The organism is Qipengyuania intermedia, assembly GCF_019711615.1.
Classification (GTDB): Bacteria; Pseudomonadota; Alphaproteobacteria; order Sphingomonadales; family Sphingomonadaceae; genus Qipengyuania; species Qipengyuania intermedia.
The window spans coordinates 57,051-286,189 of sequence record NZ_JAIGNS010000003.1 but is presented as its reverse complement, the minus strand read 5'-3'; the positions used below and the strand labels follow the sequence as shown (position 1 = coordinate 286,189).

Genomic DNA, 229,139 nt, shown 5'->3' with positions numbered 1-229,139 from the left:
GGGCGGTTGCCTATTCGCGCGGTCTCTTTGGGCTCCCACCCAATCCGGAGCGGATCGAGGAAATCCTGCGCTCGCTCAGCCTGTGGGAGAAGCGCGACGAGCGGATCATGGCCCTGTCGGGCGGAATGAAGCGCCGCGTGCTTATCGCCAAGGCCTTGGCGCACGAGCCTGACCTCCTGTTCCTTGACGAGCCGACTGCGGGTGTCGACGTCGAACTGCGCAAGGGCATGTGGCGGATCATCGACGAGATGCGGGACCGGGGCGTGACGGTCATCCTCACCACCCATTACATCGAAGAAGCCGAGGAAATGGCCGACCGTGTCGGCATCATCAGCGGCGGCCGCATCCTGATGGTAGACGAAAAAGACGCAATGATGTCGCGCCTCGGCCGGACGGAAGCGCATATAACGCTCGCGCAGCCGCTGGACGCCCTGCCACCGGAATTGTGTAAATTCCCTGTCGAGCTGGAAGATGGCGGTCACAAGCTCTGCTACCGGGGCGGTGATGGGACCGGGAAGGGCAAGGAAGAGGTCGCAGCGCTCACCAAGGCCCTTATCGCCGCAGGTATCGATTACACCGGCATCGACACGCGCGAGAGCAGCCTCGAAGACATTTTCGTCACCCTGCTGGGTGAAGACGGGGAGACCGCATGATCAATTGGCGTTCGACCTGGTCAATCTACACGCGCGAATTGATGCGCTTCCTGCGCACGGCCTTCCAGTCCGTCCTTGCGCCGGTCTTGACCACCTCGCTCTATTTCATCGTTTTCGGCGCGGCCATCGGAGGGCGGATGCCTGACCTTGGCGGAGTCGATTACGGCGCCTTCATAATTCCCGGCCTGCTGATGCTGACCTTGCTGGGCGAGACGACGAGCAATTCAAGCTTCGGCATCTACATGCCGCGCTTCACCGGCACGATCTACGAATTGCTCAGCGCGCCTGTCGGAGTGGGCGAGACGCTGATCGGCTTCGTCGGGGCGGCCATGACCAAGAGCCTCATCCTTGCGGCGATCATCCTCCTGACCGCGCGCCTGTTCGTCGACTATTCGATCGCGCACCCGCTGTTAGCGATAATCTACATCATGCTGGTGGCCGCAGCCTTCAGCCTGTTTGGCTTCATCCTCGGGATATGGGCTGATAATTTCGAGAAGCTGGGCATCATCCCGATGTTGTTCCTGACACCGCTGACCTTTCTTGGCGGCACCTTCTATTCGATCGACATGCTGCCCAAGCCATGGGACACGATCGCCTTGGCGAATCCGATCGTCTATCTCGTCAGCGGGCTGCGCTGGACCTTCTACGGCAGCAGCGATGTGAACATCTGGATCAGTTTCGGGATCACGCTTGCCTTCCTGGCGGCATGTACCGGCGTGATCGCCTATATCTTCAAGACAGGCTGGCGACTGCGCGCCTGACACGCTAGGCGCGGGCGCCATGAAGAACCTGCGTCATATCCTGATAGCCCTTTTGGTCGGGTGCTTGGCTGTGCCCGCCAGCGCCGAGCTTCCCGAAGCCGCCCGGACGATGATCGAAAACGCAATCGCCACCGGCGATGCCGCCAAGGTGGATGCCGTGATATCGGTCGCCCGCTCGAGCTTTCCGGACGATACCAGTGAAATCGACACGCTGGAGAACGGCTGGAAGGCTACTCTTGCGAAACGCAATGCCGAGGCCGAGCAAGCGCGGATCGCCGCGATAGAGAATGCCGGGGCGCTCGACCTGTGGTCGGGCGAGGGCGAGATCGGTGGCTTCCAGTCCTCCGGCAATACCGACAGTGTCGGCATCGCGGCGTCGCTCAAGATGAAGCGCGAAGGGATCGACTGGAGCCACCGCCTGCGGGCGCGCCTCGATTACCAGCGCCAGAACGGCCAGACGAGCCGCGAGCAATATCTGCTCGCCTACGAACCGCGCTGGCAATTCAACGACCGCATGTTCGTCTACGGCCTCGCGCAATACGAGCGCGACAAGATCCAGGGTTTTTCGGGTCGCTATGCGGTCTCGGGCGGTGTGGGCTACAAGCTGGTGGACAGCGACACGCTCAACCTGTCGGTAAAGGCCGGCCCTGCATACCGCGTGACCGAATATACCGACGGCCGGACGGAAAACAGCATCGCGGCCCTCGCAGGCCTCGATTTCGACTGGCAGATTTTCGAACGGCTTTCGTTTACTCAGGACGCCAATGCGCTGGCCGAAACGGGCGGGCAGGCGCAGTTGATCGTCGATGGATCGAACACTAGCCTGACCTTCGTCAGCGGCCTCGATTTCGAAATCAGCAATCGCCTCCGCTCGCGACTGTCGTACCAGATCGATTACGACAGCAATCCGCCTGTCGGAAAGGTTTCGACCGACACGCTGACCCGCGCCACTCTCATTTACGGGTTCTGACATGGCCAGCCGGTTCCAGTTCACCATCGACGCGACGGACGGCGCTGCGCGTACCGGGCGGATTTCCATGCTGCGCGGCGACATCCGCACGCCGGCATTCATGCCCGTGGGCACTGCTGCCACTGTCAAGGCCATGAAGCCCGAGACAGTACGCGCAACAGGCGCGGACATCATCCTCGGTAACACCTACCACCTGATGCTTCGCCCGGGTGCCGAGCGTGTCGCCAGGCTGGGCGGGCTCCACAAATTCATGAATTGGGACCGGCCTATCCTTACCGACAGCGGCGGTTACCAGGTTATGAGCCTGTCGGACCTGCGCAAGCTTACCGAAAAAGGTGTCGAGTTCCGCAGCCACATCGACGGGTCGAAGCATATGCTGACGCCCGAGCGCTCGATGGAAATCCAGCGATTGCTCGGCTCGGACATCGTGATGGCATTCGACGAGTGTCCGCGCGCCGATCGCCCGCGTGACGAAATCGCGGCCAGCATGGAAATGTCGATGCGCTGGGCACAGCGGAGCCGGGACGGGTTCGATGCGGGAGGAGAGCACGCCGAGCGATCTGCCCTGTTCGGTATCCAGCAGGGCGCCCTAGACCAGGAATTGCGCAAGATTAGCGCAGAAAAACTCACCGATATCGGCTTCGATGGTTACGCGATCGGCGGCCTTGCCGTGGGCGAGGGGCAGGAGGCTATGTTCGCCACGCTCGATTTCGCGCCGGGCCAATTGCCACAGGACCGGCCTCGCTACCTCATGGGCGTCGGCAAGCCCGACGACCTCGTCGGCGCGGTCGAGCGCGGGGTCGACATGTTCGATTGCGTCCTGCCGAGCCGTTCGGGACGAAACGGGCAGGCATTTACCTGGCATGGCCCCTTGAACCTTCGCAATGCGCGGTTCGCCGAGGACACGGGACCGCTAGACGAGAAATGCGCCTGTTCGGTTTGCGCAACCTATTCGCGTGCCTATCTCCATCACTTGCAGAAGTCGGGAGAAATCTTGGGAGCAATGCTGATGACCGAACACAATATCGCATTCTACCAGCAGCTGATGCAGGGCATGCGCGATGCGATTGGAGGCGGTACTTTCGCTGCCTTTGCCGCCGATTTTCGCAGGGATTACCTCGGAGACGCCAAGCAGTGACCTGGCGCCGCGCAGCTGTGATCGGCGCCTCCGGCGGCATTGGCGCGGCGATTGCCGACAGGCTGGAAGCGGGGGGCACGAAGGTGCTGCAGCTGTCTCGTTCCGGAGATGGTGCGCAGATCGACCTCGAGGACGAAAAGAGCATCGCCGATGCAGCGAGACTTGCAGGCGAGGACGGCCCGTTAGACTTGGTCTTTGTGGCGACCGGATTCCTTCACGACGAAGGCAGCGGACCGGAGAAAGACTGGCGTCACCTCGAAGCGGATAACCTGGCGCGCAATTTCGCGATCAACGTCACCGGGCCCGCATTGGTCGCCAAACATTTCCTGCCGCTCCTGCCCGATGATAGGCGTGGCGGCTTTGCGGCGCTTTCCGCGAGGGTGGGGAGCATATCCGACAATCGTTTGGGTGGTTGGTATGCCTACCGGGCAAGCAAGGCTGCGCTCAACATGATGATCCGGAGCCTGTCGATCGAACTGGCGCGCAAGAAGCCGGAGGCTTTCTGCGTTGGCCTTCATCCCGGCACGGTCGACACGCGGTTGAGCGAGCCGTTCCAGCGCAATGTTCCGGAAGGCAAACTCTTCACGCCTGACTACTCCGCACGGATGTTACTCGACGTGCTTGCGTCGCTCGACCCTTCGGACAGCGGCAAGTGCTTCGCCTATGATGGCGAGGAAATCCCGGCGTGATGACGGGGAAAGGCGTAGAATGACGACGTGGCGCGCAAGTGGAGGGCTCCGGCCCAATGACCGGAGCGAGATAACCGCGCTTGTGGTCATGGCGGTCGTTACCATCCTCCTGTGGCATTCTCCCTATGGCGGATACCTGCTTTATCCGTTCACCATCCTGTCGACGTGGTTTCACGAGATGGGCCACGGCCTGGCCGCAATCGCCTTCGGCCACGACTTCGAGCGGCTGGTCATTTTCCCCAATGGTTCGGGCTATGCGGCGCATTTGTCCGCGGGTCCGCCGTCGCGATTGTCGAGCGCTTTGATCGCAGCAGCCGGGCTTCTGGGACCGACATTCGCAGGATGCGCCCTCATCCTGTCATCACGCACGAGGCGCGCTACGCGGAATGCTCTGGCGGTTCTGGGAGGGGTCTTGCTTCTATCGACGCTGATATGGGTGCGATCGCTGACGGGATGGCTTGTGCTCCCCGCCGTGGGGCTCGCGTGTCTCTGGCTGGCATTCAAATCGAGGCCGGACCATCGTCACTTTGCAGTGCAATTCCTCGGCGTGCAGGGCTGCATCAGCATCTATCGCGACTTCGGCTACCTGTTCAGCCAGGGCGGCATGCTCGGCGGGCGGCCACAGCTTTCGGATACCGGTCACATCGCGCAGGCGCTGTTCCTGCCGTACTGGTTCTGGGGCGGTCTCATCACCGCGATCATCCTGGCAATGATCTACTGGTCCTTGCGCTTGGCCCATTCGCGCTGACCGGGCTTTTCCTGCATTTCAAGGATCGTCCCGCGATAGGCCGTGAAGCTGCCGCCGGGCCCTGTGAAGCCAGCGCCGATCGCGTTTGCATTGCGCTGCGCGTCAGGGAGCGAGGCATACCATTTGCCGATGCGGTTGCGTGTAACGAAGCGATAGAAGACCATAGCATCGACACAACGCGGCCACGTAATCGGGTTCCCGCAACTTCTTGAAAATACGACCAATCGAAACGAAAAAGGGCGGCCCCGCAGGACCGCCCTTTTCGTGTTTCGTTGCCGAAGCGATCAGCGCGAATAGAATTCGACGACGAGGTTCGGTTCCATGGTGACCGGGTAGGGAACTTCGTCGAGCTTCGGCACGCGGGTGAAGGTCACCTTGTCGTTGCCGTCGGGTGCGACGTAGTCGGGAATTTCACGCTCGGGCAGGCTCTGCGCTTCGATGACGAGAGCCATTTCCTTGGCCTTGCTGCCGAGGCTGACGACGTCGCCGACCTTGACGCGGGCAGAGGCAATGTTGGTCTTCACGCCGTTGAGGTAGATGTGGCCGTGGCTCACGATCTGGCGGGCGGAGAAGATGGTCGGAGCGAACTTGGCGCGATAGACGACCATGTCGAGACGCTGTTCGAGCAGGCCGATCAGGTTCTGACCGGTGTCGCCCTTCATGGCCGACGCTTCCTTGTAGGTGCGCTTGAACTGCTTCTCGGTCACGTCGCCGTAGTAGCCCTTGAGCTTCTGCTTGGCGCGCAGCTGCAGGCCGAAGTCGCTCATCTTGCTCTTGCGGCGCTGACCGTGCTGGCCGGGGCCGTAGGAACGCTTGTTGACCGGGGAATTCGGGCGACCCCAGATGTTTTCACCCATCCGGCGGTCGAGTTTGTACTTGGCGCTCTTGCGCTTCGACATAAGTCTTTCCTTCAATTTGCTGAGCGAACCCAATGTCCGCCATCCAACCCGGCATCGCACCGCTGGAACAGTATTCCAGCGCGGCTACCGCTTCACCGGGGTGCGGAGCCAATTAGCGAAGGCGCGCGCATAGCAGGATTGTGTAGCGCGTCAAGCGTTGCGCGCTGCATCGCAGAAGGCGCGGATCATTTGCGGGTCCTTCTGGCCGGGCGCGGTCTCTACACCGGAGGAAGTGTCGAGCAATGGCGCGCCCGTCCGTTCCAGCGCATCTGCCACATTTGCGGGAGAAAGTCCGCCAGCGAGGCCCCATCCGGGCCTGCCGCGCCAGCCGGACAAGAGCGACCAGTCGAAACTGAGCCCCATGCCGCCCGGGAGGGCCGCGTCCTTCGGCGTCCGAGCGTCGAACAGCAGCAGATCGGCAATCCCTTTATACGCCTCTGCGTTTTCGACGTCTTTCCCGGTTGCGACGGGAATGGCTTTCCAGACGGGTAAGCCGAACCGATCCTTCACCTGCGCGACGCGTTCAGGTGTTTCTTCGCCGTGCAACTGGATGGCGTCGAGGCGGCCGGCCTTGACGCTCTCGGCAATAAGGCCATCGTCTGCGTCCACGAACAGGCCGACGCGCCTGATGGACGAACCTGCACGCGCGGCAAGTGCCGCCGCAGCATGACCATCGACGTTGCGCGGGGATGGCGGGAAAAACACCAGTCCTACGAAATCGGCACGGGCCGATATCGCCGCGTCGAGGGCTTCAGGGGTCGAAATCCCGCAGATCTTGATGGCTACGCTGGTCATGAGCAGAACCTAGGAGCCCGAAAGCCGCTTTGCCAGCACGGCGAATTCCAGCGGTGGATCGCGCGGGACCGGGAAAGGGCGCGTTTCACCCGTCCGCTCATATCCGCGCCGCTCGTACCAGGATATCAGGGAGGAGCGCTGTGTAATCACAGTCATTTCGAGCGTTTCTATGCCGCGTTTCAAAGCTGCCAGTTCCGCCGCTTCGAGCAGCTTTCCACCAAGCCCTCTCGACTGCAACGTGGGCGCGACGCACAGCATGCCGAGATAGCCGCTTGCCGCGTCGAGCTGTGTCACGGCAACGCAGCCAAGCGGTGTTCCCGCGTCGTCGCGGGCAAGCCGGAAGCTGACTTTCTCGTCTTCAATCAGGCGCTCGATCTCTTCGAGCGAGGTGCGTTCGTCGTCGAGGAGGTCGGCTTCGTGGTTCCAGCCCTGCCGCGCGCTGTCGCCGCGATAGGCGCTCTCGATAAGGAGCTTGATCTCGGCGGCATCCGCAAGGGATGCCTCGACAATTGAAGTCAAAGAGTGGCCTCGATCGCGCGGGCCGCTTCTGCGGGGTCGTCTGCGCGGCTGATGGGGCGACCGATGACTAGCACGCTGGCGCCGTCGTCGCGCGCCTGGCGCGGGGTTACAACGCGCTTCTGGTCGCCGACCGCGCTGCCTGCCGGACGCAAGCCGGGGACGACGAAGTAGCCGTCTTTCCATTGGTCGTGCACGGCTTTCACCTCGTGACCTGAACACACGATCCCGTCGAGCCCGCTGTCCTTGGCGAGTTCCGCAAGGCGCATGACCTGGTCGTGCGCCGTGCCCTGGACGCCGGTGCGCTGGAGGTCGCGGTCATCCATGCTGGTGAGCATGGTCACGCCCACCACCTTCGTGTTCTCTCCCGCAGCAGCCTTGGCGTCTTCCATCATGGCACGCCCGCCGCTGGCATGGATGGTAACAATGGAAGGTTCGAGCTGGTGGATCGCGTGCATCGCGCCGGCCACGGTGTTCGGGATATCGTATAGCTTCAAATCGAGGAAGATCGGCAGTCCGAGCTGCCCGATCATGTGCACCCCGTGCGCGCCGTGGGCGCAGAAGAATTCCAGCCCCAGCTTTATCCCGCCGACATGCGCCTTGACCTTTTCTGCCAACGCAACTCCATCGCGCAGGCGAGGAACGTCGAGTGCGAGATAGACAGGGTTGCTCATGACCGCGTTTCGGGTTCTGGATCTACGGGGTTTGCGGGTTCTGCCGTGGTGGAGGTCGCCATGGAGGATTCGGCTGCAGGAGCGGGACGTTCATCGGCGCGCGGAGCGGCCATCTGTGCGGTCGCCTGTTCAAGCGCGGTAATTCGGCGCGTTTGACGCCAGCGCACGCCGCGATGGTAAAGCCACATCGGCACGATCCCAATCAGGAAAGACACGATGACGAGGGCAGGCACGCGGGTGTCCCAGACGATGCCGGGCCAGATGCGCACATCGATCTGCTTGTCCCAATTGCCGAAGGAAAAGGCGAGGATCGCCACTAGCAGTGCAATCCAGAGGATCGTTCGGACGATTTGCATTTCTTAGCTACCCCTCACCGGTTTTTCGGCAATGCTAGGCGCACACCAGACGTGTCGCAAGGCTCAGCCGAAAACGCGGTCGAAGATCGTATCGACCTGCTTGAAATGGTAATCGAGGTCGAAGCGTTCTTCGAGCTGCTCGTTGGTCAGCGCAGCGGTCACTTCCTCGTCCTGCTTGAGCAGGTCGAGCAGCATGAGCCTGCCATCCGATTCCCAAACCTTCATCGCGTTGCGCTGGACGAGGCGATAGGCGTCCTCGCGGCTCACGCCGTTCTGGGTGAGGGCGAGCAGCACGCGCTGCGAATGGATGAGCCCGCCCATGCGATCCATGTTGGCCTGCATGCGCTCGGGATAGACGAGGAGCTTGTCGATCACGCCGGTCAGGCGGGCGAGGGCGAAATCGAGTGTTATGGTTGCATCGGGGCCGATAAAACGCTCAACCGAAGAGTGCGAGATGTCGCGCTCGTGCCATAGCGCCACGTTCTCCAGCGCAGGCAGGGCATAGGCGCGGATCATGCGGGCCTGGCCGGTCAGGTTCTCCGTCAGGATCGGGTTGCGCTTGTGCGGCATTGCCGACGAGCCCTTCTGCCCCTTCGAGAAGAATTCCTCGGCCTCGAGAACTTCGGTGCGCTGCAGGTGGCGGATTTCGACCGCGACGCGCTCGATCGATCCGGCGATCACCGCGAGCGTGGCGAAATACATCGCGTGGCGATCACGCGGGATGACCTGCGTGGAAACCGGCTCCGGCTTAAGGCCGAGCTTTTCCGCGACATATTCTTCGACGCTCGGATCGATATTGGCGAAGGTGCCGACCGCGCCCGAGATTGCGCAGGTAGCGATTTCCTCGCGCGCGGCGACCAAGCGGGTCTTGCAGCGGTCGAATTCGGCATAGGCCTGTGCCAGCTTGAGGCCGAAGGTGACTGGTTCTGCATGAATGCCATGGCTGCGACCGATGGTGGGGGTATACTTGTGTTCCTCCGCGCGGCGCTTGATCGCGGCCAGCAGCTGGTCGAGATCTTCGAGCAGCAAGTCGGTCGATCGCGCCAGCTGGACCGCCAGCGTGGTGTCCAGAACGTCGGAGCTGGTCATGCCCTGGTGCATGAAACGCGCTTCATCGCCGACATTTTCTGCGACCCATGTCAGGAAGGCGATCACGTCGTGCTTGGTCACCGCTTCGATGGCGTCGATGGCCTCGACATCGATCTTGGGATTGGTTGCCCACCAGTCCCAAAGGGCCTTTGCCGCGCTTTTGGGGACTACGCCAAGCTCGCCGAGTTTCTCGGTCGCGTGCGCCTCGATCTCGAACCAGATGCGGTATTTCGCCTCCGGCTCCCAGATGGCGGTCATGGCGGGGCGGGCGTAGCGGGGGACCATGGGTCGACTCCGAGTCTAGGGATTGCGGTGCAGGGCTGCGCGCTAGGCAAGGGTGGGCGCGCTGGCAAGGGGAGGGGCGGCATGCATTCGAAATATTGGTGAACAGGCGGTTTCACGCAGTCACTCACTGTCGTTGCATGTGCTTCGAATTGCGGTAAGTTGTTCTTCATGAACGATCAGACGATACTTCGAACTTCGCGAAAAACCCTCGCCGCATCGGCCGCGATGGCAGTCATTCTGGCGGCGCCCGCCAATGCAGGCGATGCCATTCTTTATGGGCCGGCCCCCGAATGGATCGACGCGGCATCGCTCGACCTGGTGGATGTGGAGGACGGTCCGTCGTCGCTTATCTACGACTGGCAGCAGCGTCTCGAGAATGGTGTCGTCACCGAATACGAAGACAGCGCGATCCGGATCGACAACCCCGAATTGCTGATGGACCACGGGACGATTTCCCTATCCTGGCAACCGGATAAGGGCGACCTGACGGTGCACCGCGTCGAAATCATTCGCGCCGGTGAGCGTATCGATGTCATCGAGGGCGGTACGGAATTCGAGGTGATCCGCCGCGAGCGTGGGCTGGAGCAGCGCCTCCTAGACGGGCAGCTTACCGCAACGCTTGCCGTATCGGGTTTGCAGGTCGACGACATCCTGCGCGTGACGCATTCCGTCACCGTGGACGACCAGGCTCTCGGCGATGAAATGCAGGCGTCGCAATACCTTTTCCAGGAGCCGTGGCAGGTCGGATTCTCCCGCGCGATCGTCAGCTGGCCGCAGAACGATAAGGTATACTGGCGGGCCGAAGATGTAGCCGGAGTAGAGCCTCCTGTAGTTGTAGACGGCTACAATACGCTCACAATCGCGCTGCCGATCGACGAGCTCCCCGAGATGCCGGGCGACGCGCCGTCGCGGTTCAATCGCGATCCGATCTTGCGGGTCGGAACCTTCGCGGACTGGCAGCATCTCTCGCGGGCATTCGCTCCGCATTACGGGAAGGCGGCGCAGGTCGCCGAAGACAGCGAAGTCGCTGCCAAGGCGCGCGAGATCATGGCGGCTGCCAGCGATCCGCTGGAGCGCACGGTGCTTGCGGTGCGGCTGGTGCAGGACGAGGTCAGCTACCTGCTCAACGGTCTCGACGGCGGCAATTACATGCCGCAGTCGGCGGATGAAACCTGGGAGAAACGGTACGGGGACTGCAAGGCGAAGTCGGTCCTGCTGTATTCCCTGCTGACGCAAATGGGTATCGAAGCGATCCCGGTGCTCGTGTCTACACAGGGCGGCGATGCCATTCCCGAGCTTCTGCCGATCCCCGGCAATTTCGATCATATGATTGTGCGCGCAAACATCGGCGGCACGGATTACTGGCTCGACGGGACGAGCACGGCGACGCGCCTGTCCAACATCGCCGACGTACCGGCATTCTTCTATGCCCTGCCATTGCCGGAAGCGGGGGCGGACCTCGTCCCGATGACGCAGCGGCGCAAGGCGTCGCCCGACATGGTGATGGAGGCCACCACCGATTATTCGGCCGGGATCGATTTTCCCGCGCTCTTTTCACTGACGATGCGGATCTCGGGACCGCAGGGCGCAACGCTCAGGGCGGCGGCGGACGAAGCCGACGAGGAGCAGCTCAAGCGGTTCGCTTCGAGTTTCGCGTCGGGGCCGGGCGGGGCGCTGACATCGGTTTCCCTCTCCTATGACGACGACCGGGCCGTAGGCATCCTGACCGCCGAAGGCATCATGGCCAGCGACTTCTCCTGGACTGACGGCCGTATGCGTCTCGCATCCGACCAGACCGACAAGTTCGCCTTCAATCCCGACCGTGCGCGTGCGGAATGGCGCAATATCCCGGTCCAGACCGGCGGGCCGCAATACAACCGCGTCAACGCCTCCGTCATCCTGCCGGAGGGGATGGACGATTTCGAGGTGACGGGCGACGCCGTAATCGACGAAGGCTTTGCGAACACCGCCATCTACGGCACGCGCGCTATCGAAGGGAATGTCATCCGTTTCAGTGTCGACGTTTGGAACGACCTGGGCGAAATCCCCGCGTCCGAGCTTCCGGCGCATAAGCGCAAGGTGCGCCAGCTCAACGCGCTGGAGGCCGAGGTACTTGCGCCAGAGGATTTCGCATGGCGCTGGGAAGTCGATAGCGCCACGCTGGCCAAGCGCGTGAAACCACTCCTCGATGCCTATGACCGTGCGGTGGATTTCTCGGCCGCCGACGACTGGGGACCGCTTACCCAGCGGGCAACCTTCAAGGCGCAGATTTTCGACTGGGAGGGGGTGCTCGCCGACCTCGACACGCTCATCGCCAACCAGCCGAGCGCATATCTGCACAGCTGGCGCGGCGGCGTTCACGAGGCGCTCGGCGATCGGGCAGCCGCAATTGCCGATGCACAGGCCGCCTACGACCTGGATCCGAGCACGTATTTCGCGCTCAATCTCGCAGAGCTGCTGGCTTATGGCGGGAAGCGCGACGAGGCACTCGCCCTGCTCGAAGACCTGCCGGTCAGCGACGACGAGGAAGGCTCCTATGCCAGTACGTTCGCGACTGTGGCCGGGCTTGCCGGGCGGACGGACGATGCGATCGCGGCGCTGGAAGAGCAAGTGGCCGACAAGCCGACCAATGCGTCGGTCCTGAATGCCGATTGCTGGTTCCGCGGGCTCTTCAATGTCCAGCCGGAAGGCGCCCTGTCCTCCTGCACGAAAGCAATCGAACGCGCGACGAACAGCGCACCGATGCTCGATAGCAGGGCAATGGTCAGCTACCGGATGGGCGATTACGACGCGGCGTTAAGCGACCTAGACAGCGCGCTGGAATTGGCGCCGGGCCTCTCCGCCTCGCTATACCTTCGCGGGATCGTGCGCCTTGAAAAAGGTGACAAGGCCGGACGTACCGATGTCGAGCGGGCGCTGCGCATGGCACCGGAGCTGGCCGCCAAATACGCGATGCACGGGGTCGTCCCCAAGGACTGAGGCTGCCGCCTAGATCAAGCCCTTGGCGCGCAGCGATACGTGGCTGCCGCGCCCCATGATCACGTGGTCGTGCACGGTGATGTTCAGCAGCCGTCCCGCCTCGGCGATGCGGTTGGTGATCTGGATGTCGGCACGGCTGGGTTCGGGGTCGCCGCTCGGGTGGTTGTGGACCAGGATCAGAGCGGACGCGCCGATGTCGAAGGCCTTGCGGATAACCTCGCGCGGATGGATCGCAGCCTCGTCGATAGACCCTTCTGCCGCCAGGTGGTCGAGGATAAGCCGGTTACGGGTGTCCAGGTAAAGCACGCGCACGCGCTCGTGCTTCAGATGGCTCATGTCGATGGCGAGATAGTCGATCAGCGCCTGCCAGCTGCCAAGGACCGGTTTCTGTTCAATCGCCCCGCGCGCCATGCGGCGGGCCGACAAGGCGATGGCGTGCAGCGTTGCGGCGCTGGCTTCGCCCATTCCCTTGACCTGTGCCAGTGCACCCGGATCGGCATTCAACACGGCTGAAAAGGATCCGAACCGTTCGATCAGGCGCTTGGCCAACGGCTTCGTATCCCCCTGCCGGAATGCGCCGAACAGCAGGTATTCGAGCAGTTCGTAATCGGCCAGCGCTTCTGCCCCCCCGTTGAGCAGGCGGCTTCTCAGCCGCTCGCGATGACCCGCGCCGGCGTGCGGTTTTTCCTTGTTGCTATCCTGCGACAAATCCGACCCCCGAAGCGCGACCTTTCAAATGCTTGCATTGCCTTCGCGTTGCGATGGGCGCAAGTGTGCTCGCGATGGAAGAGGTCGCACCGCCCAAAAATTCCGATTCCCGGCCGCGGTGGCGCAAGAAACGCTATGCCGCGCCCGGCCTCACGCTGCTGGTGCTGCTGGTTCTTTCGCTGACCGCGTGGTCGAGCCGCGAGTCCATCGCCGACGACTTCATCCGCGACCAGCTCGATGCTTACGGTATCGAGGCGACTTACGAGATCGAGAGGATCGGCCGGCAGACGCAAATCCTTCGCAACGTCGTGGTCGGAGATCCTGACAGGCCGGATTTTACGGCCGAGAAAGTCATCCTCCAACTGCAGCACCGGATCGGATTGCCATCGGTCGGCAGCGTCGAGCTGGTCGCACCGCGCTTGTTCGGCACATATCGCGACGGGCAGCTGAGTTTCGGCTCGCTCGACCCGATCGTCTTCGACGACAGCGGCGAATCAACCGGTCTGCCCGATCTGAACCTGTCTATCCGCGATGGGCGCGGCCTGATGGAAACCGATTTCGGCAATGTGGGGCTGAAACTGGAAGGCTCGGGCCCCTTGCGCGACGGTTTCGAGGGTATGCTTGCGGCCAATGCGCCCAGCTTCGCGGTCGCTGGCTGCGATCTGTCGCGTGCGACGCTGTTTGGCGGGATTAGTACGGTATCGGGCGCACCCGCCTTCGATGGCCCCCTGCGGATCGAACAGCTCGCCTGCGCGGACCAGGGCGTGTCGGTCGCGAATATCGCTTCTCAATTGGAGGTGGAGCTCGAGCCCTCGCTGGCCGATCCGAAGATTGCCGCGCGGTTCGATACCGATGCCGTTACGCTTCCGGGAGTGGTTGCCCAATCCCTGTCCGGCAATCTGCGCGTGCAGATGAGGGATGCCGATCTCGCCGGAAGCTACACGATCGCTGCGCGCGGTGTTGCGAACGAACAGGTCATGGCAGCCCTGCTGACCGTCGATGGAGACATTCGCGGCAGGAATGGCTTCTCGCGGCTCGAAATCGACAGCGCTGTAGAAGGCAATGGCCTGCGGCTCGGTCCTTCGCTGATCGCCTCTGTGGAAAGCCTGGCGAATACCGGCGAGGGCACGCTTGTCGAACCGATCGCACGGAAGATCGCCGCTGCACTGCAGGCACAGACCAGGGGCAGCTCGCTCCGGGGACGCGTTCGTGTGAGCCGTACGGACGATGCGCTGACCCTCCTCGTTCCCGAAGCCGAAGTTCGTGGAGGGCAGGGCGCAAGGCTGCTTTCCGTCTCGCGGTTCGAGGCAAGTACGCAGGGCGATGCCCCGATGCGTTATTCGGGCAATCTGGCGACCGGAGGGCCGGGCATTCCGCGCATTTCCGGACGGATGGAGCGCCGGACCCAGAGCGGCCCTGCATTCCGCCTATCCATGGCGCTTTACGAAGCGGGTGTCGCACGGCTCGCCATTCCGAGCCTGTCGATCGTCCAGTCCGACCGCGGCGCACTCGGCTTTTCGGGTGAAGTGGAGGCTAGCGGACCGCTCCCCGGCGGCGCAATCGACAGCCTCTCCATGCCCGTGTCAGGCAGGTACGAACCCGGTGGAAACCTGGCGCTATGGCGGGATTGCACGCGATTGGCCTTCCGCCGGGTCGCGTTTTCGAACCTCAATATCGAAGGTCCGGGCCTGACCCTATGCCCGCCGCCGGGCAAACCTATCCTCGCTTACGGGGCGGGAGGCCTGCAGCTCGCTGCGGGTGCGCCCCAGCTCAATGTGAAGGGGACCCTCGCGGACACGCCGATCAGCATAGCGAGCGGGCCGGTCGCTTTCGCATGGCCCGGCGTGGTGAAGGCGCGCGATCTCGATATCGTGCTCGGGCCCGACGGCACGGCTAGCCGCTTCGCAATCACCGACCTCGACGCGCGGCTTGGCGACGACATTGAGGGAAGTTTCTCCGATGCGGAGATCACCCTTGCATCCGTGCCACTGGATATTCGCGAAGCGCGCGGCGCATGGTCCTATTCGGGCGGCGTATTCGCCATCGCCGATGCCGCGTTCCGCCTGCTCGACAGGGCGGAGCCAGACCGGTTCGAGCCGCTTGCAGCGCGCGAGGCATCGCTTGCCCTGCGCGACAATCTCATCACCGCCCAAGCCGACCTGCGCGAACCGGAGAGCGACCGTCTCGTTACCGCAGTGGATATCGACCATAATCTCGGCACGGGCGCAGGTTCGGCCCGGCTCGTGGTGGACGACCTGCTGTTCGACGACCGGCTGCAATTCGCGGACCTGACGCCGCTTGCGCTGGGGGTTATTGCCAATGCGGACGGTTCTATCGACGGAGTGGGGCGGATCGCCTGGTCCGCCGACGGCGATGTGACGAGCAGCGGCGAGTTTTCGACCGACAGCCTCGACTTCGCCGCCGCCTTCGGCCCCGTAAAAGGCGCGAGCGGGACCATCCGTTTCACCGACCTTCTCAATCTGACGACGGCGCCGGGCCAGAAGCTTCGCGTGGCCTCGATCAATCCTGGCGTCGAGGTGCTGGACGGCGAAATCGAGTTCGCGCTGCGAAATGGAGAGGTGCTCGCTATCGCCGGAGGCAGCTGGCCCTTCATGGGCGGACGCCTTGTTCTGAGGGACTTCGACTTCAACCTCGGTGTCGAGGAAGAGCGTCGCTACGTCTTCGAGATCATCGGTCTGGAAGCGGCACAGTTCGTGGCGCAAATGGAACTGGAGAATATCTCCGCTACCGGCACCTTCGATGGCACGGTCCCGATCGTCTTCGACAGCGACGGCAATGGCCGCATCGACGAAGGCATCCTCATTTCGCGTCCGCCGGGAGGCAATCTCTCTTATGTCGGCGACCTGACCTATGAAGACCTCTCGGCAATCGCCAATTTCGCCTTCGATGCGCTGCGAAGCATGGATTATTCGCAAATGCGTGTGGTCATGGAAGGGCCGCTGGCCGGCGAAATCGTCACCCGCGTGCGCTTCGACGGCGTGCAGCAGGGCGAGGGCGCGAAACGCAACATCGTCACCCGCCAGATCGCCAAGCTGCCGATCCAGTTCCGCATCAATATCCGGGCCCAGTTCTACCAGCTGCTGACCTCGATGAAGGCGCTCTACGACCCTTCGGCCGTCCGCGACCCGCGCGAGCTTGGCTTGCTCAGCGACGACGGGCAGCGCCTGCTGCGCCGCTCGATCACCGGCGAGGAAGCCGGACCCGAAATCGACCCGGAAGACATCATTCCGGATGAACCCACCATTCAGGACCAGGAAAGCGAGGATGCGCGATGATACGAGCATATTTGACTGACCCTTCGCCCCTTGCGACAAGCAAACTCATGCAGATGACGGGGGCCACGATAGGCAGACGGTTATTGGCGATTGCGGCGGTTCCGCTCGCGCTGGGAGGGTGCATCACAGTCGAGGCACCGACCGAGCCGATCGTGATCGAGCTGAACGTCAATATCCGCCAGGAAGTGATTTACCGGCTTGCCGAAGATGCCGGCGATACGATCGAGAATAATGCGGATATCTTTTGATGGGTGAACATATGACCAGGTCGATTATCAGGACTGCCCTCGGTGCAGCTGCCTTCGCAACCGCGCTTGGCGGCATCGCCGCGCCCGCTTTCGCACAGCGCGATCCCGCCTATGCCGCGGCGCGCGCGGCCGGGCAGGTCGGTGAGAAGATGGACGGCTATCTCGGCATCGTCGGTGCGGAAACCGCCGAACTGCGCCGCATCGTCAACGATATCAACATCAAGCGCCGCGCCGTCTATGCAGAGCGCGCGCAGGCGAACAATGCCACGCTGGAAGAATACGCGCTGACGGCCGGTTGCCAGGCGATTCTCGCCACGTCTCCGGGCGAAAAATACCAGGCCCCCGACGGTACCTGGCAGACCCGCACCAGCGCCGCACCGATGCGCGATTCGCGTTGCCCCTGAGGCCGATTGGCGGCGACATGGGGCGGGGCGCCTGCGGAACGCTAGTCACTAAGTCCTAGAAACGCGCAATTCACACCCCCTTCGTGTTGACTCGCCAATGCCCCCCTTCTAAGGGGGCGGCGCCCTTGGCGGGCAAGTCCCTGCGCGTGCCGCGCAACCCCCTGTAGTAAGGAGCAAGGCATGAGCGAAGACGAACCCGCACGGGAACCCATCGAGGAGGATGCGCGGATCGACGCGCTGGAAAAGCGGCTAGCGGCCGCCCAGCAGCGCGAAGAGCAGCGTAACCGACCCCAAGGCTCCGGCGCCGATGCGAATTATCGCAGTGGAAACCGGGTGTTGGCGGACCTGCTCGGAGGGATCCTTGGCGGTACGGTGATCGGATATGCCATCGGCTATTTTACCGGCACCAACCCGTGGGGTCTGTTGGTCGGGCTGTTCCTCGGGATAGTCGTGGCTTTCAGGAACATCATCCGCGCGGCAAATCAGGGCCCCGGCGAATAATCCGCAAGGATTTCCGGGGCTTTCGTTACAGGATTTGAAGGACTAACTGACGTGGCAGCCGAACAGGCCAAAGTCGATCCGATGTACCAGTTCACCATCAAGCCGCTCGGCGGTTCGGATGAGTGGGCGCTGGGCGAAGGCTTCAATATCGCCTTTACCAACAGCGCAATGTGGATGCTCATCACGACCGTGGTGCTCTTCCTCTTCGTGCTCGGCGGAATGAGGCGTCAGCTGGTTCCGGGCCGCTGGCAGATGATGGTGGAAACCTTCACCGGCTTCATCGACAACATGCTCGAAGCGAACATCGGCAAGGCGGGGCGCAAATACGTGCCTTACGTCTTCAGCCTGTTCATGTTCATCCTCTTCGCGAACCTGCTCGGTCTCCTGCCGCTCGGCATCGTGGGCGTTCACCCGTTCACTTTCACGAGCCACTTCACCGTTACCGGCGTGCTCGCGATCATCAGCTTCTCGATCGTCCTGCTGGTCGGTTTCTGGAAGCACGGCTTCCACTTCTTCAGCCTGTTCGTGCCGCACGGCACGCCGCTGCCGATGATTCCGGTCATCGCACCGATCGAATTCATTTCCTTCATGGTTCGCCCGTTCAGCCTGGCTCTGCGACTGTTCGTTGCAATGATGGCCGGCCACGTCCTGCTGGAAGTCCTTTCCAGCTTCGTGATCGACGGCACCAATGCAGGCGTGGGCTTCGGCCTTCTCGTCGGCCTCCCAAGCTTCATCCTGATGATCGGCATCTGCGCGCTCGAACTGCTCGTCGCCGGCATCCAGGCCTACGTCTTCGCGCTGTTGACTGCACTGTACATCAACGACGCCGAAAACCTTCACTAAGACCTTTCAACAATACACGTTTTTCCCAAAGGAGTTTGTCATGGAAATGGAAGCTGCAAAGCTCATCGGTGCGGGTCTCGCGGCGATCGGTGCCGGTATGGCTGCGATCGGCGTTGGTAACGTCTTCGGTTCGTTCCTCGAAAGCGCGCTGCGCAATCCGGGTGCTGCCGACGGCCAGCAGGGCCGCCTGTTCATCGGCTTCGCCGCTGCCGAGCTTCTCGGCCTGCTGGCGTTCGTCGTTGCCATGATCCTGATCTTCGTCGCTTAATCGACGACAATCGAGATCGCGCCGGTCGGGTCTGACCCGGCCGGTGCATTGAATTTCCCGTACCCGCTTTTCGAGAGCTGAGATGCCACAGATAGCACAGCTTGCCGACACATGGTCCAGCCAGGTCTTCTGGTTGCTCGTGTTCTTCGGCATCACTTTCTTCGTCGTCGGCAACCTCATGGTGCCCAAGGTGATGAACACCGTCGCCGAACGCGATGGCCAGATCGCTGCCGACCTCGCCGCTGCCAAGGCCGCGCGCGATGCTGCCGACGAGCAGGAAGAAGCATGGCGGGTGCGTGAGAACGAAAACCGCGCTGCCGCGCAGGCAATCGTTGCCAAGGCCAAGGACGACGCTGCTGCCAAGTCCGAAACGAAGCTGAAGGCGGCGCAGACGCGTATCGACAAGAAGCTGGCCGATGCGGAAGCGCGGATCGGTGAGGCCCGCACCCAGGCGCTGGCCGAAGTCGAAAGCGTTGCCGTCGAAGCGGCGCAGGACATCGTCAAGACGCTCGCGGGCGTGAAGGTGACCAAGCCTGTCGCGACCAAGGCGGTGAAGGAGGCCATGGCAAATGGCTAACACGACTGTTCCCGAAGTGTTTGCGACCGAGACGCCCGAAGCGACCGTCGAGATCGATGCCGGTGCAGGCAAGCATATAGAGCCGATGCTGTGGGGTCTTGCACCCTATCAGTGGGTCTCGATCTCCATGCTGGTCCTGCTCCTGTTCGCCTTCTTCGGTGCCAAGGTGCACAAGACGATTGCAGGCGGCCTCGACGGCAAGATTGCTGCGATCAAGCAGCAGCTCGACGAAGCCAAGCAGCTTCGCGCCGAAGCGGAAGCGCTTCGCAAGGAGTATGCCGACAAGATTGCCGGTGCCGAAAAGGACGCCGAAGCCATGCTTGAAAACGCCCAGCATGAAGCCGACGCGATCCTCGAAAAGGCGGAAGCCGACAGCAAGGCAATGGTTGAGCGCCGCAAGCGCATGGCCGAAGACAAGATCGCCGCTGCCGAGCGCGAAGCCGTCGAAGACGTGCGCAATCGCGCAGCGCTGGCGGCCACTTCGGCCAGCCGCAAGCTCATCGCAGAAAAGCACGACGCGGAAGCGGACAAGGCCCTGGCCGATAAGGTTATCGCCGGGATCTGACCTCGCTCTCAAGCGACACGGAATTAGCGCGTGAAGCCTCGGGTTTCGCGCGCTTTTTCGTTGTCTGATTGGAAGGGGCCGGGCTGGCGGTTCGGGAAGCGTAGATCAGGGTTCCAGCACGATCTTTCCGAAGACTTCGCCCGACTGCATCGCCTCGAAGGCTTCCCGCCATTGCGACATCGGCAAGATACGGTCGATATGCGGCGTGATCCTGCCGGTGCTGGCCAGATCGTTTAGCTCCCGAGCGATCCGCCCGCTTCTCTCGGGGAAGCGGCGGCTGTATTCGCCCGCTCTCACACCGACGATTGAGAAGCCCTTGATGAGGGGGATGTTTACGGCGATTTCGGGAATGCGTCCCGCCACGAAGCCGACGACCAGCAGCTTGCCGCCAAAGGTGACGCAGCGTGTACTCTCGTCGAAGACATCGCCACCGACAGGATCGAAGACGAGGTCGCAAAGCCGCCCGTTCGTGAGCGCCGCCACCTCCTCGCGAAAGCGGCCCTGATTGCTGATAACGGCGTCGGCACCGGACACTGCAGCCAGGCGGTCCAGCTTGCCTGCGGAGTGGGATGCCGCGATCACTTTCGCTCCGAGGGCCTTCGCGAGATCGCATGCAGCCAGGCCGACACCGCCACTAGCCCCATGCACCAAGACGGTCTGGCCAGCCTCCAAATTGCCCAATTCGACTAGCGCGACATATGCAGTCTGATAGGCGGCGCTCAACGCTGCGGCCTGCGGGAAGTCCAGCCCCTCGGGCATATGCCTGAGGGCCGCGGCGGGCAGGGCGATGGCCTCCGCAAAGGCGCCGGTCTTGGCACCGCCCATTACCCTGTCACCCGGCACGAACCCGCTGTCCGGCTCCACCTCGATGACCTCGCCAGCCATTTCCAGGCCGGAAATGAACGGCAGTTCCGGTTTGAACTGGTACTTTCCTTGCGTCATCAGCAGGTCTGGATAGTTGAGCGATGCAGCGCGGACGCGGACCAGCACGTGGCCTTCTGGCCGCAGCGGTTCCGCGAGATCGACCAATTCGACGCCGGACAGGTCGGCGGTCAATTTTTCGACGACGACTGCTTTCATCGGGTCAGAAATTGTCCTTGGCGGCTCTTAGCGCGGCGAAGGTTTCTGCCGGAGAACTTCCTCCCCAGCGGTCCCGCAATTCCGCACTGTCTGCGCGCAGGAAAGGATTGGTGGCCAGTTCTCGCCACAGGACTGTAGGGACCGTCGCTTCGCCCTTGGCGCGCTTCTCTTCGACACGCGCTGCGTAAAGCTGGAGTTCGGTATTGTCCGGATCCGCATGCAGGGCGAACTTGGCGTTCGCGGCGGTGTATTCGTGCGCGCAGTAAAGCTGGGTATTGTCGGGCAGTTGGCGGATACGGTCGAGGCTGTTCCAGAATTGCTCCGGCTCGCCCTCGAACATCCTGCCGCAGCCCAGCGCGAAAACGCTGTCACCCACGAAGGCGGTGTCGGCTTCGGCGATATGGTATGCGATATGCCCGTTGGTGTGGCCCGACACATCGATCACGCGGGCCTTCCAACCGCCGAGCTCGACGCTGTCGCCATTGCCGACCACCCGGTCGATCGGGCTCAACTTCTCGACTTCCTGCGGAGCAATGACCTTCGCCCCTGTCGCCTCGACGATAGCCTTGTTCCCGCCTGCATGGTCGGGATGCCAGTGGGTGTTCCAGATCTGGGTGATGGTCCAGCCCTTGGCCTCAGCCTGCCGCAGATATTTTGCCCCGTCTGGCGTGTCGATCGCCGCGGTCTCACCGCTGTCGGGATCGTGGAGGAGGAATCCGTAATTGTCGGACAGGCAGGGGAACTGGTGAACTTCTAACATGTGTCTCGGTCTGTCCTAACGCTGCGCTACTTTAGGACAGGGAACGTAAGCTCCCCGGCACCAAAGGGAAAGGCCCGCCTGCTCCTAAGAGCAAGCGGGCCTTCCTGATCAGCCTTGAGAAGGCAGGAAGAGCTTAGTCTTCCTTCTTCTTCAGTGCTTCGCCGAGGATGTCGCCGAGCGATGCACCTGAATCCGACGAACCGAACTGTGCAACCGCTTCCTTCTCTTCCGAGATCTGGCGGGCCTTGATCGAGAAGGTCGGCTTCTTCGAACGATCGAAGCCGGTGACCATGGCGTCGACCTTCGCGCCGGGCTGGAAACGGTCGGGACGCTGTTCGTCACGATCGCGGCCGAGGTCCGAACGCTTGATGAAGCCGGTTGCGCCATCTTCGCCGACCTGGACTTCGAGACCGCCATCGCGGACTTCGAGGACGGTGACGGTGACGACCTGGTTCTTGCGGAGCGAGCTGCCTGCGCCTGCTTCGGTCGGAGCGCCCTTTTCGAGCTGCTTCATGCCGAGGCTGATGCGTTCCTTCTCGATGTCGACGTCGAGAACAACGGCTTCGACTTCCTCGCCCTTGCGGTGCAGGGCAAGCGCGTCTTCACCCGAGATGCCCCATGCGATGTCGGACATGTGAACCATGCCGTCGACGTCGCCCGGAAGGCCGATGAAGAGGCCGAATTCGGTGGCGTTCTTGACTTCGCCCTGGACCTTCGAGCCGACCGGATGTGCTTCGGCGAACTCTTCCCACGGATTGCGCTGGGCCTGCTTGAGACCGAGCGAAATGCGGCGCTTCTCGCTGTCCACTTCCAGGACCATGACTTCGACTTCCTGCGAGGTCGAGACGATCTTGCCGGGGTGGACGTTCTTCTTGGTCCAGCTCATTTCCGAAACGTGGACCAGGCCTTCGATGCCTGGCTCGATTTCGACGAATGCGCCGTATTCGGTGATGTTCGTAACCGTTCCGGTCATCTTCATGCCGACCGGATACTTCGCTGCGACACCGTCCCACGGATCCGATTCCAGCTGCTTCATGCCGAGGCTGATGCGCTGGGTGTCTTCGTTGATGCGGACGATCTGGACGGTCACGGTCTGGCCGATTTCGATCATCTCGCTGGGGTGGTTGACGCGCTTGTAGCTCATGTCGGTGACATGGAGCAGGCCGTCGATGCCGCCGAGATCGACGAATGCACCGTAGTCGGTGATGTTCTTTACGACGCCGTCGATGACCTGGCCTTCAGCCAGCTTGTCGATCAGTTCGCTGCGCTGTTCCGCACGGGTTTCTTCCAGCACGGCGCGACGCGAGACGACGATATTGCCGCGACGACGGTCCATCTTCAGGATCTGGAACGGCTGCGGCATGTCCATCAGAGGGGTGACATCGCGCACGGGGCGGATGTCGACCTGCGAACCGGGCAGGAAGGCCACGGCACCGTCGAGGTCGACGGTGAAGCCGCCCTTGACGCGGCCGAAGATGCGGCCGTCGACGCGCTTGCCTTCGCCGAACTCGCTTTCGAGCTTGTCCCAGGCAGCTTCGCGACGTGCGCGATCGCGCGACAGCATGGCTTCGCCGTCGGCGTTCTCGATGCGGTCAACGAAAACTTCTACTTCCGAACCGACCTTGAGGCCGTGATCGTCTTCGCCGCGCATGAATTCCTTGAGGTCGACGCGGCCTTCGCTCTTCAGGCCGACATCGATGTGCGCCATGCCGTTTTCGATGGCAGTGACGGTGCCCTTGACGACGCGACCTTCGAAGCCGCCGTCATCGGCGCCACCGAGTTGCTCGTCGAGCATTGCCGCGAAATCGTCGCGGGTGGGATTGGCTGAGGTTGCCATAGTTTGTGTAGTCCTAACGTTCGTTTTGCTACCGGCCACCGGTTTTACCGGGGTCTTTCTCCGTCTGCCTGTGCACCATTGCACGGGCCGTACGGGGCAAGAGGGCCGTGATCTCCGCAGAGCCGTATGCCGCTGCGAAGGTCCATCGAATCCAGCAGGTTTCGTGAACGGGCGCGCGACTAGTCCAAAGCGGGCTGGAAAGCAAGGAAATACGGCCTTCTCGCGGCGTCTTTGCGCTGGCCGGTCGAGGTGATACGAAACACGCCATGACCGCTCTCGTCCAATCGCTCGCCAGCTACCGCGAATTCCATCGCGACCATCGCAATGTCTTCACGCACGCGCTTGGCATCCCGATGATCGTGCTGTCGGTGGAAGTCCTGCTCTCCCGGCCCGTCTGGGACGTGTCCGGCATGGTGCTGACGCCGGCGATTGTCGCGAATATTCTCGCGGCGCTGTGGTACCTCCGGCTCGACCTCAAATTCGGCGCACTGATGAGCGTGCTTCTCGCGGTATTCGCCATCGCAGGGCATCACATCGCGCAGGTATCCGACCTTACCTGGCTTGGCGGCGGGGTCGGCCTGTTCGTGATTGGATGGCTGTTCCAGTTCGTCGGCCACCATTACGAAGGCCGCAAACCCGCCTTCGTTGATGACATCCGTAGCCTGCTTGTCGGGCCGCTCTTCATGGTTGCGGAAGGGCTTTTCGCGCTCGGCCTGTGCCAGGAGTTGCGACGCAAGGTAGAGCAAGGCCCGGCGCAGGCGCCGCTCAGGAGCTGATTGCTTCTTCGACCGCCGCGATTGCCGCTGCGATAGCCTCGTCGCGGTCGAGTGAGCTGGTATCGATCACCATGGCGTCTTCAGCCGGGACGAGCGGAGCGACGTCACGGTTGCGATCGCGTTCGTCGCGGCGGCGCAAATCGTCCTGTATCTCCAGCAGCGTGACGCCTGCACCCCGGTCGCGCATTTCCAGGAAGCGGCGCCGGGCACGCGCTTCCACGCTGGCCGTGACGAACAATTTCGCGTCTGCCTCGGGAGCGATCACCGTGCCGATGTCCCGCCCGTCGAGCACCGCGCCGCCATCGCGGGTGGCGAAAGCGCGCTGCCGCTCGAACAGCGCTTCGCGGACGGCAGGATGGATAGAGACGCGGCTTGCGAGACCGCCGGTCGCTTCATCGCGCAGGTGCGGATCGCCCAAGAGGCTGTCGGGAAAGTTGGTTGCTGCCAGAGCGTCCGCGCCGTTTTCGGGATCGCCTCCGTCCAGGAAAACCTGTCGGCCGACTGCGCGATAAAGCAGGCCCGTATCGAGATGGGGCAGGCCGAAATGTTCGGCGAGGGCCTTGGCAATCGTGCCTTTGCCCGAGGCAGTCGGTCCGTCGACGGCGATGATCATGCCTTCGTCCTGCGCGTCTTGAGCGCTTTCGCCAAGCCCCAGATGGCGATCGCTGCCCAGAAACCTTCGAGCACCAGGCTCGGCCAGTTCGTGTGCACCACCAGCGAAACGGTCAGCAGGGCGGCGCCGGTCAGGTTGGTGCCATGCAGGATGAACGGGTTCGGCTCTTCCTTGTAGGTCAGGTAGGCGTAGGCACCGATAATGCAGGCCGTGCCGACGAAGCCGACCATGGATGCCCAGTCGAGATTGATCATGCCGATGCCTCGTCGATCAGCGCGGTGAAGTTGGGGAAGCTGGTCGCGATGGGTTCGGTGCTGTCGATCTCGATGCCGGTTTCGCTGGCGAGGCCCGCGACCGCCATGCTCATCGCGATGCGGTGGTCGAGATGGGTGGTGACCGTGCCGCCACCGAGAAGTGGCTCGCCGCCCGTACCGGTGATCAGCAATCCGTCTTCGCGCTCTTCCGCTTTAGCCCCGGCGAGTTTGAGCGCGGCTGCCATGGCGGACAGCCGGTCGCTTTCCTTGACGCGCAGTTCTTCGAGCCCGCTGGTAATCGTGGCCCCTTTCGCCATGGCGGCCGCTACGAAGAGCGCCGGGAATTCATCGATCATGCTCGGAGCGATATCGGGATCGACCTCGATGCCGGTGAGAGGGGCATGGCGCACCCGCAGATCGGCTACCGGCTCGCCGCCGACCTCGCGCGGGTCGAGATAGTCGATGTCGGCACCCATCTGTTTCAGCACGCGGAAGATACCGTCGCGCGTCGGGTTGAGGCCGACATTCTCGATCACGAGATCGCTTCCCGGCACGATGCTTGCCGCCACGGCGAAGAAGGCTGCCGAAGAAGGGTCGCCCGGCACTTCTATATCGCAGGGGGACATATCGACCGGTCCGGTGACGGAGATGTGTTTTTCGCCGTCGATCTCCTCGACCCTGACTTCGACACCGAAGGCACGCAGCATGCGTTCCGTATGGTCGCGGGTGGGGACGGGCTCGATCACTGTCGTCGTGCCAGGCGTATTGAGGCCTGCCAGCAGCACGGCACTCTTCACCTGCGCACTGGCGACCGGAAGGCGGTATGTCATCGGGACGGCTGGCTGCATGCCCTCCATCATCAGCGGCAGCGTGCCACCGGGGGAAGGGGTGAAGCTCGCGCCCATGTCCGACAGCGGATCGATCACGCGGCCCATCGGGCGCTTGGAAAGGCTTGCATCGCCGGTGAAGGCCGCTGTTATACCGTGGCTGGCGACGAGACCCATGAGGAGGCGCGTCGAGGTGCCCGAATTGCCCATGTCCAGTGCGCCTTCGGGTTGCAGCAGCGTCCCGACGCCGACGCCTTGGACGGTGTAGGTTCCATCGTCGGTCTTGCTAATTTTTGCGCCCATCTGCTCGAGCGCTCGGCCAGTCGCCAGAACGTCCTCGCCTTCCAGCAGGCCGCGGATGGTGGTTGTCCCCACCGCCAGGGCCCCGAACATGAGCGAGCGGTGGCTGATCGATTTGTCTCCCGGCACGCGAATGCGTCCGGTCAGCGGGCCACGGGGAGTAAAGCTATGGGCGGTCAAGCGGGCTTCCGGCTGGAATTGCAAGGATGGAGCGCGGGTCTTTGACAGTGGCAATGGCTTCTGGCAAGGCGCGCGCGCAGTTGATTCCTGCGCAGCGGGATCCCATCAATACAATTACGAATTCACGGCGACCCGGCCCGATGCCGGGGCGGCAAACATCAAGGATTACACATGGTCAAACCTGAATGGGGCACCAAGCGCACTTGCCCGAATTGCGGTACCCGCTTCTACGATCTGAACAAGGAAGATCCGGTCACCTGCATCGAATGCGGTGAAGAATGGACCCCGGAACCCGTTCTCAAGTCCAAGCAGCCGATCCTCGCCGAGGAAGAGAAGAAGGACAAGAAGGGCGAAGCCGACAGCGATCTGGGCGGCGACGACGATGACGATCTCGATATCGACATCGACGAAGACGAAGATTCGCCCGATAATGAGGTGGATCTGGGCGGCGACGACGACCTCGGCGTCGAGACCAAGTCCAAGGGCGACGACGACGACGCCGACGAGAGCTAATTTTGCTGTTGCATTGCGGGAAGGCTGCTTATATTGGGCGCCTCCCGCAAGGGTGACGCACCTCCCAGGATGCGTCGTTCGAAAATGGCTCGGGGCCTTAGCTCAGCTGGGAGAGCGCTACAATGGCATTGTAGAGGTCAGCGGTTCGATCCCGCTAGGCTCCACCATTTTCCCGGATTTGATGGTAGCAGGCCGTGGCGACGGCTGCGGCTTGCTTCCACCACACCCGGGCACACGTTTGGGTTTCATAGGGGTTTGACCCCACGCTGGCCGACGAGTTTTCGTCCGCCGGCGTTTTTCGCGTTTATCCGGTGCCCAGGCGTCGGGAAGGAGTAGAACGGCCATGTTCGACAATTTGTCCGACCGGCTCGGCAATGTCTTCGACAAGCTCAAGGGCCGCGGTGCGCTGTCCGAAAGCGATGTGCGCGAAGCCATGCGCGAAGTTCGCATCGCGCTGCTCGAAGCCGATGTCGCTCTCCCGGTCGTCCGCCGTTTCATCGATGCCGTCACCGAAAAGGCGATCGGCTCGGAAGTCCTGAAATCCGTCACTCCCGGCCAGCAGGTCGTCAAGATTGTCGACGAAGAGCTGGTCGATATGCTCGGCGGCACCGAGGTGGAGGGGCTCAACCTCAACGCCAAGCCCCCGGTCGTCATCATGATGGTCGGCCTGCAGGGTTCGGGTAAGACGACCACGACGGCCAAGCTCGGCAAGCTGCTGCGCGAAAAGCACGGCAAGAAGGCCATGATGGCCTCGCTCGACGTCAACCGTCCGGCGGCGCAGGAACAGCTCAAGGTGCTGGGCGAGCAGGTCGATGTCGCGACCCTGCCGATCGTGCCCGGCCAGCAGCCGGTCGATATTGCCCGCCGCGCCATGGAAAGCGCAAAGCTCCAGGCGGCAGACGTCCTGCTTCTCGATACCGCGGGCCGCCTCCACGTCGACGAAGCGCTGATGGCGGAAATGAAGGCGATCAACGCAGTATCCGCCCCAACGGAAGTGCTGCTGGTGGTCGACAGCCTGACCGGCCAGGACGCGGTCAACGTCGCGCAGAGCTTTACCGGCGAAGTGCCGCTGACCGGCGTGGTGCTGACCCGCATGGACGGCGATGCACGCGGCGGTGCGGCGCTTTCGATGCGCTATGTCACCGGCAAGCCGATCAAGTTTGCAGGGACTGGCGAAAAGCTCGACGCGATCGAGGCCTTCGATCCCAAGCGCGTGGCCGGCCGCATCCTCGGCATGGGCGATGTCGTCAGCCTCGTCGAAAAGGCTGCGACCGCGATCAAGGAAGAAGAGGCCGAAGCGCTCGCCAAGAAGATGGCGAAGGGCGAATTCGACCTCGACGATCTTCGCATGCAGTTGAAGCAGATGCAGAACATGGGCGGCCTTGGCGCGCTTGCAGGCATGATGCCGGGCATGAAGAAGGCCAAGCAGGCGATGCAGGCCAGCGGCATGGACGACAAGGTCCTCGTCCACATGGACGCGATCATTTCGTCCATGACCCCGAAGGAGCGCAAGCATCCCAAGCTGCTCAACGCCAAACGCAAGAAGCGCGTGGCAGCGGGTTCGGGCACGCAGGTCCAGGAAGTGAACAAGGTGCTCAAGATGCACCAGGAAATGGCCAAGGCCATGAAGCAGATCAAGAAGATGGGCGGGTTGAAGGGTCTCGGCGCCCTGTTCGGCAAGGGCGGCCTCGGTGCCGCCATGCCGGGCCTCGGCGGCCCCGGCGGGCCCGGTCCCATGGGCGGACTGCCCGGACTGGGTTCGGGCGGCGACAAGGGGCCGAGTGTCGATCCCGACACGCTCCCCGCCGATCTGCGTGACATGTTGAACAAGAAATAAACGAAATTACCGATATTTACATTCGAAAGGTGAAGTAAAATGGCAGTTGCAATTCGTCTGTCGCGCGGTGGCGCGAAGAAGCGTCCCTACTACCGCATCGTCGTGTCGGACTCGCGCAGCCCGCGTGACGGCAAGTACCTGGAGCAGATCGGCACCTACAACCCGATGCTGCCGAAGGATTCGGGCGAGCGCGTGAAGCTCGACGAAGACCGCGCACGTCACTGGCTGAACGTTGGCGCCAAGCCGAGCGATCGCGTGCTGCGTTTCCTCGACGCAGCCGGCATCCTCGAGCGTGCGCCGCGCAACAACCCCAAGAAGGGTGAGCCGGGCGAAGCCGCCAAGGAACGCGCTGAAGAAAAGGCTGCGAAGGCTGCCGAAGCCGAAGAAGCTGCCAAGGCGGCTGAAGAAGAAGCCCAGAACGCTGAAGCTGCTGAAGCCGAAGCTCCGGCTGAAGAAGCTGCTGCTGAAGAAGCTCCGGCCGAAGAAGCTGCTGGAGAAGAAGCTCCGGCTGAAGGCGCAGCCGAAGAAAAGGCCGAGTAAGCCTTTTCCATGCAGGACAACAAGCCCGCCACCCTTGCCGCCGTCACCGGTGCGCATGGCGTGGCGGGCGAAGTCCGTCTGAAGCTGTTCGGCGAGGGCGTCGATGCCCTGAAGGCCCACAAGAGCTTCAACGACGGTACGCTGACGCTTTCCAAGGTGCGCAGCGACAACAAGGGCGGCGCAATCGCGCGCTTTGCCGAGATCACCAGCCGCAACGATGCCGAGGCCCTGCGCGGCACGGTGCTGACGGTTCCGATCGATGCCCTCCCGCCGCTGGAGGAGGGAGAATTCTATTACTCCGACCTGCTCGACCTGCCGGTGGTTACCGATGCGGGCGAGGCCGTGGGCCGCGTGTGCGCGGTCGAGAACTTCGGCGCGACGGACATCATCGAGATCGAGAAGCCCGACGGCAAGAAGTTCATGGTCCCCCTGACGGAGCAGGCTGTGCCCGGCTGGGACAACGAAAAGCTGACGATCAGCGCGGACTTCGCGGAATAGCCGCTCGCAGATCACTGTATTACTTATGTAGAGCGCCTGTCGACCTGGCGGTTCGGCGCAGACACGGTCCTGACCTCGTTCGAAGGCCTATTCCGGGGTGACCGCCATGCTTGATTCCGTTCCCTTCCTTATAGCCTCCTATGCCGCCATGAGCGCGGGGATGAGCCTCGCCGTGCGCAAGGTTTCCCCGACTATGGGGCCCCGGTTGCGGCACCTTTTTGCGGGTGCGGCGCCGCTTGCGGTCCTCTTTGCGATCAGGCTCGAAGGCGGGCCGAGCACGACGCTGGACGGCATGGATCTGTTCGGCGCAGGCGGCCTGCTCGCCCTCGGGGTGGCCACCTCCAGCCTTGTCGGCAGGTTCCTCCCGACGCGCAAGGCAGGTGAAGGCCAGCTTCCAGCTCGCTGAATATCGCTGGAGCTGAAGGCCGCGCGGGATAGCCAAGCGGTTCCACCCGCGCTAACCGCGTCGGCATGACGACGCTCAAGGTAGCAATTGTCCAGGCCGCGCCGATCCCGCTCGCGATTGACGACGGGATCGAGAAGGCCGTGCGCCTTGCGCGTGCGGCGGTGGAAGGCGGAGCGCAGCTTGTAGCGTTCGGAGAGACCTTCCTCGGCGGCTATCCGCTTTGGCTGGACGAAGCGCCCGGCGCGGCGCTGTGGGATCATCCCGGCACCAAGGCGCTGCATCGCATCATGCTCGAACAGGCGGTGGTGGCGAATGACGAGCGGCTGCTGCCCTTGCAGGAACTGTGCGACGAGAGCGGCGCGGTCATCAGTATCGGCGCGCATGAGCGGGTGCGTTCAAGCCTCTACAACAACCAGATGACCTTGCGGCCCGGCCTGCCGGTGCTCGACCACCGCAAGCTGGTGCCCACGCATGGCGAGCGCCTCATCTGGATGCGTGGCGACGGTTCGACGCTCGGCGTGCACCAGGCGGAGTGGGGCAACATCGGCTCGCTTATCTGCTGGGAGCACTGGATGCCGCTCGCCCGCGCGGCGATGCACAACCTCGGTGAGAGCGTCCACGTCGCCTGCTGGCCCACTGTGCGCGAGGAATACGCGCTCGCCTCGCGGCACTATGCAATGGAAGGCCGCTGCTTCGTGCTGGCGGCGGGACTGGTTCAGGCGAAGGACGACCTTTTCGATGGGCTGGAGCGCGTTGGCGGCGACGCCGCGGCTAGGGAGTTGATCGATGCGATCGAGGCCGACGCGCTCAATCGCGGCGGTTCGATGATTATCGCGCCCGATGCGCGGATTGTGGCGCTGGCGGGCGAGGGCGAGGAGACGCTGTTTGCCGATCTCGATCTTGGTGAGATCGGGCAGGGATTGGCGAGCCTCGATACCGACGGGCACTATTCGCGGCCGGATATTTTCGAACTTAGCGTCGATACCCGGGCAAAGGGCGGTGTGAATTGGAACCGGGACAAAGATCTTTGACCTATTTGCTATCTCTAGTGGCTCTCTCGGTTTTCACATTTTTTTGCGTTTATGGGTCCGCTTCTTTCCTCCACTTCGAGCGAAACGTGAAGCGATTCATCTCCATTTGGATGATTCCGGTTTTGTCGGTGGGGCATGGTTTGCTTAGGCTGCTTTGGCCTGTCGAGCTTCCACCTAGCGACGCCGAGATGATTGCGAATTTGCAATTGACTGATCCTGGACCGGCATCCCTATACGAAAGTGTATTCCTGGGATTTCTTCCTGCCGTAGTTTACCTGATTGTATCCTTTCCGCTTGCCAGCTTGATCATGAGAAAGCGGCCTCAATGACCTTCGCGGCCACCATCCTGACCCTCTATCCCGAGATGTTTCCTGGGCCGTTGGGCGTGTCGCTGGCGGGCAGGGCGCTCGAGCGGGGGGACTGGTCGTGCGAGACCGTCCAGATCCGCGACTTTGCCAAGGACAAGCATCGCACGGTCGACGATACGCCGGCTGGCGGCGGGGCGGGCATGGTGCTCAAACCCGACGTGCTGGGGCCGGCCATCGAGAGCGTGGGCGAGGGCAGGCCGATCCTCGCCATGACCCCGCGGGGGAAGCCGATTAGCCAGGCGCGCATTCGCGAGATCGCGGCCGGACCCGGGGTTGCCATCCTTTGCGGGCGTTTCGAAGGCTTCGACGAGCGGATTTTCGACCATTACCCGCAGATCGAAGAAGTCAGCCTTGCCGATATCGTCCTGTCGGGCGGAGAGACCGCCGCGATCGCCATACTCGACGCTTGCATTCGCCTGCTTCCCGGAGTAATGGGCGCGCCCGATAGCGGAGTCGAAGAGAGCTACGAAAACGGCCTCATCGAATATCCGCAATATACCCGACCTCAGGAATGGGAAGGGCGCACGATCCCTGAAGTGCTGCGATCGGGGGATCATGCGAAAATCGCTGCTTGGCGCAAGGCAAGGAGCGAGGAAGACACACGGTTACGCAGGCCGGACCTTTGGGATCGCTATAGTGGCGATCGGGACCAGTCTGCCTCTGGCGCGCGGCGAAAAGACTAAGGAAACGGTTCGATGAACCTGATTCAGCAGCTCGAAGCAGAAGCTATCGAGAACCTCGGCAAGGACGTTCCGGAATTTCGCGCCGGTGACACTGTACGTGTCGGCGTGAAGGTTACGGAAGGCAACCGCGAGCGTATCCAGAATTTCGAAGGCGTTGTCATCGCCCGCTCCAACCGCGGCATGGGCAGCAACTTCACCGTCCGCAAGCTTTCGTTCGGCGAAGGCGTGGAACGCGTGTTCCCGCTCTACAGCCCGATCGTCGACAGCATCACCGTGGTCCGCCGCGGTATCGTGCGTCGCGCGAAGCTTTATTACCTGCGTGGCCGTACCGGTAAGCGCGCTCGTATCGCCGAGCGTCGCGACAACGCCCCCAAGGCGTAAGGCTCGCAACAGCGAATTCGAAGGGCGGTCCTGCGGGGCCGCCCTTTTTCGTTTGGCCAAAAAAGAAAGGGCGGTGCTCTTGAAAGCATCGCCTCCCATGTCACGAAAAAGAAAGGGCGGTGCTCCTGAAAGCACCGCCCTTGTCACGTGGGGATCATGATGAGCCTTGCGGCCCGTTCTGATGCCTCCGGAAGCCGTTGAGCCGGAAAGTGGCTCCCGATGACAGGGACCGTTCTGCAGGACAGGCGTTAAGGGGATTTAAGGAAGCGCGCTTAAGGCGAAATTAGGCATGAATTGCGCGCTTTTTTCCAAGGCTTGCTTTCCACCCCGCAGCTTGCGAGAGCATGGCACCGCAATCAGGGAGAGAAAATTGCGCGTTTTGACCTTTGCCACAGCCCTGGCGCTCGGCACTTGCCTTGCAGCGCCTGCGCTGGCCGACGATCACACCACTACAATACAGGCGGCCCCCATGGACCTGACCTTCGAACGCGTTTTTGCCTCTCCCTCGCTCGACGGCCCCGCGCCGCGCCAGGCGAAGCTTTCGCCGGACGGGCGCTACCTGACCTTGCTGCGCAACCGGGAAGACGATCGCGAGCGCTACGATCTGTGGGCCTATGACCGCGAGAAGGACGATTGGTCGATGCTGGTCGACAGCGAGAAGCTGTCTTCGGGCCGCGAATTGTCAGAGGACGAGAAAATGCAGCGCGAACGCGCGCGCGTCGGCAGCCTCAAGGGCATAATCGATTACCAGTGGACCAAGGAAGCCGATGCCGTGCTCGTGCCGCTCGACGGCGATCTCTACCTCGCCCGGATCGGCGGCGAAGTCGTGCAGCTTACCGATACGGAAGAAAGCGAACTCAACCCCTCGCTCAGCAGCACGGGCGCCTATGTCAGCTTCGTGCGCGACAGGCAGCTGTGGGTCGGCGACGTGGGCGCCGAGGCCAGCCCCGTCACGCCGAAGGAAGGTGAAGATATCCGCTGGGGCGAAGCGGAATTCGTCGCGCAGGAAGAAATGTCCCGGCTCACCGGCTACTGGTGGAGTCCCGACGATCGCCGGATCGCAGTCCAGCGCTTCGACGAAAGCGGCGTGGGTATCGTCACCCGTGCGGCCATCGGCGCCACCGGCACCAAGGTCTTCGACCAGCGCTATCCCGTTGCCGGCAGCGCCAATGCGATAGTCGACCTGTTCGTTATGGACCCGAATGGCCAGAACCGCGTGAAGGTGGATCTTGGCGATGATCCGGACATCTACCTCGCCCGCGTCGACTGGGCACCGGACGGATCGGAGCTTTATGTCCAGCGCCAGAACCGCGAACAGACGGTTCTCGATGTGCTCAAGGTCGATCCTGCCACCGGTGAGAGCGAGGTGCTCTTCACCGAAACCGCGGCGATGGAGGATTACTGGATCAACCTGTCGGACGACTACAAGTGGCTCGACGACGGCAGCCTGATCTGGTGGTCGGAACGCGATGGATATGGCCATCTTTATCGCTACGCCGAAGGAAACTGGCGACAGCTGACCAGCGGCGACTGGGTGGTGACGAAGCTGCTCGGCGTCGATGAGGCGCAGGGCCGCGTCTATTTCCAGGGCACGAAGGACGATGTGCTGGCGCAGCAGATTTACATGTTCGACCTTGCCGATCCGTCGGAGGTCACGCGCCTCACCGACCTGTCCTACGTCAATTCCGGCACGATGGATAACAAGGCGCAGACGCTGCTTGTGACGCGCTCGAACGATGACCGTCCGCCGCAAAGCTACCTCGCCGATGCGGAGGGAACGCGTCTCGCCTGGATCGAGCAGAACGAGCTCGACGCCGATCATCCCTATACGCCCTATCTGGCCAGCCACAGGCCCACGCAATACGGCGTCCTGCCGGCCGAGGATGGAACGCTGCTCTATTGGGAAATGGTCGCGCCCGACCTCGAGCCGGGCAAGAAATACCCGGTCTATTTCTACCACTATGGCGGTCCCGGCCCGCAGATTGTCACGAAGGGCTGGAATGGCGCGCTACGCCAGGCGATTGTCGACAAGGGCTACATCTGGTTCGCGCTCGACAATCGGGGCAGCGCCAATCGCGGGGTGAAGTTCGAACAACCAATATACCGCGCCATGGGCGGCGTCGAAGTGCGCGACCAGAAGGCGGGGGCGGAATTCCTCACCCAGTTCGATTTCGTCGATCAGGACAAGATCGCGATCGATGGCTGGTCCTATGGCGGCTACATGACCTTGAAGCAGCTCCAGGCCGATCCGGGCCTCTATGCTGCAGGCATCTCGGGCGCGCCGGTAACGCGGTGGGAGCTTTACGACACGCATTACACAGAGCGTTACATGGGCACCCCGCAGGATGACGCGGAGGCGTACGAGGCCGCATCCGCCATTCCGGACGCGACCAAGATTACCGATCCCATGCTGCTGATCCACGGGATGGCGGACGACAACGTCGTGTTCGAGAATGCGACCGAACTGATTTCGGCCCTGCAGGAAGGCAATGTGCCGTTCCAGATGATGCTCTACCCCGGCTACACCCACCGCGTGTCTGGCGAGCAGATTTCGCCGCATCGGTACAACACCGTGTTCCGATTCCTCGAGCATCACGGAGTAACTCCGCCGGAGTGATCGCGAGACGGTCTTTAGCGCCCGCAATCGAATGTGCGCTTGCGGGCGCGCCGGCAATCGCTATCTCGGCGGCAGATTGATTTTGGAGAAGTGATTTGGGCTATCGTGTTGCCGTAGTCGGCGCGACCGGAAATGTCGGACGCGAAATGATGATGGTGCTGGCCGAGCGGGGGTTTCCTTGCGACGAAGTGGCGGCCGTTGCCTCGAGCCGTTCGCATGGCACGGAGGTCGAATTCGGTGACACCGGCAAGATGCTCAAGTGCAAGAATATCGAGCATTTCGATTGGTCCGGCTGGGACATCGCCCTGTTCGCCGCCGGTAGCGGTCCTGCGAAGGAGTATGCGCCAAAAGCCGCGGCTGCGGGTTGCATCGTGATCGACAACAGCTCGCTTTACCGGATGGACCCCGATGTGCCGCTGATTGTGCCCGAGGTAAACCCGGAAGCGATCCACGATTATTCCAAGAAGAACATCATCGCGAACCCCAACTGCTCGACCGCGCAGTTGGTCGTCGCGCTGAAGCCTTTGCACGATGCAGCGACGATCAAGCGCGTCGTCGTTTCCACCTACCAGTCGGTTTCCGGCGCGGGCAAGGCGGGCATGGACGAGTTGTTCGAACAGAGCCGCAATATCTTCGTCGGGGACTCTGTCGAGCCGGTGAAGTTCACCAAGCAGATCGCATTTAACGTGATCCCGCATATCGATGTCTTCCTGGACGACGGATCGACCAAGGAAGAATGGAAGATGGTGGTCGAGACCAAGAAGATCCTCGACCCGAAGATCAAGCTGTCGGCGACCTGCGTGCGCGTGCCCGTCTTCGTCGGGCATTCCGAAGCGGTGAACATCGAATTCGAGAACGAGCTTTCGGCTGAACAGGCGCAGGACATCCTGCGCGAAGCACCGGGTTGTATGCTCGTCGATAAGCGCGAAGACGGCGGCTATACCACACCTGTCGAGGCAGCGGGCGACAGTGCAACATACATCAGCCGCGTTCGCGAAGATGCTACGGTCGAGAACGGCCTTGTTCTGTGGTGCGTATCCGACAACCTTCGCAAGGGTGCGGCACTCAACGCAGTGCAGATCGCTGAACTGCTCGGTCGCGAGGTCCTGAAGAAGGGATGATCAGAGCGAGTTTTCTTGCGGCGCTGCCGATCGTCATTAGCCTTGCGGCTTGCAGTGACGAGCCTGCCCCCGAACCCGCGGCAACGCAGGTGGTCGACCGGTTCGGGGACGCGCGCATTATTGTGAACGCCAACGGATTGGCCGCGGCAAGCAACAAGGGTGCTATGGTCATGCGGTTCGGCTCCCCTCGTGCGGAAGTCGACGCCATGGCTGAAAGCGCCTGGGGCGAGGCTGGCGAACAATCGCGGCAGGAAGAATGCGGTGCAGGCGCTATGGATTTCACCTCGTACGGCCCGCTTCAGATCGCCTACCAGGATGATCGCTTTGCGGGATGGTTCGTGCGTGAGGGCGACGGCGTCGTAACGTCGGATGGCATCCGCACAGGCGCGACACTTGAAGCGCTGAAATCAGAACGCCAGGTGCGCGAGATCGACAGCACCTTACCCGGCGAATTCGAATATACGACCGGTGATTTCGGCACGATCAGGGGCTTCGCAGAGGGCGGGACGATAACGGCCCTCCAGGCCGGATTGAGCTGCTTCTTCCGCTGAGGCGGCGTGTCTGTATAAGACAGGCATGACCCTTACCGCAGAGATCTACTTCAGCTTTCGTTCGCCCTACAGCTATCTTTCGGTCGGTCGCTACCGAGCGATGACCGAAGAGTACGATCTCAAGATCGCGCTAAGGCCGGTATATCCGCTCGCGATCCGGCAGCCCGATTTCTTCGAACGGAACCACCCGAACTGGCTCGGCTACACCATGCGGGACATGATCCGCGTGGCGCAATTCCACGACATTCCCTTTGGCGCGCCGAGGCCAGATCCCATCATCCAGGACATGGCGACGCGGCAGATCGCCGACGACCAGCCTTATATTCGCCGCGTGACGCGCATGGGGCAGGCCGCCGCCCGACGCGGTGCCGGGCTGGTTTTCGCAGCCGAAGCGGGGCGGATGATCTGGGGCGGACAGGAGAACTGGCACGAAGGCGGGCACCTCGACCGCGCGCTGGAAGCGGCCGGACTGGGTGTCGAGGAAATTATCGCCGAGGTGCAGGGCGATGCAGAGACGCTGGACGCCGAGATTGCCGCCAACCAGGAGGCTCTGGAAGCAGCCGGTCACTGGGGCGTGCCGACCCTGGTTTTCGATGAAGAGCCGTTTTTCGGACAAGACAGAATCGAGATGGTCAAATGGCGCATGGAGCAGAAGGGGCTCGAAAATAGGTGAGCGAATTTTTCCAAAGCTTCGACGGCACTCGGCTGGCTGTCCATCGCGTCGGTGAGGGCAGGCCGCTGGTCTTGCTTCATGGCCTGTTTTCCAGCGCGCAGATGAACTGGATCAAGTTCGGCCATGCGGAAGAGATTGCCGGGCGCGGGTATGAGGTGATCATGCTCGACTTCCGGGTCCATGGCGACAGCGAGGCGCCCGAAGAGCCGGAGAAGTATCCGCTCAACGTGCTCGTGCGGGACGTCGCAGCGCTGATCGACTATCTGGGTCTCGAAGAATACGACCTCGGCGGGTTCTCGCTCGGCGCGCGAACATCGCTCCACGGCGTCGCGCATTCGATCCTGTCACCCAAGCGGCTGATTGTTGGCGGCATGGGCACGGCAGGCCTGGGCGAATGGGGAAAGAGGAGCGCCTTCTTCAAGCGGGTCATCGATGAATTCGACACGATCGAGCGCGGCGATCCGGCGTATTTCTCGATGCAGTTCCTGAAGTCGCAAGGCGTCAACCGTACTGCTGCACGCCTCTTGCTCGACGCGATGCCCGATCTCGACCTCGCCTTGCTCGATAACATCACCATGCCGACACTCGTGGTATGCGGTGACGAGGATCGGGACAATGGCTCTGCAGAAGCGCTCGCAGAGCTGCTGCCGGATGCGGAGTATGTCGAAGTGCCGGGCACCCACATGGGCAGCGTTACCAAGCCCGACCTTGGCATGGCCATGGCCGACTGGCTCGAGCGGACGCAGTGAAATTATGTAATTCCTGAGCCTGCTGGTATTTGCATTCAGCCACTCGGGATCGCTACGCTGCTCCTCGTTCGTCGATTGCGACTGCGCCAGTCTTGATAAAGCCTACCGACAGGTGCAATCCGGTAGCACGTGAAACTACACGCCAGAATTACCCCCGAGAGGACATACATGAAACTCGCATCCGTCGCCCTTTCCGCGCTTGCCATTTCGCTCGCCACCCCGGCGCTCGCCGACGATCACTCAACCCACACCGAAATGACTTCCGCCTATCCGATGACGCCGCAGGGCGCTGCCGACTGGGTTGCGATGGTCGAGAAGGACATGTTCGATTTCTCGGTCGAATACGGAAGGGTCCTGTGGCTCAATTCCACTTACATCGTGCACGATAGCGACATGCTGGCGGCCAAATACGGCGCAGAAGCCACCGAAAAATCCGTCACCTATGCCAATGAGGCTGCGAAATATGCGCGGGTCGAAGGCCTCGATCCGGAGGTCGCTCGCAAGCTCGATATCCTGCGCAACGGCATCGTCATGCCGGCGCCTGTCCGCGACGGTGCGGCAACCGAGCTGAACGAGATCGCCACACGGCTCGGCTCTGCTTATGGCAAGGGCAAGGGCACGCTGAACGGTAAAGAGATCAACGGCTCCGATATCGAAGCCGAGATGGGCAACCTGGAACGCTCTCCCGAAGAACTCGCCGAAATGTGGACCAGCTGGCACGACAATGTCGGCGCGCCGATGCGCAGCGATTACCAGCGCATGATCGGTATCGCCAACGAGGGTTCGAAGGAGCTTGGCTTCAACGATCTGGGCGCGATGTGGCGTTCGAACTACGACATGGATCCCGACCAGTTCGCTGCCGAGACCGAGCGCATGTGGCAGGAAGTGAAGCCGCTCTACATGGCGCTGCACACCTACGTCCGCAGCAAGCTTAACGAGAAATATGGCGACGCTGTGCAGCCCGCGACCGGACCCATTCGCGCCGACCTCCTCGGCAACATGTGGGCGCAGGAATGGGGCAATATCTACCCGCTCGTCGCTCCCGAGGGCGCTGGCGATATCGGCTATGACCTGACCGAGCTCATCGAGGAAGACGGCATGGACGAGGTCAAGATGGTCCGCGTGGGCGAACAGTTCTTCTCCTCGCTCGGCTTCGAACCGCTTCCGGAAACCTTCTGGGAGCGCAGCCAGTTCACCAAGCCCCGTGACCGCGAAGTTGTCTGCCACGCCAGCGCCTGGGACGTCGACAATGTCGACGACCTGCGCATCAAGATGTGCATCAAGCGCAATGCGGACGACTTCAAGGTCATCCACCACGAGCTTGGTCACAACTACTACCAGCGCGCCTACAACCAGCAGGATTACCTGCACCTCAATGGCGCGAACGACGGCTTCCATGAAGCGATTGGCGACATGATCGCCTTGTCCATCACGCCCGAATACCTCGTGCAGATCGACATGCTCGACCGTGCAGACGTGCCGAGCGCCGACAAGGATATCGGCCTGCTGCTGCGCGAGGCGATGGACAAGGTGGCCTTCCTGCCGTTCGGCCTGATGGTCGACCGCTATCGCTGGGGCTTGTTCGACGGATCGATCCCCGCGGAAGGCCTTAACGCCGGCTGGAATGACCTGCGCCTCGAATACCAAGGCATCACGCCCCCGGTGGCGCGCGATGAGACGAAGTTCGACGCAGGTGCGAAATACCACATTCCGGGCAACGTGCCTTACACGCGCTATTTCCTCGCACGGATCCTGCAGTTCCAGTTCTACAAGGCCGCGTGCGACCAGGCAGGCTGGGAAGGGCCGCTTCACCGCTGCTCGTTCTACGGTAACGAAGAGGTCGGCAAGAACCTCAACGCCATGCTGGAAATGGGAGCTAGCAAGCCCTGGCCCGATGCTCTGGAAGCCTTCACCGGCGAGCGCCAGATGTCCGGTAAGGCAATGGTCGAGTATTTCGCTCCGCTGATGGCGTGGCTGGAAGAGCAGAACCAGGGCAAGCCGCAAGGATGGTAAGAGTGCGGATCGCGGCTCTCCTCCCCATCCTGCTCGCGTCGTGCGCGCCGATGGCGGAGGACGGGCCGCGCGCCGTATCGGACATTTCTGCAGATGGCGCGCTGTTCGTAGCGGGCAAGTTCGGCAACACGCTGGCCAAGATCGACCTTGCCAGCGGGGCCGAAGTTGGACGGGTGGACAGCTGCGCCAACCCGCACGAACTGGCCACGTCACCCGACGGCAAGTACGTGGCACTCGCGTGCTATGGCGGAACCAGTGTCGACATTTTTCGCACCAGCGACCTCGGCCGCGTGAAGTCGGTGGAGCTTGGTGAAAACGCCCGTCCGCACGGGATCGTGTGGCACCCGAACGGCGATCTTTACGCAACCGCCGAGGGGCGCCAGTCAGTCTTCTGGATCCGCTCTCCAATGGGCGAACACGAGACTTTCGAATATTCGACAGGGAAGGAAGGCAGCCACATGGTTGCCGTCTCGCCCGATGCGCGTCACGCTTGGACGACGGACCTCGGCTCGAAGACAGTCACGCTGGTCGATTTGAAGACTCGGCGCGCTCCGCTGTCCGTCGAAGTGGGTGAGGAGCCCGAAGGCATTGCACTGAGCCCCGATGGCGACACGCTCTGGGTCTCCGCGCGCGGCTCGAACAAGGCTTTCGCGCTCGATCCCATGTCCCTCGCGATCCTAAAGGAGATCGACACCGGGCGCTTCCCGCTGCGTATTGCTGTCCGTCCGCAAGGCGACTTTGCGGTTACCAGCGACCTTGCCGATGGCGCACTGTCGGTAATCGACACTGCCACCGGCAGAGTGGTGCGTACTATCGCCGTTTCCAGTCCCGAAGAAGCGGAGGAGCGTTTCCAGGTCACGATTCTGTGGTCGCCCGACGGGAAACGCATCTATGCCGCAGAGACCCGCTCGGACACGATTGCGGAAGTCGATTTCGCTAGCGGAAAGGTCATGCGCCGCCTACCGGGTGACGGAGGTGGAGACGGACTGGCGATCATCGAATGAGTGAAAACAAGGTATTGCCCGTGGTGGGGTGGCGCGAACTGGTTCACCTGCCCGAACTGGGTCTGCGGGGTATTCCCGCGAAGATCGATACCGGAGCGCGCACTTCGTCCTTGCACGGAGTGGTGCTCGACGAGTTCGAACGTGACGGCGAAAAATACGTCCGTTTCGCGGTCGATTTCGAAAGACCGCATGTGCGCCAGATATGCGAGGCAGTGCATGTCGACATTCGCGGTATCACCAGCTCCAATGGCGAGACGCAGTATCGTTACGTCATCAAGACACCGCTGAAGATCGGCGACATCAAGTTTCGCGCGGAGATCAGCCTGGCCGACAGGTCGGACATGAAATTCCCGATGCTGATCGGTCGTTCCTCCCTGCGTCGTAGATTTGTCGTAGATTCAGGATATTCCTGGCTCCAGACGCCCGAAATGAAGGTCAAGAAAGGCCACAAACCATGAAAATCGCCATGCTTGCGCGTAATCCCAATCTCTATTCGCACAAGCGTCTGAAGCAGGCGGCTGAAGAGCGCGGGCACGAACTCGATATCCTCAACACCACGCGCTGCACGGTCCATATCGCGAGCCATCGGCCTGAAGTGTATTACAACGGCGAGGCATGCACCGGCTACGATGCGGTCATCCCGCGGATCGGGGCCTCGATCACGAATTACGGGCTCGCGATCCTGCGCCAGTTCGAGATGCGAGGCTGCTGGCCGCTCAACGAAAGCGTCGCCATCGGCCGCAGTCGCGACAAGCTGCGCTCCATGCAAATTCTCGCCAAGCACGGCCTCGGCCTGCCGCTGACGGCCTATGCCAATGATCCAAAGCAAGCCGAGGAGATCATCAAGGCGGTGAAAGGCCCGCCCGTGGTCATCAAGCTTCTCGAAGGCACCCAGGGCATTGGTGTCGTACTTGCCGAGACCATGTCCTCGGCGAAGTCGGTTATCGAGGCCTTCCGCGGCGCCAATGTGAACATCCTCGTCCAGGAATTCATCAAGGAAGCAGGCGGGACCGACATTCGTGCGCTGGTGGTCGGCGGCAAGGTCGTCGCCGCGATGAAGCGAACCGGCGCAGCGGACGACTTCCGCAGCAACCTCCACCGTGGCGGCAGCGCAGAGCTGATCAAGATCACGCCGGCAGAACGCTCGACAGCGGTTAGCGCCGCCAAGCGCATGGGGCTGAATGTGTGCGGTGTCGACATGCTGCGCAGCAATCATGGGCCGGTCATCATGGAGGTGAACTCCTCGCCAGGCCTCGAAGGCATCGAGAATGCCACCGGCAAGGACATCGCCGGGATGATCATCGATTACATGGCGGCCAACGCAAAGGTCGGGAAAACGAAAACGAAGGGTAAGGGTTAGCGCTAAACTAGCTGGAGGTTCGATGGACCGGACAACTCATAATCCCACCGAGTGGCTTACGCATTTCGGTTTAAATCACGCAGTCGAGGTGAGAGGTGGGGTGCGAACGCTTTATCTTTCCGGCCAGACTGCTTCCGATCCGGACGGAAACGCCATGCATCCCGGCGATCTCGTCGCTCAATACGAGGCAGCGTGGGGCAACCTGCTCGACGCGCTGAAGTCGGCCGGGATGGACGCGACGAACCTTGTCCGGCTGAACTTCTACACTACCGATGTGCCTCAGTTCATGGAAAAGGCCGAGGACATCGTGAAGTTTCACGTCGGAGCCGGAGCGCAGGTTTGCAGCACCCTGCTCGGGGTGAAGGAACTCTACGATCCGGCTCTCATGATCGAAATCGAAGCGACCGCCGTCGCCTGACAGGCCAAGATTTACCTGAAGGGCGGCTCGTTGAAGGCACGCAGCTTGCGGCTGTGCAGTTTCGGGCCTTCCTGGCGCAGCAGGTCGCAGGCGGTGACCCCGATCTGCAAGTGGGCCGCGATGGCTTCCTCGTAGAACTTGTTGGCCTGGCCGGGCAGCTTGATCTCGCCGTGGAGCGGCTTGTCCGAAACGCATAGGAGCGTGCCGTAGGGGACGCGGAAGCGGTAGCCCTGTGCCGAGATGGTCGCGCTTTCCATGTCGATGCCGACTGCGCGGCTGAGGCTCAGGCGCTTTGCCGACTGGGTGTATCGCAGCTCCCAGTTCCGATCGTCGGTGGTGACGACGGTGCCGGTACGCATGCGTTTCTTGAGGTCGCTGCCATGCTCGCCGGAGACAGCCTCCGCCGCTTCGGCCAGCGCCTGCTGGACTTCGGCGATTGCGGGCAGGGGGATTTCCGGCGGGAGGACCGGGTCAAGCACGTGATCGTCGCGCAGATAAGCATGGGCGAGCACGTAATCGCCGATCTTCTGGCTGGGGCGCAGGCCGCCGCAGTGACCGATCATAAGCCATGCTTCGGGGCGCATCACCGCCAGGTGATCGCAGATCGTCTTCGCGTTGGAAGGACCGACGCCGATATTCACCAGCGTGATGCCGCCGCCGTTCTCGCCCACGAGGTGGTAGGCCGGCATCTGGTGGCGACGCCATGCCGTGTCGGACAACTGCCCTCGTGCATTATCGGTCGCTCCGGTGATCATAAGACCCCCGGCGCCCGCGAGCGCTGTGTAGCCGTTCTTGCCCAGTTGGGACCCCGCCCAATCGACGAATTCGTCGACATAGCGATGATAGTTGGTGAACAGGATAAACCGTTGGAAATGCTGCGGGTCAGTCCCGGTGTAATGCGCAAGCCTTGCAAGGCTGAAGTCGGTGCGGAGGCCGTCGAACAGCGACAACGGGATGGGATCGTCCGGATTTTCCAGCTCGATCCCGTCGGCTAGTTCGTCGCCGATATCGGCGAGGTCGGTGGAGGGGAAGTGGCGAGCGATCTCGTTGGGATCGATACCCGCCAGTACCGCGCCTGCTTCGCCGTCGAGGACATAGGGGAAGGGGATTTCCTGGCGCGATGAGCCGACCTCGACTTCGATCTCGTAATTCGATCCGATCAGTTCGAGCTGTTCGCGCAAGTAATTGCGGAAGAGGCTGGGGCGGGTAACCGTCGTTGCGTAGAGTCCTGGCATGTTCAGCCGGCCGAACGCGCGGTTCGAGCCTTCCGGCATCTGGCCGCCACGGAACAGCAGGCGAAGTTCGGGATAGGCGTAGCTGCCGTCCTTGCGCCGTTCGGCGGCGGGCAGTTCACGGGTCTTTCCGAAAGCGATCACATCTTCCCGCAGGCGGGTAATCGCCGCGTCATAGACGGTTTCGAGCTTGTCGAGGATCTGGTCGATTGATTCCATGGCTGGATTTTCTCCTGGCTTCTTGTTGTTTTGATGACACCTCCTGCCACAGGAAGGGGCCTGTTACAAAAAGGGCGCGGAGACCGAAGTCGCCGCGCCCTGTTTGTTCGAGGTCGATACGCTTACGCGTCGTCGCCTTCCGGCTTGGTAGCTTCGATGAGGGCTTCGCTTTCGCTGGTGCCTTCTTCGGTGCTGACGCCGTCTTCGAGCATGTCGGCGGGGATTTCACCCGGCTCGAGGCCCGTGTCGATGCGGTTGGCTTCGGCCTGCTCTTCGATTTCGCGCTGTTCGTCTTCGAACATCTGCGCGAGCACGTCGACGCCCTGGCTCTGCAGTTCGGCTTCGTCGTCCGAGCGGGCGACGTTCGCCTTCACGGTGACGGAAACCTCGGGGTGGAGGTCGATGCGCACGTCATGCATGCCGATCGTCTTGATCGGGTTGCCCATGATGACCTGCTTCTTGTCGATCTCGTGACCCTTGTCGGAAAGGCCGTTCACGATGTCGCGAACGTTGACCGAACCGTACAGCTGGCCTGCGTTCGAAGCGGCGCGGATCAGCACGACTTCGACGCCGTCGACCTTTTCACCGGCCTTTTCGGCTTCGGCGCGGCGTTCGGCGTTTTCCTTCTCGAGGCGTTCGCGGTTGGCTTCGAAGACCTTCTTGTTCGCAGCATTGGCACGAAGGGCCTTCTTCTGCGGAAGGAGGAAGTTGCGCGCGTAGCCGTCCTTCACGGTGACGACGTCACCGATCGTGCCGAGCTTTTCGATGCGCTGGAGGAGAATGATATCCATGGTCTCTGCTCCTTACTTCACGATGTACGGAAGCAGGCCGATGTGGCGTGCGCGCTTGATCGCCTTGGCGAGTTCACGCTGCTTCTTCGCGCTGACGGCGGTGATGCGGCTGGGGACGATCTTGCCACGCTCGGACATGAAGCCCTGGAGGAGGCGAACGTCCTTGTAGTCGATCGCGGGGGCATTCTTGCCAGCGAACGGGCAAGACTTGCGGCGGCGGAAAAACGGACGGGCCATCAGTTACGCTCCTCGCGTTCGCGGCGCTTCTTGGAATCGCGCTCGTTCTTGCGCATCATTACCGACGGACCTTCCTCGTGTTCGTCGACACGGATGGTCATGTAACGGATGACGTCTTCGTTGATGCGCGTCTGGCGTTCGAGTTCTGCAACAACGGAGCCGGGGCCCTCGATGTTGAGCATTACGAAATGCGCCTTGCGGTTGCGGTCGATCTTGTATGCGAGGCTCTTGAGGCCCCAGGTCTCGGTCTTGGTGACCTTGCCTTCGTTATTTTCGACGATTTCGGTCGCCGTGGCTGCGAGCTGGTCAACCTGAGCCTGGCTCAGGTCCTGTCGCGCCAAGAAAACATGCTCGTAGAGAGCCATGCCCTTGTCCTTTCAACTGTCGGCCGATCGCTGGCTTGTCCGCGGGATTGCGGGGCCCCTCCGGCTTTCTTCTTTCCTTCGCCCGGAAGCGAGGGATGCGCGCACATAGCCGGATTCTGCGCGAATGCAAGGCAAACTGTCCTCTTGCGCAGGTGGAACGTGCACGGCAGGGGGCCGTTGGCAGTGGAAACACAGGAGATTTTGCGTGCCCGGCGGACTTGTAGCGCTTTTGGACGACGTTTCGGTAATTGCGCGGGCGGCCACCGCATCAGTGGACGACATCACCGTCGCTGCGAGCAGGGCCGGGACGAAAACCGCTGGTGTGATTATCGACGATGCCGCTGTGACGCCTTCTTACGTCACTGGCCTCAGTCCGGCCCGCGAACTGCCGATCATCTGGAAAATCACCAAAGGGTCGCTGAAGAACAAGCTTCTGTTCCTTCTTCCAGGCGCCCTGATACTCAGCTGGCTGCTGCCCTCAGCTATTATCTTCATCCTGATGCTGGGAGGGGCTTACCTTTCCTATGAAGGTGCCGAAAAGGTCATGGAGAAGCTCGGCGGCGAGAAGCACGGCAAGACACTCGAGGACGAAATTGTCGATCCCGTCGCGTTCGAGAATCAGCGCGTCGCAGGGGCGATCAGGACGGACCTCATCCTGTCGGCCGAGATCATGGCGATCACCCTCAACGAAGTGGCGTCGGAAGACTTTTTCGTGCGGGCTGGTGTTCTGGCAATCGTTGGCATCGCGGTTACGCTGTTCGTTTACGGCGCTGTAGCGATCATCGTGAAGCTCGACGATATCGGGTTGCACCTTTCGGAGCGGAGTTCTCAGGCGGCAAAGAATTTCGGGTGTTTCCTGGTGCGTTCGGTACCTTACATCCTCACGGCACTCTCATTCATCGGGACCATTGCCATGCTGTGGGTCGGCGGAGGGATCATCCTGCATGGCCTGCACGAGCTCGGCCTTCACGGCCCGTCGGACTGGGCGCATGGAGTCCAGCACGCTGTCGAGACGGTCACCGGAGGGTTGTCAGGTCTGCTTGGATGGGCGACCTACGCCGCGATCTCGGCGCTTGTCGGCCTTGGCCTGGGCTTCGTGATCGTGATCCTGCTGCACAAGGTCTTCAAGATGGGTCACGGCGTGGGCGAGGGCGCTGAAGCCCACTGATCAATCACGACAGGCGCTGGAAAATCCGCTGCGCAAATTCGCTCAGCGTGTCGTCGCGCGCGCCCATGATCACGATCCGGTCACCGGGACGGGCGAGCGACACCAGGCGGTCCTCGACATCCTTGCGCGACGGCACGTGTTCGGCCCTTGCGCCGCCCTCGGCGATGAGTTTCACGATCCGCTCGCTCCCCTCGCTGCGGTCGACAGTCCCGCCGAAATAGACGGGGTCTGAAAAGATTACGCGATCGTCTGCGCCCATGACGTCGATGAAGGTCTCGGCCAATTCAGCGCCCATCTGGCGCAAGGGACCATATCCGTGGGGCTGGAAAAAGGCGAGCACACGGCCGTCGTGGGCCTTCAGGGTCTTCAGCGTCGCTGCACATTTTTCGGGGTTGTGGCCAAAGTCGTCGATGACGGTAATGGCGGCGTGCGTGGTGCCCACAATGTCGAAACGCCGGGCCAGTCCGTCGAAACCGGCCAGCGCCTGGACGGCTTCTGCGACGGGCACACCGGCTGCGGCCGCGCCGGCAATCGCCGCAAGGGCGTTCGAGAGATTGTGGCGACCGGGCATGTTCAATCGCAGCGCGTGCTGGCTGCCGTCATGCCGGTCGACGACCATGGCGGCTTGCCGGACAGGCCCCTCGGCGATGCTTCCCGGCTCAATGCCGATTTGCGCTTTTTCCTGATCGATCCCGAAGGTGATGACCTCTTTCGCGTGAGGGAGCAGGGCGAGAGCTTCCGGATCGTCCGCATTGAGTACGGCAATACGGCTGCGCGAGAGGTAGTCGCCGAATAGCTGGCGCAATTCCTCCATGCTCTTGTGATCGAGCGAGACATTGAGAAGGATACCGACTGCCGGCTTGTAGAGCGCGATGGACCCGTCGCTCTCGTCCACTTCGCTCACATAAAGGCTCTGCGAGCCGACGACAGAACTGGCGAAGGGACGCTCCGGCGAGACGAAATTCTTCATCACCGCGCCATTCATGACCGTGGGCGCGCGTCCGGTCGCCTCAAGAATCCAGCCCAGCATGCCCGTCACGGTCGATTTGCCGCTGGTCCCCGCCACGGCAAGGCCAGCACCGCTGGTGTTGAAGAGGATCGAGTTGAGTTCGGCTCGCGTGAGGCGCAGGCAACCAAGATCGTTTGCCTGTTTGATCTCGGGAACACTGTCTTCGATCGCGGCAGAAGCGACGACAATCTGGTCGCTCGAAACAATCCCGCTGCCGTCCTGCGGGTGTAGTTCGAAACCCTGCTTTTCGAGGGCGGCGAACTTATCGGGGGTACGACCCTGGTCGAAGCTGCGGTCGGATCCGGCTACCTTGCAGCCGCGCCCCTTGAGGATTTGCGCAAGCGGAAGCATCCCTGATCCGCCGATGCCGACGAAGAAGAACGGGCGTGCGAAAAGTTCGTCGGGGCTGGGGAAGTCGCTCATTCCAGCCTCGCTATGCAGTTGCAGCCGCCAAGACAAGCAGGCATGACCGCAGATGTGCACCGTCCGATCCGAAAAGTGGCCATTTGCGCCCCCGCGACCCCGCTGAATCGCGAATATGCGCAGGCCGTAAGCAGGCTCGCGAAAGACGAATTCCCCGACCTAGAGTTACATTTCCACGAGCAGTGCTTCGTCGAGGAAGGCCATTTCGCGGGCTCCGACCACACGCGCCTTGCAGCGCTGCTCGATTGTGCGAACGACGCCAGCACCGACGCGGTGTGGTTTGCCAAGGGCGGATATGGCTCGAACCGGATCGCGGCTGAATTCCTCGAACAGGCTGGTGATCCTGCGAAGAACAAGCCGTTCCTGGGCTATTCCGACTGCGGGACGCTGCTGGGTGCGCTTTATCGCGCCGGCATCGGCAAGCCGGTCCATGCGCCCATGCCGGTGGATATCAAGCGCGTGGGAGGCGAGGCTGCCATTCGCCGTGTGCTGGCCTACCTGTCCGGAAACTCGGAGGGGTTGGAGCCATCTCTCTCGGCCCGTCCGGTAGCCGCCTTCAATCTTTACACGCTGGCCATGCTGGTCGGCACTCCGCTCATGCCGGATCTGACGGGACACGAACTGCTAATCGAGGAAGTCGGTGAGTACGAGTACGCCATCGACCGCCTGCTCTTTCATGTGACCGCCCAGATCGGTGACATTGCGGGAATCAGGCTGGGCGAGGTTACGGCGGTTCCCGAAAACGATCGGTCGTTCGGGGCGAGTGCGCAGGAAATCGTCGAAGACTGGTGTCGCCGTAGCGGCATTCCCTACCTCGGCCGGGCGGAGGTCGGGCATTCCTCTGCCAACAAGATCGTGCCTTTCGGTCTTGAGGGACGGCCCCCGCGCGCCTAAGCGCCGCTCCCAACAGGAGAGAAACATGACTGCATTCATTTTCCCCGGTCAGGGAAGCCAGAAGGTCGGCATGGGCACGGAACTGTCCGATGCCAGCACCCACGCACGCGAAGTCTTCGAAGAAGTCGATGACGCGCTGAACCAAAAACTGTCTTCCGTTATGCGGGACGGCCCTGAAGGCGAGCTAACGCTTACTTCGAATGCACAGCCGGCCATCATGGCAAACTCGATCGCTACCTTGCGCGTCTTGGAAAAGGAGTTCGGCGTTTTGTTGGCGGATAAGGCGAGTTGCGTTGCAGGCCATTCGCTGGGCGAATACTCCGCGCTGTGTGCCGCAGGCGCGTTCGGCCTTGCCGAGACCGCAAAACTGCTCCGCCTGCGCGGTATCGCCATGCAGGATGCCGTGCCCATCGGCGTCGGCGCGATGGCGGCCCTGCTCGGTGCCGATATCGAGAAAGCGACCGCACTGGCAGAAGCCGCGGCGGAAGGGCAGGTGTGCGAAGTCGCCAATGACAATGATCCGACGCAGGTCGTGATTTCCGGTCACGCAGAAGCCATCGATCGCGCGATCGAACTGGCGAAGGAGCACGGGATCAAGCGCGGCATCAAACTGCCGGTATCCGCGCCCTTTCACTGCTCGCTGATGGAACCTGCCGCACAGCGCATGAAGCTGGCGCTGGAAGAGAACTCGCCTTCGGCTTTCTCGGTGCCCCTGTTCGCTAATGTCACGGCGTCGCGTGTCACGGACCCCGCCGAAGAACAGCGCCTGCTGGTCGAACAGGTCACGGGCCGCGTTCGCTGGCGCGAAAGTGTGATCGCCATGCGTGAGGCGGGCGTGGAACGCTTCGTCGAACTCGGCGGCAAGGTGCTAGGACCGATGGTCGGCCGCATCGACAAGGAGGCGACTACGATCAGCCTCGTCACCATGGAAGATCTCGAGAATTTCGCGAAGGAGAACGCATGATGTTCAGCCTCGAGGGCAAGACCGCACTCGTTACCGGCGCCAGCGGCGGCATCGGCTCGTCCATAGCCTATGCCCTGGCGCGCCAGGGTGCGCGTTTGGCGCTGTCCGGCTCCAACGGAGACAAGCTGCGCGCCTTCCGCGAACAGCTGAACTCGGATACCGGCGGTGACCACGTCGAGATTACCTGCAACCTGTCCGACACGACGCAGGTTGAGGAGCTGATTCCGGCGACTGTCGACACGCTCGGCAAGATGGATATCCTCGTCAATAACGCCGGGATCACACGCGACAATCTGACGATGCGTATGAAGGACGAGGAGTGGGACGAGGTGATCCGTATCAACCTCGAGGCCAGTTTCCGTCTCATGCGAGCGAGCGCGCGTCCGATGATGAAGGCCAAGGGCGGCCGCATCATTTCGATCACCAGCGTCGTGGGCCATACCGGCAACCCCGGGCAAATGAACTACGTGGCAGCGAAAGCCGGCCTCACTGGCATGAGCAAGAGCCTCGCGCAGGAACTCGCCAGCCGCAATATCACCGTCAATTGCGTCGCACCGGGCTTCATCCGCACGGCGATGACCGATGCACTCACCGACGACCAGAAGGCCGCTATCAACGGGCGGATCCCGATGGGCCGAATGGGCGAGGGCGACGAGATCGGCGCGGCCGTGGCCTATCTCGCCAGCGACGAGGCTGCCTATGTCACCGGCCAGACGCTGCACGTGAACGGCGGCATGGCGATGATGGGCTAAATACCCCTTTATCCCCAAGGAATCGATCAGGGGGCAGGTTACGGACGTGACGGAGCCTTGCCCCTTTAGGCGGCCTCGCTAAGGTCGTTATCCGTATTCCGGCGCGCGGGGGCGATTCCGGCCCTTGCTTCGCCCAACAGGGACGAAAGAAGGACCCATGAAGGCCACTATCGAACGCGCCACGCTGCTGCGCTGTCTCTCCCACGTTCAGTCCGTCGTCGAACGGCGCAACACTATCCCCATCCTGTCGAACGTCCTCATCGAGGCGGAAGGCGACGGTTTGCGTGTGATGGCGACCGACCTCGACCTTCAAGTGGTCGAACACATGGAAGCCAGTGTCGAGAGTGACGGTTCCGTCACCGTTTCCGCGCACCTCCTCTTCGATATTGCGCGCAAGCTGCCCGACGGCAGCCAGGTCAGCCTGGAGACCGCCGACAACCGCATGGCGATCAAGGCGGGCCGTAGCCGCTTCTCGCTGCCCACCCTGCCGCGCGATGACTTCCCGGTGATCGTCGAAGGCGACCTGCCGACCAGCTTCGAACTTCCGGCCAAGACGCTTGCCGAGATGATCGACCGCACGCGGTTTGCGATCTCGACGGAAGAAACCCGCTATTACCTGAACGGCATCTTCCTGCATGTTTCGGACGAAGACCAGCCCGTGCTCAAGGCTGCCGCGACCGATGGCCATCGCCTTGCACGCTTCACTCTGGCTCGCCCCGATGGCGCGGAAGGCATGCCCGACGTCATCGTGCCGCGCAAAGCCGTTGCCGAACTGCGCAAGCTGCTGGAAGAGAAGATGGACGCCAACGTCCAGATCGACCTGTCGGCCAGCAAGATCCGTTTCACCCTCGGCGGCGAAGGCGGAATGGTCCTCACCAGCAAACTGATCGACGGTACCTTCCCGGATTACTCGCGGGTTATCCCCACGGGTAATGACAAGCTGCTCAAGATCGACCCGCGCACCTTCCACGAAGGCGTCGACCGTGTCGCGACGATCGCGACCGAGAAGACCCGCGCGGTGAAGATGGGGCTCGACAAGGACAAGGTGACACTGACCGTCACCTCGCCCGACAACGGCACCGCTACCGAAGAACTTTCGGCCGAATATGGCGCCGAAGGTTTCGAGATCGGTTTCAATGCGGGTTATCTCAAGGACATCCTTGGCCAGATCGACAGCGACACCGTCGAAATCCACCTGGCCGATGCCGGTGCGCCGACACTGATCCGCAAGGATGATGACAGCCCGGCGCTCTACGTCCTGATGCCGATGCGGGTTTAACGCTCGCAATCGGGTTGTTGCTTGGCTAGCGTCTCTCTCAAAGAGGGAGATGCGCCATGCAGCAGGTTCACGTCGAAAAATCGAAACTGACCAACGCCGATCTGGTGGAGATCGACGCTGGCCCGCTGGCCGACGGCGGTGTGCGCCTCGCCATCGAGAGCTTCTCTGTCACGGCAAACAACATCACCTATGCGGTGGTCGGCGACGGGTTCGGTTACTGGAATTTCTTTCCGGCCCCGGATGGCAAGGGGATCGTTCCGATGTGGGGCCACGCTCGCGTCATCGAAAGCAGACACCCGGAATTCGCGGAAGGTGAGCGGGTATACGGCTATCTCCCCATGGCGAGCCATCTCGATGTAATCCCTGGCAAGGTATCAGCTTCGGGCTTCGTGGATATGGCCGAACATCGCCAGCCGATGAGCCCGATCTACAACCAGTATTCCCGACTTGCCGCCGACCCGGAGCATGATCCCGCGCGCGAGGGAGAGCGCATGATCTTCGGACCGCTCTTCAAGACGGGCTTCCTTATCGAATATTTCATGCGCACGCAGGACTGGTTCGGTGCAGGGCAAGTGATCCTCACCAGCGCGAGCTCGAAGACGGCGATGGGCCTCGCCAGCGTGACCAAACGCCGTTCGCCCGAAATTAGGCGCATTGGTCTTACGTCAGCAGGCAATGTGGAGTTCGTGAAAGCAAGCGGCCTTTACGATCAAGTCCTGCCCTACGATGCTGTGGGGCAGATCGCGGTCGAGCCCAGCGTTACGGTGGACTTTGCCGGCAATGCCGGACTGCTACGCGACCTGCACCAGCACTTCGGGGATGCACTCAAATATTCCTGCCTCGTTGGCGCGACGCATATCGAGGAGCGAGGTGCGGGCATGGGCGGCGCGGCGGATTTGCCCGGGCCGACGCCCACACTCTTCTTCGCCCCGGACCATGCAGTGGCTCTCTTCAAGGAGCATGGCCCGGAAAAGGCAGGCGCGATGGTCGCCGAAAGCTGGCGCGGCTTCCTGGAAGACGCAGGCGATTCCATTGAGATCGAACGCCATTCCGGGCTTGCCGCAGCCCGCGAAGTCTTCGTGGAAATGGTGGGTGGCAAGGTCGACCCCGCAAAGGGAATCGTAATCGAGCCTTAGATCTCGATAGCGATCTTGCCGAAGTGTCCGCCGCTTTCCTGGTGGCGGAAAGCATCTGCCAGTTCGCCAAGGGCAAATGTGTCGCTGATCACCGGCTTGATGCCATTCGCCTCGATCGCAGCAATCATGTCCTGCTGCATCGCACGGCTGCCCACGGTCAGTCCCTGCACCTTCAGGTTTTTCGAAAACAGGAGGGCGGTCTGCACGGGACCCGCAAAACCGGCCAGCACACCAATCAGGGCAACATGGCCCCCGACCCTTGTAGCCAGCATAGATTGGTCCAGCGTGCCGGCGCCGCCGATCTCGACGACGCAATCTACCCCGCGACCGCCCGTCAGTTCCAGGGCTTTCGGACCCCAGGCCTCGACCTCCTTGTAGTTGATGAGATGGTCCGCACCCATCGATTTGACCCGTTCCAGCTTTTCGTCGGAGGAACTGGTGGCGATGACGGTGGCACCCGCAGCCTTGGCGAACTGCAAGGCGAAGATCGAAACGCCTCCGGTGCCCTGGACGAGCACGGTATCGCCCGGCTTCACCGCGTAATCGACGAACAAAGCGCGCCATGCCGTCAGCCCGGCGCACGTCAGCGTGGCTGCTTCCGCGTGGCTGAAGCCGGCAGGGGCGCGGGTGAACCAATGTGCCGGCGCGGTGATGCGTTCTCGCGCATAACCGTCGATCCCGTCACCGGGCACGCGCGTGAAAGCAGATTGTGGCGGCCGCCCGTCGAGCCAGTCGGGAAAGAAGGTGCTGACCACATGATCGCCGACAGCGAATTCGGTGACACCTTCACCTACTGCAGTGACCACTCCGGCCCCGTCCGACATGGGAATGCGTCCCTGCTCGGTCGGTATCATCCCCTTTACGACCGCATAGTCGTGATAGTTCAGCGAGCTCGCCTTGATCTCCACGCTGATCTCGCCCGCCGACGGGGGAGGGGGCGCGTCGATATCGACGAGTTCGAGAGCGTCAAGCGTGGATGGCGTGGCAGTAGTGCGGATAGCTTTCATTCTGCGGCCTCCGCCAGTTCGGCACGCTGCGGCCCGCGGATCAAACCTCCCGGCGTTTCGCCAGTCCATTCTCCTTCGCGGAATGTCACGACGCCATTCTTTATCGTCGCGACATATCCATCGGCCTTTTGCAGCAGTCTCTTGCCGCCAGCGGGTAGATCGAACGCAAGCCACGGCTTACCCAGCTTCAGGCGTTCCATGTCGATAATGTTGATGTCTGCGAGATAGCCCGGTGCGAGTACACCGCGATCCTCGAGACCGTAGAGACGGGCCGTGTCACTGCACTGGCGCTTGATTGCATTCTCCAGGCCGATGGTCCCGCGCGAACGGTCGCGCACCCAGTGCTGGAGCATGAAGGTGGGCGAAGCCGCATCGCAGATCGTGCCGCAATGCGCGCCGCCGTCCGACAGCGAGTTGACCGTGTCGTCGGCGTGCTGGAGGTCGTGGAGAAAATCGAGGTTGCCGTCCGCGTAATTCAGGATGGGAAGGTAGATAAAGCCCTTGCCGTCGTCGCGGCAGAGCAGGTCGTAGGCGTATTCGTCACCCGAGACGCCCGCGGCCTTCGCGCGTTCGAGGATGCTTTCCTCGGCGGTCGGCTCGTAGTTGAAGTCGGGGTCCATTTCGAACTGCATGTTCCAGCCACCGCACACCACCATGATCAGGCCGATGATGTCTTGGTTGACCTCGGAGAAATCGTGTTGCTCGGCAAGCAGCCTGGCCTTGAATTCCGGGTCGAACAGCTTTGCTTTCTGGTCCTCCCACGGAATGTCCTCGATTTCCTTCCAACTCGGCTTGAGGCGGAAGGGATGGACCGTGCCCCGCCACGCCATCACGATGCCATTCCCCCGCAGCGCAATCTGGGCGACGATATTGGCACCATTGTCATTTTCCGCGCGCATTGAGGTGATCTGCTCGTCGAGCGGCATCTCTTTGGCGATCGATTGCAGAGCAGCATAGGTACAGGGCAGGCCGGTCTCGCGGCTCAGCGCGCCCATCCAGCCGAACTCGTCCCAGTCGCGCTTCATGTCGCTGGCCATCTCGAACACGCCGTGGCCTGCGCGGCCCATGGCGCGGCCGATCTCGATGAGTTCTTCCTTGGTTGCCGTGGTCCCCGGCACGACCTCGCCGTCGACATCGCGGTGCAAGACCGTACGCGAGGTCGAGAAGCCCAGGGCACCGGCGCGCACGCCTTCCTCGACGATGGCAGACATCTTCCTGATGTCTTCGTCGGTCGGAACAGCGCCGGGCCGTTCGCGGTCGCCAAGCACATACGCCCGAACCGAGCCATGCGGGACGTGGGTTCCGACATCGACCGTTCGGGGCAGCTTTTCGAGTGCGTCGAGATATTCGGGGAAGGTCTCCCAGTCCCAGCTCATACCCTCGGCGAGTGCGGTGCCGGGAATGTCCTCGACCCCTTCCATCAGGCCGATGAGCCATTCGTGCTTGTCAGGCTTGGCGGGCGCAAAGCCTACGCCGCAATTGCCCATCACCACTGTGGTGACGCCGTGCCAGCTGCTGGGGGCCATTTCTTGGTCCCACGTCGCCTGTCCGTCGTAATGCGTGTGGATATCGACGAAGCCGGGCGTCACAAGCAGGCCGGAGGCGTCGATTTCCTGCGCTGCATCGCCCGAAATTTCGCCTACTGCGGCGATCAGGCCACCCTTGATCGCGACGTCTCCGGTAAAGCGGGCGTCACCGCTTCCGTCGACGATCGTTCCTCCGCGGATGACCAGGTCGAATGCAGGCATGTAAAGTCTCCTCTCTCGGCGAGAGAAGGTTCCACATTGCAACTGATGAGTCCAGCCGGAGAATGTGCCCGGTCAGGCAGCGCGACCCAATTCCGCTTCGCTCTGGGGTGCGTCGAGGAAATCGCGGAGTTTGGCCACGCTCTCGTCGGCATGGGTCAGCAGGAAAAGATGTCCGCCGCCCTCCATGACTTCGAGCCGCGAATTGCGGATCGCCGAGGCAAGAATGCGTCCATTGATCAAGGGCACGATTTGGTCGTCGTCGCCCATCATGATCAGCACTTCCTTGTTGAGGAAAGGCAGCGCAGGCAGGCTCGTCCAGCCGATCATAGCCAGCAATTGGTACATGTACCCGCGCGGGGAGGGCGGTTTCAGGCGGCCGATATGGCTGTCCTTCTGGTGCGCCTCGCCATCGGGGTCGACCCCGCCATACAGAGTCGCAAAGTGCTCGTTCATGAACTCCGCATCGATATAGCGGCGCGGATCGGCCATCTTGGTGAGCGCTGCCGGATTGCCTGGCACCATCAACATACCTGCAGTGGTGGCCGCGAGTACGAGCCTGCGCGTGCGCTTGGGGTGCTGTAGAGCGAAATGCTGGGCCATTGCTCCGCCCCAGCTTACGCCCATCACGTCGACAGTCTCGACGCCCAGCCGATCGAGAATCTGGCTGGCGGTCCAGCACATCGTGAAGGGATTGTACGGCAACACCGGATCGGGACTTTCGCCCGTGCCGGGCATATCGAACATGACGAATGCGCGTTCGGTCAGCATCTCGGCAAGGGGGGCGACCGCTTCGATATTGGCCCCGATACCATTGAAAAACAGCAGCGGGGGATGCTCGCTTTCCTTGTCCAGACGCCAATGCGCGACGCGCAAGGTCCGACCGCCTGCCTCGATCATCTCGATGGTGGCGGTCATGGGTTCGTCTTTCGATGCGGTCACGCGCGTATCCTGTTGCTTGCCGACGAGGGTGTCAGCACTCCTCCATAACGTAGAGACCGGGGGCGGGGTCCAGCGGCTGGTATGCTTTGTTCCCCAATTTCGCAGGCGCCTTCTTCTTTTCGCCCGCACGGTTCTGCACCCATTCCATCCAGTACGGCCACCAAGACCCTGAAACCTCTTCGGTTCCCTTGAGCCATTCGTCGGCAGTCTCGGGCAGCTTTTTTGTCTCGTCCTTCTGTATGTAGTAGCGCGCTTTCGGGTTACCCGGAGGGTTCAGGATGGCCTGCATGTGCCCCGAATGGGAAAGGACGTAGGTTACATCCTTCGAACCGAACAGCCGCGTCGACCGGTAGGTGGCCTTCCACGGGGTAATATGGTCGGTCACACCGCCGAGAATGAACAGGTCGCTGGTGACCTTGGACAGGTCGATCTTGTGGTCGACCATCTCGACTTCGCCCTGCCTGGTGAAAGCAAGCGTTTCGAAAACGGTCAGGAAGTCACCCATCAGAGCAGCTGAAAGATTGGTCGCGTCCGCATTCCAGAACAGCACGTCGAACGCCGGCGGATCCTGGCCGAGCAGGTAGTTGTTGATCACGTAATTCCAGATCAGGTCGTTTGGACGCAGCCACGCGAAGCCGCGGGCAAGATCGTCGCCCTTGATCACACCCTTCTTCGACGCGCGACGCTTGGCGAGGGCCAGGCCGTTTTCCGACACCAGCGATCCGGCTTCGATATCGTTCTGCTTGGGATGCAGGACACAGACCATCAGCGTCAGCGCACCGAGCAGGTCGTCCTTGTCGGACGCCATCTTGCTGGCGAGCATCGACGCTGTCTGGCCGCCGGAACAACCGGCGGACACATTGACCTTTTTGGAGCCGGTAATCTTGCTGACTGCTTCCATCGCTTCCCGGCAGGAACGCACATAGTCCGCCATGTCCCAGTGGCCCTGTTCCTTGGTCGGGTTCTTCCAGCTGATGACGAATGTCTGGATGCCGTTATCGAGCTGGTACTTCACCACCGATTTTTCCGGCGACAGGTCGTTGATGTACATCTTGTTGATCTGCGGCGGGATGGTGAGCTGCGGGATTTCGTAAACTTCGTCGGTGGTCGGTGCGTACTGGACCAATTCCATCATTTCGGTGCGCAGGACCACCGAGCCTTTTGACGTGGCGATATTTTCGCCCAGCTTGAACGGCTTCTTGTCGACCTGGCTGACCATGCCCTTGTTGTGGACCATGTCGTCATAAGCGTTCTTGAGGCCCTTGATCAGGCTGAGGCCGCCGGAATCGATAGCCATCTTCTGCGCCGTCGGATTGCCGACCAGCGTATTCGTGGGGGCAAGCCCGTCGATGATGATGTTCGAGATGAAGCGGGCGCGGTCGCGCTCCAGTTCGTCGAGTTCAAGGTCTTCGAGCCAGCGGGAAGCGCCCTTCTGGACAGCCAGGTAGTACTGCATGCCAGCGCGCATGAACGGATTGTACTGCCATGCAGGATCGCGGAAACGCTTGTCCTTGGGGTCGGGTGCCAATTCGCTCTTGCCGGTCATGATCTTGATCATGTCCTGGCCGACTTCCTGGCTATGTTTCACCAGTCTTTGGGGATCGGATGCGGTCTCGCGCAGCATGACGGCAACCGCACCGAAAATATCCTCTCGCGTCAGGCCGATTAGCGGGCCGAGTGCGCTGGTGGATTGTGCGGCTTCGTCTTCGAGCTGTGCCATGTGTTACAGATCCTCTTTTTCTTTGTTCTTGTTACTATTCCAATGCGGGGCGGCGCGCCAGTGTTCCGCCTAATTGCGGGCAGCAATCATGCTGGCGATATCGACGAACTTCTCTCGCGGTGCCCCTTCGCGCGCTGCGGCGGTTTCCGCTTCCTCGATTTTCTGCCAATCGCGGAAGGTCACGATATCGAGACCACGTTCGCGGGCAAGCTCGTCGAACCCCTCGCGCCCCCGCTTGCGAGCGCCCTGTCCGATGTCCTCGGCCACCTTTTCTATCACGCCATAGCCATCGGGCCGATTTGTCCCGATCGTCCCTGTAGGCCCTCTCTTGGCCCAGCCCACGCAATAGAGGCCGGGGAGGATGCGGCCATCGTCGTTCGCAAACCGGCCCTGGCGTTCGTCGAAGGGAACGCCTGCGATGGCGGAGGAACGGTATCCTATGCATGTGACGGCGACATCGGCGGGAACCGTGTAAGTCTCCCCGGTACCGACGGCGCGGCCCTTCTCGATTACAGTTCGCTCGACCTCGACGCCGGTGAGCCGACCATTTTCAGTGACGAAGCGGACGGGATTGGCAAAGAAATCGAACTCGATGGCGATAGCTTTTTCGCCATGAATGTTTTCGGGGATCGCGGCAAAATCGCGGAGCAGGGTGACCGACTTCCTCAGTCCGGGCTCGAGGATGGCGTCATCGTCTGCGGGCGGCAGGTCGTCGCGATCGACATGGGGACTGGCCCTTTCCAGCTGCATAAGTTCTCCGAGTTCCTTCGGTGTCATCATGATCTGGTGCGGTCCGCGGCGGCCGAGGATTGTGATTGTCTCCAGCTTCGAAGTGCGAAGGATCGAAAGTGCATGCTCGACAATATCGGAGCCAGCCAGCTCGCCCTCCGTTTTCGAGAGGATCCGTGCGACGTCGAGTGCGACATTGCCCATGCCGATCACCACCGCGTGCCGCTTCGAAAGGTCGGGGTCGATGCCTGCGAATTCCGGATGACCGTTGTACCAGCCCACGAATGCGGCGCTGCCGAAGATGTTCGGGGCGTCTTCGCCGTCGAGGCCCAATGACCGGTCTTCAGGCGCCCCGGTAGCGAAAATCACTGCGTCGTAAAGATCCTGCAGTTCTGCAACCGAGATGTCATTGCCGACCGTTACATTCCCGACAAACCGCACATTGTCGCTCAGGGCTGTCTTTTCATACCGCCGCGCAACGCCCTTGATCGACTGGTGGTCCGGAGCAACGCCGGTACGGATCAGCCCATAGGGCACCGGGAGCTTGTCGAAGACATCGATGCGGGCGTCATCCTCCCACTGCTTTCCGGCAGCTTCGGCGGTGTAATATCCGGCCGGGCCCGATCCGATAATCGCGATATGTCGCATTGGCGGCTCTCTCCCCCGCTGTTCCGGCACCGACCATGCCTTCACGCATGGCGCGAAGCAAGCATCCTGCGGAAACGCGCAAGCCACCCGCTTTGCATGGTTATGCATTGGGTAACGATTTGCAGGTAACAGAGCCCGTCAACCGCGCACAAAACGCGGGTAAAAGGATAATCGGGTTACGGTATGAGTGGATTTTTCTCGAAGCGAGGCAAGAAGCCTTCCAAGGCGAAAGTTGCAGCGAACGAAAACCCTGGCGGGAGCGTCGATGCTCCGCAGGCCTTCTCGCGCATCCAGATGCTCGACAGCTTCGAAAATGCCGGCCTCGGGTGGTTCTGGGCAACCGATGCCGAGAACCGCATCATCTACCTCTCGCCTTCCGCCGTAGCCCAGGTCGGCCTGACCAAGCAGGAGGCTATAGGAACGCCGGTGGCCGACTTCTTCAAGCAGGACGAAGAGCACGTCCGCGAAGGACGCCCGCTGAAATTCCTGGTCAGCGCACGAAACTCGATCAGTCATCACCCGGTGAGAGTAGCGGCGAGCGACGACGATAACCCGCAGTATTGGGAGCTGACAGGCGTCCCGCAATATGACGATGAAAAGAACTTCATCGGCTATCGCGGCAGCGCGAAAGACGTAACTGCCAGCCGGGCCTCGCGCATCGATGCAGAGCGGATGGCGCAATATGACTCCCTCACGGGCCTCGCCAACAGGCATCGCATGACGAAGCGCCTGACGTCCACGCTCAAGGCCTTCCATGCCTCCCAGCGCAGCTGCGCGCTGCTGATGCTGGACCTTGATAGGTTCAAGCAGGTCAATGACACGCACGGCCACCCCGCCGGCGACGATCTGCTCAAGCAGGTTGCCAACCGCATCGAGCGTATCGTCGGCAACAAGGGTGAAATCGGCCGTCTGGGCGGCGACGAATTCCAGATCATGTTGCAGGACATGGAAGACCGGGCCGAACTTGGCGAACTGGCCGATCGCCTCATCAAGATGATTTCCCAGCCTTACCAGGTGAACAACGCGCGCGTGTCCATCGGAACCTCGGTCGGCATCGCGGTGTCGCCATTCGACGGCGTGGAGCCGGACGAACTGGTAAAGGCTGCCGACCTCGCGCTTTATGGAGCTAAGAACAAGGGCAAGGGCTGCTATCGCTTTTACAATGTCGATATGCGCGACGGGGCCGAGACGCGAAACCAGATCGAAATCGATCTGCGTCGCGCAATGGAAGACGGCGAGCTGCGCATGTATTACCAGCCGATCGTCAGTGCCAAAGACCACAATCTGAAATGCCTCGAAGCGCTGATGCGCTGGGAGCACCCGGAACGCGGCTTCATCCCTCCATCGCAGTTCATTCCCGTTGCCGAGGAAATCGGAATGATCAACGAGCTGGGCGATTGGGCGTTGCGCCAGGTCTGCTCGGAAGCGGCCAATTGGCCGTTCGAACTGCGCGTCGCCGTGAACGTGTCGGCAATCCAGTTCGCGCAGGACAACTTTCCTGAAAAGGTGAAGGAAGCTCTGCGCGAAGCGCGGATGCCCGCCGGACGTCTCGAACTGGAAATTACGGAAAGTGTCTTCGTTGGAGACACCGGCCGGACCCAGGAAATGTTCGAGGATCTCAAGCGCATAGGCGTCCGTCTGGCGCTCGATGATTTCGGCACCGGCTATTCCTCGCTCAGCTATTTGCAGAAAGCGCCGTTCGACAAGATCAAGATCGACCAGGCCTTCGTTCGCGGCGCCACGGAAAAGGGTAACAATAACCCGGCCATCATGTCCGCAATCGTCAGCTTGGCGGAATCGCTCGGCATGGAAACCGTTGCCGAAGGTGTCGAGACGAAGGACGAACTGACCCTCGTGAAAGAGCGTGGCGCAAGTCACATCCAGGGGTTCATCTTTTCTCCGGCAATCAGTCATGACGAACTGCTGGAGCGCCTGGAAACGAAGCAGCTGAAATACGAAGCCCGAGGGCCGGAGCGCTTCCGTTCGGAACGCAAGAGCGTCTTCCGCCGGGTCGGCCTGATCCATGAAGACCATCGCTACCATGTCACCATGCGCGATCTTTCCAAGACTGGCGCGCGGATTGAAGGCCTATTGAACGTACCCGTCGGCACTCCGGTCGTTCTCGACCTCGGCGGCGGGCAATTGGCCGTGGCGGCCGTCAGGCGCTCGGAAGAATACACCCAGGGGCTCGAATTCGAGACGCCGCTGATCAGCGACGGCGCCGATGGGCTGTGCACGCGGCACCGTGTTTCTCCCTACGAGATCGCGGCGGCGTCAAATGCGCCGCTCGCAAGCCTTCCGGAAGATCCTTACGCATTGCTCATGGCCGAGAATGCGGCGAACGGCACGCGCAAGCAGTTTCTCGAAGTCGACACGAGCAGGAACGCGCGCAATCGCAAGGCAGGCTGATACTATTTGCAGGGCGGCGTTAGGCTAAAAATAACCATTCCGACCTAGACCCAAACCTGCAAGTTCAATGTAGTCGAGGTCTACCCGCCATGGGGGCCATGCCCTTTTCAAACCTTTTTTCGTCGCGCGGCGATACCGGTGCGTCCAATATCCGGCAGGGTATCGACGCCGAGGATAAGCTGCGGATCGTCGAAGAAATCGAGAATAGTGGCGTGCTCGGCTTTTGGGCGACCGACCGAAACGGGAATATCGCCTATCTTTCTCCTTCGATCGCGAAGCGTCTGGGCGCTCTGGCGGAAGAACTGATCGGAACCCCGCTGCAGCAGGTCCTCATTCCCATTGAAGGTGAAACCGACGGCAGGTCGCTGGGCCTCAAACTGAATACTCGCAAGTCGTTTACCAATCTCTCGGCTCAGGCCCAGGCCCGCGACAATGATGCGGTCCTCAGCCTTTCGGGCCGCGCGCTTTACGACGAGCAGACGGAATTTGCGGGATTCCGCGGCAGCGTCACCGACATCACCGAAGAATTCCGTGCCGAGGCCGAGGCCAATCGACTGGCGAAATTCGATTCCCTGACCGGTCTCGCAAATCGGCATCGGATGGAGCAGCGGATCGACTCTACGCTCAAGACTTTCTGTGCAGCCGAGCGGACGGCTGCACTCATGATGCTTGATCTCGACCGCTTCAAACAGGTCAACGACACTCTCGGCCATGCGGCCGGCGACCAACTGCTCCAGCAGGTAGCGGACCGCCTGCGAAGCGCTGTCGGTGGACGCGGCGAAATTGGCCGCCTGGGTGGTGACGAGTTCCAGGTCCTGATTCCGGACATGGACGACCGGGGCGAGCTTGGGGAGATCGCAAAGAAGATCATCCAGATGCTTTCGCAGCCCTATTCGGTGGAAGAGGGGCGTTGCACCATCGGGTGTTCGGTCGGCGTCGCCATTGCTCCTTACGATGGCCTGGAGCGCGAAGAACTGACCCGTGCTGCCGATCTTGCGCTCTACGCGTCCAAGAATGGCGGGCGAGGGCAGTTCCGCTTTTACGGCGCTGATCTCGAACACGAAGCGAACCTGCGCAAACGCATGGAAGACGACTTGTCGGCCGCCATCGAGGCAGGCGATTTCTCTCTCGAATACCAACCGGTGGTCGATCTCTCGAGCAATATGGTGATCGGCCTGGAAGCCAAATATACTTGGGAAGACGAAGACCGGGGTCGCGTCGCGCCGGAAACCTTCCTCCCCATTGCGGAGGGTAGCCGTCTGATCGTGCCGATCGGCGAATGGGCCCTTCGCAAGGCATGCGAGGATGCGGTTCAATGGCCGGGCGCACTAAGGCTTTCGATGAACATCTCGCCGGTGCAGTTCGAATCGAACGGCTTTGCCGAACTGGTCGAGAAAATTCTCGACGAGACCGATCTCGATCCTGCGCGTCTCGAGCTGGAGCTCAACGAGAGCGTCCTTCTCGGCGACGCGTCGAAGGTCGACGCAACGCTCTCGCATCTTTTCAAGCTCGGCGTGCGCTTGACGCTCGACCAATACGGTTCAGGCCGCTCATCGCTCGCTTACCTTCGCCGTGCCCCGTTCAATACGCTCAAGATCGGTGCGAATTTCTTCGAACCGATGCTCGGAAACGAGTTGGGCGACATGGAGCTTGTGCGGGCTGTCGTTGCATTGGGCAACGCGCTCGGCATGGAAACCGCCGCATCCGGGGTACACGCGCTAAAGCTCATGGAGGAACTGAGGCATTTGGGTGTCGGGCAGGTCCAGGGTTTCGTCTATTCCGATGCCGTGAGCCACGAGCAGGTCATCGAGGAAATCGAAAAGGGCGACTGGGTTCTGGAGCCCACCGATCAAGGCAATCAGCGCGCCAATCGTCGAACCGTGTATCGCCGGATCGGCGTTATCCACGAAGATCACTATTATGACGTCACCTTGCGCAACCTCTCGCGCTCCGGGGCGATGATCGAGGGGCTGGAAGACGTCCCGGTCGGCACCATGTTCGTACTCGATTTCGGCGGCGGCCAACTGGCTGTCTGCACCGTCCGCAGGACAATGGGGGACACGCAGGGCCTGGAATTCGAGCAGGAGCTGGTCGATGACGGTGCCGGCGGTCTCTGCACCCGAAACCGGGTCAGCCCGTATGAACTGGCAGCCGCTGGCGCGCCCCTTGAGGCTTTGCCCGCAGGAAAGTATGCCATGGCGGCACATTCGCAGGCACCCACGAGCTATCCCAAATTCAAGCTCTCGCAAAACGCTCCTGCTCCCAACCAAACCTGAGCTCGAGCAAAGAACGCAATTCCGGCTGACACGCATTCAAAGCGCGGCTAAAGGGCGCGGGCAATGACCGACCTTTCCAAGATCCGCAATTTTTCCATTATCGCGCATATCGACCATGGCAAGTCCACGCTGGCCGATCGGTTGATCCAGCATTGCGGTGGGCTGACCGATCGCGAGATGTCCGAGCAAGTCCTTGATAACATGGACATCGAGAAGGAGCGCGGCATCACCATCAAGGCGCAGACCGTGCGCCTCAACTATACCGCCAAGGATGGCGAGACCTATGAGCTCAATCTCATGGACACGCCCGGCCATGTAGACTTCGCCTACGAGGTCTCCCGCTCCCTGGCAGCATGCGAAGGCGCCCTGCTGGTCGTGGATGCTGCGCAAGGCGTCGAAGCCCAGACCCTCGCCAACGTTTACCAGTCGATCGAGCACGATCACGAAATCGTCCCCGTCATCAACAAGATCGACCTCCCCGCCGCCGAGCCCGACAAGGTCCGCGCGGAAATCGAGGAAGTCATCGGCCTCGACGCATCGGACGCCGTCCTCACCAGCGCCAAGTCCGGCATCGGCATCGAGGACACGCTTGAAGCCCTCGTCGCCCGCATCCCCGCGCCCTCGGGCGACCGCGACGCGCCATTGAAGGCCATGCTGGTCGATAGCTGGTACGACCCCTATCTCGGCGTCGTCATCCTCGTGCGCGTCATGGACGGGGTCATCAAGAAGGGCCTCAACGTCAAGTTCATGCAGGGCGGCACGCAGCACCTGATCGACCGCGTCGGCTGCTTCACCCCCAAGCGCACCGACCTGCCCGAGCTCGGCCCGGGCGAGATCGGCTTCATCACCGCGCAGATCAAGGAAGTGGAACAGGCCAAGGTCGGCGACACGATCACCACGCTGAAGGGCGGGGCGGAGAAAGCGCTGCCGGGCTACAAGGAAGTGCAGCCCGTGGTCTTCTGCGGCCTCTTCCCGGTCGACGCCGCCGAGTTCGAGAAATTGCGCGAGAGCATCGGCAAGCTGCGCCTCAACGACGCCAGCTTCAGCTACGAGATGGAAAGCTCCGCCGCGCTCGGCTTCGGCTTCCGCGCCGGTTTCCTCGGCCTCTTGCACCTGGAGATCATTCAGGAACGCCTCAGCCGCGAATACGACCTCGACCTCATCACCACGGCTCCGTCCGTGGTCTACCGCGTTCACCTCGCCCATACGAAGAACGAGGACGCCGCCGTCGTCGACATCCATAACCCTGCCGACTGGCCGGACGTGAACCGGATCGACGCGGTGGAGGAACCGTGGATCAAGGCGGTGATCTACACGCCCGACGAATATCTCGGCGCCATCCTCAAGCTGTGCCAGGACCGCCGCGGCATCCAGACCGACCTCACATACGTCGGCGGCCGCGCACAGGTGAGCTACGAGCTGCCGCTGAACGAAGTGGTGTTCGACTTTTACGACCGCCTGAAATCGATCAGCCGCGGCTATGCCAGCTTCGATTACGAACAGATCGGCCTGCGCGAAGGCGACCTCGTGAAGATGAACATTCTCGTCAATAACGAGCCGGTCGACGCGCTATCGCTGATCGTCCACCGCAGCGTGGCGGAAGAGCGCGGCCGCGGCATGTGCGAGCGCCTGAAAGACCTCATCCCGCGCCACCTGTTCAAGATCCCGATCCAGGCCGCGATCGGCGGCAAGATCATCGCCCGCGAAACCATCGCCGCCCTGCGCAAGGACGTCACCGCCAAATGCTATGGCGGCGACATCAGCCGTAAGAAAAAGCTGCTGGAGAAGCAGAAGAAGGGCAAGGCCCGGATGCGCGAGTACGGCAATGTGAGCATCCCGCAGGAGGCGTTTATTGCTGCGCTGCGGATGGGGGAGGAGTAGGCGATCAGGTCCAATCGACGAAGTTGAGCACGTTTTCTTTTTGGACCAGCGTTACGTTATTACCGCCTAACTGGGTCCGCCAAAATGGTTCGCGAATTGCCGCCGCACCTGCGCCGAGCCACTCAATTACTCGGATGGGCTTGTCTGCGGCGCGCTGAGCGATGAGCCGGTTTAAATGGTTGTCGTTGCCGCTGTACCCCAGAAGAACTACCTCTGCCGCCTCATCAATTGCGAGCCGAAGAAATTCCCAGTACGTTTGTAGTAACAATGATCCCCCGATGACATTGGGCTTTTGAAGAGCGTGGGTTAAAACGACATGGTTGCCGACGTTGACAAGCCGGGATGTGTCTCGTTTCAATGTGCGTTCGCTCAATTTCCCAAAAGTTTCTTTGCCTTTGTCTCTGAAAAGTGGGGAGCCGTGGAGGTGTAAGTACCAACCTCCAAATTCCGATTTGCGAAATAGATTTGTTCGAGAAAAAGTGTTGTCAATAAATCCATCACGAAGAACAGGGTTTTCGTTGCCAACGATTCCAGCTGAACGGAAGGCTGTTGATAGGAGTCCATCATAGTTCAAGGTTGCCACGTGGGATTGGCTAGACCTAACAAAGTCAGATAATGGTCCTGAAAATTCGGGCGGTAATTTGCACAGTTCGCCTTCAGCGCCTTCTTCTACGTGCGTTGCTGTATACATTTCCCTTGCGACTTCAAATGCGAACCTGTGAACTGCATCGGGAAAACTTTGCCCTTGTGGTGTGAGCCAGTGCTGGCGTGAACTGGGTCGTATCGAAAGCAGGGTCTCACACGCGGCAACGGTGTCTTGCAGAGTTGCTAGTTGCTCCTCAGAGGTCGGCTGGGCCACGTCCTCCGGCAGACAAGCAATCATCAACTGGCGCTGCTCCTCTGAAAGCGTGGCGCCACCCCAAACTCGAGTCATCACGGTCCTCAGGTCGTATGCCACCGGTGAAATGGCCATGCCAAGGCCATTTCCAAAGATGAGGACTTTCCTCATTAGTGCGTCTTGGCGAAGTGTACTAACAGTTGTGCTGTGACCTCAACTGCTTGACTGGCAGTATTATCAGTGCCCGAGTATTGCCGTTCTTTGACCGTATCAAATAGCAAATACTTGTAATTTGGAGCCGACTTTGCGAAGCATTTTTCCAGTATATGGCAGGCTATATTAGCCTTTGATTTATCCATTGGGGGGTTCTGCGAACACCAAAAATGGACGACCGAAAGAACGCCCGAAGATTCAAAAGAGATTAGAGGGGCGGCGCGAATTTCTAATGCGCCTTTAGCAAGCTTGACCTTTCCAACTTTGTCGAAGAATTCCAAAGTTTTCTTGCTGCCGTACCGGCGTTTAAAGCTGTTAAAGGCCGCCTTGTTATAGCTTATTTCGTCGGGCCGCGAAGCGCTTTCTAGAATGTAATTAACCTCGTCGGATGACTTCTTTTCGGCAAAAGCTTTCACGGCTGCGGCGAAATTTTTGTAGTAATCATAACCGGAGCCATCGCTCTGCATACGACGACTGATTTCTGCTATTTGCTTTGCTGCATCCATCGAATAGATTTTCAAAAAGGCATTCAAGTTAAATGTCAGCAGTGGCTTTGCCATCTGAAAAGGCCTTTCGAGTTCTCGACGGATTATTCATGGACCTGAGTGTCTAAATAGTCCACTCACATCACTGGTCCCCACAACTGGACGAGACAATGACCTTCGGCGTTTTTATGCACAAGGATGGGTCGATCTATGACGACATACCCGAGGTGCGTTACCAGTTTCCGAAAAGTTACCTCAGCCGCGCGCAGCAGATGGTCGGCGACTGGATTGTCTATCGCGAGCCGGTCAAGATTCCGAACTCCAAGGGCTTCTTCGCTGTGGCGAAGATCGAGGAAATCATACCTGATCCGGAAGAGCCTGATCGCTACCGCGCGATCATCGAAAAAGGCAGTTATCTGCCGTTCGAGCCGACCGTCCCTCATATCGTGAATGGTGAGCAGGTTGAGCGCGGTGTTCTCAATGAGGAAGGGAAGGTGTCTGGCCGCGCCCAAGCCGCCGTCCGCCCGCTCTCGCATTCCGACTTCGCCCGCATCATTTCGCTCGGCCTGCCGGATGAGGACTTCCTGCCTCGCAGCGATGACGAAGTGGTCGAAGGCGACCGTGTCCGCGAGCACCAGACCCCGTTTGAAATTGAGCGTCCTATCGTTCAGTCGCTCGTCTCCAAGCCATTCCGCGCCCGCGCTTTCCGCCGCGCTGTGATGCACGCTTACGATGGCCGCTGCGCGGTGACAGGTTGGAAGCTGGTCAATGGCGGTGGCCGCTTGGAAGCGCAGGCCGCGCATATCCGGCCGGTCGAGCATGGCGGCCCTGACAGCGTGCGCAATGGGCTGGCGCTCTCAGGCACCGCGCATTGGATGTTCGACCGTGGGCTAATCGGCTTCCGGGACGACCTTGAGATTATTGTGCACCGGAAGGTCAACGACCGCGAGGGGGTTGAGGCGATCATCAACCCGACCGGCAAGCTCAAGGCGCCGGAGATTGAGTCCTACCGACCGCATCCCAAGTTTCTGTCTTGGCATCGCGAGTTTCATGGCTTCGACGCGTAGCATTACGGCCCGTTCCTTGAAGTCATTCCAAGGTTCGGGTTCTTTGTTTGCGCCCTCAAACGCCGGGCGGGGCGCGTCCGCGCCCCTTGGCTTCCTCGCATAAGCTCGGGCGGCCGGTCGGCCTTGCGGTCCGCTGGACGCGGACCGGATCAGTTCGCGATCGCGTGCTGTCTAGTCCCACCCATCATCCTTGAGCGTCCACTTGCGCGGGGTCTCCTCTTGCTGCGGCTCCGGGGGGCGCTTTTGCCAATGGGGCGGGGGTAGGGGGATGGGATCCTCGGTCTGGGACGCGGCGGGATCGTCGGGGGAGGGGCGCTTCGCATAGTAGGGGTGGTCCGGGTCGTCCTGGGCGCGGTAGCCGTTCGCTGCGTCCTCTGCCCTGATGCGCTTGTATTCCTGCCATGCGGCCCAGGCGCGGGGGCTGTGGTTGCGCTCCATCAGGGCCAGCGTGTCCTGGACCTTGCGCTCGATGCTGGCGCGCACCTCTGCCGGAGAGACGCGGGCCTGCTCGGCCTCCCATTCCTTGCGCCATTCCTTCTTCTTGCGCTTCAGCTCCATCGTGCCGATCGCGTTCATCGCCTTGGCGCGGCCTTCGGCAAACCGCTCGGGCGCGCGGTTTCTCAGCATGAACATCAGGAGGCGGTCGTTATAGGAAATGCGGGTGCCGACGAGCTGGCCGTATGAGTAGACGGGCACCTCCACCCCGTTGAGCGCGCGGTCCATGGCGACGTCCTCGATCCGCTTCATGCCGAAATCGAGCGCGGCCTCCCATGCGGCGGCGAATTCCTCGGCCCCGGGCTGGCGGCGCAGGCTGTAGGCGCCGTGGGTGGACCGGTTCACCGCGCGGCAGGCGGAGGCGACGCTACCGGTATCGGCCAGCGCCTCGATGAAGGCGCGCTGGATATGCGGTTTCCACCCGTTGCTGCGGTCCTTCAGGCGCGGGACGGGGGTGAAGTCGGGCAGGTGGGTATGGGGTTTGGTGTCGGACACGGCGGCTCTCCCATGCGAAAAGGGCCGGGGAATGCCCCGACCCTTCGCAGTAGGAAAATGGTTTGTGCGGGCCCTGAGGCCTACAGCTTACGGCCGCGTCTGCCCGTCGCCGTGGACGAGGTATTTGAAGCTGCACAGCTGCTCGAGGCCGACGGGGCCGCGGGCGTGCATCTTGCCGGTGGCGATGCCGATCTCCGCGCCCATGCCGAATTCCCCGCCGTCGGAGAACTGGGTGGAGGCGTTGTGCATGACCACCGCGCTATCGACCGAGGTGAGGAACTGGCGGGCAGCGTCCACGTCTTCGGTCAGGATGGCGTCGGTGTGGTGGCTGGAGTGGTCCTCGACCCAGGCGATGCCTTCTTCGAGGCCGTCGACGATCTTCACGCTGGCGATCGGATCGAGGTATTCGGTGCTCCAGTCTTCTTCGCTGGCGGGCTTGAGCCGGTCGTCGATGGCGACCGCTTCAGCATCGCCGCGCAGTTCGCAGTCTGCCGCCATGGCGTCGGCGATCTTGGGCACGACCTGGTCGGCGATGGCGCGGTCGATCACGATGCTTTCGGTCGCCCCGCAGATGCCGGTGCGGCGCAGCTTGGCGTTGCGGATGACCTTCACGGCCTTGTCGACGTCTGCCGCAGCATGGACGTAGGAGTGGCAGTTGCCGTCGAGGTGGAGGAGGGTGGGCACGCTCGCCTGGTCGCGGACCAGTTCGACGAGACCGCGGCCACCGCGCGGGATGACGAGGTCGACGAATTCATCGGCCTTCAGCAGGGCGGCTACCGCAGCGCGGTCGGTCGTCTGGACGGTCTGGACCGCGTCCTTCGGCAGGCCTGCCGCTTCGAGGCCCTTCTGCATAGCTTCCACGATGACGCGGGTCGAGTGACGGCTTTCGCTGCCGCCGCGAAGGATGATGGCATTGCCGCTCTTGAGGCACAGGGCAGAGGCGTCAGCGCCCACGTTCGGGCGGCTTTCGTAGATCATGCCGATCACGCCGATCGGCACGGCAACGCGCTCGATGCTGAGGCCGTTGGGGCGTTCGAAAGTCGCGAGCTTGCGGCCAACGGGGTCGGGCAGTTCGGCGATTTCTTCCAGAGCCTTGGCCATGCCTTCGATGCGGTCTTCGGTCAGGCGCAGACGGTCGATGAAGCTTTCCGGCTTCTTGCCTTCGACGCTGGCGACATCCTTGCCGTTCGCATCGAGCAGGTCCGGCGTCGCATCGCGCAGCGCCTGGGCCGCTTCGCGAAGCGCCGTGTTCTTCGCCTCGGTGCTGGCGGTAACCAGGCCGCGCGCTGCCTTGCGGGCGCGCTGGCCGAGATCGTGGATATGGATTTGCGGGTCGAGTGTCTGGTCGGTCATGATGTCTCTTCTATCAAATTATTGTGGCAGGCGGGAGGCAGCGCGTTCAGCGCAGCTCGACCGCCCGGTCGTAACAAGCCTGCAAGGTCGCACGCAGGCGTTCGGTGAGGCCGCCATCGCCATTGAGCGCATCGAGGCCGGCGGCCGTGGTCCCGCCCTTGCTGGTCACGCTGTTGCGAAGCTCTTCGAGTGACAGCGCGCCCGGTTCTGCGGCCATGTCGATCGCGCCGCCCATGGTGCCGAGCACCATGTCGCGGGCCTGTTCTTCGGTAAAACCGTGCTCCATCGCCACTTCGACATAGGCGCGGGCGATTTCGAACACGTATCCCGGTCCCGAGCCCGCTACAGCAGTAACTCGGTCGAGCTGTTCCTCGGTGTCCACGGTAACCGTCGTCCCTGCGCGGGCCATGAATTCCTGCGCATGAGCGAGATGTGCTTCGCTGGTCCCGGATGAGGCGAAAATGCCGCTCACCCCGCGACCGATGGCGGCGGGCAGGTTGGGCATAACGCGAATGACGGGCGCATCGCCCATCGTCGAGGAAAGCCGCGCGGAAGAATAGCCGGCCGCAATCGAGATCACGTAACCGTCCGGTGCGAGGTGTTCGACATAGTCCGGCATGATGTCGTCGATCATCTGCGGTTTGACGGCAACGATAATGCAATCGAAGCGTTCATTGTCCAATGCAGACCGATCGGAAACCAGCCTGGCGCCGCCCGGCACGCTCTCTTGTCCGGGATCAACGACCGTGATGGTCTCCGGGCCCTTGGACCATTGTTCCAATAAAGCGGATCCCATCTTTCCGCATCCGACTATCAGGACTGTATTTGTAATGTTCGCTTACCGTTTCCGCGCTGATATCGCGCCTCGTCAAGTATTAAATTCTTCAAAGGATTACGAATAGTTTTCCGGTGAAACAAAATACAAAACCCGTGTTCGGATCAGGACTTGTCATCCCGGAAAATTTCAAATTCCTATTGTGCACTGCACCATTACTATCTATATAGGTTTCCGAAAATTTCAAGGCTGAATAACTTTTTGATTATGACCAAACCCAAAACCATCGTTGTAAAGATCGGCTCCGCGCTGCTCGCAAACCAAGAACTTCTGACCCCCCGCTATGGTTTCCTCCAGCGGATGATGGAGGATATTACCCATCTGCGGTCCGAAGGCTGGAACGTGATCGTATGTTCCTCCGGCTCCGTCGCCCTGGGCTTGCGCATCATTGGTGAAACGCCCGAGAGCGCTGGCGTTTCCGATAAACAGGCGGCTGCTGCTTGCGGCATGCCGTTGCTATTGAATGCGTACAAACAGGTCGGTCACGAATTCGGTTTCGAGATCGCGCAGGTCCTCCTGACGCTCGGCGATTTCGAAGATCACCGACGCTTCCTCAACACGCGCAACACGGTCCACCGCCTGCTGGAATCCGGGATCATGCCGATCGTCAACGAGAACGACACGATCACGACCGAGGAAATCCGCGTCGGAGACAACGATCGCCTTGCGGCCAAGGTGGCCCAGATGGTCGGCGCGACCGACTTCATCATCCTGACCGGCGTCGACGGTCTCTACGATCGCAATCCAGACGATCCGGACGCCCAGTTCGTGGCGGAAGTGCACGATGTGAACGAGTACATGGACGCAACCAAGGGCAAGAGCACGCTGGGAACCGGCGGCATGGCCACCAAGCTCCAGGCCGCCAACATGGCGCAGGAAGCCGGTGTCACCACCTGGATCGCCCAGGGCGAGGTCGATCGTCCGCTGTCCCGCGTACTCGACGGCACGGGCCGCGCCACCAAGGTCATTCCCAATCCAGAACCGCTTTCGGGCTGGGACAGCTGGATCGCGAACCGCCTGCAAATGGCCGGCAGCATCGTGGTCAGCGAAGCCGTCGCTTCCGCCATTGCGAAAAGCGACCGGCCGATCCGACGTTCGGACGTCATTTCCGCCGACGGGGATTTCACGCGCGGCGACGTGCTGCACATCTACGACAGCAAGGGCATCGAACGTGCACGCGGCCTTTCCGACTTCACTTCGGAAGAGCTGCGCGTAATGATCAACAACCCCGATACCGATGCCGAACAATTGCTCGGCTATCGCACGAAGGGCGAGATTATCCGCAGCAACAATCTGGTCGCACTCGATACCCGCCACCTGTTGTGGGATGCACCGGCAGCCCTGAGCGACGGCTGAGATTTCATTTATCCCGTGGGTTAGGCGCGAACTTCACTTGGCGTTCAGCGGGGGTCTGGCTATAGGCTCGCCACCATGACGACCCATTCGCGTTTCGCTCGCAAGCTCGCCCTCGGTGCCCTCGTCGGTGCCACCCTTGTTACTGCCGGCTGTGCAAGCCGCGGCGGGGGCGGGGCGGAAGACACCGCCTACATCGCGCGCGACGTGGAAACGCTCTACGCAGAAGCCAAGGAACGGCTCGATCGCAACCAGCCCAAGCTGGCCGCTGCGCTCTTCGACGAAGTGGAACGTCAGCACCCCTATTCGCCCTGGGCCCGCCGGGCACAGCTGATGAGTGCATTCAGCTATTACGTCGCGCAGGACTACAACAAGGCGATCACGACATCGCAGCGTTTCCTGTCGATCCATCCGGGTAACAAGGATGCGCCTTACGCGTATTACCTGATCGGCCTGAGCTATTACGAGCAGATCAGCGATATCCAGCGCGACCAGAAGGTGACCGAGCAGGCCCTGACCGCGCTGCGCGAAGTGGACCGCCGTTTCCCGCAGACCGAATATGCGGCCGATGCGCGCCTCAAGGTCGACCTCGTGCGCGATCACCTTGCCGGCAAGGAAATGGAAATCGGCCGCTATTATCAGCGTTCGGGCAAGTGGATCGCCGCGCAAATCCGTTTCCAGAACGTGGTCGAGAATTACGAGACCACGAGCCATGCGCCCGAAGCGCTGTATCGCCTGACCGAATCCAGCCTCGCGCTGGGCATTCCCAGCGAAGCCGTGAAATACGCCGCCGTCCTGGGCGCGAACTATCCGGGTAACGAGTGGTACGAGAAGGCTTACGAGCTGGTGCAGGATCACGCCGCGGGCGTCACTGCCAGCTAGGGCAGGGCACTACGTCTACAAAAGGGGCGCCGCGATGATGTGGCGCCTTTTTTGTATGTAGAATCGGGCGGTTGGCAGGCCGACGCAAAAATTCGCGAAAATCCTTGAAACCGGATCGATCCGTTCGCATTTATTCAATGCGGACCGGGCCCCTCTGGCGTGCGCGAGAAAGTGCACGTGATGTCGGACCGCATCGGACAACCGATGCGCGCTGGCAGGCCTTTCCCCTCCCCCCTCCCAGCCTCCCAGCGCCATCGGGTGTCCGATCGACATAAGCTTCGATCAAGGAGACCACGATGACGGCCCGCACTTACAAATTAACGCAGATACACCAGCGGATCGACGAACGCCTGCGCCTCGAACTGCGCAAGCGGACACCCGACTGGCTTGAAATTTCGCGTCTCAAGAAAATGAAATTGCGCGCGAAAGACGCGCTCCATCGCATGGCCAAGCGTGCCAGGCCTGCCTGACGGCAGTTAAGGGGGCCGTCGCCGCGCACCTATCCCCATGCGCAGGCGGCGGCTGCCCACCCATGTTGAACTTTCCGGAGTAGCCGATGGTCAAGACGATAGCCCCGATGTTGCGCGATTTTCTGCAGAAGGAATCTGCGGGCGGTATCGTTCTGATCTTTGCCGCGCTCCTGGCGCTGGCCGTGGCCAATTCCCCATTGCTTTCCGCCTATCAGGACGGGCTAGCGACACCGGTCGTCTTCGGCATCGGCAGCTTCGTGATCGACAAGCCCTTGCTGTTGTGGATCAACGATGGGTTGATGGCGGTGTTCTTCTTCCTCGTCGGCCTCGAGGTGAAGCGTGAAATTCTCGAAGGACAGCTGTCCAGCTGGGACAAGGCATCGCTGCCGCTGATCGCCGCGATCGGCGGGATGGCGATCCCGGCTGTCATCTTCCTGGCGCTCAACGCGAATTCGCCCGAAAGCATCAATGGCTGGGCCATTCCCGCCGCGACCGATATCGCCTTTGCGCTCGGCATCCTGTCGCTGCTCGGCTCGCGCGTGCCCGTAGCGCTCAAGGCGTTGCTGCTGGCGATCGCGGTGATCGACGACATCGGCGCGATCGCGATCATCGCGCTGTTCTATTCGGGTGAGCTCGACACCGGCATGCTCGGCCTTGCCGCGATCGTCTTCGTGGTGATGCTGGCGATCGGCCGGGCGAAGGTGCAATCGACCATTCCCTATATCCTGCTGGCGATCCTGATGTGGGCCTTCGTGCTCAAGTCCGGTGTCCATGCCACGCTCGCCGGTGTCGCTGCGGCGATGACCGTCCCGCTCGACGCCAAGAGCGATCACGGCCCGCTCGAGACCATGGAGCATGCGCTGCACCCCTGGGTCGCGTTCCTGGTCATCCCGATCTTCGGCTTTGCCAATGCGGGGGTTACCCTGTTCGGCCTTTCGCCCTCCGCACTGCTGGAGCCGCTGCCGCTCGGCATTGCTCTCGGCCTCCTGGTCGGCAAGCAGATCGGCATCTTCGGTTTTGCGTTTGCAGCAGTGAAGATTGGGCTGGCGAAGCTGCCGGAAGATGTGAACTGGGCGCAGGTCCATGCCATGAGCCTGCTTGCCGCGATCGGTTTCACGATGAGCCTTTTCATCGGCAATCTCGCCTTCGCTTCGCCAGAACAGATCGACGCGGTGAAGATCGGCGTCCTGTCCGGCTCGACCATTGCGGCGCTGGCCGGCTACCTCCTGCTCAAGCGCGCCTCGCCGCTGCAAGCCGAAGCTGTTGCTAACGGAACAAAGGGTGGATGACGCGAGCCTTCCGGTGGGCTAGGAGGTCTTCCGATGCTCACCCGGCTGGCCATCCGCAATATCGTACTGATCGAAGCGCTCGACCTCGATTTCGGGCGCGGTCTGGGCGTGCTTACGGGCGAGACCGGGGCAGGCAAGTCGATCCTCTTGGATTCGCTCGGCCTCGTGCTCGGCAACCGCGCCGACAGCGGGCTGGTACGCGGGGGCGAGGACAAGGCGAGCGTCAGCGCCAGCTTCGAATTCGCCGCTCTGCCCGATCCGCTCGCCGAATTGCTCGACGATGCCGATATCGAGATCGAGGAGGGCGAACCGCTCATCATCCGCCGCCAGCTGAAGGCCGACGGCAAGAGCAAGGCCTTCGTCAACGACCAGCCCGTCAGCGTCGGCCTGCTGCGCGAAATGGCCGGCCACCTCGTCGAGCTGCACGGCCAGCACGACGACCGCGGCCTGGTGAACCCGCGCGGTCACCGTGCGCTGCTGGATCGCTTCGGCGGCGGCGATACCGCCAAGGTGGAGCAGGCCTGGGCGACGTGGCGCGATGCCGAAGACAAGCTCGCTCGGGCCCGGGAAAATCTCGAACAGGCGAAACTCGACCAGGACCTGCTGCTGGCCCATCTGTCCGAGCTGACCGCGCTCGAACCGCAGGCAGGGGAAGAAGCGCGCCTCGCCGAAACACGTGCCGCGATGCAGAAGGGCGAGAAGCTGTCGGGCGACCTCGAGGAACTGCGGCACCTATGGGAAGGCTCGGATTCGCCGCTCGCATCGCTGCGGGTTGCGGCACGCCGTCTCGACCGGATTGCGCCCGAGCACCCGCTGCTCGCCGAAGCGCTCGCCGCCCTCGACCGCGCTGTGATCGAAGCGGGCGAGGCGGAGGACAAATTGCAGGCGGCGGCCGAAGCGCTCGAACACGATCCGCAAGCGCTCGATGCTGCCGAAACCCGCCTGTTCGACCTGCGGGCAATTGCCCGCAAGCATCGCTGCGAAGTGGACGAACTGCCGGAAAAGATGCGCGAGATGCGCAGCCAGCTCGACTCGATCGAGGGCGGTGAGGCGGAACTGGACGCGCTGGAGCAGGCGGCCAAGACCGCTGGCGCGCGCTACACGGCAGAGGCGGAGGCGCTGCATGCAAATCGCGTGGCAGCGGCCATGCGCCTCGACGAGGCGGTCGCACGCGAACTCGCCCCGCTCAAGCTGGATGCTGCGCGCTTCAAGACGGCTGTCGCTGCGCTTCCTGAAGAGCGCTGGGGCCCACACGGGATGGACAGCGTCGAATTCCTAATCGCCACCAATCCCGGCGCCGATTTCGCACCGCTCAACAAGATCGCCAGTGGCGGTGAACTCTCCCGCTTCATCCTTTCGCTCAAGGTCGCGCTGGCCGAGCAGGGCGGGGCGGCGACCGTGATTTTCGACGAGATCGACCGCGGCGTGGGCGGGGCGGTGGCAAGCGCGATCGGCGAACGTCTCGCCCGCTTGGCAAGCGACGGACAACTTCTCGCCGTCACCCATTCCCCGCAAGTCGCGGCGCGGGGCGGCATGCATTACATGATCGCCAAGAGCTCCGAGGGCACGGTCACCAAGACCAGCGTAACCAGGCTCGACGAAGCGGGGCGGCAGGAAGAGATCGCTCGCATGCTCTCGGGCGCGGAAGTCACGCCGGAAGCGCGCGCTCAGGCCGACCGCCTCCTCGAAAAGGCCTGACCGGGGCACTTGCGGGCATTTCGGGCGTTATTCGCCGTAATGCATTGGATCCGAACCCTTTGTGCGACGCTGGCGCTTACCGCCCTTGCGGGCTGTTCGACCTATTTGCCGCGCTACGAACCGCAGGAAGGCGCATTCGCGACCGGCTTTTACGAGAACATCCAGACGCCCCGCCTCGCGCTGCTGGAATACCGGTTGGGCAATTATTTCGCGCAATCGAAACTCCCTTATCCCGTCGTGTGCGCGGCAGCCGGGAGGGTCGATCTATATGATGAGGCGTCACGCGCCCGTCCGCTGGATCCCGATGTAGAAGTCAAACTCATCGCCCGCTTCCCGGGCCTGTCTCCCCTCTCGCGGTGCGAGCGCAATGGACGCGATATCGTGGCCAGCGATACCGGACAGGCTGCCGCTATTTTCGACGTTCACGATCTGGTGTGCGACACGCCGACAGTCTGCCTTGCATGGGCAGGCTATTACGCGAACGGCCAGCACGGCTGGAGCTATTATCGCATGACTTTCGAGGGTGGCGAGTGGCGCATCGAGCGCGAAGAACTCGACATCGTACTCACCTCTGCCGAAACCGGTGGTCAGGAAATGCCGGCACCGCGTGCGGAATTGCCGGACACCCCCCAGATGGCAGTGTTGAAAACGCTATTGGACGAGCAATTCGCCAATCCTGAACGCTATGCCACGACCTGTGCGACGATCGTGTCGGGAAACCAGACCTCGGAAGCGCTGCCGGACGAAGTCGAGGTCGCCCTGGTCCAGCACTATCCCGAGCTTGCCCCGTTCGACCGGTGCGTGTGGAAAGACGATGCGCTTGTCGTGGATGCCATCACAGGCGAACGGGCGGTCATCTATTCGGTGCGCCGGACGGTCTGCCCGACGAAGGACGAATGCACGGCATGGGGCGGTTGGATCACCGCCAATCTCGGCGCGCAGGCATGGGAATACCGCATCAGTCGCGTCGACGGGAGATGGACCGTCGAACGCACCGGAAACGGCGTGATCTCCTGATCGAAATGGAAGTCGGCGTACCTCGGCAAAGACGGCATAATCCTGCACTGTCTCTCGCCTGCGCTGCTCTTTTCGCTGCCGCCCTGACGTCCTGTTCCGGAGAAAGAGACGAACGGACTCCTCAAGTGCCCGATGGGAAATTCCCGGCCAACCAGCCAGGCGAGGCGATGCCAGCGCTGCTGACCTACACCAACATCGGTGCGCTGGAGGCGATCCAGGCCGGTACAGTGGTCCAGCGCGGACCATGTTTCTACCTGTCCGGCGCTCCGGAAGAGGCTGTGATCCTCTGGCCCGAAGGCACGCAAATCGTCCGCGATGCGGAGCGCGGTGTGGCCGTCGAATTGCCCGATGGCTTGCGCTTAGGGGTGGGCGACCGGATCCGCGGCGGCGGTGGCGCGCTGCCACCTGCGAAGCCGATCTCCGACTTTGCCAGTCAGGAGGTGCCCGAAAGCTGCGCGACGGCACCGGCAGTGCAAATTCACAGCGTGGAAATCGTTGAACGTGCTTTTACGGACGATGCCGGTTTTCGTTCTGCGCCGCCTCCTCCACCGCCTCCCGCGCCAGACTTCCTTCAAAGCGTGAAAGAGCGCGGACCAGGCAGCACTGGTGCTCCGATAGAGATACTCGGCTTCGACGATCCGCGCGAGGCGCTATTCGCGCATATGATTTCCGGATTGCGCGAAGGAGAGGACGCGCACGATCGCCCGGTGTGCCTGCGCGAGGTGGACGATGCGCTATTCCAAAGCCTCTCGAGCCGCTTCGAGCGTGTCTATCGCACTGGCGCATGTCGCTGGCAGGATGGCGGCGTGCAGCTGCGGGCGGATGGCAGCCCGGCGGTGCTCGTCGAGGCGCGGCTCGACTGCGACGGGCAAAGCCGCTGCTTGGCCGAGGGCGCGCGCATCTTCGGCAACATGGGCGGCGAAGGGCAGGGCTATGTCATGCAACCCATGCGCGGAGGTTGGTCGATAGCAAGTTCGGGCGTGTCGTGGATGTCCTGACGGCGCGACTAGCCCGGGCAGGTCAATCGTCGCGCATGCTCACATAGATCAGCGTCATCATGGCCATTCCGCCATAGACCCACGAGCCGTCGAACGGACCCTGTCCAAGCGGCATCTGCCAGAGCTGGTATCCTGCAACTGCAACACCCTGGAACAGGCCCCACCAGTTCAGCACCGCCGCGCCCATGGCGATCTTCGCCCATGTCTTGCCGGCGTTGAATTCCGCGCCCGAGGCCTTGCGGAGCGTGAAGAGTTTCCATGCACCGTATAGTCCGCCAAGTCCCGCGATCAGTTCCAGCGAAAAGACCAGCACCATGCCGATCACGATCAGGAATTTCGGCGGCACGGGAAGCAGTGTGACCGGATAGGCCTGCTGGTCCGCATGGCTCGTTGTGTAGACGAAGAAGTCATAAGCCTGCGGAAGGTTGGCGATATTGTGCGCGACATAGAGCAGCGCCATCAGGGCGACGCTGGCGGTACTTCCTGCTTTGAGAAGGCGGTCGATCATTCCATTTCCCCCAAATCGGTGATGCGACCTTGCGGCACTTTTCCCCGTGCCTGTGCTGGGGCATAGCGCAGGATATGGGAATCGAGCAAACCGCACCTGTGGACATGAGCGAGGCTGACGCTGCCAACGAGCTGATGCGCCTCGCAAAACAGATCGCACATCACGACCGGCTGTATCATGCCGAGGATTCGCCAGAGATCACCGATCCGGAATATGATGCGCTGGTGCGCCGCAATGCTGCTTTGGAAGAGGCATTCCCGCACCTGGTCCGCGAGGATTCACCGTCGCGCAAGGTCGGCCATGCCATCGCCGCATCGCCGCTGTCGAAGGTCACGCACGAGGTGCGCATGATGAGCCTCGACAACGGCTTTTCCGACGAGGAGATCGGCGAGTGGGTGGCACGCGTGCGCCGCTTCCTTTCGCTCGACGATGATACACCGCTGGCCTTCACGGCAGAAGACAAGATCGATGGTTTGTCCTGCTCGCTGCGCTTCGAGAATGGTGCCCTTACGGTGGCTGCGACACGCGGTGACGGGCAGGTCGGCGAAGACGTAACTGCCAATGTGCAGCATATCGCGGATATCCCGAAAATGCTGCGCAGCGATGCGCCCGACGTGTTCGAGGTGCGCGGCGAAGTCTACATGGAAAAACAGGCTTTTGCTGCGCTCAATGCTGCGCAGCAAGAGGCGGGTGGAAAGCTGTTTGCGAACCCGCGAAATGCTGCGGCCGGATCGCTGCGGCAGAAGGATGCAAGCGTCACCGCGCAGCGTCCCTTGCGCTTCTGGGCACATGGCTGGGGTGCAGCATCAAAGGTGCCGGGCGATACGCAATCCGAAGTCGTCGAGACCTTGCGCGAATGGGGTTTCCCGGTCTCGCCGTTGTTCACCCGCGTCGAAAGCCTGGAAGGCCTGCTGGCGCACTATGCCGCTATCGGCAAGGCGCGGCCCGACCTGCCCTATGAAATCGACGGCGTCGTCTACAAGGTCGACCGGCTCGACTACCAGCAGCGGCTCGGCTTCGTGGCCAAGGCGCCGCGCTGGGCACTGGCGCACAAGTTCCCGGCAGAGCGCGCGGAAACCACGCTGGAGGCGATCGATATCCAGGTCGGGCGTACCGGCAAGCTGACGCCCGTCGGCAGGCTCGCCCCTGTCCTGGTCGGCGGCGTGACCGTCACCAATGTTACGCTGCACAATCGCGACGAGATCGAGCGGCTTGGCGTGCGTCCCGGCGACCGGATCGTCATCCAGCGCGCAGGCGACGTCATCCCTCAAGTGGTCGAAAACCTCACGCGCGATACTAAACGCGAACCTTTCGTCTTTCCCGACCATTGCCCCGAATGCGGCAGCGAAGCCGTGGCCGAGGAAGGCGAGGTTGATGTGCGCTGCACTGGCGGGCTTATCTGCCCCGCCCAGCGCACGGAGAGGCTAAAGCATTTCGTAAGCCGCGGCGCGCTCGATATCGACGGGCTGGGCGAAAAGACCATCGACCAGTTCTTCGCGCTCGGCTGGCTGGAAAGCCCGGCGGACATCTTCCGGCTGAAGGACCGTCGCGATGACATCCTCGCGCTGGAAGGCTGGAAGGAGAAGTCGGTCGACAACCTCCTCGCCAGCATCGAGGCGCGGCGCGAACCGGATGCGGCGCGGCTGCTGTTCGGGCTGGGTATCCGGCACGTCGGCGCGGTCACGGCGCGGGACCTGTTGAAGAACTTCCACGAACTGCCTGCGCTGCGCGAAGCGGCTGAGAAGGCGAGGGCCGGTAACGAGGAAGCGGCCGCATCGCTGACCTCGATAGACGGGATCGGCAGCGCCGTGGTCGAGGCGCTCGGCGACTTCTTCCATGAAGAGCACAACCGTGCGGTGTGGGACGACATCCTGGGCGAAGTTTCGCCGCCGCGGTACGAGATCGAGACCCGCGACAGTCCGGTTGCGGGAAAGACCGTCGTGTTCACAGGCAAGCTCGAAACGATGAGCCGCGACGAGGCCAAGGCACAGGCGGAGCGGCTCGGCGCAAAGGCCAGCGGATCGGTCAGCGCCAAGACCGACCTGCTCGTGGCGGGGCCGGGCGCTGGCAGCAAGCTCAAGAAGGCCGCCGATCTCGGCATCGAGGTGATCGACGAGGCCGGATGGGCCGCAATCGTCGCTGCCGCCGAATAATCCCGACTTTCCGGAAACTTATGCGCACGCTTTTGTTGGCATTACAGTGACCCGACCGCTTGTAACCCTCACGCTCCTGATCGTCTCCGCGTTCTTCCTGCTCGGCACCTGCGTCCAAGGTCCGGCAGAAAGCGCTGCGGAATTCGAAGAGCGGGTCATGCCCGAAGAAGTGGTCGAGGAGGAACCGGAACTGGACGCCCGGCAAGAGATGCTCGAAGCGAGACTGCAGGAAATCGGCGAGGGCTTTGCGGGCGAAGTCGGCATCGCCGCAGTCGAAGTCGCGAGCGGGGCGACCATGGCCTACAATGGCGACAGGCCGTTTCCCCAGCAAAGCGTCAGCAAGCTGTGGGTCTCGCTGACCGCGCTCGACCTGGTGGATGAAGGCGCGCTGGATTTGTCCGAACCGGTCGCGATCCGGCGCGAAGACCTGACGGTGTTCTACCAGCCGATCCGCGATATTGTGCGCACGCGCGGCGTGTTCCGCACCGATTATCGCGACCTCATGGAGCGTGCTCTGACGCAGAGCGACAATACCGCCAACGACCGGCTCCTGCGCCGCGTCGGCGGCACGCAGGCGGTGGAGGCTTTCATGCGCCGGAAGGGCATTACGGGCGTGCAATTCGGCACCGACGAGCGCAGCAAGCAGAGCGCCATCGCCGGTCTCGACTGGCAACCCAGCTATTCCATCGGGCGCAATTTCTACGAAGCGCGCGACCGGGTGCCGGAAGACAGGAGGCGCGAGGCCTTCGAGGATTATCTCGACGATCCCATCGACGGGGCAAGCGCGTCCGGTATGGCGCAGGCTTTGGCGCGCCTGGCGCGCGGGGAATTGCTATCGCCACGGTCCACCGAGTTCATCCTGTCGACACTGGAAAATACCAAGAGTGGTCCGCAGCGGCTCAAGGGCGGGGTGCCATCCGGCTGGTCGATCGCGCACAAGACCGGCACGGGCCAGGTCTACGATGGCGACCAGTCCGGTTACAACGACGTGGGCGTGCTGACCGCGCCCGATGGCACGCAGTACGCGGTGGCCGTCCTCATTGCGCGGACCCGCACTTCCTACCCGGCGCGCTTCGAAATGATGCAATCGGTGACGCGCTCGGTAGTCGAGTATCACGAAGCCAGGATGGCGAGCGAGACTACCTAGTTCTCGGTGGGCGAGGGGATCCATTTCATCACCCCTCCGGCCAGCGGCGTCCAGTGGCCCATCTTCACCCCGGCTTTTGCCAGCGTATCGCCGACCCACTGGTTGCAGGTATTCGCGAGCGTGTAGCGCCCGAGCGCATCGTAATTGCGCGCGCCGTGTTCGAAACTGTCGTGGCTGAAGCGCTCCTCGCCATGCGGCACATGGGGTAAGGCCGCTTCGACCTCTTCGACCAGCACGCGGTATTCCTCCGGACGGAGCACGAGCGGGCGATGGTATTCGGACGGTTGCGGCCATGCGTAATGGCCCACCCGCATCAGTCCGTCGCCGCCCTGGAAGGCAATACGCAAGGCAGTGCTCGCCTTCAGGTCGCCCCAGGTCGGCGTGTTGAGGAAGACCTCCTTCTCGCCCCACCCGATCGCGACGTGGGTCGGCATGCGGCCGTCCGAGCGTGTCATGCCTGCGGAAGGGAACGTCTGCCGCCAGTCCTTCACATCGGTGACGACCGGCATGACGATACCGGTGTGGATACCGTTGGTTTCGACCATGATGACGATACCGTCATCGCTTTCGGCCCAGTCTGAATTGCGCGGCACGGAGCTGCCGATCCAGGCCGACAAGAGGAAGAGCGCCAGGGCAAGCACGGGCAGGGCAAGCACCACACCCGTAATCGCCAGGGCGCGCCGCCCGGTCACCGGATGCGGCTCTTGCGTAACCACAGGATCGACCAGTCGCCATTGGTGACCCGGCGCGCCAGCCGCAGCCCTTGCGCGCGATAGGCCCGGCGTACCTCTGCTTCCTGCGTTTGCAGAAGTCCCGCCAAGAGCAAGCTTCCCCCCGGCGTAATCGAGGAGGCGAAGTCTGGCGCGAGCTCCACCAAAGGCCCCGCGAGGATATTGGCGATGAGCAGGTCGTATGGCGCGCGCGCCTGCAGCAATTCGTGATCCATTCCCGGCGCAATGACCATGGTCAGCTGGCCGCCCTTATTGCCCATCGCGACATCGTTCAGCGCTGCATTATCTTCGACAACGCCCGCACACACCGCATCGATATCGGACGCGGTTGCCAGCGCATGGGGCCACAGATGCATCGCCGCGAAAGCCAGCAGGCCGGTGCCGGTGCCGATGTCGGCGTGGTTGCGCACCGCAATGCCCTCGCGTTTCATCAGGTCGAGCATGGCAAGGCAGGCAGCGGTCGTTTCGTGCTGGCCGGTCCCGAAGGCCTGGCTGGCAGGAATGGCGAAATCGACCATCGACGGGTCTGGATCGTGTTCCGGCGTGCGCACGTGGAAGCGCCCCGCGCGGATCGGCTCGACGCCCTGCTGGCTGAGCGTGACCCAGTCCTGATCGGGCAGCTTTTCTGCTTCGAGTTCCGGTGCTTCGCCTGCGAACAGGCCAGCGACGGCTTTCCTGTCCGCTGCAGTCGGTTTGCGCTCGAGCCAGACTTCCAGGATCCAGTCGTTCGGTTTGTCTTCCGCGATCTCCCGACCGGACACGACCAGCTCTTCGGGAAAATCCCAGGCCTCGTCATGCGCAAGCAGCGCTGCCTGAACGACCTGTTTCGACGCTTCACCCGAGAGTTTCCATGCGCTCATTCGGCAGCTTCCTTCGCGAGACGTTCGTCGAGGCGCTTGCTCAACCGCTCTGCATAGAAGCCGCAGCCCCTGTGCAAGTAGAGCCCGTATTCGCCGCTCATCAGGTCCAGCATGGACCCGGCCGAGGGATGCGGCGTCACCAGATACTCGCATTGAAGCTGGCGTGCCTTGTCGATGCTGGTCCGGAACGCGCGAACCATTTCCGGGTGGTCGGTGAAGCGGTAGTCGTCAGAGGAAACGGCGGAAAGACTGTCGATATAGGCGAAGCGGTTGCACACGGGCGGTTCACCGGGGAGCGTACACGACCACCACGTCCAGCTGAGCGCCCCGGGCGAGTGGCCGGGCGTTTCATGCGCCGTAACGCGCAGCTTGCCGAGATCGATCATTTCCCCATCAGCGATCACCCGGTCGACCTCTACCGGGGTCATGTCGGGGTGGCCGGAGGCGGCCTGCGGATCGTCGGCGGCGACTTTCCCGGTTTCGAGCACGGGCTTGGCTCTTGCCGAAGCCACCACTTGTGCGCCGGTCGCTTCCTTGATGGCGGCATGCGCGCCGACATGGTCGAAATGCTCGTGGCTCATCAGGAGATAGCGGATATCCTTCGCATCGAAGCCGAGCGAGGCGATGTTCGCGAGGACCAGCGGGGCGGCCTCGGGGACACCGCTGTCGATCAGGATATGTCCTTCATCGCCGGTAATCAGCACCGACGATATGCCGCAGGTCCCGACATACCAGCTGTTGCCCATCAACTGGAACGGTGGAGCGGGCTTGGCCCATTCGTCCCACGGCTCGCACGCATCGAGGAACGCCATCTGCATTTCGTGGGCATTCACCACCTTTGCCGTTGGCGCGGGCGAGGGGGGCGTCTCTGCATCTTCAACTTGCGGTGCAGGAACCGCCGCACACGCAGCGATGAGCAAGGGCAGGGCCGCGACCAGCGCTTTAACGGACATAGCTTGCTCCATTGGCGTCGAGCGTCGCACCGGTAAGCGATGGCGGGGCATCCAGCGAGAGGAATTCGACGATCCGCGCGATCTCCTCCGGCTCCGCCACACGGCCGAGCGGAATGTCGGTCAGGAGGCCCGCGCCGCCCCGGCTGTCGAGGTAATCGCCGGCCATGGCGGTGTCGGTGAAGCCGGGCGTGATGGCGAAGCTCAGGATACCTTCTGCGGCATACTGGCGCGCAATGGTCTTGTGCATCGCCAGCATCCCGCCCTTGCTGGCCGCATAGTGCCAGTGCGCGGGCGAATCGCCGCGATGGCCTGCGCGGCTGGCGACATGGACGATGCGTCCGGTCGCGCCGCGTTCCTGCCAGTGGCGGACTGCAAGCCTGCTCAACTGAGCAGACGCAGTCAGGTTGATGCGCATGGTCTCCTCCCATGCATCCAGCCAGTCACCGTCCGGTTTCTCGATCGGGTTGGGATCGAACAGGCCCGCATTGTTGACGAGAACGTCGATTTCGCCGCCTGCCTGCTTGAGAGCGGCCTCCCACAATGCCTCCGGTGCTTCGGGGTCGCGAAAGTCCGCGGCGAGGGTGCCGAAGCCTTCGCCCGAGGTCGATTGCCCGATCACTTTCGCGCCGCGCGCTTCGAGTGCCGTACGGGAAGCGGCGCCTATCCCACGGGAGGAGCCGGTAAGAAGGATGCATGTCATGCATCACGCTATTCGAAAATTTGCGCCTTTTGTCGAGGCCGCACGCCTTGCCTTGCACCGGCAGTTCGCTAAGGAGGCGGCACGAATTCAGCGATATGGAATAGATGCATGGCCAACCGCCCGCTTTCACCACACCTGCAGATCTGGAAATGGGGACCGCATATGGCGGTATCCATCCTGCACCGCATCACCGGTGACGGGCTGGCCCTGGTCGGACTCGGCGTGCTGCTGTGGTGGCTCGGTTCGATGGCCGCTGGTGAAGCGGCCTATGCGACCTTCGCGGGCATCATGGGGTCGCCCGTCGGCATGATCGTGCTGGTCGGTCTGACCTGGGCATTCTTCACCCACATGATGAGCGGTCTGCGCCACTTCGTGCTCGACATCGGTGCCGGTTACGAACTCGACACCAACAAGACGTGGTCGATCCTGTCGCCCGTCATCGCAATCATCCTCACCGCCCTTTTCTGGGCCGTGATCCTGCTTAAGTGAGGCCGCGCAATGGGTAACGGAACTTCCATCGGACGCGTGCGCGGGCTGGGCCCGTCGCACGAAGGTGCGCATCACTGGCTGGTGCAGCGCTTCACCGCCATCGGCAACCTCGTGCTCATGCTGTTCCTCGTGGTCAGCCTGGCGATGCTGCCTTCCTACGATTACGCGGCCATGACCGGCTGGGCGTCGCAGACGCTGCCCGCCACCGCACTCGCGCTGCTGATCGTCAGCGTGTTCTGGCACGCGCGCCTGGGCCTCCAGGTCCTGATCGAGGATTACGTTCACGACGCCGGCACCAAGTTCGGCGTGCTCACCCTTCTCAACCTTGCAACAATCGGCGGCGCAGCCTTCGGTCTCGTATCGATCGCGCGCCTTGCCCTCGGAGGAGCCGCCTGATGGCCCGCACCGAAACTTTCGAAATCGGCGGTCGCAGCTACCCGATCATCGACCATACCTATGACACCGTCGTCGTAGGCGCCGGTGGCTCGGGCCTGCGCGCCACCATGGGCAGCGCGGAAAGCGGCCTGCGTACTGCCTGCATCACCAAGGTCTTCCCGACCCGTTCGCACACCGTCGCCGCACAGGGTGGCATCGCCGCCTCGCTCGGCAACAACACGCCCGACCACTGGTCGTGGCACATGTACGATACGGTCAAGGGCTCCGACTGGCTCGGCGACCAGGACGCGATCGAATACATGGTCCGCGAAGCGCCGCAGGCGGTCTACGAGCTGGAGCACGCCGGTGTGCCCTTCAGCCGCAATGACGACGGCACGATCTACCAGCGCCCCTTCGGCGGCCACATGCAGAACATGGGCGAAGGCCCGCCCGTGCAGCGCACCTGTGCCGCGGCCGACCGTACCGGCCACGCCATGCTGCACGCGCTCTACCAGCAGAGCCTGAAGTACGACGCGGACTTCTTCATCGAATATTTCGCGCTCGACCTGATCATGGAAGACGGCCCGAACGGCAAGGTTTGCCGCGGCGTCATCGCGATGTGTCTCGACGACGGGACGATTCACCGCTTCCGCAGCCATGCCGTGGTGCTGGCGACGGGCGGTTATGGCCGCTGCTATTACACCGCGACCTCGGCCCATACCTGCACCGGCGACGGTGGTGGCATGGTCCTGCGCGCAGGCCTGCCGCTGCAGGACATGGAATTCGTCCAGTTCCACCCGACAGGGATCTACGGTGCTGGCGTGCTCATCACCGAAGGTGCGCGCGGCGAGGGCGGTTACCTGACCAACTCCGAAGGCGAGCGGTTCATGGAACGCTATGCCCCTAGCGCCAAGGATCTTGCATCGCGCGATGTCGTGTCGCGTTCGATGGCGCTGGAAATGCGTGAAGGGCGCGGTGTCGGGCCGGATGGCGACCACATCTACCTGCACCTCGATCACATCGATCCCAAGGTGCTGGGCGAGCGCCTGCCGGGCATCACCGAAAGCGGCAAGATCTTTGCCGGTGTCGACCTGACCAAGCAGCCTCTGCCGGTCACGCCGACGGTCCATTACAACATGGGCGGCATACCCTGTAACTATCACGGCGAAGTGATGGCAGGCGATCCGAAGGATCCGGAAAAGATCGTCCCCGGCCTTTTCGCCGTAGGCGAAGCAGCGTGCGTGTCGGTCCATGGTGCAAACCGTCTCGGCTCGAACTCGCTGATCGATCTCGTGGTCTTTGGACGCGCGACCGGCCATCGCCTCAAGGAAATCGTCAAGCCCGGCGTCAGCCATGACGAGCTTCCCAAGGACAGCGCCGACCTCGCGCTGACCCGCCTCGATCACTTCCGTCACGCCGACGGCAGCATCCCGACCGCTGTCCTGCGTTCGGACATGCAGAAGAGCATGCAGAAGCACGCCGCCGTGTTCCGCGACAGCAAGCTGCTGTCCGAAGGTGTCGAGCTGCTCCGCGACGTCAACAAGCGGATGGAGGACGTGAAGGTCCACGACCGCTCGATGATCTGGAACAGCGACCTCATCGAAACGCTCGAACTCGACAACCTCATGGCGCAGGCCAATGTGACTATCGCTTCGGCCGAAAACCGCAAGGAAAGCCGCGGGGCCCACGCGCACGAGGACTTCCCCGAGCGTGACGATGCGAACTGGATGAAGCACACCATCGCCTGGTTCGAAGGATGGGGCGGCAATGGCGGCGGCGTAAAGATCGATTATCGCCCGGTTCACGAATACACGCTGACCGACGACGTCGACTACATCGAGCCGAAAAAGCGGGTCTACTAAACCCGCGGCAAGCCGGTCATGCGGTTTCGTGTCGCCATCATCGGAGGCTACGGCAATTTCGGTGGCTATGTCGCACGCCAGCTGGCTGCGGACAGCGCGATCGAACTCGTCATCTGCGGACGTAACCTGGCAAAGGCGCAGGAGTTCGCAGCGGGCTTGCAGGCTGCAAACCCCGCACAAGGGGCCCGTGTCGATATCGCGGACCCATCCGCGGTCATCCTTGGCGACATTGCGCCGGACCTCGTCATCAACATGGTCGGCCCGTATCACGGCCAGGGGTATGGCGTAGCGAAAGCGGCGATCGCGGTCGGGGCCCATTATTGCGACATCGCGGATGCGCGCGCATTCGTGTGCGGCATCGGAGAACTGGATTCAGCCGCGCAGGAGATGGGCGTCACTGTCCTCTCCGGCGCTAGCTCGGTCCCGGCGCTGACGGCTGCCTATTGCGACGCCGCGCTTGAGGACATGGCGGAAATGCGCCGTGTCGAATACGGGATCAGCGGCGCGGAACAGGCCAATCGCGGCGCAGGGACGGTGGCTGCGGTCCTATCCTATGTCGGAGAGCGGTTCACACGCCTTCGCGATGGCTGGATGCAGGACGAGATCGGGTGGCGCGGCGCTATCCCCGTCGACTATCCCGAACTTGGACGCCGCTGGTTCGCCGCCGGCGATGTTCCGGACCTCGAACTTTTCCCCTCGCGATACCCGGGTTTGCAGGACCATCGCTTCCTTGCCGGGCACGAGATCGCACCCTTGCATTTCGGGCTGTGGGTAATGGGCGCGCTGCGGCGGGTGCGTTTGATTCCGAACCTGTCGCGCTTTGCCGACCTGTTGGTCAGCCTGTCGAAGCCTTTCAATGTCCTCAGCCGGGGCCGGAGCGGATTTCACATGGTCATCGAGGGGGTGGACGGCAGCGGGGCCCCGGTCATCCGGCGGCACTGGATCATCGCCCGCAGCGGCCACGGACCGAACATCCCGGTCATCCCGCCGATCCTGATTGCCCGCAAGCTTGCACGCGGTGAGCGACTGGAACCCGGAGCGCGGCCGTGCCTCGACGTGATCACCCTGGGTGAATACCGCTCGGCTTTCGAGGGCCTCGATATCGAATGCATCGACGAATGACGCGTCCGCTTTACAGCTATCGCAACGATCCGCAGGTCCCCGACTTCGACGACAGCCGTCCGCTATTCGTCTTCGACAATGTTTGCGTCCTGTGTTCGGGCGGAGCGCGGTTCATCATGCAGCATGACCGGAAGGAAAGGATCGCGCTCACCAGCGCGCAAGGCGAACTGGGCAGCGCGCTTTACCGGCATTACGGCCTCAGGATGGATGACAGTTACCTGTTCCTGGCGGATGGGCAGGCATATGAGATGAGCGAAGGATACTTCCAGTTGGCGCGCCGCTTGGGCGGGCTGTGGCGACTTGCCGGCGTTTTTCGCATCGTCCCGCGGCCCCTTCGCGACGCAATGTACCGCCTCGTCGCGCGCAATCGCTATCGCTGGTTCGGAAAGACCGAAGCCTGTGCATTGCTTACGCCCGACCAGAGGGCGAGATTGCTATGAAGCGTTTCATCCCGCCCGCCCTGGTTCTGACACTCTCGGCCTGTGCGGTGATCCCTAAATCACCACCAGAGAGCGTAGGTGCCGAGGCCTTCTATCAAAAACATGTCGACGCGCGGGGTATTCCGATCCTCTCGTCCGCGCGGGTGTCGGACGAGGCACTCCTTGCCGCGCGCGACATGGCGCGCGGGATGCTGGCGCACCGACCTGAATTCGCGAGCTGGCTTGCGGCAAACGACTATCGTGTCGCGATTATCTCTGAAGACGAAGCGTTGCTCGACCTGCCCGACAAGGCGCATTGGACAAAGCCCGCGCGCGACGATCCGCGCCTGACGCGCTGCGAACTGAAGCATTACGACGTGCGCATCGGTGCCAAGTCCGATCGCGAATATTGGGACGAGCGGGCGAGGGGGATCGGCGGCGAGCGCACTGTAGGATCGGAAGAGGATGTCCTCGGCTTGCCCACCTCGCGCTATTACGGCGAAACCATTTTCGTCCACGAAATGGCGCACAATGTCCTGTTCGCTATCGAGGCGGTCGATCCCGCGCTGTTTGCGGAAATAGAGGCTGCCTATGCCCATGCACTGGCCAACGATCTCTGGCTGAACGAGTACGCGACTACGACCATCCAGGAGTATTGGGCCGAAGGCACGCAGATCTGGTTCAACTCCAATCGCCTGGTGGTTGTAGACGGCCAGAGGATCCTCGATCACCCCGATCTTGCAGCATACGATCCGAAGCTGTTCGCCGCATTGGGCGAAGCATACGGTACGCGGCACCAGCTTAAATCCGACCCCTTCCACGCCAGTCCGGCGCGCGTACCGCCGGGACCCATCCCGGAAAACACCGCCGAGGTCTGTTAGTCCTCGCTCGGAGAGGCGAGGCGGCGCGCCTCGATGATCTTTACCGGCTCGGCCAGCATCTGTCCTTTCATCCAGCCCTCGCCCTTATCGGGATCGGTCGGCATGGCATGGATTGCGGCGACCACGTCCATCCCTTCCACGACATATCCGAACACCGCGTAGCCGTTCTGCCAGACGGGGTCTTCGGATTTAGGATCGGCGTCCATGCCGGTCGAGTCCTGAAGGAAGATCGAGAAGTCTCCATTGGCCGTTCCCGGTTCGCCCATCGCCATGGAGAGCGCACCCTTGGTATGGCTGAGGCCGGTTACTGTCGTCGGTTCATGCGGGATGCCGGGCAGGATTCGGTCCGGGTCCCACTGCGTGCCGCCCTGGATCAGCCCGTTGGGCTGGTCGCCCCAGTCGAGCGTCATCGCGCGGTAGAAGACCGTGCCGTCGAAGCGGTCTTCATCGACATAGCGCAGGAAATTGCCCGCCGTGATCGGTGCCCGCTCGGTCTCCAGTTCCACGGTAATGTCGCCTGCCGTCGTTTCGAGAACGACGCGGACGGTTTCGGGCTTGCCAGGTTGGGGAGGGGCGGCTTCCACCTCCTGCGCGCCAAGCGGTGCGGTAATCAGGGCGAGGGCGGGGAGGAAAATCTTCAGCATGCAAGGCAGGCTACATCAGCGTGATACGTCGTCAATCCCGAGCTTTGTTGCCGTTCATCGATAGTCGGGCGTCCCGTGCAGAGCCTATGTTGCATCCTGTCCGGCGATACCTTCTGCCGGATGCGGGTGCGGGAATCGTTTTAAGTTTACAGCCGTAGTCAAACTGTCTACAGCCGTAAACGGAATTAGCGAATCCCGAGGGGAAGAGGTACGTTATGGGCCAGCGCAAGCAATCTCCGGGTGACCGGATCAGCGAAGCCGAACACGCGGTAATGGAGGCCTTGTGGACTGAAAGCCCGCTGTCCGCTGCCGAAGTGTGCGAGCGGGTCTGTGCCGAAAACGACTGGTCCATCCCGACGGTGAAGACGCTTCTTGGCCGCCTCGTGGCAAAGCGCGTCATCGGTACCGAACCGCAGGGGCGCAAATTCCTCTATCACCCGCTCATCGAGCGTTCCGACTATGTCGGCGGCGAATCGCGCAGGCTGGTCGACCGCCTTTTCGGTGGCCGCGCCGCGCCGCTGTTCGCCCATCTGGCCGAAAATGAAGCGCTCACGGATTCCGACCTCGAAGAGATCGAGGCGCTCCTCAAGGAGATGCGGAAATGATCGAGCTTCTGCGCGAATATTGGGAGTGGTTCCTGTTCGACACGCTGGTGTGGACAGGCGCCCTGATCGCGATGGTGATGGTGCTTCGCCGTCCCGTTGCAAAACATTTCGGCTCTAGCGCGGCCTATGCGCTGTGGTTCATTCCGCTGGCGCGCCTCTTCGTGCCGCCGTTCACGCTTCCGGCATGGATGAACCTGACCCCGCGCGAGGAGGTGTCGTTCGAAACCGCGCCCCTCGCCCTGGACGAGGCCGCCGTAGAACCTGCCACGTTTTTCGCTGATATGGCCGCTCGTTCGCCTGCGCCGCAAAGCTTTCCAGACCCGACCGACTTCGTGCTGCCGCTGGTAGCAATCTGGCTGGTCGGTGCTGCAGTCATGCTGACGCGCCGCTTCTATCTCTACTTCGAGCTGCGCCGCGACTTGCTCGACGATGCGCGCCCGGTGGGCGATGTCGGCAGCGTGCGCCTGATCGAAACGCCTGCCATCTCGGGGCCGATGGCTTTCGGTGTGGTCGACCGCGTCATCGCCCTGCCTGCAGGCTTCATGGCCAGCCGCGACCGGATTTCGCGCGACCTCGCGATTGCGCACGAGCTCGCCCACCACCGCGGCGGGGATCTGATCGTCAACATGGCCGTCCAGCCGCTGTTCGCGATCCACTGGTTCAATCCGCTTGGCTGGCTGGGCTGGAGCGCGCTTCGCCGTGACCAGGAAGCCGCCTGCGACGCGCGGGTGGTGGCCGCCCGCCCGCGCGAGGAACGCGCAACCTATGCCGGCATCATTGCCGATTTCGCTCGCCATCCGCAGGGGACGCCGCGACCGGCGCTCGCCGCGCCGATGGCGTGTCCAGTTCTGGGGGACAAGTCGATCATCCATCGTTTGAGGAGTTTGAACATGTCCGATATTTCGCCGCGCCGCCGCATTGCCGGCCGTGCCACTTTGGCCAGCGCATTCCTCGCCGTGCCGCTGACCGCGTCGTTCTGTTTTGCCGAGGTGTCGGCCATGCCGACTTCGGACGAAGTTGCCGTGGTCGGGTCGGCGCCGCTGGCAGATCTCGCCTATCCGGTCCCGCCGGCGCCGCCCGAAGCCCCGCTGCCCGCAGGCTATCCGGAGGCTCCCCTGCCGCCGGTAGCGCCCGAAGCGCCGCTTGCACCGCCTGCGCCCGATTTTGAGCGAGCAATGGCAGATGCCGACCGCGCGAAGGCCGATGCGCGCCGTGCCTTGGCCGAGGCGAAGCGGGTGGAGAAGCGCTGGGCTTCACGTGACTATGACGAGGGCCGCAAGGCCTGGGCGGAATCGCGCATTGCCTATGCCGAAAGCCGCCAGGACTGGGCCGAAGGCCGCATCGCCTATGCCGAGGGCCGCAAGGATTGGGCGGAAGGCCGCGTGGCCTATGCCGAAGCCAAGCGGGAACAGGCCGAAGCCAAGGCCGAAGCGCGCCATGCGAAACTCGAGGCGGAAACCGAAGCGGTCGTCGCGCAAGCGGTGGCGCACGCCATGGCGGCGGTGCCTGAAGTGATCGAGAAATGCGTTTATCCGGACCAGCCGGTCACCACCAAGGTGAAGTCGAATGGCAAGACCGTGATGTATGTGTGCGAGACCGCCGGAGACCGTATTGCACTGAGTGCAATCCGCGGCGCGCGCAAGGCGATCGCAAAGGATCGTTCGCTCAATGCGGAAATCCGCGCGGAAATCCTGCGCGACCTGGACGAGGAAATCGCCGAGCTCGAATCCTCGCTTTCCTGAGTTAGAACACACTCCTGAGAGGCCGGCTTCCGCGAGGAGGCCGGCCTTTTGCATGCCCAGGCGGGTTCACAAGGTATTCAGTTCATCGCTCACAAAGAACGTTTCATCGCAACAATTGGAGATGAAACGATGCGCGACAGATCCCCCACAGTCAAACTGGTCATAGCGGGGCTGATCGGCCTCGTGCTGCTGATCCCGATCATCATGGTCTATGATCTGGTCAACGACCGGCAGAACCAGGCCCGCATCGCGGAGTCGACCATCACGGCAGGTGCAGGGGGATCGCAGGTGGTCTCCACACCGGTGCTCGCCATACCCTATCTCGCGCAAAAGCAGGTCCCGGTCCTTGTCGACGGCAAGTCGGTCATGCAGACGCAGCAGGTTCGCTCGGAAATCGTGCTGGCGCCGGTGCAGCATTCGCTCGAAACGCAGCTCGATACGGAGCGCAAGAAGAAGGCGATCTACGAAACGGTCGTGTTCTCTGCCGACATGGCTGGACAGGCGCGGTTCGAGCTGCCTGACGATCTTTCCAGCTATGATGTGACGCGTGACCAGCTCGTCCTGTCCGAGGCGCAGCTGCGCTTCGGCGTGAGCGATGCGCGCGGTTTGCGCGGCGGCGCCAAAGCCAGCCTCGGTGGAGAAGCGGTCGAGCTGTCACCCGGCCAGCGTGCCCGCGGCGAGGGCAGCGGCTTCCACGGCACCTACGACTGGAGCGAGGGCGACGCGCTCGACCTCGAGTACAGCTATACCCTGCGCGGTAGCCGTTCGCTGTCACTGGCACCGGAGGGCGGTGACACGCGCTGGAACGTGACCTCGTCCTGGCAGCACCCCGGCTTCGAGGGTCGCTATCTGCCGGACACCAGCGACATCTCGGACGAAGGCTTCAGCGCCAGCTGGTCGATCGGGACGCTCGCTATTGGCCAAGGTCCGGCAGACGGACCGGCTGACGAAGCCGAAGCGGAACTGGAACGTCGCCAGACGGCCGAATACGGCATGATGGAGGAAGCCACGGACGTTGCCTGGGCCACCATCGCGCTGGTCGAGCCCGGCGACATCTACGCACAGGTCGATCGCAGCGTGAAGTACGGCTTCCTCTTTATCGGCTTCACCTTCCTCGCCTTCCTGCTGTTCGACGTGATCGGCGGCGCCCGCGTGGCGGCGGCGGAATACCTCCTGACGGGGGCAGGGCTGGTGCTGTTCTTCGTCCTGTTGCTCGCCTTCGCCGAAGTTGCGGGGTTTGCCTTGGCGTATCTTATCGCGAGCGCCGCAATTATCGGCCTGCTTATCGCTTACAGCGCCGCGGTTCTTGGCGGGTGGAAGCGGGCAGGCTTTATCGGCGGTCTGCTGACGGTTCTCTACGCCGGGCTCTACGTGCTGATGAGCCTCGAGGAAGCCTCGCTGATCGTTGGCTCGGTCGCGATGTTCTTCGCGCTGGCTGGGGTTATGTACGCCACCCGCAATCTCGACTGGTCGCAGGCGGGAAGGGAGCCGGAGCAAACCGACGAAGCCTGACCTTCCCGGAATGACACAAAGAAAGGGCGCGGACCGAGAGGACCGCGCCCTTTTTACGGTGAGGCTGGACTATCAACCGATATTGGTGATCGCATCGCACTGGCGGTCATCGCCCTGCAGCCCAAGGCGCAATGCCTGGCTGCGCTGGGCGCTGGTGCCGTGGGTGAAGTTCTCGCTCGACACGCGGCCGCCGGTAAGGCGGTCGTCACCGATGGCGGCTGCGGCCTCCATGCCCTCCTCGATATCGCCCGGCTCGATGAGGTTGCGGTTCTTGCCCGCCCATACACCCGCATAACAATCGGCCTGCAGCTCCATGAGCACCTGCAACTGGTTCGCCTGGCGCCGGTTCTGTGCCTGCGCACTGCGGATCTGCTGGGATACGCCGGTCAGCGTCTGGATATGGTGGCCGTATTCATGGGCAAGCACGTAATAGCGCGCGAAATCGCCGCGATTGCCTGCCATCTGCGCCAGCTGGTCGTAGAAACTCGTGTCGATATAGATCGTCTCATCGGCCGGGCAGTAGAACGGACCGGCAGCCGAAGTCGCGCTGCCGCAACCCTGCGTAGTGACGCGGCCGTTGCGGAACAGGTCGAGCGTGGGCTGGCGGAAGCTGTCGCCATAGCCCTGTTCCTGGAAAGTGCGCGCCCAGGTCTGGTTGAGCGATTGGAGGCCGTTGCACGCCTCTCGCGCATATTCGCTGGAGTTGCAGATCGCCTCTTCGTCGGTGTTGGCGGGGCCTGCCTGCTGCGAGCCTTGCTGAACGCTTTCGACCGTGCTGGCGGTCTGCATCGGATCGAGGCCGAAGACGAAATAGCCGATGGCAGCGATGATGATCGTGCCGCAGCCAATGCCGCCTGCCTTGCCGGCGCCTCCGCTGGAGCGAACCTGGATATTATCGGTATTGAATGGATTTAGCCGCATTCCTGCATCCCCCGCGATTGACCGTTCAGCGCTGCTGCGCAATGGCTTGCATGTTAGTCACAACACTTGAGGCCACAAATGTTTCTCGAAGGAAAGCGCGCACTTGTCACCGGATCGACTTCGGGCATCGGCCTGGCGACCGCACGGGCCCTCGCGGCAGAAGGCGCGCAAGTCGTCCTGAACGGCTTCGGGGACGAGGGCGAGATCGCCAAGCTGTGCGAGAAACTGGGCGCGACACATTCGGGCGCCGACCTGACCGATGTCGCCCAGATCGAGGCGATGATGGCCGACACCGGCGGGGTCGACATCCTCGTCAACAATGCCGGGATGCAGCATGTCGCGCCGGTCGAGGAATTCCCCATCGCCAAGTGGGACACGATCATCGCGCTGAACCTTACGGCCGCCTTCCACACGACGCGGCTCGTTGTGCCGCACATGAAGGAGAAGGGCTGGGGCCGCATCATCAACACCGCCAGCGCGCACTCCAAGGTCGCCTCTCCCTTCAAGAGCGCCTACAATTCGGCCAAGCACGGCCTCGACGGTTTCACCAAGACGATCGCTCTTGAGCTGGCCGAGCATGGCATTACCGCCAATTGCATCAGCCCAGGCTACGTCTGGACCCCGCTGGTCGAAAACCAGATCCCCGACACGATGAAAGCGCGCGGGATGACCCGCGACGAAGTCATTAACGACGTGCTGCTGGTGAAGCAGGCCACCAAGAAGTTCGTCCAGCCGGAAGAGATCGGCGCGCTCGCGGTATTCCTGTGCCGGGACGAGGCGCAAAACGTGAACGGCGCGAACTGGAGCGTCGATGGCGGCTGGACGGCGGAGTGATCTTCGCACCTGGTCGACGCGTTGCCGATAGCTTACTCATTTTAGGGATCGCGAGCGTTCTCGCGATTATTGTTGGCGTAGCGTACCTCAAAACATCGGGACCGAGCAGCGAGATTCGTGGGACGATTATCTCCTTGAACAACTCGCCAGGCTCGGAAGGTCAAAGTGCAGTTGTTCGCGTCAAGCTGGAGGACGGAGAAATTCGGCATCTCAAGGCACCTCGACGATTGCTGATAGGTTGCCGCAGCGGTCAGACGATGCAGCTGATCCGGAGAAAGCATTCACTCGAAGTAAGCCCGGCCGGCTGCTTTCCTTCCAACCGGGCCCCGCCGCACTAGCGCCAGCGGCAAAGCGTCGTTACATGGGCCGCCACATTTACTCCGGCAGGCGATTCTTAACGTGGCATCCATCGACATCCCCCTCGGCCTCACTTTCGACGACGTTCTCCTGCGTCCGGCAGAGAGCGATATCCTGCCTTCGATGGCCAAGACTTTCACGCGACTGACGCGCGACATCCAGCTCAACATCCCGGTCATCTCCAGCGCGATGGACACGGTGACGGAAGCCGACATGGCCATCGCGATGGCGCAGCTTGGCGGCATCGGTGTCCTGCACCGCAATTTCGAGGTGAAGGACCAAGCGGCCGCCGTGCGAGCGGTGAAGCGCTATGAAAGCGGTATGGTGGTCAACCCGATCACCATTAATCCCGAAGCGACGCTGGGCGATGCGCAGCAGATCATGACCGCCAACCGCATCAGCGGCATTCCCGTGACCGATCGCGGCGGCAAGCTGGTGGGCATCCTCACCAATCGCGATGTGCGCTTCGCCGAAAATCCCAACCAGCCGGTCAGCGAGCTGATGACCACCGAAAACCTCGCCACCGTGCCGCTCGGCACCGGGCAGGAAGAAGCACGCCGGATGCTCCATCAGCGCCGGATCGAAAAGCTGCTCGTGGTCGATGATGACGGGCGCTGTGTGGGGCTCATCACGGTGAAGGACATCGAGAAAGCCGTGGCCTATCCACATGCGACGAAAGACCTGAGCGGGCGCCTGCGCGTCGCCGCTGCATCCACTGTTGGTGACAAGGGTTTCGAACGCACCGAAGCGCTGATCGATGCCGAAGTAGACGTGGTGGTGATCGACACCGCCCACGGCCACAACAAGGAAGTTTCCAAAGCCGTCGAACGGGTCAAGAAGCTGTCCAACAGCGTGCAGGTGATCGCGGGCAATGTCGCGACTGCCGAAGCCACGCGTGCCCTGTGCGATGCAGGTGCGGATGCAGTGAAGGTCGGCATCGGTCCGGGCTCTATCTGCACCACGCGTGTTGTCGCGGGTGTCGGCGTGCCGCAGCTGACGGCAATCATGGATTGCGCCGAAGCGGCGGAGAAGGCCGGCGTGCCGGTCATCGGCGATGGTGGTCTTCGCACCAGCGGCGACGCGGCCAAGGCGCTGGCCGCAGGCGCATCGAGCATTATGATCGGTTCGATGCTGGCAGGCACCGAAGAAGCCCCCGGCGAAACCTTCATTTACCAGGGCCGCAGTTACAAGAGCTATCGCGGCATGGGCAGCGTGGGCGCGATGGCGCGCGGCAGTGCCGACCGCTATTTCCAGGCCGACGTCAGCCAGCAGAAGCTGGTGCCCGAAGGTATCGAAGGCCAGGTGCCCTACAAGGGTGCCGCCGCCGCAGTGGTTCACCAGCTCGTCGGCGGGATCAAGGCCGCCATGGGCTACACCGGTAGCGCCACGATCGACGATTTGCGCAAGCGCGCGCAGTTCGTGCGCATTACGAACGCCGGGCTCACCGAAAGCCACGTGCACGACGTGGCGATCACGCGCGAAGCGCCCAACTACCCATCGCGCTAGGGCATGACCCCCGCTGCCAGAGTCCAAACATCGATCGAGTTGCTAGATAGCATTATCGCGTCGGCACGGTCGAAAGGTGCGCCTGCCGACCGCATTCTCGCCGAGTGGTTTCGCAACAACCGGTTCGCCGGGTCCAAGGATCGCCGCGCCATCCGCGAGCTGGTCTATGCGGCCATTCGCGCATGCGGTCCGGTCCCGGAAACAGGCCGCGCCGCGATGCTGCGCCTTGCCGAGACGGACGAGCATATCCGCGCCCTTTTCGACGGTTCGAACTATGGTCCGGCAGAGCTGGCTGGCGATGAACCTGTGGGAGCGGGGGGAATTGCGCCCGAGTGGCTGGAGCGGAAGCTCGCCGCGTCGGATATCTCCGGTCCCGAAGCAGCGTCTCTGCTGGATCGCGCACCGCTGGACATTCGCGTCAACACGCTGAAAGCCGAGCGCTCCACCCTGGCGCTGCCAGTGGAAACCACGCCTACCGCTGCGCCGAATGGCCTCCGCCTCGAGGCTGGCACGCAGGTCGAGCAATGGCCGGAATGGCGTGACGGCAAGGTCGAGATCCAGGACACCGGCTCCCAGATCGCCTGCCTTGCTGCCGTTGCGCAGCCGGGTGAAACCATCATCGACCTGTGCGCGGGCGGGGGTGGCAAGACCTTGTCGCTGGCCGCAGCGATGGACAATCTTGGCCGCCTTGTGGCCAGCGACACCGATCGCAATCGCCTGTCGGCCCTGATGCCGCGTGCGGAGCGTGCCGGGGCGACCAATATCGAGACGGTGCTGCTCAATCCCGGTCAGGAACTTGATGTTCTTGCTAAATTCGAGGGTCAGGCGGATGCGGTCCTGATCGACGCCCCGTGTTCGGGCGTCGGCACCTGGCGCCGGAATCCCGAAGCGCGCTGGAGGCTGGACGAGAAGGAACTGGCGCGTCTCACCGAATTGCAAGCCCGCCTGCTCGACATCGGCGCTCGTCTCGTCAAGCCGGGTGGGCGTCTGATCTACGTCACCTGCTCCCTGCTGGACGAGGAGGGCGCGGACCAATTCGACGCCTTCCTTGCGCGCGATCCGGCATTCGCAGCATCCCTGATGGACCTCCCTGCCGGGCGTGCACGAGGGCGGGGCATCCGCCTCACCCCGCACCACGACGGGACGGACGGTTTTTTCATCGCCCGTGCAGAAAAGTCGTGATAGCCTTGTGACATGGCCGATCCGCGCCCATCTGCGATTACGCCCCTGACGGAGACGATAATGCGTTTTGCTCCCGCTGCTGCTGCCCTTTCGCTAGCCCTCGCGCTTACGGCGAGCGTCAGCTGGGGGAACGAGCGCGATCCGGCGCCGCGGGCAGGTGTCTTGATTGCAGAAGGTCAGTCTGCACTGGATGCTGGCGATACGCAGGGCGCCATCGACGCGTTCGAGGCCGCACTGGCAGTCGATCCCGGGTACACCCCCATTTTCATCCACCTCGCCGAAGCGGCGCGGGCGGATAATCTGCAGGGCAAGGCAATCCGCTACTATCGCGAGGCGCTCGACCGCGACCCGCAAAACCTCGTCGCCATGGCTGGCGAAGGGGCCGCGCTGGCAGAGAAAGGCGCCTTGGAAAAGGCGCGCGAAAAGCTGGCGGCGGTCCAGTCGCTATGCGGCGAAACCTGCCCCGAAACGCAGCAAATCGCGGCCGCCATCGCCGCGGGTCCGCGCACCCCTGTGATGACCGCCGAAGCAACCCTGCCCGAAACGCGGGATGTTCAGGCGAACTGACCGCTCAGACCAGCTCGCGAAACGCCTCGACGACGGCGCGGTAGACGCGCTTCTTGAACGGCACGATCAGCTCGGGAAGCTGCTCGGGCTCGGCCCATTTCCAATCGCAGAATTCCGCCGGGTCATGGGCGTTGAGGTCGATATCCTCGTCGCTGCCGGAGAAACGGGCGAGGAACCACACCTGCTCCTGCCCGCGATATTTCCCTCCCCATAGCTTGCCGATCAGTTCTTCGGGCAGATCGTAGCGCACTGGCTCTGCCATGCGGTCGATGATGGCGACGTGTTCGGGCCTCGCGCCGGTTTCTTCCGCAAGTTCGCGCAGGGCGGCCTGGTCGAGGTCTTCGCCTTCGTCGACACCGCCCTGGGGCATCTGCCACCAGTCGCCTTCCTTGTTGTCGATCCGGCGACCGACGAACACGCGACCGTCGCCATTGACCAGCATCACCCCGACACAGGGCCGGTAACCCAGTTCACTCACCTGTAACGCTCCACCATCAGCTTGATCGCATCGAGGAAGGCATCGAGATCCTTCTGCCCGCTCGGTATCGCTTTTCTCAGCGTCGTAAAGCCGTGAATGATCCCGGGGAATTCGAGATAGATGACTTCGGTGCCCTGCTGGATCAGGTGCGAGGCATATTCGCGGCCTGAATCGCGCAAGGGATCGAGGCCTGCCGTGCACACCACCGTGGGCGGAGTGTTGCTGCAATCGCCGACCATCGGAGTGTTGCGCGGATCCTTGGGATCGCCGCCATATTGCTCGGTAAACCAGGCCATCGCCGCGCCGGTGAGGAGGAAGCCCTCGGCGAAGTCCTTGAGGCTGCGATGCTGCGACACGTCGCTCGCCACCGGATAGATTGGTGCCTGGACGATCACCGGCACGTCGGCAGGTTCGTTGACGAGCTGGTTGGTCGTGACGATGGTGAGATTGCCGCCCGCACTGTCACCCGTGATGACGAGCCCGGTGATCTCGCGGCCCAGCGCCTCGGGCGAGGAGGCCACCCAGCGGGCTGCGGCTTCGCAATCGTCTGGCGCAGCGGGGAAGGGGTGTTCGGGCGCAAGGCGGTATTCGATCGACACGACCGGCAAATCGAGCTGATGGGCGATTTCGGTGCAGAGCGAATCGTAAACCTCGATATCGCCGATGACGAAACCGCCGCCATGGATGAAAATCACGCAAGGACCGGCTTCGCGCGTGTCCTTGGCGTCATAGAAACGCAGCGGGATATCGCCTGCGGGGCCGGGGCAGGTGAGGTCCTTCTTGACCGCCAGGTCGCGGGGCGGGGCTTCTGCCAGCTGGCCCATGGTCTTCATCTGCACACGGCCTTCGACCGCGCCCACTTCCTCGACGCCCTTGCCACCGATCTGCTCCAGCATGTCCAGGAAGCCGCGCACATCGTCGCGCACAAAATGTTCGGTATCGGCCATGGCGTCTCTCTCCTCTTTCGTTGCGAAAAGAGACTTAGCGTGTCGGCTACGCTTTTCCACTGCGCTTTTTACCGCTAGCAGAGAAACTTCATTGCGAGAGGAGGGAGCGGGTCCTAGGTGGCGCTCCCATTGACAATGCGCCGTGAAACTCGGTGCGCGACAAGGAATTGACCGGATGGCAACAGCCGCCCCGAGCGACGCCGACCGGCCGCATAGCGGCCTTCCCGCAAGCCCCGAAGCCGTGGTTGTGCGCTTCGCCGGAGATTCCGGCGACGGCATGCAGCTGACCGGCGGACAGTTCACGCTCTCCACTGCGCTGGCGGGTAACGACCTCGCGACCTTCCCCGATTTCCCGGCGGAAATCCGCGCGCCGCAGGGCACGCTGTTCGGTGTTTCCGCTTTCCAGATCAATTTCGGCAGCCGCGAGATCAACACGGCAGGCGATGCGCCCGATGTGCTGGTCGCAATGAACCCGGCCGCGCTGAAGGTGAACCTTGCCGCCCTGAAGCCCGGCGGCCTGATCATTGCCGACACCGGCGCCTTCACCAAGCGCAACCTGGACAAGGCGCATTACGACGCCAATCCGCTCGAGGACGGCAGCCTCGCCAAGTTCGACGTGCTGGCTTTCGACATTTCCGAGAAGACGATCGAGGCGGTGAAGCCCTTCGGCCTCGGCAACAAGGATGCGTTGCGGTCCAAAAACATGTGGACGCTGGGCCTTGCCCTGTGGATGTTCGATCGCCCGCGCGAGCCGATCCATGACTGGCTGAAGGCCAAGTTCAAGTCCAAGCCGGATATTGCCGATGCGAATATCGCCGCGCTCGATGCAGGCCATGCCTATGGCGAGACGGCGGAGCTCGCCGGGCCGCTCAAGCAGGTCCATATCGATCCGACGCCCAGCGCACCTGGCCTCTATCGCACGGTTACCGGAGCGGAAGCCGTCAGCCTTGGCCTTGTCGCGGGTGCGCAGCTGGCCGAACTGCCGATGTTCTTCGGCGGCTATCCGATCACGCCTGCTTCGGCGATCCTCCACCACCTCGCGCGGCTGAAGGAATTCGGCGTCACGACCTTCCAGGCGGAAGACGAGATCGCCGCGATCTGCGCGGCCATCGGCGCGAGCTATGCCGGCCAGCTTGGCGTGACCTCGTCCTCCGGCCCCGGCATTGCGCTGAAGACCGAAGCCATCGGGCTTGGCATCATGACCGAACTGCCGCTGGTGATCGTCAATTCGCAGCGCGGCGGCCCCTCGACCGGCCTGCCGACCAAGACCGAACAGAGCGACCTTTACCAGGCGGTCTATGGCCGCAACGGCGATGCGCCCATGCCGGTGATTGCGGCCCGCAGCCCGTCCGATGCTTTCGAAGTCGCTATCGAGGCCTGCCGTATCGCAACCCAGTACATGACGCCCGTCATGCTGCTGACCGACGGCTATATCGCCAATGCGGCCGAGCCGTGGAAGGTGCCTAACCCGGCCGATTTCGAGCCGTTCCCGGCCCAATTCCTGACCGAACCGCGCGGCGAGGAATTGCTTCCCTACAAGCGCGACGAAAAGGGCGCGCGTCCGTGGATCAAGCCCGGTACGCCCGGCATGATGCATCGCATCGGTGGGATCGAGAAGCACGAGCTTACCGGCAACATCGATTATTCGCCCGACAACCACCAACGCATGACCGACCTGCGCAAGGCCAAGGTCGACAATATCGCCGTGCCCGACCAGGATGTCTGCCTCGGCGAGACGTCCGGCAAGCTGGCCGTGGTGGGCTGGGGCTCGACCTATGGCCCGATCCATCGCGCTGTCGACAATTGCCGCGCCAAGGGCATGGACGTGAGCCACATCCATGTCCGCCACATCTGGCCCATGCCGAGTAACCTCGGCGACCTGCTGCGCGGGTTCGACCACGTCCTCGTGCCGGAAATGAACACCGGCCAGTTCAAGACGGTGCTGCGCGACCAGTTCCTCGTCGATGCCCGGCCGCTCACCAAGACCAGCGGACAGCCGTTCCAGATCGCCGAGCTCGAGCGCGAAATCGGCAAGTTCTTCGACGGCGTCCCCGGCAACGAAGGCGGGCAGGTCCCCGCCAACGACCAGCAGCTTCCGAGCACGGAAGTTTAGCCGTGAGTCTCCTCAAACTCTTTCTTTCCATTTCCGGATTGATTGCCGCTCTGATTGGAGGCGGCTTCGTCGCCGAATACCTCGCGACACCCAGAGAGTCGGTTTGGATTGCGGCGGCGGTTGGCCTTTTTGTCGGACTGATCGCCAGCTTCGCAAGCCATCCGATCATGCGAGAAGCAGTTCGGGGCCGTTATCTCCCCGAAAATGACCGCAAAGAGAAAGGTATTTGGGGCGAACTCACTGGCGCTGCCCTAGCCGTGGCCATCGCCTATTTTTTGATCGTTTGGTCTCAGGAACGGTCAGTTGGAAACGCCGATTACTTCTCTCCATTCATGGGGGGCTTTCTCTTGGCACAAGCAGTAGAAAACCTGTCTGCCTATCTTAGACGGAAAACGAGCCTGATATGAACGCACCCGCTAAAATCGAAACCACGCTCAAGGACTGGGAAACCGACCAGGAAGTTCGCTGGTGTCCGGGGTGCGGTGACTACGCGATCCTGAAAGCCGTGCAGCGCACGCTGCCGCAGCTGGGGGCAGACCCGGCGAACACGGTGTTCATTTCGGGCATCGGCTGTTCGAGCCGCTTTCCCTATTACATCGAGAGTTACGGCTTCCACACCATCCATGGCCGTGCGCCTGCTTTTGCCACGGGTGCAAAGCTTGCCAATCCGGACCTCGACGTGTGGCTGGTGACGGGTGACGGCGATGGCCTGTCCATCGGCGGCAACCACTTGATGCATGTCCTGCGTCGCAACGTGAACATGCAGATCATGCTGTTCAACAACGAGATCTACGGGCTCACCAAGGGTCAGGCCTCGCCTACCAGTCGCGAAGGCACCAAGTCGCCTTCCACGCCGATCGGCAGCTACGACCATCCGGCACGCCCGGCGGCATTCGCCCTCGGCAGCGGCGCGCGCTTCATCGGGCGCGGGTTCGACGTGTCGAAGCACCTGCCCGACGTGCTCAAGGCCGCCCATGCCCACAAGGGCGCGGCTTTCATCGAGATTTTCCAGAACTGCATCGTCTACAACAAGGACGTCTTCAACGACTTCGCTGCGCCCAAAGGTGCGGAAGATCGCCAGCTCTGGCTGGAGAATGGCAAGCCGATGCTGTTCGCTGGCGACACCAAGGGCATCGCGCTCAATCGCGAGACCTTGAGCCTGGAGGTCGTCGATGTGACGGATGGCGATTGGCAATCGGCGGGCGTGATCGTCCACGACGTCACCAACCGCTCGGTCGCGCACATGCTGATCGAAATGCCCTTCGGCCCGTTCCCGATGGCGCTCGGCGTGCTTTACGACGATCCGCGCCCGACGTTCGAGGACGCGGTGATCGAAGAGCGCAAGCGGGCGAGCGAGGGCAAGGAAGCCAATCTCGCCAAGCTGCTCGGCAAGGGTCAGACCTGGACCGTCAGCGGTACGGCGCAGGACCCGATCTAAAGCTAATCCTCGGATTCGGTCGTATCGTCGACCGGCTGTTCGATCTGGTGGCGTTTCTGGAGGGTGATGGCGATCATCCCCATCAGCAGCGCCCAGGCGAGGCCGACCAGCCAGCCAGCCGCGACATCGGTCGGCCAGTGAACGCCAAGATAAGCCCGTGAGAACCCGATGGTCAGCGTTGCCAGTGCAGCGAGCCCGACGATGAAACTGCGCGTGCGCGGGTCTTCGTAACTGCGCGCGATCAGCACTGCGATCGTGAGGTAGATGATGGCGCTGTTCATCGCATGCCCGCTGGGAAAACTGCCGGAACTGACCTCGGCAAGGCGCGGCACGACATCCGGGCGCGCACGAGAGAAAAGCGATTTGAGGATGCCACTGAGGATAGCCCCGCCGCCGACCGCTGCCGCCACCAGCATGGTCTGTCGATAGCGCTTGCGCAAAAGGAGGAATCCGAGCGCCATCAGCGTGACGAGCGTCAGGATCGTCTCGCTTCCCATGGCGGTGATGTCCAGCATGGCGGTCTGGATGAAATGCGGCCCGATCGGAGTTGCGAGGTCATCCGAATGACGGAGAGCGAGAAGAAAATTCCTGTCGAAGGCACCGAAGTCACCCTCCAGCATTTCTCCCGCCAGCGCTCCGAAGGTGACCGCGAGGCCAATCGCGGCAACAAAGCCGAGGAGCAGCCGGTATTCGTCCTGGATTTTCTGCCAAAGGCCTTGCGCGAGGCGCAGCAATTGCGGAGTGGTCATAACGGTCCAACTCACGAAGTAAGCTATCGGGTATCGGCGGGAGGAAATGCTTGGACAATCTGACTCACAGCCTGGTCGGTGCCTTGATCGGACAGGCGGGGCTTAAAAAGAAGACTGGGCTCGCCATGCCCGCGCTGATCTTCGGCGCGAACCTGCCCGATGTGGATGCGGCGTGCTTCTTCTGGCTGGAGGGCGTGGAGCATCTCGGATTCCGGCGCGGGATTACCCATGGTCCGCCTGCGCTAATACTGCTTCCCCTGATCCTCGCGGGGCTGCTCTACGGCTTCGACCGCTGGCAGGCGAGCCGCGGGAAACGGCCAGACGACCGCTTACCAGTCAGCTTCAAATGGCTGTTCTTGTTGAGCTTTATCGGCTGCCTGACCCACCCGGCGCTCGACTGGCTGAACGTCTACGGCATCCGCCTGCTCGAGCCGTTCTCGAGCCGATGGTTCTACGGCGACACACTGTTCATCATCGACATATGGCTGTGGCTCGGGATGGGCTTCGCGACATGGTTTTCCCTGCGGCGCGAGAAGCGGGAAGGGGAATGGAAGCAGCCCGCGCGCATCGCGCTTTCGCTCGCCAGCATTTACATCGCATTGCAAGGCTTCATCACGGGCAATGCGGAGCGCGGGGTCACCGGCAGTCCGACCGGCACCGAGATCGTGATCGCCAGCCCGCCGCCGCTGTGGTCGTGGGAACGCGACATGATTACCGGCGGGAACGGCCTCTATACACTTGGCGAGGATACCACCTTTCCCGGCGTGCCGCTCGACCGCTGCGATCTCGAGCGTGCTCGCGCTGCGGATAGCCAGATAGATGCCTTCCTGTTCTGGGCGCGAACGCCCTATATCGTGCCCGAAGAAGACGGCACGCTTTGGCTGAGGGATGCGCGCTTTTCCGATCCCCGCGCCACAGGCCGGTTCGAGGTCAGGCTGCCGTCCGACATTTGCGACGGCGTCAAAACGGAACCGTCGGAAGGGAACGGCGGTTAGGTCCGCATGAGCTCTCCCCAAATCGTCTGGCTGCGGCGCGACCTGCGCATGGCCGACCAGCCCGCCCTCCATGCAGCCGCCCAGGCCGGTCCAGTCATACCGGTATTCGTCCTCGACCAGGACCGGGCTGGCGACCATGCCTATGGCGGCGCCTCGCTGGTATGGCTGAATTATTCGCTCGAAAGCCTCGGTAGGAGCTTCGGCAGCCGCCGCTCGAAAATCGTCCTGCGCAAAGGTGATGCGCCGCAAATCCTCGCCTCGATTGCCGATGAAGTCGGGGCAAGCTGCATTCACGCCATGCGCCACTACGAGCCGTGGTGGAAAGAGGCAGAGGACGAGCTTCGAGATGCGCTTGGCGAAGATCGCAAGCTGTGCCTCTACGACGGCAATTACCTGTTGCCGCCCGGCTCGGTGACGACAGGCTCGGGGGATCCGTACAAGATCTACACGCCTTTCTCCAAGGCCATGCTCGAAGTGATGCCCCCCCGCGATGTGCTTGGTGAGCCGGAGACTATCTCGTCACCTGATAGCTGGCCGGAGAGCGATGAAATTTCCGATTGGGACCTGCTTCCGACAAAGCCCGACTGGGCGGGTGGCATCCGCGATTTCTGGGAGTTCGGCGAAGCCGCCGCACACGAACGGCTCGACTGGTGGACGGACGAGGTCGCAGACTATGACGAGGGGCGAAACCTGCCGTCGAAGGACATCACGTCGCGCCTTTCGCCGCATCTTCACTGGGGCGAGATCAGTCCCGCACAGGTCTGGCACAAGCTCAAGGACAAGCGCAGCGACGGTTGGAAAACCTACGCGAAGGAGATCATCTGGCGCGACTACGCTCAGAACGTGATCGACCAGTTCCCGGACTATCCGCGCGAGAGCTATCGCGATTACGACGAGCGGACCTTGTGGCGAAATCCGAATGCCGGGCACCTCATCGAAGAGGACCTTAAGTGCTGGCAGCGCGGCATGACCGGCTATCCCATCGTAGATGCGGGGATGCGCCAGCTGTGGCAGACGGGCTGGATGCACAACCGCGTACGGATGATCTGCGCCAGCTTTCTCGTCAAACACCTGCTGATCGACTGGCGCTTCGGCGAGCAGTGGTACTGGGACTGCCTGGTGGATGCCGATTACGGCAATAACGGCGTCAACTGGCAATGGATCAGCGGCACCGGCGTCGACAGCAATATGTTCAGCCGCATCATGGCCCCGCTTACGCAGAGCCAGAAGTTCGATGCCGCGGACTATATCAGGCAATATGTTCCCGAACTCGAAGGCCTGTCCGACGACAATATCCACGATCCGCCCGACGACAAGCGCGGCGATTATCCGGTCAAGATGATCGGCCACAAGGAAGCGCGCGAACGGGCGCTTGAAGCCTACCGGGCAAGCAAGTCGTAGCGGACTTGTCGCCCGCTTCGCTGCACGGCATAGCGGCGCCCATGGATATGCCTACCAGCCAGCGCGGACGCGACCTGCTCGACGGGGCGAAACCCTTCGCCCGCAAGCCGGGATTTCTGGCGCGTCTTGTCGCTCCCGGCTTCGGCAAGATCCTCGATCGTATCGACGGGGCGATCGTCTCCGGTGCGATCCGCGCCACTTTGCCCGATGGCACGAAGCGTGTCCTTGGCGGTCGCAAACCCGGCTTCGAGTGCGACGTCGAACTGCGCAGCTGGAACGCGCTGGTGCGACTTGCGAGCAATGGCTCGGTAGGCTGGTACCAGGCGTGGGAAGCGGGAGAGTGGTGGAGCTCCGATCCGGTGCCGCTATTCGCCCTGTTCATGCAGCACGCCTCGCGCCTCGGTGACACGGCGCGGGCCAAGGGTCCTTTCCGCCACGGTTTGAAGCTGGCGCACCTCGTCAATCGCAATACGCATGAAGGCGCGCAGAAGAACATCAGCGCCCATTACGATCTCGGCAATGATTTTTACGCCGCCTGGCTCGATCCGACGATGAGCTATTCCTCCGGTCTCGGGATTGCGGACGACGACCTCGAAGCGGGCCAGAGGCGCAAGTGGGATGCCTTGGCATCGCGGCTTGGTGACCACCAGCGCCTGCTCGAGATCGGCTGCGGATGGGGCGCCCTGGCGGATTTCTTCGCATCGCGAGGCAGTGACGTCACGGCGATCAGCCTGTCCGACGAACAGCTGCAATGGGCGAGGCAGCGCCACGATCCGGCGGTCGACTTTCGCAAGCAGGACTATCGCGACGCCGCAGGCAGCTACGACGCCATCGTCAGCGTGGAGATGGTCGAAGCGCTCGGCCAGGAATACTGGCCCACCTTCATGGACTGCATCGCGCGCAACCTGAAACCGGGAGGACGCGCCGCAATCCAGTACATCTCGATGCGCGACGAGCTGTTCGACGACTATGCAAAGAGCGCCGATTTCATCCAGGCCTATATCTTCCCCGGCGGCTTGCTGATCAGGACGAGCGAGTTCCGCGAACTGGCGGAGGAGCGCGGCCTCGAGTGGCGCGACCAGGCCGATTTCGGGCTCGACTACGCGGAAACCCTGCGAATATGGCGCGAGGCATTCGACCGCGCGGAACGCGATGGCGCATTGCCGCAAGGTTTCGATGCGCAATTCTGCAACCTGTGGCGCTACTACCTGATGTATTGCGAAGGCGGCTTCCGCGGGGGCGGCATCGATGTGCATCAGGTGACACTGGTGAAAGAGGGAGAGATTTGATGCGTGCGATACTTGCTTCGATGACCGCACTGGCCGTGGCCGGTTGCTCTGCAGCCTATTCGGGTCCGCTCGAGACGGCCGATGCCGCGCCTCCCGCCGTAAGCCAGAGCATGCCGGAGCAGATGGCGAGCATGGATCCGGGCGATTCGATCCTCTTCTGGAGCGACGAGCGCCGCTCCGCTGCTTTCCGCGACATGGAATCCCTCTTTCCGGGCCTGGAAGTCGCGCCCGCCAATACGGTTCGCTCTTTTCCACGCGGTGAAAGCCTCGATGCCGAAACTGTCGCCGCGATACGCAGCTTCATGGCCGACACGCAGGCCGGCGGGGTGATGGTGCTCGAAGACGGGAAGGTCCGGTTCGAGGAATATGGCCTGGGCCTTGGCGCGCAGGATCGCTGGACGAGCTTTTCCGTCGCAAAGAGCTTTACCTCATCCCTGCTCGGTTCGGCGATCGAGGATGGCTACATCGAAAGCCTCGACACACCGGTGACGTCGATCATTCCCGCTCTCGCAGGCACCGCCTACGATGGCGTCACGGTTGGCCAGATCGCCACGATGACGTCGGGCGTGGCGTGGAACGAGGATTACACCGATCCCGACAGCGATGTTGCGAAGATGCTCGCCATCGCGCCGGTTGCAGGGGAATCGCAGGCAGTGACCTATGCCCGCACGTTGACGCGCGAGGCACCGGCGGGTGAGAAATGGGTCTACAAGACGCTGGAGACCAATTTGCTCGGCCTCATCGTCGAGGAAGCTACCGGCAAATCGCTTGCTGCCTATGCGGCGGAAAATATCGTGGAGCCCGCGGGCTTCGAAGGCCGCCTCTTCTGGATGCAGGATCTGACCGGCGGCAATATCGGTGGTTGCTGCCTTTCGCTGCGTCTGTCGGACTATGCCCGTTTCGGCCAGTTCGTGCTCGAAGGCGGGGAGGGCGTCGTGCCGGAGGGCTGGTTTGCCGATTCAGGCGCGGCGCAGGTTTCCTTCGCTCCCAATGCACCGGGCTTCGGATACGGTTACCAGTGGTGGGCCTATCCTGAGGGTGCCTACGGTGCGCAGGGTATCTTCGGCCAGGCAATCACCATCGTTCCGGAAAGCGATCTGGTGGTGGCAGTGGTCAGCAACTGGCCGACGGCCACGAGCAACCCTTACCGCGCCAAGTTCCGCGATCTCGTCTATAGATTGGCCAACGCTTCGGACTGAGCCTGGAAACGAGTGGTGGCGGAGGCCGGTAGGGCGCACCGCCACCGACGACGAGATACCGGACGAAGGTTCAGGCCAGCGCCCAGCGGTCGCCGCCATTGCGTCGGCACTGTCGCCTGTCTCGCGTAATCAGTAGGGGCGGTATGCGCCTTCGCCGCTGTAACGGGCGAGGATGTTGTCATGGACGATCGGCGAAAGCAGTTCGTTGAACGCGCAACCGACCATGCAGTTTTCCCACCACACGACCTGCGCCTGTAGCGATTCAAGGCCGGGCAGGGTGAGCCAGCACATCTGGCCTTCGTGCATCCGGTTGATGGCCGCTGCCGAGAAGCCCGAGATCGAGAGGTCGTGCACCACCGTCTGGAAGGCGCGGCCACCGCTGGCGCGCAGCTGGCCGGGAATGGTCAGCTTGGTACGCGGCGCGCACCGGTCTTCCTGCGATGCTACCGAGTAGCGATCCTGGGTCTGGTAGGTCATATCCGGCACCTTGCTGAGACTGAGTTTTTCCGAAACTGCACGTCCGGGTAAAAACGCGCGTGTTGTTTAGCGGAATCTCTCTCAGGAGGATTACGGAAGAGTCGCGGTATAGGGTTAACCTAGCTTTCGATCCGCTCTCGGTGGCGGGTCTCGAAATCGTTAACAAGCAGCTCCACCAGGCGAGAGCCGACCGCTTGCGGCGGCTTGACCGTCTGCGGATCTTCGCCCGGATAGGCTTTCGCCCGCATCGAGGTGCGCGTTGCACCGGGGTCGATAATCGCCACGCGCACGCCGGAGATCTTCTCGACTTCGTGCGCGTAGGATTCGAGTAAATTGTCGAAGGCGGCCTTCGTGCTGCCATAGGCGGACCAGTAGGCGCGCGGGGTCTCGCCGACGCTGCTGGTGAGGCCGATCACGCGAGCGGCGTCCGCACGCTTCAGCAGCGGGTCGAAATTGGCGAGGAGGGCCTGCGTTGCCAGCACATTGACCGTGACCGCCTGGCTAAACTGCTTGCCGTCGATCTGCGTAACCGGTGTCAATGCCGGGAGGTAAGCTGCGGAAATAACAAGGATATCGAGCTGGTCCCAGCGGCCGGAAATAGCAGTCGCGAGGCGGGCGATGCCATCGCTTTCGGCCAGGTCCACAGGTGCGATGGTCGATGCCCCGCCGACGGCATGGATCTGGTCCTCGACCTGTTCGAGCGCCCGGACATCCCGCCCGGTAAGGACCACGTGTGCGCCCGCCTCGGCAAGCGCGACCGCCGTTGCGGCGCCGATACCCTTGCTCGCACCCGTCACCAGGGCGAGTTTTCCATCGAGTGGTTTCGTCATGTCAGGCGACCTTGTTTACCGGAAATGCGAGCTGTTTCTGTTTGTCGTCGCGCCGGTTGAGATCGGTCAGCGAGGTGGGATAGTCCCCTGTGAAACAGGCATCGCAGAATTGCGGACATTCCTTCACGCGCGGCTTTTCGCCCACGGCGCGATAAAGGCCGTCGATCGAAACGAAGGCAAGGCTGTCCGCCTTGATGAATTCGCGCATGGGTTCGACATCCATGCGAGCGGCCAGCAGCTTGGAGCGTTCGGGCGTATCGACGCCGTAATAACAGCTGTGGGCGGTCGGCGGGCTGGCGACGCGGAAATGCACTTCCTTGGCGCCCGCATCGCGCATCATCTCGACGATCTGCATCGAAGTGGTGCCGCGCACGATGGAATCGTCGATGAGGACGATCCGCTTGCCTTCCACGAGCTTGCGGTTGGCGTTGTGCTTGCGTTTCACGCCGGCATGGCGCGCGCCGTCGGAGGGCTGGATGAATGTCCGGCCGACATAGTGCGAGCGAATGATGCCCAGTTCGAACGGGATGCCTGCTTCCTGCGCATATCCGATGGCGGCAGGGACGCCGCTGTCCGGAACGGGCACGACGAGATCGGCTTCGACCGGCTTTTCCTTGGCGAGTTCCGCGCCGATCGCCTTGCGCGCTTCGTAGACGCTGCGGCCTGCGAAAAAGCTGTCCGGGCGGCTGAAATAGACGTGTTCGAAGATGCAGGGGCGGGGCTTGTGCGTGCCGAAGGGGTGGAGCGAATCCACATTGCCGTCGTAATCGACCCTGATCAGTTCGCCCGGCTCGACTTCGCGCACCATTTCCGCGCCGACGACGTCGAAGGCTACGCTTTCACTGGCAAAGGCGATGGCATCGCCGATCCGGCCCATGACGAGCGGACGGATACCGAGCGGGTCGCGGCAGGCGATCATGCCTTCCGGCGTCATCACGATAAGCGCATAGGCCCCTTCGAGCAGGCGGAGCGCATCGACCAGCCGGTCGACGATCGTGGGATAGCGGCTCGTCGCGACGAGGTGGATGATGACTTCGGTGTCGGACGTCGACTGGAAGATAGCCCCGCGCTGCACCAGTTCTTCGCGCAGCTTGCCCGCGTTGGAGATATTGCCGTTATGTGCGACGGCGAAGCCGCCGCTGGCGAGATCGGCATAAAGAGGCTGTACGTTGCGCAGGCCCGCGCCGCCTGTCGTCGAATAGCGTACGTGGCCGGCAGCCATATGGCCTGGCAGTTCGGCGATTGCCTCTGCGGAAGAGAAATTCTCGGCAACATGGCCAAGTCCGCGGCGGGCACGGAATTCGGCGCCGTCCCAAGCCACGATACCGGCGGCTTCCTGGCCGCGATGCTGCAGGGCGTGGAGTCCGAGGGCCGTCGCCGCCGAGGCGTCCGCCGCGTTGATAACGCCGAACACGCCGCACTCTTCGCGCAGCTTGTCGCCATCCTCGTCGAGGAAAGGGTGGGTGAGGTTCCCAAGGGGCGTTTTCACAGGGTGCTGTCCGCGCTGCCAACCGATGGCGGTCCAATGGCGATGTTACGGGCCGATTACAAGGGTATTGGTCAGGAGAATGGTGGACCAAACGGCGCAATTCATTGCGCGGCCAGATTTGTCTGCCTAAACGCTCTGGCCACGGACAACGACAGACAAGAGCCGCCTTGATCCTTTCTCCTTTCGAACGTGCCATCGCCAAGCGTTACCTGCTCCCTGGCAGGAGCGAGGCATTCATTGCGCTTGTCGCAGGTATTTCCATCACGGTGGTCATGCTCTCGGTGGCCATGCTGGTCATCGTGATGAGCGTGATGAACGGCTTCCGCGCCGAACTGCTGGACAAGATCGTGGGCCTCAACGGTCACGCCATCGTACAGGCCTATGGCGGCAAGCTGGATGACTGGGAAAACGTGCTGCAGGAAGTGCGCGAGACACCGGGCGTGGTCGAGGCTTCTCCGCTGATCGAACAGCCACTGCTGGTGACGTTCAATGGCCGCGCCAAGGCGATCCTGCTGCGAGGCAATACGCTGGAAGACCTGCGCGAACTGGGCCAGAAGACGATCAGCGGTAATATGGACACGCTCCAGCCCGGCTCAGGCAAGGTCGCCATCGGCGTGCGGCTTGCAGAGGATATCGGTGCGCGTGTCGGCGATACGATTACGGTCATCAATCCGCAGGGCCGCTCGACCCCTTTCGGCACCGTCCCGCGCCAGGTCGGCTACGAAGTCTCGGCGATCTTCGAGATCGGTGTCTACGATTACGACGGCGCTTTTGTGGTCATGCCGATGCAGGACGCGCAGACGTTGCTGCTGATCGGTGACACGGTCGGCATGATCGAGGTCAAGGTCACCGATCCCGACGAGGTCGAGAACATTCTCGAGCCGGTGCAGATGCAGTTGGCAGGCAGGGCGGTCGTCCAGGATTGGAAGACGATAAATTCGACCCTTTTCGAAGCGCTTCAGGTCGAACGCGCCGCGATGGCTTTCGCGTTGAGTTTCATGGTCCTGGTGGCTGCTTTCAATATACTTTCAAGCCTGGTGATGCTGGTCCGTGCCAAGACGCGGGACATTGCAATCATGCGCACTATGGGTGCCACACGCCGCAGCCTGACCAAGATTTTCGTGACGACCGGCTTCACCGTCGGGGCACTCGGGACGATCGCAGGGCTGTTGCTCGGCGCACTGGTGCTGGCCTTCCGAGAGCAGATCGTGAAAGGCATCAGCTGGCTCACGGGCGCCGACCTGTGGGACCCGCAAGTGCGGTTCCTCAGCACCATCCCGGCGAAGGTCGATCCTGTCGAAATCGCCATGATCGTTGGCCTCGCCCTGGTGATGAGCTTCCTCGCCACACTCTACCCCGCGCTCAAGGCGGCTAGCACCGATCCGGTACAGGTCCTTCGTTATGAGTAATCCCGTCGTCGAACTCAAAGGCCTGACCCGCAGCTTCGAGCAGGGCGGCGAAAGGATCGATGTCCTGCGCGGCGTCGATTTGCAGATCATGCCCGGCGAGATCGTCGCGCTGCTTGGCCCGTCCGGCTCGGGCAAGTCGACGCTCCTGCAGGCGGTCGGTTTGCTGGAGGGCGGTTTCGGAGGCGAGATCGTTATCGCCGGCAATTCGGCAGAGAAGTCCGATGCCAATGCGCGCACGACGCTGCGCCGCGATCATCTGGGCTTCGTATACCAGTTTCATCACCTCCTGCCGGACTTCGATGCCCGCGAAAACGTGGTTCTCCCGCAGCTCGTAGCAGGGCGCTCGCGTGCCGAAGCGGAAGAGCGTGCGGAGCAATTGCTGACCGCGCTGGGCCTCGGTCACCGTCTCACTCACCGGCCGAGCCAGCTTTCCGGCGGCGAACAGCAGCGCGTTGCGGTCGCGCGCGGTCTCGCCAACCGGCCGGCGCTGGTCCTCGCAGACGAGCCCACCGGCAACCTCGACGAGGCGACTTCCGACAAGGTGCTGGAGCAGTTCCTCCAGCTGGTACGCGGGGAAGGCAGCGCGGCGCTGGTCGCGACGCATAACGAACGCCTCGCCCAGCGCATGGACCGTGTCGTCCGCTTGCACGAGGGCGTGCTGGGATAGCGGACCCGAAGGTCTTCTCGCTCGTTAATCGGGAAAGGAGACAATCGATGACCGACCACCCAAGCACATTCAAGGCAGACGACACCCACACACCCGGCATCCAGTGGGACGACCGGGCATCGCTTCATCGCAAGGGGGATGGCGACGGCGTCCTCGACGCAGCAAAAGGCCTGCGTTCCGGCACGTTTGCCGATCTCGTGAAGCACATGATGCTCCTCCCGAAAGAAGAGCGGACGGGATATTACATCGAGAAGGCGGGCGATCGCGAATACCATGCGGAGGAGATCGCGGAGCTCTCCCGTCGACCGGATTTTCCGCGCACGTAGCGAATTCGCGGAGGCCGTGCGAGCAATCCGCATGGGCGAGCTCGGAAACTCGCAACTTGTGCGGATGACCTGCGGCGTGCAAGGCGATAGTCCTGTCTGCCTGCGCGGGCAGGGCTGCGTCGATCATGGCCGACGTGCCGGGAAAGTTACGATCGCATCAATTGCCGCAAGGACACATCCGCATGACAACCATCGCCGATTTTACCGTAGCCAATAACAAGGGCGAGAAAGTCGACTTGTCGGGCAAGCTCGGCAAGGTCCTGCTGGTGGTCAACACGGCCAGCAAATGCGGATTTACGCCGCAGTATGACGGGCTGGAAAAGCTGTTCCAGGAATACTCCGGCAAGGGGTTCGAGGTGCTGGCGTTTCCCTGCAACCAGTTCGGCAACCAGGAGCCGGGCGATGCGGAAGAAATCGCTGAGTTCTGCAAGGTCAATTTCGGCCTGACCTTCCCGCTGATGGCCAAGGTCGATGTCAATGGCGAGAATGCCAGCCCGCTGTTCGACTGGATGAAGAATGAAAAGCCGGGCCTGATGGGTTCGAAATCGATCAAATGGAACTTCACCAAGTTCCTGATCGATCGCGATGGCAAGGTGGTGAAACGTTATGGCCCGAACGATGCGCCCAAGGCCATCGCCAAGGATATCGAAAAGCTGCTGTAACCGCGTGGGCATAGCGAGCGAAGTATAGGCCATGCTTGCCGATATCAATCAGTGGTTTCTGTCGCTTGGTGCCGAATACGGCGTCAATCCATACATTTTCGGCGCCATTTATGTTGGCGCGATCCCTTTTTTCCTCGCCTCGATGGCGTGGCTCGTGAAACGGGCGAGGGCGAAGAAATCCACGGTCCTCCCGACGCTGTGCGCAGGGTTCTGCTTTGTGTCGGCCTATCTCTATCTCGCCATCGCGGGCCGCAATATCCCGGTCTGGGTGTGGGTCTTCCTCGGCGTGCTGGTCGCCTATGGCGCGTGGTCGACCATCCGCGACGCACGGCGCAAGATCGCGGCGGTGAGGGACGACTGATTTTCTCCACCATCTGTGGAGAATAAGGCGGGCGGCGCTCTTCCGAATTGGTGGGAAATCACTAATTTGGAGCAATGCCCTACAAGCCCTTCGTTCCCCTGCGTGTCCTGTCCGCCTATTCGATGCTCGAAGGGGCGATCGATCCCAAGGCAATGGCCAAGCTGGCGAAGGAACGCGGCTTTCCCGCGATCGCGATTGCCGACCGCAACGGGCTTTATGGCGCGGTCATGTTCGCCAATGCCTGCAAGGCGGAGGGCATCCAGCCGATCACCGGCACGCTCCTCGGCGTCGCGCGTGACGAAGAAGGGCGAGTGGTCGATTACGTGCCGCTCTATGCGCAGGACGAGAAGGGCTATGACAACCTCTGTCACCTGGTCAGCCGCGCGCATCTCGACCGGCCGCTGGAATTCGAACCGCATATCAGGATCGAGGATCTCAAAGGGCACACCGACGGCTTGATCGCGCTAACCGGTGCGAGCGAAGGCGGGGTCACGCGCTTGCTTGCTGAAGGTCAGGTAAGTCACGCGACCGCCATGCTCGACAAGCTCGAGGCGCTTTTCCCGGGCCGGCTCTATATCGAACTTGCACGGCGCGGAAACGCAGTGGAGGAGGCTGCCGAGGCGGCGCTGATCGACCTTGCGTATGAACGCGACCTTCCGCTGGTTGCTACCAATCCGGCCAACTTTGCCGAGCCGCACATGTACAAGGCGCATGACGCCATGCTGTGCATTGCCAATTCCACGCATGTCGACGCGGAGGAGCGGCCCAAGTCCAATCCGGAAGGCTATGTGAAGACAGCGCATATGATGGAAGAGGCCTTCGCCGACCTTCCCGAGGCGACGGCCAATTCGCTCGTGATCGCGCAGCGGTGTGCTTACGCGCCGCCCTATCGCGATCCTATCCTGCCGAGCCTCGCGGGCGACCTCGAGGGCGAAGCGCGTATGCTCGAAGCCGATGCCCGCAAGGGACTGGAGGCGCGCCTCGAGCCCTATGGCGAAATGTCGGAGGAAGAGCGCAAGGTCTATCTCGACCGGCTCGATTACGAGGTCGGGATCATCAACCAGATGGGCTTTCCCGGCTACTTCCTGATCGTTGCCGACTTCATCAAATGGGCCAAGGATCACGACATCCCCGTCGGGCCGGGCCGTGGTTCGGGTGCGGGCAGCCTGGTCGCCTGGGCGTTAACGATTACCGATCTCGACCCGATCCAGCTGGGCCTACTGTTCGAACGCTTCCTCAACCCGGAACGCGTTTCGATGCCCGACTTCGATATCGACTTCTGCGAAACCCGCCGAGGCGAGGTGATCCGTTATGTCCAGCAGAAATACGGCCACGACCACGTCGCGCAGATCATCACCTTCGGTAAGCTGAAGGCCCGCGCCGTGCTGCGCGATACGGGCCGCATCCTGCAGATGAGCTACGGTCATGTCGACCGCATCTGCAAGATGGTGCCGAACCATCCGACCGACCCATGGACACTGCCACGCGCGCTCAACGGGGCGGCAGATTTCAAGTCCGAGTACGATAACGACAACGAGGTCAAACGCCTCATCGACCTCGCAATGCAGCTGGAAGGGTTTCCGCGCAACAGCTCGACCCACGCGGCCGGCGTGGTGATCGGGGACCGTCCGCTGGCGCAACTGGTGCCGCTTTACCGCGATCCGCGCTCGGATATGCCGGTGACCCAGTACGACATGAAAAATGTCGAAAGCAGCGGTCTCGTCAAATTCGACTTTCTCGGGCTGAAGACGCTGTCGGTGCTCAAGAAGGCGACCGACCTCCTGAAAAAGCGCGACATCACGATCGATTTGTCGCAGCTCGAACTGGACGATCCGGCCGTCTACGAACTGATGAAGGCGGGTAATACGGTCGGCGTGTTCCAGCTGGAATCGGAAGGGATGCGCCGGACGCTTACCGCGGTGAAGCCGACCAATTTCGGCGACATTATCGCACTCGTCTCGCTTTATCGTCCGGGTCCGATGGACAACATCCCGCTGTTCGGCAAGCGCAAGGCGGGCGAGGTGCCGATCGAATACCCGCACGAGAAACTGGAAGGCATCCTCGCCGAGACCTACGGCATTTTCGTCTACCAGGAACAGGTCATGCAGGCCGCGCAGATCCTCGCCGGATACTCGCTCGGCGATGCAGACTTGCTGCGCCGCGCGATGGGTAAGAAGGTCCAGGCGGAAATGGACGCGCAGCGCGAACGTTTCGTGGCCGGGTGCAAGGAAGTCTCGGGCATCGAGAAGGCCAAGGCAAACGAACTGTTCGATTTGATCGACAAGTTCGCCGGCTACGGCTTCAACAAGTCCCACGCTGCCGCCTATGCGCTGCTTGCATACCAGACCGCGTGGCTGAAGGCGCATTACCCCGAAGAGTTCTTCGCCGCATCGATGTGCTTCGACATGCACCAGTCGGAAAAGCTGACGATCTTCGTCGATGATGCGCGGCGACAGGGGATCGCGGTTGAGCCACCGTGCCTCAACAAGTCCGAGGCCGAGTTCACCGTCGAGCAGACCGACGACGGTTATGCCGTGCGCTATGCGCTCGCCGGGATCCGCAATGTCGGCGAAAAGGCGATGGATGCCATCGTCCATGAACGCGAGGTTTCGGGCCAGTTCGAAAGCCTGCAGGACCTCTTCCAGCGCATCCCCAAGGGCTCGCTAAATTCGCGGCAGCTGGAAGCGCTGGCGAGTGCAGGCGCACTCGACGCGCTGGAGCCCAACCGTGCCAAGGTTTTCGAAAATGCCGACCTCCTCTTGGCCGTGGCCGATGCCGCGGAACGCGAACGTTCGAGCGGGCAGGCGGGCCTGTTCGGCGGCGAAGAGGAGCAGGGCGACACGCTGCGGCTGAAAGAAGTCGAGGACTGGCCGCGGGTCGAGCGCATGGCGCGCGAACGCGAGAATTTCGGGTTCTACTTCTCCGCCCATCCGGTGGCAGCGTGGAAGGACGTAGCCTCAGCCAATGGCGCGCGGACCTACGCCTCGCTCATGGCGGGCGGCGCGCCTGCTGGTGGCCGCTCCAACGCGGTGATGGCGGCGATGGTGGAGAAGGTGAACAAGGGCACCACGCGGCGCGGCAAGCCATTTATTCGCGCGGATTTCTCGGACGCCTCAGGCCAGTTCAGCGCGGCCTGCTTTGAAGAAAGCATGGTCGATAAGTTCCTGACCTGGGCGGAAGAACAAACCTGCGTCCTGCTGCAGGTGGAGCTCGATTCTCCGAGCCCCGACGAGCCGCCGCGGATCACCGTCCGCGGAGGGACGCCGCTCTCCGAAATGCGCGGGTCCATGCCCATGATCATGACGCTGGACGTGCACGATGCGGCAGCGCTTGAGGCCCTGAAAGCAGAACTGCTCGAAGCGATGGGCGGCAAGGACGAAGTGCTCGTGACGTTACGGACTGGCGGGGCTGCCGATCCCGTCATGCGTCTTGGCCGCAATTTCGCGCTCGATGGCGAGCTGGCCGAACGCTTGGCAAGCGTGCCGAGCCTTGCCAAGGTGCAGCTCGACAAGCGACGCGGCGGAGCACATCTCCGACTCGTCAGCTAATTCGGGCCCGCACGGACGGGCCGGGGACGAGAGAGGAGAGACGAATGCTCGGAGCGATGCAGGACTGGACCATGCGCGTGACCCACGTGATCGATCACGCGGCGCGCGAAGCACCGGATCGCGAAATCGTCACACGCTGGGCGGATGGAAGTGAGACGCGCACCAACTGGGCCGGTATTCGCACCGATGCGCTGAAGATGGCGCAGGCCCTGCAGGCACTCGGCCTGAAGAAGGGTGACAAGGTCGCCAGCCTCGCCATGAACCACTCCCGCCACCTCGTCAGCTGGTATGGTGTCGCGGGAATGGGCGGCGTCCTCCACACGGTGAACCCGCGCCTTTTCGAGGACCAGCTCGAATACATCGTCAATCATGCCGAAGACCGCGTGATGATCTACGACGCCGCTTTCCAGCCGATCGTCGACAAGATGCGCGACCGATGGAAGACCGTGGACCACTACATCTGCTTCGATAGCGGCGAGCATACGACCTCGTTCGAAGACTGGATCGGCGAGCAATCGGGCGACTTCGAATGGGTCGATGGCGACGAACGCGATCCTTGCATGATCTGCTATACCAGCGGCACCACGGGCAATCCCAAGGGTGTCCAGTACGAACACCGCAGCACGGTGCTGCATGCGCTTGCGGGCCTTCAGCCCTCGACCTTCAACTTCAGCGCATCCTCGGTGATGTTGCCGGTGGTCCCGATGTTCCACGCGGCCAGCTGGGGGCTTCCCTATGCAGGCGCGATGGCGGGCATCAAATTCGTGTTCAGCGCGGTCAACGACCCTGCGGTACTGCACGAGATGATGCTCAAGGAAGGCGTCACCGACAGCGCGGGCGTGCCAACCGTCTGGCTCGCCCATTTCCAGTATTGCGATGCGGAGGGCATCGACCTGCCACCGCTCAAGGCCGCCACCATCGGCGGTTCCGCCGCGCCGAGGTTCATGATCGAACGGCTGATGAAGAATGGCACGCGCGTCCAGCACGCCTGGGGTATGACCGAAACCTCGCCCATCGGCACGGTCGGCGGCCCGACGCATGACTGGGACCAGCTCAGCTTCGAGGAAAAGGTCCTCAAGACCATGAAGCAGGGCCGCCCGATCTTCGGCGTGGAACTGCGTACCGTCGATCTCGACGATCCGACCAAGGTCCTGCCCCGCGATGGCGAGACTTCGGGCGCCTTGCAGATCCGCGGCCCCTGGGTGGTGAAGCGCTACTTCAAGGCGGAAGAGGATGCGGTGACCGAGGATGGCTGGTTCGACACCGGCGATGTTGGCATGCTGCATCCCGACGGCACGTTGCAACTGACCGACCGCACCAAGGACGTGATCAAGTCAGGTGGCGAATGGATCAGCTCTGTAGAGCTCGAAAACGCGGCCGTGGGCCACCCCGGCGTCGCCGAGGCTGCCTGCATCGGCATGTACCATCCGAAGTGGGACGAACGCCCGGTCCTGTTCGTGGTCAAAAAAGAGGGACAGGACGTCACTGCAGAACAGGTCGTCAACTTCCTGTCGGACAAGATCGCCAAGTGGTGGCTGCCCGATGCGGTCGAATTCGTGGACGATATCCCGCACACCGCCACCGGCAAGATCAGCAAGAAGGACCTGCGCGACCGGTTCGCCGACTACAAGCTTGAGACGTGAGCAGGCTTATCCTGCTGAACAAGCCGTTCGGTGTGCTGTCGCAGTTCACCGGGGGCAAGGAGGGGGTGGACGATACGCTGGCGCATCTCGTCGATGTGTCGGGCGTCTATCCCGCAGGTCGGCTGGACAAGGATAGCGAAGGATTGCTCCTGCTGACCGATGACGGCCGGCTGCAATCGCGCATTGCCGAACCACGCTACAAGATGGCGAAGACTTATCTCGTGCAGGTAGAGGGCGAGGCTGACGATGAGGCGCTGGAGAAACTGGCGCGCGGCGTCGAACTCAAGGACGGCATGACGCGGCCCGCCCGTGCGAAACGTATCGATCCGCCGCCCGTGTGGGGCCGAGAGCCGCCAGTGCGCTATCGCAAGAGCGTACCGGACAGCTGGATCGCGCTGGAGATCACCGAAGGCCGCAACCGGCAGGTCCGCCGCATGACGGCTGCGGTTGGGTTGCCGACCCTGCGCCTCATCCGCTGGCGCATCGGGGACTGGAGCGTCGACGGCATCGCACCCGGCACCTATCGTGAAATCGAAGTCTGAGGAGAGAGACGTGAGCGCAACCTACATCGATCCGAGCCCCGCCAACTTCCAGGCGTTCAAGGACCTCCCGCGCGACGAGCCGATCCATATGCTCAACCTCCTCCAGTATCGCGATAAGGCAGAGTACCCCGAGGGGCACAAGCATCACGGCAACGGCTGGACCGGCCGCCGCGCCTACGAGGAATACGGCAAGACCAGCGGTCCGATCTTTCGGAGGGTCGGAGGCAGCATCGTGTGGCGCGGCGCGTTCCAGACGGTGGTGACCGGGCCGGAAGCGATGCAATGGCACGACGGTTTCGTCGCGCAATATCCCAATGCAGGGGCCTTCTTCGAGATGATCAAGGATCACGATTACCAGAAGGCGGTGGTCAATCGGACAGCGGCTCTGGCAGACAGCAGATTGGTGCGGTTCGCTCCGGGAGATGCGGGAGAAGGGTTTTGAGAAACAGTGATTGTCTGCTCTTAGCGAGCGTCGTGGCCTTGGCCGGATGCGCAACGACAGAAAAGCCGGTACACTTCACCGTATCGGGTGACGAGATCATATCGGCGACGATCCGCGCCGACACCTCGAATTGCGATCCGGTGCATGGCAGTTGCCCATGGCCTGATGACTATGGACCGGCTGAATGCAGCTACGTGAACTCCTATTTGCTCGAGGCAACTTGCGAGCAGAAGGCCGTCGACATCTACGGCAAGCCATTCGTCATCGTCACGAGACTTGAACGGGAAACGCAGTATTCGGAGTGGTTTACCAAGGGGCCTGCAACGACCTACCGCCCCTAGGTGGCTCCCTAAAGTAGCCGTAGCTGACCGCCCACCGCAGGCGGCCTGAATTGCGTACAATCCAGCTCGAACTTCGCCTTGCCCAGTCCAGCTCGCTTGCAGGCCACTCGGAACCTGGCGCGGAAGAGGTCGGCCCAGACGCCAGTGGGCCTCAGCCGCGAGAAGAAGTTCGGATCGTTGTCCTTTCCGTTGCGGATCGACTGGACGATGCTCATCACCTTGTCGCCGCGTTCGGGGTAGTGGACGGATAGCCATTCGCGGAACAGCGGGGCGACTTCGTGCGGCAGGCGGAGCGGGATCCAGCCCACACTGTCCACCCCGATGGCGGCAGCGCGCTGGACGATCTCCTCCATGTATTCGTCGGTAATGGCCGGGATGACTGGCGCTACGGAGCAGTGGGTGGGAACTCCCGCCTCGGCCAGTTTTTGCAATGCCGAGAGTCGCTTGGCAGGCGATGCTGCGCGCGGTTCGAGCTTGCCCGAAAGCTTTGGGTCGAGGCTGGTTACCGAAATCGCGACCGCGACGAGCCGGCGCTTCGCCATTTCCGCCAGCAGGTCCAGATCGTCACATACCCTGTCCGACTTGGTGGTGATCGTAACGGGATGGTGCGCGTCGAGGCAGACTTCCAGCACTTGCCGCGTGATGCGATAGCGCCGCTCGATCGGCTGGTAGGGGTCGGTATTGGTCCCCATCGCAATGGGCCTCGGGCGGTATTTGGGCTTCGACAGTGTCGCGCGGAGAAGCTCCGCCGCATTCGGCTTCGCAAACAGCCGGGTCTCGAAATCCAGCCCGGGCGATAGGTCGTGATATGCATGGGTCGGGCGGGCGAAGCAATAGACGCAGCCGTGCTCGCACCCTCGATAGGCATTGATCGACCGGTCGAAAAAGATGTCGGGCGACTGGTTGAAGCTGAGGATGGTGCGGGGATTTTCCTCCGTCACATGCGTGCGCAGCTTTACAGCCGGACCATCCAAAGCTTCCATGTGATCGCGCCAGTCGCCATCCGCCTCGCGCGTGGCAAGGCCGAAGCGGGTAGGGACCGCGCGCGACTGCGCACCACGTCCCGCGAAGGGCGACTCATTGCTTCGTTCCATAAGTGGAACATAAACGGAACATACGTTGCAGTCGAGAGGTCAGCCGAGGTAGATTTGTAGGCCCGCGCCGCCGCCCCACAGGATAATCAGAAGCACGCTTTCCCAGCCGATCCCCGCCGGCCCCTGCCGCTCGCGCCTGAGAAGACCCATGAGCAGCACGGCCGTCATCACCAGGGTAAGGGCCATCCAGAAGACGGTGCGCTCGGATATGGCGTTGTAGATAGAGCCTTCGCGATAGGCGATATCGCTCGACGCGATGAACAATGCGTCGAACATATTGCCGCCGATGATGCCGCCGATCGCCAGCTGGAGCGCGCCGCGCCTGACTGCCGCAATGGTCGTCACGAGCTCTGGCAGTGAGGTGACGACCGCCGTGCCAAGGGCACCGACGACGCCGTGCGATATACCGAAGCGCCGCGACAATTCGATGCCGGTCTCGCCCACGATCCAGCCAGTGAAACCCACCACCACGACGAGGGCGGCGAACAGGCTCCCGATAATCCAGAGAGGGCGCTGGTCGTCACATTCGTCGTCGTCTTCCTGGCGCGTATGCTCGGTCTTTCGCGGAAGCCACATCGGCCGTTCGTGGATCCGGTGTGCGTTGTGCAGGCCGATGAAATAAACGGCGATCAACACTGGGGTCAGCGGGTTCACCGCGAATATGGCGAAGGGTGGGGCGGCCCACGCCATGATCGGCAGCGCAACAAGAATGATGAGCACTGTCGCCTGGCCCAGGTTAACCGGGCTAGCGGCAGCATGTTCGAGATTGACCTTGCGATAGGCCACATCGGCCAGTGCCAGGAACATCGTCTGCGCAGCGATCCCACCAAGGGCGTTCGAAACGGCAAGATCAGGGGCGCCCGATGCTGCGGTACTGGTGGAGGTGACGATACCGGCGATACTGGTGCCGGCACCAAGCAGTACCGACCCGATCAGGGCCTCGCCGAAACGCGTGCGATCGGCGATAGTGTCGGCATAGCCTGCCATTTTCGTACCCAGAAGCGCAATCAGGATCGCACTGCCACCGAAAATGAGAAGAACGGTGGTCGTTGTGAATAAAGCGATTTCTGGCAGGGGCTTGCTCCGGGTCGGGTCTTGCCCTCTCCGACGAGCGAACCGATTGCAAGTTCCCGACCAGGCCGTTCCTGAAGGAGAAGGGCGGCTACCCCGCCAAGCCGTCAGCGCTCCCGCAGGCGCGGCATGATGTCGACGAAATTACAGGGGCGGTGGCGGCTGTCGAGCTGGAAGGCGAGGATCTTGTCCCACCCGTCTTTCACCGCGCCATTCGATCCGGGCAGTGCGAAAATATAGGTCCCGCGCGCCAGCACGGCGCAGGCGCGGCTCTGGATCGTGCTGGTCCCGATGCTCTCGATGCTGATGTAGCGGAAATATTCGCCGAAGCCCGGGATGTCCTTGTCCTTTACCCGGTCCAGCGCCTCGGGCGTCACGTCCCTGCCGGTAAGGCCCGTGCCACCGGTGGTGATGACCGCATCGACGTTCTCGTCGTCGATCCAGCGGTGGAGATGCGCGGCGATCTCGTTCTTGTCGTCCTTGCTGATCTCTCGCGCAGCGAGGCGATGGCCGCTCGCTTCGATCCGGCCGGCAAGGATATCGCCCGAGGTATCTTCGGCGACGCTCCGGCTGTCGGATATCGTCAGCAGCGCGATATTCACCGGCTTGAACTCGAGGCTTTCGTCTATGGCCATCAGCGCGTGCCTTTCATCGGGTCCGGGGGAATTGCGGCCAGTCGTTCTGGGCCAGCGCAGTGCGGCTTTCCGCCATGGCTTCGGCCTGGCGCAGGTACATCCAGTAATTGCGCATCACGATGGCGACATACCCGCGCGTTTCCCAGTAGGGGATGGACTCCATCCAGAGCAGCGGATCGCCCTGGTCGTTGATTTCGCTGTTCCAGCGCGCAACGGGCGTGGGGCCTGCGTTGTAGGCTGCCATGACCTTGGGCAGGTGGCCACGTGTGTATCCCGCATCGGCCAACGCCTGCAGCGCGCGTTGACCAAAAGCGAGATTGGTGCGCGCATCCTTGAGATCGGCGCTGGAGCTCATGTTGATCGAGGCGGCATACTCACGTGCGGCGATCGGGCGGATCTGCATCAGGCCGATGGCATTGGCCGGGCTGACCACGGTCTCGCGGAAATTCGATTCCTGTAGCGCATGGGCGAAGGCGAGGGCCGGATCGACGCGCCAGCCGCCGGTCGGCTCGTGATAGGCGATCGGATAGCGCAGGTTCGGTGGCGACGATGCCCCCCGCGGCGCGTTGTACGCCATGAAGGTCTGCGTGCCTGCGAGACCAAGCGCGCGGGCGAGGCGGGTGAGCGCTGGGTAATCGGAAGCTTCGATATGACGAGCCTGCCAGCGCAGCGCTTCGTCGGCGAGATCGCGGCGGCCGACTTCGGCGAGCATGACAGCTTCGCGGACAGCAGCTTCATCCTGCAACCTGCGCCAGTCGTCGGCGGTGAGATCGGGCGAGGCGTGGTCCCCGGGCAGCTGCTGGGCCAATTGTTCGTGGGCCAGCATGCCGTACAGCGTTTCGTCGAAGCGCGCGGCTCCGCGCAGCTGCTCGTCGGCCTTCTCCGGTTGGCGGCAGCGGACCAGCGCGCGGGCAGCCCAGTAGTGTGCAGCTGCTGTCAAAGAAGGGTTCGTCGACCCGGCTGCGCTGCGACGGAAGAAGTCAGCGGAATTGCCGCAATCGCCGAGGCGCCAGGCGGCGAGCCCGGCCACCCAGTCACCTTCCGCGACCCATGCGCCCGAGCCTTGCGCGACAAGCTGTGCCATGCCGAAAGCTTCACGGTCGCGGTTCTCGATGTAGTAGGACCACGCGACACGCTGACGCCATTCCGCGCGCGCTTCCCGGGAAAGCGAGGCATCGACGCCGTCGAGGAGCAGGCGCGCACCATCCGGATCGTCGTTGGAAATGCGCTCGAGGATGGCGCTTTTGATATCGTCGCGCATGGTGCCGTCATCGACGGTGCGAGGCAGGATCCGCTTCGTCGAATAGGGCTGGCGTGACAATTGCTGTGCGCGCGGGAGCGAGGGCGGGCTTTCGAGGCCCCTCGTCTGTCCCAAACGTATGATTGCCGCCGCCTCAGGTAAGCGGGAAAAGCGGTCGAGCCAGGCCTCGATACGCGGCAGTTCGATCCGCGGACTTTCGGGATGGAGATAATAGGCCGCAAGGGCGGAGCCGTGGAGTGGCCCGTTGTCGCGCTGCTGGAGCATGACTTCGACACGGTCCCAGTTGCGCGCTTCGATCGCCTCGAACAGCGAGCGGTAATAAAGCTGGTCGTCCTGCGACAGCAGACGGGGCAGTGCTGCCGAATGCGAGCGTGTGAAATAGCGCAGGCTGTCGGAAGACTGAGCCATCAGTGGAGTTGCGAGCGTGCCTGCCGTCGATGCGAGGCAGGCGAGGATAAGCAAGCGTTTGGTCATGCGGTCCATTCGAGCCAGCGGTTCCAGAAATTACGGCGGCGTTGGGCCGACCGCGAAAGTTCGGCGAGATCGGGTGCGAGCAACAGCGGCACCTCTCGCCCCGAAATATCGAGCGAACTGGCCTCACGCGCCTGTGCCGCGTCGATACCGAAGAGCGGGGCAAGTCCGCGCCCGAAGGCAAGCACGCGCTCCGGCTCGGCAAGCTTGATGTGATGCGCCAGCACTTCGGACAGGCCGCTCGCTGCGAGGGCATTCCAGTCGGGATAAGCCGTGGGCGCTGGTAGGGCGCTCGCCAGATAGGCCTCGTGCGGTGCGATATCCATTGCCCGCAGGATTGCGCCTGCAAAGTGTCCTGCGCCGCCCGAAAGCAATTCTGCCGCATCATCGCCATAGGGTTCGGCCACGATAATCATCAGGCGCGACTTCGCGACTCCGCGCGGGGGAAGCCGGTCTTCGACCCGCGCATGGCCAAGCGAAGGCTCGCTCAGCCACCATTCGCGAAATTTTGCCAGGTCTTGCGGCCAGGTCGAGCGGTCGCCACCGATCGAGGTAGTTTGCGCTGTTCCCTCGAACGCCCTTTCGACCGGAGTCTGCTTGGGCTCTTCGATGCGTTTGACGGGCTTTGGCGCCGCTACGGCTTCTTCGACTTCGGGTTCTGCCAGCCAGTTGGCGGTGTCATCCGAATAATCCATGTCGACACCCGCCTCCAGCCACCAGTCGAAGGCCGCTTCGAGAGCTTCTGCAGTGGCGAAATCGCCGGTTTGCTTGGGATTTTCGTGCATCATCCGTCCAGCGCAGGTCTTGACCTCGAACGCTCCAACAATCAAGGCATCGCGCAAGCGAATAGCGACGAAAAGAGAGAGACATGAGCGAACGTGAATCCATGCCCTGCGACGTCGTCATCATCGGCGGCGGTGTGGCGGGCCTTGCAGCGGCAATCCGGCTTAAGCAGATCAACGAAGAACTCGAAGTCGTGGTGCTCGAAAAGGGCAGCGAAATCGGGGCGCATATCCTCTCAGGTGCGGTGGTCGATCCCAAGGCGCTCGACGAATTGCTGCCCGAATGGCGCGACATGGACTGCCCGATGGCGCAGACGCCGGTGACGGAAAACCATCACTGGGTCCTGTCGGCCACCGGCAAGTCGGACCTGCCCGAATTCATGATGCCGCCCTTCATGTCGAATGAAGGCAAGTACACCGGTTCGCTCGGCAATCTCGCTCGCTGGCTGGGCGAACAGGCCGAAGGGCTTGGCGTCATGGTTTTCCCGGGTTTCCCGGCAGCAGAAGTGCTGTTCGACGACAAGGGCGCGGTTACGGGCGTCGTGACGCAGGACATGGGCATTGCCGAAGACGGCAGCCAGAAGGGCGACTACCAGCCCGGCATGGAAATCCACGCGAAATATACGCTCTTCGCAGAGGGCGCGCGGGGCAACCTCACCAAGAAGATGAAAGCAAAGTACGATCTGGAGGCGGATTGCCAGCCGCAGGTCTACGGTCTCGGCATCAAGGAATTGTGGGATGTCGATCCTGCAAAGCACGAACCGGGCAAGGTGATTCACACGCAGGGCTGGCCCCTGTCGGAAAGCGATACCTGGGGCGGGGGGTTCATCTACCACCAGGCTGCGGGGCAGGTTGCGATCGGCTTCGTTACCTCGCTCGACTACAAGAACCCCTATGTTTCGCCCTATCAGGAATTCCAGCGCTACAAGCACCACCCGGCCATCGCCGAGCTGCTCGAAGGCGGAAAGCGCGTGGCCTATGGCGCGCGCGTCATCAACGAAGGCGGCTGGCAGAGCGTGCCCAAGCTCGCTTTCCCGGGCGGCGCACTGATCGGCTGTGCGGCCGGTTTCGTGAACGTGCCGCGCATTAAGGGCAGCCACACCGCGATGAAGAGCGGTATGCTGGCAGCCGAAAGCATTGCTGCCGCCGTCGCTGCGGGTAGCGAACACACCGAGCTGATGGATTACGACGAGGCCGTGCGCTCCAGCTGGATCGCGGACGAGCTCAAGCTGGTCAAAAATGCCCAGCCTGCCGTTGCGAAATACGGCGGCGACATTGGTACGGTGCTCGCTGGTATCGACATGTGGATGCGCACGCTCAAGATCGGCCTGCCGATCACGATGAAGCACCACCGCGACTACGAAACGCTCGAGCGGGCCGACCTGCACAAGAAGATCGCCTATCCCAAGCCCGACGGCGTGCTCAGCTTCGATCGCCTCACGAATGTGGCCTACAGCTACACCAACCATGCGGAAGACCAGCCGGTTCACCTCAAGGTTTGCGACCGCGAATTGCAGCGCGAAAGCGAGCTGGAAGTCTTTGCCGGCCCTTCGACCCGCTATTGTCCGGCGGGCGTCTACGAATGGATCGAGGAGGAGGGGAAGGAACCCAAGTTCCAGATCAATTCGCAGAACTGTGTCCACTGCAAGACCTGCGACATCAAGGATCCGAACCAGAACATCGAATGGACCACGCCCGAAGGTGGCGGCGGGCCGAACTATCCGAACATGTGATCCGCGCCCCGCGTGACGATCGCAGAAACCGCATTCGCCAAGATCAACCTCGCGCTGCATGTCCGCAAGCGGCGCGAGGACGGCTATCACGAGCTCGAGACGCTGTTCGCCTTCGTCGATGCTGGTGACAGGCTAACCGCAAGCCCGGCAGAGCGGGACACGGTCTCCGCTATCGGGGAGTTTGCATCCGGGCTGGACGATCCGTTCGACAATCTGGTGGCGAAAGCCCTCGGAAAGCTGCCACGCAATGGCGGGCTAGCGCTCATTCTGGAGAAGAACCTTCCCGTCGCGGCTGGCCTTGGCGGCGGCTCTGCCGATGCAGGTGCCGTGTTCCGCATCGTTCGCGAATTGCACGGCCTCCCGGACGATTGGCACACGCGGGCAACCGCTCTGGGGGCGGATGTGCCCGCCTGTGTCGAAAGCCGCACGTGCATCGGACGGGGGACCGGAACCGACCTGGAACCAGCGGACGACAGCCTCGCCGGCACGCCCGTATTGCTGGTCAATCCGCGCCAGTCGCTCGCGACCGGGCCGGTCTTCAAGCTGTGGGACGGGAGCGATCGCGGTCCGTTACCGCAAGGCGATGCACGCGAAATCGCGCTAACCGGTCGCAACGACCTTGAAAAGCCGGCGATTGAATTGCGTCCGGTCATTGCCCAGATACTAGATCAAATGCGCGGAACCGACCCGTTTCTGGCCCGTATGTCAGGCTCGGGTGCAACCTGTTTCGCACTCTACGACGATATTCCCGCGCGGGATGCGGCAGCCGAAAACATCGCTGCCTCGCATCCCGACTGGTGGCAGATGAAGGGCCTTCTCAGATGATGATCGACAATTTGCCGTATCGCCAGGTCGGCACGGACGACCTGCGACCCGGCGGCCTGCTTTGCGTTGCCGACCACGCGTCGAATTTCGTGCCCGAGGATATCGAACTCGGCATCGATCCCGCGCTGCTGGACCAGCATATAGCCGTCGACATCGGGGTGGAGGGCATCGCCGACCGTCTCGCACGTCGTCACAATATCCCCGCGCACATCGCCTGCGTCAGCCGCCTAGTCTGCGATTTCCATCGCACAGAGGACGACCCCGCCGTAGTCCCGACCGAAAGCGATGGCCGTCTTATCGCGGGCAACATCGGCGCAAATATCGAGGCGCGCCTCGATCGGTTCCATCGGCCCTATCACGATGCGCTGAGCAAGCTCATTTCCCGTATCCAGCCGCGTATGATCGTGGCGCTGCATAGCTTTACGCCTGAGATGAAAACCAGCGACGAAGACCGCCCATGGGAGGTCTCGCTGCTCTACAACCAGGACGACCGTGCAGCACGTCACGCAATCCGCCTCTTCGGCGAACAGGGCCTGACCGTCGGGGATAACGAACCGTATTCGGGCAAGGAACTCAACGCCACGATGGATCGCCACGCCGAAGCTGCGGGCATTCCTTATTGCACGGTCGAGATCCGTCAGGACCAGATCGCCAACGAAGCGGGCCAGGCCCGCTGGGCTGTGATGCTGGCCGATGTCATGGGCCGCGTCGCTCTCGAAGTCTGATCCTACCCGTCCGATAAAGGCCAACTTGGGGGATCTGCGGTAAATCTGCCGCCGAATACCCGTTATCCCGCATCGATCTGTCTGCTAGGACTAAGGCTCCAGACGGAGAAGATCGCCATGCCCGCCTATCGTTCACGCACCACCACTCATGGCCGCAACATGGCCGGAGCGCGCGGCCTGTGGCGTGCAACAGGCATGAAGGACGAGGATTTCGGCAAACCGATCATCGCCATCGTGAACAGCTTCACCCAGTTCGTGCCAGGCCACGTGCACCTCAAGGACCTGGGCCAGCTGGTCGCCCGCCAGGTGGAGGAGGCCGGGGGCGTCGCCAAGGAATTCAACACCATCGCCGTGGATGACGGGATCGCGATGGGTCACGACGGGATGCTGTATTCGCTCCCCAGTCGCGATCTCATTGCCGACAGCGTGGAGTACATGGTCAACGCCCACTGCGCCGACGCAATGGTGTGCATCTCCAACTGCGACAAGATCACTCCGGGCATGCTGATGGCAGCGATGCGGCTCAACATTCCTGCCGTATTCGTCTCCGGCGGGCCGATGGAGGCCGGCAAGGTCGTGCTCGACGGCAAGGAAAAGGCGCTGGACCTTGTGGACGCGATGGTGGCGGCAGCAGACGATTCCTACACCGACGAGCAGGTCGCCGAGATCGAAAGGTCTGCCTGTCCGACCTGCGGCTCGTGCTCGGGAATGTTCACCGCAAACTCGATGAACTGCCTGACCGAAGCGCTTGGACTTTCTCTGCCTGGCAACGGTTCGACATTGGCAACCCATGCCGATCGGCAGGGCCTGTTCGAGCGGGCAGGGCGGCTGATCGTCACGCTGGCTCGTCGCTATTACGAGGAAGACGACGCCAGCGTTCTTCCCCGCAGCATCGCCAGTTTCGAAGCCTTCGAAAACGCGATGAGCCTCGACATCGCCATGGGCGGGTCGACCAATACCGTTCTTCACCTGCTTGCCGCCGCGCATGAAGCAGGGGTGGATTTCACGATGAAGGATATCGACCGCCTCAGCCGCAAGGTGCCGTGCCTGTCCAAGGTCGCCCCCGCGAAGGACGATGTCCACATGGAGGACGTTCACCGCGCTGGCGGCATCATGTCGATCCTCGGCGAACTGGAGAAAGCCGGCCTGCTGCACACGGCATTGCCCACGGTGCACAGCCCCACCATGGGCGACGCGCTGGACGATTGGGACATCGGCCGCACGCAGAACAACAAGGTTCGCGAGTTCTTCTCTGCGGCCCCCGGCGGCGTGCCCACGCAGACCGCTTTCAGCCAGTCGCGGCGGTGGGAATCGCTCGATCTCGACCGCGAGAAGGGTGTCATCCGCAGCGCAGAGCATGCGTTCAGCCAGGATGGTGGCCTTGCCGTCCTGTACGGCAATATCGCTCGCGATGGCTGTATCGTGAAGACCGCCGGTGTCGACGAGAGCATCCTGACTTTTTCCGGGACGGCGAAAGTCTACGAAAGCCAGGATGACGCCGTGACCGCGATTCTCACCGAACAGGTGGTCGCAGGCGATGTCGTCGTCATCCGCTATGAAGGACCACGCGGCGGGCCGGGGATGCAGGAAATGCTCTACCCGACCAGCTATCTCAAATCGAAAGGGCTGGGCGCGGCTTGCGCCTTGCTAACCGACGGACGTTTTTCGGGCGGGACGTCGGGCCTTTCCATCGGTCACGTCTCGCCCGAAGCGGCAGAAGGCGGCGAGATCGCACTCGTCGAAAATGGCGACCGGATCGAAATCGACATCCCGAACCGCTTGATCAACCTGGTGATCGACGATGCCGAGATGGAGCGGCGGCGTGCAGCGATGAACGAGCAGGGCGACAGGGCCTGGCAACCTGCGAACGAGCGTCCGCGAGCCATCTCTCCGGCCCTCAAAGCCTATGCTGCGATGACGACCTCGGCAGCAAGGGGCGCAATTCGCGATGTCGATCAGCTGAGGCGTCGCTAAGCCGAGCACGCTTGCACCTTGGCGCACGAAGTGGCAGCGCCTCTTGCGATGAGAACTGTGCTCCCGACCCTCGCCATCGGTCTTCTCGCGGCCTGCTCACCCGAGCCGGAGCCTGCGCCCGACATTGCCGAACAGGGCGGTATCGCGATCGAATGCGCGCTCGATGGCTCGGACGAGTTCGTCCGCCAATGCCGCCTATCCGAACAGTTGCCAGGGGCTAATGCCGAATTTGTCGTACGTCATCCCGATGGCGGTTTCCGGCGCCTCGAACTGTCCGAAAGCCCGACTGGCTTCGACGCAGGTGACGGAGCGGAGGAGGCGACTAGCGAAAGGCAGGGCGACTGGGTCATCCTCACCATTGATGACGATCGCTATCGTTGGAAAGAGCCGATCGGTGAGTGAAGCGGTCCTGACAGTCGCCGAAATGGTAGCCGCTGAGAAGGCTGCAATGGATGCGGGCATCAGCGAATGGGAGCTGATGCTGAAGGCCGGGCAGGGCGCCGCCCGATGGGTACACCGTGCGGCAGGCGGAAGGCCGGTCACCATTCTGTGCGGTCCGGGTAACAACGGCGGCGATGGCTATGTAATCGCCGAGGACTTGCGGGCCCGCGGCTATGATATCGATGTCATCGCGCCGGTCGAGCCTGCGAGCGATACCGCCCGAACGGCGCGCAGCCATTTCCAAGGCGAAACGCGGCAGCACGGTCCCTTCGAGCACGCAATCGTGGTCGACTGCCTGTTCGGATATGGCCTTTCGCGCGAAGTCGAGGGCGATTTTCGCGTGCTGCTTGAAAATCTTGCTGCAAGTGACTGTTTCAAAATAGCAATCGACGTTCCCAGCTCCGTGAAAAGCGATTGCGGATCGACGCTCGGACCCTTGCCGCGATACGACCTGACGCTCGCGCTCGGCGCATGGAAACAGGCGCATTTCCTGATGCCCTCCATGGCAATTATGGGCGCGAAGAGGTTAGTCGATCTCGGCTTGCCGCTTGGTGATCCTGCAGGGGTAGTTTCGAACCGACCTTCGCTCTCGGCCCCCGCAGCGGATGCGCACAAATACACGCGCGGCCTGGTCTCGGTCGTGGCCGGAGACATGCCTGGTGCGCCTTTGCTGTCTTGCGAAGCGGCGATGCGCGCGGGTGCGGGTTATGTGAAGCTTTTCAGCGACCGATCGCACCCGGACGCACCGGCCGATCTGGTCATCGTCGAAAGCGATCTCGACGAAGCGCTGGGTGACGGGCGCATCGACGCATTGCTCGTCGGACCGGGACTGGGACGAAGTGCCGCTTCGCGAGAGCGACTGGCAGCAGCTCTGACGTCAGGCAGGCACTGCGTTCTCGACGCCGATGCGCTTCACCTGCTCGACGACGACATTCTGGAAGGCGTCGATCCGTCCCGGCTCCTTCTGACGCCGCATGAGGGGGAACTGGCGGCATTGTGCAAATCCTTCGAAGTCGAAGCTAACGGCAAACTCGACAAGGCGCGGAAACTCTCGGGCACAACGGGCCTGACGATTCTGGCCAAAGGGCCCGACACCATCCTCGCGGGAGAGGGAGCGGCTGTATTTTTCCCCAAAGGGAGCAGCTGGCTGTCGGTGGCAGGCTCTGGCGATGTCCTCGCGGGAATTTGCGCGGCACGGCTCGCGTGGTCTCGTGATCCGATGCAGGCAGCGCAGGACGCGGTCTGGTTGCATCACGAGGCGGCACGTCTTGCGGGTCCGGCATTTACCGCCTCGCAGCTTGCACATTGCGTCAAACCGGCCGTGGCGTCGTTTTTATGAGCGACACAGAAGACATTATCCGGATTGCCGCCAAGGGAGACGGCGTCACCCAGTCGGGCCGGCATGTGACGGGTGCCGTCACCGGCGACACGGTGACGCCAGACGGATCGATCGAAGCCGGGCCTCACCACGTGACGCCACCGTGCCGCCACTTCGGCAATTGTGGCGGTTGCCAGCTCCAGCACGCCGACGAAGCGGCTTTGACCCGGTTCGTCACCGACCGTGTGGTCAATGCCGCCCTCGGACAGGAAATCGAGCTTCGCGAACTCCTGCCGACCCACCTGTCGCCGCCGCAATCGAGACGCCGGACGACGCTCCATGCGCATAAGGCGGGCAAGGGCGCGGCGATCGGTTTTCACGAAGCTCGGAGCAACCGCATCGTCGATATGCAGGAATGCCATATCATCGATCCGCGCCTGTTTTCCCTCGTTGCACCCTTGCGCAAGCTGGTTGCAGACCATGCCGGGCGAGGACCGGTCGATGTTTCGCTGACCCTTGCCGATCAAGGTATCGATTGTGCGCTCAAGGGCATCGAGGCCGACGGACTGGCAGCAACCGAAGCCATGCTTGACTTCGCGCGCGACCATTCGCTGGCACGCCTGTCGCTGGACCAAGGGTTCGGCCCGGAACCAGTCTGGGAGCCTCAACCCGTGACGATAACGCTCGGGGAGGTGCCTGTCGGCCTCCCGCAAGGCGCATTCCTGCAGCCTACGGCGGACGGCGAGGAGGTGTTGCTCGGCGATGCGAAGCGGTGGCTGGAAGGGGCCGTCACGGTCGCCGACCTGTTCTCGGGCCTCGGGACCTTTGCCTTTGCACTTGCAGGTCCGGCAAAGGTCCTAGCCGCAGAAGCGGCGCGGGATGCGCATCTCGCCTGCAAATCGGCCGCCAACTGCCGAGGCATTCCCGTTCATGCGATGCATAGAGATCTTTTCAGAAACCCGCTTCAAGCGGCCGAGATATCGAAGTTTTCTTCCGTGCTTCTCGATCCGCCGCGTGCTGGTGCCCGGGAACAGGTCGCCCAGATCGCCGCAAGTGAAATCGAGCGGGTCGTCTATGTCAGTTGCAACCCGTCGAGCTGGGCCCGCGATGCACGGACCCTGGTCGATGCCGGGTTCAAGCTGCAAGCGCTGCGCCCTGTCGGCCAGTTCCGCTGGTCGACGCATGTGGAGCTTACCAGCTACTTTACGCGCTAGGAGCGAAGCGCCGCCAGTATCTGCGCACGAAGCCATTCGCGGGCGTGCGGTTCGGCATATGCGTGGCCAGCCGATCCGCAGCAGGCGATACGCTCGTCGGGTCCCCAATCGGCCGCGAAGATCTGCGCTGTCCGGTCGTTCCCGGCGATGAGGAAGAGAACCCTGCCTTCGAATTTCGAAAGACCTTCCCGCAAGGGCGCGATGAGGGGATTGGTCGTTTGGCCGGTTCCGGACGCGTGGCGAATACCGGTTGCCAACTTATCGAGATCGACCTTGCCGCTCAGCAGGCGCCAGATTTCCTTCGGCTTGGCAAGTTTTGCCATATAGCGCGATCGGACGGTGGCGGCAGGCGGTAGCAAATCGGAAGTGTCCGCAATCGCCCAGGGGTTACTCAGGATGAGGGCATCGAACCCCGAACCCCCCGCCAGCATGAGTGCAGCGGCACCGTCGCAGTTTCCGAACCCGACCACGCGGTTCACCTGGGGTGAGAGAGCGCGAAACGCCTGCAGCGCGGACGCGATGTCCTTGCGGGACCTTTCGTAACCGCGATCTTCGCCTTCGCTGTCTCCGATCCCCCGCCTGTCGAAGCGGAAGACCGGGAAGCCGGCCTTTGCCACCTCTGCCGCAAGACGAGCCTGCCATCCAAACGCCCCCGCACGGGGCTCTTGCCCACCCGTCACGATGAGCAAACCGGTCGTTCCCGGCGCATTATCCAGTGTTCCGCCGAGGCTGAGGCCACCGCAATGGAATGCGAGATGGAGGCGGCTCATCGGGTGCCTATCCGTTCCGCAAGAACTTTGGCCAACGCTTGCGCCTGTCTCTCGTCGACGCCGCCCTCGTTGCTGAGCCAGAGGGGACGCCCACCGATCTCCTCGTGAGTGATCGGCGTGGCGGCTTCATTGGTGACCTCCGCGCTTTCGCAAAGCTCCTGCGCCATGGTGCGCCCGATGTCCCATCCGGCGACCAGATCGCCTTGGACGCTTGCTGCGTCGAGGATCTGGGATGCGGTGCGGTCCTTGCCTGCCTCCTTTTCGGCGAGGCTTTGGGCACGGACCATTGCTCTGAAGAGCTTCGAAGGTTCCGACGGCGCGTAATGGGAAGCCGGAGCCGTTCCTGTATCGAGCACACAAGCCTGCCTGACGTAAAGTGCGTGCCTGACGCCGAAATGTTTCGCCGCGGAGGCGGCTGCGGCACGCCATGCCGAGAGGGTTTGCGATGCCTGTGGTCGAAGGCTTTCGTTCATACCCGGCAGGTCGGGCATCACACTGGATATGCCAAGGTCCTGCAGCATGCGCATCATCAGGACCAGTTGCGCACGCATGCGGTTGGCTTCCTCGAACAGCGGCGGGATTATAAGGAGTTCCGGCTCATCCTTGCGGGCCGTGGAAACCGCCATTTCCATGCTCGTCCCGCCATCGGGCAGCGGGGCGGGCCAATCTATGAACACGGCAGCGCGCGCTCAGCCTTCGATGACCTTGGCCTCGGCAAAGGCCAGCAGCGCGCCGTAGGTTTCCAGCATCTCCCCGTCGACATCGTCATCTTCGATGATGATATCGAGGCGATCTTCCATTTCGGTGAGTAGCGTCGCCACAGCCATGGAATCAAGTTCGGGCAGGTGGCCGAACAAGCCGGTGTCGCCGTCGAATTCGGCAACCTGTTCGGGGTCGAGCGCCAGCACGTCGGACATGATCGACCGCAGGGCGGTGTCGATGGCGGTACGGCTCGGACCGGTCGGCTGGGATGTGGCGGTTTCGCCCATAGGTCTGAAAGGTTCCCCTCTTGAAGCGGAGGCCGCCTTAGCCTTGCGCCTTGCGCGGTGCAAGGCGGCCCAGCATCCTCTTGGCCAGCGCCGGCCAGGCAGCCGGCTGCCTGATATCGAGACAGGTCAGGTGAAAGCGGGGACGTCTCTCGTCCATCCAGTCGCGTTTGTAAGCATCGGAACCGGTCCCGAAGTCGATCAGGCCGACGCGATCGACGTCGATTACGTACTTGAATAGGGCCGCAGAAAGTACCGTGCCTGCCGAGTAAGGTTGAGCACTCTCGAGATGGGCGAGTTTGTGAATGAAGGCCATATCGCTCTCGACGCTCCAGAATTGGGCCGCGACGGGTTCGCCATCGATCCGTGCAATGCCAAGGCGGTATGCTCCGCGGCTGTCTTCCAGGCGAGCGAACGCCTCGAGGATATCGGCGCGCTCTTCGATGGGTTTCCAGCTACGGTCGTAGATCCAGCGGTAGGTTTCCCACTCATCTAATTGAAAGACATTGGATATTTGAATGTCTACCTTGGAGGCCTTGCGCTTGACGGTAGATCTCATCCGGCCAGGGCGGCCATCCCAATACTCAGCGAAACTGCGGCCATTGACATGAAGCACGTGGTTTTTGTCGTATTGCTCTCCATGAACCGACCAGCCGGCATGCTCGAATGCCTGGCAAAGCTGCTGGTAACATCCGTCCTCCGCCGTCAGCGGGAACAGGTCCAGTCGATGCGTATGTTTTTTCAGGTCGTGAGCGATCTCGACGAGGATGCGCGTGGTGTCCTCACCTTTCGCAACGGGCCTCCAGGAAAATGCAAACCAATTCGTGAGTGGCTCGAGGCCCTTCGATCCGCGCATCAGAGGAACGGCGAGGGTTCTTTCACCGTCGGTGCCGACCGCGACCAGCGGCTTCGCGCCATGCGTTTCGAGCAGGCGGTACCATTCATATCGGTCGAAAGGTCCCGCCTCGGGGCTGCCGAGCCCTTGCAGTTTTGTAACCGTGTCGTGATAGCTGACCGTGATGACCACCGGTAACTCCCCGCCTGGATCGCTCCAGCCTGATCCCACGCCGCAACCGCTGGATCAACTCGCCGAATTGGGCGATGCACAGTCATGCGCGCTCGTGCTGCGAGACAAGGTGCTGACCTATGCGCAGCTTCGTGAAAGCGTATCACTGCTCGCTGGCTGGCTGGCGAGCAAATGCGAAGAAGGATCGCGCGTCGCCAGCTGGGCCGCGAAGGGAGAGTTCACCTGCCTCCTGCCCCTCGCTGCGGCACGGGCAGGAATGATCCACGTTCCCATCAATCCGCTGCTCAAGCATAGCCAGGTTGCGCATATCCTGCATGACAGCGGGGCGTGCCTTTTGGTAGCCACTGCTGCACGCCTCAAATCGCTGGAACCCGGTGACATCCCGCCGCATTGCGAGGTGGTTGCGGAAGACGAGGTGTCGTCTTTGGCGAGTGCGGTCGGTCAGTCGCTAGGTCCTTCGGATCGGGACCCCGAAGAATTGGCTGCAATTCTCTACACCAGCGGATCGACCGGCGCGCCCAAGGGCGTGATGCTCAGCCATGCAAACCTGTGGCTGGGTGCGGTTTCGGTCGCCCATTACCTTGGCATGGAGGCGGACGACGTTACGCTTGCCGTGCTGCCGTTGAGTTTCGACTACGGGCAGAACCAGCTGCTCAGCACCTGGTATGCAGGCGGCTGCGTAGTCCCGCTCGATTACCTGTTCCCCAAGGACGTCGTGAAGGCCTGCGCCCGGCACGCGGTGACGACGCTCGCGGCAGTCCCGCCTCTCTGGGTGCAGCTCACCGAGTTAGAATGGCCACCTGAAGCTGTCGCATCGATGCGCAGGATGACCAACAGCGGCGGGGCTTTGACGGAGGATCTGGTCGCAGACCTGCGCGCGATGTTCCCCGATGCGCGTCTATTTCCGATGTATGGCCTGACGGAGGCGTTCCGGTCTACCTACCTCGATCCCGCGCTGGTGGACACGCATCCGACTTCGATGGGTCAAGCTATCCCCTTCGCGGAGATACTCGTGATCGACGACGAAGGTGCACTCGCCGCTGCTGGCGAGGAGGGCGAGCTTGTGCATTGCGGTCCCCTCGTTGCCCAAGGCTACTGGCAGGATGAAGCTCGCACGGCGGAACGGTTCAAGCCTGCCCCCGCTTCCTCCCGATATGGCGGCGTTGCCGTATGGTCCGGCGACAGGGTCAGGCGCGACCATGATGGGCTGCTCTATTTCGTCGGACGCCGCGACGCGATGATCAAGAGCGCAGGAAACCGTATCAGCCCGCAGGAGATCGAAAACGCCGCGCTCTCGACCGGACTTGTTGCGGAAGCGGTCGCGTTCGGCATCGCCGATCCCAAGCTTGGCCACGCCATCCACCTCGTTACCCGGCCCCAGGAGGCAGGACCTACCGATGAACTGGAAAAGCAATTGAAACGCCAGCTTGCGCGCGAATTGCCGAATTTCATGCAACCGCATGCCTATCACTGGCGGGGCACCATGCCGCTCAATCCGAACGGCAAGATCGACCGGACCGCGATCAAGCAGGAAATCGAGACATGAAGCCCACCGGACCGATCCCCCACGGCTTCGAGGCCGTCGATGGCGAGCTTGCGGCAGGCGGCGTTGGACTTGCTGAGATGGAGGCGAAGGCCGGACGGACACCCTTCTTCGCCTATTCCAGGACCCTGATCGAGCGCAGGATCGCGCATTTGCGCGCTTCACTTCCCGATCGGATAAAGATCAATTACGCAATCAAGGCAAACAGTTACGCTCCTCTTCTCGAATTCGTATCGGGTTTGGTCGATGGCCTGGACATCGCTTCCGGAGGCGAGCTGGAGATGCTTCAGCAGCTTGGTATCGACGGTACGCGCATCAGTTTCGCGGGTCCCGGCAAACGTGACGCGGAACTGGAAGCGGCGATCGCGGCAGGGGTTACCCTCAACCTCGAAAGCGAGAACGAAGCATCGCGTGCCCTCGATATTGCGGAGCGTGTCGGGAAGACTCCCCGGCTAGCGGTGCGGGTCAATCCGGATTTCGAGCTCAAGGGCTCAGGAATGAAGATGGGCGGCGGCGCCAAACCCTTCGGCGTCGATGCCGAGCGCGTTCCCGCGTTGATCCGGACTATCGTAGATGCAGGTTGCGAATGGCGGGGCCTGCATATCTTCACCGGCAGCCAGGCCCTGAGCGCGGATGCGATTGTCGATTCACAGGGGAATATCCTTGAGCTGGCGGACAGATTGGCGCGGGAAGCCCAGGTCGAGTTGCCCAAGCTCAACATGGGCGGGGGTTTCGGCATTCCCTATTTTCATGGCGACGAGCCTCTCGATCTTGATTCGGTGGGAGAAGCCTTGGACAAGAGATTGAAAAAGCTTCCGGAAAGCTTGACGGAAGCCGATCTCTTCGTGGAACTGGGTCGTTACATCGTGGGTGAAGCCGGTGTTTACATCACCCGTATCATCGACCGGAAGGAAAGCCACGGTCAGACCTATCTCGTGACCGACGGAGGGCTTCACCACCAACTCGCGGCATCGGGCAATTTCGGGACCGTGGTCCGTCGCAATTATCCGGTAGCCATCGCCAATCGCTTCGGAGACGAGCCGTCCGAAGAGGTCAACGTCGTGGGCTGCCTTTGTACCCCGCTCGACAGGCTGGCCGACCAAGCTTTCCTGCCGCGCGCGGAAGTCGGCGATCTGGTCGCCGTTTTCTGCGCGGGAGCCTATGGCGCGAGCGCTTCTCCCAGCGCATTCCTAGGGCAGGGACCCGCGGCGGAAGTCCTGATTTGAGACACCTCGCCAATTCGTGCTAATTCCTAGTGATTCCGCGCGTTCGCGGGTCCATGGCTAACGGTATGTTCACCTTTTTCGCGCAAGAACCACGGCGAATTTGGGAAGATGTGCGTGCGGCGCAATCCGCGGGTCCATCCAGTATCAGGGATTTACGTAAATGCATTCGTCGCGATCTGCCGCTTTCGCTGCCTTCCTGTGCGCCGGTCTGGCCCTCGGAGGGTGCGCTACTACCGGCGGAGAAGAACTGCCGCCTGCGACGTTCGTCTCCGCGCAGGAAGAGCCGGGCGCCGAATACATCATCGGGCCCCTCGACGAGCTGACGATCCACGTCTGGCGCAACCCGGAGCTCGGTGCGGAGAACATCCAGGTCCGTCCGGACGGAAGGATCACCATTCCCTTGGTCAAGGACCTGGCGGCTGTCGGGAAAACACCCTCCCAGCTCGAGGAAGACATCCGCGCCCAGCTGAGCCAGTATATCGAAGAGCCTCTCGTTTCGGTAATCGTGAACGAGTTTGCGGGCACCTTCAGCCAACAGATTCGCATCGTCGGCGCGACCGAAAAGCCCGCATCGTTGCCGTATCGCGCCAACATGACCGTTCTCGACGCAATGATTTCCGTCGGCGGCCTGAGCGAATTTGCAGCAGGCAACCGCGCCAAGCTTATCCGGTTCGACAAGAATACCGGATCGCAGCGCGAATATGCTCTGCGCCTGACCGATCTCCTGAGGCGCGGTGACAGCGATGCCAACGTGCTCCTCCAGCCCGGAGATGTGATCATCATCCCGGAAAGCGCCTTCTAAGGCGGAGCAGGGGGCATGCAGGACATCATCGACCAGTTTCGCAGCGCGCTGCACACGATCTGGAACCGCCGCTGGATAGCTCTGGCGGTGGCCTGGGGCGTTTGCGTGCTGGGCTGGATGGCGGTGGCCTTCATTCCGAACAGCTACGAGAGCAGGGCGCGAATCTTCGTCGAACTGGAAGACGTGCTGGGCGAGGAACTGCAGATCGCGAATGGTGGCGAAGAGGCGATCACGCGCGTTCGCCAGACCCTAACGAGCACGACGAACCTCGAAAAGATAATCCGCTCGACCCGGCTCGGGGACAAGGTGCAGACCGATCTGGAGATGCAGAACGCGGTCGCCGACCTGTCCGACAATATCCGCGTGAGCCTGCAGCAGCAGAACCTGTTCGAGATTACCGCGACCATCGGGCGCAGCGGCTTTTCCGATGCGGAAAACGCCAAGCTGGCCCAGGAAGTGGTCCAGCGCATGATCGACCTGTTTCGCGAACAGAACATCGCCGACAACAGGGGTGATGTGGCCCAGACCATGATCTTCCTCGAGCAGGCGCTGGAAGAGCGCAAGGCCGAACTCGAAGCGATCGAAGAACGCCGCCTTGCCTTCGAGGCAGCCAATCCGGAAGCGGTTGCGGGAGCAGGCGCCAGCGCGCTGCGCCTGCAAACGATGCGCAGCGAAATGCGCAATGTCGATGCCGATATTGCCGCTGCCCAAAGCTCGCTCGCAGCCATCAACGGGCAGATTGCCGGGACGCCGCGCACGATCGTGACACCGGGAGCAGGCGGTGGCCCCCAAGGCGCGCTGGTACAGGCAGAATCGCAGCTTGCCTCGATGCGGGCACGCGGTCTCACCGACAGCCACCCCGATGTCGTTGCCCAGCTGCGCCAGATCGACGCGCTGCGCCAGCAGGCGAATGCAGCGCCGTCCAGTTCGGGCGCCTCGATAAATCCCGCCTATAGCTCGCTCGTGTCGATCCGTGCCGAACGCCAGGCCAATGTGCAGGCCCTTCAGGCCCGCAAGGTTGCCCTGCAATCCGACATCACCGCGCTTATCGCCTCGCAGGCGTCCGAACCGGCAGTAGCTGCGGAAGCCCGCCGCATCAGCCGCGATTACGAGGTCCAGAAGGAGAAGTACGACGAACTCCTTCAGAGCCGGGAGCGGATGCGGGTGCGCGGAGACTATGAAACGAACCGCAACTCCTTCCAGTTCGACGTGATCGATCCGCCGATCCTGCCGCAGACCCCTGCCGCGCCGAACCGGCCGCTCCTGCTGGTCGGGGTGCTCATGGCAGGTCTCGCCATCGGCGCGGGTGTCGCATTTGTCCTTGGTCTGCTGAAGTCCAGCTTCACCACGGCAGAGCGGTTGGAGAGCGCCCTGGATCTGCCGGTGATCGGGACTGTTTCACGCTCGATGACGGAGGCGAACAAACTCCACGAAAAGCTGCGACTGAAACAATTCTTCGCCGGCACCGGTGCCTTGGCTGCGCTGTGCCTGCTGCTGCTCGTCGTCGAGCTCGTGCAGGTTGGTTCGGTGGCGTGAGGACATGAGTGTGAACAAGCCCACCAACATAACTACGGCCGACAAGGCCGATGCGAAGGACAAGAAGGATTCGCTGCTCGAAAGGGCGAGCGGTGCCTTCGGCCTCGACAAGCTTACGCCCGCAGCCGTCCCCGTCATGCTGGACGCGGACGCCAAGAAGAAGTTCGCGCCCAAGCGCGCTCCGCAGCCAGGTCCCGCGCCGGAGGAAAAAGCACAGGCGAGACCTGTTGCAGAGCCGGAACAACAACCGGTCCCCGAAATCCAGGGCCGCCGTCGCAGCGATGCGCAGCCTGCGGTGCAATTTTCGGGCGAACGCCACCCGGTATCCCGCGATCTCCTACGCGAACAGGGCCTGATCGACCCCGACGGCGGTGCCTCGCGCCTGCTGGAGGAATTCAGGATCGTTAAGCGGCAGGTGCTCTCCTTGGCCAGCGCCGAGGGTACTGCGGCATCGCGGCGGGTGCTCGTGTGCTCACCCCATCCCAACGAAGGCAAGACCTTCTGCGCTCTCAATCTTGCGCTGGCCATGGCAGCGGAACGCGACAGCGAAGTCCTGCTGATCGACGCCGATTTCGGCAAGCCGTGCATCCTGTCGAAGCTTGGCCTGTCGCATGAAACCGGTTTTATGGACGTCCTTGCCGACCCGTCCAGCCATGTCGAGGACCATGTCATCGGGACCGATATTCCCGGCCTCTGGGTTCTCGGGGCCGGAGCGCGCACGGGGCGTGACAGCGAGTATCTTGCCAGCGAGCGGACGTGGGAAGTGCTCAACCGTCTCACCCGCGGTGCGCCGAACCGGATGATCGTGTTCGACAGCCCGCCAGCGCTTGCAGCGACGCCTGCCAGCGAACTGGCAAAGCACGTCGGCCAGGCCCTCCTGGTCGCGCGTGCGGATGTAACCGGCCAAGTCGCGCTCGAAGACGCGATCGACCTGCTTTCGGCATGTCCCGATATTCGCCTGCTGCTTAACGATGCCACCTTCAGCCCGAGCGGGCGCAAGTTCGGCAGCTATTACGGGTACGGGGAATAATTCCGTGAGCCGCCTTTTCGCTCTCCTCGCAACGGCGCTTGCGCTCTGTGCCGCACCCGCGGCAGCGCAAGGCTATGGCGATGGCGCGCGGGAGGACGAGCGTCCCGGCACGGTCGATCGGACGCGGATCGATCCCTACATCGAAGCCTCGCAGGTATTCACCTGGCAGATGGCGCCGGGCGACGATGTCGTCACCTACACCCAGCTAGCAGCAGGCGTGGATGCGCAATTGCGCGGGCGGAACAGCGGAGCAGCGGTTTCAGTGCGTTACGAGCGCAATTTCGCATGGGACAACAACGCCCGCGATACAGACCGCATTACCGGGATCGCCCGTGGCTACGCCGCAATCGTTCCGCGTACCTTGCAGGTCGAGGCGGGCGCACTTGCCAGCCGCACGCGAATTGCCGGAGCCGGTGGATCGGTCATCGCCCCGATCGTGGGCGACGACGACACGACGACCAGGACCTATTCGCTCTACGCCGGTCCCACACTGACCACGCGTGTCGATGACGTTCAGATGGATGCGAATTACCGCGTCGGCTATACGAGGATAGATGGTCCGGAATTCGTCACCTCGCAGGGCGACGAAATCGACCTCTTCGACGAGAGCGTCTCGCATTCAGCAATGGTGCGTGCGGCAACGGCGCCGGGAATGCCATTCCCCGTTGGCGTCGGCGTCGGAGCGGGCTTTTACCAGGAAGATATCGACAATCTCGACCAGCGCGTGCGGGATGCTTACGTACGCGGCGATGTGACCATCCCGGTTTCGCGCACGCTTGCAATCGTGGCTGGCGCAGGGGTCGAGGATGTCGAAGTATCCTCGCGTGATGCGGTTCGCGATGGCGACGGTAATCCGGTTATCGGTGGCAACGGACGTTATCTCGTCGACGAGACCAGCCCCCGTCGCATTGCCTACGAGGCCGACGGCCTGATCTGGGATGTCGGTGTCGTCTGGCGCCCCAGCAGCCGCACCCAACTGCAGGCCACTTTCGGCCGCCGCTACGATAGCGACACCTTCTACGGCAGCTTCAACTGGCAGCCGAGCAGCAGGTCGAACGTTTCCGTGGGCGTTTACGATTCGCTGCAGGGCTTCGGCGGCAGGGTGAACAATGCGCTGGCAGCGCTTCCGACTGATTTCGAAGTGCTGCGCGATCCCGTTTCGGGAGACATCACCGGGTGCACAAGTCCGACCGTGGGCAGCAATTGCCTTGCGGGTCTCCTTGGCTCGGTCCGCTCTTCCGTGTTTCGCGGTCGCGGCGTCGTGGCAAGCTATTCGCACCGCGTCGGCCTGATGACCGCCGGCATTGCCGCAGGTTACGACAATCGCAAGTTTATCGGGGCGCAAGGCACGGTCCTTGCCGCGGCAAACGACGTTGTGGACGAAAGCTATTACGTGACAGCCGGTGTCAGCGGGCCTGTCTGGGAAGGCAGTTTCAGCGTGAACACGTTCGGCAGCTGGTACGACAGCGGTGTCGGCGAATTCGGCGATACTTTCTCCTACGGCAGTTCCGCCTCCTACTACCAGTCGATCTGGCAGAACCTATCCGCCCGCGCTGCAGTTTCGATCTATGCCATTGATTCCGAACTGAGCGAGGCGGATATTCGCGCGGCAACCGCGCTTCTCGGCCTGCGCTACGATTTCTGATAAGGACGCCCTGATGTACGAGGAATTCTACGGCTTTACCGAGCGCCCTTTCCAGCTCACCCCCGATCCGGCTTTCTATTTCGAAAGCATCACCCACAAGAAGGCGCTGAGCTATCTCGGCTATGGCCTCAATCAGGGGGAAGGCTTCGTCGTCATCACGGGCGAAGTCGGTGCGGGTAAGTCCACGCTGGTCGCGCATCTCAAGCAGAAGCTCGACGAACGCCGCATGACCGTGGGCGAAGTCGTGACCAGCGCGCTCGACGGCGAGGAGATGATCCACGTCGCGGCGCGCAGCTTCGGCCTCGATGTCGAAGGCGGCGACAAGGCGAGTGCGCTCGCCGCTATTGAACTGTTCCTCCATGAAGAAGCGCGCGGCGGCCGCCGTGTCCTGCTGATCGTCGACGAAGCGCAGAACCTGTCCATCGGCGCGCTCGAAGAATTGCGAATGCTGTCGAACTTCCAGCTCGGCTCTCACCCGCTCTTGCAGACGCTGTTGCTGGGCCAGCCGGAATTCAAGCACTTGCTCGCCCAGTCGGACGAGCTCGAACAGCTACGCCAGCGCGTGATTGCGGCGCACCATCTAGAGCCCATGCAACCGGGCGAGATGGAGCCCTACGTTACCCACCGGCTCGAGCATGTTGGCTGGACGGGCAATCCCGAATTCGCCAGTGCGATCTGGCCGCGCCTCCACAAGGCAACCCTGGGCATCCCGCGCAAGGTCAACCAGGTGATGAACCGCCTGCTGCTGATGGGCTCGCTGGAAGAACAGTCGATGCTCGAAGTCGATATGCTCGATGCGGTGATCGAAGAGATGAGCGGCGATGCCTCTGCAGAAACACAAGAGGCTCCGCAGCGTGCGCGCCCGGATCGCAACCTGCCCGCGTCGGATGCGATCGCCAAGGCACGGACGGAAGCTGCCCCGGCGATGACCCAGGCCGATACGGCGGCGCGCAAGAAGGGGCTGCTCGATCACCAGATCGAAGCGATCGAAGGCGCTTTCGCCCAGCGGGACAAGCACATGGCGGCGCTGCGCCGCGAGGTTGAAAAGCTTGCCGCCACCAAGGATAGTGGCGGTGCTCTTCCGGAAGACATCGACCAGCGCCTCTCCGCCATCGAGCAGCGCCTCGACGATCAGGAGCGTTCGCTGCGTCACGTGCTGACCATGATGATCGACTATTTCGAGTCGACCGGAACCCGCGAAGCGGCGTGACGGCGTCGGAGGGGGCGTCCATGAAACCGGGTGATATCGTCAACGGCCTGTCGGTCGACGTCGAGGACTGGTTCCAGGTGGGCGCTTTCGAAAAGACCCTCAAGCGCGAAGATTGGGACGGGCTGGAACTGCGCGTCGCCGACAATGTGGCGCGCATCCTCGATCTGTTCGACGACGCTGGCGTCAAGGCGACCTTCTTCACGCTTGGCTGGATCGCCGAGCGCAACAAGGCCGCCATGCGGGATATCGTCGAGCGTGGTCACGAACTCGCCAGCCATGGCTATGACCACACGCGGGTGTTCACCTTCACGCGGCAGCAGTTTTCCGACGATCTCGCGAAATCGCGCGCCATCCTCGAGGACGCGGGCGGGTGCGCAATCACCGGCTATCGCGCGCCGAGCTTCTCCATCGATGCGCGCAACGCCTGGGCCCACGAGGTCCTGGCCGAGCACGGCTACGCCTATTCCTCCAGCGTCGCGCCGGTGGTGCATGACCATTACGGTTGGCCCGATGCCCCGCGCTTTGCCTTCAATCCGGTCGCGGGCAGCGACCTCGTCGAAATCCCCGTGACCACCGCCGTGCTTGCCAACCGCAGGCTGGCGGCGGGAGGCGGGGGGTTCTTCCGCGTGCTTCCCTATGGCTTCAGCCGCTGGGCTATCCGACAGGTCAACCGGGACGAAGGCCGCCCTGCGATTTTTTACTTCCACCCCTGGGAAATCGACCCCGAGCAACCGCGCGTTGCCGAGGCGCCGCTGCGCTCGCGCCTGCGGCATTACACCAATCTTTCGCGCATGGCCGGCAAGCTTGGCGACCTGCTGGAGGATTTTGCCTGGGGTCGCATGGACGAGATTGCCGGGATCGAACGCGATCGCGCCATGGACTGGGCTGCGTGAATGCACCTGTCGCCATGAATGTATCTGTCGCGCTTTCAGATCTCGGCAGCGCGAAGGATCGCGCTCGCATCGAGGATTTCGTGCGCGACCGGAACGGCAACGTGTTTCAGCGTCCCACATGGCTGGCCGCGATAGAAGCGGGCACCGGTCAGAAGGCCTTGGGATTGGTCGCGGAACTCAGCGGTGCGATTTGCGGGTGGTTGCCGCTGAGCGACGTCCATTCGCCGCTGTTTGGCAGGGCGTTGGTATCGAGCGGTTTCGCGGTCGGGGGTGGCCCCCTGTTTGCCGATGGACGGGTGCTAGAGGCGCTCCTCGCCTCCGCTGCCGAACTCGCCATGCGGAACAGCGTCTCGACCGTAGAGCTGCGCGCGCCCGATGCGGGCAAAGGCTGGCACCGGATCGAAGGTCTGCATGCAGGCTTCATCCGCCCGCTTGAGAGCGACGACGAAGCGCAACTCCTCTCCATCCCCCGCAAGGCGCGCGCAGAGGTCCGCAAGGGCCTGGCAAACGATCTGCAGATCACTGTCGGTCGCAGCGAGCAGGATCTGGAGGCGCACTACCAGTGCTATTCCGAAAGTGTCCGCAACCTCGGCACACCGGTCTTCCCGCGCAGTCTGTTTGCTGCCGTGATCGATGCGTTCGGGGACGACGCGGACATCCTCACGGTGTCGCACGAGGGGCGCCCGATCTCGAGCGTTCTGTCGCTTTATCACGATGGGGCGGTGATGCCTTATTGGGGCGGCGGCCGCTGGGAAGCGCGGGGCCTGCGTGCGAACGAGCGAATGTATTACGAACTGATGTGCCACGCCCACCGCAAGGGGATGGACCGGTTCGATTTCGGTCGCTCCAAGACCGGTAGCGGCCCCTTTGCATTCAAGAAGAACTGGGGCTTCGAGCCTGAGCCGCTCACCTATCGTCGCTGGACTGCACCGGGGGTTGAGGCGCGCAATATCGACCCGACCGACGAAGGCTATTCGGCCAAGATCGAGCTTTGGAAGAAATTGCCCCTGCCGGTCGCGAACCTGATCGGGCCGTGGATTGCACGCGGATTGGGTTAGGCATGGGCGACATTCTCTTCCTTGCGCACCGGATGCCGTTTCCGCCCAACCGCGGTGACAAGATCCGCTCGCATCACCTTCTCAAGGCCTTGGCGCGCCTTGGCCCCGTGCACGTCGGCACCTTTGCCGAAACTCAGGAAGACCGCGATCATTGCGCCGAGCTGTCCGTTATCGCGGCGTCGAGCCATGTGGCAGACAGGACCAAGCCCCTGGTACTTGCGGGCATTCAAGCAGTCTTATCGGGCAAGCCGGTCAGCCTCGCGGCTTTCTATGATCGCGGCTTGCAGTCTTGGGTAAAGCAGACGCTTGCCGCAAACGCGATCGACACCATCGTTATCTTTTCGGGCCAGATGGGCCAATACTTGCCGGAGGGTTTCGACGGACGCGTGGTCGTCGATCTGTGCGATGTCGATAGCGTTAAGTTCGAGGCCTATGCCGAGGCGGGAGACATGGCCTGGATCAACGCGCGGGAGGGGCGCTTGTTGGCCGCTGAGGAAGAGCGGCTTGCCCGACGCGCCGATGTGACGACCCTGATCAGCGAGAGCGAAGCGGCTCTCCTGCGTTCACGCATCTCCCCCCAGGCAGAGGCGGATATCCGTGTCTTCGGGAACGGCGTCGACACGCAATTCTTCGATCCGGCGATCGATCTTTCGCCAGCGCCATTCGCCCAGCCCGGGCCAAATTTTCTCTTCACGGGCCAGATGGATTACGCCCCCAATGTCGTGGCGGTGGAGCGGTTTGCGCACGGCGTCTTACCTACGCTCGTCGCTTCACATGCGGCACAGTTTCACATCGTCGGTCGCGCGCCGACCGATGATGTTCGCAAGCTTGGAGAGCTCGACAATGTGACGGTCTGGGGCGGGGTGCCGGACATGCGACCCTTTTTGGCCGCAGCCGATGCAGTCGTCGCGCCTCTATCCATTGCGCGCGGCGTGCAGAACAAGGTGCTTGAAGCGATGGCGATGGCGCGGCCGGTGGTCCTTTCGGAGGAGGCTGCCACCGGCATACCGGCGACGGATGGCGAGCATTTTCTGATCGCGCGAGATGACGCTGCCATGGTTTCGAAATTACGGGACCTGCTCGAAGGTCGGCTCGATGGCAGGGCGATCGGGGCAGAGGCGCGGCAATTCGTCGCGAGCGAAATGAGTTGGGAGGCGATCTACAAGCAGGTGGCCACTCTCGTGCAGACCGATGGTAAGAATAGCCGTGCAGCTTGACGTCGCTTCTGCCGAGAGCCCGACACAGGAAGGGCGGGGCTGGTCGGGCGCGGTCCTGCGCGTCCTTGTCGCATGGGCGGCCCTCTTCGCTCTCACATTTCGCGAATGGACGCGCATGGCGCACCAGTGGTGGAATATCGACACCTACAGCCACATCCTCCTCATACCGGCGATTATCGCCTGGCTGGTGTGGTTGCGAAGTGAGGAATTGCGCAAAATTCGCCCCTCGGGAGGCTGGATCGGGTTCGTATGGCTGGCCCTCGGCCTTGCCGTCTGGCTGGCGGGCCGTGCACTCGACATCAATCTGATCGCGCAGGCAGGGACGCTGGCCGCATTCCAAGGCGCAGCGATGGCCATGATCGGCACGCGGGCGAGCCTCGTTCTTGCCTTTCCGCTGTTCTATTCCTCGTTCCTGGTGCCCTTCGGCGACGAGATCATTCCGCAGCTGCAGGCTATTACCGCGCACATCACCACCTGGCTGACGGTCGCGAGCGGGATCGAAACGGTTTCGGATGGGATCTACATAGACACGCCTGCCGGACTGTTCATCGTTGCCGAGGCCTGTTCCGGGGTAAAGTTCCTGATCGCGATGGTGACGCTCGGCATCCTTGTGGCACACGCCTGTTTCACCAGCTGGAAGCGGCGGTTCTGGTTGCTTCTAGCCTGTGTGGTCGTGCCTATCATGGCCAATGGAATCAGGGCCTGGGCCACTATCTTCATCGCGCAATATGTGGGCGCGGAGGCGGCGGGTAGCTTCGACCACATTGTCTATGGCTGGTTCTTCTTCGGTATCGTGATCGCGCTGGTGCTGGGCGTGGCATGGCGCTGGTTCCAGCGCGACCCTGAAGATGCAGGATTCACCGCCGAGCAGGCTGGCGGATTCCCCACCCTCGAGAGGTTCGACGGCGCGCCCTCTACCGTGCGTGTCGGCCTAGCTATCGCAGCAGTGCTAATCGCTTTTGCCGTTCTGGTGCGTCTGGTCTAGGGCACTCCGCCATGTGCGGGATCGCGGGTATCTTCCATTACGAGACGGTGAAGCCGGTCGATCCCAAACGGGTCGAAGCGATGACGCTGGCCCTTGCACATCGGGGGCCGGACGGGGCGGGCGTATGGACTGCGCCCGGCGTAGGGCTCGGTCATCGCAGGCTGTCGATCATCGATCTCGAAGGCTCGCCGCAGCCGATGCATTCGGCAGATGGCCGCGCGACGATCGTCTTCAATGGCGAGATCTATAACTACCGCACGCTTCGCCGCCAGCTTGCGCAGGACGGGGCCAAATTTCTCACCGAAGGCGACACCGAAACGATCCTTGCCGCCTGGCAGAAATGGGGTCCGGATTGCCTTTCGCGCCTCGATGGCATGTTCGTCTTCGCACTGTACGACCATGACAGGCGGCAGCTGTTCATCGCGCGCGACCGCCTGGGCGTCAAACCGCTGTATCTGGCGCATCTTCCCGGAGGCGCATTGGGCTTTGCGAGCGAATTGAAGGGCTTGCTGGCCCATCCGATGATGCGGCGTGAGATCGATCCGCTGGCGATCGAGGATTACATGACCTGGGGCTTTGTACCCGATCACCGCGCGATCCTGAAGAATGTCACCAAGCTTCCGGCCGGGCATTTCATGCTCCTCGACCACGGACGGCCCCTGCCTGAGCCCAGAAGATGGTGGGATGTGAGCTTCGAGGCGAGGGCGAAGGGTAAGACCGCCGACCGCTCCGCCGAACTGCTGCACCTGATGCGCGAAGGTGTGACCAGCCGCATGGTGGCAGACGTGCCGTTGGGCGCCTTCCTATCGGGCGGGGTGGACAGCTCTTCGGTCGTCGCCCTGATGAGCGAGGCGAGCAATCGCGCGGTGACGAGCTGCTCGATCGGCTTCGATGTCGAACGCGTCGATGAAACGGCACACGCGCGCAAGGTGGCGGAATTGTTCGCGACGGACCATCACGAGCGCATAGTCTCTGCCGACCAGTTCGGCGAGATCGACCGCATCGCCTCGATTTTCGATGAGCCTTTTGCCGATGCAAGTGCCCTCCCGACCTTGCGGGTCTGCGAATTGGCGAGGGAGCACGTGACGGTCGCCCTTTGCGGCGACGGGGCGGACGAGGCGTTTGCAGGCTACCGTCGCCACCTCTTCCAGCTGAGGGAAGAACAGGCCCGCTCGGTCTTGCCGGCAAGGCTTAGAGGCGCTGTATTCGGCGCGCTCGGCAAGGCGTGGCCCAAGGCTGACTGGGCACCGCGTCCCTTGCGTGCGAAAACGACCTTGCTGTCCTTGGCCGAAAGCGGGGAAAGCGGATATGCGCGCGCCCTTGCGATCCTTTCGCCGGAACTGCGCGATGGCCTTTACGGAGACGCGCTGCTCAAGGCGCGCGGCGAGTACCGCGCCGAACAGCCCTTCGAACAGTTGATGCGCGATGCACCGGCGCGTTCCGGCCTCGACCGGGCGCAATATGCGGACCTGAAATTCTGGCTGCCCGGAGATATCCTCACCAAGACCGATCGCACCAGCATGGCAGTCGGCCTCGAAGCACGCGAGCCGTTGCTGGATCATCGCCTCGTCGAGTTCGGTGCTAGCCTACCGCAGCGTGAGCGCATCCGTGGCAATGACGGCAAATGGCTGATGAAGCACACGATGGAGCGCTATCTTCCGCACGACATACTCTATCGGAAAAAGCAGGGGTTCGTGACGCCGCTGGCGCAGTGGTTCCGCGGTCCGCTGGCCGATGAGGCGCGGCGGATCGCGTCGAGCAGCCTGCTGGTCGACAGCGGTTGGTTCCAGCGCAGTGCGCTTGTCCGCCTCGCGGAAAACCATATCGAAGGGCGGTCCGATAACTGTCGCACCCTGTGGCAGTTGCTGATGCTGGAGCGTTCGCTGCGCCACCTGCGGCCGAGCGCCTAACCCGCCAACCCGTGGCCCCGCGCCATGTAATCGGCGCTCTGCATTTCCTTCAGCCGGCTGACGGTCCGCTCGAACTCGAACGATCCATCGCCCGATGTGTAGAGGTCTTCCGGCTCCGCGGCGGCGGTTGCGAACAGCTTCACGCTGTTTTCGTATAGCGCGTCGATCAGCTTGGTGAAGCGGATCGCCTCGTTGCGGTTCTCCGGCGACAGGCGCGGGATGCCGACGACGATCACCGAGTGATAGGCATGCGCGATGGCGAGATAATCGGCAGCGCCGCGATTCTCGCCGCAAAGGCGCTTGAAGCTGAACACGCCTACGCCCTTGAAGCTTTTGGGCACATGCAGGGTTCTCCCTCCGCCAAGGTCCAGTTCGCCGCTAGGCACGTGCTCTGCATCTTCGGGCGCGTAATCGGTAAGCCGGAAGAAGGCCTCCCGGACCTGCGCGGTGGCGTCTTCCCCCAGCGGCGTGTGCCACGTCGCCAGATCGCCGAGGCGGTCGAGGCGATAGTCGGTCGGCCCGTTGAGAGGGACGACATCGAGTTCGGCCTGCACGAGGTCGATGAAGGGCAGGAACAGGGAGCGGTTCAGGCCGTCCTTGTAGAGATCGCTCGGCGGACGGTTAGAGGTCGTGACGATGGTCACGCCCTCGTCGCAAATCAACGCGGTGAAGAGGCGCGCCATGATCGCTGCGTCTGCGGTGTTGTTGACCACCATCTCGTCGAACGCGAGGCAACGGACGTCCTTTGCGATCCGGGCAGCCACAGGTGCGATGGGATTTCCCGCTTCCTTGGCCCGCTCGTCGCGGATCATGCGGTCAACCTCCAGCATGAACTCATGGAAATGGACGCGCCGCTTTTCCGCGATCGAAAGGCTCTCCACGAACAGGTCCATCAGCATCGACTTGCCGCGCCCGACGCCGCCCCACATGTAGACGCCTTGCGGCCGGGTCTTCTTTGCCTGGAACAGTCGCGAGAGGAGACCGCCTGGCTCTTCGGCCTCGAGGTCCTTCTGGAGCCTGTCGAGCCGTTCTGCAGCGCGCCTCTGGTCCGGATCGGGCTGCAACTCGCCTGCCGCCACCAGGCGTTCGTAGCGGGCAAGCATTCCGGTCATTGGGGGAGGGGGCGCGGGCGCATCTTCTTCACGATGCCGGAAAAGGCGCAAATGACATCTTCTTCCTGCACGACCGAACCCCGCACGAACACGAGACTGCCGGTCTCGCGCACGATCTCGCACACCGCGTCCAGCGGTCGTTTCGGATCGCCACCGCCAACGAACTGGGTGGATAGCTCCAGCGTTACCGAAGGGCCTGCATTACCCGTCCCGATCGTGTGCATGGTCGTGAAAAGAGAGATGTCGATCAGGGACAGCGAAACCGCCCCGTGAATGATACCCTGCAGGTTCTCGTGCCGGCGCTCCGGGAACATCCGCAGGCGCGACCGCCCGTCCTCGTCGACGCGCGTGATGAGCTTGCCCATCACGGCGCCGTTGAAAAGGGTCTGGTCTTTCAGGTTCCAGTGCCGCCAGCCCGGGTTCTCCGGATCGGGGCCATGTTCGAAAACGGTGTCGGGCAGAACCACGTCAGATAGCGCGTTCGGCCATCATCTTCTTGGTTTCCGCGATTGCCTTTGCCGGGCTGAGGCCCTTGGGGCAGACGTTCGCGCAGTTCATGATCGTGTGGCAGCGATAGAGGCGGAAGGGATCTTCCAGCTGGTCCAGGCGTTCGCCGGTCATTTCATCGCGGCTGTCGGCGAGCCAGCGATAGGCCTGAAGCAGGATTGCCGGACCGAGGAACTTGTCGGAGTTCCACCAATAGCTGGGGCATGCGGTCGAGCAGCAGGCGCACAGGATGCACTCGTAAAGGCCATCGAGCTGTTCGCGCTGTTCCGGGGTCTGGAGGCGTTCCTTGCCGCTCGGCGTCGGGCTGACGGTCTGCAGCCAGGGACGGATCGAGGCATATTGTGCGTAGAAGTGCGTGAAATCGGGCACCAGGTCCTTCACCACTTCCATGTGCGGAAGCGGGGTGATGCGGATTTCGCCCTTGAGGTCGTCGATCGCCGTGGTGCAGGCGAGGCCGTTCTTGCCGTTGAGGTTCATCGAACAGGAACCGCAAATGCCTTCGCGGCAGGAGCGACGGAAAGTCAGCGTGGGATCGATCTCGTTCTTGATCTTGAACAGCGCGTCGAGGACCATCGGGCCACACTCGTCGAGATCGATCTCGAAAGTGTCGTAGCGCGGGTTTTCGCCGCTGTCGGGATCATAGCGATAGATCTTGAATTTCTTTACCCGCGTTCCGCCGTCTGCCGAGTGTGCACGGCCCTTGCCGCTGATCTTGGAGTTCTTGGGGAGGGTAAACGTAGCCATTTTCAAGCGATCCTGTTGCTTTACGCAACCCATCTAGCGGTTCGTACGAGTGGCGCAAGGCCCGGAACGGCCAATTTTCAGCGGACTTGCGTGCAAAACACGCACATGGCAGCGCATCGAAGTGCACATCGCGATTTACGACCTCGACCGGACTTTGACCCGCCGTCCGACCTTTACCCCGTTTCTCGCCTTTGCGGCGCGGCGGATTGCGCCTTGGCGACTTGGCTTCATGCCCGTGTGGATTGCTGCCATGATTGGCTATCGCATGGGTTTCTATTCACGGACCGCGCTCAAGCGTTTCGGGATGAAGCTGATGCTCGGCAATACCGGGCTCGACCGGTTGGAGGAGATCGGCGAAGACTATGCCGGGGCGCGCATCAGGCATCCGGGCCTGATGCCCGCGGTCATGAAACTGGTCGAAGAAGACCGCAATTCCGGCGCGCAAATGATGGTGGCGACGGCTGCTTTCGGTTTCTACGCCCAAGCTTTCGCCACCCGTCTAGGGTTCGAACATTTGATCGCAACGCGCTGGGACGGCTCGCAAATTCCTGGCGGGAACTGTTATGGCGAAGTGAAGAAAGGCCGCGTCCTTGCATGGTTTGCCGAACAGGCCATCGACCGGAATGCGGCGCACGTACGGTTTCTCAGCGACAGCTTCGCCGATGCACCCTTGCTCGACTGGGCGGACGAGCCCCTATTCGTCACCGGTTCGCCTGCCGAAGCCGCGAAGGCGAGGGCGCGTGGCTGGAAAGTTATCGACCCGCTTGTCCCTTGACGGCTGCGGCAATCGCGTCAGCCGCGCGCTCGCTTGCCGGCCGATCGCCGAGGTCGATGGTGTAGGAGAACAGCTCGACCTGCTTGTCGCGATATTCGGAGGCGATGCGCTCGTAATCGGGCAGGAGGGCCGTAAGTTCGGCGGTCGTCTGGACGACGGGACCGGCGTCCCAGAACAGGTGCCATTCGTCGTCTTCCTCCAGCTTCTCGCGGCGGCTGTCGAAGAAGAACGCGGCCCGCGGACGGGCGAGGAATTCGTAGATCTGGCTCGAGACGTCCCCGATGTATCCGTCGGCTGCGAGCGTGTAGCTCATGTCGAACAGGCGCGGTGAATCGAGGTCTATAAGGACGTTTTCGGCTTCGAGTGCCTCGGCCGGCACGTCCGGACGCTTGCGCGCGATCTTGTACTCGGGCGAGACGTGAAGCTCTTTCTTGAAGAGCATCACGTGCGGCGCGAAGATGAGGTTGAAGTCCTTCCCCGCGTCGCTTGCGAACCATTTCAACAGCTCCGGTCCCTCGTCGTACCAGCTGGACAGGTTCGGATCGAAGTGGGGGTTGTAGACGAAGGTCGGCTTGTCGTTGTCGAAAAAGTGCGGCTTGGCATCGAGGTCGATGCCTTCGAACTTGGGATAGCCGACGATGACGAGGCGTTCGCGCGAGACTCCGTGGGCGACAAGCTGGTCGACGACCTTCGGCCCGGCGACAAAGCTGCGATCGAAGCGCGTGTAATCGGGATGATAGGCCACGCTGCGATCCCCGGCGCCGTGCGGCACCTTCGCGAAGTAGGGCATACTCTCTTGCGGGAGATACTTTTTCAGCCGCAGGCAGGTCCGCTCCGTTGAGATGATCATGTTCGCGCTCGCGAAAAGCGAAATGTTGGCGCGCAGTCGCATCAACCGGCTTGCAGGGAGCACGCGGTCGAAGATCGAGGCCAAGGCCCTGCGCCAGCCGGACAGTTTCAATTCTTCCCAGCGGATCAGCCGGGCCGAAGCAGGCTCGACAAGTTCTTCGAGGCGCCCACGTATCTCGGGCGTGGCATAGGCAACCACCGTCTCGATTTCGGGATGCAGTCTGGCAGTCGCCGCCGCGATACCGGCAAGGTGAGCAACCTGGTGGCCCGCGTCGTGATTGAAGAGGAATATCGCCCGCATGTGGGGCGCCATAGTGCGGGCGGTGGGTAGTCGCAAACCATGCAATTGCACCGCAAGGACAATTCGTTCAAAGGTCCGCGCCATGCAGCCGGCTTCAGAACCCGCAAAAAGACGTGACGGGCTGTCGAATATCCTGCGCAATCTTGCCTGGATCCTCGGTGGCAAGGGGTTCGGCGCGGTTTGCAGTTTCTTCTACCTCGCGATCCTCGCGCGCTCGCTCGGCCTCAAGGATTTCGGGCACTTTTCGCTCATTTTCGGCACCGCACAGGCGCTGGTGGCGATCGCGGGCTTCCAGACCTGGCAGACGCTGGTGCGGTTCGGTGCGCAACCGGTCCTCGAGGACGACCATCCAAGATTCGGTCGCCTGATCTGGTTCTGCACCTCTGCCGATGTGCTCGGCGCGATCACGGGCTGCCTGATCGCGGCCTTGCTGTATTTCGGGTTCGCGGAAATCCTCGAGCTGAACCCGGAATATGTGACGATGGGTTTCCTGTTCGCCTGCGCCCTGATGTGGTCGCGCCTGACCACGCCGAGCGGCATCGTCCGGGTTCTCGGACGTTTCGACGTGGGCATGTATATCGAAGCGGTCGTTCCCACCGGACGCCTCATCGCCAGCGGGATAATCCTCTGGACGGGCGCGAGCGTGGGTAAATTCCTCTTCGCCTGGGCATTTTTCGACCTGCTGTCCGCCGCGCTGTACTGGATCGCGGCACGCCGCCTTGCCCCGCAAGCCTTCCACCGCAGGCACTTCGGGCACTGGAACCAGATGCTGCGCGAAAACGAGGGAGTCAGGAGCTTCTTCGGTGTGACCTATATGGCGACGACGCTCGATGCGACCGTGCGCCAGGGGCCTCTCCTAGCGGTCGGTTATTTTCTCGGGACGTCGGCAGCTGGCCTCTACCGGCTTGCAGACCAGCTGGCGCAGGGGGTGAAGCAGTTCGCCGTCCTGATCGCGCGCGCGGTCCTGCCCGAATTCGCCATTTCCTCCATGGCGGACGAGGCACATCGTTTCGAGGGCCTGGTGCGAAAGGTAACCCGGATTGCGGCCCTCGCCGGCGTGACCGTGCTGGTCCTTGCCATATTCCTCGGAGAACCTCTTCTCGTGCTGATCGGCGGCTCCGACTATGCGCGGGGGGCGGTAGTGCTGATCCCGCTTGCGGTGGGCGCCGCGTTCGAGCTGGCCAGCGTATCCTATGAGCCGATGCTCTATTCCACCGGCCATGCAAAATACGCCCTGCGCGTGCGCTTGCTAGCCCTTGCGGTGCTGGTCGGCGTAATCCTCGCGTTCGTGTCGTCGGGCCCGGTCGGCGTCGGTTGGGCGGTGGCGCTCGCCATGAGCATTTTCTACCTCGCCATGAGCGCGACCGTGTGGGTTATCCTTCGCCAGCTCCGCAGGAAGGCAGCCGCGGCGTGAAGTTCTCGGCGCTCATATTGGCCGGGACGCGGCCGGGCGGGGACCCGCTCGCCGGGACTGAAGGCAAGCCGCACAAGGCCCTGATCGAACTCGAGGGTACAGCGCTGCTCGAGCGCGTATCGGACGCGTTGCGGGAAGCAGGTGCGGACCGTATCGCGGTATCCTGCGATCACCCGGACGTCGTAGCCCTGGCTCGCTCGCTCGAATTAAAGGTTCTCCCTACCGGGCAGGGGCCGAGCGAAAGCACGGCGATCGCATTTGCTGAGCTGGGTGCTCCGCTCTTGGTGACTACCGCGGACCATGGCCTGCTGAAGCCGCAATGGGTCAGGCATATGGTCGCAAACACTCCCCCATCGGCAGACCTGTCGATCATGCTGGCAGAGCGTCGCGATATCGAAGCGGCCATGCCCGGCTCGAAGCGGACCTATCTTCGTCTTGCCGACGGGGCATGGTCCGGGTGCAATTTGTTCTACCTCCAGCACGAAGGGGCAGGGCGCGCCATCGAAAGCTGGAAAGCGGTGGAGGCCGACCGCAAGCGACCCTGGCGCATCGTGCGCCGCCTGGGGCTGTCCACGCTCGCCAGATACGCGTTCGGCAGGCTCTCGATGGCGCAGGCCATCGAAATGCTAGGTCTCCGGATGGGAGTGAGGGCTAGCCTTGTGAAGGCGCCCGACGGCCTCGCGGCGGTCGATGTCGATAACCCGGAAGACCTCAACGAAATCCGCGCATTGCTTCGCGAGCGGCGCGCATAGCCGCCAAAAGCGGTTTCCACCGCGGATTTTTCGGGCATAGTGCCTCAAAAGGTGGGAGAGAGCGTTTGGGCTTGCGCAGTCTTTACGACCGGCACGTCATGCCGAGGATGATCACCCTCGCCTGCGGGCAGAAGGGCATCGAGGACAGGCGCAGGCAGGTCGTCCCGCTTGCCGAAGGACACGTCTTCGAACTCGGCTGCGGCGGCGGGCTCAACCAGCCTTTGTACGACCCCGAGCGGGTCACGAGCTTCGCCGGTATCGATCCCAACGAGAAGCTGCTGGACAATGCCCGGGACAAGGCGCGCGAGCGTGGCTGGACCGCCGATATTCGCGAAGGCGTGGGCGAAGACATCCCTTTCGCCGACAGCACGTTCGATACGGCCGTGTGCACCTATACGCTGTGCAGTGTTGACGATCCTGCCAGGGTGTTGGGCGAATTGCGCAGGATCCTGAAGCCTGGTGGGCGCTTGCTGTTTCTCGAACATGGGCGCGCGCCCGATGCGTCCGTGGCCAAGTGGCAGGACCGGATCGAACCGGTCTGGAAGCCGCTGGCGGGCGGATGCCATCTGACACGACCGATCGGTTCCGCTCTGCGCGGCGCAGGCTTCGAAGTGGAGCCGCTGGGCCAGGCCTATCTCGACCGTGCGCCCAAGGTGATGGGCTGGATGGAATGGGGTGTGGCCCGCCGGGCGGGAGTCTGAAAGGAAACCGCCCACCTGACCGGTGTCAGGCGGGCGGTTAGCTTCACATTATTCGCCGAAAGTGCGCTGCCACCAGCCGCGCTTGGGCTTGCCGCCTTCGTCGGATGACTGGCCTTCCTGCTTGGCTGCCGCTTCGGCAGTTTCGGGCGTGCCTTCGGGACCGGCGACGACGGGCATGTCTTCCTTGACCTGCTCGGCTACGTCTTCGGTCGCCTTCTTTTTGCGCGTGCGCTTGGGCTTGGGCTTCTCTTCAGCCTCGGGGGTGGCTTCCGCAGGTTCTGCCGGAGCCTCGTCCGCCTTCTTCTTCCGAGTGCGCTTGGGCTTCGGCTTTTCCTCGGCAGCATTGTCGCTGGAGGTTTCCTCCGCAGCCTTGTCGTCGGCCTTTTTCCTGCGCGTACGCTTGGGCTTCTCGGCAGGAGCTTCCTCGGCAACGGCCTCGGTGTCTTCTGCTGCCTTCTTCTTACGCGGTGCCCGCTTCTTCTTGGGTTTTTCCTCTTCGGCGGCCTGCTCGGCGGTTTCCGGAGCGTCTTGCGGTCCGGCTACGACAGCCATGTCCTCGGCAACCTGCTCGGATACCTGCTCGAGCTTTTCGGCGTCCTCAGCCGTTACCTCGTCGGACTTGCCGCCACGACCGCGACCACCGCGCCGGCGTCCGCCGCGACGGCGGCGCTTCTTCGGCTTGCCGTCATCATCGCTGTCCTCGGCGTCGGCGCCGTTGTCACTGTCCTCGTCGGAATCGTCTTCGTTGTTGTCGTCCGAATCCTGTTCGCGGTTCCGGTTGCGTCCACGTCCACCGCGGCGACGGCGGCGCTTCTTGCGCGGACGGTCATCGTCTTCGTCCTCTTCGGAGTTGTCGACGAAATCATCGTCCTCATCATCTTCGTCATCGACGATGGTGTCGAACTTCGGCGCGTCCTTCGGCTTGGGGCCGTGGCTCGACACCGTCATCTTCGCGCCTTCGTCTTCGCCTTCCGGCACGACCTCGGCGATGACGCCGTAACGCTGTTCGATCTCGATCAGGTCGTTGCGTTTTTCGTTCAGCAGGTAGACGGCGGCCTCGGTGCTGGCGGCAAGGCGGATGCGCGATCCCTTACCCTTGGCTGCTTCTTCCTCGATGAGGCGCAGGGCCGAAAGACCGGCAGAGCTGGCGGTGCGGACAAGGCCCGTTCCATCGCAATGCGGGCATTCGCGCGTGGTCGCTTCGAGGACGCCGGTGCGCAGGCGCTGACGGCTCATTTCCATGAGGCCGAAGCTGGAGATGCGGCCCACCTGGATACGCGCGCGGTCGCTCTTCAGAGCGTCCTTCATCGCACGCTCGACCTTGCGGGTATTCGAATGATGCTCCTGGTCGATGAAGTCGATGACCACGAGACCGGCCATGTCGCGCAGGCGCAGCTGGCGAGCGATTTCCTTCGCCGCTTCCAGATTGGTGTGGAGCGCCGTCTGCTCGATATTGTGCTCCTTGGTGGAGCGGCCGGAGTTGATATCGATCGAAACCAGGGCTTCGGTCGGGTTAATGACGAGATAGCCGCCGCTCTTCAGTTGCACGACCGGATCGTACATCGCCTTCAGCTGGTCTTCCGCGCCGTAGCGCTGGAACAGCGGGACCGGATCGACATATTGCTTAACCCGCCGGGCGTGGCTGGGCATGAGCATTTTCATGAAAGCCTTGGCGGATTTGTATCCTTCTTCGCCTTCGACGACGACTTCTTCGATCTCGCGGTTGTAGATGTCGCGAATGGCACGCTTGATGAGGTCGCTGTCCGAATGGATCAGCGCGGGCGCGGCAGAGGACAGTGTCTTTTCGCGGATTTCGTCCCACAGGCGCGCAAGGTAATCGAAGTCGCGCTTGATCTCGGTCTTGGTGCGCGAAAGGCCGGCAGTGCGTACGATCAGGCCCATCGTCTTGGGCAGGCTGAGATCACCGACGATCTGCTTCAGCCGCTTGCGGTCGCTGGCGGAGTTGATCTTGCGCGAAATGCCGCCGCCGTGGCTGCTGTTCGGCATGAGAACCGTGTAGCGACCGGCGAGGCTGAGATAGGTGGTGAGGGCAGCGCCCTTGTTGCCGCGCTCTTCCTTGACGACCTGGACGAGCAGCACCTGGCGGCGCTGGATGACGTCCTGGATCTTGTACTTGCGACGCAGCGCCATGCGCTTGGCGCGGGCTTCGTCCACTTCCTTGGCACGGCTGCGACCCTTGCCCTGGCGGCGACCACGACCGCGGCGCGAGCGGGACTTCGATTTCGAATCGTCGCCGTCTTCGTCGTCTTCATCGTCGGCATCGTCGTCGTCTTCGCCGTCGAGATGGCCTTCCTCGATGGTGGCGACCTTGTCCTTGTCGGACGTGTCGACTTCTTCGAGACCGTCTTCGGCGAGATCTTCCGCGAGCGCTTCGGAGCTTTCGTCCTCGGCGTCGTACTCTTCGCCCGGAAGTTCGCCGCGCTCTTCTTCTTCGGCGCGAAGGCGCTGCTCTTCTTCGGCAGCTTCAGCTTCGGCGGCCAGCAGGGCCGCGCGGTCTTCCTTGGGGATCTGGTAGTAGTCGGGATGGATTTCGCTGAAGGCGAGGAAGCCGTGACGATTTCCGCCGAAATCGACGAATGCCGCCTGCAACGAGGGTTCGACCCGCGTGACCTTGGCTAGATAGATATTTCCCTTGATCTGCTTCTTGTCGGCAGATTCGAAATCGAATTCCTCAATCCGGTTTCCCTTGAGGACTGCCACCCGGGTTTCTTCCGGGTGGCGCGCGTCGATGAGCATGCGCGTTGCCATTAATTATTCTCCATGCGCGGCGGGGCGGGGCGAGCCCGTCCTTCCTGCTGCGCGATTGTGTGTGAAATCCGCGTCCCGTTCGGGGGATCGCGGCATTAGCGGTCCGGATCAGAACACTGCGATCGTCTGTCCGGATATTCGTGTCTGCATCCGACGCACTGCGCAAAATCTGCGCCTCTGCATCCGTCGCGGCAGCCGTCTTGCCGAAGATCGGCGCAGGGACTGCGGAAAGGGATGAGTGCGTTCTGTGCATCAACCTGTACAAATAAGGGCCGCGCCAGGATGGCGGGGCGAAAGCGAGATCGGCGTCCCTCTTCGTCGCGACTTACGCGCCGATCGGAGGCACCGAACCGATATGAGGAGCGCTAGCACCGTGGGTTTCGATCGGCAACTATATTGCGCATAAGGTGCACGAAGCCTTAAGGTTTTGGTGACCATGAAATCCATCATGCACCTCGCCGCGCCCCTTCTCGTGACGGTTACCGCGCTCGCCGCAGCGATCGGCGTGGCTGTCGGTGGCGGACTGCATGCGGCAGAGCCGGGGCTGGTTCTGAGGGCCGCCCTGCCGGGCAAGGCCGAGCAGCCTGCATTGCCCGAAGTCCGCGGACGCGAGAGCCTGCCGCTCGTCGTTATCGACCCGGGCCATGGCGGCTTCGATCCCGGCGCGACCGCTTCCGGATATCGCGAGAAGACCCTGGTCCTCGGGCTGGCAAGGGCGCTCCGCGACGAGATCGACGCGCGCGGTATCGCAAGGGTCGCGCTGACCCGCGACGACGATCGCTACCTCCTCCATGCGGAAAGGTACGAACTCGCGCGCCGCCTGAATGCCGACCTGTTCATTTCCATCCACGCCGATAGTGCGGGCGATGCCGGAGAGGTTGAGGGCGCAAGCATCTATACCCTGTCAGACCGCGCATCGAGCGCAGCCGCCGCCAGGTTCGCCGCAAGGGAGAACGCGGCAGACACATTGAACGGCGTTTCGCTCGGCGGGGCGAGCGCGGAAGTGAACGAGATCCTCGTGGAATTGTCGCGGCGGCGGACCCGCGCGGAAGCGGAGGAATTCGCGGGCCTGATCCAGCGGGTCGGCGAGGACAAGATCAAGTTCCACCCCAAACCGCGCCATTCCGCCGACCTTCTCGTCCTGCGTGCACCCGATATCCCGTCCGTTTTGTTCGAAAGCGGATTTATCACCAACGAAACCGAGGCGCGGCGCCTTGCTTCTTCGGAGGGACGCGAGGACTTTGCCGAAGTCATGGCGCAGGCCGTGGGACTCTATTTCGCACGCCAGCAGGAACGTTGATCGCAAATCGCCACAGTTAGTATAGCGCGCGCGTCGAAACGCGTGCTAAAGGCCAGCGCTGATCATGAGTTACGCCAGCCACCTGCAGTATTATCGCGAGCGCCTGACCGGCGATCCCGTACGCTTTATCAACTGGATGCGCGAGAACTGGCACGATAACCAGCGCCTGCGTGTCATGACCTATCTGATCGGCATCGCGCTGATGTTGCTGGTCCTGCTGTGGGCGTCGCTGGCGCGCAATCTGCCCGATGCCGAATCCCTGCTCGAATACGAGACACCGCTTCCATCAGTGGTCCGCGGTGTGGATGGCGAGATCGTCCACTCCTACGCGCGCGAACGCCGTGTCCAGCTGCAATATGTCGACTTCCCGCAGCCGATGATCGAGGCTTTCCTGTCGGCAGAAGACAAGACGTTTTTCAGCCATGGGGGCGTCGATTTCACCGGCACGCTGAATGCCGTGTTCGACTATGCCACCAAATACGGGTCGGGCGAACGCGCGGTCGGCGGTTCGACCATTACGCAGCAGGTGGCCAAGAACCTCCTCCTCGGCGACGAATATTCGGTTACCCGCAAGCTCAAGGAGATGATCCTTGCGCAGCGGATCGAACAGGTCCTGACCAAGCAAGAAATCCTGGAGCTGTACCTCAACGAAATTCCCCTCGGCCGGAGGAGCTTCGGCGTGCAGGCAGCTGCGCGCGCCTATTTCGACAAGGATGTCGACGAACTGGACCTGCACGAAACGGCGTTTCTTGCGATCCTTCCAAAGGCGCCGGAGCGTTACGGACGCGAGCGGTACCGCGATCTCGCCGTGACCCGCCGCAACTTCGTGCTCGACCAGATGGTCGCCAACGATTTCGTCACTGCCGCAGAAGCGAATACCGCAAAGGCGCAGCCGCTCGGCCTGGTCCAGCAGCGCAGCGAGCGTTCGGCCGATGCAGGGTACTTCCTCGAGGAAGTTCGCCGCCAGCTGATCGCGGAATTCGGTGAAACGGCCGAAGAAGGCGGCAACAGCGTCTACGCCGGCGGCCTGTGGGTGCGCACATCGCTCGATGTCGAATTGCAGGACGCGGCACGCGATGCGCTGCGTGCGCAGTTGCTCAGCTATCACGGCAATCGCGGCTTCACGGGCCCGATTGCAACTCTCAATCCCGAGAACGGCAGCCTGCATTCGCAGCTCGCCTCTTCAAACCTCAGCATCAACTACGAGAACTGGCGCATCGGCGTCGTGACCAGCGGGGGCAGTTCGCCCACGATCGGGCTTACCGATGGCGAGGACTATGCGCTTTCGGGCGCGCCGAACACGCTCAAGGTCGGGGACGTCGTTGCGGCGGAGCCTTCGGGTTCCGGCTATCGTCTGCGCGTCGTGCCCGAAGTGTCGGGCGCCTTCCTGGCGGAAGCGCCGCAGACCGGGCGCGTCCTGGCCATGCAGGGCGGCTTCGACAGCCGCCTGGGCAGTTTCAACCGCGCCACGCAGGCAGACCGCCAGCCGGGCTCGACCATCAAGCCGTTCGTCTACGCTTCCGCGCTCGACAACGGGATGACGCCTGCCACCCAGGTCCCGGACCAGACCTTCTGCGTCTGGCAGGGCGCAAACCTCGGCGAAAAATGCTTCCGCAACTTCGGCGGCGGCGGGGGTGGCGAGCACACGCTGCGCTGGGGTCTGGAGCAGAGCCGCAACCTGATGACTGTCCACATCGCCGACGACACCGGCATGCAAAACGTGGTCAAGACGATCTCGCGCGTCGGCATCGGCGATTACGAACCCTACTACTCCTTCGCGCTCGGAGCGGGCGAGACGACCGTGGCGAAAATGGTCAACGCCTATTCCGCGCTCGCGAACTGGGGACGGCAGAACGAAGGCTCGGTCATCGATTATGTGCAGGATCGGCGCGGGAAGGTGATCTACCGGACCGACAAGCGCGAATGCACCGGCTGTAACATGGCGGAATGGGACGGGCAGCCGATGCCGCGCTTCGAACCGTCCGGCAAACAGGTCCTCGACCCGCGCACCGCCTTCCAGATGGTTCACATGCTGCAAGGCGTCGTCACGCGCGGTACCGCCGTGCGCCTGCGCAGTCTCGAATTGCCGCTGTTCGGCAAGACCGGCACCACCAACGGCCCGACCAATGCGTGGTTCGTCGGGGGCACGCCCGATATCGTTGCCGGCATGTATGTCGGCTTCGACCAGCCCCGCAACCTCGGTGGTTGGGTGCAGGGCGGCAATACCGCCGCGACGATCATGAAGCGCTTCGTGGAAGCGACCAAGGATCGCTGGACATCGCCCGACTTCGTGGCTCCTCCCGGCATCCGCATGGTCAAGATCGACCGCCGCACCGGCAAGCGCGTGTTCGACGGCGAGCCATCTAACGATCCCAAGGCATCGGTGATCTGGGAGGCTTTCAAGCCCGATACTGAACCGCCGCGTTCTACCCGCTCGGACGAGATGGCCGCGCAGAGGGCCGAGATTCTCGAGCTTATCAAGCGGGCACGTGAAGGGGTTCGGGCGAACAGGCGCGTCGAGGCCGAAGGCCGCGAGGATTCCGCCGGCGACTTCGTCGAGGAAAATGAAGGGCTCTACTAGCCACTCCCCTCCAACCCGACCCGCGCAGCTTTACAATTACGGCCTGCGCGCTAGGTGGGCGAACCAACGGAATACAAGGAATTCGACTTATGCGTGCCGAAGGGCAGGCCAATATCGACCGTATCGAAGCTGCTCTCGCGCTTGTGCGCCAGTCGCTCGACTGGGACCACGCGCTGCGCCAGCTGGACGAGCTCGACGCACGCGTCCAGGACCCGACCCTGTGGGACGATCCCAAGCAGGCACAGGCCATCACGCAGGAGCAAAAGCGCCTCGAGACCGCGATCAACACGGTGCGCGAGATCGAGAGCGAAATGGCCGATGCTATCGAATTCGTCGAAATGGGCGATGCCGAGGGCGATGACGATATCGCCAGTGAAGGGCTCGCCAGCCTTGCGGCGCTGGCCGAACGTGCCGACAGGGACAAGGTCCAGGCGCTTCTTTCCGGCGAGGCGGATGCCAACGACACCTACCTGGAAATCCATGCCGGTGCAGGCGGCACGGAAAGCAACGACTGGGCGGAAATGCTCTTTCGCATGTACGCGCGCTGGGCGGAACGCCGCGGCTTCAAGGTCGAAACGGTGGAGTATCAGGCGGGCGACCAGGCCGGCATCAAGTCGGCGACGTTGCTGCTCAAGGGCGAAAACGCCTATGGCTATGCCAAGACCGAGAGCGGCGTCCACCGCCTCGTCCGCATCAGCCCCTATGATAGTTCGGCACGGCGACACACCAGCTTCTGTTCGGTCTGGGTCTATCCGGTGATCGACGACAATATCGATATCGAGATTAATCCGGCCGACCTCAAGATCGACACCTACCGCGCATCGGGCGCAGGCGGCCAGCACGTCAACACGACCGATTCCGCCGTGCGTATCACCCACCAGCCGACCGGTATCGTGGTCGCCAGCCAGAACGACCGCAGCCAGCACAAGAACCGCGCCACCGCGATGAACATGCTCAAGGCGCGCCTTTTCGAGCGCGAGATGGCGGAACGCGAAGCGGCTGCATCCGGCGAATACCAGGAAAAGAGCGATATCGGGTGGGGACACCAGATCCGTTCCTACGTCCTGCAGCCGTACCAGATGGTCAAGGACCTGCGCACCGGCGTAACCTCGCCGACGCCGGACGACGTGCTCGACGGCGCGCTCGATCCGTTCATCTCGGCGGCTCTGGCACAGCGGGTCACCGGCGAAACGGTCGAGGTGGAGGACGCCGAGTGAGGCGCGCCCCGCTCATCCTGATTGCATTCGGCGCGCTTGCCGGATGCGATGCGGTGACGGGCGACGCCGACGGCGGGCAAGCATTCCCCGAGCCGGACCGGCCGGTGTCCGAGGTCATCTCCTACCAGTTCTCGACCGAAGACGCCCGCGACAGCCGCGGCGAAGCGCAGAAGGTCATGGACCTTGCCGAAATCGAGCCTGGCATGACCGTCGCCGACATCGGTGCGGGCAATGGCTATTACACGGTTCGCCTCGCGCCGCGCGTGGGCGAGTCCGGACGGGTGCTGGCGCAGGACATCGATCCCGAAGCGATCCAGAGACTGGGCCGCCGCGTCGAGCGCCAGCGGCTCGACAATGTGTCGATCAGGCTGGGCGAGCCGAACGATCCGCGCTTACCGGACAATAGTTTCGACCGGATTTTCATGGTCCATATGTATCACGAGATCCAGCAGCCCTACGAGTTCCTGTGGAACATGTGGCCGGCCTTGCGGAACGGGGGACAGGTGATCGTCGTGGACGTCGATCGCCCGACCGACCAACACGGGATCGATCCCCTGCTGTTGTCGTGCGAATTCCGTCGGGTCGGCTATGAACTCGTCGCATTCAAGGACGCGCCCGAGCTTTCGGGGTACTATGCACAGTTCAAGGCAGCGGCTAACAGGCCAGAGCCGGAAGAGATAACGCCCTGCCGCGCAGATAGCGGCAACGAGGGCTAGGCACGACAAAGTGCCCAATCAGGGAAAGAGGATTGCATGAGTTTCAAGGGTCTTAGCCCGATCGTCTATGGTGGACGCGAAGTGTGGCCGCTTATCGAAGGCGGCAAGGGCGTCTCCGCGACCAACCACGCAAGCTCCGGGGCCTGGGCGGCAGCCGGGGGCATTGGTACGGTCAGCGCCGTGAATGCGGACAGCTATGACGAGGACGGCAACCCGATCCCGCAGGTCTATCCGCAGGCAACCCGTGTGGAGCGCTTCGAACAGCTTGTGCGCTACGCCATCGACGGGGCGACCGAGCAGGTGAACCGCGCTTACGAGATTTCCGAAGGCCGCGGCGCGATCAACATCAACGTCCTGTGGGAACAGGGCGGGGCGCAGCAGGTGCTCGAAGGCGTGCTGGAAAATTGCGCCGACAAGATCACCGGCGTCACCTGCGGCGCAGGCATGCCCTACAAGCTGGCCGAGATCGCCCAGCGCTATAACGTCCACTACCTGCCGATCGTCTCTTCCGCCCGGGCGTTCCGCGCCTTGTGGAAGCGCAGCTATTCCAAGGTTCCTGACCTGCTCGCCGCCGTGGTTTACGAGGATCCGTGGCTGGCCGGCGGCCACAATGGCCTCTCCAATGCGGAAGACCCGACCAAGCCGGAAGACCCCTATCCGCGCGTGAAGGCACTGCGCGAAACGATGCGCGCGGAAGGTGTCTCCGAAGATACGGCAATCGTCATGGCGGGCGGCGTCTGGTTCCTGCGCGAATGGAACGACTGGATCGACAATCCGGAACTGGGCAAGATCGCCTTCCAGTTCGGCACGCGCCCGCTGCTGACCGAAGAAAGCCCGATCCCGCAGGTCTGGAAGGACATGCTACGCACGGTCGAGCCGGGCGACGTCCTGCTGCACAAGTTCAGCCCGACCGGTTTCTATTCGAGCGCGGTGAAAACGCCCTTCCTCTACGATCTCATGCACCGTTCGGAGCGCCAGATACCGATCTTCAAGCGCGACGAGGAAGAGGGCACGATCCCGCTGTCGGATCACGGCAAGGCGAAGTACTATTTCGTCCACCCCGGCGACCAGCGCAAGGCGCAGGCGTGGATGCACGAAGGCTTTACCGAAGCGCTCAAGACCCCGGATGACACCGTCGTCTTCGTGACGCCCGAAAGCGCGGAGCAGATCCGTGCCGACCAGCAGGGCTGCATGGGCTGCCTGTCGCACTGCCAGTTCTCGAGCTGGAAGGATCACGACAACCACACGACCGGCCGCCTCGCCGACCCCCGCAGCTTCTGCATCCAGAAAACCCTGCAGGACATCGCCCATGGCGGAGATCCGGACGAGAACCTCGCCTTCGCGGGTCACGCTGCCTACCGTTTCAAGCAGGATCCGTTCTATTCGAACAACTTCACCCCCACGGTGAAGGAACTGGTCGAACGGATTTTGACGGGGGACTGAGGCTCTTGTGGCACTACGGATTTCATTCGATCCCCCGGTCGACGACGGTTTCGACGATGACCGGTGTCGGGTAATTGTCGATACTGGTTCATTCCGCGGTGAAACACGTTTCCGGAACCGGTCGCCGCTGGAGCTCAGTAAACTAGCCGAAGAACTCCGCAGGTTTCCGATCTCGGACGCAGTTCAATTTCAAGCCTTCGACGGCTTGTTGAAAATTCGTCTAGAACCAAGGGACGAGCTAGGTCACTTGAGAATGCAGATTTGGCTGGCTGAAGAGATTGACTGCAACAGCGTGTCGATCGACGCGAGTGTCACGCATTCCGAGTTGCAGAGATTTGAAACCGAACTCTCGAATTTAATCTCGAAAGACTGCGGTTCCGCCACCCTTTGAGCCTTAGCGCCAGAGCTGCATCGACCTTATGGCATCGGGCATCTTGCCGTCCGTATCGGGCCGCGAGATGGTGCGTTCGACGATCCGCCATTTGCGGCGCACCTTGCCCTTCTGCCACAGGTCCATGAGCCATGTTTCGCCCGACCAGTCATGGTCGCCCATCGTCGCGTCGAGCCTCATGCGGGTGGCGAAAACCGCGATGTTGCCATGGCGGCGGACGTAGACTTCGTCGAAACGATAGCCGTTGCAGCGAAAGCGCGTTGTCGCCGCCTCCAGCCAGCTTGCGCGGTCGAGGATCGCGGGGCTGTTCGATCCGAGCAGGAAGATGAAGTCCTTCGACGCGAGCGCCTTCATCACGTTGCGGTCGCGTTGGGCCCAGGCGCGCATCCACTGGTGTTCGAGCGCTTCGATCTGACTTGAAAATTCATCCATGTCGACAAGCGATTAGAGGCCCTGACCGACAATGCAATGCCGCTGTTCGAAGCGGGTGTGCAGCAACCCTTTTCCTACTCGTCCGATTTGTGCTCGGTCTACCGGGATGCCTTGCCGCAACCCTGAGCATTTTCCCGGCAGCTTTACGGTGTCTGAGGATATCCGTGCGGCACAATTGCAGCGGGCGAGGTGTCACCCTACCGCCGGTGAAGAAAAGCTTAGGGAATCGAGTGGCTTACCAGGCAAATCGGAAGGCGACACACTGTCGCCTTCGTCACCTTCGGTGTCAGAACCCGCTCAGCACCTGGTCGGGTGGACGGTGGCCGTCGGCCCACATGCGGATATTGGCGATCACCTTGATGCCCGATTCCTCGCGGCCTTCGCGCGTTGCGCTGCCGATGTGGGGCAGGGTCATGACATTGGGGTGCCGGATCAGCCGCTCATCCACATTGGGTTCGTCGGGATAGACGTCGAGACCTGCGCCGGCGAGCTGGCCGCTCTCCAACGCGGCGATCAGCGCCTCGTAATCGACGAGGTCGCCGCGCGCGGTGTTGATGAGGCTCGCACCCTCCTTCATCAGGCTCAGCCTGCGCGCGTCGATCATGTGGCGGTTTTCGGCATCGGCGGGGCAGTGCAGGGTGAGGATGTCCGCTTCGGCCACCAGCTCGTCGAGGCTTTCGACATAGCGGGCGCCGAACATGCGCTCGACCGCTTCGGGGAGACGCTTGCGATTGTGATAGATGACCTCCAGCCCGAACGCCCGTGCCCTGTGCGCCACGGCCTGGCCGATCCGTCCCATTCCGACGATGCCGAGAGTCTTTCCGCCCAGCTTGCGGCCGAGCATGGCAGTGGGTGCCCATCCGGTCCACTTGCCGCTCCGGATAAGCTCCACACCCTCGCGGATGCGCCGCGGTACGCCGATGATCCCGGCCAGGGTCAGGTCGGCCGTATCGTCGGTGAACACGCCGGGTGTGTTGGTGACGAAGATGCCTTTTTTCGCCGCCGCCTTGAGATCGATATGTTCGGTCCCGGCACCGAAATTCGCGATGAGGCCGAGGTCGCTTCCCGCAGCCTCGATCATTGCGGAATCGATCCGGTCGGTGACGGTGGGAACCAGCACGTCGCAGTCCTGCATGGCCGAGACGAGCGCATCGCGGTCCATCGGGTGATCATCGGTGTTGAGGCGCGCATCGAACAGTTCGGACATGCGCTGTTCCACCGCTTTGGCGAGATGGCGCGTCACCGTGACCCGGGGCGTCCTGTCCAGGCGTTTTTCCGGTCGGTCGAATGAAGTGTCGTGCTCGCTCATGTTGTTCACATCGCTACGCTTACGTGCGGGAAACGGTCAAGCGATGCTTGAAGCAAAACCCTCGCCATTCTACAGCTATCGCCATGTCGCGAGCGTCGCTTCTTATCCTGCTTGTCTCCATGGTGGCCTTCGCGTCGCCCGCCTCTGCGCAGGATCGCGATGTCCCCTACTGGGCGAGCATCCGCGCCACCGAACTCAATATGAGGGTGGGGCCAAGTGCGGACTACAAGATCGCGTGGGTCTACCGGCGGCAAGGCCTGCCGGTAAAAGTCCTGCGCATCATGGAAGGATGGCGCCTGATCGAGGATCCCGACGGAGTGCGTGGATGGGTCGTCTCGCGCCTGCTGAAGCCCGAAAGGTCCGCGATCGTCGTGGGCGAGGGCGAGGGGGCCATTCTTGCCGATCCGGAAACCGGCGGCGCGGTCAAATGGCGGGTCGAGCCGGGCGTTGTCGGAACGCTGGGCGATTGCGACGAAGGCTGGTGCGAGTTCGCCGTGGGGAACCGGGCGGGATATATCGAGCAAGCCCGGCTCTGGGGTGCGGGCGAGCCCTGATTACTCGGCGGTTCGGGGCTCGGCTTCGATCCGCGTCACCGATTTCGCAGCGCCCTGATCGTAGCAGGCTTCCGGTTCGCTTCCTTCGGGGTCATAGCAAAGCTGCGTTCCCTCCAGCCGCCAGCTACCGCTCTCGACCGGGTTTCCGTCCGCGTCCGTGTCGAGGTAGGTGCCATCGGCATTCAGGGCGTGCCGGATGGTTGAGCCATCGGCCAGGGTCGCCTCATAGGTCCCCGCGATCTGCTCGGGAGAGGGAGGTTGCTGCGCTGGCTCGGGCTCGCTCCGCTCTTGATTGCACGCTGCAAGCAGGAGCACGGCAGCGACCGGAAGGCAGGAGGCGCGTCGGCCCCTCCTGCGATCCCGTCCGCTATCGAGCGTCACTTCAGGCCAGTTCGACCGCAACGGCAGTCGCCTCGCCGCCGCCGATGCACAGCGATGCGACGCCGCGCTTCTTGCCCTGCTGCTTCAGCGCATTGAGCAAGGTCACGATGATCCGCGTGCCGCTCGCACCGATGGGGTGGCCGAGTGCCGTGCCGCCGCCATTGACGTTGATCTTGTCGTGCGGGATGCCGATGTCGCGCATGGCGAACATCGCAACGCAGGCGAAGGCTTCGTTCACTTCCCACAGGTCGACATCGTCGGCCGACCACCCGGCCTTTTCGAGAACCTTGTTGATCGCGCCGACCGGAGCGACCGTGAATTCGGAAGGCTCCTGCGCATGGGCGGCCATCGCGACGATCTTGGCGACCGGAGTCTGGCCGTTAGCCGAGGCCACGCTCTCGCGGGTCAGGACCACGGCGGCTGCACCGTCCGAGATGGAAGAGGACGTCGCGGCGGTGATCGTACCGTCCTTCGCGAAGGCAGGGCGCAACTGCGGGATCTTGTCGGGGCGGCCCTTGCCGGGCTGTTCGTCGTGTTCGACGGTGACTTCGCCCTTGCGGGTGGAGAAAGTGACGGGGACCACTTCGTCGGCAAAGGCGCCGCCGTCGATAGCTGCATTGGCGCGGCGGAGCGATTCGATGGAATATTCGTCCATCTGCTCGCGGGTCAGCTGGTAATCGTTGGCAGTGTCCTGCGCGAAGGTACCCATCGCGCGGCCTTCCTCATAGGCATCTTCGAGCCCGTCGAGGAACATGTGGTCATAGGTCGTGTCATGGCCGAGGCGCGCGCCCGAGCGGTGCTTCTTGAGGAGATAAGGCGCATTGGTCATGCTCTCCATGCCGCCTGCGACGACGTAGTCCACCGTGCCGCTGGCGAGCGCTTCGGCGCCCATGATGACCGTCTGCATGCCGCTGCCGCAGACTTTGTTGACGGTGGTTGCCTGTACGGATTTGGGAAGACCCGCCTTGATCGAGGCCTGGCGGGCAGGGGCCTGCCCAAGACCTGCGGGAAGGACGCAGCCCATGTAGGTCCGGTCGAACTTGTCGGCTGCGACGCCCGAACGTTCTACGGCTGCCTTGACTGCCGTCGCTCCGAGATCGGTTGCGGATACGTCGGCAAGGGCGCCCTGCATGCCGCCCATCGGGGTGCGGGCGTAGGAAAGAATTACGACGGGATCGTTTGCGCTGAACTGGGTCATGCTTGTGCTGGTCCTCTGGTTCTGGAATATCTTGTCGCCGAGATAGGATAGGCGTCGCTGCGGCGCAACACAGACCAAGGGAGAATATCATGGCTGATGAGCGACTGAACCGGATGGAGGAAGTCCTTCGCAAGCAGCGCGCGGCCCATCACCAGATGCGGCCCGAGCCCATGGCGTTGCGCAAGGATCGTATCGAGCGATCGATCAAGTTGCTGAAAGATCACGCCGACGACCTGTGTAAGGTCATGAGCGCAGACTTCGGCAATCGCTCGCCGCAGCAGTCGATGATGACCGACATCGTCGGCACCATCAATTTCGGCAAATACTGCCTGAAACGCATGGATGGCTGGGCAAAGCCCGACAAGCGCCACGTGCAATTCCCGCTCGGCCTGCTCGGGGCCAAGGCCGAGGTGCGCTACGAACCCAAGGGGGTGGTCGGCATCCTCAGCCCGTGGAATTTCCCGGTCAACCTGACTTTCGGACCGGTGATGCAGATTTTCGCAGCCGGAAACCGGGCGATGATCAAGCCGAGCGAGTTCACCGAGAAGACCAGCTTGATGATGAAGGAACTGGTCGAGGAATATTTCACCGAGGATGAATGCGCCGTTTTCACCGGCGGCCCGGAAATCGCGGCAGCCTTCTCCGAAATGCCGTTCGACCACCTTGTCTTTACCGGTTCGACCGCAACCGGCCGCAAGGTCATGGAGGCGGCCTCCAAGAACCTGGTCCCGGTTACCCTCGAACTGGGTGGCAAGAGCCCCGTGTTCATGGGCGAGAGCGCCGATTTCGCAAAAGCTGGCGAACGCATCGCGATGGGCAAGATGATGAATGCCGGCCAGATCTGCCTGGCGCCGGATTATCTCTACGTTCCAGAAAGCAAGCAGGACGAGGCGATCCACGGGGTCTGGCAGGGCACGGCGAACATGTATCCCACGCTGCTCGACAACGAGGATTATGCCAGTGTCGTCACCGACCGCCACTTCGACCGCCTGCAGGGCTTAGTCGCCGACGCGCGCGACAAGGGCGCCGAGGTGATCGAGGTCAATCCGGGTAATGAGGATTTCTCGAACACCAACAGCCGCAAGATGCCTCTGACGATCCTCAAGAACGTGACCGAGGACATGAAAGCGATGCAGGAGGAAATCTTCGGGCCGGTCCTGCCGGTGAAGACCTATCGCCACATGGACGAGGCGATCGAATATGTGAACGAGCGCGACCGTCCGCTGGGCCTTTATTATTTCGGGCAGGATTCCGACGAGCAGTCGAAGGTCCTGACGAAGACGATAAGCGGCGGCGTCACGGTCAACGACGTGATCTTCCACGTTTCGATGGACGATCTGCCATTCGGCGGGGTCGGTCCCTCCGGCATGGGAAGCTATCACGGTATCGAGGGCTTCCGCGAATTCAGCCATGCTCGCAGCGTCTACACGCAGCCGAAGATCGACGTTGCCAAGCTGGCCGGTTTCAAGCCGCCATATGGCGATGCCACACGCAAGGCGATCGACAAGATGATGAAGTGATCGGCGCGTTCCGGTGGACCGCTGGCCCTGTCGGCCGTCGGTGCGCCGGACGATAGCTCTGCGCCCGGACCCTTGTCCGCAACAGGGGCTATGTGCATCCGTTGCAACCATGCTTACGGGAATTGCGCCTTTCGCACCCTTGCACCTGTCACGCGAGGGGCCTAGAGGCGTGCCCGAACCAAGCCCCGCTTAGGAATCATTCGTGGTCGACCTCGAACAATATCTACCGATCCTGATCTTCCTCTTCATCGCAGTCGTCCTGTCGACTGCCTTCGTGTTTCTGCCGATGGGCGTATCCCGCCTTACCGGCGCGCACGCGCCCGATGCGGAGAAGCTCAGCGAATACGAGTGCGGATTTCCCGCATTCGACGATGCCCGCAGCCAGTTCGACGTTCGCTTCTATCTGGTGGCGATCTCGTTCCTGCTGTTCGACCTCGAGGCCTCGTTCCTGTTCCCGTGGGCTGTCAGCCTCGACATCACCGGATGGACGGGCTGGATATCGATGGTGATTTTCCTTCTCATTCTGGCGATCGGCCTCGCTTACGAATGGAAGATGGGCGCACTGGATTGGGACTGATATGAGCCAGCAAATTACCTCCAGCCCGCACGGGCGCGACGCCCTGCTGCAGCCGACGGCTCAGCCGGGTGACGTGCGCCAGCCCGACCAAGACTATTTCAACGCGCTTCAGACGGAAGTGAACGACAAGGGTTTCCTCGTCACCAGCACCGAGGACCTGTTCCAGTGGGCGCGTACGGGTTCGCTGTGGTGGATGACTTTCGGCCTCGCATGCTGCGCGGTCGAGATGATCCACGTGAACATGCCGCGTTACGATATGGAACGTTTTGGCGTCGCTCCGCGCGCATCGCCCCGTCAGTCCGATGTGATGATTGTCGCAGGCACGCTCTGCAACAAGATGGCGCCTGCGCTGCGCAAGGTTTACGACCAGATGTCGGAACCGAAATACGTTATCTCGATGGGCAGCTGCGCCAATGGCGGCGGTTACTATCACTATAGCTACAGCGTAGTTCGCGGCTGCGATCGTATTGTGCCGGTCGACATCTATGTGCCTGGCTGCCCTCCGACCGCCGAGGCGCTGCTTTACGGCGTGATGCAGCTGCAGCGTAAGATCCGCCGCGTCGGCACGATCCAGAGGTAAGGGCGAAGACATGGCAACGCTTCATTCCGCACCCCGCTTCACACTGATCGACGGACTCAAGGGCAGCATTTCGTCTGCCCTCGGCGATCATCTCGTCGAGGCTCATGAAGAGCATGGCGAACTGCTCTTCCACGTCCAGCGTGGCAGCATCGAGACCGTGCTGCGCACCCTGCGCGACGATTTCGAATACCAGCAGCTGATGGAAATCGCCGGTGTCGATTACCCGAGCCGTGATGAACGGTTCGAAGTGGTCTACATGCTTCTTTCGGTGACCACCAACAATCGCATCATGGTCAAGTGCCGCGCATCGGAAGATACGCCGGTTCCGACTGTGACCACGCTCTGGCCCAATGCGGGCTGGCTCGAGCGCGAAGTGTTCGACATGTACGGCGTGCTGTTCGACGGAAACACCGACCTGCGCCGCATCCTGACCGACTACGGCTTCGAAGGTCACCCCTTCCGCAAGGATTTCCCGCTCACTGGCTATGTCGAGCTGCGGTATTCCGAAGACGAAAAACGCGTCGTCTACGAACCCGTGAAGCTGGCACAGGACCTGCGCCAGTTCGACTTCATGAGCCCGTGGGAAGGCGCGGATTACGTCCTTCCGGGCGACGAAAAGGCGGATATGCCGCCGATCGACGATCCCAAGACCACCGAAAGCCCCAAGCAGACGGGTGCCGGTGCGAAGGCCGATGAAAAGGCCGCCGAGAAGGTCAGCGCGGACGCGCCGGCCGAAAAGGACGGTGGACCGGATGCACCGCCGCCGGAACCGACGGAAGATCAGCCGAAGCGCAAGAAGCGGGTCGGCAAGACGACCGATACCGCCAAGGCCACCAAGCCGAAGAAGGGCGCCGATTGATGCGCTCGGTCTTCCTTCCTTTTACCGCGCTTGCGCTGGTGGCATGCTCGTCCGAGCCTGCGCCGCAAGAGAGTGCGGATGACTTTGCCAGCCGTATCAACGGCGGAGAGCAGGGTGCGACTGCGCCTGTCGATGCCTCTGCGCCAAATGTCGCTGCAGAAGCCCCACCGGTAGGTGCCAATGTCACGCAGCTCGAACAGCTTCGCGATATCGCCAATGTCGATATGGGTCCGCGCGATGGCGGCTGCACCTTCATGGACGGCAATCGCGAACTCGTCATGGCAAGCGCGCTCAAGGAACCGACTTTGCCGGGCAAGGCCGTGATCCGTGTGGGAGGCGGCCTGACGCTGCTCGATACACCGCCCGGCGGTCTAAACACGATCAAGGCGGGCGCCACTTTCTCGGGTGAGGGCGTGACCGTTCAGGTTGCACCGCAGGCTGGCGATGCGGCTTCGCGTCCCGCCAACCTCACCGTCAGCGCTGCCGACGGCAGCACCGCCACCTACTCCGGCAAGTGGATTTGCGCATGAGTACCGGTTTCCAACTCGAAGAATCGCCGACCACCGGTGACGAGACGATCACCAATTACACGATCAACTTCGGGCCACAGCACCCTGCGGCCCACGGCGTGCTGCGCATGGTCATGGAGCTCGACGGCGAGATCATCGAACGCATCGACCCGCACGTCGGCCTGCTGCACCGCGGCACCGAGAAGCTGATCGAGCACAAGACCTACCTGCAGGCGCTGCCGTATTTCGACCGGCTCGACTACTGTTCGCCGCTGGCGCAGGAATACAGCTACGTCCTCGCGATCGAGAAGCTGCTGAATGTCGAGGTGCCCGAGCGTGCACAGTACATCCGCGTGCTGTTCGCCGAGCTGACCCGCATCTGCAACCACATGCTCAACATCGGCGCGCACGTCATGGACGTCGGCGCGATGACGCCGAACCTGTGGGTGTTCGAACTGCGCGAAGACTGCATGAACTTTTTCGAGCGCATGAGCGGCGCGCGCATGCACCACGCCTACCTGCGCCCGGGCGGTGTCCATCAGGACGTGCCGGAAAAGCTGCTCGTCGACATCGGGGAATGGATCGACACGCGCCTGCCCGAACTGTTCGGCGATGCGATGAGCCTCGTGCTCGACAACCGCATCTTCAAGCAGCGCAACGTCGATATCGCCGTTGTGAGCAAGGAAGACGCGCTGGCCTGGGGCTTCTCCGGCCCGATGATCCGCGCCGCGGGTATCCCGTGGGATTTGCGCAAGTCGCAGCCTTACGACGTCTATGACCGGATGGAGTTCGACATTCCCGTCGGCACCAATTCTGACTGCTACGACCGCTTCGTGGTGCGCGTGAAGGAAGTTTACGAAAGCGCGAAGATCATCAAGCAGTGCCTGCGCGATATGCCGACCGGCCCCATCGCCAGCAACGACCGCAAGGTTTCGCCGCCCAAGCGCGCCGAAATGAAGCAGTCGATGGAAGCGCTGATCCACCACTTCAAGCTCTATACCGAGGGCTTCCACGTGCCCGCCGGCGAAGTCTATGTCGCCACCGAAAGCCCCAAGGGCGAATTCGGCGTCTACCTCGTCAGCGACGGCTCGAACAAACCCTATCGCTGCAAGATCCGCCCGACGGCCTTCAGCCACCTGCAAGCAATGGATTTCATGAGCAAGGGCCACATGCTGCCCGATGCCACCGCCATCCTCGGCGCCATCGACGTCGTGTTCGGGGAGTGTGACCGGTGAGAAGCTTCGTGTTTTCTTTGTTATCGTTGACGCAAATCCTTGTTGGAGTTGGGCTTACGCTCCTCACACTTTCCGCCCTGGGCTACCGAGAAATGATGCAGCCCACGATAGCGGTTTGCATCGCAATCGGACTCGTGACCCTCATCCGTTTTTTCGCTCAACACCGATTGGCTAAACAAAATGGCTGACCGTTCCCCCGCACCCGATACTCCCGAGCTGCGCGAACGCTGGGGTGCTTTCGAGTTCAACGAAAGCTACCGTGCACGCGCGGACAAGGCGATTGCGCGCTATCCCGAGGGGCGTCAGCGCTCTGCCGTGATGCCGCTTCTCGACCTTGCCCAGCGTCAGGTCGGTGAGGAAACGAACACGCAGGGCTGGCTGCCGCTGCCGGTGATCGAATATGTCGCCGACTATCTCGACATGCCGGTCATCCGAGTGCTCGAAGTCGCCAGCTTCTACTTCATGTACAACATGAAGCCGGTGGGTAAGTACCACGTGCAGGTCTGCGGCACGACGCCCTGCATGCTGCGCGGTTCGGACGGCCTGTTCGAAACCTGCAAGAAGCGCGGCATGAAGAAGGGCCACGTGTCGGAAGATGGCCTCTGGACGCTCACTGAAGTCGAATGCATGGGCAATTGCGCCACCGCGCCGATGGTCCAGATCAACGACGACAATTACGAAGACCTCACGCCCGAACGCCTCGACACCATCCTCGACGCGCTGGCCAAGGGCGAGCAGCCCAAGGCTGGCACGCAGGAGCCGGGGCGTCACACCAGCGAACCGGCCAATGCGCTGAGCTCGCTCGAAGCGATGGTCGACGAAAACCACGATTACCGGAGTGAATGGTCATGAGCGCCGACTGGCTCACCATCATCCTCGCGCTGGTCGCGATCGTGGTCGCTTGGAAGGTATTCAAGGGCGTCGTGAAGACGATTGCCCTGGTCGTGATCCTGATCGCGGCTGCCATTTTCGTATTCGGAGGTCTCGCCTGATGCTCGCCGACAAGGATCGCATCTTTACCAACCTCTACGGCTTCCAGGATTGGGGCCTCAAGGCGGCGCAGCAGCGCGGCGACTGGGATGATACCAAGTCTCTGATCGCGCGCGGGCATGACAATATCATCGAGGAAGTAAAGGCCTCGGGCCTTCGCGGGCGCGGTGGTGCAGGCTTCCCGACCGGCCTCAAATGGTCGTTCATGCCGAAGGAATCGAAGGACGGACGTCCCAGCTTCCTCGTCATCAACGCCGACGAATCCGAACCCGGTTCCTGCAAGGACCGCGAGATAATCCGCCACGATCCGCACAAGCTGATCGAAGGTGCATTGGTCGCTGGTTACGCCATGCGGGCGAGGGCGGCCTATATCTACATTCGCGGCGAATACATCCGCGAGGCCGAGACGCTTCAGGCTGCCATCGACGAGGCCTATGACGCGGGCCTGATTGGCAAGAACGCTTCGAAGTCGGGTTATGATTTCGACGTTTTCTTGCACCGCGGTGCGGGCGCCTACATCTGCGGCGAAGAAACCGCGATGATCGAGAGCCTTGAAGGCAAGAAGGGCCAGCCCCGCCTCAAGCCGCCATTCCCGGCAGGCGCGGGCCTCTATGGTTGTCCGACCACGGTCAACAACGTGGAATCGATCGCCGTCGTCCCGACCATCCTGCGTCGCGGCGCGAGCTGGTTCGCAAGCTTCGGCCGCGAGAACAACAAGGGCACCAAGCTCTTCCAGATCAGCGGCCATGTGAACAAGCCCTGCGTGGTCGAGGAGGCGCTCTCCATCCCGTTCAGCGAGCTGATCGAGAAGCATTGCGGCGGCATCATCGGCGGCAAGGACAACCTCCTCGCCGTGATCCCGGGCGGTTCGTCGGTTCCGCTGGTCCCGGCAGAGCAGATCTGGGACGCGCCGATGGATTTCGACGGTCTGAAGGACCTCGGCTCGGGCCTCGGCACGGCCGGCGTCATCGTGATGGACAAGTCGACCGACATCGTCCGCGCGATTTCCCGCTTGAGCTATTTCTACAAGCACGAGAGCTGCGGCCAGTGCACACCTTGCCGCGAGGGCACGGGCTGGATGTGGCGCATGATGGAGCGCCTGCGCACTGGCGACGCGGCGATCGAGGAAATCGATATGCTGCAGCAGGTCACCAAGCAGGTCGAAGGCCACACCATCTGCGCGCTCGGCGATGCGGCGGCCTGGCCGATCCAGGGCCTCATTCGCCACTTCCGCCCCGAGCTCGAGCGCCGGATCGAAGAACACAACGCAAAGTTTGCCCCTGATACTCTGGAAGCAGCTGAATAATGCCCAAGGTCACAGTAGACGGACAGGAACTCGAAGTCCCCGAAGGCGCAACCGTCCTTCAGGCGTGCGAGCTTGCGGGCAAGGAAATCCCGCGTTTCTGCTATCACGAGCGGCTGAGCATTGCCGGCAACTGCCGCATGTGCCTCGTCGAAGTGAAGCCCGGACCGCCCAAGCCGCAGGCAAGCTGCGCGCTCCCGGCCACCGAAGGCCAGGAAATCCGCACCGATAGCGAGATGGTGAAGACCGCGCGCGAAGGCGTGATGGAGTTCCTGCTCATCAATCACCCGCTCGATTGCCCGATCTGCGACCAGGGCGGTGAATGCGACCTGCAGGACCAGTCGGTCGCGTACGGCCGCGGCGCGACGCGCTACGAAGAAAACAAGCGCGCCGTCACCGAGAAATACATGGGCCCGCTGATCAAGACGGTCATGACCCGCTGCATCCACTGCACCCGCTGCGTGCGCTTCAGCGAGGAAATCGCTGGCGTGGACGAAATCGGTGCGGTCGGTCGCGGCGAGGACATGGAGATTACGACCTATCTCGAGCAGGCGGCCGAGCATGAGCTGTCCGCCAACGTGATCGACCTCTGCCCGGTCGGCGCGCTCACGTCGCGCCCCTACGCGTTCGAAGCGCGTCCGTGGGAGCTCAAGAAGACGCTCAGCATCGACGTTTCCGATGCGGTCGGCGCGAATATCCGCCTCGACAGCCGCGGCCGCGAGGTCATGCGGGCCCTTCCGCGCGTCAATGATGCGGTCAACGAGGAATGGCTGTCCGACAAGGGCCGCTACATGGTCGACGGTCTATCCAAGCGCCGCCTAGACAAGGTCTTCATGCGCAAGCGGGGCAAGTTGCAGCCCGCTACCTGGGACGAGGCTTTCAAGGCCATCGCCAAGGCCAAGCCGGGCAAGTCCATTGCTGCCGTGGCCGGTGACATGGTCGATTGCGAAACCATGTTTGCCGCCAAGTCGCTGCTGAAAGCATGCGGTTCGAAGCTGATCGAAGGTCGCCAGACCGGCATGGATTACGACGTGTCGAACCTTGCGGCGGTCAATTTCAATTCGACTTTCGAAGGGCTGGAGCACGCCGGTGCAATCCTGATCGTCGGCAGCCACATCCGGTGGGAAGCCCCGTTGGTCAACGTTCGTATTCGCAAGGCCGTGAAGCGCGGCGCGAAGGTTTACGTCGTCGGACCTTATTGGGACACGACTTATCCCGCTGAATTCCTTGGTGAAGACCTTGGCGTTCTCAACAAGCTGCCGAAGGACGTTGCAGAGGCATTCAAGGACGCAGAACGTAGCGCGGTCATTGTCGGCGGCGGTGCGCTCAAGGGTGCGCATGGCAAGGCAATGGCGCTCGCCAGCGATTGGGGTGCGGACTTCAACGTCCTGCATTTCTCCGCCGCGCGCATGGGCGGCCTGATGCTCGGCTTCGCGCAGAAGGGCGGCATGGCGGACATCGTGAAGGCCAAGCCCAAGGTCCTCATCAGCCTCGGCGCTGACGAAATGGATTACGAGCCGTTCGCCGATACGCTGAAGGTCTACATCGGACACCATGGCGACAAGGGCGCGCATTCGGCCGACATCATCCTTCCGGCAGCGAGCTATGCCGAAAAGGATGGGACCTACGTCAACACCGAAGGCCGTGTGCAGTTTGCCGAGAAGGCCGTCTTCGCACCGGGTGACGCACGCGAGGACTGGACGATCCTGCGCGCGCTTGCCGATGCCCTCAAGGTGGAAGTCGGTTTCGACAACTTCGCTCAGCTGCAGTCCGCGATGATCGCCGAAGTCCCGGCTCTCGGCGAAGAAGGCCTGGCCGATTATGGCTCGCTTCCCAAGGCCGACGCCAAGGCAAAGGCGGAAGGCACCATGAGTGCCTACCCGATCAAGGATTTCTACCTCACCAACCCCATCGCGCGTGCCAGCGAAGTGATGCAGCGCTGCTCCAGCGAACTCCTGCATGGCGGCCAGCTTGCGGAGGCGGCAGAATGAGCGATCCTTTCACTCGCGTAGTGGCGCGTTTCACGCCGCACTTCCTGATCCTGTTTTTCGTTGCTGCTGTTGCCGCGACGATCGCTTCCGGCGGTCCGGTGATCGATAATGTCTTTTACGGCAGCTGGTTACTGGTCGCCGCCGCTGCCCTTGTGCGGTTCGATATTCACATGGAAGGTCGCAAATGACCGAGTTCTTCCAATCCCTCGGGATGAGTTATGAATGGGCGTGGGGCGTAGCCACCATCGCCGGCATCCTGCTCATCGCGCTGCCGCTGATGCTGGCAGTGGCCATGATCATCTACGTCGACCGCAAGGTCTGGGCGGCGATCAACCTGCGCCGCGGCCCCAATGTGGTCGGGCCATTCGGCCTGTTGCAGAGCTTTGCGGACGGTCTGAAGGTCTTCCTCCAGGAAACCATCATTCCAAGTGCGGCGAACAAGGGCATCTTCCTGCTCGCGCCTATCGTGACATTCACCGTCGCGTTGGCGGCTTGGGCGGTCATCCCCTTCGATGCGGGCATGGTGCTGGCCGATATCAATGTCGGACTGCTCTACATCCTCGCGGTAAGTTCGCTGTCGGTTTACGGCATCATCATGGCGGGTTGGGCTTCGAACTCGAAGTATCCATTCTTCTCGGCCATGCGCGCTTCGGCGCAGATGATCAGCTATGAAGTCTCGATCGGCTTCATCCTCGTCTGCGTCGTCCTGTTCGCAGGCACCTTCAACCTCAACGACATTGTGCGGGCGCAGGAAGGCTTCGGCCTCGGCATCGTGAACGCCTATGTCGTCCACCCCCTGATTTTCCCGATCTGGGTGATGTTCTTCATCTCCTGCCTCGCGGAAACGCAGCGTGTCCCGTTCGACCTTACCGAGGCGGAATCGGAACTCGTCGCCGGTTACCAGACCGAATACAGCTCGATGAGCTTCGCGCTCTTCTGGCTCGGTGAGTATGCGAACATCCTGCTGATGTGCATTCTCAACGCGCTGCTGTTCTTCGGTGGCTGGCTGCCGCCGCTCGATATCGACCTCATTCCGTGGTTCGACATCCCCGGCATCGTCTGGCTGCTGCTGAAGGCATTCTTCTTCTTCTTCATGTTCAGCTGGGTCATGGCGACCGTCCCGCGCTATCGCTACGACCAACTGATGCGCTTGGGCTGGAAGGTGTTTCTGCCGCTGAGCCTCGTTTTCGTCCTCGTCATTTCCGGTTACCTGATGGCGACCGGTCACTTCGGAGCCGCCGCATGAGCGTCGCCCATCTGATCAAGTCGTTCACCTTGTGGGAGTTCGTGAAGGCGCACGCCCTCACGCTGAAGTACTTCTTCAAGCCCAAGGTCACGATCAACTATCCGTTCGAGAAGAACCCGCTAAGCCCGCGTTTCCGCGGCGAGCATGCTCTGCGCCGCTATCCTAACGGGGAGGAGCGCTGCATCGCCTGCAAGCTGTGCGAAGCGGTCTGCCCGGCGCAGGCCATCACGATCGAGGCCGAACCGCGCGAAGACGGCAGCCGCCGTACCACGCGCTATGACATCGACATGACCAAGTGCATCTACTGCGGTTTCTGCCAGGAAGCCTGCCCGGTCGATGCCGTCGTCGAAGGTCCGAACTTCGAATACGCAACCGAAACCCGCGAGGAGCTGCTTTACGACAAGGCCAAGCTGCTCGCGAATGGTGACAAGTGGGAGCGGGCCATCGCCGCGAACCTTGAAGCCGACGCACCCTATCGCTAACCGCGCCGCAACCGTAACCGGGGCAACATGATCCAGACTATCGCCTTTTACATGTTCGCGATCATCATGATTGCATCGGCCGTGATGGTAATCACGGCCCGCAATCCGGTGCATTCCGTACTGTGGCTCATCCTCGCCTTCTTCAACGCCGCCGGCCTCATGGTCCTGGTCGGCGCCGAGTTCATCGCGATGCTGCTGGTCATCGTCTACGTCGGGGCAGTCGCCGTGCTGTTCCTGTTCGTGGTCATGATGCTCGACATTGACGTGGCGGCCATGCGTGCGGGCTTCATCCGCAATTTCCCGCTGGGGATTGTCGTGGCCCTGATCCTGCTGGCTGAGCTGGTGCTGGGCATCGGCGCCTATAACGTGGGCGCGATCAACCTCGGTACGCCGCCTGCTGGCGATGCATCGGTCGTGGCCGAAAGCAATACGGCGGCCATCGGTGCGCTACTCTACACCAAATATGTGTTCCTGTTCGAAATCGCCGGCATCATCCTGCTTGTCGCGATGATCGGCGCGATCGTCCTGACCCACCGTCCTTCCAAGTCGAAGCGCGGCCAGCAGGACATCGGCAAGCAGGTCCGCCGCAATCCCGACGAGGCAACCGTCATGAAACAGCCCGAAGTGGGCAAGGGAGTCGAGCTGTGATCGGCATCGAACACTATGTCGTCGTCAGCACGATCCTGTTCGTGCTTGGCGTCCTGGGGATCTTCCTCAATCGCAAGAATATCATCGTCATCCTGATGGCGATCGAACTGATCCTGCTCGCAGTGAACATCAACATGGTCGCATTCAGCGCCTTTCTCGGCGATCTGGTCGGGCAGGTCTTCGCCATGTTCATCCTTACCGTTGCCGCTGCCGAAGCCGCCATCGGTCTGGCGATCCTGATGATCTATTTCCGTGGCCGCGGCACGATTGCGGTCGACGATGCGAACCGGATGAAGGGGTAAGCAACCGTGCAATCGATCCTCGTCATCGTATTCCTGCCGCTGGTCGCGTCGATTGTCGCGGGACTGGTCAACAAAAGCGCGCCGAGCGTGTTCGCCAAGAGCATCACCACGGGCGGGCTGTTTGTCTCCTGCGCGCTGAGCTGGCCGATCTTCCTGTCGTTCTGGTCGGGTAATGCCGAAGCGACAGTCGTCCCGGTCCTCACTTGGATCCAGTCGGGTGCGCTCAGCTTCGATTGGGCGCTGCGCGTCGACACGCTCACCGCGGTCATGCTGGTGGTGATTACGACGGTCTCCGCGCTGGTTCACCTGTATAGCTGGGGCTATATGGAAGAAGACCCGGACCAGCCGCGCTTCTTCGCCTATCTCTCGCTGTTCACCTTCGCCATGCTCATGCTGGTGACTGCCGATAATCTCGTCCAGATGTTCTTCGGATGGGAAGGGGTGGGCCTCGCCAGCTACCTGCTGATCGGTTTCTGGTTCAAGAAGCCGAGCGCGAATGCCGCCGCTATCAAGGCCTTCGTGGTCAACCGTGTCGGCGACCTTGGCTTCATGATGGGGATTTTCGGTACCTTCTGGGTATTCGGCACGGTATCGATCCCCGAAATCCTCGAAGCGGCCCCCGGCATGAGCGGGGCGACGATCGGCTTCCTGGGCCTTCGCGTCCACACGATGGATGTGCTCTGCATCCTCCTGTTCATCGGTGCGATGGGTAAGTCTGCTCAGCTGGGCCTCCACACCTGGCTGCCGGACGCAATGGAAGGTCCGACGCCCGTCTCCGCGCTGATCCATGCCGCGACCATGGTTACCGCCGGTGTCTTCATGGTTTGCCGTCTGTCGCCGATGTTCGAGACCGCGCCGATCGCGCTTGCGATGGTGACTTTCGTAGGTGCCGCTACCTGTATCTTTGCGGCGACCGTCGGCACGACGCAGTGGGACATCAAGCGCGTCATCGCCTATTCGACCTGTTCGCAGCTTGGCTACATGTTCTTTGCCGCAGGCGTGGGCGCCTATGGCGCGGCCATGTTCCACCTCTTCACGCACGCTTTCTTCAAGGCGCTGCTGTTCCTTGGTGCGGGCTCGGTCATCCACGCGATGCATCACGAGCAGGACATGAAGTATTACGGCGGCCTGCGTAAGCACATCCCGCTGACCTTCTGGGCCATGATGGCTGGTACGCTGGCAATTACCGGTGTCGGTATCTACGATCTGCACCTCGGGTTTGCTGGTTTCTGGTCCAAGGATGCCATCATCGAAGTCGCGTTTGCGCGCGGCACGGAGATGGCGAGCTTCGCTTTCTGGATGGGCGTTTTCGCAGCGCTACTGACCAGCTTCTACAGCTGGCGCCTGATGTTCCTTACCTTCTGGGGCAAGCCGCGCTGGATCGAGAGCGAGCACATCCAGCACAGCGTCCACAAAACGCCCGAAGAAGCCGGTGAAGATACTACGGGTGGCTATCACCCGCACGAGAGCCCGCTCTCGATGCTCATCCCGCTCGGCGTTTTGTCGGTGGGTGCGGTGTTGGCTGGTCAATTCTTTGCCGAGACGTTCCTCGACAGCGCGGGTTTCTGGGCAGATTCCATCTATTACAACCCGAACCTCATCCACGCGATGCATGCGGTTCCATGGCCCGTGAAATACGCTGCTTTCTTCGTGATGATCATCGGACTGTTTGTCGCCTGGCTTGCCTACATCAAGGATACCTCGATACCCGGCAAGGCAGCCGAACAGCTCGGCCCGATCTACCGCTTGCTCTACAACAAGTGGTACTTCGACGAGCTCTATCACTACCTCTTCGTGGTGCCTGCCTTCTGGCTGGGCCGCCAGTTCTGGAAGCTGGGCGATATCGGCACGATCGACCGCTTCGGCCCCAACGGCGTGGCCTGGGTGGTCGAGAAGGGTGCCGTCGGCGCCAAGAAGTTCCAGACCGGATATTTGTATAGCTATGCGCTGGTGATGCTCCTCGGGCTTGTCGCCGCCGTCACCTGGGTGCTGTTCTGATGGAGTTCCCCATCCTTTCGCTCATGCTCGCCGTGCCGCTGGTTGCGGCCATCGCCTGCCTGTTCCTGAATGCCGGCAGCGCGCGGATGGTCGCGCTGTTCGCGACGCTGTTCAATCTCGCGCTCGGCATCCTGCTGTGGCTCAATTACGATATCGGCGGCGCGCAGTGGCAGTTCGTCGAACGTGCCGAATTGTTCGCCGGCTTCAGCTATGCCCTCGGCATCGACGGCATCGCGCTGATGCTGATCATGCTGTCGGTATTCCTGATGCCGATCTGCATCCTCGCCAGCTGGGATTCGATCACCAAGCGCGTGGGTGAGTACATGGCGGCCTTCCTGCTGATGGAAGTGCTGATGATCGGCGTGTTCGCCGCGCAGGACCTGTTCCTGTTCTACATTTTCTTCGAGGCCGGCCTCATCCCGATGTACCTGATCATCGGTGTCTGGGGCGGCGATAACCGCATCTACGCCTCGTATAAGTTCTTCCTCTACACGCTGCTCGGTTCGGTTCTGATGCTGATCGCCATGCTGTGGATGGTGAACGAGGCGGGCACGACCGACATTCCCACGCTGATGCAGTACGACTTCCCGGTCGATGCGCAGCTGTGGTTGTGGCTGGCGTTCTTCGCCAGCTTCGCGGTCAAAATGCCGATGTGGCCGGTTCATACATGGCTCCCGGACGCCCACGTGCAGGCACCGACGGCGGGTTCTGTCATCCTCGCCGGTGTTCTCTTGAAGCTCGGTGGCTATGGTTTCATCCGCTTCAGCCTGCCGATGTTCCCCGATGCCAGTGCTGATCTTGCCTGGCTGGTCTTTGCGCTGTCCATGATCGCCGTGATCTATACCTCGCTCGTCGCGCTGGTGCAGGAGGACATGAAAAAGCTCATCGCCTATTCCTCTGTCGCCCACATGGCGATCGTGACCGTCGGCCTCTTCGCATTCAACGTGCAGGGACTGGAGGGCGCAATGATGGTCATGCTCGGCCACGGCCTCGTATCCGGCGCGCTGTTCCTGTGTGTCGGTGTGATCTACGACCGTCTACACACCCGTGAGATCGCCCGCTACGGCGGCCTGTCGATCAACATGCCGAAGTACGCGCTCTTCTTCCTGCTGTTCACCATGGCCTCGATCGGCCTGCCGGGCACCAGCAACTTCGTCGGCGAATTCCTCGCCCTTGCAGGCATCTACAAGGTTTCGACCTTCGTGACGCTGGTGTGCACCACCGGCATCATCCTTGGTGCTGCCTACATGCTCTATCTCTATCGCCGCGTGGCATTCGGCGAGCAGGTCAATGCCGACGCTGCCCGCATGCCCGATCTCAATGCCCGCGAATGGGCCATGCTCGCACCTATCGCCGCCGCCGTGCTGTGGATGGGCGTCTATCCGGAAAGTTTCCTTGCCCCGATGCGCCAGGACATTGCCACCCTCGAAGCCCGCCTCGCCAGCGTCGCGCCCGAATATGACAGCGCACTGACGGTAGGCACGCCTGACGAACACGCTGCGAATTATATCGCCGCAGAGCACGGATCGGAGGGAGAGCACTGATGTCCTACGCTAACTCGCTCTACCTGACGGGTGCGGAAATCGGGCTGTCGATTGCTGGCCTGGTCCTCTTGCTCGCCACCGCCTGGACGAGCCGTTCTTCGGCCCGCGCGATCACGATTGCTGCCGTGACGGCGCTTTTCGGAGCCCTGATCTTCAATCTCTCGCTCGCCAATGACGGCGCGGGGGCTGTCGTATTCGGCGGCCTTCTGGAAGTCGATGCTTTTAGCATCTTCGCAAAGTCGCTCGTCTACATCGCGACCATCGCCTGCCTGATCGTCGCACCTCGCTATTTCGAGGATCGTGGCCAGTTCCGCGGTGAATTCGCCGTACTGATGCTGTTCAATGCCGTCGGCATGGGCATCATGGTGTCCGCAGTCGACCTGATGACGCTGTATATCGGTCTCGAGCTCTCGAGCCTCTCGTCCTACGTCCTCGCAAGCTTCGCGCGGCGTGACGACAAGTCCAGCGAAGCAGGTTTGAAGTACTTCATCCTTGGTGGTCTCGCCTCGGGTATCATCCTCTACGGCGTCAGCCTCGTTTACGGTTTCTCCGGTACGACGAGCTATGACGGAGTGAGGGCTGCATTCGATGCGGACTTCTCGACCGGCGCGCTTTTCGGCGTCGTGTTCGTGCTTGCCGGCCTCGCCTTCAAGGTCGCGGCAGTTCCATTCCACATGTGGACGCCGGACGTCTACGAAGGCGCTCCGACACCGGTCACCGCATTCTTCGCCAGCGCACCCAAGGTCGCTGCGGTCGCCATGCTCGTCCGCATGGCAGCCGTCCCGTTCGGAGGCCAAGCAGAAGCGTGGCAGCAGATCGTCATCTTCGCGGCCCTTGCTTCGATCGTTGTCGGTGCTCTCGGCGCCATCGGGCAGCAGAACCTCAAGCGCTTGCTGGCATATTCCTCGATCAATAACGTCGGCTTCATCCTTATCGGCCTTGCCGCGGCGACACCGGCCGGGATTTCCGGCGTGCTCGTCTACCTTTCGATCTATGTGTTCATGACCATCGGCAGCTTCGTTGCCCTGCTCATGCTGCGTACCGAGAAGGGTGAGGCGCTTGCGACCTTCGACGATATCTCCGGCCTCTCGACCAGCAGCCCCGCGCTTGCGTGGTGCCTGCTTGCCCTGATGTTCAGCCTTGCGGGCATCCCGCCGCTGTTCGGTTTCTGGGGCAAGTTCGTGGTCTTCCAGGCCGCAGTGCAGGCCGACATGATCGCGCTGGCCGCCATCGGTATCGCTGCCAGCGTCATCGGCGCGTTCTACTACATCAAGTTCGTCAAGGTCATGTTCTTCGACGAGCCGAAAGGCGACGCACCGGCCAAGGCTCCGTTACCGCACTGGGTGGTCCTGGGCCTTAGCGTGCTGGTCATCTCCCCGCTCGGTTACCTGCTTACGCCATGGCTGGGTGCGGTGGCTGACGCTGCCGCCCAGGCCCTGTTCTTCGCAGCTTGATCGAGTATCTAGCCGAAACTGGTTCGACCAATGCGGATCTGCTGGAACGCATTCGTCGAGGCGAGCGCGTGAGTGAAGGCAATTGGCTCGTGGCCGACAGCCAGCTGGCAGGGAAGGGGCGCCAGGGCCGGACATGGTTCGACGGTTCGGGAAACTTCATGGGCTCGACCGTCGTAGAGGTACGCGCGCGCGATCCTTCACCGGCAAGCCTTGCACTTGTGGCAGGCCTGGCGGTCTATGAAACCGTCGTCGCGATGACCAGTGAGCCCGGCGCTCTCGCCCTGAAATGGCCCAATGACCTGCTCCTGCGAGGCGCCAAGCTTGCCGGCATCCTTTTGGAGCGAGAGGGTGAAGCGATCGTTGTCGGGATTGGTGTGAACCTCAACAAGGCGCCCGACCTACCAGACCGCGAGACCATCGCCCTGTCGGCTCTGGGACCCGCTCCCGGCCGTGACCAGTTCGCGAGTTTGCTTGCAAGGCAACTGGACACCGAACTCGAGCGTTGGCGTACTTTCGGCCTGCCACCATTGATCCGGCGCTGGGAGCTCGCCGCGCACCCCCAAGGGACGCAGCTACGCGTTCAGCCACCGGGCGAGGACCCGCTTCACGGTGCGTTTGCCGGGCTGGACGACAGCGGAGCATTGCAATTGCGGTTGCCTGATGGCGAAGTGAAGGTCATCCACGCCGGAGACGTGATGTTGGCACGAGAGGAGAGCTGATCCATGCTGCTTGCAGCCGATGTCGGAAATACGAATGTCGTCTTCGCGCTTTTCGAGGGGCGAGAAATCAAGGCTCGCTGGCGCATCGCCACCGACCCGCGGCGGACTGGCGACGAGTATGCCGTCTGGCTGCTTCGCCTGCTCGAGCTTCAGGGGCACGCCCGCGAGGATATCGACCGGATCATTATCGGATCCGTCGTGCCGCGCTCGATCCATAACCTCACCGTCCTGGCTCAAAAATACTTCGGGATCGATCCACTTATTGCGGGGCAGGATGCTGCGGAGTGGGGCATAGCGATCGATGTCGACGATCCGCGTACGCTCGGTGCGGACCGCGCCCTCAATACGATTGCGGCGCATGCCAAGTACGAAGGCGACTTGATCGTGATAGACTTCGGCACCGCCACAACCATCGATGCCGTCGACTTCACGGGGGCATACAAGGGCGGGATCATCGCGCCCGGGATCAATCTTTCGCTCGATGCGCTGGTGGGAAATACGGCGAAACTGCCACGTATCGCGATCAGGAAACCCGACGACGAAAACGTGATCGGGCGCAACACGGAAGACCAGATGCTGATAGGCGTGTTCTGGGGCTATGTAGCCCTTATAGAGGGTCTTGTAGACCGTATGCGCGGCCAGATCGGCCGACCGGCCAAAGTGGTCGCAACTGGCGGACTGGCTCTTCTGTTCGACGAAATTACCGACCTGTTCGACGAGGTGGATAGCGATCTCACCTTGGATGGTCTCGCCATGCTGGCTGAAAGGGCATCCACTTGAAAAAGAATTTTACCCCCGAAGACGAACTGCTTTTTCTTGCGCTTGGTGGCTCAGGCGAGATCGGGATGAACGTCAACCTCTACGGCTGCAACGGCAAGTGGTTGATGGTCGATCTGGGCATGACTTTCTCGGGCGGCGAGTATCCCGGGGTGGACCTTGTCTTTGCCGACCTCGAATTCATCGAGGAGCGGACAAAGCAGCTTGAAGCTATCGTTCTCACGCATGCGCATGAAGATCACATCGGCGCTGTGCCGTATTTCGCAGCCGACCTGGGCGTGCCGATCTATGCGACGCCGTTCACGATGGAACTGGTGCGGCGCAAGCTCGAGGAAGCGGGACTGCTTGATGAAATCGAGCTGCACGAGATCGAAGAGGACCACGGAAGTTTCCAGGTCGGACCCTTCGAAATTTCCTACATCCCACTGGCTCACTCGATCGCGGAGGGCAATGCGCTCCTGATCGACACGCCGCATGGCAAGATTTTCCATACCGGCGACTGGAAGCTGGACGATGACCCCATCATCGGGGAGCCTGCGACCGACGAAGAGCTTACCGAGATCGGCGACGATGGCGTGCTCGCGCTGGTGTGCGACAGCACCAATGTCTTCAATCCATCGCCCAGCGGTTCGGAAGGCGCGGTCTACAAGGGCCTTCTCGAGGAGGTGCAGAAGCACAAGGGCAAGCGCGTTCTCGTGACGACCTTCGCCAGCAACGTCGCCCGTTTGCAGACCCTCGGAAACGTCGCGCGCGAAACCGGGCGGCAGCTTTGTGTGGCCGGTCGATCGCTTGACCGCATCATCGAAGTAGCGCAGCAGAACGGATACCTCGAAGACCTGCCGGAGCCGGTAGACTTCGACACCGCCATGGGCCTGCCGCGCGGCGAGGTCATGATCCTGGCAACCGGCGGGCAGGGTGAGCCGCGGGCGGCCCTTTCCCGCATTTCCGAGGACAATCACCCGCTCGAACTCGTGCCGGGCGATGTCGTGCTTTTCTCCAGCCGCCAGATCCCGGGCAACGAGCTCTCCATCGGGGCTGTCCAGAACCGTCTTGCCGAAAAGGGTGTAACGATGGTCACCGACCGGCAGAGCATGATCCACGTATCGGGCCACCCGGGCCGTCCGGAGCTTGAAGCGCTCTATGGCTGGCTGCGCCCCGAGATTCTCGTCCCCGTTCATGGCGAAATGCGGCACATGCAGGAGCAGGCGAGGTTCGGCCGCGAAAACGGCATTCCCGATGCCGTGGTCCAGCAGAACGGCGACATCGTGCGTCTTGCGCCCGGTGCGCCGGGCACCATAGCAAAGGTGAGGGCAGGGCGCCTGGTCCTCGACGGCGACATCATCGCTCCGGCCGATGGCGATGCAATCGTGATGCGGCGGCGCATCATGCATGAAGGTGTGGTCATCGTCGCGCTCGACAGCGACCTTTCACCGCGCATCGACAGTATCGGCTTGCCGCTCGACGAGGACTACGACGATTTCACCGAAGAAGCGCTGGCCGATATCCGCCAGGCCATAGGCAAGCTCAAGGGCAAGGATGCCCGCAGCGCCTCGGCGGTACATGAGGCGGCGCGGCTTGCCGCCCGGCGTGCCGCACAGCGCTGGTCGGGCAAGCGTCCGCAAGTGCGCGTCCTCCTGCCAGAGAACGTGGGGTAATCGTGATGGAACTCCCGATGCAGTGGACCTCGATCCTTGCGATCTACGTTCTGTTCTGGGTCGTCAGCGCCTTCGTGCTGCTGCCGTTCGGGGTGAAGACGCCGGACGAAGTCGGAGCGACAAAGGTGCCCGGACAGGCCGACAGCGCCCCGGTCAATTTCCGGCCCGGGGTCATCGCGGTGCGCGCGACTGTTCTTTCGATCGTCGTCACGGCTCTCTACGTGCTGAATTACGCGTACGGATGGATCGAAGCGGAAGACCTGATCTTCTGGGGGCCTACCGTCAGCCGGTAGACCTTCCTAATTGCGCAGGCGTTCAAGCGCCTGTGCCATCGCAACGTACAACTTGCCCATATCGCTTGACAGCAAGGTGACGCTGATCGCGTTGCCGTCGCGCGTGGACAGCAGGTTGCGCAGCAATGCCTCGAAATCGTGGATGTAGCGATTGGCGTGTTCGCGGAAGTCCGGATCTTCATCATAAAGTTCGGCAATCTCGCGCGCTTCGCCATTGTCGATCAGCCGGACCGCGCGGCGCGTGAATATCCCGCGGTCGCCGCGCAGGTAGCTTGCCCAGGCACTGTCGGTCACTTCCGCCGATAGCGCTTTGGAGATATCGATCGCGTTCGAATTCAGACTTTCGGTGATCAGCGCGACACGGCGCGAGAAATCGCTATCGACACTGTCGGTCGCTTTCTCGCGGGCATGGGCGATGCGGGCCTCAAGATTACCTGTGAGGTCGTTCAGGCGCTTTAGCTGGTCGCGCAGCTGCTTGGTCGCCTCGCGCGCGGCATCGCTGGAGCGCTTGCGCGCCTCGTCGAGGCGGGCGAGGGCTGTATCGGTGTGTTCGGCAAGCGCAGTGTCGATTGCTTGCGCGCTGCGTTCGGCGACCGATTTGGCGAGATTTTCGACCCGCGCCGTCTCTTCGCTTTCGATTGCCGTCATCGCTTCGCGTGCGCTCGTTTCGAGGGCAGCAATTGCCGTGCGGAGTTCGCCCTGTACGCGTTCGGCCAACTGTTCGCTCTCTGCCGAAAGCGCGTTCACGCCGGAACGCAGCCGCTCGACGCTGTCGACCTGAGCTGCGGCGGTTTCTCCGAAGCCGGACTGGAAGTTTTCGAACCCCTCCATCGCTTCGCGGGTCCGCCGTTCTACATCGGCCATGCCTTCCGTAAGCAGATCCCCCGATTGGCGCGCCTCGTCGAGCAGGGTTCGGATTTCGGCGGTCCGTCGCTCGATCTGTGCCAGGCGATCTTCCGAAGCTCCCATCGCTACGGGTAGTTCCTCGCGGCTCTGGCGCGCACTGGCCTGGATCAATTCAAGCAGGCGTACGCTAGCATCGGTGAGCGAGGCGACAGCTGCGTCCGTTCCATCGAGCGCCTCGCGGCTGCCGGTCAGCTTCTCGTTCAGTGCTTCGATTGCGGCAGCGAGTGTTTCATTCGCTTCGCGGCCCTGTTCGGTAACCGTTTCGAATGTCGTACCGAGGTTGGCGATCTTTTCTGCCAGCGCATCACCTTCAGCAGCGATGACTGTCATCTGGTTGCGCTGAGCTTCGCGGCGTTCGGCGATTGCCTCGTCGATGGCGCCGAGCTTCGCGGCCAGTTCGCGGCTGATGCGATCCTGGGCTTCGCCAAGGGCTGCGAGACGCTGTTCGGCGCCATGATCCAGCGCTTCGCCATTGGCGCGGATTTGGGTGTTGATGGATTCCGCCCGTTCGAACAGTACGTTAAGTCGTGCGGTCGCCGCTTCGATGACGGCAGCGTCCATCTTCTCGATCTCGCTTACGGCACTGGCAAGACGGTCCTTCATCTCGGCGACCTGGGTGTTCCAGGCATCCATGGCACCTTCTTCACCCTTGCGGATCGCTCCCGATGCCTGCGCGGCTTCGACCCGCAAGGCGGTGAAACGTTCGCGCATCGAGGACAGTGCCAGCTCTTCTTCCGCATTGGCGGTCTGTTGTGCCTCGGCCAATTCGCCGCGCAGCGTTTCGGAACGCGTACGGATAGCGGCAAGCGCCTCCACTTCGCGGCTGTCGAGATCGGCGCGCGCCGCATCACTGCCTTCGCGAAGGGCGGCAAAGCGCTCTTCGGCGATGCGTTCGAGATCGCCCGCCTGTGCGGAGAAAGCCTCGACCGCTTCATCGACCCGCTCGCGAAGCGAGACAACCTGGCGTTCGCTGGCTGCACCGAATTCATTGAGGCGTTCGAAGCCTTCGACCAGCTTGTCGAGCTGCTCCTGTGCATTGCGGCCGGCTCCGCCGATCTGGTTCGTCACGTCCTTGGCCGAAGTGGCGATGACGGGCAGGCTGTCGCGAAGGCGGGTCATATTGTCGAGCGCGGTCGTGCTGACGCTGGCGATCGCTTCGACCTGTTCGCCATTGTCGCGCACAAGCCCCTGCAGGCGGTCGGCATGTTCGGACAGGCGTTCGCTTGCGGAACGGCCTGCAAATTCAAGCTCGCGCGACTGGCTTTCGAGGAATTCCCGGGCAAGGCTGAGTTCGCGATTCACCACGGCAAGCTTGGCCTCGAGCCGTGCGGATTCTTCGGAAAGCGAGCGCGATACTTCGCCGAACCGGCGCGCCTCCACGGTCGAATTGCGCCGCGCGAGCATCAGCAGCGAGACAATGAGCAGCACCGGGATGGCCCAGGCCGTGATCCATGCGCTCCACTGCTGGGGCGTTCCGCCGGCAAGGATCTCGCCGCGGTGAGCCCAAGCATAAAAACCGCTCCAAGCAGCGGTCGCCACCGCGGCGAGGGCGGGCGCTATCCATCCGGTGCGGGAGAGAGGCTCGGGCTCCTCGTCGAACCATTCCTCGGTCTCGACAAATTCCTCTTGGAGTTCAAGAGCTTCCGGCTCCTGCGCCGTTTCGGTTGCAGGCTCGCCTTCGACGACACTGATGTGTGAACGCTTTCTCATAGTCGGCAAGGCTACCACTTTTGCCGTATCCTTAAAGCCTCTTTAACTCCGTTCGCCGTATTTCGCGGCTCCATGGCGTACCATTCTGCCAGTTTTGACAGTGCCTTGGCCAAGGCTGCGGGCGAAGATCCCGCCATCGCTGGCGAACTGCGCGCGGCGTTCCTGTGCAGCGTCGAACAGCGCCTGGACCTGCTCAAGCGCGCCCGCTGCGATGCGAACTGGTATCAGGCGGCTGAGCGGCTTCGGGGCCTCGCGGCCAGCTTTGCCGCTGACGAGCTGATGGAACTTGCCGAGGGCGCGCTGCGGTGTGCCCCTGGGGAGCCGACGGTCATTAGCTCGATCGAGGCCTTCATCGATAATTTCGGGGAATAGGGGAGGGCGGCACAGGTCGCTCCTTTTCTCTCCCGCGCAGTGCTCCTAAGGTCGGCTCACGTCGTCGGAGAACTTAAGTCGTGCGCATTGCCTTGCTGTCTACTCTCGACCGGGACCCCAGGCCCGGACGGATCAGACCGGCTTTCGTGCCCTTCGCGGGCGCCCGCGTAATCGACCGCCAGCTCGACCTCGCTTTGTCGCTCGGCTGCGAAGCGGTTGCCTGCATGGCCGACGGTATAGGGCGCGAGGTGATCCAGTTGCAGCACCGCGCCGAACGTGCAGGCGCCAAGTTCATGGCGTTGCGCGAACCGGCAAAGCTTTCGGGACTGGTGACCGCCACCGACGAGATTCTGGTGATCGCGTCCGGCGTCCTGCCCGACGCTGCCACTACCGAACGCCTGCTGACCAAGCCTGCCGTCATCGCATTTCCCGCAGACATTGCCGTCCCGGCCGGATTCGAGCGCATCGACCCCGAGTTCGCGTGGAGCGGCGTGCTTTTGACGCGGGGTAACCTGGTGGAACGTCTGGTAGAAATGGAACCGGACATAGACGTGCCCTCGGTGCTGATGCGGCTCGCCCTTCAATCGGGGACAAGGCTGGTTCCGGCTGAACGCAAGCTGGTCGACGAGAACGACTGGACGATCGACGCGACGAGGGAAGGGCTGGCTGCAAGGGAGCTGCGCTGGATCGAGGCGCAGCGTGAGCCGGTGTCCTTCCACGCCCCCGGCATCGCAATTGCAGAGCGCGCCGGAACGCGGCTCGCGCGGGACATTGTAGGTGGACGCGGGGAAAACGGACCGGTCGTTGCCTCGGGGGTGCTTGCCCTATTCTCGATCGCCGCAGGCGCGCTTGCCATGCCCGCATTCGGCCTGGCATTCGTGACATTCGCAGCTCTCTTTGCCCGGATCGGGCGCGTCGTCGAGCGCGTGGCGAAAAAGGGGCAGGTCGCAGCGAAGCGCAGTCCGCTTCTTAAATTCCTCGAGTCTTCGCTAGATATTCTCTTCATCCTTCTGATTTATCTGGCTTCATCGGAAGAAAGCGATCTTACGCGGATATTCGTGCCAGTGGTCTTGATGGGGCTTTTGAGGCTCGGCGAGAGCCACGGCAGCGACGTCTGGCGGCGTACCTATGCCGATCGGATATTACTGGGTTTCCTGCTGACACCTGCGACATTCCTGGGGTTCGGCGCGCAAGCGGCTGCCATCATCGCTTTGCTGGTCCTCGCGACCAGGTTTTTCGGACCTTTTCGCAAGGACTAACCCCGAATTAACCAACGGACTGCTACGCGCGGAGAATGATTATGGCGAAGGACTTAGCTGGGGCCAAGGATGGCAGCGAGGGCGACCTGCGCGCCGCGCTGTCCCGCGGCGACCAGACGCTTTCGCGGATCGAGCCAATCCTCGGTCATTTGCTCTCCACGCCGGACCATTCGCTCTTCAGCGACGAGATCCTTGCCCGCCTCCGCGGCATGCTAAACGATCTCGCCTGGCAGATCCTGCGAGTGCAGGCCCAGGCGACGGGTCAGTCGGGACGCGAGGCTTTCGCCGAACGCCACGGCGAGGCGCTGGCGATGCACTTGCAGGCGAACCCGGCGATGCTATCCCATTGCCACGCACTGGCAGTGGAATGGCAGCTTACCGAACGGCTCGAAGCGCAATATGGCATCGACCCGGTGCTATCGCCGGCGCTGCAGGGCCTGATCGCCAGCGAGGATGCAGGCACAGCCAGCACGGCAATGTCTGCCTTGGCCGCGCAGGCGCGGTTCGTGCAGGCGCAACGCCGCATGGAATTGCCGCTGTCCGAACTGCCCGGCGACCTGTTCCACCGCGTTCTGCTGACGTGGCGGGATTACAATGGCGGACGAGCGTCCGACGCGCTCACCCGTGCAGAAGCAAAGCTGCGCAGCGATTTCGACGAGGGCTCAGGACGGCTCGCTCTTATGGCGCGTCTTGCTGCCGGAATCGGGCGCGACAATGAAGATGCGCTGTTGCCCGAAAAGGCGGGTGTCGGCCTGTTCCTGACGGTCCTCGCCGCAAAATCGGGACAGGACCGCACGCTCATAGTGCTGGCCACCAATGCGAGGCAGGTAACGCGCCTTGCGCTCAGCCTTAGGTCCGCCGGACTTTCCGCCTCGCAAGTGGACGAGGTCCTGCTGCAACTCCACCCTCAGGCAGCACCGGTGCCGGGCCTTGCAGAGCTTACGGCGGGCGAAGCGCGCTCCATGCTGTCCGATGCCGCTCCGGAGATCGGTCGATGAATGTGACGACACGACATGTCGCAGAAGGGCGCAGCGACGCTGCCGACCGCCTCATGGAAGCGAGCGGCGTCCTTGCCACGCTCAACCGTGATTGCGGCGGGAGCCTTGGCTCAACCATCGCTATTCCGGGCCTACTTTCGCTGGTCGAAAAGGCGCGTTCCTACGGGCTCAAGCTCGCGCGCCAGTTCGAAGCCATCGACGGCGAGAACCGGATCACAGCCTGGGCCGAGATCACCCCTGTCGATGGGGGCGAAAGTGGCTGCGAGATCGTCATCGAAAGCTGGCAGAGCGAACAGCTGCCGCCGGAAAACGAGATCGATGCCGACCGACGCAAGATTGAGGTCAATCGCCACCTCGCCGAATGCACGGCAAGGCTCGACAGCAACCAGGCGATCCTGTCCGTGGACACGGAAGCGCCAGACCTCGGCGACTTCCGTGCGCGTTCTTTGGCAGCGATCGGGAAGCCGTGGACCGACCTCGTCGAACTACCGACCAAGGATTACGAACAGCCGCTCCACTGGCGGCTGCTCGACGGTGCCCAGTGCCGCATACCAGGCTCGAAACGGCAGTGGACCGCGCATCTGGAGCCGCTGGGCAAGGGCGAGCCGGGCAGCGCAGGATTCGTCCTTTATCTTGCCGCGAGTACACCGCTTTCGGACCACGACGCAGAGGAACAGGCGGACACCCCGTCGCTCGGCAAGGACCTGACGCCGGTGTTGCGCCAACCGATCAATCGTATCATCGCCAACGCAGAGACGATCCGGACCAAGCTCGCCGGACCGCTGGCAGAAGAATATAGCCAGTATGCGGCGGACATCGCGAGTGCGGGCCAGCACCTGCTTGCGTTGGTTGACGATCTTTCGGACCTTGAAATCGTGGAATCGGAAGATTTCGTCACCGCGCCCGATCGCATCGACCTGGCCGATGTCGCGCGCCGCGCCTGCGGTATTCTGGGCGTAAGAGCGCAGGAACGCGGCATCACTCTGGTGCCGCCGGTCGAAGGCGAGAGCCAGCTCGCCATCGCGGAATTCCGCAGGGTGCTGCAGATACTCCTCAACCTCGTCGGCAACGCGATCCGCTATTCGCCCGAAGACAGCCAGGTGTGGTTGCGACTCGATCAGATCGGTTCGCGTGCGCTGATCACTGTCGCGGACCAGGGGCATGGCCTTGAGGAAGACCAGCAGGCCCGCGTGTTCGAGAAATTCGAGCGGCTCGGTCGTAGCGGTGACGGTGGCTCAGGCCTCGGCCTTTATATCTCGCGACGCATTGCGCGGGCGATGGACGGCGACCTGACCGTTGAAAGCGCGCCTGGTCTGGGTGCGCGCTTCACCCTTTCGGTACCTGCTGCCGAAGACCTGCGCAGCGAGCGACGCGGTGGGCCGGGTTCCTCCGTCCCCGATCAGGGCGACGCGGACAGCTGATACGAAAAAGGGGCGCCGAAGCGCCCCTGATCCGTCGAAGTCGAGTGCAGCTTAGCGCTGGCCGATGGGCACGTAATCGCGCTCGGTCGGGCCGGTATAAAGCTGGCGCGGACGACCGATGACCTGTGCGGGGTCGGAAATCATCTCGTTCCACTGCGCAACCCAGCCCACGGTGCGGGCGAGGGCGAAGAGCGCCGTGAACATCGTTGTCGGGAAGCCGATCGAATTGAGGATGATCCCGGAGTAGAAGTCCACGTTCGGGAAAAGCTTCTTTTCCTTGAAATAATCGTCGTTCAGCGCGAGCTCTTCGAGCTGCAGCGCGGTTTCGAAGACGGGATCGTTGACGTTCAGCGCATCGAACACTTCGCGCAGGGTCTTCTGCATGACCGTCGCACGCGGGTCGTAGTTCTTGTAGACGCGGTGACCGAAGCCCATCAGGCGGAACGGGTCGTTCTTGTCCTTCGCACGTTCGATATAATGCGGGATGCGATCGGGCGATCCGATTTCCTGCAGCATGTTGAGCGCGGCCTCGTTGGCGCCGCCGTGTGCGGGGCCCCAAAGGCAGGCAATGCCGGCAGCGATACAGGCGAACGGGTTCGCGCCCGACGAACCGGCAAGGCGCACGGTCGAGGTCGACGCGTTCTGCTCGTGATCGGCGTGGAGGATGAAGATACGGTCCATCGCGCGCTCGATCGCGGGGTGAACCTCATATTCCTCGGCCGGAACGCCGAAGGTCATGCGCAGGAAGTTGCCCGTGTAGCTGAGGTCGTTTTTCGGCTGAAGGAACGGTTGACCGACGGCATACTTGTAAGCCATCGCAGCGATCGTCGGCATCTTGGCGATGAGACGATGGCTGGCGATCTTGCGCTGCTCGGGATCCGAGATGTCCGTGCTGTCGTGGTAGAAGGCCGACAGCGCGCCGACAACGCCGCACATGATGGCCATGGGGTGCGCATCGCGGCGGAAGCCCTGGTAGAACTGGCGCAGCTGGTCGTGGACCATGGTGTGCCGCGTGATGGTGTAGGTGAAGTCGTCAAGCTCGTCCTGCGATGGCAGTTCGCCATTCAGCAGCAGGTAGCTGACTTCCATGAAACTGGAATGTTCCGCCAGCTGCCCGATCGGATAGCCGCGGTGCAGCAGGACACCTTCTTCGCCGTCAATATAGGTCAGCGCGCTTTCGCAGCTGGCGGTCGATTTGAAGCCGGGATCGTAGGTGAACTTGCCGGTGGTGCCATACAGCTTGCGGATGTCGACGACATCCGGACCAACACTGCCTTCCAGTACGGGGAAGGTCTGGCTTTGTCCGCCCAGATCGAGAGTTGCCTGTTTATCGGCCACGCGAGTCTCCTCAGTCAGTTTTGCCCGTGCCTGCCGGGGAGGCCTGCGCGTCGATCCGCGCGAGAGATTCCTCCTTGCCCAGCAGGACCAGTACATCGAAAATTCCGGGCGACGTGGTCGTGCCCGTTAATGCGGCGCGCAGCGGCTGCGCGAGCTTGCCGAGGCCCAGTTCAAGCTCCTCGGCATACGATTTCGTAGTGGCTTCGAGAGCCTCGATTGTCCAGCTATTTTCCGCCTTCAAACGCTCGGAAAGCCCGGCCAGACGCACTCGTGCGTCATCATCCAGCAGGCCTTCCGCTTTCTCGGTCATTTCGAGTGGCCGGTTTTTGAACAGAAAGGCGGCACCCTCAGCGAGTTCGTGGACGGTCTTCGCACGTGGTTTCAACACCGGCATGGCCTCTGCGAGGGTCGCGGTTGCGTCCGGCTTCCCGATTTCTTGTGCCACCAGCTCGGCGAGGCGGTGGTCGTCAGCCTCGCGGATGTAATGCGCGTTCAGGTTCTGCAGCTTCTTGATGTCGAAGCGGGCAGCGCTCTTGCCGACACCGTCGAGGTCGAAGAGTTCGATTGCCTCCTCACGCGCGATCTCCTCACGGTCTCCATGGCCCCAGCCAAGACGCAGCAGGTAATTGAAAAGGGCTTCGGGAAGGACACCCTCATCGTCGCGATAAGCCTCGACGCCGATCGCGCCATGGCGCTTCGACATCTTCGCGCCATCGGAGCCATGGATCAGCGGGACGTGGGCATAGACCGGATCGGGCCAATTGCCCTCGATCTGTTCCATCGCGCGGATAATCGGCAGCTGACGAAAGGCGTTGTTGAGGTGATCGTCTCCGCGGATAACGTGGGTGACGCCCATGTCGTGATCGTCGACGACGACTGCCAGCATATAGGTCGGCGTGCCGTCTGCGCGCAGGAGAATGTAGTCGTCGATTTCCGCGTTCTGCACGGTGACATCGCCCTGCACGGCGTCCTTGATTGTCGTTGCGCCTTCGGTCGGAACTTTCAGGCGAACGGTGTAGGGTGCTCCGGCGGGGGCTTCGGCCTCGTCGCGATCGCGCCAGCGCCGGTCGTACCGCATCGGCTGCTTGTTGGCGCGCTGTTCGGCACGCATCTTTTCCAGATCTTCGGGCGTGGCGAAGCATTTGTAGGCGTGGCCTGCTTCGAGCAGCTTTTGCGCAACGTCGGCATGGCGCTCTGCACGATCCGACTGGAAAACGGGCGGTTCGTCATAGTCGAGGCCGAGCCAGTCGAGCCCTTCGAGAATCTTGTCGATCGCTTCATGCGTGCTGCGCTTCTTGTCGGTGTCTTCGATCCGCAGGAGAGCCTTGCCGCCATGGTGGCGGGCGAAGAGCCAGTTGAACAAGGCGGTACGCGCACCGCCGATGTGCAGGAATCCCGTCGGCGAGGGGGCAAAGCGGGTCACCACTTGCTTTGCATTGGTACCTGCCGCGGTTTCGCTTGCCATCTGCTTTTCTTTCCTTTCAAAGACTTCCATGGCGATAGAGGGGACGCCACAGGTGCCGTTTGGCGAGCCGGACGGCATCGCCGATGTTGCAGTGCAGCGCCCTTGGCGCATGCGCGCTGTATTGTCCAGAACGGGCGAGATCGCCGAGAGGTTTCTGACCGCGTCATCATTCGATCGCGGGCCGTGGATCACGGTAGCATTTGCAGCGGGTATCGGGGCGTGGTTCCTCCTCGACAATCAGTGGCAATGGTCGGCTGCTATCGGGGCCGCCATGCTGTTGGCTCTGGCTGCGATCGCGGTCTGGCGCGGGCGGGACGATCGCGCGGCCTTGCGGTTGGCGGTGACAGTCATATCCTTCGCTTTTGCCATCGGCATGGCTGTGGTGTGGAGCAAGTCCGAACTCGTCGGCGCACCTGCCATAGAACGACCTGCCGTCGTGAACCTGGATGCCCGCATTCTCGAGCGCGAAGAGCAACCGGCTGAAGGGCGGGTACGCCTGACTTTGGCAGCAAGGGATGCCGAGGCAGGTCAGCCAATCAAGGTCCGGGTTAACGTCCCGACCGAAAAGGACTTTGCGCTGCTGGAGGAGGGCGCACGGGTTCGCATGAAGGCGCGGCTTATGCCGCCGTCAGCGCCTATTCTCCCCGGCGCCTACGATTTTGCGCGCGCGGCATGGTTCAAGGGCCTGGCAGCAACCGGCTCGCTGATCGGCGAGATAGAGGTCGTCGAAAAGGCCGGGAGCCGAAATTCGATGATCGCACGGGCCCAGCGGTTTCTTTCGGCACATGTGCGATCCCGGCTCGACGGAGCACCGGGGACGATTGCCGCAGCTTTTGCCAGCGGCGACCGCGGCGGGATTTCGACTGCGGATGAAGATGCCATGCGCGATGCGGGACTGACGCATCTGCTCTCGATCAGCGGGCTTCACGTCAGCGCAGTGATAGCGGCTGCCTACTTCCTGGCGATCAAACTGCTTGCCTTGTGGCCGTGGTTCGCCCTCAGGGTACGCTTGCCCCTGGTGGCCGCCGGAGTGGGGGCAGGGGCAGGGATCGCCTATACCCTCCTGACCGGGGCAGAGGTACCGACTGTTCGCAGCTGTATAGGCGCGATGCTCGTGCTCGGTGCCCTGGCTCTTGGACGCGAACCCTTGTCGATGCGGATGGTGGCGGTCGCCGCCGCTGCAGTGCTGTTCGCCTGGCCCGAGGCACTGGTGGGTCCCAGCTTCCAGATGAGCTTTTCGGCGGTGATCGCGATCATCGCCTTGCACAATTGCGCGCCCGTCAGGGCATTCCTGGCACCGCGGGAAGAGAGCCGGGCGAGATGGCTGGCGCGGCGCACGCTCATGCTTTTCGTGACAGGACTGGTCATCGAAATCGCCCTGACGCCGGTGGTATTATTCCATTTCCACAGGGCGGGGCTCTATGGCGCCTTCGCGAACGTTCTCGCGATTCCACTCGTCACATTCGTGTCGATGCCTCTGATCGCGATCGCCCTGCTCTTCGATCTTCTCGGGGCAGGTGCGCCCTTCTGGCGGCTCGTTGGTCTATCGCTCGATCTCCTTCTCAGCTTGGCGCATTTCACTGCCTCCCAACCCGGGGCAGTGAAACTGGTCCCTCACATGGGGCTGGGCATAATAGCCCTGTTCGTTGCAGGGGGCCTGTGGCTCGCGCTGTGGCGCGGGAAGACAAGGCTGTGGGGCCTGGTTCCGGCAGCCTTGGGTGCGATGGCGCTCGCTTTGTCGCCGGTGCCGGACATGCTGGTGACGCGCGATGGCGGCAATCTTGGCCTTGTCGATGAGCGGGGCCACCTCTTCGTCTTGCGAGGGGCGCCGGGATCCTACGCCCGGACGAATATCGTCGAGCTGGCGGGGAGCGAGATAGAGCCGCTGCGCATCCAATCCTACGAGGGCGCCAATTGCAGTGCGGATTTCTGTACGATCCAGCTCACAGGCGGGAGCAGGGACTGGGTTGTCCTTGCCGCGCTGAACAAACAACGCATCGACGAGCGGCAGCTAGCCGCTGCTTGCGAGCTTTCGGATATCGTTGTGGCAGACCGCTGGCTGCCGCGAAGCTGCATGCCGCGCTGGCTGAAAATCGACCGACGCTATCTTGAGCGAAACGGGGGCGTCGCACTCTACTTGGAAGAAGAGCGGGTGCGTTCGGTAGCTTCCTCGCAAGGTGAACATGGATGGTGGCAGCCCACTAAAGACTGACACCCAATACGAAAAGGGCGCCCAAGCGGACGCCCCGTTCATTGCAATCGCCCAAGGGAGAAGTCAGTGATAGCGGCGCAGGAGGCCTGCCAGCTTGCCCTGTACCTGAACCCGGCCAGCTTCATAGATTTGCGGATCGTAGGCCCCATTGGCGGGATCCAGCCGGATCATGAGCCCTTCCTTGCGCAAATATTTGAGCGTCGCCTCTTCGTTATCGACCAATGCGACCACGATTTCCCCGTCTCGGGCCGAATCGACCCTGCGTACGAGGGCGAAGTCGCCGTCGAAAATCCCTGCTTCGATCATCGAATCGCCCGAGACTTCGAGCGCATAATGATCGCCCGGACCGAGCAGGGCTGCCGGGACCGGCATGCTCGACTGTCCTTCGATCGCCTCGATCGGCGCACCGGCTGCAATGCGGCCGTGCAGCGGCACTTCGATAATGTCATTGGCGGGGGAGGGTGCCACACTCTTTGCCGCATGTGCTGCGAGAACAGTGTCGTTTGCCGCAGGAGCGGGCGAAGGCGCGGGAGCGCTCGAGCCCGTCACCGCATCTTCCGGCAGCTTGATCACTTCAAGAGCACGTGCACGGTTCGGTAGGCGCCGGATAAATCCGCGTTCTTCCAGCGCCGAGATCAGCCGGTGAACGCCGGATTTGCTCTTCAGGTCGAGCGCTTCCTTCATCTCTTCGAAGGAAGGCGAAATACCGGTGTCTTCCAGTTTCTGCTGGATGAAGCGGATCAGTTCATGCTGCTTTGCGGTCAGCATAGGTCACTCCCATATTCCTGTTCACAACCTTGTGAACGAATGTGGAACAATTAGGCAACCAATTTTCGCAAGTCAAGCAATTCAGCCACTTTGGAGGTGATAGTGGCGGAACAGGCGTTCCCGTTTCAGTCCTTCGCGTGCCAGTCCCCGGATTTGCCTCCGGTCTTCGCGACGAGACGGATACCTTCGATCCGCATGCCCTTATCGAGCGCCTTGCCCATATCGTATAGGGTCAGCAGCGCCACGCTGACCGCCGTGAGCGCTTCCATTTCCACGCCGGTCTTGTCGCTGAGCGAAGCCGTCGCGACGACGCGGATTGCCTTGTCCTCGGGATGAAAGTCGATGCTGACTGCCTCGATGCCCAGCGGGTGGCAGAGTGGGATCAGGTCCCCGGTCTTCTTCGCGGCCATGATCCCTGCGATGCGAGCCGTGGCAATCGCGTCACCCTTCGGAAGATCGCCTTGCGTTATCGCCGCGAGCACTTCGGGGATCATGAGGATGCGGCCTTCTGCAGTCGCTGATCGCTGCGTTACCTGCTTTTTAGAAACATCGACCATATGAGCCGCGCCGTCTTCGTCGAGATGCGTCAGCTTGCTCATGCCTCGGCTGTTCTTTCGCCATGCAGGAGGCGCCGCGTTGCGAATTCGACATCGGGCTGTCTCATCAGGCTTTCACCTACGAGAAAACTCTTCACGCCAGACCGCGCGAGGCGGAGGCAGTCTTCATGCGTAAAGATGCCGCTCTCTCCGACCAGCAGGGCTTCGTCCGGAGCCAGCGCTGCCAGCCTTTCGGTGGTGGCAAGGTCGGTCTCGAACGTCTTGAGGTTGCGATTGTTGACGCCAAGCAGGCGTGAGCGCAGCTTGCTTGCTCGAGCAAGCTCTTCCTCGTCATGCACTTCGACGAGGACATCCATGCCGCGCTCCAGCGCCGCAGCCTCGATTTCCGCCATCGCGCCGTCTTCCAGCGCGGCAACGATGATGAGGATCGCGTCCGCTCCTAGCGCGCGTGCCTCGGCAACCTGCCATGGATCCACCATGAAGTCTTTCCGCAGCACGGGGAGATCGCAGGCTGCACGCGCCTCTACCAGGTAATCCTCGTGGCCCTGGAAATAGGGGGCGTCGGTCAGCACCGACAAGCAACTGGCTCCGCCGGCGGCGTATGCACGAGCATGGTCTGCCGGTGAAAAATCGGCGCGGATCAGGCCCTTGGAGGGCGATGCTTTCTTGATTTCCGCGATCAGTCCGAAGCCGGAGTACTGCGCCTTCTCAAGTGCCTCGATGAACCCGCGCGGAGGGGTCTGTTCTGCACTGCGACTGTCCAGCTGATCGAGCGTGGCGGCCTTCCGGCGCGTTGCGACCTCTTCGCGCTTGGTGGCGCAAATTTCGTCGAGCTTGTTCATTGTGCGAGCTCGATCCAGTCCGTCAGCAGCTTGCGGGCGCGGCCGCTGTCGATGGCCTCTGCCGCCATTTCTGCAGCTTCGGTCCAGTCGGCCGATTTGCCCGCCACGATCAAGGTTGCTGCGGCATTGAAGAGGACCGCGTCGCGATAAGCTCCGGGAGTCCCGAACAGCAACGCTTCCAGCGCCTTCGCATTATGCAGCGGGTCGCCGCCGCGGATAGCTTCGACCGGGGCATGGGCCAGATTGGCCTGCACGGCGACCACGCGGCGCATCTCGAAATCGTGGTCGCGCACATCGGCCAGCTCGTTACCGCCGGCGAGCGAGAGTTCGTCCAGGCCTTCGTCCCCCGAAACGATGAAGCTGCGTTCGGTGCCGAGGGTGGCCTTGGCGCGCGCGTAAATCGGGACGTAGGCAGGGCGGGCAATGCCGATAAGCTGGCGCTTTACTCCGGCCGGATTGGACAGCGGTCCCATCAGGTTGAAGATAGTGCGTACGCCCAGTTTCTGGCGGATGGGCTGGATCCGGCCCATGGCGGGATGGTGGTTCTTCGCAAAGAGGAAGCAGATGCCGAGTTTCTCGAGCGTTTTTTCTGCCGTGCGACCGACCGCATCCATGTCGAGACCAAGCGCCTCCAGCGTATCGGCTGCGCCGGACTTGGAGCTGGCCGCACGATTGCCATGCTTGGCGACCGGAACGCCGCAGGAGGCGACCACCAGGCTGACCGCCGTCGAGACATTCAGCGTGTGGTGGCCGTCACCGCCGGTGCCGCAGCAGTCGACAGTGCCTTCAGGCGCATCGATTGGGATCAGGCGGGCACGCAAGGCTCGTGCTGCGCCGGCGATTTCTTCGGCTGTCTCGCTGCGAGCGGACATGTCGACAAGGAAGCGGGCGATTTCCTCGTCGCTGGTTTCGCCATCGAGAATCCAGCCGAAGACTTCTTCGGACTGGGCCGCATCGAGATGGGTGTCTGCGGATGGGAGGTTTTTCATGCCGGCACCTTCGCGGGAATTCCGCAGATCTGGAGGAAGTTTGCGAGGAGGGCGTGGCCATGCTCGGTCGCGATGCTTTCCGGGTGGAACTGCACGCCGTGAATGGGCAGGTCACGGTGGCGGAAACCCATGACACTGATCCCGTCGAGGCCCGGTGTTTCGCTATGCGCATTGGCGAGCAACACGTCGGGAATATCCTCGACCACGAGCGAGTGATAACGGGTCGCGAGAAAGGGCGACGGAAGGCCTTCGAACACACCTGTCGCATCGTGCGTTACCGGGCTGGTCTTGCCGTGCATCAAGCCGCCGCGAACGACTTGGCCGCCGAAATGCTGTCCGATGGCCTGATGGCCGAGGCACACACCGAGGAGCGGTCTTCCCGCATCTGCTGCGGCAGCCACGAGATCGAGGCTCACGCCTGCCTCGTTCGGTGTGCACGGGCCGGGCGAGATCAGGAACCCGGCAGCCTCGCGCTCCATCGCCTGCGCAGCGGTGATCGCATCATTGCGAACAACTTCGACTTCGGCCCCGAGCTCCATCAGATAATGGACGAGGTTGAAGGTGAAGCTGTCGTAATTGTCGACGACGAGGATGGATCGGTTTTCGGTCATTCGGCTCGTCAATGGCTTGGCGGGCGGCGGGTTTCAAGCAAGCTTTGCGTCGCGCGGCGTCAGGCCTGCTTGCCTGCGAGTTCATCTGTTGCGCGTACCAGCCCGTCGACGATCCCCGGCTCGCTGGCGCTGTGGCCGGCGTCGTGGACGATGTGCAGTTTCGCTTCGGGCCACGCCTTCTTCAGCTCCCACGCGCTGGTCGGCGGGGTGCAGATGTCGTGACGACCCTGCACGATGATGCCCGGGATACCGGCAATCTTGCCGACGTCGCGAAGCAGCTGCGCTTCTTCGAGATAGAAGTCGTTGAGGAAATAGCGAGCACAAATGCGGGCAAAAGGCAGCGCCTTCGACGCGTCGGCAAAGCTTTCCAGCAAATCCGGATTGGGCAACAGAGTCGCCACCTGGCCTTCCCAGATCGACCATGCCTTCGCCGCCGTCAGCCTTGTTTTTTCGTCGGGGCTCGTGAGGCGAGCGTGATAAGCCTGGACCAGGTCCTCACGCTCGTTTTCTGGAATGATCGAGACGAAGTCGTCCCAGGCCTCGGCCATGATCTCGCTCGCGCCATAGCTGTAGAGCCAGCGCTTTTCCTGGGCACGGGCAAGAAACACCCCGCGCAACACCAGTTCGCTGACCCGTTCCGGATATTTCTGGGCATAGGCGAGCGCGAGGGTCGAACCCCAGCTCCCGCCGAATGCCTGCCATTTCTCGTGGCCGCACATTTCACGCAGGCGTTCGATGTCCTCCACGATCCGCCAGGTGTCGTTGTTCTCGATCTCGGCGAATGGAAGGGACTTTCCGCAGCCGCGCTGGTCGAACAGCAGGACGTCATAGAGTTCCGGGTCCCACTGCCGCCGGTGATCGGGGCTCATGCCGCCGCCAGGGCCACCGTGCAGGAAGACTGCGGCCTTCGCTCCCGGGGTGCCGACGCGCTCGTAATAGAGCGAATGGCCTTCGCCTACGTCGAGCATTCCTGTTTCGTACGGCTCGATCTCGGGATAGAGCGTCCGCAGATCATTCGTCATCGGAGGTGTCCTTTCTTTCGACCACAACGATCGGGCCGATCGGCGCGCCGGTATCGAGCCGATCCGTCGCGGGGTTCCACAGGGCCGACACGTTTCCGTCCAGGAACAGCGCGTTGGTAGCGTTCAACTCGTCCTTGAAGAAGCGAGCCAGCTTACCGAACGACAGCGGGGCGTTTGAAATCACGAAATGGGCGCGCCCCCGCTCGTCGATGCCGACGCCGTTACGGACGTAACGCGACGGACCGTTTTGCGTGATTTCCGGATGGATCTTGCCGTCGATGACCAGCATTGGGCCGGACTGCGTCCCGAATTCCGGACGGTCGGACACATTGGCGAGGAAGTCTTCGGTGGTACGGATTTCCCACTTGTCTCCCGAACCGTAGAAAACCCCGTTCGGCTTCATATGGAAGTTACCTTCCCCGTCTGCCGTATTGAGTTCCTTCAAGCGCTGCGAATTGACTACAAAGTATCCGATCGGCCTCCCGTCATCGCCGAACATTCCCGCATTCATCGCGAATGCCAGACTTTCTTCGCCACGGGCACGCGAGAAACTCGTCAGGCTGCGATAAGGTTCTCCGCCATCGGGACCCAACGTCATGGCGATCCGATGGCGCGATGGGACCGCAAGGCAATGGGTGAGAGAAGTGTCTTCGAAGATGATCGAACGGCATGCGCTTTCGACTTCCGACGCGACGGAGGGCGCTTCGTCAGGGGATGCCGTCGCGGCCGGAGATGCGCCGGGCTGCCCGTCGATGCGCGTGCGCGTCACAGGCTCTCCTGCAGGCGGAGGCTCGCAGGAGGAGAGGATCAGGGCTGGGAGTGCGACCAGAAGGTATTTCATTGACCGTAACCGGGTTCCTTGGCGAGGCGGATGGCATCGCGTGCGGCTGCAAATAGCGCACCTGCCTTCGCTTCGCATTCTCGTTGCTCATAGCTGGGATCGCTGTCTGCGACGATTCCCGCGCCCGCCTGAACGTGCATGGTGCCGTTCTGGATCACGGCCGTTCTCAGCACGATGCAACTGTCGAGCGTCCCGTCGGGCGCAAAATAACCTACGCCGCCGGCATAGGCCCCGCGTTTGGCGGGTTCGAGTTCCGCAATGATTTCGCAGGCGCGCACCTTGGGCGCGCCGCTGACCGTTCCGGCGGGGAAGCCTGCAAACATGGCGTCTAATGCGTCGAACCTGCTGTCGAGCTTGCCGGTGACATTGCTGACGATATGCATGACGTGGCTGTAGCGTTCGACCGTGTAGCTGTCGGTAACCGTGACCGACCCGCGCTCTGCCACCCGGCCGACATCATTGCGGCCGAGATCGAGCAACATCAGGTGTTCTGCCAGCTCTTTGGGATCGGCAAGCAGCGAGGCTTCGGCCTCCCGATCGAGTGCGGACGTCGCGCCTCGTGGCCGCGTTCCGGCGATCGGGCGGATCGTCACCTCGTCGTCGCGTACGCGAACGAGTATTTCCGGACTGGAACCCACGATCGCGAACCCCGGCATGTCGAGGAAATAGAGGAAGGGAGACGGGTTCACGCGCCGTAGCGAGCGGTATAGCGCGATCGGGGGCAGCGGGAAGGGCGCGGTAAAGCGCTGGGACAGCACTACCTGGAAGATATCGCCTGCTGCGATGTATTCCTTGGCCCGAACCACCATTGCTTCGTAATCCTCAGCCGCCATCGTGGGTTGGGGCTGGATTTCGGGGAGGGCAGATGTGTCCTCACGGCCAGGAACGACAGCTGCGCCCAAACGTGACAAGGCAGTGTCGATTCTCTCCGCAGCGCGGGAGATCAGTCCGTCGGGCCGGTCTGCATCTGCCCACAAGGGCGCGACGCAGAACAGCTGGTCGGACAGATTGTCGAAGACGAGGATCAGCGTCGGTCGGACGAACAGCATGTCCGGCACTTCTATAGGCGCGGGCTTTGGCTGCGGGAGTTTCTCGACGAGACCGATAGTCTCGTAACCGAAATAGCCGACCAGGCAGGCAAGCGCAGGCGGCAGCTCCTGGGGAACCTCGAAGCGGCACTCGGCCAACAGCGCACGAAGCGCGTCCAGCGTCAGTGCTGCGCACGTTTCGAACCGGTCACGGTCCCGCTTCCATTCACGGTTGATTGCGGCATTGTCTCCCTCGGCGCGGAAGACGAGGTCCGGGTCGAGGCCAAGGAGGCTGTAGCGCCCCCGAACCTCTCCGCCTTCGACCGATTCCAGCAGGAAGTCGCCGCGCCCGTCCTCCATGAGGTTGAGCGCAGCACCTACCGGGGTCACGGTGTCGGCAACGACCTTGCGCCAAACGAGGGAAGGGCGACCGGCTTCGAGTTCTACCCTCGCCCGCTCGGTTCCCTCGAGATTGTTCGCCAAGAGCGGCCTCAGTTCGATTCGCCGAGCAACTGACGGCGTACCGCCGCAATTGCATCGGGATTGCGTTCGACACCGACTTCGGCGCGCATGGCAGTGATCATCTGTTCCGAAAGCTCGGCAGACCAGCCCTGCGAAATCTGCGTCTTCGCCTGGTTGATCAGCGGGTCGTTCTCTTCCAGTTCGCCCAGCGAAATGTCGTCCAGCGAAACGATGTACCAACCCTGGTCCTGGCTTCCTTCCAGCTTCTTGGAAGTGCCTTCCGCCATAGAGAAGAACAGCGCCACGGGTGCAGGCACATTTGCATCGCGCATCTGCGCAACTTCCTCGCGGGTTATGTTGAGGCTGTCGGGACTGGGTAGCGAGACGTCTTCTTCTGCGAGTGCTGCTGCAAGCGTAGCACCGCCTTCGACGCGCTTCAGGACGCGATCGGCAGCGGCGCGGGCGCCTTCATTGCCACGGACGCGGCGCCATTCGGCGATAACATTCTCGCGGATTTCGGCGAGCGGAGCAGTGGCCGACGGCGTGATTGTCGCAACTTCGTAGACGATGAAGTTTTCTCCATCGGGCAGGGCAGCAATTTCAGGCTCGCCTTCCTCGATCTGGAAAGCGAAATCGAGGGCAGGCTGCAGTGCCTCGGGTGCGCGCTGCTGCGTTCCGTAGACGAAACCTGATGCAGTAAGAGGCTGCGTCGACTGGATTTCGAGATTCAGTTCCTCGGCAACGGCCGTCAGCGACGCGCCGTCTGCAAGCCGGTCTTCGATGGTCGTGGCCAACTCGGCGATCCCGCGCTGGCGATTGCGTTCGCGCAGGACGTCGGCAATCTCACCCCGCACACTTGCGAGGCTCTTGGCAGCTTCCTGTGTGACGTCGTCAACGCGGGCGATATGCCAGCCGAGCGGGCTGCGCGCAGGGGCTGTGAGGCCGCCTTCGGAAGCGGAGAAATAGGCATCTGCAACGGCAGCGCTCGCCTGTTCGCGAACGGTATCGCGCTCTTGGTCTTCCAGCTGCGCGGTGCGGAATCCGGCAGCATTCGCTGCTGCCGCAAAGCTCTGGCCGCCGCGCACACGCTCGGCAATCGCTTCGGCGCCCTGGCGCGTCGCCACGATCAACTGGGTGAAACTGCGCGTCTCGCGGGCTGCGTAGTCTGCCGCATTCTCACGGTAGTATTCCTGGATCTGGGCATCGGTCGGTTCGATCGTGTCGCCAAGCGCATCTGCTCCGAAGCTGGCATAGCGGAGGCTCCGGCGCTCGGGACGAACGAAGCGCTGGCTGTTTTTGGAGTAGAAGTCCGTGAGCTGGGCATCGGTCGGGTTTCCGGTCGGTGCGAATGCGGTTGCCGGGATGACTGCGACCGAACCGCGGCGGCGTTCTTTGAAGGTGCGCGCATAGGTTTCTGCAATCGAATCCGGCACGATGGTCCCGTATGTTGCCGGGATGATCGACTGGCGGAAGAAGAGCGAAGTGCGAACCTGCTGGCGCAATTGGGAATCGGTCAGGCTCTGGGCATTGAGGAACGCCTGGTAAGCGCTCTCGTCGAAATCGCCGCTCGGCCCACGCGCGCCCGGGATTTGTCCGATCTCGCTGTTCACGAGGTTGCGACCTGCACGCAGGCCGTTTTCTTCACCCCAGGCGATAAGCACGAAGCGGTCGATCAGGCCGTCGAGCACATTATCGAGACCGTCGCCGGCCAGCAGGGTCTGGATGGTGGCATCGGGATTTTCCTGCCGCACGCGGCGCAGCGCCTCGCCGGTGGCGTCGTTGAGTGCAGAGGTGGAGATCTTTTCATCGCCGACCACGGCGACGCGGTCTCCGCCAGCAACACCGCCGAACGCGCCGGTGCTGGAGACATCCATGCTGGCGAATGCGAAGCCGATCAGGCCGAGAAAGGCGAGGGCAATGGCGAGGCCGACCTTCGTCTTAAAGAAATTCCGGAAAAAAGTGAGCATGACTTGCGGGAATGCCTCTTCGATGCTTTGGAGCGCGCCGCACCCGCTGGGGTACGAAGCGATACCGTTTCGAGCACGGCGCTTTATCCGCCATGCGACCTCCCCGCAACAGGTGCTGTCCGCTTTTGACGCAATTACAAGCCCGGTCTGGCGATTGCGCACGCGCTCTCTATATAGCGCCAGCCAGATCCGATCATGTGACAGGAAATCTTCATGGCCGAACGGCCCTATATTGTTGGTAATTGGAAAATGAACGGGACGCGCGCGATGCTCAGCGAAGCGCGCGCGATCGACCGTGCTGCCCAGCGTTATATGAAGGCGGAAGTGGCCGTTGCCCCGCCTTACACTCTTATCCATGCCGTCCACCGCGAGGCCGAACAGATCGGCGTTGGCGCGCAGGACTGCCACCCGGGCGCGGAAGGGGCGCATACCGGTGACATCTCCGCCACAATGCTGGCCGATGCAGGCGCGAAGTTCGTGATCCTCGGCCATAGCGAACGTCGCGGTGCCCACGGCGAATCGAACGAGTTGATCAATGCGAAGATCGAAAGCGCTCTAGAAGCGGGCCTTCGCATTATCCTGTGCTGCGGCGAAAGCCTGGAGCTTCGCGATTCGGGCAAGGCCGAGGAATTCGTGCTCGGCCAGTTGCGCGCCAGCCTTCCCAAGATCGAAGATGCCGCCGAACGCGTGACCGTGGCATACGAGCCCATCTGGGCGATCGGCACCGGTCGTACTGCGACCATCGAGGATATCGCTTCCATGCATGCGGCGATCCGCACGCTGCTCGATGAAACCTATGGCGCAGAGCAGTCGGCCGAAGTCCGCATTCTTTACGGCGGGTCGGTCAATCCCGACAACGCCCGCGAAATCCTGGCGACGCCCGAAGTAGGTGGTGCCTTGGTCGGCGGTGCCAGCCTCTCGGCGGAAAGCTTCCTCGGCATCGTGGTCGCGGCTTCCGAGGCAGAGGACGCCTGACTTTCCAAACCTTGCCGTTTTACCCGCGCACGCCTAGATGCTGCGCGTCAATTTCAAATCGATCGAGATAGATACCCATGTTCCTCTTCCTCACCGTCGTTCAGGCGATCGTCGCGGCAGCGCTCGTTGGCGTAATCCTCATGCAGCGCAGCGAAGGCGGCGGATTGGGTATCGGCGGCAGCCCGTCGGGCATGCTCAGTGCGCGCGGTGCGGCGGACTTCCTTACCCGCTCGACCAAGTGGCTGGCGGTAGCCTTCGTCGTGCTTTCCATTGCACTGGCTGCCATGGCTGTCGAAGGCGTGGGCGTGGACGGCGTGGAATCGACCCTCGATCGCACCGTGGCACCGGCAGAGCCGGTCGATCCGCTCGGCGGACCGGGCGCCGCGCCTGCACCGGATGCTGCACCTGCAGAGCCGGTCGACCCGCTGGCAGACTAAGCCAAAACCAACCTGTTTCGCTGGCGTCTGTGGACGGCGCGCATTTCTGCGCGTCTTTATCCTTGCGCCGACTCACTCCCCACGCTTAAGGCCCAACTCCCATGGCGCGGTATATTTTCATCACCGGCGGCGTGGTCTCCTCGCTCGGCAAAGGTCTCATGGCTGCGAGCCTCGCAGCGCTTCTCCAGGCGCGCGGGTACAAGGTCCGCATCCGCAAATTCGATCCCTATCTCAATGTCGATCCGGGCACGATGAGCCCGTATCAGCATGGCGAAGTCTATGTGACGGACGACGGGGCGGAGACCGATCTCGATCTCGGTCACTACGAACGCTTCACCGGCGTATCCGCCCACCAGGGCGACAACATCACCTCTGGCCGGGTGTACCAGCAGATCATCGCCAAGGAGCGGCGCGGCGATTACCTCGGCGCGACGGTCCAGGTGGTCCCGCATGTGACCGATGCGATCAAGGAATTCGCGCTCGCAGGCCAGGACGACCACGATTTCATCCTGTGCGAAATTGGCGGCACTGTCGGCGATATCGAAAGCCTTCCATTCATGGAGGCTATCCGCCAGCTTCGTAACGAGCTGGAGCCCATGCAGTCGCTCAGCGTCCATGTGACGCTGGTGCCCTATATTGCGGCCGCGGGCGAGCTTAAGACGAAGCCGACCCAGCACTCGGTCCGTGAACTCGCCAGCCTCGGCATCAAGCCCGACGTGCTGCTGTGCCGCGCGGAACATCCGATCCCCGACGGGGAACGCCAGAAAATTGCGAACTTCTGCAACGTGCGCAAGGAAGCAGTCATCCCCGCTCTCGATGCCCCGTCGATCTATTCGGTCCCGCTGCAGTATCACGGAGAAGGTCTCGACACCGAAGTCCTGCGCGGCTTCGGCATCACCGATGCGCCCGAACCCGACCTGTCCCGCTGGTACGATGTGGTGGATCGCCACTCCAATCCGGAAGGCGAGGTCACCATCGGCGTGGTCGGCAAGTATGTCGGTCTTCAGGACGCCTACAAATCCCTCAACGAGGCACTCGTTCACGGCGGCATGGCGCACCGCGTCAAGGTCAACATCAAGTGGATCGACGCCGAAGTCTTCGAACAGGGCGACAGCGATATCGCGGCCCAGCTTGAGCCGATGCATGGTATCCTCGTGCCCGGCGGCTTTGGTGAACGCGGCAGCGAAGGCAAGATTGCAGCCGTACGCTTCGCCCGCGAACGCAAGGTCCCTTTCCTTGGGATCTGCCTAGGTATGCAGATGGCGTGCATCGAAGGTGCGCGCTCGGCAGGTTTCGAAAAGGCCAGCTCGACCGAGTTCGGTAGTACAGAAGAGCCGGTTGTCGGCATCATTACCGAATGGATGACGCAGGAAGGCCTCGAGAAACGCGAAGCGGGCGGGGACCTCGGCGGGACAATGCGCCTTGGGGCCTATGATGCAAAGCTTGCCGCGAACAGCCATGTCTCCGCAATCTATGGCGGGAAGAGCGAGATTTCCGAGCGGCACCGCCATCGCTACGAAGTCAACGGCGCCTATATCGAGCCACTCGAAAAGCAGGGGCTGATTTTCTCGGGCATGTCGCCGGACGGATTGCTTCCCGAAATCGTCGAGCGGCCCGATCATCCTTGGTTCGTCGGCGTCCAGTTCCATCCCGAACTGAAGTCCAAACCCTTTGATCCGCATCCGCTTTTTGCCGGATTTATCGGCGCGGCGCTGACCCAGGAACGCCTCGTCTAAAAATTTTTTTCAAACCTCGTGTGAACGTAAACACTTGTTTTCTCACATGGCGTGTTTTTCCAATTTGTACCAACGCGACAAAGGCCCCCTTTTCCGGAAAAAGGGGGCCTTTATCTTTTGTTGCATTTGATGCAGACATCTAACTGCACAGCGGTCGCAGACCCTTGAATTTACAGACTAACGCTGCGCCAGCAAGCGGTGGGCTTGCCTCGAACTCGGTTGTCTTCTGCGACCCGGACAACCGAATTAGGGGCTTGGCGGCGCTAGACGTCGCGGGGGCGGCACCTTCGGGTACCGCCCCCTTTCGTTTCCGGATCGGAATGTAGTTTACGCAGCAGCGCTGTCATCTTCGCCTTTGACGATCTCGAGCGGCTTCTGCCCGCCGATTGCAATCTTCTTGGGCTTCATCGCTTCGGGTACTTCACGCACGAGATCGATGACGAGCATGCCGTCCTTGAGGTCGGCATTCTCGACGCGCACATAGTCTGCCAGATCGAACCGGCGTTCGAACCCGCGATTGGCGATGCCGACATGCAGCATATCGCCGTCGGGCTGGTCATCGCGTTTACGCCCGTTGATCGTCAGCAGGTTCTGCTGCGCTGTGATATCAAGGTCTTCGGGACGAAAGCCCGCGACTGCCAGCGTGATGCGGTATTCGTCATCACCGCGGCGCTCGATATTGAAGGGGGGGTAATTATCGCCGCCGGCGTTCCGGGCCTGGCGTTCCATCAGGTCGAACAGACGGTCGAAACCGACGGTGGAACGGCGATAGGGAGTGGTATCAAAACGGTTCATCGAAACAAATCCTCTGTTGAGCAATTTGACTATATGAGGAGCCCGAAACCGGCGCTCCGACGTCGCTGCGGCATGCAACGACAAAACCAACATAGGCAGCGTCCAAACGCTTTCAAGCCGCCCGGCAACCGGCTAAACCATTTTTCCCAGACAAGCCCAGAAGGACCCGCGATGAGCCAGCCCAAGATCGATATCTACACCAAATTCGGCTGCGGCTTCTGCTATCGAGCGAAAAGCCTGCTCGACAGCAAGGGCGCGGAATATGCTGAGCACGACATTACCATGGGCGGCCCAAAACGCGACGAGATGCTCGAACGCGCACCCAATGCGCGCACGGTCCCGCAGATATTTATCGGGGACACCTATGTCGGTGGATCGGATGAACTCGCAGCTCTCGAACGAGCCGGTAAATTGGACGCGTTGCTGGCCGCTCAATGACCCGCATCGCCCTGTTCCAGTCGACAACCGGAATCGACCCGTCGCGCAGCGCGGCAGCCTTGATCGATGCCATCGGGTCGGCGTCCGAGGGCGGGGCGCAGATTCTTTTCACTCCCGAGATGTCGGGCCTTCTCGATCGCGATCGGAGGAGAGCCGCCGGACAAATCGTCGACGAAAACAGGGATGAGGTTCTCGCTACGGTAAGGGACGAAGCGGCAAGACGCGGTATCTGGGTTCATCTCGGGTCGCTCGCGGTCGATGCAGGCGATGGTAAGTGGGCAAACCGAGGGTTCGTAATCGACGAAAAAGGCGACATCGCCGCGCGCTATGACAAGATGCACATGTTCGATGTCGATCTGGACAGCGGCGAAAGCTGGCGGGAGTCCAACGCCTATCGGCCGGGCGACAAGGTTGTAACCGTCGATTGCCCGGTGGGAAAACTGGGCCTCACGATCTGTTACGATCTTCGCTTTCCAGCACTATACGAGGCGCTTGGCCGCCTGCAATGCGATGCAATCGCTGTTCCTGCAGCTTTTACCGTGCCTACCGGGAAGGCGCATTGGCACGTCATGCAGCGCGCCCGCGCTATCGAAGCGAGCGCGTTCGTCATTGCCGCGGCACAGTGCGGCAAGCACGAGGACGGGCGCGAAACCTATGGCCACAGCCTCGTCGTCGACCCGTGGGGCGAAGTGCTGCTGGACATGGGCGACGGCGCGGACAAGGTGGCCTTTGCCGAGATCGATCACAGCCGCATAGAAACCGTGCGCGCACAGGTCCCCAGCCTTGCCAATCGCCGAGAAATCGCCATTTAGGCGCGCATGATCGTATTCGACCTCCATTGCGATAACGGCCACCGGTTCGAGGGTTGGTTCGGGTCTTCTGCGGACTTCGACCAGCAGAAAGAGCGCGGCCTTATCGATTGTCCGGAATGCGGATCGTCCCTGGTGGGCAAGGCTCCCATGGCGCCTGCAGTTGCAGCGAAGGGTAACAGGACACAGGCAGCAATTCCGGTCGATGAGCCCAAGGCCGAGGCGCAGCTGTCGAATGCGCCCATGCCGCCGGAAGTGAAGAAGGCCTTGGAGACGTTGGCCAAAGCGCAGGCCAAGGCTCTGGAGAAAAGCACCTGGGTGGGTGACAAGTTCGCCGAGAAAGCGCGCTCGCAATATTATGGCGAGATCGACGAGACCCCGATCCACGGCAAGGCAACGCGTGAGGAAGCGGAGGATCTGGCCGCCGAGGGGATCGCCGTCGCGCCGATCCTCTTTCCGATCGCCCCTCCCGACGAACTCAACTGATTGCCACACAAGGCAGAGGCGCTATACGAAGCGCCGGGGCGCCCGTAGCTCAGTCGGATAGAGCATCAGATTCCTAATCTGGGGGCCACAGGTTCGAATCCTGTCGGGCGCGCCATTAGCAATAATCCGCAGAACTCTGGGATTCTCGAGTCTACCCGACGGGAATACGATGGGCACCTTATGGCGACTTTGGGGTCGATTGCTGACGGTCCGCTTTCAAGCGAATTACGCTATATCCTGACGTTGGATAGCGCGTATGCGATCCACCCTAAACGTTTGGCAGTCTTTGGTCGGCGAAGCCCCATCCCAATAGCTGTTTGCTCGCGGCCCGATCAATCAGCGCGGCGACATCGTCGATGGCGAATGGCTTAGCATCCTGGATCTCTTTGAGCTCGTTCCAGCCGATCGGTACCGCCACCGGGGCACCGCTACGGGCGCGCGCGGAATAGGGCAGGACGGCGGTGCTGCCACGCTGGTTGCGCAGCCAGTCGATGAAGATCTTTCCCTTGCGCTTGGCCTTGCTCATCGTGGCAGTGAAGCGGTCGGGCTCGGCCAGGCTGAGCGCCTCGGCAAAGCGGCGGGCGAAGTCCTTGTGCGCTTCCCAGTCGTGACCGCGGGAGAGCGGCACCACGACGTGGACGCCCTTGCCGCCCGAGAGCATGGCGAAGCTGACAAGACCAATATCGCTCAAGCGCGCGCGGATGTCGCGAGCGGCCTGCTTGACGTCCTCGAAATCGAGCCCCTCGTCGGGGTCGAGGTCGAAAACCATACGATCGGGCGCCTCGACATCGTCGCTGCGCGAGGCCCAGCCGTGGAATTCGATCGTTCCCATCTGCACGCATTGCAGGATGCCGCGCGCGTCCTCCAAATAGAGATATTCCTCGGTCCCTCCGTCCTTCTCGCGGATCGGCACATGGTGCACCGCGTTGCCGAAGCTGCCACTGTTATGTTTCTGGAAAAAGCATTTCTTCGCCCGCCCCTGCGGGCAGCGTACTAGGCTAACCGGGCGACGGGCGGCGAAGGGCAGCATAATGCCGGCAACGGACCGGTAATAATCGGCGAGTTCGCCTTTCGTCTCGCCACTGTCGGGAAAGATCACCCGGTCGCTGCTCGAGATTTTCACTTCGGATTTGGCATCGGGGACACTGGCTGGTTTTTCCGGTATCACCGCCTTCGCCGGCTTGTCCGAGCGCAGGCCCAGATAGCTGCCGTGGCGAACGTTGCCGTCCGCTGTGAACTCGGCAAAGGCGATCTCCGCCACCAGCTTCGGGGTCAGCCAGGTGACGCCCCTCGCGCTGGCCGTGTCGGTCTCCACCGGCGCGGTCTTGCGCTCCAGCCGCCGCATCTTCGCGGCGAGATCGTCCATCTCGTCCGTGGTGAAGCCGGTGCCGACCTTGCCCTTGTAGACTAGCGTGTCGCATTCGTTCTGTGCGAGCAGCAGCGAAGCAAAGGGGCGGCCCTTGGAGTTCGATTTCTTCCAGCCGACGATAACGAACTCCTGGCGCCTCGTGCACTTCACCTTGACCCAGGCCTTGCTGCGCGAGTGGCGGTATTTCGCGTCGATCTTTTTAGCGATGATGCCTTCCTGCCCGGCCCGGCACATCGCATCGTAGAGCCTCTCGCCCGATCCGATCACGTGGTCGGCGACATGGACCGGCGGCTCGGCGGTGGCGAGCAGCGCCTCGAGCCGCTCCTTGCGCTCGATGTTGGCAAGTGGAGCGAGGTCTTCGCCATCGAGCTCGACCAGATCGAAAGCATGGAAAGCCAGCTTGTCCGCCTTCGACTGGCTGCCATGGCCGCGCTTGAGCACCGCCTGCAGAGTCGAGAAATCGGGATTGCCCTTACTATCGTAAGCAACGATTTCCCCGTCGATCAGGCAAGCCGGCAGGTCGAGCGCGGCAACTGCCTTCACCAGCGGAGCGAACTTGTCGGTCCAGTCCTTGCCGCTGCGGGTATAGACGCGCACCGCATCGCCCTTCGCCGCCACAATTGCGCGGTACCCGTCGAACTTGATCTCGTGCATCCAGCCGTTGCCGGCAGGAACATCGTCGACCAGTGTAGCGAGTTGTGGCTTGCGGAATTTCGGCAAGGGCGCGGACTTGCGTCTTTTTTGCGGTTTCGTCTTCGAAGCATTGTGCGCGGCGGCCTTTTTCATCTGCGCAAGGAAGGCATCGTCCTTCTTGCCCGCCAGCGGGAACTCGCCGCCCTTGTCCGCCGCGATTTCCGCCATCGAGCGACCGGTGAGCACGCTGCTTAGCTCGCGCTCCACCAGCGCATCGCCTTGTTCGACATGGCTGTCCTGCAGCTTGCGTAGCAGCCAGTTCTCGCGCTTTTCGCCGGTTTTCTTCTTCAGCCGGATGAGTAGCCATTCGCCCTTCATCCGCTCGCCCTGAAGCGTAAAATGCAGGTGCCCCTCGTCGAGATCGCTGGCGCTCTTGCCTTCGATCGGGGCCCAGCTGCCGCGGTCCCACAGCATGACCGTGCCGCCGCCGTATTCGCCTCTGGGGATGGTCCCCTCGAACTCGGCGTAGGACATCGGGTGGTCCTCGGTCCGCACCGCCAGTCGCTTGATATCGGGGTCGGGAGAGGGGCCCTTTGTCACCGCCCAGCTCTTGAGCACGCCGTCCACTTCCAGCCTCAGGTCCCAATGCAACCGCGTGGCATCGTGTTTCTGCACGATGAAAAGGTCGCCTCCCTCGCTGCTTTCGGGCTTGCCGGAAGGTTCGGGCGTCTTCGCGAAATCGCGTTTCGCGTTGTAGTTGGCAAGCGGGTCCGCCGCCTTGCCAGCAGCCTTTTTCGCGCCCGCCATATCAGGCGATCTTCTTGCGCTTCGCAGCCTTGGGCTTGTTTGTCTTGTCGTCCACGGATTTCTTGAGCGCCGCCATCAGGTCTATCACATTGCCGCCCGATGCCTCGGCATCGCCGGCATCCTCGATAATCGCCTTGTTGCTTTTCGATTTCGCCTTCTTGTCGATCAACTTCCTCAACGCATCGACATAGCGGTCCTCGAATTCGCTCGCGTCGAAGGGCGCGCTTTTCTGTTCGATCAGCGTGGTGGCAAGGTCGAGCAATTCCTTTTTCGGCTTGGCATTGTCGATATCGG

Annotated in this window: 220 protein-coding genes and 2 tRNA genes (2 of these 222 cut by a window edge); 147 read left to right on the top strand and 75 right to left on the bottom strand. The window is 62.3% G+C overall.

Annotated elements, in window-relative coordinates; genetic code table 11:
- The 6 genes in view from K3179_RS13220 to K3179_RS13195 are tightly spaced (at most 19 nt apart) and all read left to right on the top strand, a layout consistent with a single transcriptional unit that may run on beyond the window.
- On the top strand, positions 1-653 hold the 3' portion of the coding sequence (locus K3179_RS13220; protein ID WP_221566216.1) for an ABC transporter ATP-binding protein. It extends 343 nt beyond the left edge of the window; the window shows 653 of its 996 coding nt (coding positions 344-996); the start codon falls outside the window, past its left edge; the stop codon is at positions 651-653.
- A complete protein-coding gene (locus tag K3179_RS13215) occupies positions 650-1,414 on the top strand; it encodes an ABC transporter permease (RefSeq protein WP_090479809.1) in 765 nt (254 codons plus the stop codon). Before K3179_RS13220 ends, K3179_RS13215 begins: the two co-directional genes overlap by 4 nt.
- Before the next feature lie 19 nt (positions 1,415-1,433).
- Positions 1,434-2,384, top strand: coding sequence for a DUF481 domain-containing protein (locus K3179_RS13210; RefSeq protein ID WP_221566214.1), 951 nt, complete (start codon positions 1,434-1,436; stop codon positions 2,382-2,384).
- Between the two features lies 1 nt (position 2,385).
- A complete protein-coding gene (gene tgt, locus K3179_RS13205; protein ID WP_221566212.1) occupies positions 2,386-3,522 on the top strand; it encodes a tRNA guanosine(34) transglycosylase Tgt in 1,137 nt (378 codons plus the stop codon).
- Positions 3,519-4,211: an SDR family NAD(P)-dependent oxidoreductase gene (locus K3179_RS13200; protein ID WP_221566210.1), complete on the top strand. Its 693-nt coding sequence runs from the start codon at positions 3,519-3,521 to the stop codon at positions 4,209-4,211. The genes tgt and K3179_RS13200 overlap by 4 nt, the downstream gene beginning before the upstream one ends.
- Before the next feature lie 19 nt (positions 4,212-4,230).
- The gene (locus K3179_RS13195) at positions 4,231-4,959 is read left to right on the top strand and encodes a M50 family metallopeptidase (RefSeq protein WP_221566208.1); all 729 of its coding nucleotides are present in this window, start codon (positions 4,231-4,233) and stop codon (positions 4,957-4,959) included.
- Here K3179_RS13195 and K3179_RS13190 read toward each other — a convergent pair.
- The 7 genes from K3179_RS13190 to purB all read right to left on the bottom strand — a co-directional run bounded on the left by K3179_RS13190 (position 4,926) and on the right by purB (position 9,573).
- Positions 4,926-5,123, bottom strand: a complete 198-nt coding sequence (locus K3179_RS13190) for a hypothetical protein (protein ID WP_221566206.1) — start codon at positions 5,121-5,123, stop codon at positions 4,926-4,928. The two genes, K3179_RS13195 and K3179_RS13190, sit on opposite strands and share 34 nt — an antisense overlap.
- Positions 5,124-5,243: 120 nt before the next feature.
- Positions 5,244-5,858 carry a 30S ribosomal protein S4 gene (gene rpsD, locus K3179_RS13185; RefSeq protein ID WP_090479793.1) on the bottom strand — a complete coding sequence of 205 codons (615 nt, stop codon included), beginning with the start codon at positions 5,856-5,858 and terminating at the stop codon, positions 5,244-5,246.
- 150 nt (positions 5,859-6,008) lie between these two features.
- Entirely contained in the window at positions 6,009-6,653 is a 645-nt protein-coding gene (locus tag K3179_RS13180) for a phosphoribosylanthranilate isomerase (protein ID WP_221566204.1), read from the bottom strand.
- A gap of 9 nt (positions 6,654-6,662) precedes the next feature.
- Positions 6,663-7,172 (bottom strand): GNAT family N-acetyltransferase, encoded by a 510-nt coding sequence (locus K3179_RS13175; protein ID WP_221566202.1) that lies wholly within the window; start codon positions 7,170-7,172, stop codon positions 6,663-6,665.
- Positions 7,169-7,843 (bottom strand): orotidine-5'-phosphate decarboxylase, encoded by a 675-nt coding sequence (gene pyrF / locus K3179_RS13170; protein ID WP_090479786.1) that lies wholly within the window; start codon positions 7,841-7,843, stop codon positions 7,169-7,171. Before pyrF ends, K3179_RS13175 begins: the two co-directional genes overlap by 4 nt.
- A complete protein-coding gene (locus K3179_RS13165) occupies positions 7,840-8,199 on the bottom strand; it encodes a DUF1049 domain-containing protein (RefSeq protein WP_221566200.1) in 360 nt (119 codons plus the stop codon). The genes pyrF and K3179_RS13165 overlap by 4 nt, the downstream gene beginning before the upstream one ends.
- Positions 8,200-8,262: 63 nt before the next feature.
- Positions 8,263-9,573 carry an adenylosuccinate lyase gene (gene purB, locus K3179_RS13160; RefSeq protein ID WP_221566198.1) on the bottom strand — a complete coding sequence of 437 codons (1,311 nt, stop codon included), beginning with the start codon at positions 9,571-9,573 and terminating at the stop codon, positions 8,263-8,265.
- Positions 9,574-9,798: 225 nt separating this feature from the next.
- Here purB and K3179_RS13155 point away from each other — a divergent pair, with 225 nt between their 5' ends.
- On the top strand, positions 9,799-12,552 hold the full coding sequence (locus K3179_RS13155) for a DUF3857 domain-containing protein (RefSeq protein WP_221566196.1): 2,754 nt from the start codon (positions 9,799-9,801) through the stop codon (positions 12,550-12,552).
- A 9-nt stretch (positions 12,553-12,561) separates the two neighbouring features.
- On the opposite strand, the gene radC is transcribed toward K3179_RS13155, so the two are convergent.
- On the bottom strand, positions 12,562-13,260 hold the full coding sequence (radC, locus tag K3179_RS13150; protein ID WP_221566194.1) for a RadC family protein: 699 nt from the start codon (positions 13,258-13,260) through the stop codon (positions 12,562-12,564).
- Positions 13,261-13,313: 53 nt separating this feature from the next.
- On the opposite strand from radC, the gene K3179_RS13145 reads away from it, so the two are divergent.
- The 8 genes from K3179_RS13145 (at position 13,314) to K3179_RS13110 (ending at position 19,962) form a co-directional block, all read left to right on the top strand.
- Positions 13,314-16,556 carry an intermembrane phospholipid transport protein YdbH family protein gene (locus tag K3179_RS13145; protein ID WP_247713050.1) on the top strand — a complete coding sequence of 1,081 codons (3,243 nt, stop codon included), beginning with the start codon at positions 13,314-13,316 and terminating at the stop codon, positions 16,554-16,556.
- A gap of 53 nt (positions 16,557-16,609) precedes the next feature.
- A complete protein-coding gene (locus K3179_RS13140; protein WP_221566304.1) occupies positions 16,610-16,804 on the top strand; it encodes a YnbE family lipoprotein in 195 nt (64 codons plus the stop codon).
- 11 nt (positions 16,805-16,815) lie between these two features.
- Positions 16,816-17,208: a YdbL family probable chaperone protein gene (locus tag K3179_RS13135; RefSeq protein WP_221566192.1), complete on the top strand. Its 393-nt coding sequence runs from the start codon at positions 16,816-16,818 to the stop codon at positions 17,206-17,208.
- 180 nt (positions 17,209-17,388) lie between these two features.
- Positions 17,389-17,709, top strand: a complete 321-nt coding sequence (locus K3179_RS13130) for an AtpZ/AtpI family protein (RefSeq protein WP_221566190.1) — start codon at positions 17,389-17,391, stop codon at positions 17,707-17,709.
- A gap of 51 nt (positions 17,710-17,760) precedes the next feature.
- Positions 17,761-18,552 carry a F0F1 ATP synthase subunit A gene (locus K3179_RS13125; protein WP_345723013.1) on the top strand — a complete coding sequence of 264 codons (792 nt, stop codon included), beginning with the start codon at positions 17,761-17,763 and terminating at the stop codon, positions 18,550-18,552.
- A 40-nt stretch (positions 18,553-18,592) separates the two neighbouring features.
- Positions 18,593-18,820, top strand: a complete 228-nt coding sequence (locus tag K3179_RS13120) for a F0F1 ATP synthase subunit C (protein WP_006832363.1) — start codon at positions 18,593-18,595, stop codon at positions 18,818-18,820.
- An 82-nt stretch (positions 18,821-18,902) separates the two neighbouring features.
- On the top strand, positions 18,903-19,397 hold the full coding sequence (locus K3179_RS13115) for a F0F1 ATP synthase subunit B family protein (protein WP_221566188.1): 495 nt from the start codon (positions 18,903-18,905) through the stop codon (positions 19,395-19,397).
- On the top strand, positions 19,390-19,962 hold the full coding sequence (locus tag K3179_RS13110) for a F0F1 ATP synthase subunit B (protein ID WP_221566186.1): 573 nt from the start codon (positions 19,390-19,392) through the stop codon (positions 19,960-19,962). Before K3179_RS13115 ends, K3179_RS13110 begins: the two co-directional genes overlap by 8 nt.
- Positions 19,963-20,067: 105 nt before the next feature.
- Here the strand turns inward: K3179_RS13110 and K3179_RS13105 are convergent, their stop codons facing one another.
- The 3 genes from K3179_RS13105 to rpsA form a co-directional block, all read right to left on the bottom strand.
- Complete coding sequence (locus tag K3179_RS13105; RefSeq protein WP_221566183.1) at positions 20,068-21,042, bottom strand: NADPH:quinone oxidoreductase family protein; 975 nt, start codon at positions 21,040-21,042, stop codon at positions 20,068-20,070.
- A gap of 4 nt (positions 21,043-21,046) precedes the next feature.
- On the bottom strand, positions 21,047-21,802 hold the full coding sequence (gloB, locus tag K3179_RS13100) for a hydroxyacylglutathione hydrolase (protein ID WP_221566180.1): 756 nt from the start codon (positions 21,800-21,802) through the stop codon (positions 21,047-21,049).
- A gap of 133 nt (positions 21,803-21,935) precedes the next feature.
- Positions 21,936-23,639 carry a 30S ribosomal protein S1 gene (gene rpsA, locus K3179_RS13095; RefSeq protein ID WP_221566178.1) on the bottom strand — a complete coding sequence of 568 codons (1,704 nt, stop codon included), beginning with the start codon at positions 23,637-23,639 and terminating at the stop codon, positions 21,936-21,938.
- 266 nt (positions 23,640-23,905) lie between these two features.
- Here rpsA and K3179_RS13090 point away from each other — a divergent pair, with 266 nt between their 5' ends.
- Entirely contained in the window at positions 23,906-24,415 is a 510-nt protein-coding gene (locus K3179_RS13090; RefSeq protein WP_221566175.1) for an Mpo1 family 2-hydroxy fatty acid dioxygenase, read from the top strand.
- Here K3179_RS13090 and K3179_RS13085 read toward each other — a convergent pair.
- From K3179_RS13085 to aroA, 3 genes are read right to left on the bottom strand one after another with little or no spacing between them, the layout of a single operon-like run.
- Positions 24,405-25,028: a (d)CMP kinase gene (locus K3179_RS13085; protein ID WP_221566172.1), complete on the bottom strand. Its 624-nt coding sequence runs from the start codon at positions 25,026-25,028 to the stop codon at positions 24,405-24,407. The genes K3179_RS13090 and K3179_RS13085 overlap by 11 nt on opposite strands.
- A complete protein-coding gene (locus tag K3179_RS13080) occupies positions 25,025-25,282 on the bottom strand; it encodes a CBU_0592 family membrane protein (RefSeq protein WP_221566169.1) in 258 nt (85 codons plus the stop codon). The genes K3179_RS13085 and K3179_RS13080 overlap by 4 nt, the downstream gene beginning before the upstream one ends.
- Positions 25,279-26,589, bottom strand: coding sequence for a 3-phosphoshikimate 1-carboxyvinyltransferase (gene aroA, locus K3179_RS13075; protein ID WP_247713049.1), 1,311 nt, complete (start codon positions 26,587-26,589; stop codon positions 25,279-25,281). The genes K3179_RS13080 and aroA overlap by 4 nt, the downstream gene beginning before the upstream one ends.
- A 171-nt stretch (positions 26,590-26,760) precedes the next feature.
- On the opposite strand from aroA, the gene K3179_RS13070 reads away from it, so the two are divergent.
- The 19 genes from K3179_RS13070 to K3179_RS12980 all read left to right on the top strand — a co-directional run bounded on the left by K3179_RS13070 (position 26,761) and on the right by K3179_RS12980 (position 43,352).
- The gene (locus tag K3179_RS13070) at positions 26,761-27,102 is read left to right on the top strand and encodes a TIGR02300 family protein (protein WP_221566165.1); all 342 of its coding nucleotides are present in this window, start codon (positions 26,761-26,763) and stop codon (positions 27,100-27,102) included.
- 91 nt (positions 27,103-27,193) lie between these two features.
- A tRNA-Ala gene (locus K3179_RS13065) sits at positions 27,194-27,269 on the top strand.
- Between the two features lie 176 nt (positions 27,270-27,445).
- Entirely contained in the window at positions 27,446-28,939 is a 1,494-nt protein-coding gene (gene ffh / locus K3179_RS13060; RefSeq protein ID WP_221566162.1) for a signal recognition particle protein, read from the top strand.
- 39 nt (positions 28,940-28,978) lie between these two features.
- Complete coding sequence (rpsP, locus tag K3179_RS13055; protein ID WP_221566159.1) at positions 28,979-29,479, top strand: 30S ribosomal protein S16; 501 nt, start codon at positions 28,979-28,981, stop codon at positions 29,477-29,479.
- Positions 29,480-29,488: 9 nt separating this feature from the next.
- Positions 29,489-29,977: a ribosome maturation factor RimM gene (gene rimM, locus K3179_RS13050; RefSeq protein WP_221566156.1), complete on the top strand. Its 489-nt coding sequence runs from the start codon at positions 29,489-29,491 to the stop codon at positions 29,975-29,977.
- 106 nt (positions 29,978-30,083) lie between these two features.
- Complete coding sequence (locus K3179_RS13045; RefSeq protein WP_221566152.1) at positions 30,084-30,383, top strand: hypothetical protein; 300 nt, start codon at positions 30,084-30,086, stop codon at positions 30,381-30,383.
- A 65-nt stretch (positions 30,384-30,448) separates the two neighbouring features.
- Positions 30,449-31,414, top strand: coding sequence for a carbon-nitrogen hydrolase family protein (locus K3179_RS13040; RefSeq protein WP_221566149.1), 966 nt, complete (start codon positions 30,449-30,451; stop codon positions 31,412-31,414).
- A gap of 325 nt (positions 31,415-31,739) precedes the next feature.
- A complete protein-coding gene (trmD, locus tag K3179_RS13035; protein WP_221566146.1) occupies positions 31,740-32,465 on the top strand; it encodes a tRNA (guanosine(37)-N1)-methyltransferase TrmD in 726 nt (241 codons plus the stop codon).
- 12 nt (positions 32,466-32,477) lie between these two features.
- A complete protein-coding gene (gene rplS / locus K3179_RS13030) occupies positions 32,478-32,846 on the top strand; it encodes a 50S ribosomal protein L19 (RefSeq protein WP_247713048.1) in 369 nt (122 codons plus the stop codon).
- Positions 32,847-33,216: 370 nt separating this feature from the next.
- Entirely contained in the window at positions 33,217-35,463 is a 2,247-nt protein-coding gene (locus tag K3179_RS13025) for a S9 family peptidase (protein WP_425594766.1), read from the top strand.
- 95 nt (positions 35,464-35,558) lie between these two features.
- The gene (locus K3179_RS13020; protein WP_221566143.1) at positions 35,559-36,584 is read left to right on the top strand and encodes an aspartate-semialdehyde dehydrogenase; all 1,026 of its coding nucleotides are present in this window, start codon (positions 35,559-35,561) and stop codon (positions 36,582-36,584) included.
- Positions 36,581-37,135: a hypothetical protein gene (locus K3179_RS13015; RefSeq protein ID WP_221566140.1), complete on the top strand. Its 555-nt coding sequence runs from the start codon at positions 36,581-36,583 to the stop codon at positions 37,133-37,135. Before K3179_RS13020 ends, K3179_RS13015 begins: the two co-directional genes overlap by 4 nt.
- Before the next feature lie 25 nt (positions 37,136-37,160).
- The gene (locus tag K3179_RS13010; RefSeq protein WP_221566138.1) at positions 37,161-37,808 is read left to right on the top strand and encodes a 2-hydroxychromene-2-carboxylate isomerase; all 648 of its coding nucleotides are present in this window, start codon (positions 37,161-37,163) and stop codon (positions 37,806-37,808) included.
- Positions 37,805-38,557, top strand: coding sequence for an alpha/beta fold hydrolase (locus tag K3179_RS13005; protein ID WP_221566135.1), 753 nt, complete (start codon positions 37,805-37,807; stop codon positions 38,555-38,557). Before K3179_RS13010 ends, K3179_RS13005 begins: the two co-directional genes overlap by 4 nt.
- A gap of 168 nt (positions 38,558-38,725) precedes the next feature.
- Positions 38,726-40,570 (top strand): M2 family metallopeptidase, encoded by a 1,845-nt coding sequence (locus K3179_RS13000; RefSeq protein WP_221566133.1) that lies wholly within the window; start codon positions 38,726-38,728, stop codon positions 40,568-40,570.
- Between the two features lie 2 nt (positions 40,571-40,572).
- Positions 40,573-41,574, top strand: coding sequence for a YncE family protein (locus K3179_RS12995; RefSeq protein WP_345722999.1), 1,002 nt, complete (start codon positions 40,573-40,575; stop codon positions 41,572-41,574).
- Positions 41,571-42,032 carry an ATP-dependent zinc protease family protein gene (locus K3179_RS12990; protein ID WP_221566130.1) on the top strand — a complete coding sequence of 154 codons (462 nt, stop codon included), beginning with the start codon at positions 41,571-41,573 and terminating at the stop codon, positions 42,030-42,032. Before K3179_RS12995 ends, K3179_RS12990 begins: the two co-directional genes overlap by 4 nt.
- Positions 42,029-42,934 (top strand): 30S ribosomal protein S6--L-glutamate ligase, encoded by a 906-nt coding sequence (gene rimK / locus K3179_RS12985; RefSeq protein ID WP_221566127.1) that lies wholly within the window; start codon positions 42,029-42,031, stop codon positions 42,932-42,934. The genes K3179_RS12990 and rimK overlap by 4 nt, the downstream gene beginning before the upstream one ends.
- 22 nt (positions 42,935-42,956) lie before the next feature.
- The gene (locus K3179_RS12980; RefSeq protein WP_221566124.1) at positions 42,957-43,352 is read left to right on the top strand and encodes a RidA family protein; all 396 of its coding nucleotides are present in this window, start codon (positions 42,957-42,959) and stop codon (positions 43,350-43,352) included.
- 11 nt (positions 43,353-43,363) lie between these two features.
- Here the strand turns inward: K3179_RS12980 and K3179_RS12975 are convergent, their stop codons facing one another.
- From K3179_RS12975 to rpsF, 4 genes are all read right to left on the bottom strand, one after another.
- Positions 43,364-44,803, bottom strand: a complete 1,440-nt coding sequence (locus K3179_RS12975; RefSeq protein WP_221566121.1) for an AMP nucleosidase — start codon at positions 44,801-44,803, stop codon at positions 43,364-43,366.
- Positions 44,804-44,925: 122 nt separating this feature from the next.
- Positions 44,926-45,594 carry a 50S ribosomal protein L9 gene (gene rplI / locus K3179_RS12970; RefSeq protein ID WP_221566118.1) on the bottom strand — a complete coding sequence of 223 codons (669 nt, stop codon included), beginning with the start codon at positions 45,592-45,594 and terminating at the stop codon, positions 44,926-44,928.
- A gap of 12 nt (positions 45,595-45,606) precedes the next feature.
- On the bottom strand, positions 45,607-45,831 hold the full coding sequence (gene rpsR / locus K3179_RS12965; protein WP_090479673.1) for a 30S ribosomal protein S18: 225 nt from the start codon (positions 45,829-45,831) through the stop codon (positions 45,607-45,609).
- Complete coding sequence (gene rpsF / locus K3179_RS12960; protein ID WP_221566115.1) at positions 45,831-46,196, bottom strand: 30S ribosomal protein S6; 366 nt, start codon at positions 46,194-46,196, stop codon at positions 45,831-45,833. The genes rpsR and rpsF overlap by 1 nt, the downstream gene beginning before the upstream one ends.
- Positions 46,197-46,401: 205 nt before the next feature.
- On the opposite strand from rpsF, the gene K3179_RS12955 reads away from it, so the two are divergent.
- Positions 46,402-47,364: a DUF808 domain-containing protein gene (locus tag K3179_RS12955; RefSeq protein ID WP_221566112.1), complete on the top strand. Its 963-nt coding sequence runs from the start codon at positions 46,402-46,404 to the stop codon at positions 47,362-47,364.
- A gap of 4 nt (positions 47,365-47,368) precedes the next feature.
- Here K3179_RS12955 and K3179_RS12950 read toward each other — a convergent pair whose 3' ends face one another.
- Positions 47,369-48,796, bottom strand: a complete 1,428-nt coding sequence (locus tag K3179_RS12950) for a Mur ligase family protein (RefSeq protein ID WP_221566109.1) — start codon at positions 48,794-48,796, stop codon at positions 47,369-47,371.
- Positions 48,797-48,838: 42 nt separating this feature from the next.
- On the opposite strand from K3179_RS12950, the gene K3179_RS12945 reads away from it, so the two are divergent.
- The 5 genes from K3179_RS12945 (at position 48,839) to K3179_RS12925 (ending at position 53,821) form a co-directional block, all read left to right on the top strand.
- Positions 48,839-49,690: an LD-carboxypeptidase gene (locus tag K3179_RS12945; RefSeq protein WP_247713047.1), complete on the top strand. Its 852-nt coding sequence runs from the start codon at positions 48,839-48,841 to the stop codon at positions 49,688-49,690.
- A gap of 25 nt (positions 49,691-49,715) precedes the next feature.
- Complete coding sequence (gene fabD, locus K3179_RS12940; protein WP_221566107.1) at positions 49,716-50,654, top strand: ACP S-malonyltransferase; 939 nt, start codon at positions 49,716-49,718, stop codon at positions 50,652-50,654.
- Positions 50,654-51,406, top strand: coding sequence for a 3-oxoacyl-[acyl-carrier-protein] reductase (fabG, locus tag K3179_RS12935; RefSeq protein WP_221566293.1), 753 nt, complete (start codon positions 50,654-50,656; stop codon positions 51,404-51,406). Before fabD ends, fabG begins: the two co-directional genes overlap by 1 nt.
- Positions 51,407-51,563: 157 nt before the next feature.
- On the top strand, positions 51,564-52,685 hold the full coding sequence (gene dnaN, locus K3179_RS12930) for a DNA polymerase III subunit beta (protein ID WP_221566105.1): 1,122 nt from the start codon (positions 51,564-51,566) through the stop codon (positions 52,683-52,685).
- A 56-nt stretch (positions 52,686-52,741) separates the two neighbouring features.
- The gene (locus tag K3179_RS12925) at positions 52,742-53,821 is read left to right on the top strand and encodes a DUF2855 family protein (protein ID WP_221566102.1); all 1,080 of its coding nucleotides are present in this window, start codon (positions 52,742-52,744) and stop codon (positions 53,819-53,821) included.
- On the opposite strand, the gene K3179_RS12920 is transcribed toward K3179_RS12925, so the two are convergent.
- The 5 genes from K3179_RS12920 to K3179_RS12900 all read right to left on the bottom strand — a co-directional run bounded on the left by K3179_RS12920 (position 53,818) and on the right by K3179_RS12900 (position 60,612).
- A complete protein-coding gene (locus tag K3179_RS12920) occupies positions 53,818-54,828 on the bottom strand; it encodes a zinc-dependent alcohol dehydrogenase family protein (protein ID WP_221566099.1) in 1,011 nt (336 codons plus the stop codon). The genes K3179_RS12925 and K3179_RS12920 overlap by 4 nt on opposite strands.
- Positions 54,825-56,576, bottom strand: coding sequence for an N-acyl-D-amino-acid deacylase family protein (locus K3179_RS12915; RefSeq protein ID WP_221566096.1), 1,752 nt, complete (start codon positions 56,574-56,576; stop codon positions 54,825-54,827). The genes K3179_RS12920 and K3179_RS12915 overlap by 4 nt, the downstream gene beginning before the upstream one ends.
- 72 nt (positions 56,577-56,648) lie before the next feature.
- A complete protein-coding gene (locus K3179_RS12910; protein WP_345722988.1) occupies positions 56,649-57,515 on the bottom strand; it encodes an alpha/beta fold hydrolase in 867 nt (288 codons plus the stop codon).
- A gap of 31 nt (positions 57,516-57,546) precedes the next feature.
- A complete protein-coding gene (locus tag K3179_RS12905; protein ID WP_221566094.1) occupies positions 57,547-59,235 on the bottom strand; it encodes a PHA/PHB synthase family protein in 1,689 nt (562 codons plus the stop codon).
- A gap of 69 nt (positions 59,236-59,304) precedes the next feature.
- On the bottom strand, positions 59,305-60,612 hold the full coding sequence (locus K3179_RS12900) for an FAD-dependent oxidoreductase (protein WP_221566091.1): 1,308 nt from the start codon (positions 60,610-60,612) through the stop codon (positions 59,305-59,307).
- Between the two features lie 183 nt (positions 60,613-60,795).
- Here K3179_RS12900 and K3179_RS12895 point away from each other — a divergent pair, with 183 nt between their 5' ends.
- The 3 genes from K3179_RS12895 to lepA all read left to right on the top strand — a co-directional run bounded on the left by K3179_RS12895 (position 60,796) and on the right by lepA (position 67,178).
- Complete coding sequence (locus K3179_RS12895) at positions 60,796-63,021, top strand: EAL domain-containing protein (protein WP_221566088.1); 2,226 nt, start codon at positions 60,796-60,798, stop codon at positions 63,019-63,021.
- Between the two features lie 98 nt (positions 63,022-63,119).
- On the top strand, positions 63,120-65,297 hold the full coding sequence (locus tag K3179_RS12890) for an EAL domain-containing protein (protein WP_247713046.1): 2,178 nt from the start codon (positions 63,120-63,122) through the stop codon (positions 65,295-65,297).
- A gap of 63 nt (positions 65,298-65,360) precedes the next feature.
- A complete protein-coding gene (gene lepA / locus K3179_RS12885) occupies positions 65,361-67,178 on the top strand; it encodes a translation elongation factor 4 (RefSeq protein WP_221566082.1) in 1,818 nt (605 codons plus the stop codon).
- A 4-nt stretch (positions 67,179-67,182) separates the two neighbouring features.
- Here lepA and K3179_RS12880 read toward each other — a convergent pair whose 3' ends face one another.
- Both K3179_RS12880 and K3179_RS12875 read right to left on the bottom strand, forming a co-directional pair.
- Entirely contained in the window at positions 67,183-68,187 is a 1,005-nt protein-coding gene (locus K3179_RS12880; protein ID WP_221566079.1) for an SIR2 family protein, read from the bottom strand.
- Positions 68,187-68,789: a hypothetical protein gene (locus tag K3179_RS12875; protein ID WP_221566078.1), complete on the bottom strand. Its 603-nt coding sequence runs from the start codon at positions 68,787-68,789 to the stop codon at positions 68,187-68,189. The genes K3179_RS12880 and K3179_RS12875 overlap by 1 nt, the downstream gene beginning before the upstream one ends.
- Before the next feature lie 95 nt (positions 68,790-68,884).
- On the opposite strand from K3179_RS12875, the gene K3179_RS12870 reads away from it, so the two are divergent.
- Complete coding sequence (locus tag K3179_RS12870) at positions 68,885-69,781, top strand: HNH endonuclease (protein ID WP_221566075.1); 897 nt, start codon at positions 68,885-68,887, stop codon at positions 69,779-69,781.
- A 171-nt stretch (positions 69,782-69,952) separates the two neighbouring features.
- Here the strand turns inward: K3179_RS12870 and K3179_RS12865 are convergent, their stop codons facing one another.
- From K3179_RS12865 to K3179_RS12855, 3 genes are all read right to left on the bottom strand, one after another.
- A complete protein-coding gene (locus K3179_RS12865) occupies positions 69,953-70,771 on the bottom strand; it encodes a hypothetical protein (protein WP_221566073.1) in 819 nt (272 codons plus the stop codon).
- Positions 70,772-70,858: 87 nt separating this feature from the next.
- Positions 70,859-72,124: a glutamate-5-semialdehyde dehydrogenase gene (locus K3179_RS12860; protein ID WP_221566070.1), complete on the bottom strand. Its 1,266-nt coding sequence runs from the start codon at positions 72,122-72,124 to the stop codon at positions 70,859-70,861.
- Positions 72,125-72,170: 46 nt separating this feature from the next.
- Positions 72,171-72,938, bottom strand: a complete 768-nt coding sequence (locus tag K3179_RS12855; RefSeq protein ID WP_345723047.1) for a pyrroline-5-carboxylate reductase family protein — start codon at positions 72,936-72,938, stop codon at positions 72,171-72,173.
- A gap of 228 nt (positions 72,939-73,166) precedes the next feature.
- Here K3179_RS12855 and proB point away from each other — a divergent pair, with 228 nt between their 5' ends.
- The 7 genes from proB to K3179_RS12820 all read left to right on the top strand — a co-directional run bounded on the left by proB (position 73,167) and on the right by K3179_RS12820 (position 80,666).
- Entirely contained in the window at positions 73,167-74,315 is a 1,149-nt protein-coding gene (gene proB, locus K3179_RS12850; RefSeq protein WP_221566064.1) for a glutamate 5-kinase, read from the top strand.
- A gap of 75 nt (positions 74,316-74,390) precedes the next feature.
- Positions 74,391-75,194: an outer membrane protein assembly factor BamD gene (locus K3179_RS12845; RefSeq protein WP_221566062.1), complete on the top strand. Its 804-nt coding sequence runs from the start codon at positions 74,391-74,393 to the stop codon at positions 75,192-75,194.
- Positions 75,195-75,490: 296 nt separating this feature from the next.
- Positions 75,491-75,664: a DUF465 domain-containing protein gene (locus tag K3179_RS12840; protein ID WP_221566059.1), complete on the top strand. Its 174-nt coding sequence runs from the start codon at positions 75,491-75,493 to the stop codon at positions 75,662-75,664.
- An 86-nt stretch (positions 75,665-75,750) separates the two neighbouring features.
- Positions 75,751-76,953 carry a Na+/H+ antiporter NhaA gene (nhaA, locus tag K3179_RS12835; RefSeq protein WP_221566056.1) on the top strand — a complete coding sequence of 401 codons (1,203 nt, stop codon included), beginning with the start codon at positions 75,751-75,753 and terminating at the stop codon, positions 76,951-76,953.
- A 33-nt stretch (positions 76,954-76,986) separates the two neighbouring features.
- Entirely contained in the window at positions 76,987-78,651 is a 1,665-nt protein-coding gene (gene recN / locus K3179_RS12830; protein WP_221566052.1) for a DNA repair protein RecN, read from the top strand.
- A 39-nt stretch (positions 78,652-78,690) separates the two neighbouring features.
- Entirely contained in the window at positions 78,691-79,668 is a 978-nt protein-coding gene (locus tag K3179_RS12825; protein ID WP_221566049.1) for a hypothetical protein, read from the top strand.
- A gap of 125 nt (positions 79,669-79,793) precedes the next feature.
- On the top strand, positions 79,794-80,666 hold the full coding sequence (locus tag K3179_RS12820; protein ID WP_221566046.1) for a hypothetical protein: 873 nt from the start codon (positions 79,794-79,796) through the stop codon (positions 80,664-80,666).
- 22 nt (positions 80,667-80,688) lie between these two features.
- Here K3179_RS12820 and K3179_RS12815 read toward each other — a convergent pair whose 3' ends face one another.
- The gene (locus K3179_RS12815; protein ID WP_221566044.1) at positions 80,689-81,174 is read right to left on the bottom strand and encodes a DUF2165 family protein; all 486 of its coding nucleotides are present in this window, start codon (positions 81,172-81,174) and stop codon (positions 80,689-80,691) included.
- A gap of 74 nt (positions 81,175-81,248) precedes the next feature.
- Here K3179_RS12815 and ligA point away from each other — a divergent pair, with 74 nt between their 5' ends.
- Together ligA and bla are read left to right on the top strand one after the other, a co-directional pair.
- Positions 81,249-83,327, top strand: a complete 2,079-nt coding sequence (gene ligA, locus K3179_RS12810; protein ID WP_221566041.1) for an NAD-dependent DNA ligase LigA — start codon at positions 81,249-81,251, stop codon at positions 83,325-83,327.
- Positions 83,328-83,373: 46 nt separating this feature from the next.
- Entirely contained in the window at positions 83,374-84,474 is a 1,101-nt protein-coding gene (gene bla / locus K3179_RS12805) for a class A beta-lactamase (RefSeq protein ID WP_221566039.1), read from the top strand.
- Here bla and K3179_RS12800 read toward each other — a convergent pair.
- Genes K3179_RS12800 through K3179_RS12785 form a run of 4 tightly spaced genes read right to left on the bottom strand, consistent with a single transcriptional unit; the run spans position 84,471 to position 87,718 of the window.
- Complete coding sequence (locus K3179_RS12800; RefSeq protein WP_345722978.1) at positions 84,471-85,166, bottom strand: DUF2459 domain-containing protein; 696 nt, start codon at positions 85,164-85,166, stop codon at positions 84,471-84,473. The genes bla and K3179_RS12800 overlap by 4 nt on opposite strands.
- Entirely contained in the window at positions 85,163-86,065 is a 903-nt protein-coding gene (locus tag K3179_RS12795; RefSeq protein ID WP_221566036.1) for a 50S ribosomal protein L11 methyltransferase, read from the bottom strand. The genes K3179_RS12800 and K3179_RS12795 overlap by 4 nt, the downstream gene beginning before the upstream one ends.
- On the bottom strand, positions 86,062-87,018 hold the full coding sequence (blaEAM, locus tag K3179_RS12790) for an EAM family subclass B3 metallo-beta-lactamase (protein WP_221566033.1): 957 nt from the start codon (positions 87,016-87,018) through the stop codon (positions 86,062-86,064). The genes K3179_RS12795 and blaEAM overlap by 4 nt, the downstream gene beginning before the upstream one ends.
- On the bottom strand, positions 87,008-87,718 hold the full coding sequence (locus tag K3179_RS12785) for an SDR family NAD(P)-dependent oxidoreductase (RefSeq protein WP_221566031.1): 711 nt from the start codon (positions 87,716-87,718) through the stop codon (positions 87,008-87,010). The genes blaEAM and K3179_RS12785 overlap by 11 nt, the downstream gene beginning before the upstream one ends.
- 108 nt (positions 87,719-87,826) lie before the next feature.
- Here K3179_RS12785 and sdhC point away from each other — a divergent pair, with 108 nt between their 5' ends.
- The 6 genes from sdhC to K3179_RS12755 are packed head-to-tail and all read left to right on the top strand — an operon-like array spanning position 87,827 to position 92,866.
- Complete coding sequence (sdhC, locus tag K3179_RS12780) at positions 87,827-88,207, top strand: succinate dehydrogenase, cytochrome b556 subunit (protein WP_221566028.1); 381 nt, start codon at positions 87,827-87,829, stop codon at positions 88,205-88,207.
- A gap of 9 nt (positions 88,208-88,216) precedes the next feature.
- Positions 88,217-88,603, top strand: coding sequence for a succinate dehydrogenase, hydrophobic membrane anchor protein (sdhD, locus tag K3179_RS12775; RefSeq protein WP_100261144.1), 387 nt, complete (start codon positions 88,217-88,219; stop codon positions 88,601-88,603).
- The gene (sdhA, locus tag K3179_RS12770; protein WP_221566025.1) at positions 88,603-90,444 is read left to right on the top strand and encodes a succinate dehydrogenase flavoprotein subunit; all 1,842 of its coding nucleotides are present in this window, start codon (positions 88,603-88,605) and stop codon (positions 90,442-90,444) included. The genes sdhD and sdhA overlap by 1 nt, the downstream gene beginning before the upstream one ends.
- An 18-nt stretch (positions 90,445-90,462) precedes the next feature.
- On the top strand, positions 90,463-91,566 hold the full coding sequence (locus K3179_RS12765) for a saccharopine dehydrogenase family protein (RefSeq protein WP_221566021.1): 1,104 nt from the start codon (positions 90,463-90,465) through the stop codon (positions 91,564-91,566).
- Positions 91,563-92,006 (top strand): thiol-disulfide oxidoreductase DCC family protein, encoded by a 444-nt coding sequence (locus K3179_RS12760; protein WP_221566019.1) that lies wholly within the window; start codon positions 91,563-91,565, stop codon positions 92,004-92,006. Before K3179_RS12765 ends, K3179_RS12760 begins: the two co-directional genes overlap by 4 nt.
- Positions 92,003-92,866, top strand: a complete 864-nt coding sequence (locus K3179_RS12755; RefSeq protein WP_221566016.1) for a glycoside hydrolase — start codon at positions 92,003-92,005, stop codon at positions 92,864-92,866. Before K3179_RS12760 ends, K3179_RS12755 begins: the two co-directional genes overlap by 4 nt.
- Here K3179_RS12755 and K3179_RS12750 read toward each other — a convergent pair.
- Positions 92,863-93,510 (bottom strand): peptidylprolyl isomerase, encoded by a 648-nt coding sequence (locus K3179_RS12750; protein WP_221566014.1) that lies wholly within the window; start codon positions 93,508-93,510, stop codon positions 92,863-92,865. The two genes, K3179_RS12755 and K3179_RS12750, sit on opposite strands and share 4 nt — an antisense overlap.
- 215 nt (positions 93,511-93,725) lie before the next feature.
- On the opposite strand from K3179_RS12750, the gene K3179_RS12745 reads away from it, so the two are divergent.
- From K3179_RS12745 to creD, 3 genes are all read left to right on the top strand, one after another.
- Positions 93,726-94,115 (top strand): BlaI/MecI/CopY family transcriptional regulator, encoded by a 390-nt coding sequence (locus tag K3179_RS12745; RefSeq protein WP_160594806.1) that lies wholly within the window; start codon positions 93,726-93,728, stop codon positions 94,113-94,115.
- Positions 94,112-95,857, top strand: a complete 1,746-nt coding sequence (locus K3179_RS12740) for a M56 family metallopeptidase (RefSeq protein WP_221566011.1) — start codon at positions 94,112-94,114, stop codon at positions 95,855-95,857. Before K3179_RS12745 ends, K3179_RS12740 begins: the two co-directional genes overlap by 4 nt.
- A 129-nt stretch (positions 95,858-95,986) precedes the next feature.
- Positions 95,987-97,369, top strand: a complete 1,383-nt coding sequence (gene creD / locus K3179_RS12735) for a cell envelope integrity protein CreD (RefSeq protein ID WP_221566008.1) — start codon at positions 95,987-95,989, stop codon at positions 97,367-97,369.
- Between the two features lie 72 nt (positions 97,370-97,441).
- Here creD and ypfJ read toward each other — a convergent pair whose 3' ends face one another.
- Positions 97,442-98,290, bottom strand: a complete 849-nt coding sequence (gene ypfJ / locus K3179_RS12730; RefSeq protein ID WP_221566005.1) for a KPN_02809 family neutral zinc metallopeptidase — start codon at positions 98,288-98,290, stop codon at positions 97,442-97,444.
- A 78-nt stretch (positions 98,291-98,368) separates the two neighbouring features.
- On the opposite strand from ypfJ, the gene K3179_RS12725 reads away from it, so the two are divergent.
- From K3179_RS12725 to K3179_RS12710, 4 genes are all read left to right on the top strand, one after another.
- A complete protein-coding gene (locus tag K3179_RS12725) occupies positions 98,369-99,124 on the top strand; it encodes a 3-hydroxybutyrate dehydrogenase (RefSeq protein ID WP_221566002.1) in 756 nt (251 codons plus the stop codon).
- 408 nt (positions 99,125-99,532) lie between these two features.
- Positions 99,533-100,987, top strand: a complete 1,455-nt coding sequence (gene guaB, locus K3179_RS12720) for an IMP dehydrogenase (RefSeq protein ID WP_221566288.1) — start codon at positions 99,533-99,535, stop codon at positions 100,985-100,987.
- A gap of 3 nt (positions 100,988-100,990) precedes the next feature.
- Positions 100,991-102,169, top strand: a complete 1,179-nt coding sequence (locus K3179_RS12715; protein WP_221566000.1) for an RsmB/NOP family class I SAM-dependent RNA methyltransferase — start codon at positions 100,991-100,993, stop codon at positions 102,167-102,169.
- 60 nt (positions 102,170-102,229) lie between these two features.
- Positions 102,230-102,736 carry a tetratricopeptide repeat protein gene (locus K3179_RS12710; protein WP_221565997.1) on the top strand — a complete coding sequence of 169 codons (507 nt, stop codon included), beginning with the start codon at positions 102,230-102,232 and terminating at the stop codon, positions 102,734-102,736.
- A gap of 4 nt (positions 102,737-102,740) precedes the next feature.
- Here K3179_RS12710 and K3179_RS12705 read toward each other — a convergent pair whose 3' ends face one another.
- Together K3179_RS12705 and K3179_RS12700 are read right to left on the bottom strand one after the other, a co-directional pair.
- Positions 102,741-103,178 (bottom strand): RNA pyrophosphohydrolase, encoded by a 438-nt coding sequence (locus K3179_RS12705; RefSeq protein ID WP_247713068.1) that lies wholly within the window; start codon positions 103,176-103,178, stop codon positions 102,741-102,743.
- A 32-nt stretch (positions 103,179-103,210) separates the two neighbouring features.
- A complete protein-coding gene (locus K3179_RS12700; protein WP_221565991.1) occupies positions 103,211-104,161 on the bottom strand; it encodes an alpha/beta hydrolase in 951 nt (316 codons plus the stop codon).
- 175 nt (positions 104,162-104,336) lie between these two features.
- Between K3179_RS12700 and K3179_RS12695 the strand changes: the two genes are divergently transcribed.
- The 3 genes from K3179_RS12695 to K3179_RS12685 are packed head-to-tail and all read left to right on the top strand — an operon-like array spanning position 104,337 to position 107,712.
- On the top strand, positions 104,337-106,274 hold the full coding sequence (locus tag K3179_RS12695; RefSeq protein WP_221565988.1) for a 2-oxoacid:acceptor oxidoreductase subunit alpha: 1,938 nt from the start codon (positions 104,337-104,339) through the stop codon (positions 106,272-106,274).
- Positions 106,275-106,276: 2 nt separating this feature from the next.
- The gene (locus K3179_RS12690) at positions 106,277-106,681 is read left to right on the top strand and encodes a hypothetical protein (RefSeq protein WP_221565985.1); all 405 of its coding nucleotides are present in this window, start codon (positions 106,277-106,279) and stop codon (positions 106,679-106,681) included.
- A complete protein-coding gene (locus K3179_RS12685) occupies positions 106,678-107,712 on the top strand; it encodes a 2-oxoacid:ferredoxin oxidoreductase subunit beta (protein ID WP_221565983.1) in 1,035 nt (344 codons plus the stop codon). Before K3179_RS12690 ends, K3179_RS12685 begins: the two co-directional genes overlap by 4 nt.
- Positions 107,713-107,714: 2 nt before the next feature.
- On the opposite strand, the gene K3179_RS13610 is transcribed toward K3179_RS12685, so the two are convergent.
- The gene (locus tag K3179_RS13610) at positions 107,715-108,476 is read right to left on the bottom strand and encodes a phosphatase PAP2 family protein (RefSeq protein ID WP_221565980.1); all 762 of its coding nucleotides are present in this window, start codon (positions 108,474-108,476) and stop codon (positions 107,715-107,717) included.
- Between the two features lie 35 nt (positions 108,477-108,511).
- Between K3179_RS13610 and K3179_RS12675 the strand changes: the two genes are divergently transcribed.
- The 4 genes from K3179_RS12675 to K3179_RS12660 are packed head-to-tail and all read left to right on the top strand — an operon-like array spanning position 108,512 to position 113,345.
- Positions 108,512-109,456 carry a metal-dependent hydrolase gene (locus K3179_RS12675; RefSeq protein WP_221565977.1) on the top strand — a complete coding sequence of 315 codons (945 nt, stop codon included), beginning with the start codon at positions 108,512-108,514 and terminating at the stop codon, positions 109,454-109,456.
- Positions 109,457-109,462: 6 nt separating this feature from the next.
- Positions 109,463-110,857 (top strand): cryptochrome/photolyase family protein, encoded by a 1,395-nt coding sequence (locus tag K3179_RS12670; RefSeq protein ID WP_221565974.1) that lies wholly within the window; start codon positions 109,463-109,465, stop codon positions 110,855-110,857.
- Positions 110,858-110,898: 41 nt separating this feature from the next.
- Complete coding sequence (locus K3179_RS12665; RefSeq protein WP_221565971.1) at positions 110,899-112,146, top strand: SAM-dependent methyltransferase; 1,248 nt, start codon at positions 110,899-110,901, stop codon at positions 112,144-112,146.
- Positions 112,146-113,345, top strand: a complete 1,200-nt coding sequence (locus tag K3179_RS12660) for a serine hydrolase domain-containing protein (protein ID WP_221565969.1) — start codon at positions 112,146-112,148, stop codon at positions 113,343-113,345. Before K3179_RS12665 ends, K3179_RS12660 begins: the two co-directional genes overlap by 1 nt.
- Positions 113,346-113,474: 129 nt before the next feature.
- Here K3179_RS12660 and K3179_RS12655 read toward each other — a convergent pair whose 3' ends face one another.
- The 3 genes from K3179_RS12655 to purF all read right to left on the bottom strand — a co-directional run bounded on the left by K3179_RS12655 (position 113,475) and on the right by purF (position 116,141).
- Positions 113,475-113,822, bottom strand: a complete 348-nt coding sequence (locus K3179_RS12655; RefSeq protein WP_221565967.1) for a PilZ domain-containing protein — start codon at positions 113,820-113,822, stop codon at positions 113,475-113,477.
- A 119-nt stretch (positions 113,823-113,941) separates the two neighbouring features.
- Entirely contained in the window at positions 113,942-114,652 is a 711-nt protein-coding gene (locus tag K3179_RS12650) for an SDR family NAD(P)-dependent oxidoreductase (RefSeq protein ID WP_221565963.1), read from the bottom strand.
- A gap of 1 nt (position 114,653) precedes the next feature.
- Positions 114,654-116,141: an amidophosphoribosyltransferase gene (purF, locus tag K3179_RS12645; protein ID WP_090479502.1), complete on the bottom strand. Its 1,488-nt coding sequence runs from the start codon at positions 116,139-116,141 to the stop codon at positions 114,654-114,656.
- Positions 116,142-116,308: 167 nt separating this feature from the next.
- Here purF and K3179_RS12640 point away from each other — a divergent pair, with 167 nt between their 5' ends.
- The 10 genes from K3179_RS12640 to K3179_RS12595 all read left to right on the top strand — a co-directional run bounded on the left by K3179_RS12640 (position 116,309) and on the right by K3179_RS12595 (position 126,082).
- Positions 116,309-117,550 carry a lipoprotein-releasing ABC transporter permease subunit gene (locus tag K3179_RS12640; protein ID WP_221565961.1) on the top strand — a complete coding sequence of 414 codons (1,242 nt, stop codon included), beginning with the start codon at positions 116,309-116,311 and terminating at the stop codon, positions 117,548-117,550.
- Positions 117,543-118,217: an ABC transporter ATP-binding protein gene (locus K3179_RS12635; RefSeq protein ID WP_221565958.1), complete on the top strand. Its 675-nt coding sequence runs from the start codon at positions 117,543-117,545 to the stop codon at positions 118,215-118,217. Before K3179_RS12640 ends, K3179_RS12635 begins: the two co-directional genes overlap by 8 nt.
- Positions 118,218-118,264: 47 nt before the next feature.
- Positions 118,265-118,543: a hypothetical protein gene (locus K3179_RS12630; protein WP_221565957.1), complete on the top strand. Its 279-nt coding sequence runs from the start codon at positions 118,265-118,267 to the stop codon at positions 118,541-118,543.
- A gap of 182 nt (positions 118,544-118,725) precedes the next feature.
- Positions 118,726-119,205: a glutathione peroxidase gene (locus tag K3179_RS12625; RefSeq protein ID WP_221565954.1), complete on the top strand. Its 480-nt coding sequence runs from the start codon at positions 118,726-118,728 to the stop codon at positions 119,203-119,205.
- A 31-nt stretch (positions 119,206-119,236) separates the two neighbouring features.
- On the top strand, positions 119,237-119,566 hold the full coding sequence (locus K3179_RS12620) for a hypothetical protein (RefSeq protein WP_160594829.1): 330 nt from the start codon (positions 119,237-119,239) through the stop codon (positions 119,564-119,566).
- Between the two features lie 74 nt (positions 119,567-119,640).
- Positions 119,641-123,114 (top strand): DNA polymerase III subunit alpha, encoded by a 3,474-nt coding sequence (gene dnaE / locus K3179_RS12615; RefSeq protein WP_221565952.1) that lies wholly within the window; start codon positions 119,641-119,643, stop codon positions 123,112-123,114.
- A gap of 44 nt (positions 123,115-123,158) precedes the next feature.
- On the top strand, positions 123,159-124,757 hold the full coding sequence (locus K3179_RS12610) for a long-chain fatty acid--CoA ligase (protein ID WP_221565949.1): 1,599 nt from the start codon (positions 123,159-123,161) through the stop codon (positions 124,755-124,757).
- Positions 124,754-125,299, top strand: coding sequence for a pseudouridine synthase (locus K3179_RS12605; RefSeq protein WP_221565945.1), 546 nt, complete (start codon positions 124,754-124,756; stop codon positions 125,297-125,299). Before K3179_RS12610 ends, K3179_RS12605 begins: the two co-directional genes overlap by 4 nt.
- A gap of 10 nt (positions 125,300-125,309) precedes the next feature.
- Positions 125,310-125,741, top strand: a complete 432-nt coding sequence (locus K3179_RS12600) for a DUF1330 domain-containing protein (RefSeq protein ID WP_221565942.1) — start codon at positions 125,310-125,312, stop codon at positions 125,739-125,741.
- Positions 125,742-125,773: 32 nt separating this feature from the next.
- Positions 125,774-126,082, top strand: a complete 309-nt coding sequence (locus K3179_RS12595) for a hypothetical protein (RefSeq protein WP_221565939.1) — start codon at positions 125,774-125,776, stop codon at positions 126,080-126,082.
- Positions 126,083-126,090: 8 nt separating this feature from the next.
- Here the strand turns inward: K3179_RS12595 and K3179_RS12590 are convergent, their stop codons facing one another.
- The 5 genes from K3179_RS12590 to K3179_RS12570 form a co-directional block, all read right to left on the bottom strand.
- Positions 126,091-127,176 (bottom strand): PA0069 family radical SAM protein, encoded by a 1,086-nt coding sequence (locus K3179_RS12590; protein ID WP_221565935.1) that lies wholly within the window; start codon positions 127,174-127,176, stop codon positions 126,091-126,093.
- Positions 127,177-127,215: 39 nt separating this feature from the next.
- Entirely contained in the window at positions 127,216-128,208 is a 993-nt protein-coding gene (locus K3179_RS12585) for a sodium:calcium antiporter (RefSeq protein ID WP_345723044.1), read from the bottom strand.
- A gap of 146 nt (positions 128,209-128,354) precedes the next feature.
- A complete protein-coding gene (gene moaB / locus K3179_RS12580) occupies positions 128,355-128,882 on the bottom strand; it encodes a molybdenum cofactor biosynthesis protein B (protein ID WP_221565932.1) in 528 nt (175 codons plus the stop codon).
- 13 nt (positions 128,883-128,895) lie between these two features.
- The gene (locus K3179_RS12575; RefSeq protein ID WP_345722955.1) at positions 128,896-130,617 is read right to left on the bottom strand and encodes a lytic transglycosylase domain-containing protein; all 1,722 of its coding nucleotides are present in this window, start codon (positions 130,615-130,617) and stop codon (positions 128,896-128,898) included.
- Complete coding sequence (locus K3179_RS12570) at positions 130,614-131,444, bottom strand: hypothetical protein (protein ID WP_221565926.1); 831 nt, start codon at positions 131,442-131,444, stop codon at positions 130,614-130,616. The genes K3179_RS12575 and K3179_RS12570 overlap by 4 nt, the downstream gene beginning before the upstream one ends.
- A gap of 38 nt (positions 131,445-131,482) precedes the next feature.
- On the opposite strand from K3179_RS12570, the gene K3179_RS12565 reads away from it, so the two are divergent.
- From K3179_RS12565 to K3179_RS12535, 7 genes are all read left to right on the top strand, one after another.
- Entirely contained in the window at positions 131,483-133,129 is a 1,647-nt protein-coding gene (locus K3179_RS12565) for an electron transfer flavoprotein-ubiquinone oxidoreductase (RefSeq protein ID WP_221565923.1), read from the top strand.
- A gap of 12 nt (positions 133,130-133,141) precedes the next feature.
- Positions 133,142-133,954 carry a 4-(cytidine 5'-diphospho)-2-C-methyl-D-erythritol kinase gene (locus tag K3179_RS12560; protein WP_221565920.1) on the top strand — a complete coding sequence of 271 codons (813 nt, stop codon included), beginning with the start codon at positions 133,142-133,144 and terminating at the stop codon, positions 133,952-133,954.
- On the top strand, positions 133,954-134,679 hold the full coding sequence (locus tag K3179_RS12555; RefSeq protein WP_221566284.1) for an N-formylglutamate amidohydrolase: 726 nt from the start codon (positions 133,954-133,956) through the stop codon (positions 134,677-134,679). The genes K3179_RS12560 and K3179_RS12555 overlap by 1 nt, the downstream gene beginning before the upstream one ends.
- Positions 134,680-134,796: 117 nt before the next feature.
- A complete protein-coding gene (gene ilvD, locus K3179_RS12550) occupies positions 134,797-136,653 on the top strand; it encodes a dihydroxy-acid dehydratase (protein WP_221565918.1) in 1,857 nt (618 codons plus the stop codon).
- A gap of 48 nt (positions 136,654-136,701) precedes the next feature.
- Complete coding sequence (locus tag K3179_RS12545) at positions 136,702-137,055, top strand: hypothetical protein (RefSeq protein WP_221565916.1); 354 nt, start codon at positions 136,702-136,704, stop codon at positions 137,053-137,055.
- Complete coding sequence (locus K3179_RS12540) at positions 137,048-138,433, top strand: NAD(P)H-hydrate dehydratase (RefSeq protein WP_345722951.1); 1,386 nt, start codon at positions 137,048-137,050, stop codon at positions 138,431-138,433. The genes K3179_RS12545 and K3179_RS12540 overlap by 8 nt, the downstream gene beginning before the upstream one ends.
- A complete protein-coding gene (locus K3179_RS12535) occupies positions 138,430-139,626 on the top strand; it encodes a class I SAM-dependent RNA methyltransferase (protein ID WP_221565911.1) in 1,197 nt (398 codons plus the stop codon). Before K3179_RS12540 ends, K3179_RS12535 begins: the two co-directional genes overlap by 4 nt.
- On the opposite strand, the gene K3179_RS12530 is transcribed toward K3179_RS12535, so the two are convergent.
- Genes K3179_RS12530 through K3179_RS12515 form a run of 4 tightly spaced genes read right to left on the bottom strand, consistent with a single transcriptional unit; the run spans position 139,623 to position 142,409 of the window.
- On the bottom strand, positions 139,623-140,396 hold the full coding sequence (locus K3179_RS12530) for a hydrolase 1, exosortase A system-associated (protein ID WP_221565908.1): 774 nt from the start codon (positions 140,394-140,396) through the stop codon (positions 139,623-139,625). The two genes, K3179_RS12535 and K3179_RS12530, sit on opposite strands and share 4 nt — an antisense overlap.
- Complete coding sequence (locus K3179_RS12525; protein ID WP_221565905.1) at positions 140,393-141,073, bottom strand: hypothetical protein; 681 nt, start codon at positions 141,071-141,073, stop codon at positions 140,393-140,395. The genes K3179_RS12530 and K3179_RS12525 overlap by 4 nt, the downstream gene beginning before the upstream one ends.
- A gap of 12 nt (positions 141,074-141,085) precedes the next feature.
- Positions 141,086-141,385 (bottom strand): phosphopantetheine-binding protein, encoded by a 300-nt coding sequence (locus tag K3179_RS12520; protein WP_221565903.1) that lies wholly within the window; start codon positions 141,383-141,385, stop codon positions 141,086-141,088.
- A 37-nt stretch (positions 141,386-141,422) separates the two neighbouring features.
- A complete protein-coding gene (locus K3179_RS12515; RefSeq protein WP_345722948.1) occupies positions 141,423-142,409 on the bottom strand; it encodes a GNAT family N-acetyltransferase in 987 nt (328 codons plus the stop codon).
- Between K3179_RS12515 and K3179_RS12510 the strand changes: the two genes are divergently transcribed.
- The 12 genes from K3179_RS12510 to K3179_RS12455 all read left to right on the top strand — a co-directional run bounded on the left by K3179_RS12510 (position 142,402) and on the right by K3179_RS12455 (position 157,464).
- Positions 142,402-143,955 (top strand): acyl-CoA ligase (AMP-forming), exosortase A system-associated, encoded by a 1,554-nt coding sequence (locus K3179_RS12510; protein WP_221565900.1) that lies wholly within the window; start codon positions 142,402-142,404, stop codon positions 143,953-143,955. The two genes, K3179_RS12515 and K3179_RS12510, sit on opposite strands and share 8 nt — an antisense overlap.
- The gene (locus K3179_RS12505) at positions 143,952-145,178 is read left to right on the top strand and encodes a pyridoxal-dependent decarboxylase, exosortase A system-associated (RefSeq protein WP_221565897.1); all 1,227 of its coding nucleotides are present in this window, start codon (positions 143,952-143,954) and stop codon (positions 145,176-145,178) included. Before K3179_RS12510 ends, K3179_RS12505 begins: the two co-directional genes overlap by 4 nt.
- 160 nt (positions 145,179-145,338) lie before the next feature.
- A complete protein-coding gene (locus tag K3179_RS12500; RefSeq protein WP_221565895.1) occupies positions 145,339-145,980 on the top strand; it encodes an XrtA/PEP-CTERM system exopolysaccharide export protein in 642 nt (213 codons plus the stop codon).
- A 15-nt stretch (positions 145,981-145,995) separates the two neighbouring features.
- Complete coding sequence (locus K3179_RS12495) at positions 145,996-147,516, top strand: XrtA system polysaccharide chain length determinant (protein ID WP_221565892.1); 1,521 nt, start codon at positions 145,996-145,998, stop codon at positions 147,514-147,516.
- Between the two features lie 4 nt (positions 147,517-147,520).
- Positions 147,521-148,546, top strand: a complete 1,026-nt coding sequence (locus K3179_RS12490) for a P-loop NTPase family protein (protein ID WP_221565890.1) — start codon at positions 147,521-147,523, stop codon at positions 148,544-148,546.
- Between the two features lie 4 nt (positions 148,547-148,550).
- Positions 148,551-150,191, top strand: coding sequence for a porin family protein (locus K3179_RS12485; protein ID WP_221565888.1), 1,641 nt, complete (start codon positions 148,551-148,553; stop codon positions 150,189-150,191).
- Positions 150,192-150,204: 13 nt separating this feature from the next.
- The gene (locus tag K3179_RS12480) at positions 150,205-151,401 is read left to right on the top strand and encodes an XrtA/PEP-CTERM system-associated ATPase (RefSeq protein WP_221565885.1); all 1,197 of its coding nucleotides are present in this window, start codon (positions 150,205-150,207) and stop codon (positions 151,399-151,401) included.
- Between the two features lie 20 nt (positions 151,402-151,421).
- Complete coding sequence (locus K3179_RS12475) at positions 151,422-152,294, top strand: XrtA system polysaccharide deacetylase (RefSeq protein WP_221565882.1); 873 nt, start codon at positions 151,422-151,424, stop codon at positions 152,292-152,294.
- Positions 152,291-153,352 carry a FemAB family XrtA/PEP-CTERM system-associated protein gene (locus tag K3179_RS12470; RefSeq protein WP_425594764.1) on the top strand — a complete coding sequence of 354 codons (1,062 nt, stop codon included), beginning with the start codon at positions 152,291-152,293 and terminating at the stop codon, positions 153,350-153,352. The genes K3179_RS12475 and K3179_RS12470 overlap by 4 nt, the downstream gene beginning before the upstream one ends.
- A 2-nt stretch (positions 153,353-153,354) precedes the next feature.
- On the top strand, positions 153,355-154,569 hold the full coding sequence (locus tag K3179_RS12465; RefSeq protein WP_221565877.1) for a TIGR03087 family PEP-CTERM/XrtA system glycosyltransferase: 1,215 nt from the start codon (positions 153,355-153,357) through the stop codon (positions 154,567-154,569).
- Positions 154,559-155,554, top strand: coding sequence for an exosortase A (gene xrtA / locus K3179_RS12460; protein ID WP_345722937.1), 996 nt, complete (start codon positions 154,559-154,561; stop codon positions 155,552-155,554). The genes K3179_RS12465 and xrtA overlap by 11 nt, the downstream gene beginning before the upstream one ends.
- Before the next feature lie 11 nt (positions 155,555-155,565).
- On the top strand, positions 155,566-157,464 hold the full coding sequence (locus K3179_RS12455; protein WP_221565872.1) for an XrtA/PEP-CTERM system amidotransferase: 1,899 nt from the start codon (positions 155,566-155,568) through the stop codon (positions 157,462-157,464).
- Here K3179_RS12455 and zapE read toward each other — a convergent pair.
- From zapE to K3179_RS12440, 3 genes are read right to left on the bottom strand one after another with little or no spacing between them, the layout of a single operon-like run.
- On the bottom strand, positions 157,461-158,576 hold the full coding sequence (gene zapE / locus K3179_RS12450) for a cell division protein ZapE (RefSeq protein ID WP_221565868.1): 1,116 nt from the start codon (positions 158,574-158,576) through the stop codon (positions 157,461-157,463). The two genes, K3179_RS12455 and zapE, sit on opposite strands and share 4 nt — an antisense overlap.
- Complete coding sequence (locus K3179_RS12445; RefSeq protein ID WP_160594858.1) at positions 158,573-159,043, bottom strand: PaaI family thioesterase; 471 nt, start codon at positions 159,041-159,043, stop codon at positions 158,573-158,575. The genes zapE and K3179_RS12445 overlap by 4 nt, the downstream gene beginning before the upstream one ends.
- Position 159,044: 1 nt before the next feature.
- Positions 159,045-159,827 (bottom strand): succinate dehydrogenase iron-sulfur subunit, encoded by a 783-nt coding sequence (locus K3179_RS12440; protein ID WP_221565865.1) that lies wholly within the window; start codon positions 159,825-159,827, stop codon positions 159,045-159,047.
- A gap of 121 nt (positions 159,828-159,948) precedes the next feature.
- Between K3179_RS12440 and K3179_RS12435 the strand changes: the two genes are divergently transcribed.
- Positions 159,949-160,602, top strand: coding sequence for an HAD family hydrolase (locus K3179_RS12435; protein ID WP_221565862.1), 654 nt, complete (start codon positions 159,949-159,951; stop codon positions 160,600-160,602).
- Here K3179_RS12435 and K3179_RS12430 read toward each other — a convergent pair.
- Positions 160,580-161,752 (bottom strand): hypothetical protein, encoded by a 1,173-nt coding sequence (locus tag K3179_RS12430; RefSeq protein WP_221565859.1) that lies wholly within the window; start codon positions 161,750-161,752, stop codon positions 160,580-160,582. The two genes, K3179_RS12435 and K3179_RS12430, sit on opposite strands and share 23 nt — an antisense overlap.
- Positions 161,753-161,834: 82 nt before the next feature.
- Here K3179_RS12430 and K3179_RS12425 point away from each other — a divergent pair, with 82 nt between their 5' ends.
- The 3 genes from K3179_RS12425 to K3179_RS12415 all read left to right on the top strand — a co-directional run bounded on the left by K3179_RS12425 (position 161,835) and on the right by K3179_RS12415 (position 164,619).
- Positions 161,835-163,166, top strand: a complete 1,332-nt coding sequence (locus K3179_RS12425; RefSeq protein WP_221565856.1) for a lipopolysaccharide biosynthesis protein — start codon at positions 161,835-161,837, stop codon at positions 163,164-163,166.
- A complete protein-coding gene (locus tag K3179_RS12420; RefSeq protein ID WP_221565853.1) occupies positions 163,163-163,918 on the top strand; it encodes a nucleotidyltransferase family protein in 756 nt (251 codons plus the stop codon). The genes K3179_RS12425 and K3179_RS12420 overlap by 4 nt, the downstream gene beginning before the upstream one ends.
- A 98-nt stretch (positions 163,919-164,016) precedes the next feature.
- Positions 164,017-164,619 carry a class I SAM-dependent methyltransferase gene (locus K3179_RS12415; protein WP_221565850.1) on the top strand — a complete coding sequence of 201 codons (603 nt, stop codon included), beginning with the start codon at positions 164,017-164,019 and terminating at the stop codon, positions 164,617-164,619.
- Between the two features lie 48 nt (positions 164,620-164,667).
- Here K3179_RS12415 and K3179_RS12410 read toward each other — a convergent pair whose 3' ends face one another.
- Positions 164,668-167,388, bottom strand: a complete 2,721-nt coding sequence (locus K3179_RS12410) for an Rne/Rng family ribonuclease (protein WP_221565847.1) — start codon at positions 167,386-167,388, stop codon at positions 164,668-164,670.
- Positions 167,389-167,824: 436 nt separating this feature from the next.
- Between K3179_RS12410 and K3179_RS12405 the strand changes: the two genes are divergently transcribed.
- The 5 genes from K3179_RS12405 to K3179_RS12385 all read left to right on the top strand — a co-directional run bounded on the left by K3179_RS12405 (position 167,825) and on the right by K3179_RS12385 (position 174,645).
- Positions 167,825-168,688 carry an N-acetylmuramoyl-L-alanine amidase family protein gene (locus K3179_RS12405; protein WP_221566280.1) on the top strand — a complete coding sequence of 288 codons (864 nt, stop codon included), beginning with the start codon at positions 167,825-167,827 and terminating at the stop codon, positions 168,686-168,688.
- A gap of 136 nt (positions 168,689-168,824) precedes the next feature.
- Complete coding sequence (locus K3179_RS12400) at positions 168,825-171,269, top strand: penicillin-binding protein 1A (RefSeq protein ID WP_221566278.1); 2,445 nt, start codon at positions 168,825-168,827, stop codon at positions 171,267-171,269.
- Between the two features lie 89 nt (positions 171,270-171,358).
- The gene (prfB, locus tag K3179_RS12395; RefSeq protein ID WP_221565845.1) at positions 171,359-172,486 is read left to right on the top strand and encodes a peptide chain release factor 2; all 1,128 of its coding nucleotides are present in this window, start codon (positions 171,359-171,361) and stop codon (positions 172,484-172,486) included.
- Positions 172,483-173,202, top strand: coding sequence for a class I SAM-dependent methyltransferase (locus K3179_RS12390; RefSeq protein WP_221565842.1), 720 nt, complete (start codon positions 172,483-172,485; stop codon positions 173,200-173,202). The genes prfB and K3179_RS12390 overlap by 4 nt, the downstream gene beginning before the upstream one ends.
- Positions 173,203-173,238: 36 nt before the next feature.
- Positions 173,239-174,645 (top strand): NAD(P)H-dependent flavin oxidoreductase, encoded by a 1,407-nt coding sequence (locus tag K3179_RS12385; protein ID WP_221565839.1) that lies wholly within the window; start codon positions 173,239-173,241, stop codon positions 174,643-174,645.
- Positions 174,646-175,039: 394 nt separating this feature from the next.
- Here K3179_RS12385 and K3179_RS12380 read toward each other — a convergent pair whose 3' ends face one another.
- Both K3179_RS12380 and K3179_RS12375 read right to left on the bottom strand, forming a co-directional pair.
- On the bottom strand, positions 175,040-175,468 hold the full coding sequence (locus tag K3179_RS12380; protein ID WP_221565836.1) for a nuclear transport factor 2 family protein: 429 nt from the start codon (positions 175,466-175,468) through the stop codon (positions 175,040-175,042).
- Between the two features lie 286 nt (positions 175,469-175,754).
- Positions 175,755-176,777: a 2-hydroxyacid dehydrogenase gene (locus K3179_RS12375; protein WP_221565834.1), complete on the bottom strand. Its 1,023-nt coding sequence runs from the start codon at positions 176,775-176,777 to the stop codon at positions 175,755-175,757.
- A gap of 83 nt (positions 176,778-176,860) precedes the next feature.
- Here K3179_RS12375 and K3179_RS12370 point away from each other — a divergent pair, with 83 nt between their 5' ends.
- On the top strand, positions 176,861-177,331 hold the full coding sequence (locus K3179_RS12370; protein ID WP_221565832.1) for an SH3 domain-containing protein: 471 nt from the start codon (positions 176,861-176,863) through the stop codon (positions 177,329-177,331).
- Here K3179_RS12370 and K3179_RS12365 read toward each other — a convergent pair whose 3' ends face one another.
- Both K3179_RS12365 and K3179_RS12360 read right to left on the bottom strand, forming a co-directional pair.
- Entirely contained in the window at positions 177,332-177,733 is a 402-nt protein-coding gene (locus K3179_RS12365) for a hypothetical protein (protein WP_221565830.1), read from the bottom strand.
- Positions 177,714-178,910, bottom strand: coding sequence for a thiolase family protein (locus K3179_RS12360; protein WP_221565827.1), 1,197 nt, complete (start codon positions 178,908-178,910; stop codon positions 177,714-177,716). Before K3179_RS12360 ends, K3179_RS12365 begins: the two co-directional genes overlap by 20 nt.
- An 89-nt stretch (positions 178,911-178,999) precedes the next feature.
- On the opposite strand from K3179_RS12360, the gene K3179_RS12355 reads away from it, so the two are divergent.
- The 22 genes from K3179_RS12355 (at position 179,000) to K3179_RS12250 (ending at position 199,592) form a co-directional block, all read left to right on the top strand.
- A complete protein-coding gene (locus K3179_RS12355; protein WP_221565824.1) occupies positions 179,000-180,430 on the top strand; it encodes a coniferyl aldehyde dehydrogenase in 1,431 nt (476 codons plus the stop codon).
- Between the two features lie 202 nt (positions 180,431-180,632).
- Positions 180,633-181,007, top strand: coding sequence for an NADH-quinone oxidoreductase subunit A (ndhC, locus tag K3179_RS12350; RefSeq protein ID WP_090479351.1), 375 nt, complete (start codon positions 180,633-180,635; stop codon positions 181,005-181,007).
- A gap of 1 nt (position 181,008) precedes the next feature.
- A complete protein-coding gene (locus K3179_RS12345) occupies positions 181,009-181,587 on the top strand; it encodes a NuoB/complex I 20 kDa subunit family protein (protein WP_247713044.1) in 579 nt (192 codons plus the stop codon).
- A gap of 10 nt (positions 181,588-181,597) precedes the next feature.
- Positions 181,598-182,446, top strand: a complete 849-nt coding sequence (locus tag K3179_RS12340) for an NADH-quinone oxidoreductase subunit C (protein ID WP_221565821.1) — start codon at positions 181,598-181,600, stop codon at positions 182,444-182,446.
- Positions 182,446-182,976, top strand: a complete 531-nt coding sequence (locus K3179_RS12335) for a hypothetical protein (RefSeq protein ID WP_221565818.1) — start codon at positions 182,446-182,448, stop codon at positions 182,974-182,976. The genes K3179_RS12340 and K3179_RS12335 overlap by 1 nt, the downstream gene beginning before the upstream one ends.
- The gene (locus tag K3179_RS12330) at positions 182,973-184,190 is read left to right on the top strand and encodes an NADH-quinone oxidoreductase subunit D (protein WP_221565815.1); all 1,218 of its coding nucleotides are present in this window, start codon (positions 182,973-182,975) and stop codon (positions 184,188-184,190) included. Before K3179_RS12335 ends, K3179_RS12330 begins: the two co-directional genes overlap by 4 nt.
- A 180-nt stretch (positions 184,191-184,370) precedes the next feature.
- Entirely contained in the window at positions 184,371-185,042 is a 672-nt protein-coding gene (locus tag K3179_RS12325) for a complex I 24 kDa subunit family protein (RefSeq protein WP_221565812.1), read from the top strand.
- The gene (locus K3179_RS12320) at positions 185,039-185,182 is read left to right on the top strand and encodes a hypothetical protein (protein WP_177201835.1); all 144 of its coding nucleotides are present in this window, start codon (positions 185,039-185,041) and stop codon (positions 185,180-185,182) included. The genes K3179_RS12325 and K3179_RS12320 overlap by 4 nt, the downstream gene beginning before the upstream one ends.
- Positions 185,182-186,486, top strand: coding sequence for an NADH-quinone oxidoreductase subunit NuoF (gene nuoF, locus K3179_RS12315; protein ID WP_090479338.1), 1,305 nt, complete (start codon positions 185,182-185,184; stop codon positions 186,484-186,486). Before K3179_RS12320 ends, nuoF begins: the two co-directional genes overlap by 1 nt.
- A complete protein-coding gene (gene nuoG, locus K3179_RS12310) occupies positions 186,486-188,474 on the top strand; it encodes an NADH-quinone oxidoreductase subunit NuoG (protein WP_221565810.1) in 1,989 nt (662 codons plus the stop codon). The genes nuoF and nuoG overlap by 1 nt, the downstream gene beginning before the upstream one ends.
- Positions 188,471-188,662, top strand: a complete 192-nt coding sequence (locus K3179_RS12305; RefSeq protein ID WP_221565807.1) for a hypothetical protein — start codon at positions 188,471-188,473, stop codon at positions 188,660-188,662. The genes nuoG and K3179_RS12305 overlap by 4 nt, the downstream gene beginning before the upstream one ends.
- Complete coding sequence (nuoH, locus tag K3179_RS12300; protein ID WP_221565804.1) at positions 188,659-189,720, top strand: NADH-quinone oxidoreductase subunit NuoH; 1,062 nt, start codon at positions 188,659-188,661, stop codon at positions 189,718-189,720. The genes K3179_RS12305 and nuoH overlap by 4 nt, the downstream gene beginning before the upstream one ends.
- Entirely contained in the window at positions 189,717-190,202 is a 486-nt protein-coding gene (gene nuoI / locus K3179_RS12295) for an NADH-quinone oxidoreductase subunit NuoI (RefSeq protein WP_090479327.1), read from the top strand. The genes nuoH and nuoI overlap by 4 nt, the downstream gene beginning before the upstream one ends.
- A 27-nt stretch (positions 190,203-190,229) precedes the next feature.
- Positions 190,230-190,850 carry an NADH-quinone oxidoreductase subunit J gene (locus tag K3179_RS12290; protein ID WP_221565801.1) on the top strand — a complete coding sequence of 207 codons (621 nt, stop codon included), beginning with the start codon at positions 190,230-190,232 and terminating at the stop codon, positions 190,848-190,850.
- The gene (gene nuoK, locus K3179_RS12285; RefSeq protein WP_090479321.1) at positions 190,847-191,152 is read left to right on the top strand and encodes an NADH-quinone oxidoreductase subunit NuoK; all 306 of its coding nucleotides are present in this window, start codon (positions 190,847-190,849) and stop codon (positions 191,150-191,152) included. The genes K3179_RS12290 and nuoK overlap by 4 nt, the downstream gene beginning before the upstream one ends.
- Before the next feature lie 6 nt (positions 191,153-191,158).
- On the top strand, positions 191,159-193,150 hold the full coding sequence (nuoL, locus tag K3179_RS12280; RefSeq protein ID WP_221565799.1) for an NADH-quinone oxidoreductase subunit L: 1,992 nt from the start codon (positions 191,159-191,161) through the stop codon (positions 193,148-193,150).
- On the top strand, positions 193,150-194,694 hold the full coding sequence (locus tag K3179_RS12275; RefSeq protein WP_221565797.1) for an NADH-quinone oxidoreductase subunit M: 1,545 nt from the start codon (positions 193,150-193,152) through the stop codon (positions 194,692-194,694). Before nuoL ends, K3179_RS12275 begins: the two co-directional genes overlap by 1 nt.
- Positions 194,694-196,148, top strand: a complete 1,455-nt coding sequence (gene nuoN / locus K3179_RS12270; protein ID WP_221565795.1) for an NADH-quinone oxidoreductase subunit NuoN — start codon at positions 194,694-194,696, stop codon at positions 196,146-196,148. Before K3179_RS12275 ends, nuoN begins: the two co-directional genes overlap by 1 nt.
- Entirely contained in the window at positions 196,145-196,867 is a 723-nt protein-coding gene (locus K3179_RS12265; protein ID WP_221565793.1) for a biotin--[acetyl-CoA-carboxylase] ligase, read from the top strand. The genes nuoN and K3179_RS12265 overlap by 4 nt, the downstream gene beginning before the upstream one ends.
- A 3-nt stretch (positions 196,868-196,870) precedes the next feature.
- Positions 196,871-197,647 (top strand): type III pantothenate kinase, encoded by a 777-nt coding sequence (locus K3179_RS12260; protein WP_221565790.1) that lies wholly within the window; start codon positions 196,871-196,873, stop codon positions 197,645-197,647.
- Entirely contained in the window at positions 197,644-199,299 is a 1,656-nt protein-coding gene (locus tag K3179_RS12255) for a ribonuclease J (RefSeq protein ID WP_221565788.1), read from the top strand. Before K3179_RS12260 ends, K3179_RS12255 begins: the two co-directional genes overlap by 4 nt.
- Positions 199,300-199,316: 17 nt before the next feature.
- Positions 199,317-199,592 carry a DUF1467 family protein gene (locus tag K3179_RS12250; RefSeq protein ID WP_221565786.1) on the top strand — a complete coding sequence of 92 codons (276 nt, stop codon included), beginning with the start codon at positions 199,317-199,319 and terminating at the stop codon, positions 199,590-199,592.
- Between the two features lie 6 nt (positions 199,593-199,598).
- On the opposite strand, the gene K3179_RS12245 is transcribed toward K3179_RS12250, so the two are convergent.
- On the bottom strand, positions 199,599-202,208 hold the full coding sequence (locus tag K3179_RS12245) for a coiled-coil domain-containing protein (protein ID WP_221565784.1): 2,610 nt from the start codon (positions 202,206-202,208) through the stop codon (positions 199,599-199,601).
- 105 nt (positions 202,209-202,313) lie between these two features.
- On the opposite strand from K3179_RS12245, the gene K3179_RS12240 reads away from it, so the two are divergent.
- The 4 genes from K3179_RS12240 (at position 202,314) to K3179_RS12225 (ending at position 206,258) form a co-directional block, all read left to right on the top strand.
- Entirely contained in the window at positions 202,314-202,580 is a 267-nt protein-coding gene (locus K3179_RS12240; protein ID WP_345722923.1) for an Hpt domain-containing protein, read from the top strand.
- 80 nt (positions 202,581-202,660) lie between these two features.
- Complete coding sequence (locus tag K3179_RS12235) at positions 202,661-203,839, top strand: hypothetical protein (protein WP_221565780.1); 1,179 nt, start codon at positions 202,661-202,663, stop codon at positions 203,837-203,839.
- A 41-nt stretch (positions 203,840-203,880) separates the two neighbouring features.
- Positions 203,881-204,837, top strand: a complete 957-nt coding sequence (locus K3179_RS12230; RefSeq protein ID WP_221565778.1) for a hypothetical protein — start codon at positions 203,881-203,883, stop codon at positions 204,835-204,837.
- Complete coding sequence (locus K3179_RS12225; RefSeq protein WP_221565776.1) at positions 204,834-206,258, top strand: sensor histidine kinase; 1,425 nt, start codon at positions 204,834-204,836, stop codon at positions 206,256-206,258. The genes K3179_RS12230 and K3179_RS12225 overlap by 4 nt, the downstream gene beginning before the upstream one ends.
- A gap of 51 nt (positions 206,259-206,309) precedes the next feature.
- Here K3179_RS12225 and K3179_RS12220 read toward each other — a convergent pair whose 3' ends face one another.
- A complete protein-coding gene (locus tag K3179_RS12220) occupies positions 206,310-207,596 on the bottom strand; it encodes a citrate synthase (protein WP_221565775.1) in 1,287 nt (428 codons plus the stop codon).
- A 10-nt stretch (positions 207,597-207,606) separates the two neighbouring features.
- Positions 207,607-209,061 carry a glutamate--tRNA ligase gene (gene gltX / locus K3179_RS12215; RefSeq protein WP_221565774.1) on the bottom strand — a complete coding sequence of 485 codons (1,455 nt, stop codon included), beginning with the start codon at positions 209,059-209,061 and terminating at the stop codon, positions 207,607-207,609.
- 28 nt (positions 209,062-209,089) lie between these two features.
- Here gltX and K3179_RS12210 point away from each other — a divergent pair, with 28 nt between their 5' ends.
- Positions 209,090-211,273 carry a ComEC/Rec2 family competence protein gene (locus K3179_RS12210; protein WP_221565773.1) on the top strand — a complete coding sequence of 728 codons (2,184 nt, stop codon included), beginning with the start codon at positions 209,090-209,092 and terminating at the stop codon, positions 211,271-211,273.
- Positions 211,274-211,336: 63 nt separating this feature from the next.
- Here the strand turns inward: K3179_RS12210 and lexA are convergent, their stop codons facing one another.
- The 9 genes from lexA to K3179_RS12165 all read right to left on the bottom strand — a co-directional run bounded on the left by lexA (position 211,337) and on the right by K3179_RS12165 (position 220,360).
- Positions 211,337-212,041 (bottom strand): transcriptional repressor LexA, encoded by a 705-nt coding sequence (lexA, locus tag K3179_RS12205; protein WP_221565772.1) that lies wholly within the window; start codon positions 212,039-212,041, stop codon positions 211,337-211,339.
- 125 nt (positions 212,042-212,166) lie between these two features.
- Positions 212,167-212,640 carry a cyclic pyranopterin monophosphate synthase MoaC gene (gene moaC / locus K3179_RS12200; RefSeq protein ID WP_221565771.1) on the bottom strand — a complete coding sequence of 158 codons (474 nt, stop codon included), beginning with the start codon at positions 212,638-212,640 and terminating at the stop codon, positions 212,167-212,169.
- The gene (trpC, locus tag K3179_RS12195) at positions 212,637-213,440 is read right to left on the bottom strand and encodes an indole-3-glycerol phosphate synthase TrpC (RefSeq protein ID WP_221565770.1); all 804 of its coding nucleotides are present in this window, start codon (positions 213,438-213,440) and stop codon (positions 212,637-212,639) included. Before trpC ends, moaC begins: the two co-directional genes overlap by 4 nt.
- A complete protein-coding gene (gene trpD, locus K3179_RS12190) occupies positions 213,437-214,429 on the bottom strand; it encodes an anthranilate phosphoribosyltransferase (protein WP_221565769.1) in 993 nt (330 codons plus the stop codon). Before trpD ends, trpC begins: the two co-directional genes overlap by 4 nt.
- Positions 214,426-215,040: an anthranilate synthase component II gene (locus K3179_RS12185; protein ID WP_221565768.1), complete on the bottom strand. Its 615-nt coding sequence runs from the start codon at positions 215,038-215,040 to the stop codon at positions 214,426-214,428. The genes trpD and K3179_RS12185 overlap by 4 nt, the downstream gene beginning before the upstream one ends.
- A gap of 59 nt (positions 215,041-215,099) precedes the next feature.
- On the bottom strand, positions 215,100-216,062 hold the full coding sequence (gene pip, locus K3179_RS12180; protein WP_221565767.1) for a prolyl aminopeptidase: 963 nt from the start codon (positions 216,060-216,062) through the stop codon (positions 215,100-215,102).
- Positions 216,052-216,903, bottom strand: a complete 852-nt coding sequence (locus tag K3179_RS12175; protein WP_221565765.1) for a phosphodiester glycosidase family protein — start codon at positions 216,901-216,903, stop codon at positions 216,052-216,054. Before K3179_RS12175 ends, pip begins: the two co-directional genes overlap by 11 nt.
- A complete protein-coding gene (gene trpE, locus K3179_RS12170; RefSeq protein ID WP_221565763.1) occupies positions 216,900-218,414 on the bottom strand; it encodes an anthranilate synthase component I in 1,515 nt (504 codons plus the stop codon). The genes K3179_RS12175 and trpE overlap by 4 nt, the downstream gene beginning before the upstream one ends.
- Positions 218,415-218,422: 8 nt before the next feature.
- On the bottom strand, positions 218,423-220,360 hold the full coding sequence (locus K3179_RS12165; protein ID WP_221565761.1) for a peptidyl-prolyl cis-trans isomerase: 1,938 nt from the start codon (positions 220,358-220,360) through the stop codon (positions 218,423-218,425).
- A 213-nt stretch (positions 220,361-220,573) separates the two neighbouring features.
- On the opposite strand from K3179_RS12165, the gene tpiA reads away from it, so the two are divergent.
- The 3 genes from tpiA to pyrG all read left to right on the top strand — a co-directional run bounded on the left by tpiA (position 220,574) and on the right by pyrG (position 223,508).
- Positions 220,574-221,335 (top strand): triose-phosphate isomerase, encoded by a 762-nt coding sequence (tpiA, locus tag K3179_RS12160; RefSeq protein ID WP_221565759.1) that lies wholly within the window; start codon positions 220,574-220,576, stop codon positions 221,333-221,335.
- A gap of 77 nt (positions 221,336-221,412) precedes the next feature.
- A complete protein-coding gene (gene secG / locus K3179_RS12155) occupies positions 221,413-221,772 on the top strand; it encodes a preprotein translocase subunit SecG (protein ID WP_221565757.1) in 360 nt (119 codons plus the stop codon).
- A 101-nt stretch (positions 221,773-221,873) separates the two neighbouring features.
- Positions 221,874-223,508 (top strand): CTP synthase, encoded by a 1,635-nt coding sequence (gene pyrG, locus K3179_RS12150; RefSeq protein WP_221565755.1) that lies wholly within the window; start codon positions 221,874-221,876, stop codon positions 223,506-223,508.
- Between the two features lie 327 nt (positions 223,509-223,835).
- Here the strand turns inward: pyrG and K3179_RS12145 are convergent, their stop codons facing one another.
- Positions 223,836-224,303: an Hsp20 family protein gene (locus K3179_RS12145; protein ID WP_221565753.1), complete on the bottom strand. Its 468-nt coding sequence runs from the start codon at positions 224,301-224,303 to the stop codon at positions 223,836-223,838.
- Between the two features lie 171 nt (positions 224,304-224,474).
- Between K3179_RS12145 and grxC the strand changes: the two genes are divergently transcribed.
- From grxC to K3179_RS12125, 4 genes are all read left to right on the top strand, one after another.
- A complete protein-coding gene (gene grxC / locus K3179_RS12140) occupies positions 224,475-224,741 on the top strand; it encodes a glutaredoxin 3 (RefSeq protein WP_221565751.1) in 267 nt (88 codons plus the stop codon).
- Complete coding sequence (locus tag K3179_RS12135; RefSeq protein WP_221565749.1) at positions 224,738-225,553, top strand: carbon-nitrogen hydrolase family protein; 816 nt, start codon at positions 224,738-224,740, stop codon at positions 225,551-225,553. Before grxC ends, K3179_RS12135 begins: the two co-directional genes overlap by 4 nt.
- 6 nt (positions 225,554-225,559) lie before the next feature.
- Positions 225,560-226,036, top strand: a complete 477-nt coding sequence (locus K3179_RS12130; protein WP_221565747.1) for a DUF1178 family protein — start codon at positions 225,560-225,562, stop codon at positions 226,034-226,036.
- A 38-nt stretch (positions 226,037-226,074) separates the two neighbouring features.
- Positions 226,075-226,151, top strand: a tRNA-Arg gene (locus tag K3179_RS12125).
- Positions 226,152-226,304: 153 nt separating this feature from the next.
- Here K3179_RS12125 and ligD read toward each other — a convergent pair.
- Both ligD and ku read right to left on the bottom strand, forming a co-directional pair.
- On the bottom strand, positions 226,305-228,845 hold the full coding sequence (ligD, locus tag K3179_RS12120; RefSeq protein WP_221565745.1) for a DNA ligase D: 2,541 nt from the start codon (positions 228,843-228,845) through the stop codon (positions 226,305-226,307).
- Between the two features lies 1 nt (position 228,846).
- A protein-coding gene (gene ku, locus K3179_RS12115) for a non-homologous end joining protein Ku (RefSeq protein ID WP_221565743.1) crosses the window boundary here: on the bottom strand, positions 228,847-229,139 show its 3' end. Its footprint extends 538 nt past the window's final position; only the last 293 of its 831 coding nucleotides appear in the window; its start codon lies beyond the right edge, outside the window; it ends in the stop codon at positions 228,847-228,849.

Excerpts from the sequence above, each read along its gene's own strand:
- K3179_RS12755 (WP_221566016.1), top strand. The coding sequence starts at position 92,003 with ATGAAGCGTTTCATCCCGCCCGCCCTGGTTCTGACACTCTCGGCCTGT.
- moaB (WP_221565932.1), bottom strand. The coding sequence starts at position 128,882 with ATGGCCATAGACGAAAGCCTCGAGTTCAAGCCGGTGAATATCGCGCTG.
- K3179_RS12185 (WP_221565768.1), bottom strand. The coding sequence starts at position 215,040 with ATGACCGAAAACCGATCCATCCTCGTCGTCGACAATTACGACAGCTTC.
- creD (WP_221566008.1), top strand. The coding sequence starts at position 95,987 with ATGCGCGACAGATCCCCCACAGTCAAACTGGTCATAGCGGGGCTGATC.
- K3179_RS12455 (WP_221565872.1), top strand. The coding sequence starts at position 155,566 with ATGTGCGGGATCGCGGGTATCTTCCATTACGAGACGGTGAAGCCGGTC.
- K3179_RS12975 (WP_221566121.1), bottom strand. The coding sequence starts at position 44,803 with ATGGAATCAATCGACCAGATCCTCGACAAGCTCGAAACCGTCTATGAC.
- K3179_RS13155 (WP_221566196.1), top strand. The coding sequence starts at position 9,799 with ATGGCAGTCATTCTGGCGGCGCCCGCCAATGCAGGCGATGCCATTCTT.
- K3179_RS12230 (WP_221565778.1), top strand. The coding sequence starts at position 203,881 with ATGGCGAAGGACTTAGCTGGGGCCAAGGATGGCAGCGAGGGCGACCTG.
- K3179_RS12685 (WP_221565983.1), top strand. The coding sequence starts at position 106,678 with ATGAACGCACCCGCTAAAATCGAAACCACGCTCAAGGACTGGGAAACC.
- tgt (WP_221566212.1), top strand. The coding sequence starts at position 2,386 with ATGGCCAGCCGGTTCCAGTTCACCATCGACGCGACGGACGGCGCTGCG.
- K3179_RS12305 (WP_221565807.1), top strand. The coding sequence starts at position 188,471 with ATGAGCGATCCTTTCACTCGCGTAGTGGCGCGTTTCACGCCGCACTTC.
- K3179_RS13145 (WP_247713050.1), top strand. The coding sequence starts at position 13,314 with ATGGGCGCAAGTGTGCTCGCGATGGAAGAGGTCGCACCGCCCAAAAAT.
- pyrG (WP_221565755.1), top strand. The coding sequence starts at position 221,874 with ATGGCGCGGTATATTTTCATCACCGGCGGCGTGGTCTCCTCGCTCGGC.
- K3179_RS12500 (WP_221565895.1), top strand. The coding sequence starts at position 145,339 with ATGCATTCGTCGCGATCTGCCGCTTTCGCTGCCTTCCTGTGCGCCGGT.
- K3179_RS12340 (WP_221565821.1), top strand. The coding sequence starts at position 181,598 with ATGGCAACGCTTCATTCCGCACCCCGCTTCACACTGATCGACGGACTC.
- K3179_RS12620 (WP_160594829.1), top strand. The coding sequence starts at position 119,237 with ATGCTTGCCGATATCAATCAGTGGTTTCTGTCGCTTGGTGCCGAATAC.
- K3179_RS13195 (WP_221566208.1), top strand. The coding sequence starts at position 4,231 with ATGACGACGTGGCGCGCAAGTGGAGGGCTCCGGCCCAATGACCGGAGC.
- K3179_RS12900 (WP_221566091.1), bottom strand. The coding sequence starts at position 60,612 with ATGCGACATATCGCGATTATCGGATCGGGCCCGGCCGGATATTACACC.
- K3179_RS12950 (WP_221566109.1), bottom strand. The coding sequence starts at position 48,796 with ATGAGCGACTTCCCCAGCCCCGACGAACTTTTCGCACGCCCGTTCTTC.
- K3179_RS12355 (WP_221565824.1), top strand. The coding sequence starts at position 179,000 with ATGGCTGATGAGCGACTGAACCGGATGGAGGAAGTCCTTCGCAAGCAG.
- K3179_RS12880 (WP_221566079.1), bottom strand. The coding sequence starts at position 68,187 with ATGAGGAAAGTCCTCATCTTTGGAAATGGCCTTGGCATGGCCATTTCA.
- K3179_RS12370 (WP_221565832.1), top strand. The coding sequence starts at position 176,861 with ATGTCGCGAGCGTCGCTTCTTATCCTGCTTGTCTCCATGGTGGCCTTC.
- secG (WP_221565757.1), top strand. The coding sequence starts at position 221,413 with ATGTTCCTCTTCCTCACCGTCGTTCAGGCGATCGTCGCGGCAGCGCTC.
- K3179_RS13115 (WP_221566188.1), top strand. The coding sequence starts at position 18,903 with ATGCCACAGATAGCACAGCTTGCCGACACATGGTCCAGCCAGGTCTTC.
- K3179_RS13085 (WP_221566172.1), bottom strand. The coding sequence starts at position 25,028 with ATGATCATCGCCGTCGACGGACCGACTGCCTCGGGCAAAGGCACGATT.
- K3179_RS12575 (WP_345722955.1), bottom strand. The coding sequence starts at position 130,617 with ATGACCAAACGCTTGCTTATCCTCGCCTGCCTCGCATCGACGGCAGGC.
- K3179_RS12760 (WP_221566019.1), top strand. The coding sequence starts at position 91,563 with ATGACGCGTCCGCTTTACAGCTATCGCAACGATCCGCAGGTCCCCGAC.
- K3179_RS12740 (WP_221566011.1), top strand. The coding sequence starts at position 94,112 with ATGATCGAGCTTCTGCGCGAATATTGGGAGTGGTTCCTGTTCGACACG.
- K3179_RS13210 (WP_221566214.1), top strand. The coding sequence starts at position 1,434 with ATGAAGAACCTGCGTCATATCCTGATAGCCCTTTTGGTCGGGTGCTTG.
- K3179_RS12545 (WP_221565916.1), top strand. The coding sequence starts at position 136,702 with ATGAGAACTGTGCTCCCGACCCTCGCCATCGGTCTTCTCGCGGCCTGC.
- K3179_RS12385 (WP_221565839.1), top strand. The coding sequence starts at position 173,239 with ATGAGTTTCAAGGGTCTTAGCCCGATCGTCTATGGTGGACGCGAAGTG.
- K3179_RS12610 (WP_221565949.1), top strand. The coding sequence starts at position 123,159 with ATGCTCGGAGCGATGCAGGACTGGACCATGCGCGTGACCCACGTGATC.
- recN (WP_221566052.1), top strand. The coding sequence starts at position 76,987 with ATGCTCACCCGGCTGGCCATCCGCAATATCGTACTGATCGAAGCGCTC.
- K3179_RS12565 (WP_221565923.1), top strand. The coding sequence starts at position 131,483 with ATGAGCGAACGTGAATCCATGCCCTGCGACGTCGTCATCATCGGCGGC.
- K3179_RS13180 (WP_221566204.1), bottom strand. The coding sequence starts at position 6,653 with ATGACCAGCGTAGCCATCAAGATCTGCGGGATTTCGACCCCTGAAGCC.
- rplI (WP_221566118.1), bottom strand. The coding sequence starts at position 45,594 with ATGGATATCATTCTCCTCCAGCGCATCGAAAAGCTCGGCACGATCGGT.
- K3179_RS12165 (WP_221565761.1), bottom strand. The coding sequence starts at position 220,360 with ATGCTCACTTTTTTCCGGAATTTCTTTAAGACGAAGGTCGGCCTCGCC.
- K3179_RS12495 (WP_221565892.1), top strand. The coding sequence starts at position 145,996 with ATGCAGGACATCATCGACCAGTTTCGCAGCGCGCTGCACACGATCTGG.
- sdhD (WP_100261144.1), top strand. The coding sequence starts at position 88,217 with ATGGGTAACGGAACTTCCATCGGACGCGTGCGCGGGCTGGGCCCGTCG.
- purB (WP_221566198.1), bottom strand. The coding sequence starts at position 9,573 with ATGGTCCCCCGCTACGCCCGCCCCGCCATGACCGCCATCTGGGAGCCG.
- K3179_RS12475 (WP_221565882.1), top strand. The coding sequence starts at position 151,422 with ATGAAACCGGGTGATATCGTCAACGGCCTGTCGGTCGACGTCGAGGAC.
- tpiA (WP_221565759.1), top strand. The coding sequence starts at position 220,574 with ATGGCCGAACGGCCCTATATTGTTGGTAATTGGAAAATGAACGGGACG.
- ligD (WP_221565745.1), bottom strand. The coding sequence starts at position 228,845 with ATGGCGGGCGCGAAAAAGGCTGCTGGCAAGGCGGCGGACCCGCTTGCC.
- trmD (WP_221566146.1), top strand. The coding sequence starts at position 31,740 with ATGACCTTCGCGGCCACCATCCTGACCCTCTATCCCGAGATGTTTCCT.
- K3179_RS12825 (WP_221566049.1), top strand. The coding sequence starts at position 78,691 with ATGCATTGGATCCGAACCCTTTGTGCGACGCTGGCGCTTACCGCCCTT.
- zapE (WP_221565868.1), bottom strand. The coding sequence starts at position 158,576 with ATGACCGGAATGCTTGCCCGCTACGAACGCCTGGTGGCGGCAGGCGAG.
- K3179_RS12425 (WP_221565856.1), top strand. The coding sequence starts at position 161,835 with ATGCAGCCGGCTTCAGAACCCGCAAAAAGACGTGACGGGCTGTCGAAT.
- blaEAM (WP_221566033.1), bottom strand. The coding sequence starts at position 87,018 with ATGTCCGTTAAAGCGCTGGTCGCGGCCCTGCCCTTGCTCATCGCTGCG.
- K3179_RS12345 (WP_247713044.1), top strand. The coding sequence starts at position 181,009 with ATGAGCCAGCAAATTACCTCCAGCCCGCACGGGCGCGACGCCCTGCTG.
- K3179_RS12405 (WP_221566280.1), top strand. The coding sequence starts at position 167,825 with ATGAAATCCATCATGCACCTCGCCGCGCCCCTTCTCGTGACGGTTACC.
- K3179_RS12145 (WP_221565753.1), bottom strand. The coding sequence starts at position 224,303 with ATGAACCGTTTTGATACCACTCCCTATCGCCGTTCCACCGTCGGTTTC.
- pip (WP_221565767.1), bottom strand. The coding sequence starts at position 216,062 with ATGACGAATGATCTGCGGACGCTCTATCCCGAGATCGAGCCGTACGAA.
- K3179_RS12555 (WP_221566284.1), top strand. The coding sequence starts at position 133,954 with ATGATCGACAATTTGCCGTATCGCCAGGTCGGCACGGACGACCTGCGA.
- K3179_RS12330 (WP_221565815.1), top strand. The coding sequence starts at position 182,973 with ATGAGTACCGGTTTCCAACTCGAAGAATCGCCGACCACCGGTGACGAG.
- K3179_RS13070 (WP_221566165.1), top strand. The coding sequence starts at position 26,761 with ATGGTCAAACCTGAATGGGGCACCAAGCGCACTTGCCCGAATTGCGGT.
- ffh (WP_221566162.1), top strand. The coding sequence starts at position 27,446 with ATGTTCGACAATTTGTCCGACCGGCTCGGCAATGTCTTCGACAAGCTC.
- K3179_RS12465 (WP_221565877.1), top strand. The coding sequence starts at position 153,355 with ATGGGCGACATTCTCTTCCTTGCGCACCGGATGCCGTTTCCGCCCAAC.
- K3179_RS13105 (WP_221566183.1), bottom strand. The coding sequence starts at position 21,042 with ATGAAAGCAGTCGTCGTCGAAAAATTGACCGCCGACCTGTCCGGCGTC.
- K3179_RS13140 (WP_221566304.1), top strand. The coding sequence starts at position 16,610 with ATGACGGGGGCCACGATAGGCAGACGGTTATTGGCGATTGCGGCGGTT.
- K3179_RS12870 (WP_221566075.1), top strand. The coding sequence starts at position 68,885 with ATGACCTTCGGCGTTTTTATGCACAAGGATGGGTCGATCTATGACGAC.
- K3179_RS12750 (WP_221566014.1), bottom strand. The coding sequence starts at position 93,510 with ATGCTGAAGATTTTCCTCCCCGCCCTCGCCCTGATTACCGCACCGCTT.
- K3179_RS12210 (WP_221565773.1), top strand. The coding sequence starts at position 209,090 with ATGGCGATAGAGGGGACGCCACAGGTGCCGTTTGGCGAGCCGGACGGC.
- K3179_RS12245 (WP_221565784.1), bottom strand. The coding sequence starts at position 202,208 with ATGAGAAAGCGTTCACACATCAGTGTCGTCGAAGGCGAGCCTGCAACC.
- moaC (WP_221565771.1), bottom strand. The coding sequence starts at position 212,640 with ATGAGCAAGCTGACGCATCTCGACGAAGACGGCGCGGCTCATATGGTC.
- K3179_RS12400 (WP_221566278.1), top strand. The coding sequence starts at position 168,825 with ATGCGCGAGAACTGGCACGATAACCAGCGCCTGCGTGTCATGACCTAT.
- pyrF (WP_090479786.1), bottom strand. The coding sequence starts at position 7,843 with ATGAGCAACCCTGTCTATCTCGCACTCGACGTTCCTCGCCTGCGCGAT.
- K3179_RS12700 (WP_221565991.1), bottom strand. The coding sequence starts at position 104,161 with ATGGCCGATACCGAACATTTTGTGCGCGACGATGTGCGCGGCTTCCTG.
- K3179_RS12710 (WP_221565997.1), top strand. The coding sequence starts at position 102,230 with ATGCGTTTTGCTCCCGCTGCTGCTGCCCTTTCGCTAGCCCTCGCGCTT.
- K3179_RS12520 (WP_221565903.1), bottom strand. The coding sequence starts at position 141,385 with ATGGGCGAAACCGCCACATCCCAGCCGACCGGTCCGAGCCGTACCGCC.
- gltX (WP_221565774.1), bottom strand. The coding sequence starts at position 209,061 with ATGGCAAGCGAAACCGCGGCAGGTACCAATGCAAAGCAAGTGGTGACC.
- K3179_RS13045 (WP_221566152.1), top strand. The coding sequence starts at position 30,084 with ATGCTTGATTCCGTTCCCTTCCTTATAGCCTCCTATGCCGCCATGAGC.
- K3179_RS12275 (WP_221565797.1), top strand. The coding sequence starts at position 193,150 with ATGGAGTTCCCCATCCTTTCGCTCATGCTCGCCGTGCCGCTGGTTGCG.
- K3179_RS13215 (WP_090479809.1), top strand. The coding sequence starts at position 650 with ATGATCAATTGGCGTTCGACCTGGTCAATCTACACGCGCGAATTGATG.
- rpsF (WP_221566115.1), bottom strand. The coding sequence starts at position 46,196 with ATGGCTCTCTACGAGCATGTTTTCTTGGCGCGACAGGACCTGAGCCAG.
- fabG (WP_221566293.1), top strand. The coding sequence starts at position 50,654 with ATGTTCAGCCTCGAGGGCAAGACCGCACTCGTTACCGGCGCCAGCGGC.
- rpsR (WP_090479673.1), bottom strand. The coding sequence starts at position 45,831 with ATGGCCCGTCCGTTTTTCCGCCGCCGCAAGTCTTGCCCGTTCGCTGGC.
- lepA (WP_221566082.1), top strand. The coding sequence starts at position 65,361 with ATGACCGACCTTTCCAAGATCCGCAATTTTTCCATTATCGCGCATATC.
- K3179_RS12875 (WP_221566078.1), bottom strand. The coding sequence starts at position 68,789 with ATGGCAAAGCCACTGCTGACATTTAACTTGAATGCCTTTTTGAAAATC.
- K3179_RS13000 (WP_221566133.1), top strand. The coding sequence starts at position 38,726 with ATGAAACTCGCATCCGTCGCCCTTTCCGCGCTTGCCATTTCGCTCGCC.
- nuoN (WP_221565795.1), top strand. The coding sequence starts at position 194,694 with ATGTCCTACGCTAACTCGCTCTACCTGACGGGTGCGGAAATCGGGCTG.
- K3179_RS12250 (WP_221565786.1), top strand. The coding sequence starts at position 199,317 with ATGCAGTGGACCTCGATCCTTGCGATCTACGTTCTGTTCTGGGTCGTC.
- K3179_RS12290 (WP_221565801.1), top strand. The coding sequence starts at position 190,230 with ATGATCCAGACTATCGCCTTTTACATGTTCGCGATCATCATGATTGCA.
- K3179_RS12695 (WP_221565988.1), top strand. The coding sequence starts at position 104,337 with ATGGCAACAGCCGCCCCGAGCGACGCCGACCGGCCGCATAGCGGCCTT.
- K3179_RS12440 (WP_221565865.1), bottom strand. The coding sequence starts at position 159,827 with ATGGCTACGTTTACCCTCCCCAAGAACTCCAAGATCAGCGGCAAGGGC.
- K3179_RS12530 (WP_221565908.1), bottom strand. The coding sequence starts at position 140,396 with ATGAGCCGCCTCCATCTCGCATTCCATTGCGGTGGCCTCAGCCTCGGC.
- K3179_RS12225 (WP_221565776.1), top strand. The coding sequence starts at position 204,834 with ATGAATGTGACGACACGACATGTCGCAGAAGGGCGCAGCGACGCTGCC.
- K3179_RS13165 (WP_221566200.1), bottom strand. The coding sequence starts at position 8,199 with ATGCAAATCGTCCGAACGATCCTCTGGATTGCACTGCTAGTGGCGATC.
- K3179_RS13015 (WP_221566140.1), top strand. The coding sequence starts at position 36,581 with ATGATCAGAGCGAGTTTTCTTGCGGCGCTGCCGATCGTCATTAGCCTT.
- K3179_RS13130 (WP_221566190.1), top strand. The coding sequence starts at position 17,389 with ATGAGCGAAGACGAACCCGCACGGGAACCCATCGAGGAGGATGCGCGG.
- K3179_RS12765 (WP_221566021.1), top strand. The coding sequence starts at position 90,463 with ATGCGGTTTCGTGTCGCCATCATCGGAGGCTACGGCAATTTCGGTGGC.
- K3179_RS12715 (WP_221566000.1), top strand. The coding sequence starts at position 100,991 with ATGACCCCCGCTGCCAGAGTCCAAACATCGATCGAGTTGCTAGATAGC.
- K3179_RS12635 (WP_221565958.1), top strand. The coding sequence starts at position 117,543 with ATGAGTAATCCCGTCGTCGAACTCAAAGGCCTGACCCGCAGCTTCGAG.
- grxC (WP_221565751.1), top strand. The coding sequence starts at position 224,475 with ATGAGCCAGCCCAAGATCGATATCTACACCAAATTCGGCTGCGGCTTC.
- K3179_RS12380 (WP_221565836.1), bottom strand. The coding sequence starts at position 175,468 with ATGGATGAATTTTCAAGTCAGATCGAAGCGCTCGAACACCAGTGGATG.
- K3179_RS13090 (WP_221566175.1), top strand. The coding sequence starts at position 23,906 with ATGACCGCTCTCGTCCAATCGCTCGCCAGCTACCGCGAATTCCATCGC.
- K3179_RS12890 (WP_247713046.1), top strand. The coding sequence starts at position 63,120 with ATGCCCTTTTCAAACCTTTTTTCGTCGCGCGGCGATACCGGTGCGTCC.
- lexA (WP_221565772.1), bottom strand. The coding sequence starts at position 212,041 with ATGCTGACCGCAAAGCAGCATGAACTGATCCGCTTCATCCAGCAGAAA.
- nuoG (WP_221565810.1), top strand. The coding sequence starts at position 186,486 with ATGCCCAAGGTCACAGTAGACGGACAGGAACTCGAAGTCCCCGAAGGC.
- K3179_RS12845 (WP_221566062.1), top strand. The coding sequence starts at position 74,391 with ATGACGACCCATTCGCGTTTCGCTCGCAAGCTCGCCCTCGGTGCCCTC.
- K3179_RS12320 (WP_177201835.1), top strand. The coding sequence starts at position 185,039 with ATGAGCGCCGACTGGCTCACCATCATCCTCGCGCTGGTCGCGATCGTG.
- K3179_RS12925 (WP_221566102.1), top strand. The coding sequence starts at position 52,742 with ATGCAGCAGGTTCACGTCGAAAAATCGAAACTGACCAACGCCGATCTG.
- K3179_RS12895 (WP_221566088.1), top strand. The coding sequence starts at position 60,796 with ATGAGTGGATTTTTCTCGAAGCGAGGCAAGAAGCCTTCCAAGGCGAAA.
- sdhA (WP_221566025.1), top strand. The coding sequence starts at position 88,603 with ATGGCCCGCACCGAAACTTTCGAAATCGGCGGTCGCAGCTACCCGATC.
- K3179_RS12655 (WP_221565967.1), bottom strand. The coding sequence starts at position 113,822 with ATGACCTACCAGACCCAGGATCGCTACTCGGTAGCATCGCAGGAAGAC.
- K3179_RS12725 (WP_221566002.1), top strand. The coding sequence starts at position 98,369 with ATGTTTCTCGAAGGAAAGCGCGCACTTGTCACCGGATCGACTTCGGGC.
- K3179_RS12430 (WP_221565859.1), bottom strand. The coding sequence starts at position 161,752 with ATGCGGGCGATATTCCTCTTCAATCACGACGCGGGCCACCAGGTTGCT.
- K3179_RS12905 (WP_221566094.1), bottom strand. The coding sequence starts at position 59,235 with ATGGCACAGCTCGAAGACGAAGCCGCACAATCCACCAGCGCACTCGGC.
- nuoI (WP_090479327.1), top strand. The coding sequence starts at position 189,717 with ATGAGCGTCGCCCATCTGATCAAGTCGTTCACCTTGTGGGAGTTCGTG.
- K3179_RS13120 (WP_006832363.1), top strand. The coding sequence starts at position 18,593 with ATGGAAATGGAAGCTGCAAAGCTCATCGGTGCGGGTCTCGCGGCGATC.
- K3179_RS12260 (WP_221565790.1), top strand. The coding sequence starts at position 196,871 with ATGCTGCTTGCAGCCGATGTCGGAAATACGAATGTCGTCTTCGCGCTT.
- K3179_RS12325 (WP_221565812.1), top strand. The coding sequence starts at position 184,371 with ATGGCTGACCGTTCCCCCGCACCCGATACTCCCGAGCTGCGCGAACGC.
- prfB (WP_221565845.1), top strand. The coding sequence starts at position 171,359 with ATGCGTGCCGAAGGGCAGGCCAATATCGACCGTATCGAAGCTGCTCTC.
- K3179_RS13110 (WP_221566186.1), top strand. The coding sequence starts at position 19,390 with ATGGCTAACACGACTGTTCCCGAAGTGTTTGCGACCGAGACGCCCGAA.
- K3179_RS12415 (WP_221565850.1), top strand. The coding sequence starts at position 164,017 with ATGCCGAGGATGATCACCCTCGCCTGCGGGCAGAAGGGCATCGAGGAC.
- K3179_RS12130 (WP_221565747.1), top strand. The coding sequence starts at position 225,560 with ATGATCGTATTCGACCTCCATTGCGATAACGGCCACCGGTTCGAGGGT.
- K3179_RS12795 (WP_221566036.1), bottom strand. The coding sequence starts at position 86,065 with ATGAGCGCATGGAAACTCTCGGGTGAAGCGTCGAAACAGGTCGTTCAG.
- rplS (WP_247713048.1), top strand. The coding sequence starts at position 32,478 with ATGAACCTGATTCAGCAGCTCGAAGCAGAAGCTATCGAGAACCTCGGC.
- K3179_RS12360 (WP_221565827.1), bottom strand. The coding sequence starts at position 178,910 with ATGACCCAGTTCAGCGCAAACGATCCCGTCGTAATTCTTTCCTACGCC.
- K3179_RS12705 (WP_247713068.1), bottom strand. The coding sequence starts at position 103,178 with ATGCTGGTCAATGGCGACGGTCGCGTGTTCGTCGGTCGCCGGATCGAC.
- K3179_RS12860 (WP_221566070.1), bottom strand. The coding sequence starts at position 72,124 with ATGACCGACCAGACACTCGACCCGCAAATCCATATCCACGATCTCGGC.
- K3179_RS12815 (WP_221566044.1), bottom strand. The coding sequence starts at position 81,174 with ATGATCGACCGCCTTCTCAAAGCAGGAAGTACCGCCAGCGTCGCCCTG.
- K3179_RS12980 (WP_221566124.1), top strand. The coding sequence starts at position 42,957 with ATGGACCGGACAACTCATAATCCCACCGAGTGGCTTACGCATTTCGGT.
- sdhC (WP_221566028.1), top strand. The coding sequence starts at position 87,827 with ATGGCCAACCGCCCGCTTTCACCACACCTGCAGATCTGGAAATGGGGA.
- K3179_RS13135 (WP_221566192.1), top strand. The coding sequence starts at position 16,816 with ATGACCAGGTCGATTATCAGGACTGCCCTCGGTGCAGCTGCCTTCGCA.
- K3179_RS12135 (WP_221565749.1), top strand. The coding sequence starts at position 224,738 with ATGACCCGCATCGCCCTGTTCCAGTCGACAACCGGAATCGACCCGTCG.
- K3179_RS12670 (WP_221565974.1), top strand. The coding sequence starts at position 109,463 with ATGAGCTCTCCCCAAATCGTCTGGCTGCGGCGCGACCTGCGCATGGCC.
- K3179_RS12375 (WP_221565834.1), bottom strand. The coding sequence starts at position 176,777 with ATGAGCGAGCACGACACTTCATTCGACCGACCGGAAAAACGCCTGGAC.
- K3179_RS12175 (WP_221565765.1), bottom strand. The coding sequence starts at position 216,903 with ATGAAATACCTTCTGGTCGCACTCCCAGCCCTGATCCTCTCCTCCTGC.
- K3179_RS12630 (WP_221565957.1), top strand. The coding sequence starts at position 118,265 with ATGACCGACCACCCAAGCACATTCAAGGCAGACGACACCCACACACCC.
- trpD (WP_221565769.1), bottom strand. The coding sequence starts at position 214,429 with ATGAAAAACCTCCCATCCGCAGACACCCATCTCGATGCGGCCCAGTCC.
- nhaA (WP_221566056.1), top strand. The coding sequence starts at position 75,751 with ATGGTCAAGACGATAGCCCCGATGTTGCGCGATTTTCTGCAGAAGGAA.
- dnaN (WP_221566105.1), top strand. The coding sequence starts at position 51,564 with ATGAAGGCCACTATCGAACGCGCCACGCTGCTGCGCTGTCTCTCCCAC.
- rpsD (WP_090479793.1), bottom strand. The coding sequence starts at position 5,858 with ATGTCGAAGCGCAAGAGCGCCAAGTACAAACTCGACCGCCGGATGGGT.
- ypfJ (WP_221566005.1), bottom strand. The coding sequence starts at position 98,290 with ATGCGGCTAAATCCATTCAATACCGATAATATCCAGGTTCGCTCCAGC.
- fabD (WP_221566107.1), top strand. The coding sequence starts at position 49,716 with ATGACTGCATTCATTTTCCCCGGTCAGGGAAGCCAGAAGGTCGGCATG.
- K3179_RS12915 (WP_221566096.1), bottom strand. The coding sequence starts at position 56,576 with ATGCCTGCATTCGACCTGGTCATCCGCGGAGGAACGATCGTCGACGGA.
- rimK (WP_221566127.1), top strand. The coding sequence starts at position 42,029 with ATGAAAATCGCCATGCTTGCGCGTAATCCCAATCTCTATTCGCACAAG.
- K3179_RS12990 (WP_221566130.1), top strand. The coding sequence starts at position 41,571 with ATGAGTGAAAACAAGGTATTGCCCGTGGTGGGGTGGCGCGAACTGGTT.
- nuoH (WP_221565804.1), top strand. The coding sequence starts at position 188,659 with ATGACCGAGTTCTTCCAATCCCTCGGGATGAGTTATGAATGGGCGTGG.
- rpsA (WP_221566178.1), bottom strand. The coding sequence starts at position 23,639 with ATGGCAACCTCAGCCAATCCCACCCGCGACGATTTCGCGGCAATGCTC.
- K3179_RS13190 (WP_221566206.1), bottom strand. The coding sequence starts at position 5,123 with ATGGTCTTCTATCGCTTCGTTACACGCAACCGCATCGGCAAATGGTAT.
- K3179_RS12665 (WP_221565971.1), top strand. The coding sequence starts at position 110,899 with ATGGATATGCCTACCAGCCAGCGCGGACGCGACCTGCTCGACGGGGCG.
- K3179_RS12490 (WP_221565890.1), top strand. The coding sequence starts at position 147,521 with ATGAGTGTGAACAAGCCCACCAACATAACTACGGCCGACAAGGCCGAT.
- trpC (WP_221565770.1), bottom strand. The coding sequence starts at position 213,440 with ATGAACAAGCTCGACGAAATTTGCGCCACCAAGCGCGAAGAGGTCGCA.
- K3179_RS12410 (WP_221565847.1), bottom strand. The coding sequence starts at position 167,388 with ATGGCAACGCGCATGCTCATCGACGCGCGCCACCCGGAAGAAACCCGG.
- K3179_RS12660 (WP_221565969.1), top strand. The coding sequence starts at position 112,146 with ATGCGTGCGATACTTGCTTCGATGACCGCACTGGCCGTGGCCGGTTGC.
- dnaE (WP_221565952.1), top strand. The coding sequence starts at position 119,641 with ATGCCCTACAAGCCCTTCGTTCCCCTGCGTGTCCTGTCCGCCTATTCG.
- K3179_RS13040 (WP_221566149.1), top strand. The coding sequence starts at position 30,449 with ATGACGACGCTCAAGGTAGCAATTGTCCAGGCCGCGCCGATCCCGCTC.
- K3179_RS12590 (WP_221565935.1), bottom strand. The coding sequence starts at position 127,176 with ATGGAACGAAGCAATGAGTCGCCCTTCGCGGGACGTGGTGCGCAGTCG.
- nuoF (WP_090479338.1), top strand. The coding sequence starts at position 185,182 with ATGCTCGCCGACAAGGATCGCATCTTTACCAACCTCTACGGCTTCCAG.
- K3179_RS12505 (WP_221565897.1), top strand. The coding sequence starts at position 143,952 with ATGAAGCCCACCGGACCGATCCCCCACGGCTTCGAGGCCGTCGATGGC.
- proB (WP_221566064.1), top strand. The coding sequence starts at position 73,167 with ATGACCAAACCCAAAACCATCGTTGTAAAGATCGGCTCCGCGCTGCTC.
- K3179_RS12650 (WP_221565963.1), bottom strand. The coding sequence starts at position 114,652 with ATGACGAAACCACTCGATGGAAAACTCGCCCTGGTGACGGGTGCGAGC.
- K3179_RS12745 (WP_160594806.1), top strand. The coding sequence starts at position 93,726 with ATGGGCCAGCGCAAGCAATCTCCGGGTGACCGGATCAGCGAAGCCGAA.
- K3179_RS12335 (WP_221565818.1), top strand. The coding sequence starts at position 182,446 with ATGCGCTCGGTCTTCCTTCCTTTTACCGCGCTTGCGCTGGTGGCATGC.
- K3179_RS12840 (WP_221566059.1), top strand. The coding sequence starts at position 75,491 with ATGACGGCCCGCACTTACAAATTAACGCAGATACACCAGCGGATCGAC.
- K3179_RS13080 (WP_221566169.1), bottom strand. The coding sequence starts at position 25,282 with ATGATCAATCTCGACTGGGCATCCATGGTCGGCTTCGTCGGCACGGCC.
- ilvD (WP_221565918.1), top strand. The coding sequence starts at position 134,797 with ATGCCCGCCTATCGTTCACGCACCACCACTCATGGCCGCAACATGGCC.
- K3179_RS12480 (WP_221565885.1), top strand. The coding sequence starts at position 150,205 with ATGTACGAGGAATTCTACGGCTTTACCGAGCGCCCTTTCCAGCTCACC.
- K3179_RS12920 (WP_221566099.1), bottom strand. The coding sequence starts at position 54,828 with ATGAAAGCTATCCGCACTACTGCCACGCCATCCACGCTTGACGCTCTC.
- rpsP (WP_221566159.1), top strand. The coding sequence starts at position 28,979 with ATGGCAGTTGCAATTCGTCTGTCGCGCGGTGGCGCGAAGAAGCGTCCC.
- K3179_RS13010 (WP_221566138.1), top strand. The coding sequence starts at position 37,161 with ATGACCCTTACCGCAGAGATCTACTTCAGCTTTCGTTCGCCCTACAGC.
- K3179_RS12785 (WP_221566031.1), bottom strand. The coding sequence starts at position 87,718 with ATGACATGCATCCTTCTTACCGGCTCCTCCCGTGGGATAGGCGCCGCT.
- rimM (WP_221566156.1), top strand. The coding sequence starts at position 29,489 with ATGCAGGACAACAAGCCCGCCACCCTTGCCGCCGTCACCGGTGCGCAT.
- ligA (WP_221566041.1), top strand. The coding sequence starts at position 81,249 with ATGGGAATCGAGCAAACCGCACCTGTGGACATGAGCGAGGCTGACGCT.
- K3179_RS12510 (WP_221565900.1), top strand. The coding sequence starts at position 142,402 with ATGACCACCGGTAACTCCCCGCCTGGATCGCTCCAGCCTGATCCCACG.
- K3179_RS12535 (WP_221565911.1), top strand. The coding sequence starts at position 138,430 with ATGAGCGACACAGAAGACATTATCCGGATTGCCGCCAAGGGAGACGGC.
- gloB (WP_221566180.1), bottom strand. The coding sequence starts at position 21,802 with ATGTTAGAAGTTCACCAGTTCCCCTGCCTGTCCGACAATTACGGATTC.
- K3179_RS12625 (WP_221565954.1), top strand. The coding sequence starts at position 118,726 with ATGACAACCATCGCCGATTTTACCGTAGCCAATAACAAGGGCGAGAAA.
- K3179_RS12945 (WP_247713047.1), top strand. The coding sequence starts at position 48,839 with ATGACCGCAGATGTGCACCGTCCGATCCGAAAAGTGGCCATTTGCGCC.